199 protein-coding genes, 3 tRNA genes, 1 other RNA gene and 4 pseudogenes (2 of these 207 running past the window's edge) are annotated in these 230,686 nt (G+C 67.6%); 122 read left to right on the top strand and 85 right to left on the bottom strand.

Annotated elements, in window-relative coordinates:
• From SPHME3_RS0117325 to SPHME3_RS0117315, 3 genes are all read right to left on the bottom strand, one after another.
• A protein-coding gene (locus SPHME3_RS0117325) for a beta-mannosidase (protein WP_017978100.1) crosses the window boundary here: on the bottom strand, positions 1-161 show its beginning. The gene continues 2,377 nt to the left of window position 1, outside the view; 161 of the gene's 2,538 nt are visible here — the first part of the coding sequence; it begins with the start codon at positions 159-161; its stop codon lies off the left edge, out of view.
• Positions 158-2,527 (bottom strand): beta-N-acetylhexosaminidase, encoded by a 2,370-nt coding sequence (locus SPHME3_RS0117320; RefSeq protein WP_017978101.1) that lies wholly within the window; start codon positions 2,525-2,527, stop codon positions 158-160. Before SPHME3_RS0117320 ends, SPHME3_RS0117325 begins: the two co-directional genes overlap by 4 nt.
• A gap of 206 nt (positions 2,528-2,733) precedes the next feature.
• On the bottom strand, positions 2,734-5,511 hold the full coding sequence (locus SPHME3_RS0117315) for a TonB-dependent receptor (protein ID WP_017978102.1): 2,778 nt from the start codon (positions 5,509-5,511) through the stop codon (positions 2,734-2,736).
• Between the two features lie 271 nt (positions 5,512-5,782).
• Here SPHME3_RS0117315 and SPHME3_RS0117310 point away from each other — a divergent pair, with 271 nt between their 5' ends.
• The 14 genes and pseudogenes from SPHME3_RS0117310 to SPHME3_RS0117250 all read left to right on the top strand — a co-directional run bounded on the left by SPHME3_RS0117310 (position 5,783) and on the right by SPHME3_RS0117250 (position 24,105).
• The gene (locus tag SPHME3_RS0117310) at positions 5,783-6,553 is read left to right on the top strand and encodes a copper homeostasis protein CutC (protein WP_231372525.1); all 771 of its coding nucleotides are present in this window, start codon (positions 5,783-5,785) and stop codon (positions 6,551-6,553) included.
• Positions 6,554-6,631: 78 nt separating this feature from the next.
• On the top strand, positions 6,632-7,369 hold the full coding sequence (locus SPHME3_RS0117305) for a GntR family transcriptional regulator (protein WP_020486424.1): 738 nt from the start codon (positions 6,632-6,634) through the stop codon (positions 7,367-7,369).
• Positions 7,370-7,407: 38 nt separating this feature from the next.
• Positions 7,408-8,442, top strand: coding sequence for an SIS domain-containing protein (locus SPHME3_RS0117300; protein ID WP_018251112.1), 1,035 nt, complete (start codon positions 7,408-7,410; stop codon positions 8,440-8,442).
• Positions 8,439-9,614, top strand: a complete 1,176-nt coding sequence (gene nagA, locus SPHME3_RS0117295; protein WP_017978106.1) for an N-acetylglucosamine-6-phosphate deacetylase — start codon at positions 8,439-8,441, stop codon at positions 9,612-9,614. Before SPHME3_RS0117300 ends, nagA begins: the two co-directional genes overlap by 4 nt.
• Entirely contained in the window at positions 9,611-12,523 is a 2,913-nt protein-coding gene (galA, locus tag SPHME3_RS0117290; RefSeq protein ID WP_017978107.1) for a beta-galactosidase GalA, read from the top strand. The genes nagA and galA overlap by 4 nt, the downstream gene beginning before the upstream one ends.
• Before the next feature lie 95 nt (positions 12,524-12,618).
• Entirely contained in the window at positions 12,619-15,117 is a 2,499-nt protein-coding gene (gene ptsP / locus SPHME3_RS0117285; protein ID WP_017978108.1) for a phosphoenolpyruvate--protein phosphotransferase, read from the top strand.
• A gap of 20 nt (positions 15,118-15,137) precedes the next feature.
• The gene (nagE, locus tag SPHME3_RS0117280; RefSeq protein WP_017978109.1) at positions 15,138-16,817 is read left to right on the top strand and encodes an N-acetylglucosamine-specific PTS transporter subunit IIBC; all 1,680 of its coding nucleotides are present in this window, start codon (positions 15,138-15,140) and stop codon (positions 16,815-16,817) included.
• Between the two features lie 46 nt (positions 16,818-16,863).
• A tRNA-Gly gene (locus tag SPHME3_RS0117275) sits at positions 16,864-16,937 on the top strand.
• A 92-nt stretch (positions 16,938-17,029) separates the two neighbouring features.
• Positions 17,030-17,236 (top strand): annotated as a pseudogene (locus SPHME3_RS21785) (DUF6538 domain-containing protein); the annotation flags it as partial.
• Between the two features lie 21 nt (positions 17,237-17,257).
• Positions 17,258-19,069 carry a site-specific integrase gene (locus SPHME3_RS0117270; protein WP_018251111.1) on the top strand — a complete coding sequence of 604 codons (1,812 nt, stop codon included), beginning with the start codon at positions 17,258-17,260 and terminating at the stop codon, positions 19,067-19,069.
• Between the two features lie 81 nt (positions 19,070-19,150).
• Positions 19,151-19,462: a hypothetical protein gene (locus SPHME3_RS0117265; RefSeq protein WP_020493506.1), complete on the top strand. Its 312-nt coding sequence runs from the start codon at positions 19,151-19,153 to the stop codon at positions 19,460-19,462.
• A gap of 134 nt (positions 19,463-19,596) precedes the next feature.
• Positions 19,597-20,445, top strand: coding sequence for a nucleotide exchange factor GrpE (locus SPHME3_RS0117260; protein ID WP_018251109.1), 849 nt, complete (start codon positions 19,597-19,599; stop codon positions 20,443-20,445).
• Positions 20,446-20,685: 240 nt separating this feature from the next.
• A complete protein-coding gene (locus tag SPHME3_RS0117255) occupies positions 20,686-22,650 on the top strand; it encodes a hypothetical protein (protein ID WP_156021397.1) in 1,965 nt (654 codons plus the stop codon).
• A 228-nt stretch (positions 22,651-22,878) separates the two neighbouring features.
• Positions 22,879-24,105 (top strand): PIN-like domain-containing protein, encoded by a 1,227-nt coding sequence (locus SPHME3_RS0117250; RefSeq protein WP_018251108.1) that lies wholly within the window; start codon positions 22,879-22,881, stop codon positions 24,103-24,105.
• A gap of 299 nt (positions 24,106-24,404) precedes the next feature.
• On the opposite strand, the gene SPHME3_RS0117245 is transcribed toward SPHME3_RS0117250, so the two are convergent.
• The 3 genes from SPHME3_RS0117245 to SPHME3_RS0117235 all read right to left on the bottom strand — a co-directional run bounded on the left by SPHME3_RS0117245 (position 24,405) and on the right by SPHME3_RS0117235 (position 26,903).
• The gene (locus tag SPHME3_RS0117245) at positions 24,405-25,289 is read right to left on the bottom strand and encodes a 3'-5' exonuclease family protein (RefSeq protein ID WP_018251107.1); all 885 of its coding nucleotides are present in this window, start codon (positions 25,287-25,289) and stop codon (positions 24,405-24,407) included.
• A 63-nt stretch (positions 25,290-25,352) separates the two neighbouring features.
• Entirely contained in the window at positions 25,353-25,898 is a 546-nt protein-coding gene (locus tag SPHME3_RS0117240; protein ID WP_018251106.1) for a hypothetical protein, read from the bottom strand.
• 123 nt (positions 25,899-26,021) lie between these two features.
• Positions 26,022-26,903, bottom strand: a complete 882-nt coding sequence (locus SPHME3_RS0117235; RefSeq protein WP_018251105.1) for a 3'-5' exonuclease — start codon at positions 26,901-26,903, stop codon at positions 26,022-26,024.
• 216 nt (positions 26,904-27,119) lie between these two features.
• Here SPHME3_RS0117235 and SPHME3_RS20500 point away from each other — a divergent pair, with 216 nt between their 5' ends.
• The 10 genes from SPHME3_RS20500 (at position 27,120) to SPHME3_RS0117170 (ending at position 43,371) form a co-directional block, all read left to right on the top strand.
• A complete protein-coding gene (locus SPHME3_RS20500) occupies positions 27,120-27,773 on the top strand; it encodes a hypothetical protein (RefSeq protein WP_018251104.1) in 654 nt (217 codons plus the stop codon).
• A gap of 3 nt (positions 27,774-27,776) precedes the next feature.
• Entirely contained in the window at positions 27,777-28,868 is a 1,092-nt protein-coding gene (locus SPHME3_RS0117225) for a helix-turn-helix domain-containing protein (RefSeq protein ID WP_018251103.1), read from the top strand.
• 35 nt (positions 28,869-28,903) lie between these two features.
• A complete protein-coding gene (locus SPHME3_RS20260; protein ID WP_018251102.1) occupies positions 28,904-30,454 on the top strand; it encodes a site-specific DNA-methyltransferase in 1,551 nt (516 codons plus the stop codon).
• Positions 30,454-33,042, top strand: coding sequence for a DEAD/DEAH box helicase (locus SPHME3_RS0117205; protein ID WP_017978115.1), 2,589 nt, complete (start codon positions 30,454-30,456; stop codon positions 33,040-33,042). Before SPHME3_RS20260 ends, SPHME3_RS0117205 begins: the two co-directional genes overlap by 1 nt.
• Before the next feature lie 17 nt (positions 33,043-33,059).
• On the top strand, positions 33,060-34,013 hold the full coding sequence (locus SPHME3_RS0117200) for a hypothetical protein (protein ID WP_017978116.1): 954 nt from the start codon (positions 33,060-33,062) through the stop codon (positions 34,011-34,013).
• Positions 34,013-35,923 (top strand): DEAD/DEAH box helicase, encoded by a 1,911-nt coding sequence (locus SPHME3_RS21630; RefSeq protein ID WP_231376776.1) that lies wholly within the window; start codon positions 34,013-34,015, stop codon positions 35,921-35,923. Before SPHME3_RS0117200 ends, SPHME3_RS21630 begins: the two co-directional genes overlap by 1 nt.
• A 41-nt stretch (positions 35,924-35,964) precedes the next feature.
• Entirely contained in the window at positions 35,965-37,626 is a 1,662-nt protein-coding gene (locus SPHME3_RS21625; protein ID WP_231376775.1) for a hypothetical protein, read from the top strand.
• Positions 37,627-38,269: 643 nt separating this feature from the next.
• The gene (locus SPHME3_RS21165) at positions 38,270-38,587 is read left to right on the top strand and encodes a hypothetical protein (protein ID WP_145957900.1); all 318 of its coding nucleotides are present in this window, start codon (positions 38,270-38,272) and stop codon (positions 38,585-38,587) included.
• A gap of 95 nt (positions 38,588-38,682) precedes the next feature.
• A complete protein-coding gene (locus SPHME3_RS21160; RefSeq protein ID WP_145957901.1) occupies positions 38,683-39,201 on the top strand; it encodes a hypothetical protein in 519 nt (172 codons plus the stop codon).
• 1,203 nt (positions 39,202-40,404) lie between these two features.
• On the top strand, positions 40,405-43,371 hold the full coding sequence (locus SPHME3_RS0117170; RefSeq protein WP_020486427.1) for a ligand-binding sensor domain-containing diguanylate cyclase: 2,967 nt from the start codon (positions 40,405-40,407) through the stop codon (positions 43,369-43,371).
• Between the two features lie 61 nt (positions 43,372-43,432).
• On the opposite strand, the gene SPHME3_RS0117165 is transcribed toward SPHME3_RS0117170, so the two are convergent.
• Both SPHME3_RS0117165 and SPHME3_RS0117160 read right to left on the bottom strand, forming a co-directional pair.
• The gene (locus SPHME3_RS0117165) at positions 43,433-44,434 is read right to left on the bottom strand and encodes an inorganic phosphate transporter (RefSeq protein WP_017978122.1); all 1,002 of its coding nucleotides are present in this window, start codon (positions 44,432-44,434) and stop codon (positions 43,433-43,435) included.
• A gap of 4 nt (positions 44,435-44,438) precedes the next feature.
• Positions 44,439-45,098: pseudogene (locus tag SPHME3_RS0117160) on the bottom strand (DUF47 domain-containing protein); the annotation flags it as partial.
• A gap of 288 nt (positions 45,099-45,386) precedes the next feature.
• On the opposite strand from SPHME3_RS0117160, the gene SPHME3_RS0117150 reads away from it, so the two are divergent.
• Positions 45,387-45,914, top strand: coding sequence for a biliverdin-producing heme oxygenase (locus tag SPHME3_RS0117150; protein ID WP_017978124.1), 528 nt, complete (start codon positions 45,387-45,389; stop codon positions 45,912-45,914).
• 143 nt (positions 45,915-46,057) lie between these two features.
• Positions 46,058-46,900 carry a hypothetical protein gene (locus SPHME3_RS0117145; RefSeq protein ID WP_231291992.1) on the top strand — a complete coding sequence of 281 codons (843 nt, stop codon included), beginning with the start codon at positions 46,058-46,060 and terminating at the stop codon, positions 46,898-46,900.
• Here SPHME3_RS0117145 and SPHME3_RS0117140 read toward each other — a convergent pair.
• On the bottom strand, positions 46,880-48,055 hold the full coding sequence (locus tag SPHME3_RS0117140; RefSeq protein ID WP_231376774.1) for a GGDEF domain-containing protein: 1,176 nt from the start codon (positions 48,053-48,055) through the stop codon (positions 46,880-46,882). The genes SPHME3_RS0117145 and SPHME3_RS0117140 overlap by 21 nt on opposite strands.
• A gap of 214 nt (positions 48,056-48,269) precedes the next feature.
• Complete coding sequence (locus tag SPHME3_RS0117135; protein WP_017978127.1) at positions 48,270-50,450, bottom strand: histidine kinase dimerization/phosphoacceptor domain -containing protein; 2,181 nt, start codon at positions 50,448-50,450, stop codon at positions 48,270-48,272.
• A gap of 155 nt (positions 50,451-50,605) precedes the next feature.
• On the opposite strand from SPHME3_RS0117135, the gene SPHME3_RS0117130 reads away from it, so the two are divergent.
• Positions 50,606-51,706, top strand: a complete 1,101-nt coding sequence (locus SPHME3_RS0117130; protein ID WP_018251100.1) for a catalase family protein — start codon at positions 50,606-50,608, stop codon at positions 51,704-51,706.
• Positions 51,707-51,725: 19 nt separating this feature from the next.
• Positions 51,726-52,478 carry a metallophosphoesterase family protein gene (locus tag SPHME3_RS0117125; RefSeq protein ID WP_018251099.1) on the top strand — a complete coding sequence of 251 codons (753 nt, stop codon included), beginning with the start codon at positions 51,726-51,728 and terminating at the stop codon, positions 52,476-52,478.
• Here the strand turns inward: SPHME3_RS0117125 and SPHME3_RS0117120 are convergent.
• The 4 genes from SPHME3_RS0117120 to SPHME3_RS0117105 form a co-directional block, all read right to left on the bottom strand.
• Entirely contained in the window at positions 52,475-53,245 is a 771-nt protein-coding gene (locus SPHME3_RS0117120) for a hypothetical protein (protein ID WP_017978130.1), read from the bottom strand. The genes SPHME3_RS0117125 and SPHME3_RS0117120 overlap by 4 nt on opposite strands.
• On the bottom strand, positions 53,242-53,460 hold the full coding sequence (locus tag SPHME3_RS0117115; protein WP_017978131.1) for a helix-turn-helix domain-containing protein: 219 nt from the start codon (positions 53,458-53,460) through the stop codon (positions 53,242-53,244). The genes SPHME3_RS0117120 and SPHME3_RS0117115 overlap by 4 nt, the downstream gene beginning before the upstream one ends.
• Positions 53,460-53,999, bottom strand: a complete 540-nt coding sequence (locus SPHME3_RS0117110; RefSeq protein WP_017978132.1) for a DUF2975 domain-containing protein — start codon at positions 53,997-53,999, stop codon at positions 53,460-53,462. Before SPHME3_RS0117110 ends, SPHME3_RS0117115 begins: the two co-directional genes overlap by 1 nt.
• 139 nt (positions 54,000-54,138) lie before the next feature.
• A complete protein-coding gene (locus SPHME3_RS0117105) occupies positions 54,139-54,747 on the bottom strand; it encodes an NAD(P)-dependent oxidoreductase (RefSeq protein WP_024310483.1) in 609 nt (202 codons plus the stop codon).
• Between the two features lie 73 nt (positions 54,748-54,820).
• Between SPHME3_RS0117105 and SPHME3_RS0117100 the strand changes: the two genes are divergently transcribed.
• Complete coding sequence (locus SPHME3_RS0117100; RefSeq protein ID WP_033374087.1) at positions 54,821-55,213, top strand: winged helix-turn-helix transcriptional regulator; 393 nt, start codon at positions 54,821-54,823, stop codon at positions 55,211-55,213.
• A 123-nt stretch (positions 55,214-55,336) separates the two neighbouring features.
• On the opposite strand, the gene rpoC is transcribed toward SPHME3_RS0117100, so the two are convergent.
• Entirely contained in the window at positions 55,337-59,626 is a 4,290-nt protein-coding gene (rpoC, locus tag SPHME3_RS0117095) for a DNA-directed RNA polymerase subunit beta' (RefSeq protein ID WP_017978135.1), read from the bottom strand.
• A gap of 165 nt (positions 59,627-59,791) precedes the next feature.
• Entirely contained in the window at positions 59,792-63,946 is a 4,155-nt protein-coding gene (gene rpoB / locus SPHME3_RS0117090; protein WP_017978136.1) for a DNA-directed RNA polymerase subunit beta, read from the bottom strand.
• Positions 63,947-64,339: 393 nt separating this feature from the next.
• Here rpoB and SPHME3_RS21620 point away from each other — a divergent pair, with 393 nt between their 5' ends.
• Entirely contained in the window at positions 64,340-65,539 is a 1,200-nt protein-coding gene (locus SPHME3_RS21620) for a hypothetical protein (RefSeq protein ID WP_231372508.1), read from the top strand.
• A gap of 46 nt (positions 65,540-65,585) precedes the next feature.
• Here the strand turns inward: SPHME3_RS21620 and SPHME3_RS0117075 are convergent, their stop codons facing one another.
• From SPHME3_RS0117075 to SPHME3_RS0117065, 3 genes are all read right to left on the bottom strand, one after another.
• On the bottom strand, positions 65,586-66,653 hold the full coding sequence (locus SPHME3_RS0117075) for an NAD(P)-dependent alcohol dehydrogenase (RefSeq protein ID WP_017978139.1): 1,068 nt from the start codon (positions 66,651-66,653) through the stop codon (positions 65,586-65,588).
• Between the two features lie 96 nt (positions 66,654-66,749).
• On the bottom strand, positions 66,750-67,235 hold the full coding sequence (gene ruvX / locus SPHME3_RS0117070; RefSeq protein WP_017978140.1) for a Holliday junction resolvase RuvX: 486 nt from the start codon (positions 67,233-67,235) through the stop codon (positions 66,750-66,752).
• A complete protein-coding gene (locus tag SPHME3_RS0117065; RefSeq protein WP_017978141.1) occupies positions 67,232-68,347 on the bottom strand; it encodes a DUF3089 domain-containing protein in 1,116 nt (371 codons plus the stop codon). Before SPHME3_RS0117065 ends, ruvX begins: the two co-directional genes overlap by 4 nt.
• Positions 68,348-68,493: 146 nt before the next feature.
• Between SPHME3_RS0117065 and SPHME3_RS0117060 the strand changes: the two genes are divergently transcribed.
• The 7 genes from SPHME3_RS0117060 to SPHME3_RS0117030 all read left to right on the top strand — a co-directional run bounded on the left by SPHME3_RS0117060 (position 68,494) and on the right by SPHME3_RS0117030 (position 74,346).
• Positions 68,494-69,321, top strand: a complete 828-nt coding sequence (locus tag SPHME3_RS0117060) for a hypothetical protein (protein ID WP_020486429.1) — start codon at positions 68,494-68,496, stop codon at positions 69,319-69,321.
• A gap of 175 nt (positions 69,322-69,496) precedes the next feature.
• A complete protein-coding gene (gatC, locus tag SPHME3_RS0117055) occupies positions 69,497-69,799 on the top strand; it encodes an Asp-tRNA(Asn)/Glu-tRNA(Gln) amidotransferase subunit GatC (RefSeq protein ID WP_017978143.1) in 303 nt (100 codons plus the stop codon).
• Positions 69,799-71,280: an Asp-tRNA(Asn)/Glu-tRNA(Gln) amidotransferase subunit GatA gene (gene gatA / locus SPHME3_RS0117050; RefSeq protein WP_017978144.1), complete on the top strand. Its 1,482-nt coding sequence runs from the start codon at positions 69,799-69,801 to the stop codon at positions 71,278-71,280. Before gatC ends, gatA begins: the two co-directional genes overlap by 1 nt.
• Complete coding sequence (locus SPHME3_RS0117045) at positions 71,274-71,690, top strand: hypothetical protein (RefSeq protein WP_231376773.1); 417 nt, start codon at positions 71,274-71,276, stop codon at positions 71,688-71,690. Before gatA ends, SPHME3_RS0117045 begins: the two co-directional genes overlap by 7 nt.
• Complete coding sequence (gene gatB, locus SPHME3_RS0117040) at positions 71,687-73,153, top strand: Asp-tRNA(Asn)/Glu-tRNA(Gln) amidotransferase subunit GatB (RefSeq protein ID WP_017978146.1); 1,467 nt, start codon at positions 71,687-71,689, stop codon at positions 73,151-73,153. Before SPHME3_RS0117045 ends, gatB begins: the two co-directional genes overlap by 4 nt.
• Positions 73,153-73,551, top strand: coding sequence for a GFA family protein (locus tag SPHME3_RS0117035; RefSeq protein ID WP_020486430.1), 399 nt, complete (start codon positions 73,153-73,155; stop codon positions 73,549-73,551). Before gatB ends, SPHME3_RS0117035 begins: the two co-directional genes overlap by 1 nt.
• Positions 73,552-73,710: 159 nt before the next feature.
• Positions 73,711-74,346, top strand: coding sequence for a peptidylprolyl isomerase (locus SPHME3_RS0117030; RefSeq protein WP_017978148.1), 636 nt, complete (start codon positions 73,711-73,713; stop codon positions 74,344-74,346).
• Between the two features lie 56 nt (positions 74,347-74,402).
• On the opposite strand, the gene SPHME3_RS0117025 is transcribed toward SPHME3_RS0117030, so the two are convergent.
• Together SPHME3_RS0117025 and SPHME3_RS21430 are read right to left on the bottom strand one after the other, a co-directional pair.
• A complete protein-coding gene (locus SPHME3_RS0117025) occupies positions 74,403-74,654 on the bottom strand; it encodes a hypothetical protein (RefSeq protein WP_017978149.1) in 252 nt (83 codons plus the stop codon).
• Position 74,655: 1 nt separating this feature from the next.
• Positions 74,656-74,817: a hypothetical protein gene (locus tag SPHME3_RS21430; RefSeq protein WP_017978150.1), complete on the bottom strand. Its 162-nt coding sequence runs from the start codon at positions 74,815-74,817 to the stop codon at positions 74,656-74,658.
• A 152-nt stretch (positions 74,818-74,969) separates the two neighbouring features.
• On the opposite strand from SPHME3_RS21430, the gene SPHME3_RS0117015 reads away from it, so the two are divergent.
• From SPHME3_RS0117015 to SPHME3_RS0116975, 9 genes are all read left to right on the top strand, one after another.
• A tRNA-Leu gene (locus SPHME3_RS0117015) sits at positions 74,970-75,054 on the top strand.
• A gap of 71 nt (positions 75,055-75,125) precedes the next feature.
• Entirely contained in the window at positions 75,126-76,817 is a 1,692-nt protein-coding gene (tig, locus tag SPHME3_RS0117010) for a trigger factor (protein WP_017978151.1), read from the top strand.
• Positions 76,818-76,994: 177 nt separating this feature from the next.
• Positions 76,995-77,936: a glycosyltransferase family 2 protein gene (locus SPHME3_RS0117005; RefSeq protein ID WP_017978152.1), complete on the top strand. Its 942-nt coding sequence runs from the start codon at positions 76,995-76,997 to the stop codon at positions 77,934-77,936.
• 55 nt (positions 77,937-77,991) lie between these two features.
• A complete protein-coding gene (locus SPHME3_RS0117000; RefSeq protein WP_017978153.1) occupies positions 77,992-78,681 on the top strand; it encodes an ATP-dependent Clp protease proteolytic subunit in 690 nt (229 codons plus the stop codon).
• A gap of 112 nt (positions 78,682-78,793) precedes the next feature.
• Positions 78,794-80,065, top strand: a complete 1,272-nt coding sequence (gene clpX / locus SPHME3_RS0116995) for an ATP-dependent Clp protease ATP-binding subunit ClpX (RefSeq protein WP_017978154.1) — start codon at positions 78,794-78,796, stop codon at positions 80,063-80,065.
• 311 nt (positions 80,066-80,376) lie between these two features.
• Entirely contained in the window at positions 80,377-80,913 is a 537-nt protein-coding gene (locus tag SPHME3_RS0116990) for a hypothetical protein (RefSeq protein WP_017978155.1), read from the top strand.
• A gap of 74 nt (positions 80,914-80,987) precedes the next feature.
• Positions 80,988-81,635, top strand: coding sequence for a hypothetical protein (locus SPHME3_RS0116985; protein ID WP_018251098.1), 648 nt, complete (start codon positions 80,988-80,990; stop codon positions 81,633-81,635).
• A 279-nt stretch (positions 81,636-81,914) separates the two neighbouring features.
• On the top strand, positions 81,915-83,042 hold the full coding sequence (locus SPHME3_RS0116980; RefSeq protein WP_017978157.1) for a calcium:proton antiporter: 1,128 nt from the start codon (positions 81,915-81,917) through the stop codon (positions 83,040-83,042).
• Between the two features lie 46 nt (positions 83,043-83,088).
• Positions 83,089-83,631 (top strand): GNAT family N-acetyltransferase, encoded by a 543-nt coding sequence (locus SPHME3_RS0116975; RefSeq protein WP_017978158.1) that lies wholly within the window; start codon positions 83,089-83,091, stop codon positions 83,629-83,631.
• Between the two features lie 46 nt (positions 83,632-83,677).
• On the opposite strand, the gene SPHME3_RS0116970 is transcribed toward SPHME3_RS0116975, so the two are convergent.
• Positions 83,678-84,862, bottom strand: coding sequence for a thiolase family protein (locus SPHME3_RS0116970; protein WP_017978159.1), 1,185 nt, complete (start codon positions 84,860-84,862; stop codon positions 83,678-83,680).
• 151 nt (positions 84,863-85,013) lie between these two features.
• Here SPHME3_RS0116970 and SPHME3_RS0116965 point away from each other — a divergent pair, with 151 nt between their 5' ends.
• From SPHME3_RS0116965 to SPHME3_RS0116920, 10 genes are all read left to right on the top strand, one after another.
• Positions 85,014-85,226, top strand: a complete 213-nt coding sequence (locus SPHME3_RS0116965) for a hypothetical protein (RefSeq protein WP_017978160.1) — start codon at positions 85,014-85,016, stop codon at positions 85,224-85,226.
• A gap of 1 nt (position 85,227) precedes the next feature.
• Positions 85,228-85,980 carry a prepilin peptidase gene (locus SPHME3_RS0116960; protein WP_017978161.1) on the top strand — a complete coding sequence of 251 codons (753 nt, stop codon included), beginning with the start codon at positions 85,228-85,230 and terminating at the stop codon, positions 85,978-85,980.
• A complete protein-coding gene (locus tag SPHME3_RS0116955; RefSeq protein WP_017978162.1) occupies positions 85,977-86,420 on the top strand; it encodes a hypothetical protein in 444 nt (147 codons plus the stop codon). Before SPHME3_RS0116960 ends, SPHME3_RS0116955 begins: the two co-directional genes overlap by 4 nt.
• Positions 86,417-87,832 (top strand): coniferyl aldehyde dehydrogenase, encoded by a 1,416-nt coding sequence (locus SPHME3_RS0116950; RefSeq protein WP_024310485.1) that lies wholly within the window; start codon positions 86,417-86,419, stop codon positions 87,830-87,832. The genes SPHME3_RS0116955 and SPHME3_RS0116950 overlap by 4 nt, the downstream gene beginning before the upstream one ends.
• Before the next feature lie 151 nt (positions 87,833-87,983).
• A complete protein-coding gene (locus SPHME3_RS0116945) occupies positions 87,984-90,167 on the top strand; it encodes a BamA/TamA family outer membrane protein (protein ID WP_017978164.1) in 2,184 nt (727 codons plus the stop codon).
• Complete coding sequence (locus SPHME3_RS0116940; RefSeq protein WP_017978165.1) at positions 90,167-94,423, top strand: translocation/assembly module TamB domain-containing protein; 4,257 nt, start codon at positions 90,167-90,169, stop codon at positions 94,421-94,423. The genes SPHME3_RS0116945 and SPHME3_RS0116940 overlap by 1 nt, the downstream gene beginning before the upstream one ends.
• A gap of 55 nt (positions 94,424-94,478) precedes the next feature.
• Positions 94,479-95,963 carry a flavin-containing monooxygenase gene (locus SPHME3_RS0116935; RefSeq protein WP_024310486.1) on the top strand — a complete coding sequence of 495 codons (1,485 nt, stop codon included), beginning with the start codon at positions 94,479-94,481 and terminating at the stop codon, positions 95,961-95,963.
• 509 nt (positions 95,964-96,472) lie between these two features.
• On the top strand, positions 96,473-97,669 hold the full coding sequence (locus SPHME3_RS0116930; RefSeq protein ID WP_017978167.1) for an EAL domain-containing protein: 1,197 nt from the start codon (positions 96,473-96,475) through the stop codon (positions 97,667-97,669).
• Between the two features lie 37 nt (positions 97,670-97,706).
• Positions 97,707-100,106 carry an ATP-binding protein gene (locus SPHME3_RS0116925; RefSeq protein WP_020486433.1) on the top strand — a complete coding sequence of 800 codons (2,400 nt, stop codon included), beginning with the start codon at positions 97,707-97,709 and terminating at the stop codon, positions 100,104-100,106.
• 58 nt (positions 100,107-100,164) lie between these two features.
• The gene (locus SPHME3_RS0116920; protein ID WP_024310487.1) at positions 100,165-100,554 is read left to right on the top strand and encodes a response regulator; all 390 of its coding nucleotides are present in this window, start codon (positions 100,165-100,167) and stop codon (positions 100,552-100,554) included.
• On the opposite strand, the gene SPHME3_RS0116915 is transcribed toward SPHME3_RS0116920, so the two are convergent.
• Positions 100,551-100,763, bottom strand: coding sequence for a hypothetical protein (locus SPHME3_RS0116915; protein WP_017978170.1), 213 nt, complete (start codon positions 100,761-100,763; stop codon positions 100,551-100,553). The two genes, SPHME3_RS0116920 and SPHME3_RS0116915, sit on opposite strands and share 4 nt — an antisense overlap.
• A 184-nt stretch (positions 100,764-100,947) precedes the next feature.
• Between SPHME3_RS0116915 and SPHME3_RS0116910 the strand changes: the two genes are divergently transcribed.
• Positions 100,948-102,336 carry a carboxylesterase/lipase family protein gene (locus SPHME3_RS0116910; RefSeq protein WP_017978171.1) on the top strand — a complete coding sequence of 463 codons (1,389 nt, stop codon included), beginning with the start codon at positions 100,948-100,950 and terminating at the stop codon, positions 102,334-102,336.
• A gap of 142 nt (positions 102,337-102,478) precedes the next feature.
• Here SPHME3_RS0116910 and SPHME3_RS0116905 read toward each other — a convergent pair whose 3' ends face one another.
• Positions 102,479-102,697: a DUF3072 domain-containing protein gene (locus tag SPHME3_RS0116905; protein WP_017978172.1), complete on the bottom strand. Its 219-nt coding sequence runs from the start codon at positions 102,695-102,697 to the stop codon at positions 102,479-102,481.
• Positions 102,698-102,735: 38 nt separating this feature from the next.
• The gene (ald, locus tag SPHME3_RS0116900; RefSeq protein ID WP_017978173.1) at positions 102,736-103,842 is read right to left on the bottom strand and encodes an alanine dehydrogenase; all 1,107 of its coding nucleotides are present in this window, start codon (positions 103,840-103,842) and stop codon (positions 102,736-102,738) included.
• A 123-nt stretch (positions 103,843-103,965) separates the two neighbouring features.
• Between ald and SPHME3_RS0116895 the strand changes: the two genes are divergently transcribed.
• The 5 genes from SPHME3_RS0116895 to SPHME3_RS0116875 all read left to right on the top strand — a co-directional run bounded on the left by SPHME3_RS0116895 (position 103,966) and on the right by SPHME3_RS0116875 (position 107,550).
• Positions 103,966-104,409: an Lrp/AsnC family transcriptional regulator gene (locus tag SPHME3_RS0116895; RefSeq protein WP_017978174.1), complete on the top strand. Its 444-nt coding sequence runs from the start codon at positions 103,966-103,968 to the stop codon at positions 104,407-104,409.
• Positions 104,410-104,609: 200 nt separating this feature from the next.
• The gene (locus tag SPHME3_RS0116890) at positions 104,610-106,532 is read left to right on the top strand and encodes a potassium transporter Kup (RefSeq protein WP_017978175.1); all 1,923 of its coding nucleotides are present in this window, start codon (positions 104,610-104,612) and stop codon (positions 106,530-106,532) included.
• On the top strand, positions 106,529-107,038 hold the full coding sequence (locus SPHME3_RS0116885; RefSeq protein ID WP_017978176.1) for a 2'-5' RNA ligase family protein: 510 nt from the start codon (positions 106,529-106,531) through the stop codon (positions 107,036-107,038). Before SPHME3_RS0116890 ends, SPHME3_RS0116885 begins: the two co-directional genes overlap by 4 nt.
• Before the next feature lie 44 nt (positions 107,039-107,082).
• Positions 107,083-107,159, top strand: a tRNA-Met gene (locus tag SPHME3_RS0116880).
• Positions 107,160-107,256: 97 nt separating this feature from the next.
• Positions 107,257-107,550, top strand: coding sequence for a hypothetical protein (locus tag SPHME3_RS0116875; protein ID WP_017978177.1), 294 nt, complete (start codon positions 107,257-107,259; stop codon positions 107,548-107,550).
• On the opposite strand, the gene fdhD is transcribed toward SPHME3_RS0116875, so the two are convergent.
• Genes fdhD through SPHME3_RS0116860 form a run of 3 tightly spaced genes read right to left on the bottom strand, consistent with a single transcriptional unit; the run spans position 107,547 to position 111,123 of the window.
• Positions 107,547-108,338 (bottom strand): formate dehydrogenase accessory sulfurtransferase FdhD, encoded by a 792-nt coding sequence (fdhD, locus tag SPHME3_RS0116870; RefSeq protein WP_017978178.1) that lies wholly within the window; start codon positions 108,336-108,338, stop codon positions 107,547-107,549. The genes SPHME3_RS0116875 and fdhD overlap by 4 nt on opposite strands.
• A complete protein-coding gene (mobA, locus tag SPHME3_RS0116865; RefSeq protein WP_081609122.1) occupies positions 108,335-108,928 on the bottom strand; it encodes a molybdenum cofactor guanylyltransferase in 594 nt (197 codons plus the stop codon). Before mobA ends, fdhD begins: the two co-directional genes overlap by 4 nt.
• Positions 108,835-111,123 carry an FdhF/YdeP family oxidoreductase gene (locus SPHME3_RS0116860; RefSeq protein WP_017978180.1) on the bottom strand — a complete coding sequence of 763 codons (2,289 nt, stop codon included), beginning with the start codon at positions 111,121-111,123 and terminating at the stop codon, positions 108,835-108,837. The genes mobA and SPHME3_RS0116860 overlap by 94 nt, the downstream gene beginning before the upstream one ends.
• Before the next feature lie 359 nt (positions 111,124-111,482).
• Here SPHME3_RS0116860 and SPHME3_RS0116855 point away from each other — a divergent pair, with 359 nt between their 5' ends.
• Positions 111,483-114,545 carry a TonB-dependent receptor domain-containing protein gene (locus tag SPHME3_RS0116855; protein ID WP_231291994.1) on the top strand — a complete coding sequence of 1,021 codons (3,063 nt, stop codon included), beginning with the start codon at positions 111,483-111,485 and terminating at the stop codon, positions 114,543-114,545.
• An 87-nt stretch (positions 114,546-114,632) separates the two neighbouring features.
• Positions 114,633-115,601: a thioredoxin-disulfide reductase gene (gene trxB, locus SPHME3_RS0116850; RefSeq protein ID WP_024310489.1), complete on the top strand. Its 969-nt coding sequence runs from the start codon at positions 114,633-114,635 to the stop codon at positions 115,599-115,601.
• A 76-nt stretch (positions 115,602-115,677) separates the two neighbouring features.
• Here trxB and SPHME3_RS0116845 read toward each other — a convergent pair whose 3' ends face one another.
• Genes SPHME3_RS0116845 through SPHME3_RS0116835 form a run of 3 tightly spaced genes read right to left on the bottom strand, consistent with a single transcriptional unit; the run spans position 115,678 to position 117,424 of the window.
• Complete coding sequence (locus tag SPHME3_RS0116845; RefSeq protein ID WP_018251096.1) at positions 115,678-116,442, bottom strand: hydrolase 1, exosortase A system-associated; 765 nt, start codon at positions 116,440-116,442, stop codon at positions 115,678-115,680.
• Positions 116,430-117,140 carry a hypothetical protein gene (locus SPHME3_RS0116840; protein ID WP_017978184.1) on the bottom strand — a complete coding sequence of 237 codons (711 nt, stop codon included), beginning with the start codon at positions 117,138-117,140 and terminating at the stop codon, positions 116,430-116,432. Before SPHME3_RS0116840 ends, SPHME3_RS0116845 begins: the two co-directional genes overlap by 13 nt.
• A gap of 11 nt (positions 117,141-117,151) precedes the next feature.
• Positions 117,152-117,424: an acyl carrier protein gene (locus tag SPHME3_RS0116835; protein ID WP_017978185.1), complete on the bottom strand. Its 273-nt coding sequence runs from the start codon at positions 117,422-117,424 to the stop codon at positions 117,152-117,154.
• 85 nt (positions 117,425-117,509) lie between these two features.
• Here SPHME3_RS0116835 and SPHME3_RS0116830 point away from each other — a divergent pair, with 85 nt between their 5' ends.
• Both SPHME3_RS0116830 and SPHME3_RS0116825 read left to right on the top strand, forming a co-directional pair.
• Positions 117,510-119,003, top strand: coding sequence for an acyl-CoA ligase (AMP-forming), exosortase A system-associated (locus SPHME3_RS0116830; protein ID WP_017978186.1), 1,494 nt, complete (start codon positions 117,510-117,512; stop codon positions 119,001-119,003).
• Positions 119,000-120,214 carry a pyridoxal-dependent decarboxylase, exosortase A system-associated gene (locus SPHME3_RS0116825; RefSeq protein ID WP_017978187.1) on the top strand — a complete coding sequence of 405 codons (1,215 nt, stop codon included), beginning with the start codon at positions 119,000-119,002 and terminating at the stop codon, positions 120,212-120,214. Before SPHME3_RS0116830 ends, SPHME3_RS0116825 begins: the two co-directional genes overlap by 4 nt.
• A 186-nt stretch (positions 120,215-120,400) precedes the next feature.
• On the opposite strand, the gene SPHME3_RS0116820 is transcribed toward SPHME3_RS0116825, so the two are convergent.
• On the bottom strand, positions 120,401-120,838 hold the full coding sequence (locus SPHME3_RS0116820; protein WP_017978188.1) for a DUF4879 domain-containing protein: 438 nt from the start codon (positions 120,836-120,838) through the stop codon (positions 120,401-120,403).
• 161 nt (positions 120,839-120,999) lie between these two features.
• Here SPHME3_RS0116820 and SPHME3_RS0116815 point away from each other — a divergent pair, with 161 nt between their 5' ends.
• From SPHME3_RS0116815 to SPHME3_RS0116765, 11 genes are all read left to right on the top strand, one after another.
• Positions 121,000-121,647 carry an XrtA/PEP-CTERM system exopolysaccharide export protein gene (locus SPHME3_RS0116815; protein WP_017978189.1) on the top strand — a complete coding sequence of 216 codons (648 nt, stop codon included), beginning with the start codon at positions 121,000-121,002 and terminating at the stop codon, positions 121,645-121,647.
• 4 nt (positions 121,648-121,651) lie between these two features.
• Complete coding sequence (locus tag SPHME3_RS0116810; RefSeq protein ID WP_017978190.1) at positions 121,652-123,163, top strand: XrtA system polysaccharide chain length determinant; 1,512 nt, start codon at positions 121,652-121,654, stop codon at positions 123,161-123,163.
• Positions 123,164-123,173: 10 nt separating this feature from the next.
• Positions 123,174-124,205 (top strand): AAA family ATPase, encoded by a 1,032-nt coding sequence (locus SPHME3_RS0116805; RefSeq protein ID WP_017978191.1) that lies wholly within the window; start codon positions 123,174-123,176, stop codon positions 124,203-124,205.
• Positions 124,205-125,806 (top strand): hypothetical protein, encoded by a 1,602-nt coding sequence (locus tag SPHME3_RS0116800; RefSeq protein WP_017978192.1) that lies wholly within the window; start codon positions 124,205-124,207, stop codon positions 125,804-125,806. The genes SPHME3_RS0116805 and SPHME3_RS0116800 overlap by 1 nt, the downstream gene beginning before the upstream one ends.
• A gap of 12 nt (positions 125,807-125,818) precedes the next feature.
• Entirely contained in the window at positions 125,819-127,246 is a 1,428-nt protein-coding gene (locus SPHME3_RS0116795) for an ExeA family protein (protein WP_017978193.1), read from the top strand.
• Entirely contained in the window at positions 127,236-128,090 is an 855-nt protein-coding gene (locus SPHME3_RS0116790; protein ID WP_017978194.1) for an XrtA system polysaccharide deacetylase, read from the top strand. Before SPHME3_RS0116795 ends, SPHME3_RS0116790 begins: the two co-directional genes overlap by 11 nt.
• Entirely contained in the window at positions 128,090-129,133 is a 1,044-nt protein-coding gene (locus SPHME3_RS0116785; protein WP_017978195.1) for a FemAB family XrtA/PEP-CTERM system-associated protein, read from the top strand. The genes SPHME3_RS0116790 and SPHME3_RS0116785 overlap by 1 nt, the downstream gene beginning before the upstream one ends.
• On the top strand, positions 129,133-130,287 hold the full coding sequence (locus SPHME3_RS0116780) for a TIGR03087 family PEP-CTERM/XrtA system glycosyltransferase (RefSeq protein WP_017978196.1): 1,155 nt from the start codon (positions 129,133-129,135) through the stop codon (positions 130,285-130,287). Before SPHME3_RS0116785 ends, SPHME3_RS0116780 begins: the two co-directional genes overlap by 1 nt.
• On the top strand, positions 130,284-131,780 hold the full coding sequence (gene xrtA / locus SPHME3_RS0116775) for an exosortase A (protein ID WP_017978197.1): 1,497 nt from the start codon (positions 130,284-130,286) through the stop codon (positions 131,778-131,780). The genes SPHME3_RS0116780 and xrtA overlap by 4 nt, the downstream gene beginning before the upstream one ends.
• A complete protein-coding gene (locus SPHME3_RS0116770) occupies positions 131,780-133,666 on the top strand; it encodes an XrtA/PEP-CTERM system amidotransferase (RefSeq protein ID WP_017978198.1) in 1,887 nt (628 codons plus the stop codon). The genes xrtA and SPHME3_RS0116770 overlap by 1 nt, the downstream gene beginning before the upstream one ends.
• Positions 133,667-133,744: 78 nt before the next feature.
• Positions 133,745-135,055, top strand: a complete 1,311-nt coding sequence (locus tag SPHME3_RS0116765; RefSeq protein WP_017978199.1) for a methyl-accepting chemotaxis protein — start codon at positions 133,745-133,747, stop codon at positions 135,053-135,055.
• A 3-nt stretch (positions 135,056-135,058) separates the two neighbouring features.
• Here SPHME3_RS0116765 and SPHME3_RS0116760 read toward each other — a convergent pair whose 3' ends face one another.
• Together SPHME3_RS0116760 and SPHME3_RS0116755 are read right to left on the bottom strand one after the other, a co-directional pair.
• The gene (locus tag SPHME3_RS0116760) at positions 135,059-135,244 is read right to left on the bottom strand and encodes a hypothetical protein (RefSeq protein ID WP_017978200.1); all 186 of its coding nucleotides are present in this window, start codon (positions 135,242-135,244) and stop codon (positions 135,059-135,061) included.
• A complete protein-coding gene (locus SPHME3_RS0116755; RefSeq protein ID WP_017978201.1) occupies positions 135,244-135,669 on the bottom strand; it encodes an MAPEG family protein in 426 nt (141 codons plus the stop codon). Before SPHME3_RS0116755 ends, SPHME3_RS0116760 begins: the two co-directional genes overlap by 1 nt.
• Before the next feature lie 109 nt (positions 135,670-135,778).
• Here SPHME3_RS0116755 and SPHME3_RS0116750 point away from each other — a divergent pair, with 109 nt between their 5' ends.
• A complete protein-coding gene (locus tag SPHME3_RS0116750) occupies positions 135,779-136,558 on the top strand; it encodes an SDR family oxidoreductase (protein ID WP_017978202.1) in 780 nt (259 codons plus the stop codon).
• Between the two features lie 177 nt (positions 136,559-136,735).
• On the opposite strand, the gene SPHME3_RS0116745 is transcribed toward SPHME3_RS0116750, so the two are convergent.
• Both SPHME3_RS0116745 and SPHME3_RS0116740 read right to left on the bottom strand, forming a co-directional pair.
• On the bottom strand, positions 136,736-137,818 hold the full coding sequence (locus SPHME3_RS0116745) for a 1,9-bis(guanidino)-5-aza-nonane synthase (protein WP_017978203.1): 1,083 nt from the start codon (positions 137,816-137,818) through the stop codon (positions 136,736-136,738).
• 118 nt (positions 137,819-137,936) lie between these two features.
• Positions 137,937-139,178, bottom strand: coding sequence for a type III PLP-dependent enzyme (locus tag SPHME3_RS0116740; protein WP_081614878.1), 1,242 nt, complete (start codon positions 139,176-139,178; stop codon positions 137,937-137,939).
• A 139-nt stretch (positions 139,179-139,317) separates the two neighbouring features.
• On the opposite strand from SPHME3_RS0116740, the gene SPHME3_RS0116735 reads away from it, so the two are divergent.
• Positions 139,318-140,280, top strand: a complete 963-nt coding sequence (locus SPHME3_RS0116735) for a threonine ammonia-lyase (protein ID WP_024310491.1) — start codon at positions 139,318-139,320, stop codon at positions 140,278-140,280.
• A 118-nt stretch (positions 140,281-140,398) separates the two neighbouring features.
• Here the strand turns inward: SPHME3_RS0116735 and mtgA are convergent, their stop codons facing one another.
• From mtgA to SPHME3_RS0116715, 4 genes are all read right to left on the bottom strand, one after another.
• The gene (gene mtgA, locus SPHME3_RS0116730; protein WP_017978206.1) at positions 140,399-141,082 is read right to left on the bottom strand and encodes a monofunctional biosynthetic peptidoglycan transglycosylase; all 684 of its coding nucleotides are present in this window, start codon (positions 141,080-141,082) and stop codon (positions 140,399-140,401) included.
• Positions 141,083-141,091: 9 nt separating this feature from the next.
• Positions 141,092-142,489: a flavin monoamine oxidase family protein gene (locus SPHME3_RS0116725; RefSeq protein WP_017978207.1), complete on the bottom strand. Its 1,398-nt coding sequence runs from the start codon at positions 142,487-142,489 to the stop codon at positions 141,092-141,094.
• A 1-nt stretch (position 142,490) separates the two neighbouring features.
• Positions 142,491-143,393, bottom strand: a complete 903-nt coding sequence (gene rpoH / locus SPHME3_RS0116720) for an RNA polymerase sigma factor RpoH (protein WP_017978208.1) — start codon at positions 143,391-143,393, stop codon at positions 142,491-142,493.
• Positions 143,394-143,456: 63 nt separating this feature from the next.
• Positions 143,457-144,404, bottom strand: a complete 948-nt coding sequence (locus SPHME3_RS0116715; RefSeq protein WP_017978209.1) for an RluA family pseudouridine synthase — start codon at positions 144,402-144,404, stop codon at positions 143,457-143,459.
• Positions 144,405-144,424: 20 nt separating this feature from the next.
• Here SPHME3_RS0116715 and SPHME3_RS0116710 point away from each other — a divergent pair, with 20 nt between their 5' ends.
• The 11 genes from SPHME3_RS0116710 (at position 144,425) to SPHME3_RS0116665 (ending at position 152,985) form a co-directional block, all read left to right on the top strand.
• Complete coding sequence (locus SPHME3_RS0116710; protein ID WP_017978210.1) at positions 144,425-144,829, top strand: Mov34/MPN/PAD-1 family protein; 405 nt, start codon at positions 144,425-144,427, stop codon at positions 144,827-144,829.
• A gap of 190 nt (positions 144,830-145,019) precedes the next feature.
• Entirely contained in the window at positions 145,020-145,664 is a 645-nt protein-coding gene (locus SPHME3_RS0116705; protein WP_017978211.1) for a histidine phosphotransferase family protein, read from the top strand.
• A gap of 78 nt (positions 145,665-145,742) precedes the next feature.
• On the top strand, positions 145,743-148,034 hold the full coding sequence (locus tag SPHME3_RS0116700) for a chemotaxis protein CheA (protein ID WP_017978212.1): 2,292 nt from the start codon (positions 145,743-145,745) through the stop codon (positions 148,032-148,034).
• The gene (locus SPHME3_RS0116695; RefSeq protein ID WP_017978213.1) at positions 148,034-148,459 is read left to right on the top strand and encodes a chemotaxis protein CheW; all 426 of its coding nucleotides are present in this window, start codon (positions 148,034-148,036) and stop codon (positions 148,457-148,459) included. Before SPHME3_RS0116700 ends, SPHME3_RS0116695 begins: the two co-directional genes overlap by 1 nt.
• A 68-nt stretch (positions 148,460-148,527) precedes the next feature.
• Positions 148,528-148,893, top strand: coding sequence for a response regulator (locus SPHME3_RS0116690; RefSeq protein WP_017978214.1), 366 nt, complete (start codon positions 148,528-148,530; stop codon positions 148,891-148,893).
• 47 nt (positions 148,894-148,940) lie between these two features.
• A complete protein-coding gene (locus SPHME3_RS0116685; protein WP_017978215.1) occupies positions 148,941-150,059 on the top strand; it encodes a chemotaxis protein CheB in 1,119 nt (372 codons plus the stop codon).
• Positions 150,056-150,961 (top strand): CheR family methyltransferase, encoded by a 906-nt coding sequence (locus SPHME3_RS0116680; protein ID WP_017978216.1) that lies wholly within the window; start codon positions 150,056-150,058, stop codon positions 150,959-150,961. Before SPHME3_RS0116685 ends, SPHME3_RS0116680 begins: the two co-directional genes overlap by 4 nt.
• A 58-nt stretch (positions 150,962-151,019) precedes the next feature.
• Positions 151,020-151,709 carry an N-acetylmuramoyl-L-alanine amidase gene (locus SPHME3_RS0116675; protein WP_017978217.1) on the top strand — a complete coding sequence of 230 codons (690 nt, stop codon included), beginning with the start codon at positions 151,020-151,022 and terminating at the stop codon, positions 151,707-151,709.
• A 10-nt stretch (positions 151,710-151,719) separates the two neighbouring features.
• Positions 151,720-152,084, top strand: an RNA gene (gene rnpB, locus SPHME3_RS20505) — RNase P RNA component class A.
• A 56-nt stretch (positions 152,085-152,140) separates the two neighbouring features.
• Positions 152,141-152,680, top strand: a complete 540-nt coding sequence (locus SPHME3_RS0116670) for a J domain-containing protein (RefSeq protein WP_017978218.1) — start codon at positions 152,141-152,143, stop codon at positions 152,678-152,680.
• Complete coding sequence (locus SPHME3_RS0116665) at positions 152,665-152,985, top strand: (2Fe-2S) ferredoxin domain-containing protein (protein WP_017978219.1); 321 nt, start codon at positions 152,665-152,667, stop codon at positions 152,983-152,985. Before SPHME3_RS0116670 ends, SPHME3_RS0116665 begins: the two co-directional genes overlap by 16 nt.
• 156 nt (positions 152,986-153,141) lie before the next feature.
• Here SPHME3_RS0116665 and SPHME3_RS0116660 read toward each other — a convergent pair whose 3' ends face one another.
• From SPHME3_RS0116660 to rplJ, 3 genes are all read right to left on the bottom strand, one after another.
• Positions 153,142-153,546 (bottom strand): SufE family protein, encoded by a 405-nt coding sequence (locus SPHME3_RS0116660; protein ID WP_017978220.1) that lies wholly within the window; start codon positions 153,544-153,546, stop codon positions 153,142-153,144.
• A gap of 471 nt (positions 153,547-154,017) precedes the next feature.
• Positions 154,018-154,395, bottom strand: coding sequence for a 50S ribosomal protein L7/L12 (gene rplL / locus SPHME3_RS0116655; RefSeq protein ID WP_017978221.1), 378 nt, complete (start codon positions 154,393-154,395; stop codon positions 154,018-154,020).
• A 76-nt stretch (positions 154,396-154,471) separates the two neighbouring features.
• Positions 154,472-154,987, bottom strand: a complete 516-nt coding sequence (gene rplJ, locus SPHME3_RS0116650; protein ID WP_017978222.1) for a 50S ribosomal protein L10 — start codon at positions 154,985-154,987, stop codon at positions 154,472-154,474.
• Positions 154,988-155,568: 581 nt separating this feature from the next.
• Between rplJ and SPHME3_RS0116640 the strand changes: the two genes are divergently transcribed.
• Both SPHME3_RS0116640 and SPHME3_RS0116635 read left to right on the top strand, forming a co-directional pair.
• A complete protein-coding gene (locus tag SPHME3_RS0116640; RefSeq protein ID WP_017978224.1) occupies positions 155,569-158,043 on the top strand; it encodes a PhoX family protein in 2,475 nt (824 codons plus the stop codon).
• Positions 158,044-158,221: 178 nt separating this feature from the next.
• Positions 158,222-158,719, top strand: coding sequence for a PilZ domain-containing protein (locus SPHME3_RS0116635; RefSeq protein ID WP_017978225.1), 498 nt, complete (start codon positions 158,222-158,224; stop codon positions 158,717-158,719).
• A gap of 649 nt (positions 158,720-159,368) precedes the next feature.
• Here the strand turns inward: SPHME3_RS0116635 and rplA are convergent.
• From rplA to dinB, 4 genes are all read right to left on the bottom strand, one after another.
• Positions 159,369-160,061, bottom strand: a complete 693-nt coding sequence (gene rplA / locus SPHME3_RS0116630) for a 50S ribosomal protein L1 (protein WP_017978226.1) — start codon at positions 160,059-160,061, stop codon at positions 159,369-159,371.
• A gap of 4 nt (positions 160,062-160,065) precedes the next feature.
• Entirely contained in the window at positions 160,066-160,497 is a 432-nt protein-coding gene (rplK, locus tag SPHME3_RS0116625) for a 50S ribosomal protein L11 (protein ID WP_017978227.1), read from the bottom strand.
• 307 nt (positions 160,498-160,804) lie between these two features.
• Positions 160,805-161,935 carry an SET domain-containing protein gene (locus tag SPHME3_RS0116620; protein WP_017978228.1) on the bottom strand — a complete coding sequence of 377 codons (1,131 nt, stop codon included), beginning with the start codon at positions 161,933-161,935 and terminating at the stop codon, positions 160,805-160,807.
• A gap of 439 nt (positions 161,936-162,374) precedes the next feature.
• Positions 162,375-163,472, bottom strand: a complete 1,098-nt coding sequence (gene dinB, locus SPHME3_RS0116615; protein ID WP_017978229.1) for a DNA polymerase IV — start codon at positions 163,470-163,472, stop codon at positions 162,375-162,377.
• A 68-nt stretch (positions 163,473-163,540) separates the two neighbouring features.
• On the opposite strand from dinB, the gene SPHME3_RS0116610 reads away from it, so the two are divergent.
• On the top strand, positions 163,541-164,131 hold the full coding sequence (locus SPHME3_RS0116610; RefSeq protein WP_017978230.1) for an isochorismatase family cysteine hydrolase: 591 nt from the start codon (positions 163,541-163,543) through the stop codon (positions 164,129-164,131).
• Between the two features lie 123 nt (positions 164,132-164,254).
• On the opposite strand, the gene SPHME3_RS0116605 is transcribed toward SPHME3_RS0116610, so the two are convergent.
• Positions 164,255-164,701, bottom strand: a complete 447-nt coding sequence (locus SPHME3_RS0116605) for a hypothetical protein (protein ID WP_017978231.1) — start codon at positions 164,699-164,701, stop codon at positions 164,255-164,257.
• Positions 164,702-164,816: 115 nt separating this feature from the next.
• On the opposite strand from SPHME3_RS0116605, the gene SPHME3_RS0116600 reads away from it, so the two are divergent.
• Complete coding sequence (locus tag SPHME3_RS0116600) at positions 164,817-165,566, top strand: hypothetical protein (protein ID WP_017978232.1); 750 nt, start codon at positions 164,817-164,819, stop codon at positions 165,564-165,566.
• A gap of 238 nt (positions 165,567-165,804) precedes the next feature.
• On the opposite strand, the gene SPHME3_RS0116595 is transcribed toward SPHME3_RS0116600, so the two are convergent.
• The 10 genes from SPHME3_RS0116595 to SPHME3_RS21425 form a co-directional block, all read right to left on the bottom strand.
• Positions 165,805-166,041 carry a hypothetical protein gene (locus SPHME3_RS0116595; protein ID WP_017978233.1) on the bottom strand — a complete coding sequence of 79 codons (237 nt, stop codon included), beginning with the start codon at positions 166,039-166,041 and terminating at the stop codon, positions 165,805-165,807.
• Between the two features lie 11 nt (positions 166,042-166,052).
• On the bottom strand, positions 166,053-166,304 hold the full coding sequence (locus SPHME3_RS0116590; protein WP_017978234.1) for a hypothetical protein: 252 nt from the start codon (positions 166,302-166,304) through the stop codon (positions 166,053-166,055).
• A 34-nt stretch (positions 166,305-166,338) separates the two neighbouring features.
• Positions 166,339-166,620 (bottom strand): hypothetical protein, encoded by a 282-nt coding sequence (locus SPHME3_RS0116585; protein WP_017978235.1) that lies wholly within the window; start codon positions 166,618-166,620, stop codon positions 166,339-166,341.
• 1 nt (position 166,621) lies between these two features.
• Positions 166,622-166,891, bottom strand: a complete 270-nt coding sequence (locus tag SPHME3_RS0116580) for a hypothetical protein (protein WP_017978236.1) — start codon at positions 166,889-166,891, stop codon at positions 166,622-166,624.
• 14 nt (positions 166,892-166,905) lie between these two features.
• The gene (locus tag SPHME3_RS0116575; RefSeq protein WP_018251094.1) at positions 166,906-167,226 is read right to left on the bottom strand and encodes a hypothetical protein; all 321 of its coding nucleotides are present in this window, start codon (positions 167,224-167,226) and stop codon (positions 166,906-166,908) included.
• Between the two features lie 18 nt (positions 167,227-167,244).
• Complete coding sequence (locus SPHME3_RS0116570) at positions 167,245-167,538, bottom strand: hypothetical protein (protein WP_017978238.1); 294 nt, start codon at positions 167,536-167,538, stop codon at positions 167,245-167,247.
• A 45-nt stretch (positions 167,539-167,583) separates the two neighbouring features.
• Positions 167,584-167,958: an envelope stress response membrane protein PspC gene (gene pspC / locus SPHME3_RS0116565; protein WP_017978239.1), complete on the bottom strand. Its 375-nt coding sequence runs from the start codon at positions 167,956-167,958 to the stop codon at positions 167,584-167,586.
• A gap of 1 nt (position 167,959) precedes the next feature.
• Positions 167,960-168,226, bottom strand: coding sequence for an envelope stress response membrane protein PspB (gene pspB, locus SPHME3_RS0116560; RefSeq protein WP_017978240.1), 267 nt, complete (start codon positions 168,224-168,226; stop codon positions 167,960-167,962).
• 1 nt (position 168,227) lies between these two features.
• Positions 168,228-168,893 (bottom strand): phage shock protein PspA, encoded by a 666-nt coding sequence (gene pspA / locus SPHME3_RS0116555; protein ID WP_017978241.1) that lies wholly within the window; start codon positions 168,891-168,893, stop codon positions 168,228-168,230.
• A 70-nt stretch (positions 168,894-168,963) separates the two neighbouring features.
• Positions 168,964-169,101, bottom strand: coding sequence for a hypothetical protein (locus tag SPHME3_RS21425; RefSeq protein ID WP_017978242.1), 138 nt, complete (start codon positions 169,099-169,101; stop codon positions 168,964-168,966).
• 176 nt (positions 169,102-169,277) lie between these two features.
• Between SPHME3_RS21425 and pspF the strand changes: the two genes are divergently transcribed.
• Together pspF and SPHME3_RS0116540 are read left to right on the top strand one after the other, a co-directional pair.
• Positions 169,278-170,336 carry a phage shock protein operon transcriptional activator gene (pspF, locus tag SPHME3_RS0116545; RefSeq protein WP_017978243.1) on the top strand — a complete coding sequence of 353 codons (1,059 nt, stop codon included), beginning with the start codon at positions 169,278-169,280 and terminating at the stop codon, positions 170,334-170,336.
• 349 nt (positions 170,337-170,685) lie between these two features.
• Positions 170,686-171,291 carry a superoxide dismutase gene (locus tag SPHME3_RS0116540; protein ID WP_017978244.1) on the top strand — a complete coding sequence of 202 codons (606 nt, stop codon included), beginning with the start codon at positions 170,686-170,688 and terminating at the stop codon, positions 171,289-171,291.
• A 151-nt stretch (positions 171,292-171,442) separates the two neighbouring features.
• Here the strand turns inward: SPHME3_RS0116540 and SPHME3_RS0116535 are convergent, their stop codons facing one another.
• From SPHME3_RS0116535 to mtaB, 3 genes are all read right to left on the bottom strand, one after another.
• Positions 171,443-172,123, bottom strand: a complete 681-nt coding sequence (locus SPHME3_RS0116535; protein ID WP_026189127.1) for a septation protein A — start codon at positions 172,121-172,123, stop codon at positions 171,443-171,445.
• A 235-nt stretch (positions 172,124-172,358) separates the two neighbouring features.
• Positions 172,359-173,297, bottom strand: coding sequence for a signal recognition particle-docking protein FtsY (ftsY, locus tag SPHME3_RS0116530; protein ID WP_017978246.1), 939 nt, complete (start codon positions 173,295-173,297; stop codon positions 172,359-172,361).
• Entirely contained in the window at positions 173,294-174,697 is a 1,404-nt protein-coding gene (gene mtaB, locus SPHME3_RS0116525) for a tRNA (N(6)-L-threonylcarbamoyladenosine(37)-C(2))-methylthiotransferase MtaB (protein ID WP_017978247.1), read from the bottom strand. The genes ftsY and mtaB overlap by 4 nt, the downstream gene beginning before the upstream one ends.
• Between mtaB and SPHME3_RS0116520 the strand changes: the two genes are divergently transcribed.
• The 5 genes from SPHME3_RS0116520 to rimM all read left to right on the top strand — a co-directional run bounded on the left by SPHME3_RS0116520 (position 174,696) and on the right by rimM (position 178,459).
• Complete coding sequence (locus SPHME3_RS0116520; RefSeq protein ID WP_375292698.1) at positions 174,696-175,271, top strand: DUF924 family protein; 576 nt, start codon at positions 174,696-174,698, stop codon at positions 175,269-175,271. The genes mtaB and SPHME3_RS0116520 overlap by 2 nt on opposite strands.
• 533 nt (positions 175,272-175,804) lie before the next feature.
• Positions 175,805-177,301: a signal recognition particle protein gene (gene ffh / locus SPHME3_RS0116515; RefSeq protein ID WP_017978249.1), complete on the top strand. Its 1,497-nt coding sequence runs from the start codon at positions 175,805-175,807 to the stop codon at positions 177,299-177,301.
• A gap of 40 nt (positions 177,302-177,341) precedes the next feature.
• A complete protein-coding gene (gene rpsP, locus SPHME3_RS0116510) occupies positions 177,342-177,755 on the top strand; it encodes a 30S ribosomal protein S16 (protein ID WP_017978250.1) in 414 nt (137 codons plus the stop codon).
• Positions 177,756-177,840: 85 nt separating this feature from the next.
• Positions 177,841-177,993: a hypothetical protein gene (locus SPHME3_RS21420; RefSeq protein ID WP_167509783.1), complete on the top strand. Its 153-nt coding sequence runs from the start codon at positions 177,841-177,843 to the stop codon at positions 177,991-177,993.
• A complete protein-coding gene (gene rimM / locus SPHME3_RS0116505; RefSeq protein ID WP_017978251.1) occupies positions 177,947-178,459 on the top strand; it encodes a ribosome maturation factor RimM in 513 nt (170 codons plus the stop codon). Before SPHME3_RS21420 ends, rimM begins: the two co-directional genes overlap by 47 nt.
• 146 nt (positions 178,460-178,605) lie before the next feature.
• Here the strand turns inward: rimM and SPHME3_RS0116500 are convergent, their stop codons facing one another.
• Positions 178,606-179,553 carry an NAD(P)/FAD-dependent oxidoreductase gene (locus SPHME3_RS0116500; RefSeq protein WP_017978252.1) on the bottom strand — a complete coding sequence of 316 codons (948 nt, stop codon included), beginning with the start codon at positions 179,551-179,553 and terminating at the stop codon, positions 178,606-178,608.
• A 32-nt stretch (positions 179,554-179,585) separates the two neighbouring features.
• Between SPHME3_RS0116500 and SPHME3_RS0116495 the strand changes: the two genes are divergently transcribed.
• From SPHME3_RS0116495 to rplS, 4 genes are read left to right on the top strand one after another with little or no spacing between them, the layout of a single operon-like run.
• On the top strand, positions 179,586-179,849 hold the full coding sequence (locus tag SPHME3_RS0116495) for an AbrB/MazE/SpoVT family DNA-binding domain-containing protein (RefSeq protein WP_017978253.1): 264 nt from the start codon (positions 179,586-179,588) through the stop codon (positions 179,847-179,849).
• A complete protein-coding gene (locus SPHME3_RS0116490) occupies positions 179,846-180,223 on the top strand; it encodes a type II toxin-antitoxin system VapC family toxin (protein WP_017978254.1) in 378 nt (125 codons plus the stop codon). Before SPHME3_RS0116495 ends, SPHME3_RS0116490 begins: the two co-directional genes overlap by 4 nt.
• Entirely contained in the window at positions 180,220-180,945 is a 726-nt protein-coding gene (gene trmD, locus SPHME3_RS0116485; protein WP_018251093.1) for a tRNA (guanosine(37)-N1)-methyltransferase TrmD, read from the top strand. Before SPHME3_RS0116490 ends, trmD begins: the two co-directional genes overlap by 4 nt.
• Before the next feature lie 4 nt (positions 180,946-180,949).
• The gene (rplS, locus tag SPHME3_RS0116480; protein ID WP_017978256.1) at positions 180,950-181,342 is read left to right on the top strand and encodes a 50S ribosomal protein L19; all 393 of its coding nucleotides are present in this window, start codon (positions 180,950-180,952) and stop codon (positions 181,340-181,342) included.
• Between the two features lie 74 nt (positions 181,343-181,416).
• On the opposite strand, the gene SPHME3_RS20245 is transcribed toward rplS, so the two are convergent.
• Both SPHME3_RS20245 and SPHME3_RS0116470 read right to left on the bottom strand, forming a co-directional pair.
• Complete coding sequence (locus SPHME3_RS20245) at positions 181,417-182,430, bottom strand: bifunctional helix-turn-helix transcriptional regulator/GNAT family N-acetyltransferase (RefSeq protein WP_017978257.1); 1,014 nt, start codon at positions 182,428-182,430, stop codon at positions 181,417-181,419.
• A gap of 100 nt (positions 182,431-182,530) precedes the next feature.
• Positions 182,531-183,406 (bottom strand): LysR family transcriptional regulator, encoded by an 876-nt coding sequence (locus SPHME3_RS0116470; protein WP_017978258.1) that lies wholly within the window; start codon positions 183,404-183,406, stop codon positions 182,531-182,533.
• Between the two features lie 133 nt (positions 183,407-183,539).
• On the opposite strand from SPHME3_RS0116470, the gene SPHME3_RS0116465 reads away from it, so the two are divergent.
• The gene (locus SPHME3_RS0116465) at positions 183,540-184,667 is read left to right on the top strand and encodes an isovaleryl-CoA dehydrogenase (protein WP_051066244.1); all 1,128 of its coding nucleotides are present in this window, start codon (positions 183,540-183,542) and stop codon (positions 184,665-184,667) included.
• A 199-nt stretch (positions 184,668-184,866) separates the two neighbouring features.
• On the top strand, positions 184,867-186,462 hold the full coding sequence (locus SPHME3_RS0116460) for a carboxyl transferase domain-containing protein (protein WP_017978260.1): 1,596 nt from the start codon (positions 184,867-184,869) through the stop codon (positions 186,460-186,462).
• Positions 186,463-186,476: 14 nt separating this feature from the next.
• Here the strand turns inward: SPHME3_RS0116460 and SPHME3_RS0116455 are convergent, their stop codons facing one another.
• Positions 186,477-186,893, bottom strand: coding sequence for an endonuclease domain-containing protein (locus SPHME3_RS0116455; protein WP_017978261.1), 417 nt, complete (start codon positions 186,891-186,893; stop codon positions 186,477-186,479).
• Positions 186,894-187,141: 248 nt separating this feature from the next.
• Between SPHME3_RS0116455 and SPHME3_RS0116450 the strand changes: the two genes are divergently transcribed.
• The 3 genes from SPHME3_RS0116450 to SPHME3_RS0116440 all read left to right on the top strand — a co-directional run bounded on the left by SPHME3_RS0116450 (position 187,142) and on the right by SPHME3_RS0116440 (position 192,274).
• A complete protein-coding gene (locus SPHME3_RS0116450) occupies positions 187,142-189,103 on the top strand; it encodes an acetyl/propionyl/methylcrotonyl-CoA carboxylase subunit alpha (RefSeq protein ID WP_017978262.1) in 1,962 nt (653 codons plus the stop codon).
• Positions 189,103-189,555: a MaoC family dehydratase gene (locus SPHME3_RS0116445; RefSeq protein WP_017978263.1), complete on the top strand. Its 453-nt coding sequence runs from the start codon at positions 189,103-189,105 to the stop codon at positions 189,553-189,555. The genes SPHME3_RS0116450 and SPHME3_RS0116445 overlap by 1 nt, the downstream gene beginning before the upstream one ends.
• A 247-nt stretch (positions 189,556-189,802) precedes the next feature.
• Entirely contained in the window at positions 189,803-192,274 is a 2,472-nt protein-coding gene (locus SPHME3_RS0116440) for a TonB-dependent receptor plug domain-containing protein (RefSeq protein WP_017978264.1), read from the top strand.
• Positions 192,275-192,294: 20 nt separating this feature from the next.
• Here SPHME3_RS0116440 and SPHME3_RS0116435 read toward each other — a convergent pair whose 3' ends face one another.
• The 6 genes and pseudogenes from SPHME3_RS0116435 to SPHME3_RS0116420 all read right to left on the bottom strand — a co-directional run bounded on the left by SPHME3_RS0116435 (position 192,295) and on the right by SPHME3_RS0116420 (position 198,885).
• Positions 192,295-193,686, bottom strand: coding sequence for an FAD/NAD(P)-binding protein (locus SPHME3_RS0116435; protein ID WP_017978265.1), 1,392 nt, complete (start codon positions 193,684-193,686; stop codon positions 192,295-192,297).
• A 42-nt stretch (positions 193,687-193,728) separates the two neighbouring features.
• The gene (locus tag SPHME3_RS0116430) at positions 193,729-196,095 is read right to left on the bottom strand and encodes a DUF3772 domain-containing protein (protein ID WP_018251092.1); all 2,367 of its coding nucleotides are present in this window, start codon (positions 196,093-196,095) and stop codon (positions 193,729-193,731) included.
• A 280-nt stretch (positions 196,096-196,375) separates the two neighbouring features.
• Positions 196,376-196,507: pseudogene (locus SPHME3_RS20840) on the bottom strand (SDR family oxidoreductase); the annotation flags it as partial.
• Between the two features lie 168 nt (positions 196,508-196,675).
• A pseudogene (locus tag SPHME3_RS20835) lies at positions 196,676-196,811 on the bottom strand (SDR family oxidoreductase); the annotation flags it as partial.
• A gap of 152 nt (positions 196,812-196,963) precedes the next feature.
• On the bottom strand, positions 196,964-197,746 hold the full coding sequence (locus SPHME3_RS0116425; RefSeq protein WP_017978267.1) for an SDR family NAD(P)-dependent oxidoreductase: 783 nt from the start codon (positions 197,744-197,746) through the stop codon (positions 196,964-196,966).
• Complete coding sequence (locus SPHME3_RS0116420; RefSeq protein ID WP_020486442.1) at positions 197,743-198,885, bottom strand: fumarylacetoacetate hydrolase family protein; 1,143 nt, start codon at positions 198,883-198,885, stop codon at positions 197,743-197,745. The genes SPHME3_RS0116425 and SPHME3_RS0116420 overlap by 4 nt, the downstream gene beginning before the upstream one ends.
• A 227-nt stretch (positions 198,886-199,112) precedes the next feature.
• On the opposite strand from SPHME3_RS0116420, the gene rpsU reads away from it, so the two are divergent.
• Complete coding sequence (rpsU, locus tag SPHME3_RS0116415; protein WP_017978269.1) at positions 199,113-199,319, top strand: 30S ribosomal protein S21; 207 nt, start codon at positions 199,113-199,115, stop codon at positions 199,317-199,319.
• A 109-nt stretch (positions 199,320-199,428) separates the two neighbouring features.
• Positions 199,429-200,016: an FKBP-type peptidyl-prolyl cis-trans isomerase gene (locus SPHME3_RS0116410; protein WP_017978270.1), complete on the top strand. Its 588-nt coding sequence runs from the start codon at positions 199,429-199,431 to the stop codon at positions 200,014-200,016.
• A 158-nt stretch (positions 200,017-200,174) separates the two neighbouring features.
• On the opposite strand, the gene SPHME3_RS0116405 is transcribed toward SPHME3_RS0116410, so the two are convergent.
• From SPHME3_RS0116405 to SPHME3_RS0116395, 3 genes are read right to left on the bottom strand one after another with little or no spacing between them, the layout of a single operon-like run.
• Complete coding sequence (locus SPHME3_RS0116405; protein ID WP_017978271.1) at positions 200,175-201,596, bottom strand: efflux transporter outer membrane subunit; 1,422 nt, start codon at positions 201,594-201,596, stop codon at positions 200,175-200,177.
• A complete protein-coding gene (locus SPHME3_RS0116400; protein WP_017978272.1) occupies positions 201,593-204,808 on the bottom strand; it encodes an efflux RND transporter permease subunit in 3,216 nt (1,071 codons plus the stop codon). The genes SPHME3_RS0116405 and SPHME3_RS0116400 overlap by 4 nt, the downstream gene beginning before the upstream one ends.
• Positions 204,805-206,067 carry an efflux RND transporter periplasmic adaptor subunit gene (locus SPHME3_RS0116395; RefSeq protein WP_017978273.1) on the bottom strand — a complete coding sequence of 421 codons (1,263 nt, stop codon included), beginning with the start codon at positions 206,065-206,067 and terminating at the stop codon, positions 204,805-204,807. The genes SPHME3_RS0116400 and SPHME3_RS0116395 overlap by 4 nt, the downstream gene beginning before the upstream one ends.
• An 86-nt stretch (positions 206,068-206,153) precedes the next feature.
• Between SPHME3_RS0116395 and SPHME3_RS0116390 the strand changes: the two genes are divergently transcribed.
• The 5 genes from SPHME3_RS0116390 (at position 206,154) to SPHME3_RS0116370 (ending at position 213,358) form a co-directional block, all read left to right on the top strand.
• Positions 206,154-206,828, top strand: a complete 675-nt coding sequence (locus tag SPHME3_RS0116390; RefSeq protein WP_018251091.1) for a response regulator — start codon at positions 206,154-206,156, stop codon at positions 206,826-206,828.
• Positions 206,825-208,192, top strand: coding sequence for a sensor histidine kinase (locus SPHME3_RS0116385; RefSeq protein WP_017978275.1), 1,368 nt, complete (start codon positions 206,825-206,827; stop codon positions 208,190-208,192). The genes SPHME3_RS0116390 and SPHME3_RS0116385 overlap by 4 nt, the downstream gene beginning before the upstream one ends.
• Before the next feature lie 62 nt (positions 208,193-208,254).
• Positions 208,255-210,756, top strand: coding sequence for a PAS domain-containing protein (locus tag SPHME3_RS0116380; protein ID WP_311773836.1), 2,502 nt, complete (start codon positions 208,255-208,257; stop codon positions 210,754-210,756).
• Positions 210,757-210,816: 60 nt separating this feature from the next.
• Positions 210,817-212,121 (top strand): nicotinate phosphoribosyltransferase, encoded by a 1,305-nt coding sequence (gene pncB / locus SPHME3_RS0116375; RefSeq protein ID WP_017978277.1) that lies wholly within the window; start codon positions 210,817-210,819, stop codon positions 212,119-212,121.
• Between the two features lie 184 nt (positions 212,122-212,305).
• Entirely contained in the window at positions 212,306-213,358 is a 1,053-nt protein-coding gene (locus SPHME3_RS0116370) for a GGDEF domain-containing protein (protein ID WP_017978278.1), read from the top strand.
• Positions 213,359-213,367: 9 nt separating this feature from the next.
• Here the strand turns inward: SPHME3_RS0116370 and SPHME3_RS0116365 are convergent, their stop codons facing one another.
• The gene (locus SPHME3_RS0116365; protein WP_017978279.1) at positions 213,368-214,522 is read right to left on the bottom strand and encodes a hypothetical protein; all 1,155 of its coding nucleotides are present in this window, start codon (positions 214,520-214,522) and stop codon (positions 213,368-213,370) included.
• 322 nt (positions 214,523-214,844) lie between these two features.
• Here SPHME3_RS0116365 and SPHME3_RS0116355 point away from each other — a divergent pair, with 322 nt between their 5' ends.
• Both SPHME3_RS0116355 and SPHME3_RS0116350 read left to right on the top strand, forming a co-directional pair.
• The gene (locus SPHME3_RS0116355) at positions 214,845-215,939 is read left to right on the top strand and encodes a fatty acid desaturase family protein (protein ID WP_017978281.1); all 1,095 of its coding nucleotides are present in this window, start codon (positions 214,845-214,847) and stop codon (positions 215,937-215,939) included.
• A gap of 48 nt (positions 215,940-215,987) precedes the next feature.
• The gene (locus tag SPHME3_RS0116350; protein WP_017978282.1) at positions 215,988-216,512 is read left to right on the top strand and encodes a hypothetical protein; all 525 of its coding nucleotides are present in this window, start codon (positions 215,988-215,990) and stop codon (positions 216,510-216,512) included.
• An 8-nt stretch (positions 216,513-216,520) separates the two neighbouring features.
• Here SPHME3_RS0116350 and SPHME3_RS0116345 read toward each other — a convergent pair whose 3' ends face one another.
• The 9 genes from SPHME3_RS0116345 to obgE all read right to left on the bottom strand — a co-directional run bounded on the left by SPHME3_RS0116345 (position 216,521) and on the right by obgE (position 226,587).
• Complete coding sequence (locus SPHME3_RS0116345) at positions 216,521-217,126, bottom strand: hypothetical protein (protein ID WP_017978283.1); 606 nt, start codon at positions 217,124-217,126, stop codon at positions 216,521-216,523.
• Positions 217,127-217,427: 301 nt separating this feature from the next.
• Positions 217,428-218,519, bottom strand: coding sequence for an LPS export ABC transporter permease LptG (gene lptG, locus SPHME3_RS0116340; protein ID WP_017978284.1), 1,092 nt, complete (start codon positions 218,517-218,519; stop codon positions 217,428-217,430).
• Positions 218,516-219,691 carry an LPS export ABC transporter permease LptF gene (lptF, locus tag SPHME3_RS0116335; protein WP_017978285.1) on the bottom strand — a complete coding sequence of 392 codons (1,176 nt, stop codon included), beginning with the start codon at positions 219,689-219,691 and terminating at the stop codon, positions 218,516-218,518. Before lptF ends, lptG begins: the two co-directional genes overlap by 4 nt.
• A gap of 115 nt (positions 219,692-219,806) precedes the next feature.
• Positions 219,807-221,771 carry an ATP-binding protein gene (locus SPHME3_RS0116330; RefSeq protein ID WP_018251089.1) on the bottom strand — a complete coding sequence of 655 codons (1,965 nt, stop codon included), beginning with the start codon at positions 221,769-221,771 and terminating at the stop codon, positions 219,807-219,809.
• A gap of 56 nt (positions 221,772-221,827) precedes the next feature.
• Entirely contained in the window at positions 221,828-223,090 is a 1,263-nt protein-coding gene (spt, locus tag SPHME3_RS0116325; RefSeq protein ID WP_017978287.1) for a serine palmitoyltransferase, read from the bottom strand.
• A complete protein-coding gene (locus tag SPHME3_RS0116320; protein ID WP_020486443.1) occupies positions 223,087-223,335 on the bottom strand; it encodes an acyl carrier protein in 249 nt (82 codons plus the stop codon). The genes spt and SPHME3_RS0116320 overlap by 4 nt, the downstream gene beginning before the upstream one ends.
• Positions 223,336-223,378: 43 nt before the next feature.
• Positions 223,379-224,296 (bottom strand): NAD-dependent epimerase/dehydratase family protein, encoded by a 918-nt coding sequence (locus SPHME3_RS0116315; RefSeq protein WP_017978289.1) that lies wholly within the window; start codon positions 224,294-224,296, stop codon positions 223,379-223,381.
• A gap of 130 nt (positions 224,297-224,426) precedes the next feature.
• Positions 224,427-225,536: a glutamate 5-kinase gene (proB, locus tag SPHME3_RS0116310; RefSeq protein WP_017978290.1), complete on the bottom strand. Its 1,110-nt coding sequence runs from the start codon at positions 225,534-225,536 to the stop codon at positions 224,427-224,429.
• A gap of 4 nt (positions 225,537-225,540) precedes the next feature.
• A complete protein-coding gene (obgE, locus tag SPHME3_RS0116305) occupies positions 225,541-226,587 on the bottom strand; it encodes a GTPase ObgE (protein ID WP_017978291.1) in 1,047 nt (348 codons plus the stop codon).
• Between the two features lie 99 nt (positions 226,588-226,686).
• Here obgE and SPHME3_RS0116300 point away from each other — a divergent pair, with 99 nt between their 5' ends.
• On the top strand, positions 226,687-227,700 hold the full coding sequence (locus tag SPHME3_RS0116300; protein ID WP_231376771.1) for a helix-turn-helix domain-containing protein: 1,014 nt from the start codon (positions 226,687-226,689) through the stop codon (positions 227,698-227,700).
• Positions 227,701-227,772: 72 nt separating this feature from the next.
• The gene (locus tag SPHME3_RS0116295) at positions 227,773-228,828 is read left to right on the top strand and encodes a helix-turn-helix domain-containing protein (RefSeq protein ID WP_017978293.1); all 1,056 of its coding nucleotides are present in this window, start codon (positions 227,773-227,775) and stop codon (positions 228,826-228,828) included.
• A 330-nt stretch (positions 228,829-229,158) separates the two neighbouring features.
• Here the strand turns inward: SPHME3_RS0116295 and SPHME3_RS0116290 are convergent, their stop codons facing one another.
• Entirely contained in the window at positions 229,159-229,743 is a 585-nt protein-coding gene (locus SPHME3_RS0116290) for a TetR/AcrR family transcriptional regulator (RefSeq protein WP_017978294.1), read from the bottom strand.
• Positions 229,744-229,835: 92 nt separating this feature from the next.
• On the opposite strand from SPHME3_RS0116290, the gene SPHME3_RS0116285 reads away from it, so the two are divergent.
• Positions 229,836-230,686: the 5' portion of a metal-dependent hydrolase gene (locus SPHME3_RS0116285; protein ID WP_017978295.1), read on the top strand. The gene runs 7 nt beyond the window's last position; the window shows 851 of its 858 coding nt (coding positions 1-851); the start codon lies at positions 229,836-229,838; its stop codon lies beyond the right edge, outside the window.

Genomic DNA, 230,686 nt, shown 5'->3' with positions numbered 1-230,686 from the left:
GGCACGCGCGCGGCGAACCAGCGCGCTTCCTTCGGATGTGCCTTGGCGGCGGTGGTATCGGCGGGGTCAAGCCGCGCCTGCCATGCGCCATCGAGCGGCACCACCTCACGCGCGGCGAGCGGTGACGTAGCGAGCAGCAGGGTCAGGAGGGCGCGCTTCACTTCGAACCTTCCGTCAGCTGAACCTTGCCCACCGTATAGAAGGGGTCGGTTAGCGGAGAGGTGAACTGGAAGCAGACGTCGCGATCGCCCGTCATCGTCGGCAGCGTGCCCGACAGCGTGAAGCGCTGCGGCGCCGTCTTCGGATCGGGCAGCGGGAAGGCGCCGACCGCGATCGGGTGGGCGGTTTTGTCGCCAGCCTTTTGCGCGGCGGCGGCGGTGATACAGCCGACTTGCACAAGCAGCTCGCCATGCGCCGACACATTGTAATGTTCGCGCACCATGCGCTGTTCGTGCGCGAGGCCGTAATGGCGGGCCAGGCGCACGACCTCGACGCTATAGCTGCGTGCGACGTCGAGCGGCGCGTCGGGGTAGAGCGTGCAGGTGTCGAAAAGATTGATGTTGTAGACGGGCGCGTCGGCGGTCGCTTCCGAGGTGAGCGGCACGCGCAGGCCGAGCGCGCCGGCGGGGCAGGCCGCCATGTCCGAGCTCGAGCGCGCGAGGAGGGCCGCGCGCGACGTGTCGAAGCTGCGGACCGCGGCGGTCGGGGCGCCGTTTGCGTCGAAGGCGACGGCCTTCACCATGATGCCGGGCTTCAGCGTCAACGGCGTGGTGTAGGCGGGCGAGCGCAGCGTCGGCGCGCTGCCGTCGACGGTGTAGCGGATCGTGCCATAGGGGACCTGCGTCGACAGCGCGAGCGCCACGCTGTTCTTGCGCAGCGCATCGCCGCGCGTGCCGGTGAGGTCGAAGCCGACCGCAAAGGCGCTGTCGGCGACGCGCATGCCGGCGCGCGACCAGCGATCGTCCTGGCGTTGCAGGCGGGGGAGGAAGGCGGCGAGGTCCGCTGGCCGGTCGCGCTGGACCTTGGGCGACCAGGTGATTTCGGCGAGCGCGCCGGCGCGCGGGAAGATCAGATGCTGCAGCTGCCCCGGCGTGACGATATATTCGCTCCACAGATTGCCTTGCGCGCCGAGGACGTGGTGCGCCTTGTCCGCGGCGATGCCCTTGGGCAGCGGGTCGTAGGCATAGACCTGTTGCAGCGTCGTGATGTCGAGCCGGCCGGGCGGCTCGTCGCTGCGGCGGCTCTGCAAGCCGTTGAGGTAGAGCGGATTGCCCGGCGACATCACGACGTCATGCCCCATGTTGGCGGCGTCGATCCCGCCCTGTTCGCCGCGCCACGACATGACCGAGGCGGAGGCGGGCAGGCCGCCTTCCAAGATCTCGTCCCAGCCGATCAGGCGGCGGCCCTTGGACTGGAGGTAGGTGCCGAACTGTTCGATCATCCAGCTTTGCAGGGCGTTTTCGGTCTTGATGCCCAGCGCCTTCATCTGCGCCTGCACCTCGGGGCTGCGTTCCCACTGGTCCTTGACCGCTTCGTCGCCGCCGAGGTGGATGTAAGTGCCGGGGAAGATCGTCATCAGCTCGTCGAGCACGTCCTTGACGAAGGCGATGCCCTTCGGCCCCGGATTGAACAGATAGGGCATGATGCCCCAATTGTTGCTGACCAGCGGCCGGTCGCCGAGGATGCCGAGCTCCGGATAGGCGGCGACGAGCGCGTTGGCGTGGCCGGGCAGGTCGATCTCCGGCACGATGGTGATGCCGCGGACGCCGGCATAGGCGACCAATTCCTTCAGCTCTGCCTGGGTGTAGAAGCCGCCGACGCGGTCCTTCTCGGTCGGCTGGGCTCCGCCGGTCCACGGCGGCAGCCGCCAGCCGCCGATGCTGGTGAGCTTGGGGTATTTCTTGATTTCGACACGCCAGCCCTGATCGTCCGTCAGGTGGAGGTGGAGCGTGTTGAGCTTCACGCTCGCCATCTGGTCGACGATCGCCCGCAGCGCCGGCAGCGGCAAGAAGTGGCGCGCGGGGTCGATCATCAGCCCGCGCCAGCCGAAGCGCGGTGCGTCGGTGATGGTGAGGGCGGGGACGGCGACGGGTTTGCTGAACGCCGCATCGGGGCTGAGCAATTGCGCGAGCGTCATCGCGCCATGGACGAGGCCGCGGTTCCCCGATGCCGCGACGGTGATCCCCTGCGGCGTGACCGTGAGGCGATAGGCTTCGTCGCCGGTGACGCTGGCGTCGCGGACGAGGCGGATCGCGCCGGTGGTGCCGGGGGTGAGCGCGAGGCCGCGGGTGGTGCGGACATGGTCGGCGAGCAGGCGGGCGGCGGCGCTGGCGCCGGCGTCGGTCGCGGCGATGGTCGCGCCGTTGGCGACGGTGAAGCTGCCCGTACCGCGGACCACGGATTGCGGCATCGGCAGCAGCGCGAGCGCAGGCTCTGCGCCCGTCTGCGCGATGGCAGGGGTGGCGGAGGCGAGCAGGGCCAGCGCCGCTCTCCCGACGATGGTTGCGATACCGACGTGCTGCGTCATGCCTGCCCCTTGGTCATGTTTTGGTATTGCACGTATCTTGAAGCAGCATCGTCGCGGCGTCCATGCCCGCGCATCAAAAAGTCACAAAAAAGACCCCGGCGTCGCTGGATAGCGCGCCGGGGTCCGAGGGCCGGAGCGCGCAGGGGAGCGCGCTCGTCGGGGAGGAACAGGGTGACGCCGGCCGTCGATCGGCCGGCGCCAATATCTTACATGCGGAACGACAAGGCTGCGGAGAACGTGCGACCGTTCTTGTAGAAGGCGGTCGGACGATCCGGGGTCGCGTTATACTGGCGATAGGTTTCGTCGAGCAGGTTCTGCGCGTTCACGCTGAGCACGACGCCGTCCAGCAGGTTGAGGGAGGCGGACGCGTCGAGCTGATTATACGGCGCCACCATCTCGCGCGAGCCGAGGCGGCCGATCGTGCGGAAATAAGAGGTGCGGTAGTTGTAGCTGACGCGAGCCTGGAACGGACCCTTTTCGAAATAAGGGATCACGTTGACCGTATGCTTCGACAGATACGGCAGATTCAGCGTCGTGCCCGTGACGTCGACCGACGAGGTGCTGCTATCCTGATAGGAATAGTTCGCCTGCAGGCCGAAACCGCCCCAGATTTCAGCCTGCCCCGACACGAGCACGCCGTTCACCGTCGCCTTCGCGCCGTTGATCGGCTGGCTGACGTTGTACGTGGTGATCCGGTTCTGCAGCGCGTTGAAATAGTCGACGTTCTGACGGAACGCGATGACGTAGTTCTTGATGTCGCGGCGGAATAGTTCGACCGCAAGCAGCGTGCCGCTCCGCGGATACCATTCCGCGGTCAGTTCGTAGTTCACCGACTCGTACGGCTTCAGGTTCGGATTGCCGCCGCCGCCGTCGAGCGTGATGTCGTTGAGCGAGGTCGCGGCAGCCAGATCCTGATAGCGCGGACGCGAGATCACCTTGGCCACGGCACCGCGCAAGATGACCTTCGGCGAGATGGTCCAGGCGACGTTCGCGCTCGGCAGGAACTTCAGATAGTCGGTCGCGACACGGGTCGGGATCGGCTGCGGGTTCGCAACGGCGCTGGGCGTGGTGGCGAAGTTCGACACATCGCGCGTGTACACCAGCCGACCACCGACGTTGCCGCGAAGCGGACCCTGTTCGAAATTCGCCTGAACATAGCTGGCGATCACGGTCTCGCGTACCTTGGTGGACGCGCCGACCTTCGTGACGAGCGGGCTGTTGATCGCATTCGCCAGAATGTCGATCACGGCCTGATCCGGCAGGTTCAGATACTTGGTCGCGTTGCCCATGCCGCCGCTGCCGTCGAACGTGCCGTCAGGCGTGGTCAGCGTCGTCACGCCGAGCTGGTTCGCCGTGCGTGAGGACGTGAGGTAAGTGTTGATACCGCGAGCGTCCACGCGGTTGACGTGGTCAGTGACCCGCGATCCGATGAGGATCTGCGTGAGCGGGCCCAACGCGACGGGCACGGTGGCGTCGTACCCGCCAAAAATGTCGCGGTCGGTCGTCACGCTGTAATCGAGCCCCCCGATCTGGGCGCCGACAAGCTGCTTGCCGTTGATGATGAGCGGACGCCCCTCGATCTGGGCAGGGTTGTTATTGGGGTTGGTGAAATAATTCGCGGGGTTGGTCAGGTCGCCGGTGAAGTTGACCGTCGCCGAGTCCGGCGTGAACGCATAGCTGTAAGGCAGCTTGGTCTGGACGTTGAAGAGATATTCCGGATTGCGCCCACCGGTTGCCTTCGACCAGCCGCCCGCGAAGGCGATCTTGGCGCCATTGTCGCCTTCCCAATCGGCGAACAGATTGACGTTGTCGGTCTTCAGCTTCGTCCGGCGGACCAGCGTGTCGAGCTGTGCGCTCTGATTGGGAGCGGCGCCGAACGTCGCGCCAGTAACCACGCCGTTGCTCACCGTCGCCGATTGCAGCACGCTGCCGGTCCATGCGCCGGGGATCGTGTACATCGACTGGCTATAATTGTTGTAGTTGCCGTCGATGTGCAGGCCGTTCAGCGTGAACGTCAGGTCAGGACGCGGCCGATACTGGACGGTGCCGGTGACGCTGGCGCGCTGGCGCTGCTGCTGGAAATAGGCATAGTTGATGCCGAACGGCGAGGTTGCCTTATACAGGTCGGCGATCGTGCCGCCGTTGATCGTAGCGCCCTGGCTCTTCAGGCTCAGCGTGCCGTTGGTGCAGTTGACGAACGGGCTGTTGTAAGGGCACGCGCCCGTACCGTTCGGAGCGACATTGTCGTAGCCGAAGAATTCGACGCCCGCGCGGGTCAGGTTCTGCTTGTCGTAGGTGGCTGCGACCAGAATGCCGAACGTCTCGTCGGCATTCTTCCAGCTGTAAAGACCGGACGCGCGAACATTCCCCTTGTCGGAACGGTCGTTGTACGAATAGCCGCCCGAGGCGAAGATCGCATTGGCTGCCAAGTCGAGCGGACGGCGGGTGCGAACGATCACGGTGCCGCCGAGGCTGCCTTCCTCGATACGCGCTTCCGGCGACTTGTAGACTTCCAGCCGGTCGACCAGTTCCGGTGCCAGCAGCGAATAGTTGAAGGTGCGGCTCGACGGATCGTTGTCGTTGCCACCCCAGTCTGCCGAGGCAAGCGCGTGGCCGTCCAGCAGCATGCGGTTGAGCGCCGGATCGGTGCCGAGAATCGCGACCTTCTCGCCTTCGCCAAAGCGACGGTCGATGCTGACGCCCGGGATGTGCGAGAGCGATTCCGCGACGTTACGATCGGGGAACTTGCCGACGTCTTCCGCGGTGATGACGTCGACAACGGCGTTGGCGTTCCGCTTGACGTTGATGGCTTCGCGCAGCGACCCGCGATAACCGGTGACGACGATGTCGTCGCCCGCGGCGTCGGTCTGGCCCGAGGTCTGGGTGCTTCCCGTCGGCGTAGCGGTCGGCGCTTCCTGTGCGTGGGCGCTGCCGGCGAATCCGGCAAGAATGGTGGAGACGAGGATCACGTGGCGCAGGCGCATAGGCTGTTCCCTGAATATGGAACACGCCCGGCCGCATGCCCCCCCTTATGTTCCCAACTGCCGCAAAGCCGGCGACAGTGCAGCGACGGCGAAACAATTACGCGTTTCCTGCTCGTTGCTGCTGCATTGCTACATATCCAATAAAGCCCAAATGGTATATATAAAAACTGTCACATTTATTTTGGTAGGGTAGCTGACCTATTGTGTCGTTTCGCTCTCGTGCGATCAGCCGTTTAGGGTGAAATGCCGTTCCAAAGGAGATTTCGGGGTGATGGTATCGCAAACAGTGGGGCGCTCCCGAGTCGCGCTGGAAATCTGTGTCGAATCGGCGGTGGGCGCGGCGGCGGCGATCGCGGGGGGATGTGACCGGATCGAGCTGTGCAGTGCGCTGGCGCTCGGTGGGCTGACGCCGTCGGCGGGGTTGGTCGCGGACGTCCTCGCGCTGGCGGTGCCAGCGGGTGTGCCCGTGCGGGCGATGGTGCGGCCGCGGGCGGGCGGGTTCGACTATGATGCCGACGATATGGCGCTGGCGTTGGCTGAGGCGCGTGCCCTGGTCGCGACCGGGGTGCAGGGGCTGGTGATTGGCGTGACGGCTGGGGGAAAGCTTGCGGAGCAGGCGATGCGGGCCTGGATCGCGGGGCTTGGCGAGGATCGCCCGCCGCTCACCTTGCACCGTGCGATCGATGTCGTGGCCGACCCGGTGGCGGCGGTCGATGTGGCGGTCGCACTGGGGTTCGACCATGTGCTGACCTCCGGCGGCGCGCGCACCGCGATGGAGGGGGCGGCGACGATCGCGGCGATGGTTGCGCGCGCAGCGGGGCGTTGCACGATCATGGCGGGGGCGGGGGTGGCGGCCGACACGGCAGCCGCGCTGCTGGATGCGACCAATGCGGGCGCGCTGCATGGTTCGGCCAGCGATCCTGCGCCGGCAGTGGAGCGGGACCGCTTTGGCTTCGGTCCGCTGCCGCGCCAGACCAATGCCAATAGAGTCGCAGCGCTGCGACAGGTGATTGACGACAAGTCCAATCTAAGACAATTGTAGCGCAAGGTGCCACTGGCGCCGGTCCGCGTAGCGTGGCACGCCTGATGCCGAAGACGCTTGCGGAAAAGGGGATCGACGATGAGTTTCATGAGCAAGGTGGGGCGGTTTCGCGCTGAAAATCCCTCGCCGCTCTATCTCCAGCTGCAACAGCTGATCCGTGACGCGATCGCCACGGACGTCATCACGCGCGGCGATGCGATCCCCGCGGAGCGTGATCTGGCGGTCGAATATGGCGTGTCGCGCATCACGGTGCGCAAGGCGATCGAGGGGCTGGTCGAGGAAGGCCTGCTGACCCGCCGCCGCGGCGCGGGGACGTTCGTCGCCGGGCGCGTCGAGAAGAACTTCAGCAAATTGTCGTCCTTCTCGGAAGATATGGTCGCGCGCGGGCGCGTGCCGTCGAGCGCGTGGATTTCGCGCGCGGCGGGCATCGTTTCGCCCGAGGAATCGATGGCGCTGGCGCTGTCGCCCAGCGCCCCGGTCTATCGCTTCCAGCGGCTGCGCTTCGCCGACGAGGTGCCGATGGCGTTGGAGCTGTCGACGATCGCCGGTTTCTGCCTGCCGTCGGTCGATGCGGTCGATGCCTCGTTGTACACGGCGCTGACCGAGGCGGGGCATCGCCCGGTGCGCGCGTTGCAGCGGCTGCGCGCGGTGCCGTTCGGCGGCGACCATGCGCGCATGCTGGGCGTCGATCCCGGCTCGCCCGGGTTGCTGATCGAGCGGCGCGCCTTCCTGCGCGACGGCCGCGCGGTCGAATTCACCCGATCCTATTACCGCGGCGACAGCTACGATTTCGTGGCCGAGCTCGCCGACACCTGATCCTTAGCGAAGGGCGCCTTGCTGTGACGACGGATACGATGACGGACACGACGATCGGCACGACGCTGATGCGCGCCGAGACGCTGGAGGCGGGGGCGACCGTCGCCCGGCTGGTCGCGCGCAATGCCGAGGCGCTGACCGCGCTGGGCGAACGCCTGCGTGCGAACGCGCCCGACGTCGTTGTTACCTGCGCCCGCGGGTCGTCGGATCATGCTGCGACCTATGGCAAGTATCTGATCGAGACGATGGTCGGCGTGCCGGTCGCGTCGGCGGCGCCGTCGGTCGTGTCGCTGTTTGATGCGCCGGTGTCGACGCGTCGCGCTTTGTGCATCGCGATCTCGCAATCGGGCCGCAGCCCGGACCTGCTCGCGACCGTCGAGGCGCATGCCAAGGCGGGGGCGGAGGTCGTCGCGCTGGTGAACGACGAAACGTCGCCGCTCGCCGAGATGGCGGATACGCTGCTCGCGCTGTCGGCGGGGCCGGAGAAGTCGGTCGCGGCGACCAAGTCGTGTATCGCGGCGATGGCGGGTCTTGCCGCGCTGGTCGCGGCCTGGTCGGGCGACGAGGCGCTGAAGGCGGCGGTCGCGGCGCTGCCCGAACAGCTCGATGCGGCGGTAAAGCTCGACTGGAGCGCGGGCGTGGACGTGCTCGCCGAGGCGAAGCAGATGTTCGTGATCGGTCGCGGCTATGGCTTCGGCGTGGCGCAGGAATGCGCGCTGAAGCTGAAGGAGACGTGCCAATTGCAGGCCGAGCCGTTCAGCGCCGCCGAGGTTCGTCATGGCCCGATGGCGATCGTCGGCGAAGGCTATCCGGTGCTGGCGCTCGCCACGTCCGATGCGGCGGGCGAGGACGTGATGGCGGTGGTCGAGACGTTCCGCGAACGCGGCGCGGCGGTGCTGGCGGCGCATGCCGGCGACGACCGCGCGAACCTGCCGGCGCTGGAGGCGCATCCGGCGGTGCAGCCGATCCTGATGCTGGCGAGCTTCTATGGCCTCGCCGAAGCGCTGTCGCGGCATCGCGGGCTCGATCCCGATTCGCCGCCGCATCTCGCCAAGGTGACGCGCACGCTATGAGCACCGCCCATCGCTTCACCAACGGCCACGTCGTGGTCGGCGATGCCGTGTGGCGCGGCGCCGAGATCGTCGTCACCGGCGACCGGATCGCGAGCATCCGCCCGCTGGATGGCGCGGCGACGGATGCGGTCGACCTGGAGGGGGGCTGGGTGATGCCCGGCTTCATCGACACGCAGGTCAACGGCGGCGGCGGCGTGCTGCTGAACGACGAGCCGACCGTCGAAGGCGTGCGCGCCATCGCCGCGGCGCACGCGCGCTATGGCACGACGGCGTTGATGCCGACGCTGATCAGCGACACGCCCGATCGGATCGCGCTGGCGCTCGATGCCGTCGATCAGGCGATCGGTGCGGGCGTGCCGGGCGTCGTCGGCGTGCATATCGAGGGGCCGTTCCTGAACGTCGCGCGCAAGGGCATCCACGATGCCGGGCGCTTCCGCCTGCTCGACGAAGAGATGGTTGCGCTGCTCGCCAAGCCGCGGCGCGGCGTGACGATGGTGACGATCGCGCCCGAACTGGCGAACATCGACCATATCCGCCGGTTGGCGGCGGCTGGCGTGCGCGTCAGCGCGGGGCATACCGAAGTGCCCTATGACACGGCGCTTGCGGCGTTCGATGCGGGGCTGACCGGAATTACCCATCTGTTCAACGCGATGCCGGCGATGGTGCAGCGGACGCCGGGCCTGGTCGGCGCGGCGCTCGACGATCCGCGGCCGTGGTGCGGGCTGATCGTCGATGGCGTGCATGTCGCGCCCGCCGTGCTGCGCATCGCGATCCGCGCGCGCGGTCCGGAGCGGATGATGCTCGTCACCGACGCCATGTCCTCGGTCGGCGCGGAGCATAAGGACTTCGTGCTGCAAGGGCGCCAGATCCGCGTCGCGGATGGCATCTGCTCGTATGAGGACGGTACGCTCGCCGGATCGGACCTCGACATGGCGACCGCGGTGGCCAATGCGATGGGCATGCTGGGGCTGGAGCCGGCGGTGGCGGCGCGGATGGCGGCGGGCAATCCCGCGGCCTTCTTGGGCCTGGAGGCGGAGCGGGGCACGCTCGCGGCCGGATTGCGCGCGGACTGGGCACGACTGACCGCGGCGATGGCGCCGGTCGAGACGGTGATCGGCGGCGTCGCGGTGCCGGGCGCCGCGGCGAAAGAGCATGAGGCGGTAAACGCATGACGATCGACCGGCGGCAGCTTCTCGGGACAGCCGCCGGAGCCGGCCTGACATTGGGTTTGTCGGCGGGGTTGCCCGCCATCGCCTCCGCCAGGAGCGCGACGGGCTATGGCGCGCTGCCGATGCCGCTGCCCACCGCCCGGCTGCCCGATCCGCTGCCGGTGATCGATCCGTCGCGGATCGGCTTCGACACGGGCTGGCTGTTCCATGAGGGCGACGTGATCGTACCGCCCGCGACGACGCACGAAGAGACGTATCTGCGCGCCAAGGCGGGCAACGCGCGCGGCGCGGCGGCGATGGACTATGACGACAGCGAGTGGCGCCCCGTCACGCTGCCGCACGACTGGGCAAGCTTCCAGCCGTTCGTCGAGACCGCCAATCCGTCGCAAGGCTACCGCCCGCGCGGGATCGGCTGGTATCGCCGTGCCTTCCGCCTCGATCCCGCCGACGAGGGACGTTACCTGGAATTGCAGTTCGACGGCATCGCGACCAATGCAACCGTCTGGGTGAACGGCAGTCCGGTCGCGCACAATTGGTCGGGCTATAACAGCCTCTACCTCGACATCACGCCGTTCGCGCGGTTCGGGGATGCGCTGAACGTCGTGGCCATCCGCGTCGATGCCGATGCGATGGAGGGCTGGTGGTACGAAGGTGCCGGCCTGTACCGCCACGCCTGGCTGGCGCGGCGCGCGCCGGTGTCGATCGAAACCGACGGCGTGCAGTGCGATCCGCGCCATGATGGCGGCGACGCCTGGCGCGTGCCGGTGACCGTCACCGCACGTTCGACCGAGGCGGCGCCGGTCCGCGCGCGCGCGGTGGCGAGCCTGGTCGATCCCGACGGGCGGACCGTGGCGACTGCGGCAAGCGAGCTGGTGGCGGTGCCATCGCTCGACGCTGCGGAGCTGACGACGACGCTGACCATCGCGCGCCCGCAGCGCTGGTCGGTCGAGACGCCGATGCTCTACACGGTGGCGGTTGCTCTGGAACGCGACGGCAAAAGCGTCGACGCGCGGCGGGTGCAGGTCGGCTTTCGCACGATCCGCTTCGATGCGGACAAGGGCCTCTTTCTCAACGATACGCACGTCAAGCTGAAGGGCGTGTGCCTGCATCTCGACCATGCCGGCGTCGGCACGGCGGTGCCCGACACGCTGCTGATGTGGCGGCTGGAGCGGATGAAGGAGCTGGGCTGCAACGCGATCCGCTGTTCGCACAACGCGCCCGCCACCGCCTTCCTGCAACTGTGCGATCGGATGGGGTTCCTCGTCATGGACGAGAACCGCAACTTCAATCCCTCGCCCGATTATATGGCGCAGCTGGAATGGCTGGTGCGGCGCGACCGCAATCACCCCAGCGTCATCCTGTGGTCGGTGTTCAACGAAGAACCGATGCAGGGCACCGCGGCGGGTGTCGAGATGGTGCGGCGGATGGGAGCCGCGGTGCGCCGCCTCGACGACAGCCGGCCGGTGACCGCGGCGATGAACGGGTCGTTCTTCAACCCGCACAATGTGTCGAGCGTCGTCGACGTCGTCGGGTTCAACTATTATCCGGGCGATTACGACAAATTCCATCGCCTGAATCCGACCAAGCCGATGACGAGTTCGGAGGATACCAGCGCGTTCATGACGCGCGGCGCCTTTGCCGACGATGCCGCGGCGCATGTCCTGTCGTCGATGGACGATCATGCCGCCGCCTGGGGCGAGACGCATCGCGCCGGCTGGGCGAAGATCGCGAGCCGGCCGTTCGTCGCGGGCGGCTTCGTGTGGACGGGCTTCGACTATCATGGCGAGCCGACGCCCTACGCCTGGCCGACGATCGCGAGCTTCTTCGGGATCCTCGACCTGTGCGGTTTTCGCAAGACCGCCTATGACATCCACCGCGCCGGCTGGATCGACGACGCACCCGTCATCGGCATTGCGCCGCATTGGACGTGGCCGGGCAAGGAAGGCCAGCCGATCAAGCTGCTCGTCATGTCCAATGCCGAACGGATCGTCGTGACGCTGAACGGCCGGGTCGTCGGCGAGGGGGCGGTCGACCGGTTGATGGGGAACAGCTTTACCGTGCCCTATGCGCCGGGAACGCTGGAGGCGATCGCGTATCGCGGCGGGCGTGAGGTCGCGCGGGCGGGGCATGAGACGGTCGGTGCGCCGGTCGCGCTGCGGCTGACGCCGGCGCGGCGTGTGATGGCGGGCGATGGCGAGGACGTGCAGCCCGTCACCGTCGACGCGGTGGATGCGAAGGGCCGGCATGTGCCGACCGCGAACCTCCCGGTCGGCTTCGCCATCGAGGGCGCGGTGATCATCGGGCTGGGCAATGGCGATCCCAACAGCCACGAGCCCGAAAAGGGCAATGCCCGATCGCTGTTCAACGGATTGGCGCAGGTGATCGTGCAAGCGGACGCGGCGCCGCGCGGGCGCATTACGCTGCGCGCGACGGCGCCCGGCCTGAAGCCGGCGACGCTGCGGATCGACCGGCTGGCGGCGACGCCGCGGGCGCAGGTGCCGGCGGCGGCGATGGTACGCACGATCGATTCGTGGCGTCGCTCGCCGCGGCTGAGCGCCAAGCCCGACGCCAGCCTGGCGCCGGCGGATGGCGACAACAACAGCTGGAGCTTCGTCCGCAGCGGGACCGCGACCGCGCCCGAACCCCAGGGGGGCTGGCAGGTCTATCGCGCGCGCGTCACGCCGATCCGCGCGATTGCCGCCAAGGGTGGCCGTATCGCCTTTGCCGCGGTCGCCGGGCGGGCCGAGCTGTGGGTGGACGGCGTCCGGATCGCCGACAAGTCCGATGCCGCGACCGGACCAATTGCAGCCGCCCTGCCAGCTGGTGGCGGCGAGTGGACTATCGTGTTGATCGTGCAGGCGGATGCGCAGGCGCCGTCGGGAATTGTCGGGCCCGTTGCACTCTCCCGTTGATGTTACAGATTTACTTTGCGATTGGTATTCAATCGGTATGATCGCCCCGTCAGGGAGCGGTAGCGGACGGCGGCAACGGCCGGAGGGATGACGGGATGATCGACGTGCAGCTGAAGGCGCCGCTGGCAGGATGGGTGCTGCCGCTCGGTGGCATTCCCGATCCGGTGTTTGCCGAGGGCATGATGGGGCCGGGGCTGGGCATCGACCCCGTCGGCGACACGCTGCATGCCCCCTGCGACGCGACCGTACTGACCGTCCATGCCGCCGGCCATGCCGTGACGCTGGGGCTGGGCGAGGGCGTCGCGCTGCTGATGCATATCGGCATCGATACCGTCGCGATGGCCGGCAAGGGCTTCACGCCGCTGGTCGCGCCGGGCGATGCGGTGCGCAGCGGCGATCCGCTGATCCGCTTCGATCTCGACGCCGTGGTGCTCGGCGCCGCGTCCGCGGTCACGCCGGTGATCGTCGTCGAGGGTGCCGCGGTGTCGCTGGCCGATGCGGCGGACGAGGGGCTGGTCGCGGTCGGCGATCCGCTGGTCCGCATCGTCAGCGGTGCAGCCGACGCCGCCACTTCCGCCGCGTCGGGCGAGACGGTGCGCCACGAGACGATCGTGCGCCTGCCGCACGGGCTGCACGCGCGCCCGGCCGCGCGGATCGTCGCGGCGGTGCGCGAGAGTGGTGCTGACGTCCAGCTCATCGCCGCGGGCCAGACGGCTGCGGCGTCGAGCCCGATCGCCTTGCTATCGCTGGGCCTTGCGACGGGCAGCCCGGTGACGATCGTTGCGCGCGGTAGCGGTGCCGAGGCGGTGATCGCCGCGATCGAGGCGTTGTTGACGCATGAGGTGGAAGATGGCGCGGCGGCGGCCCCCGCCGCCCGGCCGGTGGTGCGCGCCACCCCGGCGACGCTGCCGCCGGGCGTGCTGGGCGGTGTGTCGGCGGCGCCGGGTCTCGCGATCGGCCCCGCCTTCTGGTTGCGCGCCGAACTGCCCGACGTGCCCAGCGCCGGCGAGGGCGTCGTCGTCGAGCGCGAGCGGCTCGCTGCCGCCATCGCGAGCGTCGATGGGGCGCTGGATGCAGAGGCGGCCCGTCCCGGTCATCTCGGCGGCGTGCTGCAGGCGCATCGCGCGATCCTAGCGGATCCGGATCTGCGCGCGCGGGCCGATGCGGCGGTGGCCAATGGCCTGTCGGCCGCCGCGGCGATGCTGAGCGCGGCGGAGACGCAGGGCGCGGCGCTGCGCGCCTCCGGCAACGCGCGCATCGCCGAGCGGGCGGACGACATTCGCGATGTGGCGCTGCGGGTGGTGCATGCGATCCTGGGCACGCAGCCGGCCTTGGCCAGCGTGCCCGCGGGGGCGATCGTGCTTGCCGACGAATTGCTGCCGTCGCAGCTCGGCGCCCTGTCGGCGGCGCAGGTGGCGGGCTTCGCTTTGGCAGGCGGCGGTCCGACGTCGCACGTCGCGATCCTTGCGGCGGGCATGGGCGTGCCGATGGTCGTGGCGCTCAGCACGGCGATCGACGCGATCGACGATGGCGCGGTGCTGATGCTCGACGCCGATGCCGCGATCCTGATCCCCAATCCGACCGAGGAATGCCTTGCCGCCGCGCGCGAGACGATCGCGCAGCGCGCCGCGGACGAAGCGGCGGCGCTCGCCGCGGGCGACCGCCCGGCGACGACTGCGGACGGACAGGCGATCCACGTCTATGCCAATCTCGGCAACCTTGCCGATGCAGAGGCCGCCGCGGCGCAGGGGGCGGAGGGCTGCGGCCTGTTGCGCACCGAATTCCTGTTCCTCGATCGGGCGACGCCGCCCGACGTCGCGGAACAGGCGGCGGATTATCGCGGCATCGTCGCGGCATTGCCCGACCGGCCCGTCGTGATCCGCCTGCTCGACGTCGGCGGCGACAAGCCGGCGCCCTATCTGGATCTCCCAACGGAAGAGAATCCCGCGCTCGGCCTGCGCGGCATCCGCGTCGCGCTCGCCCGGCCCGAGGTGCTCGATGCGCAGCTGCGCGCGATCCTGTCCGTCCCCGATGTCGCGCGGTGCCGCATCATGGTGCCGATGGTCGCGAGCGCCGACGAGATGATCGCGGTGCGCGCCGCGCTCGATGCCCTGCGCGACGAACTCGGTGTCGGTCCAGTGCAACTCGGCGCGATGGTCGAAACCCCCGCCGCCGCCGCGACCGCGGACCTGATTGCGGCGCACAGCGACTTCCTGTCGATCGGCAGCAACGATCTCACCCAATATGTTCTGGCGATGGACCGCGGCAATCCGGCGCTCGCCGCCGGGATCGACGGGCTGCACCCCGCCGTGCTGCGCCTGATCGAGATGACCTGCCGCGGCGCGGCGACGCGCGGCGTGCCGGTCAGCGTCTGCGGTGGCCTTGCCGCCGATCCGCTCGCCGCGCCCATCCTGATCGGCCTCGGCGTGCGCACTTTGTCGGTGCCGCCCGCGCGCGTGCCCGCGATCAAGGCGCTCGTCGCGCGGCTGACGCTGCCCGCGGTGCAGGACCTTGCCGCCGCCGCTCTCTCTGCCGCCAGTGCCGCCGAGGTCCGCGGCCTTGCCCGACGTTTCGCCGAGGAGGCCGCCCGATGAGCCAGTCCCGCTTTTCCGTGATGAGCTTCCTCCAGCCGCTCGGCCGTGCGCTGATGCTGCCGATCGCGGTGCTGCCCGTCGCGGGCCTGCTGCTGCGGTTGGGGCAGCCGGACCTACTGAACATCGCCTTCGTCAGCGCGGCCGGGGATGCGATCTTCGCGCACCTCGGCTTGCTCTTCGCGGTCGGCGTCGCCACCGGCTTCGCGCGCGATGGCAACGGCGCCGCGGTGATGGCGGGCATCGTCTGCTATCTGACCATCGGCAACACCGCGCAGGTATTTCTCGTGCCGCCCCCGGGCACAGTGCCGCCGGGCACCGCGGATGCCATCGCCGCGACGTTGGCGACGGCGTGGAAGGGCGCGGCGATCGACAAGCTGCAGGTGCCGATCGGCATCATCGCAGGCCTGGTCGGCGGCCTGTTCTACAACCGCTTCGCCACCGTGAAATTGCCAGAATATCTCGCCTTCTTCGGCGGGCGTCGCCTCGTCCCGATCCTTGCCGGGTTCGCCGGCCTGGCGATCGGCGCGCTGCTGGGGCCGAGCTATGCGGGGATCAACGCGGGTGTCGACGCGCTGAGCCGCGGCGTCGTCGCCGCGGGCGGGTTCGGCCTGTTCGCCTTCGGCCTGCTCAACCGGCTGTTGCTGGTGACGGGTCTGCACCACATCCTCAACAACGTCGCCTATTTCGTCGTCGGCGACTATCACGGCAAGACCGGCGACCTGACGCGCTTCTTCGCCGGCGATCCGACCGCGGGCGGTTTCATGAGCGGGTTCTTCCCGGTCATGATGTTCGGCCTGCCCGCCGCCTGCCTCGCCATGTACCACGCCGCCGCGCCCGATCGGCGCAAGGCGGTGGGCGGCATGCTGTTCAGCCTTGCGCTCACCTCGTTCCTGACCGGCGTGACCGAGCCGATCGAGTTCAGCTTCATGTTCCTCGCGCCCGTGCTGTACGCGATCCACGCGGTGCTGACCGGCCTGTCGGAAGCGATCATGAACGCGCTCGGCGTGCGCATGGGCTATGGCTTTTCGGCGGGCCTGTTCGACTATGTGCTGAACTACGGCAAGGCGACCAAGCCGCTGATGTTACTGCCCGTTGGCGCGGTTTATGCGCTGGTCTATTACACGCTGTTCCGCTGGGCGATCGTGCGGTTCGACCTCAAGACGCCGGGCCGGGAGCCGGTGGAGGCGGGGGCCGCACCCGCCGCCGCCGTCCCCGCGGATGCCAAGGCCGCGGCCTTCGTCGCGGCGCTCGGCGGGCGCGTAAACCTGCGCAGCATTGACGCCTGCGCCACCCGCCTGCGCCTGGGCGTGGCGGACGCCACCGCGATCGACGAAGCACGCCTGCGCAGCCTCGGCGCGCGCGGCGTGCTGCGTCCGTCCGGGACGTCGGTGCAGGTGATCGTCGGCGGCATCGCGGATGCGCTCGCGATGGACATGCGCGCGGCGCTGGATGCGGGGGACGCGGGCGAGGGCGCACCGACTGTCATTGCGGAGCCGACACCGGCCGCGGCGTCGGTGGACCTGTCGCCGATGCTGCAAGCGGCGCTGGGCGGCGGCGGCAATGTCGCCTCGGCCACCCGCCACGGCACCCGCCTGCGCATCGTCGTCACCGATCGGAACCGCGTCGATGCCGCGGCGCTGGCCGCCCAGGGCCGCGCGCTGACCTGGGCCGCGCCCGATACGCTGCACCTGCTGACCTGACACACCGCTTGCATCCCCGCGGCGGCCCGGCTAACCGGGCGCCTGCGCGGGTGTAGCTCAATGGTAGAGCAGCAGCTTCCCAAGCTGAATACGAGGGTTCGATTCCCTTCACCCGCTCCACATTCGCGCCGAACCCACAGAAATCCGCCATCGCGTGCGTCCGGCCGCGCCTGCGAGGCACCGGGCTGTAGCACCAAGCGGTGCACCAGCCGATGGACGTCCCCTCGCATCACAGGTTCGCGTCGGCACGCCGCCGGGAATCGAGTGTGGCAACGACCAGCTATTTGTGCCGACGCGGGGCGCGGTATCACTACCGCCGCAGGGTTTACCTCCGGAATCTGGTTAGCCGTCCTATAACCATCGCATTGGGGACCGCTGACCCTGCCGAGGCACGTCGCCTCGCCGCATGTTTGTCGGTCCGGTGGGAGACGACGAGCGTGATGATCCAGCAGATGGAGCGCGGCTACATGACCGCGAGCGAGGCGGTGGCGGTATTCCGACACGGCCTCAACGATGAGCTCGGCGTAGCGGCCGCGGCGCGATACGACGCGCAAGCCGGCGTGGATCACCGCACCAGCCGCATCTTTGCGGCCACGTATCGTATCGCCGCGCGTCTGGCCGCAGGTGCCGACGACCTTCCCGTCGCGCTGCTCGAAGAGCATACACCGGACTTCTCCGAGCAGGATCGGCGCGCCGTCATTCTGATGTTGAAGTCCTGCGCTCCCCACCGGGTGAGCGGCAAGATCGCGCACGACGTACTGAGGAACCTTGGCGCGCCGCTTAGCGACAGGGTCGTCGGTGACGCAGGCGTGCAGTTGCTGTTGGGCCGGGCCGAAGCACAGGCGCGCATGGCGCTGAGCGACCACCCGGAGGTGGTAGCCGGCGGTGATCCTGTGTCGGCGCTGCTGGACGACACGCTGGTCACCCGCATCCGCACGGCGGCGAGCCCGCCGGCGCGCGACGTGTCGGAAATCACGACACCGTTTCTCATGACCGACACCCGCCGTCTGACCGACGTCGTCGACGATACGATCGCCGATATCCAGGCGTCCGGCGACTGGAACGAGGATGTCGCGCAGCGCGGTCGTGTGATTCGCGGCTTCGCGTGGATCACCGGAAACAAGCGCCTGTGCGACTACGGTCCCGGGGATGCGCGGCTGTTCGCGGCGACGCTGCGGAAGCTGCCGACCGAATTCCGCTGGGGCACCTTCGAGAAGGGCAACATGAGCCGCCCCTTCGACGAGGTTATGGCGGAGGTGGAGAAGAAGGGCGGCACCAGGCGCGACGACCGCACGGTCAACCGCGATCTGACGACGCTCAGCCGCTTCGGTCGCGAGCTGATGAAGACGGCGTGGAAGCCGCGCTACGGCAAGGACCCGGTGGTCGACTTCGCTGGGTTCGCCAGTGCCACGCCGGTCGACAATCCCGACGATCCGGACCGCATGCCCTGGACCGACGCGCATTTGCGTGCTTTGTTCTCATCGACGATCTACACCGGCGGTGGCGGATGCGGGCGCCGGCTCAAGCCCGATCCCGATCCCGTGGTCTGGCACGATGCGGCCTATTGGGTGCCGTTGCTGCTATCCTACGGCATCCTTTCGCGCGAAGAAGCATGCGGGGTCGAGTGCGAGGACTTCGTGTTCGACGTGGAAACCCCGTTCGTGGCAATCGTGGAGAACATGACCAAGAGCAAGGACGGCACCCGCCCGTCCGGCCTGAAGCGTCCGTCGCGACGGCGCATGGTGCCGCTGCATCCCGAGCTTCTTCGCCTCAACCTGCGCGGCTACATCGAGGCGGTGGAGGCGGCGGGACACGTCGGAGCATTTCCCGAACTCTATCAGGAAGGCCTGACCAACGTCGGCGGCAAGCGCTTCTACGCGTCCGCAGGACGATATCAACTCGACCACGTGGACGGGGTTCTTCCTCTGCCCCGCACGTCGGATGGCAAGCGTGCCGACCTCCACTCGCTCCGGACAACGGGCGGCAGCGCACTGGAAGCGTCGGAGACGAAGCAGCTCGTCGTCGACGACATCATGGGGCACGCACGGGAGGGGACCGGCCCGCGCAAATACTCCAAGGCCTGGTTCATGAAGGGGGGCGCTGCCATCCTCGCCCGGCGACTCGAAGTCATGGTCGCGGCACTGACGGTCGTCACCGACCACCTGCAGCCCGCACCTGTCCGCCTGCTCGCGGTATCGGAGCGGTCGCGCACCGGCTCTGCCGTGGGTTGTGCGTCAAGGAAGAAGGCCTGATGCCAGTGCGCCTGGTCACTACGGTCGAAAAAGTTGAAAGGTTGTTTGGCGACAGACGGCCTCGCTCCTATACTACGCCCCGTGACCGATAATCCCGCCTTGTCCGACGAGGAGGCTGCCGCGATGGCGGCCATTGAAGGTATCTCGGTCTGGGAGATGATCGGCGAACTGCTCGCGGTGGCGGCACGCTCTGTCGAGTGGCAGATCCGGCGCCGTCTTGGCGGCCCGGGTGCGATCCGGCGCTTGGCGTCGGTGGTCGCCGCGTTCATCGCGGTTATCGTCGCGCTGGTGGTGCGGCAATGCGCCGTCTCCACGCGAAGCTTGGCGACCGTCACGGGATCGCGAACCCTGCGGCACCTTCGCCGCCCGCCGCAGGGCTGGGCCGCACCATAACCGCCTTCGTCGGCTAACCGCGCCCGGCCGCCGCATGGCGACCGCGCGCTGACGACGATGCGCGACCGGATACCATCCGCAACACCATGAACCTTCGACACCTGCGATATCGCAGGTGTCGAAGGTCTCGCAGGATGGCCCGGCTCGCGAGCAGCGAGTTCGGCAACATGAAGAAGAGCAGTGACTGGGTCCGGCAGCCGGGCCTCGACAAGAAGCTCGACCATCTGGTCGAGGAGCGCGGGTGCACGCCCGCGGAACTGATCCCCTACGATGCCGCGAAGGCGCTCGACATCGAGCCCAGCGGCGAGTTCTACAGGAAGGTGCGCGACTGGAAGCAGCGGCGTGCCGCTGAGAGCGACGCGCCGGTCATGGAGGTGCCGCCGCACGTCCAGGCGGAGTTCCGGGAGACGGTGGATCGTTTCGCGGCCGAAGCCATGAGCAGCTTCCTGCGCGCGGTGCGCGGCGTCGGCGGCGATCTCGATCGCGTAGCGACGCTCCGCATCACCGACGCCGAGCGCCGCGCCGATGAGGCGCAGGCCGAGGTCAACGGCCTGCTCGACCACTGGACGGCCGCGGAAGCGCAGCGCGACGCGGCGCTGGCCAGGATCGCGGAACTCGAGCAGGCGCTGGCCGACGCGCGGCGCCGCGAGGAAGTCGCCACCGTGCGGCTGGAGGAGCGGGATGCGCTGCTCAGGGCGCTGAGGCCGGGGACGTCGGACAACGGTTCGGCGGCGATCATGCCGTCTGTGCCACATGCGGACCGTGCGTCCGTTGGCGACGACGACAACCGTCAGGTCGGCGATGTCGCTATCGACGCCAGCAGCGCGTCGGCAGGCCAGTCGGTCGCCGATGTCGACGCCGATGGTCCGGAGCAGCCGCCGGTCATCTACACCGATCACCCTGAAGGAGGTCAGGTGGAGATGCCGCTCGTCACGAACGACGACGCCGGTCAGGCGGACGTCGGCGGTGACAGCCGCGGCTGATCCGCAGAACCCGCCCCGTCGTCGCTATGGCGGCGGGGCGGTTTTCCGCTGCCCTTCTTCCCCTTCGGCTTTCCCGCGGACGGGAAAGCCACGGCCCGCAGCGTTTCAGCGCAGGGCCGTTTCGGGGGTTCAGGGGTGCTCCCCTGACATGCCTTTTTTCGAGCATCGAAAAAAGAAGAGCATGTTCTTCTTTTTCTGCCGCGCGTGGGTGCGGCCCTCCGAGGAACCATGAAAAACGAAGTGGCCGGCGTCGCCGGTGCCGCCCGGATCAAAAACGTTGACCGCGCCGGATTGGCCCGGGCCGAGAAACACGGCAAGCGTCTCGACCAGACGGGGCAGTCCCGCGCCGTGAACGACGAGCCCCCCATTACCACGACCGGGCTGAATCTGCGGGCGCTGTTCGACCGACACATCGAGGGGGCGTTCGTCCCCAAGGCGAAGTCGTCGGCGATGCACCTGCTGATCCAGTTTCCGGTCGATCTGGTGGATGGTGGCGATGCCGATTACATGCTGCATCATGCGCGCGCCTTCGCGGAGCGCGTCTTCGGCGACGAGGCCATCTTCGCGGATCGTGTCGATCGGGACGAGACCAGCCAGCGCGTCGTGGATCTGTTCCTGGCGCCCCGCTACATGAAGACGACGAAGCGCGAGTCGAAGCCGGCCGTATCGACGACCCATCACCTCAAGCTGCTGGCGGCGAAGCATGGCGAGAAGCCCCTGCCGTTCGGATACGGCCGCGCCCTCCAGACCGCCTTGTTCGAGTACATGCGCGACGAGATGAAGCTGGACGGCGTCGAGCGAGGTAAGGCCAAGGTGGTGGCCGGACAAGACTGGAAGTCGGCGGAGCAGCAGCGCGCCGAGGAATTGGCCAGCCTGACCACACGCGCGAAGGCGGGCATCGACCAGGCCGAACGGGACAAGGCCGCGGTCTACGCCGACCGCGTTGAGATGGAACGCCAGCAGCGGGATCGCGAAGCGGCCTTCCTAGCCGAGCAGTTGAAAGCTGCCCGCCAGCATGACGACCGTGACCGGGCGCTGGCCGAGCGCGAACGGCAGGCCGACAGGCGGGATGAGGACAATAAGGCGCGTGATACTGTAGCGGAGGAACGCGAACGGGCGATCGCCGCGCGTGAGGCCAACGTGGCGATGGCGGTCGCGCGGGCCGAGATCGCCTGGCGCGAGGCCGAACACGCGCGTATCGCCCTGGATGCCGCACGGCAGACCGCACAGCGCAACGTCGAGGACAGCGCCAGGAACCGCGCGGCGGCGAGGAAGGAACTCGCGGCCGCCGAAGTCGACCGCGTCCGCGCCGCTGCCGAACGCGACGCGAACACGACCGAGCGGAATCGCATCGAGGCCCAGCGCAAGTTGAACGAAGTCCAGCTGGCGCTGCTGGCGCGCGGTGCGGATGACGCCGCCGGCCTCGAACTTCGTCCTTTAGGAGACCGCTTTTCGATGCGGAAGGCGAAGATGCGACCGCACGAGCAGATCGCCTATGAGGCGGGCTGGTCCGCGCCGTTGATGAAGCTCGCCCGCCGGCTGGCGGATGCAATGGAGCAGCTGCGTCACCACGCCAGACGATTGCTGAAGCGCGAGCAGGAGCTGAACGACCGCGATGCCGCGTTGACAGCACGGGAGCAGGATGACGATCGCGACCGTCGCGCACGCGCATCCGAACATGCTGCCGCGCTCGCTGACCTCGACCGGCGCGCGCGCGCGCTCGCCATTCGCGAAGAAGCCGCCGCCGTCCGTGCAGCGGAAGCCGACAGCCGGATCGCGTACGCGGAAGCCAAGGAAGCCGAAGCCAGCAGGGAGATCGTCCGGCACAACCGGTGGTCGCTCGCGGTGGACGCAGTCATCGATCATCCCGACTGGATCGACGTGACCGGCAACACGATCCGCCTCGACCGCAACGCCGCCGCCACTATCGATCCGAAGCTGGTCGCCAACCTGCAGGAGACGCCGCCGAACTGGGCGATAAACGTGATCCTCGCGCGGCTGGATGTTGCCGATCGGCACAGCCTCGCCGAAGAGCACGAATCCGACGCCGCCCGCTCAAGGCAGCAGCTGGCGGAACTAATCTCGCGTGCCGGCCACGTCCTGACGTCCGATCAGCAGAAGGTGGTAGCCGAAGTTCAGGCGGCGGTGAACCGGTCGACTGCTGCGGCGCAGGCGTGGAATGCTGCGAGGGATGCCGGACGATGAGGATCGCCCGCTTTCCCGATTGGGGTCAGGAACGGCTGAGTCTGGTGAAACCTAGGACGACCGATTGAAGCCGCTCGGGAGAAGGTAGCCCCCGTCCGGGCACAATGAGGCGCGTGCGGCAGCCCAAACAAGTCAAGAAGGTATGCAATCGGTGGCGCCGAACCCACAAGATCAGCCTCGGGCCTGGAGCGGCTTGCGCGCCAATGGTTTCCCCGTCAGGCTGGATGGATGAGGAACCGCTTCGCATGGTATCTCGACGCGGACGCCGTCGATCCCAGCTCATTCTGGGACGCCGCCGTCGTGTCGGTGGACGCCAACGTCCTGCTCGACCTGTATCGCTACCACGCCGACACCCGTGATCGCATCTTAGAGGCAATCTCATCCTTCGGCGAGCGCGTCTGGCTTTCCGACCAGGCCGCGACCGAGTTCTTCCGGAACAGGAAGGGCGTGATCGTCTCTTCGAATACGACGTTCGGCGATGCTAGTGCCGCTGTCGACAAGCTGTCCAAGGCGTTAATCGAGGCGAGAGACAAGCTGCGGGGCCAGCGTCTAGTCCCGCGCTCGCTGGCTGACGGGCTGGACGCAGCGGTCTCGACGGCCGTCAATGAAGCGCGAAGAGAGATCGACGCGGCGCGAGCCGCCCACCCCGATTATCTCCGCGAGGACCCGCTATTAGAGAGGCTGCTGGCCATTTTCGACGAACGGGTCGGCGCCGCTTACGACGCCACTCGCCTGGCTGCGACGATCAAGACCGCCGAAAGTCGGTTCAAGGCCAAAGTGCCGCCCGGGTACATGGACGAGGACACTAAAGAGGGCGACCGACGATACGGCGATTACGTCCTTTGGTCGCAACTTATGGATCAGGCCAAGGCGGCTTCCACACCAGTTATCTTCGTGACTTCGGAGAAAAAGGAGGATTGGTGGGAGCAGAAGGGCCACCTCACGCTTGGGCCCAGACTCGAACTGCTCGAGGAATTCTCCCGCGAAACCGGGCAGCGGATCCACGTGTATAGGACCGAACGCTTCCTCGAACTCCACGCCGCCCGGGCGGGCAGTAAGTTGAACGAGCACGTTGTCGAGGAAATCAGAGAGGTCGACGCCAGACGCGGGCGCCTCCAGGCGCCCGCCGTTTCGCTTATTGAGCAGGTCGCGCTTGTAGCGCGCTCCGACGAGAACCGGGGAACTCTGGAGATCGAACTGCTTCGCGAGGTCAGAATGGCGACGGCGAGCGGGCGTCTCGAGCCGCGCATGGCGGGGGTGCCAGATGTGGCCGCAACCGTGACATCGGCGCCGTCTGGCTGCCCTCGCCTTGACGTCCGAGGGGCGACCGGCACGCTGTTCGACTTCAACGTGCACTTGAAGCCACTCGAGCGCGAGGCCCTCCTGCCGGTCGGCCGATACCTTATAGAATACGGATGCACACATTGGATGGCTGACGAGGCGGAGACGGGTTAAGAAATGTCGTTCCCGCACTGCGAACGACTAGCGTCGCGGTATGCACCTCAGAAGCGGCTATAAATGATGGAGGATAAGAAATCTCTGGCACCCATTCCGGCCATTCCCAGAAGGGAACCTGTGGCGGGAATTCGACCGTGATGACGGTAGCCTGTGGGCCTCGCTTCCCCTAAATCTGTTCCCGATCCGCGTTTTACGAAGCGGCCAATTTGAACAGTAAATTGGGAAAGCCACAGCGGCACCTAAGCTGTCGGCGAATACACCGGCGCAGATGCTACAGGTGCATTCGCCAAGGTCCGTCAGGCAGCATCCTGCTCCAGCCAAGGCGCTAAGACGATGGCGTCATTGACGGCTTTCCCGACCTGTGCGGCGAACCGCTCGTTGCGCCGCGCCTGCAGCGCGGCGACATAGGCGCGGTCCGGCATCAGCTCGATGACTCGGCGGAGGATACGGTCCTCGACCACGCCGCCGTCGGCCCGACCATCGAGAAGCTGCCGCCAGCGGGCAAGCAGCATTACCTCCGAGACGCAGTCGCCCTCGCACGCCTCCCTGACCATCTGCCACTCGCCGGCCTCGATCAGGCTGGCGATCGCCGCCGGCTTCGCTGTCCATTTGCCAGGCAGGTCCATCGCCGCCAGCATCTCCGTCTGATGGATCGGCTTCATCGCGAACCCGCCGGTGAAGACCCGCAGCAGATCCAGGTGACGCGCTGCGCTCTTGCCGCCGAACGCCAACCACCCCCATCCGGCCGGCAGCGTGAGGCCATAGCGGGCGCAGCCGGCGATCAGGAGCGGCACATCGTGCATGGCGCCGCCCCAGCTGCACAGTTCGGCGTCCGCCGGCGTGTTGGCCAATTCCTTGAGGACGCCGGCGAGCACGCCCCGCTCGTCTTGATCCGGCGCCGAGTAGGTGACGAACCGGCTGACGTCGATACCGCCATCGACATGCTCGCGCGCGATCAGCATGGACGCGGTCGTGATCGTCTGGAAGCACCACCGGGGCGTCTTCAGCGGGTCCTCGCCGCGGGTGTAGCCGGGCCGGCTGGCGCGGTCGCTGTCGTCCGGCACCCACCGCTCCATCTGCTGATACCGGCGATGGGCGGTGCGGTCGAGAACGGCCGATTCGAGGTCGAGGACGACGTAGGTGCGCGGGCCGCGCGGGACGGAGGGAAGTTCGAGCTTCATAACGATTTCCAGCGTTGAGGAAGGTGGTGGCGCCGGGCGCGGGATGCGCCCAGCGCGGGAGGGTCAGCCGAAGCGGACGATCGTCTCGACCGGGGTTTTCGGCTCGATCCAGTCGCTGCCGAACGGCACGAAGCGGTTGTCGGCGAGCAGTTCATCGCCCATCGTCGCGGCGGTGGCGCGGATTCGCTTCATCGCCAGCTTGCGGCCGGTGCCGATGTTCTTCGGCTTGCCGGGGACGCGGACCAGCGTGCCGCGATGATCGATAGCGAAGTGCTCGTCGGCCCGGGTGCTGACGAAGACGATGGGCGCGTCGTCGTTAGCGGCGAAGGGCACGACGTGGTCGATGATGTCCACGGCCAGCATCTCGCGGTAGACGATGGTGAAGCCCAGCGGGGTGCTCGCCGTCAGGCTCGCCCAGCCGGTGTAGACGGCGTCCTTGCGCAGCGTCTGGGCGAGGCGCGCCATCTCCGAACCCACTTCGATGTCCATCTTGCGACCGGAGCAGAAGGCGATCGCGTCGTTGCACGGCTTGAAGCCCGGCCAGCCGAGTTCGCGGCGGACCGCGAGCATGAAGTTCTGGTGGCGGATACCGATGGTGTTCTGCTGCATGCTGTCGTTCCCTTATGTGACGGCCATCATGGCCGGAGCATTTTTCCCCAACCTTGGGTGCTCATGACTGTCGTTCTGGAAGGAGGCGGCGCGCCGCAGTGCGCCGCCTGTCCGGCCCGCGCGTCAGCGGTGCCGCTCGTGCCACGTGACTGGCCGGGTGCGGGGCGCGGGGCCGTGCGGCGTCACCTCGCGCTGGAGCCACAGCGCCTCGGACTCGTACTCGTCCGCTGAGATCTCGCACCACCAGACGCGACCTCGCGGATCCCACCGGTAACCGCGGGCCTTCAGCAAACCGCGCCGGTCGAACGGCGCGTTCGTTGCCTCGATCCGCAGCGATGGCATCGCGGCGTTCTCCAGCAGCTGACCCAGCACTGTGCGGCCATCGTCGAGCCGGTGCGCGAGCAAGTGCAGCAAGCTGATCACGTCGGACATCGCGCGGTGCGCGTCGTTGAAGCGACCGATCTGCATCAGCAGGTGCCCCAACTTGCGACCATCGAAGCCGGTCGACAGCCAGTCGAAGTCGTTCATCGAACAGGCCCAGCTAGCGCCGGCGAGACCGGGCATCAGGTTCTCGATGAAGGCGATGTCGAATACCGCCGAATGCGCGATCCGCACATCGGCGCCGGCGAGCAGCCGTTCCAGCCGGTCAAGGTCGATGGTCCGACCCCGCACGTCGTCGTCGGTGATCCCGGTCAACCGGCTGATAACGGCCGGGATCGGCATCCCCGGATCGCGCAGCGCCTGTCTGACGCGGTCGATGCGGACAATTTGCCCTAGTTCGTCGGCCTCGACGATTACGACGGCGATGTCGATGATTTCGTCGAGCTGCGGATCCGTTCCGGTGCATTCGGTATCCACGATCGCGATGCGGCGGGTCGCGCCCACCGGATCGGCGGCAAGGGGGAAGGACTCCGGCGTGCTGACGCGGCGCAGGATGCGGATGTCCGGATCGTCGTTAGGGCCGGACAACATGGCGCTGGCGGCCAGATGGCGGATCTCGTGCATGGCTTTGGTCTCCTAGAAGACCGAGCGGCAGCGAGGATTTTCCCCTCTGCTTCTTCGGTCACGGAGACGGGCAGCGGCCCGGACTTTTCCCAGCACGCCTGAAAGGCTGCTTGTTAAGGCGACGAGAAGCGACGACACGGAACCAGATATCGCCACTTGACAGGCGTTACAAAACAGCCTCTCATCTGAGTGAGAAAAATGTAACAGGGGCCGATCATGGAATGCGCGATCTGGTTTGATCCGAACGACGTCGAACGTCGCCTGAAGACGCTCGGCCTCACGTTTGAGGAATGCGTGCGCGTCGTGAACGCCATGGTGGCGGCGTTCAACGGCTGCACCGACAATGATCCACCCACGGCCGCCGGTTGGGATGCCTGGCGTTTCGGCACCCGCACCTTCCGCGATGTGAAGCGTTCGCATGGCTGGGAGAAGGACGACCAGGACAACCTTTCGACGATCGTTCACCCAGATCGCGCCTTCCGTATCGCGGTGGTAAATACCAACGAGGCGACCGGCGTGCGCGAGGCTCAGCCGAAGAACAAGTCGGCAAAGGGCAGCGGCTCCGAACGCGCCGTGCGACTGAACCGGGAGCCGCCGCTGCCCATCCCCGAGTTTCTGAAGGAATATGAGGAAGCGCTTGCCGCCGCCGCCCGGTCGGATGCGCCGATTTGGTATCTGTGCGCCTATATTAGCAACGACGCAGTCCGCGCCGAGCTGTCCTTCCCGATGACCGTTGAGGGCGGCTACCTGTGCAACTGGCGCGAACGGATCATCCTAATCGATCAGAACGGCCCGGTCTGCGACGTTCGCGGGCGTGATGACGACGATTACGGCCCCGACTTCGACATCCCGGTCCGTCGTAAGAGGTAAGCCATGTTCAATCCCGCGAGGCTGAGCCTCGCGCGGCATCGCGCCGGGCTGAGCAAGAGCCAGCTGGCGGAGGCCGCGCGCGTGAGTCGGCCTGCCCTTCATCGCTATGAAACCGGTGAGACCGAGCCGGCGACCGACATAACCGATCGGATCGCCGATGTGCTCGGCTATCCATCCACCTTTTTCTATGGCGAGACGGTTGATCAACCGCCGCGTGAGGCCGCGAGCTTCAGGTCGATGTCCCATATGCTGGCCGGCGACCGTGATGCCGCGCTCGCGGCGGGATCTCTCGCCTTCATGCTGAGCGACTGGGTGGAAACGCTGTTCGATCTTCCCGCGATCGACCTGCATGACCTCAGCGATGAACGCTCGCCCGATCATGCCGCCCGTGCGCTTCGCGAGCTCTGGGGGCTCGGCGAGAAGCCGATCCGCAACATGGTTCACCTGCTCGAAGCGAAAGGTGTACGGGTGTTCTCGCTTGTCGAGGAAACGCGGTCGGTTGACGCCTTCTCGGTTTGGCGGTCGAACAAGCCCTACATCTTTCTCAATACCGTCAAGACTGCCGAGCACAGCCGCTTCGATGCCGCGCACGAACTCGGCCATTTGGTTCTGCACAAGCACGGCGGACCCGGTGGACGCGCGGCTGAGGATGAGGCGAACCGATTCGCATCGTCGTTCCTGATGCCGTCGGCTGACGTGCGCGCGCGCATCCCCATTGCGCGGGGGCTGAACCACATCATCGCCGAGAAGGCGCGGTGGAAGGTGTCTGTTGCCGCACTGAACTACCGCCTGCGCCAGCTCGGCATCACATCCGAATGGGAAAACCGGCAGCTGTGCATTCAGATCGCCCGCAACGGCTATCGAACGACCGAGCCGCAAGGCATCGAGCGCGAGATGTCCGTGGTATGGGAGAAGGTCTTCGGCGGCCTCCGTAACGATCGGATCACGAAGCACGATATCTCCGCGGCGCTGCACATCCCGGTCACCGAGATTGATAAGCTCGTCTTCGGCTTGACGCGGATGATGAGCATCGAGGGTGGACGTCAGGGGGCTGCCGGCAGCGCCCGCGGCAAGTTGTCGCTGGTGTCCGACTGATGAGATTTGGGGGTTAGGTGCCGATACTGGATTGGATGACGCGCGGAGACGACGTCCGCGCGGCGGCGGGGGTGCCGTATCGGCTGCTGGAGGTGGTGCCCGCGCTGGACGGCGGCGATGGCGACGCCGCTAATATGCTCATCCGGGGCGACAATCTCGACGCGCTCAAGGCGCTGCTGCCCTATTACAAGGGTGCCGTGAAGTGCATCTACATCGACCCGCCCTACAACACGCGGTCGGCGTTCGAGCATTACGACGACAATCTCGAGCACAGCCAGTGGCTGGCGATGATCTATCCGCGCCTCGTCCTGCTGCGCGAGTTGCTGGCGGAGGACGGCAGCATCTGGGTGTCCATCGACGATAATGAGGGACATTACCTCAAGATCGTGATGGATGAGGTGTTTGGGCGCGGTAATTTCATCGTGGATGTTGCTTGGCAGAAGCGAGATGGGCCGCCGAATGATCGAACTATAGCCTCGATCCACGAGCATATTCTGGTGTGGGGCAAGAGCCGGAGACCCGGAGAGAACCGGTCCCGCGCCGAAGAACTGTTCAATCTTATGCCTCGATCGGACAAGGCCAACTCCCAATATCGTGAATACCCAGACCCCGAAGGCATCGATCCGCGTGGTCCGTTCCGCAAGATCGACACAACAGCCAACGGAAAGGGCGGGCGTTCGGTTCAGAGCCTCATTTACCCGATCACCAACCCGTTTACGGGCGAAGAGGTATACCCGCGGGAGGGCACGTGTTGGCGCCACAACTGCGAGGAAATGGCTCGCCTACAGGCTGAAAAGCGGTTGTTCTGGGGTGCCAAAGGCGATGCCCGGACACCGATGCGGAAGCTGTTCTTGTCAGAAGCGAAGAACGGCATGACGACCTCATCTGTCTGGGCGGACTTAGCCTTCAACCAACATGCAAGCCGGCAGATCGAGTTGATCTTCGGTAACAAGGCGTCGTTCGAGACGCCGAAGCCCGAAGAGCTGCTGAACCGCATCCTCCACATCGCCAGCAACCCGGGCGACCTCGTGCTCGACAGCTTTCTCGGCTCCGGCACGACGGCGGCGGTGGCGCACAAGATGGGGCGACGGTGGATCGGCATTGAGATGGGCGACCATGCCGAGACGCATTGCAAGCCGCGGCTCGACAAGGTGATCGCGGGCGAACAGGGCGGCGTCAGCGAAGCGGTCGGCTGGACCGGCGGCGGTGGCTATCGCTTCTATCGCCTCGGCGCGCCGGTATTCGAGGCCGATGGGCACATCGCGGACGGCATCCGCTTCGCGACCCTCGCCGCGCATATCTGGTTCAGCGAGACCGGCGCACCCTTCACCGGCGCTGCCGATACGCCGGTGCTGGGTGTGCATAACGATGTCGCCTATGCGTTGCTCTACAACGGCATCCTCGGCGACCGCTCCGTCAGCGGTGGAAACGTGCTGACCGCGGCGCTGCTCGCACGGCTACGGCAGACAAGCGGCTGGGACGGGCCGATGACCGTGTATGGCGAATTGTCGAAGCTGGGCGCGGCGCGGCTGGCGGAGGCGGGCGTCACCTTCAAGCAGACCCCCTATGACGTGAAGGCGCGCTGATGGAGCTCAAGGACTATCAGCGCCGCGCGCTCGATGCGCTCCGCACCTTCCTCGACCAGGCGGCGATCCGCGACCATGCCGCTGCCTATGCCGCCGCAGGCGCGGTCGGCGAGCCGGGGGCGTATGGAGCGACCTACCGCCCGCTCGCGGGGTTGCCGGGTGTGCCCTATTGCTGCCTGCGCCTGCCGACCGGCGGCGGCAAGACACTGCTCGCCGCCTACCCCATCGGCATCGCGCGCGACACCTATCTCGCGCGCCGCTATCCGGTTGTGCTGTGGCTGGTCACGTCGAGCGCGATCGCCGACCAGACGCTCGGCGCGCTCAAGAAGATCGGCCACCCCTATCGTCAGGCGCTGGAGGCGCAGTTCGGCGGCGCCGTGCGCGTGCTCGGCATCGACGAGCGGCGGCAACTTCGACCGCAGGACATGGCCGATGCCGCCACGGTGATCGTCGCCACCGTCCAGTCCTTCCGCGTCAACAACGTCGCCGACCGCAACGTCTATCGCGACGACGAGGAGCTGGAGCCGCACTTCGCGGCGCTGGCCCCCGGCATCGACCTCGCCCGGCACGAGGACGGCCCCCGCCGCGGCAAGCCGATCGCTAGCTTCGCGAATCTGCTGAAGCTGCACCGACCACTGGTGATCGTGGACGAGGCGCACAATTTCACGTCGACGCTGTCCGGGGAGACATTCGGCCGGCTCGCGCCCGCGGCCGTGGTGGAGTTTACCGCGACGCCAGTGCGCTCCAACGTAATCGTCTCGGCCACCGCCGCCGAGCTGAAGGCGGCGGACATGATCAAGCTGCCGATCCACCTGTCGCAGCATGGCAGCTGGCAAGCGGCGATCGCCCATGCGGTCGACAACCGCGCCTGGCTGGAGGGAATCGCCGCGAAGGATGGAGGCGGCATCCGCCCGATCGCGCTGTATCAGGCACAGCCGGCGCGCGAAGGCGCCGAGGCGACGGTCGATGTGGTGAAGCGCCACCTGATCGAAGATTGCCGCATTCCCGAAGACCGGATCGCGGTGGCGACGGGCAACCAGCGCGAACTCGACGGCATCGACCTGTTCGATCCCGCCTGCATCATCGAGCACGTCATCACCGTCGACGCGCTGAAGGAAGGCTGGGACTGCTCCTTCGCCTATGTCTTCTGCTCGCTCGCCAGCATCAGGAGCGGCGGCGCGGTGGAGCAGCTGCTGGGGCGCGTGCTGCGGATGCCATCCGCGACCCGGCGCTCGTCTGAAGAGCTGAACCGCGCCTATGCCCACGTGTCCGAACGCAACTTTTTCGAAGCCGCCGAAGGGCTGAAGGACCGTCTGACCCAGATGGGCTTCGACGAGCGCACAGCGCTGGAGGCGATCGTCGAGCAGCCCGAGACGTTCGAATGGAGCGAGGACCAGCCGCTGTTCACCCGGCCCGAGCTGCCGTTGCTGCGGGTGCAGGAGCGTCCGGATCAGAGCAGCTGGACGCCGGAGATTGTGGCCGCAACGCGTATCGCTGATGATGGTGCCGGCGGCGTCGCGATCACGTTCGACACGGCTGCCCCAGACACGGTGCTGCGGGAGGTGGCGGCGGCGGTCACAACAGAAACGACGTCGCCGGTGGCGGCGATGGAGGCGTTCCTCGTCCAGCGCGCGTCGTCGCTTTCGCCGGCGGAACAAGGCGAGGTGCTGACGCTTCCGCGCCTCGCGATCGAGCGCGATGGCCAGCTCGAGATCGTCTTCCCCGAGACGCTGGTGGATGTCGGCGGCTGGGATCTGCGCCAGGTCGACACGAGCCTGCCCGGCTTTGCGCTGACGGATCGGCCGGACACGTTCGAGATGGACGTGGACGGCGACCAGGTCGTTTACTCCCGGATCGACGCGGCCGCCGAGCTGGCGCTGGACGACGCGACCGACTGGGACGTGGCGGCGCTGTCCCGCTGGCTCGACCGCACGACACGCCAGCGCGACGTCGCCCAGCCCATCTTCCTCGAGTATTGCCGCCGCGTGGTGGAAGGCGTTGCCGATCGCATCCCGCTGGCTCAGCTCGTCCGCGGAAAGTATGCGTTGCGCCGTGCGATCATCGCGCGAGTGGCGCAGCTCCGCCATGAGGCCGGCGCACGCGGCGTCCAGCTCCTGCTCGGCGACATCGCCCCGGTGCTAGCTCTGGGCGACAACGCCTTCAGCTTCAGCAAGGCCGGTTACGACCCGCGCACGCCCTACGCCGGGCCATGGCGGCCGCGGAAGCACCTGTTCTCGCAGGTTGGCGACCTGAAGCACGGCGGCGAGGAATGGATGGCGGCGGTGGCCATCGACGATCACCCGGCGGTTCACCGCTGGGTCCGCAACGTGGATCGCACTGCCTGGTCCTATGCCCTGCCGACCGCGACCGACCAGTTCTATCCCGACTTCGTCGCCGAGCTGGCCGACGGCCGCAAGCTCATCGTCGAATACAAGGGCGCAGACCGAACCGACAACGCCGACAGTCGCGAGAAGAAGAACATCGGCGCGCGGCTGCAGGAGGTGAGTGGCGGCGGCGTCGTCTTCCTTTGGGCCGAGAAAGATCGTGGCGGTGGTGTCACCCAGCAACTGGACGCGGCGATCGGTTAAGCGGACGGAGGCGCCTGATGCACACCTGCCCACCACCCAGCGACGCCCTTGCGGATTGGCTAAACGCGAACGGCACAGTCGTCGGTGGAAACTACGGCCATCTCCTGCTGGAACAGCGCGACGACGTCGAGCGCCAGGCCCTGCTGGACGCGCTGCGGCCCTACTTCGAATCCGCGCATCTCGACGCCCGGGAACATTTCCACGCGCAGGTGGGCATCGACCTGCATCCTGACGGCGGCGCCGCGGCCGGTCCCCGCTATCCGAACAGCCTGCCCACCACGGCGGTGCGCGGCCTGTTCGGCGAGGTGATGGCGGGGCTCGTGACCGAGGCCTACCGGGCAGACTTCGTGGGCGGTCACCATTGGCGCGTGCCCATCTTCCTCTTCCGGTTCCACGACGACGTCGAGAAGTATCTCTGGACGCTGCGCGACGATCCCGCCCGCACCCGCGAGATCTACGGGCGTCACGGCACGGACTTCATCGGCATCGCCCTCAGCGACGATGGCGAGGTCGCCCGCGTCATCGCCGGCGAGGCGAAGTGGCGCCAGACGCTGAACAACTCCACCATCGCGTCCCTGCTCCACGGCCCGCGGGTAGAGGACGAGGAGACCGGCGAGATGGTCCGCAGCGGTCGTGGCATCTGGTTCGAGGTCAACCGCGACACCGGCATCCCCCACGGCCTGCGCCAGCTGCAGAGACTGCTCGAGCACCGCGACCCGGATGGCCACGCCAACGCCATCTTCTCGATCGATCGCGCGGTGCTGGCGAACGCAGCGATAGACCGGACTAACCTGGTCGTGATCGTCGGCAACGGCGCCCGCCGCCGCGATGCGGGCGAGTGCGCGATCGATTGGGAGGAACGCCCGCAGGAATACAGGTCCCGCCACGATCTGCAGGTCGTGGAGGTGATTCTTGAGAACGGTGCCGACCTCGTGGACGCGCTCTACGCCTCGCTCTGGGATCAAGGTTGATGCCCGACCGCGACGAGGACCGGCTCGCAGCCGCCGAGGCCGTAAGACAGGCGCTGGCGATCGAAAACGAGTTGTCGAGGTCGCAGGCCAAGGCTTACGTCCGCTCCCTTCAAATGACGTGGCAGGTGCCCGCCATCCAGTGGGGAGCGCAGGAGACCACGCGGCAGCTCGCCGACGCGCGCCGGCTGCTCCATGCCGCGCACATCTTCCGCACAATCGAGGGACCGGACTCGGCGCGCGCCGTCGACTGCTGCCGGCGCGTCGGTGAGATCCTCGAGTGGCTGTCCAGAGCCGACGACCCAATCCGCTCCGAGGTGCCGATTGAGCTGCTGTCGGCCGCCGCCTACCAGCTCGGCAACCTGCCCGCGATGGCCGCGGGCCTACTCGCGCAGGTCGACATGGATCACGACGGCGTGAAGCTCTACGCCGCCTTCCTCCGCGCGGACTTCGACGACGTGCTGCACCGGGCCGGTCGCTTCTGGAAGGGGAACTCGGAACACACGCTCCCCAGGCGGGCGGCCCCGGACGCCGCGGAAGAGCCCAATGGAGTGGTCAAGACCTTCTCCGTCGAGCTGGTGCGCACGCTCGGACTGATCGCCGACAGCGTTCGTCGAGGAGAGGACGCTCGGCTGGGTGTCGGGATGGCCAAACTGCACTCGCTCGACGCCCTGGCCGCCCGCACCTTGAGCGACGACGCGACGCTGATGATCAGCCTCATCAGGCAGGTCGCGGATGGCTATGCCGCCGCGTCGATCTTCAAGCCGCTGCGCGCGCTCGCGGAACTGAGGCCCGAGCGCACGTCCATGCTGGAAACCTTCGCGCGGGACCAGTTCGCCCGCGGGCGCGGCATCCTCTGGACGTCCCAGCGGCACGGGATCGACCGCCTGTTGCGGGAGACCTCGTTCGCGCTCTGCACGCCGACCGGTTCCGGCAAGACGCTCGTCGCGAACCTAGCGATCATCAAGGAGCTGCTGCTCCGCGAGCCGGCGAACCTGCTGGGCCCACTCGCCCTCTATATCGTGCCGTCCCGCGCGCTCGCCGGCGAGGTCGAGGCGAAGCTCTCCGCCGAGCTACGCGGACATGCGATCGTCACGGGGCTCTATGGCGGCTCTGACTGGGGGATCACCGACTACTGGCTCACCAGCGAGCAGCCTGTGGTCCTGATCGTGACCGTCGAGAAGGCGGACGCGCTTTTGCGATACCTGGGGCCGCTCGTCACAGGGCGCATGGCGCTGCTCATCGTGGACGAGGCGCACCAGGTCGTTCCCGAAGCTGGCGAGTCGACCAACGTGAGCTTCTCCGAGCACAGCAACCGGGCGTTACGGCTGGAAGCGCTGGTATCCCGGATCCTGTCGGAGCGTCCCGAGGTAGTGCGTATCGCCCTGACAGCGGTCGCCGGTGGGGCGGCGGGCCCCGTAGCTAAGTGGATCGAGGGACGCCGCGGGGCGGAGGCGGTCGGCGTCCGCTACCGCAGCACCCGACAGGTGATCGGGGTCCTGGAGGCGTCGCCCGGCAGTTCGGGGCGCATCCTGCTTGACCTCATGAACGGACGGCCGCTCTATCTCCGCGGCGAGGAGGATCCTGTCTTCCTGCCACTGCGCTACGCGCCCATGCCCGACCTCAGAGCGACGTGGCGCGACAGCCTGAACCGTTTCAACTGCCTCAACGTCCTATGGACCGCATTGCACCTCGCCGAGGAGGACCAGCGGATCCTCATCTCGGTCGCGCAGGAACCCGAGCGGACCATGCGCTGGTATAAGGAGGCACTCGAGCTGCCCGCCTGGAGCGCGGTCGTCGGTTTTGAAGCACAGATGGCCATCTGGGCGAGCGCTTCGAGGAGGCGCGCGCCGCCTGCCGCGACTATTGCGGCGACGACTCCTTCGAACTCTTCCTGTTGGAGCGAGGCATAGCGACCAACCATGGCCAGATGCCGCAGAGGCTTCGGCGGCTCATGGTCGAGATGATCGAAAGGCGGATCTGTCCGATCACGGTCGCCACCGCGACGCTGACGGAGGGAGTCAACCTCCCGTTTGACCTCATCTTCCTGACGTCGTTGAAGCGTCGGTCGTGGGACCCCGTAGCCGAGGCGCCGATCGTCGCGCCATTCTCGTCGGCCGAGTTCCGCAACCTCGCCGGCCGTGCGGGCCGCCCCGGCGCGTCTCGCGGCATCGAGGGCATGACGCTCATCGCCCTTCCAACCGCGGTCGCGACTAGGGCAGCCGGAAAGCTGCGCGAGCAGAACCGCCAGATGCGCGACCGCGCGCGCGACTACGACGACATGCGGCAGACGCTGATCAGGGAGGAGCGCGACGCGGACGCCGTCGACGGGCCGCTGGCGCTGCTGCTTGGACGGATCTGGGATCAGGCCAGCCGGCTCCTGGGCATCCAGCCGGACGCATTCATCGATTGGCTCGAGCGAACCGCGCCCGCCGAGGTCAGCGACAGGGCGGGGACCGGAGCGAGCGATGGGCGGGCGAGGCTCGGCGACGCCATGGACGAACTCGACGGTGTGCTGCTGACGGCCATCGAGGAGGCGGCGCGGATCGCGGAGGCCGCTATGACCCGGGCCCAGGCTGAGGAGCTGCTCGCCGGCCTCTGGTCCCGCAGCTTCACCAGCGTCGCGGCCGAGCGGGAGGCGTGGCTGGAGGCCGCCTTCGTCCGTCGGGGCGCGGGCGTGGTCGACCACCTCTATCCCGATCCAAACGAGCGACGGCGACTCTACCACTACGGCTTCACTCCGCTGATCGGCAGGCGCTTCGAGGCCATCGCCGGACGGATACGCGAGCTGATCGAGGCGGCGGAAGGCTACGGGGACGCGGATGCGCAGGCGCGCATCGATGTTTTTGAAGAGATCGGCTCACTGCTCCAAGGGGACCGCGGTTTCGGCTTCCGGGTCCGGCAGACGGCGGGTGATCAGGCGCTGCTCGACGATTGGGCCGATGTGCTCGCATGGTGGATGAACGAACCAGACGTCCGGGCGCCGGCACCCGAGGACCTGCGCTCCTGGCAACGCTTCGTGGGTGACAACCTTGAATTCCGCCTCGGCGTGGCGATTGGCGCTGTGGTCGCGCAGGCCTGGTCGGACGGCGCGGCTGACGCTTACGCCATCCCGAGCCTGGCCGAATGGAAGGCAACCACCGGGTTGCCGTGGTTCGGCTTCTGGGCGCGCGAGCTGCTCCGGATCGGCACACACGACCCATTCGTCGCTTTCTGCATCGCGCAAGGCCTCGCGCCGACGCGCGAATCGGCCACTGCCCGACGCACCGAGTTCGACGCGTGGCTGGCGGATGAGCTGGACGCGCCTGACGCCGAGAGCAGGATCGATCCACAGCTATTCCTAGCCTGGCAGCAGAGCCTGCCGCGCGCAGCGCGCGCAGAACCGGCACCGCGTGTTGTCGCAGCGAGACTCACCGGCACCGATGGCCGGCGGGGGCGCTACTCGGTCATACCCGTAACCAGCCAGGGCGAGACCCGTTGGCTCGATCCGGCAGGCTTCGAGCTCGCCGTCACGCCGGAACGCGAGCGAGGGCGCTCGAACCGTGCACGGAGCCACTTCGAGTTGCAGGTTGCCGACGGCGCCTCGACTGTCCAGCGCGTATTCACACCAACATGATAGTAGGCGACAGGGTCTCGATGGACGGCGACCGAGCCTCGCAGACTATTCAAAGGTGATCCATCTAGGCCTCAAAAAGCGGTGGTGCCGCATCCTGCCAGACCTCGCCGTTACCATCGATGCGCGCACTTGATTGTGTCACCCAGGTGTAGCACACCTTGAATTGGACGAACCAAGAACCGCGGTTTTCTGCGTGAATCAGCGCGCCCGAAATGTGGAGCAGATTCCCTTCACCCGCTCCATCCCCCTCCTGTGAACCGGCTCGAACCCTAGTAGGGGAGGGGAAATGTCCGCTTTTGGGAGGGAAGCGAACGTTGCGCCCGACAGCCTACTACTGCATCATCTGGGGCATGCTCGATTTTGCATGCTGGTTTTGCGGTGAGGGGATCGATCGCGATGACAACTCCGCGCTCCTCGTGAGCGTCGAGAACCTCTGGCGTTGGGCGGAGGGTAAACGTGGTAAGGGCGACCCTTTCCAAAACCTCTACGCCCATTCGCGCTGCGCCGAGTTACGGATGACTGGCGCAACCATGAGCCTAGAGCCTAACGCGCTGAGAGAGGATGGCTGAACGTCCGCTTCTGGGAGGGAGAGCGGACATTCCGGCTGGCCTAGCGAGCAAGGCTCCTGCTAGGTCCATCTGCGATGAAGAAGGTTGCCTTCGCAGCTTGGCCAACATTTCCCGCGCTCGTCGTGCTCGCGTCGTGCGCCACAACTGGCTTCCAACAGTCCTCCTTCGAACTGATCGTTGAAGGTAATGAGGCAAGCTATCCAGTTTTCGAGACGGCAGCGAAGGATTGCGGGTATGATGGCCTTCGCAAGTTTCCCGGTGCGACGGTCCAGAACAACATCACCGTAGGTCCCCATTATAACCTATCGCGTGTCCGCAGCCGTGCTGCCCGTTGCACGACAGACTGGGTGGACGCTCATCCCGAAGCCGGTCTCAAAATTAGCGGAGAGTAGGTCCGCTCTTGGGCGTAAGCGGTACGTCAGCTTATGCTGGAAGCCGGCGTACAACTGGCCTTGCGCACCGCGGTGACCGGGAGCAGCATCGTCCGATGATGCTCAATCCCAAAATACTGGCGACAGCTGCAGTTGGCCTAATTGCCCTGTCAGCTTCATCGACAGGTGGCGCCTGCAGCTTCACGCACCGGAAGCTCACGTCCGCACAGGTGAGGCAACATGCGAGATACGATTTCAAGCGTGCGAGCGCTGTGATCGACGCCGTAGTCGTCGAACCGATGAAGTTTGGACCAGAGTGGAAGCCGGGCCTTACACCAACCGCTTACCTTAAGGTTTTGAAGGTGTGGAAGGGGCACGTCGGACAGGAGTTGGTCCCGATAGTTTACATCACTTCCTGCGACATTGGGCTCGAACGCAAGGGTGAAAGGCTGCGTATTCTTTTAACGGGCAACGGCGTTTTCAGAGCCGACCAAGGCATGAACGGCGGTGGCATTGTCGATCTATCGACTTACCAAGCCGAGATAGACCGTCTGGCCGGTGGGCAACGTCCATCAACGCTAACGCATTTCCCCGGTGCAATACCGCCCCCGACCCGCAAGCGGAACGCCCGCTGATGGGCGATAGCGGACGGCCCGCTGTCAGACGCGGGCCTTAAGGAACGTACGCTTATGTCGCGTTCGCTTCACCCGCTCCCGTCTTCCTCCTGTGAACCGGCTCGAACCCTACTCGGGGAGGGGGAATGTCCGCTTTTGGGAGGAAAGTGGTCATTAGCTTGACGCCGCAGTGAAGATTGCAATCACGTACGCAAGCCATGAGGTAATCGCGACTAAGTGAAGCCTCTTCAGATTTCGCACGTGCCGGTTCAAGTTCTCGTCACGAAGCTCTTTATATTGATTGTTTTGTGTGAACCGCCAAATTCCTCGGTGCGGAAAGATGGACGACTTCTCTACCGCAAGAAAAGTGTCCGGGTGACGCTCGATCAAGGCGTCCCGCACCTTCTTCACGAACCAAAACTGCGACAAACAGCAGACGAAGAAAACTGCAAAGGGTATGAGGATGTAGGAGGGCATGGCTCGATCCAGTACGTTGTCTCCTTCTACCCGCGCTGGGCGATGTCCGCTATTGGGCGAAAGCGGAACATCCACTTTCGGGAAAAAGCGAATAGCCTACGCTAAATCTTTAAATCGCCGGTGGTTAGGGCAGGCCCCTGAATTCCGTCGGTAGGGGCTGGCCAAGGACATTGGACCTGATGAATGACCGCTTCCGCACCTTCAAAAAGCAAAGTGCTTGCTGATCTGCGCGGTCGTATGGCTCTTCGAACAGTACGATCTGTGTGTTCGGCAGGAAGGTGTTTTGTTTTGTGAGCAAGTCCGCATCCCGTAAGCGGCGTACGACGACTTTAAAACCGCACGCACGAGCATCGCGCGCGTACTCCGCCACTGTTTCAGGGCGGCCAGCCATACCAACACGCGGGTCACGAAACTGCGGAGGCGCATCGGCGCTGGAAGCTATCATAGCGGCGAGGACAAGCGCGAGCATGACACGAGGTTATCACTGACCAATCGGGCCGCAATATCTTACCCTTAAAGGCGTAACGTCCACTACCGGACGTTCGCCGCCTTCGACTGATGCATGGATGAGCGGGTTGCGAATATTCAGCGTGAAGCACTGCCCGCCGCCAGCGTCGGCGTCGCGATAATCCGCCAAAATGGGCACATGCGTGAAGCGTCCGGTTCGAGCCTGTTAATATCCTTGCGTTACGTCGCGTTCGTCATCGACCGGAGTGGGTAGTGCGGCGCGGAGTGAGGTTTGGACGGGTGTTGGCGCTCGCGCTGATAGGCATGCTGGCGGTGGCGTCGGCAGCCGTGCCGGCTGCGCCGCCCGCCGCGCATCGCGAATCGATCGAAGGATTCGCCAAGGATGCGTGGTCGACGTCCGCGGGTCTGCCGCACAACGCCGTCCATGCGATCACGCAGACCGGGGACGGATATCTGTGGTTCGCGACATGGGAGGGCGTGGCGCGCTACAATGGCGTCGGCTTCACGACCTTTTCGCGCATGTCGACGCCCGCCTTGCCCGACAGCGCGATCGCGACGATCGCCGCCGACCGGTTCGGCAACCTGTGGACGGGTGATACCCGCGGCAATCTGGGGCGGCGTGATCCTGCCGGGCGCTGGCGTTTCTGGGGGCGGGCGCAGGGCATGCCGCGGGCCGCGATCAACCGGATGGCGGTGGACCACGCGGGGCGCGTCTGGGTGGGCTTCGACCGGCTGGGGATCGGACGACTCGATCCCGATGGTCGCTTCACGGTGCTGCGCGGGCCGGCGGGGAAGCCGATCACCGTCTTGCGGATTGCCATCGACGCCAAAGGGCGACCGTGGCTGGGCACGCTGGACGGCGCCTATCGGGCCGATCGCGATGGTCGCCTGCGTGCCATGTCGGCCGAATTGGGCCTGCCGCCGGGACAGGCGATGCCCTTCCGCGACAAGGCGGGATACATCTGGCTGACGGCGGGATCGTCGCTGTACCGCGTCGAAGGGGGGCAGGCGGTCGTCGTGTTCCGCCAACCCGACGGCAAGCGCTTCAGCGACTTTCTACACGCTACGAACGGCGACCTGTGGCTGGGCACCGAAAATGATGGCCTGCTGCGGGTGAAGGGCACGCGCGTCGATCACTTTTCGACGCGCAACGGCCTGCCCGAGGGGCGGATCACCGCGCTGTTCGAGGATCGCGAACACAGCATCTGGGTGGGCGCCAATGGCGGGCTGTTCCGGCTGCGCAAGGCGCTGTTCGCCAATCTGCGGGCCGAAGACGGCCTGTCCGGCAATTACGTCCGGGCGCTCGCCGAGACGCGGGACGGCAGCCTGTGGGTCGGATCGAGCAAGGGGCTGGACGTCGTGCCCCCGTCGGGCGTGCCGCGACCGGTGCCGCTAGGCCCGGCCGCCAATCGCGTATCGGTCATGAGCCTGTCCGCCGGGCCGGACGACTTGCTGACGATCGGTACGTTCGGCGATGGTGTGCTGCAGGCGCGCGGCGGGCGGGTCGTCCGACGCATCACCCAGGCGCAGGGTCTGCCGGCCAATCACGTCCGCGCCTTCGCGCAGGCGCGGGGCGGGGGCGTCTGGGCGGGGACGCAGCGCGGCGTCGCGCTGATCGATCCTGCCGGCCACGTCCGCCTGCCGCGCACGCACGATCTGCCGGCCGAAATCGTCTATTCGCTGTCGGAAACGCCCGAGGGGCTGTGGGTCGGCACGGTGAGCGGCGCGTGGCTGTGGAACCATAGCGGCGTGCATCGGATCGACATCATGGGCGCGGGCCAGGCCAACAGCGTCTTCGGCTTCTTCCATGATCCGGAAACGGGCGACACCTGGATCAGCACCGATCGCGGCCTGTTCCGCCATCGTCGCGACGGCCAGCTGGACCATATCGGCATCGAACGCGGCATGCCCGTCGATGGGCTGTTCCAGATGACGGTCGGGCGCGGCGGATCCGCCTGGATCGGCAGCAACAAGGGCATCGTTCACGTCTGCTTCAAGGCGCTGCGTCTGGCTGCGGACGGCCGGCCGCCCCGTATCGCGCCCGATTTGTTCACCGCGCTCGACGGTCTGGCCAGTGCGCAGAGCAACGGCGCGTCGGGGCCGACGACGTTGCTGCGGCGCGACGGAACGATCTGGATCGCGACGGCAGAGGGCGTGGCGTTCGTCGATCCGCGCCGGCTGGCCCACTTCCGTTTCATGTCGCCCCCCGCAGTCGCGATCGAAAGCGTCGAGGCCGATGGCCAGCCGATGACGGCGGGGCCGGACGGGGCGTACGTGCTGCCGGCCGGAACGCATCGCCTGACGATCGCTTACGCGGGCCTCAGCTATTTGCTGCCGCAGGGCATTCGCTATCGCACGCAGATGGACGGCTTCGATACCGGCTGGGTGGATCGCGAGTCGCAGCGGACGGCGGAATTCACCACCCTGCCGCCCGGCACCTATACCTTCCGCGTCCAGGCGGCGCAGGCGCGTGGCGACTGGGGGCCGGACAAGACGATCACGGTGCGGCTGGAACCGTTCCTCTGGCAACGCTCTTCGTTTCAGCTGGCCTGCGCCGCGCTGGTCATCCTGGCGCTGTGGTGCCTGCACCGCTGGCGGACGCTGGCGTTGGCGCGGCGCGAACGGCAGCTCGCACGGCTGGTCGATGCACGCACCGCCGAGCTGCGACAGCAGAGCCATGTGCTGGAAGAGGTGGCGCAGGAGCGTGAGCAATTGCTCGACCGCCTGCGGGGGCAGGCCGACGCGCTGGAGCAATTGGCGAACGAGGACCCGCTGACCGGGGTCGCCAATCGCCGTCGCTTCAACGATATGCTGTCGCACGTCGCGACGGTTAGCGCGCAGGACGGGCGCCACTGGTCGCTGGCGATCGTCGATATCGACCATTTCAAGCAGGTCAACGATCGCCATTCGCATGTCGTCGGCGACCTGGCGCTGTGCGCGGTCGCGGAGGTGCTGCGCCATGCGGCGCCCGCGGATCATCTGGTCGCGCGACTGGGCGGCGAGGAATTCGCGCTGCTAATGCCCGACACCGATGCCGTGCAGGCGGCGCGCATCGGGGAGCGGATCCGGACGGCGGTGCAGCAGCGCGATTACCGGGGCATCGCGCCGGATCTTGCGATCACGATCAGCATCGGCGTGGCGACCTGCGCAATGCGCGGCGTGGACGCCGCGACCATCTTCCAGGCGGCGGATGCCGCGCTGTATCGCGCCAAAGCATGGGGGCGGAACCGCGTGGTGGCGGACTAAGGACGCCGTTGCTCACGATAACGCGGCGGGCGAGACCGGCTCGCCCGCGTTGAACGGTGCCTTACCGGCTCAGCAGAACGGCCGCTTCGTAGAAGGCCGCGCCGATCAGGCCGGCGGCGGGGAGGGTGACGACCCAGGCGACGACGATGCGGCTGGCGACGTTCCAGCGCACCGCCGACAGGCGCCGCGCCGAGCCGACACCGACGATTGCGCCGGTGATTGTGTGCGTCGAGGAGACGGGGATGCCGCCCATTGTCGCCATGAACAGCGTGATCGCGCCGCCGGTCTCGGCGCAGAAACCCTGCGCCGGCGTCAGCCGCGTGATCTTGGACCCCATCGTGTGGACGATCTTCCACCCGCCCGACATGGTGCCGAGCGCCATCGCGGCCTGACAGGACAGGACGACCCAGAAGGGCACGTGGAATTCACCGCCCAGCATGCCCTGCGAATAGAGCAGGACGGCGATGATCCCCATCGTCTTCTGCGCGTCGTTGCCACCGTGGCCGAGGCTGTAGAGCGCGGCGGACACCAGCTGCAATTTGCGGAAGCGCCGGTCGACGCCCATCGGGGTCAGCTTCAGCGACGACCATGCGACCGCCAGCACCAGCATGAGCGCGAGGATCAGGCCGACCGCAGGCGATAGGAAGATCGCGGCCACCGTCTTGCCGACACCGGCCCAGACGACGCTGGAAAAGCCCGCCTTCGAGATGCCGGCGCCGAGCAATCCGCCGATCAGGGCGTGGCTGGACGACGACGGGATGCCGTAGCGCCACGTGATCACGTTCCACGCGATCGCACCCATCAGCGCGCCGAAGATCACCTGCGGGTCGATGATCTGCGCATCGACGATGCCCTTGCCCACCGTCTGCGCGACGTGGAGGCCGAACACGGCGAAGGCGATGAAGTTGAAGAAGGCGGCCCACAGCACCGCGTGATGCGGTTTCAGGACGCGGGTCGAAACCACCGTCGCGATCGAATTGGCGGCGTCGTGCAGCCCGTTCAGAAAGTCGAACAGCAGCGCGACGCCGATCAGCGCGACCAGCAGCGTGAAGGAGATCGTCATCGGATCACGCGTGATCGATCACGAGACCCTGGATCTCGTTTGCGATATCCTCGAACCGGTCGGCGATCTTTTCCAGATGGCTGTAGATTTCACGATCGACGATGAACCGCATCGTCTGGTTGTCGCCGCATTCCTTGAACAGCGCGCGCAGGCCCTGGGCGTGGTGCTTGTCTACCTCGCCCTCCAGCGCAACCAGCCGTTCGGTCAGCTGGTGCAGGCGGGGGGCGTTGCTGTCGAGCTTGCGCAGCAACGGGATCGCTTCGGCGGTGACGCGCGCGGCTTCGGCGGCCAGATCGGCCATCGCGCGCATGTCGGGTGCGAAGGCTGTGACGCCGTACAGGTCGATCGTCATCGCCGTCTGGTGCATCTGGTCGATCGAATCGTCCATCACGCCGATCAGGTCGGTGATCGCGGAGCGGTCGAACGGCGTCACGAAGACGCGACGCACGTCCTGCAGCACCGCACGGGTGATGTCGTCGGCCTCATGTTCGCGATGCTCGATCTCCGCGATGTGCTGCGCGATCGCGCCATCGCCGCTGAATAGCTGTTGCAGGGCGTCGGCACCGGCGACCAGCGTGGCGGCGTGCGCCTCGAACTGTTCGAAGAAGCGACCCTGCTTCGGCATCAGCGCCTGGAACCAGGCAACCATAAAAGACCTTTCAGTAATGGCGCGGCGCGCATGGAGCCGGGAGAGGCGGCACGCAAGCCGTTTCTGCCCGTTGCGCCGGACCGGGACGGATGGGTGACGCGCGGGAGGCGGCCACTTGTCCGGCGGAAGACACATCGGCCATGCCGAGTTTCCATGACGATAGCATGACTCATCGCGAATTGCGCCAGCCCGCGTGAGGGGTGGGGGCAAGGCCTGAAAAATCGGGGTCGGCAGGATCGGGCGGGATGGCCCCGGCCTTCACGCGCGCTCGACAAGGGCGAGCGCGCGGGGCAGGGCCGTGGCATGTCCTTCGTCGCCACGCTCCGCGCCGCCACCGCCATCGATCACGAGCGAGTGGACGCCGCCTTCGGTGCAATGCGCCTCGACGAGCGCGACGATTATCGCCGCATGCTCACCGCCCACGCCCGCGCCGTGCCGGGGGTGGAGGCGGTGCTGGCCCGCGCCGACCCCGCCTGGGGCTTGCCCGCCTGGACGCCGCGCACGCCCTTGCTGGTATCGGACCTGGCCGCGCTCAATGTCGGCATGCCGGATCCATTGCCCTTCGACCTGCCGAGCCAAGAGGCCGCGACCTGGGGCGCGCTCTATGTCGCGGAGGGATCGCGGCTGGGCGGGCAGGTGCTGGCGCGCGGCATCGCCGCGGGCCTGCCGCATGCCTATCTGTCGGCGCGTCACGCGCCCGGTGCCTGGCGGGCGCTGCTGGCAAGCCTCGACGCGCGCGCCGCGACGGCTGTGCCGGGATGGCGTGAGGATGTCGTGGACGGCGCCAAGGCGACCTTCGCGCTGTTCATGGCCGCACATGCCAAGAGGTAGCGGCAGATTGACGTAGTTTTAACCGTCATTACTCATTTTGGCGCAAGATAAGTCCAAAATGCTACGCTTTTGCCAGCGTACCTGTCATTCGCGAGCCGGGGTGAACGGGGGGTCGTGGACCAATGGCGCCGAACGTCGGCAAAGTGACATTCTTGCTGGCAGAGATGCAGACGCGGATCAACGCGGCCGGCCTGCGCAGCTTCGAAGGCGACGTCGACCGCTTCGCCATCTTCTCGCTGATCGTGCGCGAAAGTCTGCGCCGCAATCCGCGCGGCAAGGCGATATCCACGCATTCGCTCGCCATCTCGCTGTCGCGCTCGTTCGAAACGGTACGCCGCCACGTCATCGCGCTGACCGAGGCGGGTCTGTGCGTGCGCGGGCAATATGGCGTGCTGGTGCGCGCCGAGGTGCTGGAGCGGCCCGACATCGCCGCGATGATGCGACTGGCGCACGACAGTTTCGTCTGCTTCGTCGAGGGGCTGGAACAGCTCGGCGAGTGGAGCGGCGCCCGGCCCGCCGCCAAGCCCTATGATCCGCAGGTCGGGATTGCGGCGTCGGTCGACGTGATGCTGGCGGCGGTCGACAGCAATCGGACCATCCATCGCAACTGGCTGGATTTGATGCTGTTTTCGACCGTCCTCTATGCGAACCTGCAACGTAGCCGCGCCGCGGGGCAGTCATTCGGTTTCGGCCCAGACCATGCGGTGCGGCCCGCCGCGCTTGCCGAGGCGATGAGCCTGCCGGAAACCACGGTGCGCCGGCGCCTGAAGCTGCTGGTCGAAGAGGCGGGGTCGCTGGAGCGGGTGGCCAAGGGCTATATCGTGTCGGATGCGTGGATGGCCCAGCCGGGTGCCGCCGAGACCAGCGCGCGCACCTACAGCAACATCCGCCTGATCGTGACGCATGCCGTTGCCAACGGCTTTCCGATCGACCGGCCGGCCAGCGTCTACATCGACGGCCGTCCGTCAGCCGTCCAGTTCGTCTGAGCGATTGCCCGGCTGCGACTGAAGCACACGGTTCTTGCCCCGCCGCTTGGCGAGGTAGAGGGCTTCGTCCGCGGTGCGCATCGCGCTGGCCGGATTGCCGTAAAAGGCCGCCACGCCAGCCGAGAAGGTCAACTGCCCGATTCCCTCGCCCGTCGTCTGGTTGACGAGCGTGCGGGCGGCGAGCGCCTCGCGCGCGATGTCGAGCCGGTCGATCGCGTCGGCCGGATCCATATCCTCGAACAGACAGGCGAATTCCTCGCCACCGTGCCGCGCGACAAAGGCGGCGACGCCCAGTTCGCGGCAGAGATGCTTGCCGATCATCTTCAGCACGCGGTCGCCGGCATCATGGCCGTGGCGATCGTTGATGCTTTTGAAATTGTCGATGTCGCAGATCGCGACGCTGTGGCGGGACTCGGCCCAGTCGATGTCGGTGTCGCCGCTCAGCGCGCGCAGGCGTGCGTCGAAGCTGCGCCGATTGGGTAGGCCGGTCAGGTGATCCTCGTCCGCGGCCCGCTGCGCTTCCTTCAAGGTGGTGCGCAGCGTCTCGGTTTCGCGGCGGGTCTCGTCGAGCCGCTCGGCGAGCTGCTGGGTGCGGGCGACGGCGGCGGCGGTCAGGTCGATCAGTCGCGCCACGGTGCCGCGCGGATCACGATCCAGACCGTCCGCCTCCGCGCTCAACGCCGTCTCATAGTCGCGCGTCGAGGCCTGTCCCTGACGGATCACGCGCTCCGAATCGCGCAGGCGCCGCGACAGCGTGTCGGCCATGGACGCCATGCGTTCGGCCTGACGATGAGTCTCCGCCTCGGCCTGCCCCGCCAGCCCATCGACGAACTCCGGATTCAGGCGCCCGGCCCGTGCCAGCTCGTCGTCGATCGCGCGCGTCAGCCGGTTGTCCTCGCCCAGCACATAGCGGCGGGCGATCCGAAAGTGCGCTTCGGTCGGCGACAGATCGTGGGCCGACAGGAAATCGCCGATCTGAGCGAAAAGCCGCCGCCCCGCCTCACGACGGGCGTCTTCGCCGGACCCCGCCGTGCGCGCCGCGCCGCCGGTCAGCCAGGACGACAGACGGGCCATGCGCGACGGTGCGGTATCGTGGGGCATGGCGGGCGGCAGGGCGTCGATGCCGCGCGCTCCCGCGATGCGTGGCCCGGACATCGCCGTCCCACGCGCGTCGCCATGGCTCAATGGCACCGTCATCCGTCCCGTTCCCGATTACCTTTACGAGAACCAATCCTAGACCAGCACAGGTGAAGTAAAGCTTAGCCGCGCCTCATTTCGGTGCGGAAACGATCCAGAAATCCGGCAGGTTGGCCGTGATGTCCGGGGATATCATTGTATCTCAATAGTATAAAAATTTGGGGCGTGTAGCTCACTCTTCCGCAATCGGGGCGGTCATGATGGCGCGTAGGCCAGGCATGTTGTCGTGATAATCGAGCGTGCCTGACAGGCGCTGCACCATCGCGACCATCATCCGGCTGCCAAATCCCTGGCCGTCACCGTTCACCTCGCCGCGACCGCGGCCGTCGTCGGCGACGATCAGCCGCAGCCGACCGCCATGCTGCTCCAGTGTGATCGCCAGTGGACCGGCCGCGCCGTCATAGGCATATTTGGTGGCGTTGATCACCAGTTCGGTGAGGATCAGCCCGATGTTCACCGCACGATCGGTGGGCACCAGCACCGGCGCCAGATCCAGCGTCAGGTAGCGTCCCCAGTCGGCCCCCAGCGAGGTGCGCATGTCGCCGACCAGTTCCTCGACATAGCGCGACAGATCCACGCTCTCGACCTGATCGTCGCGATACAGGCGGCGATGGACCAGGGCGACCGCCGCGAGTCGCGCCTGCGCCTCCGCCAGATGGTCCGCGATGGCGCCGGGGCCGGCGGTCTTCGCCTGCAAACGCAGGAAGGACGCGACCAGCTGCAGGCTGTTCTGCACGCGGTGATTGACCTCCTTCATCAGGACGTCCTTCTGCGCGAGCAGCGTTTCCTTTTCGCGCAGCGTCCGCGTCAGCTCCCGGTTCAAGCTGCGCAAGCGGACCTGCTGGCGCCCTTCGAACAGGCGGCGACGGATACGGTGCGCGGCCTCCACCTGCTCCTGCGACCAGCGGCGCGCGCGCCCGCGCACCGTCTCGACATAGCTGGCGAAAGACGCGCGGGGGGTGAGGGCGGCGGCGTCGTTCGCCTGCGGGCCGGCGCTGTGGCCGGGGGCCTTGTGTGGGTTGCCCGCCCATTCGATCGTCTCGACCCGCTCGGCACGCAGCCAGAGCAGTGTCGCATCCTCCTGGCGCAGCGGCATGGCGATCATGCCGCTGGCATAGGTCAGCACATCGTCCTCCACGCCCATCAGCGCGGGCAACTCGTGCGTCGCCACGGGTTCGTTGCCCCGCTCATGCACCCAGCGTGCGATCGCGCGCAGCACGGCGTCGGGCGGGCAGCGGCCGCTGGCCTCGACATGATCGCGGGTCACCAGCGCCAGACCGTCGGCATCCAGCATCTCGCGCAATTCGTCGCGGGTTGCGCGGATGATCTGCGGCAGCGTGCCCTCATTGCCCAGCCGGGGCGCGAGGCCGTCCTCCACGGTGCGCAGCTGCAACCGCTCGCGATACGCCGCCGCCTCTTCCTTCGTGCGGATCTGGCGGGCGAGGGCGCTCGCCAGCGTGGCGGCAGCGCTGCGGGTCGGCGCGGGCAGCTGGCGCGGCCCGTCGTTGTGACACGCGATCAGGCCCCAGAGCAGCCCGTCCTTGACGATCGAGATCGACGCGGACGCCCCCACGCCCATGTTACGCAGATACTGAAGGTGGATCGGCGAGACGTGGCGAAGTGCGACGTCGGACAGATCGACGCCGGTGAAGCCCGCCGGCCGCAGCGGGGCGGGGGTATAGTCCACCGTGGGGATCGCCCGCGTTCGGTTGCGGACGTACAGCGCACGCGCCTGCTTCGGAATGTCGCTCGCGGGGAAATGGTGGTTGAGGAACGTCGGCAGATGCGGCGCGCGATCCTCGGCCACGACGACGCCGGCGCCATCGTCGAGGAACTGGTAGATCATGACCCGATCGAACCCGGTCAGCGTGCGATAGGCGGCAGCGGCCCGCGCGCACAGCGTCGTCTTGTCCGTCGCGCGCTCGAAGCTGCTCGCCACCGCGTCCAGCCACGCCAGCGTCGCGGCGGCGGTGGTCGCATCCGCTTCGATCGGCTCGAGTTCGACCAGCAGATGCGTGCTCGACCGGTGCAACGCCACCGTGAAGCGCTCGTCGCGCCCGGCGATCGGCTGCGGCATCTGCGCATTCAGCCCGCCCGACAGGCCTTCGATCAGCGGCCCCACCTCTTGCCCGATCAGCGTGGCGAGCGGTTGCCCCAGCCAGTCGCTGCGTAGCCGCGTTTCCAGATCGCCGGCGCCTGCGACCACCGCATGGTCGCCCTCGATGCTCGCTACGAGCAACAGTCCGTGCGGCTGGATCGCGCCCGGAATGTGGATCGGCTCGCGATCGCAAATGGTGAGGTCGAGAGGCGAATCCGCCGCATCGCTGGCCCGGGTCGGGTGGGAAATCGCCATTATCACTCTGATACTATCCGCGAGACAGCATGGTCCCGCTCACAAGGCATTACAATCCGCCCCGTATTAATCTGCATCAATATTGTCTGCGCGCCGACGAATTTGGGGGAACGCGCCGCTGCCATGGCGGGTTGGCGGTGCGGACTTTGAAGGACATGCCGATGCTCGCCCATACCCCGATCCGCTACAGCCCCGATGTCGAGCGGATCGATCCGAATGAGGCAGAGACGATCGCGGGGCTGACCGACGCCTTCCGCGACATCCTGGACACGACGTCTCGCGACTATGGCCGGGCGGTCCGGTCGGTGCATGCCAAGGCGCATGGCATCGCGCGGGGCACGCTGACGATCCATGAGGGGCTGCCGACCGAACTCGCGCAGGGTATCTTCGCGAGCCCGGGCACGCATGAGGCGGTGCTGCGGCTGTCGACCAACGCGGGCGATCTGCTGCCCGACGCGATCGGGCTGCCGCGCGGGCTGGCCCTCAAGGTGCTGGATGTCGACGGTGAGCGTCTGCCGGGATCCGAGGACGACCGGACGCAGGATTTCGTCATGGCGGACGGTCCCGTATTCGCCGCGCCTGATGCGCAGGCGTTCCTCAAGAGTCTGAAGCTGCTCGCCAAGACGACCGATCGGATGGAGACGGGCAAGGTCGTCCTGTCGAAGGTCCTGCGCGGGATCGAGGCGGGGCTGGAGGCGGTCGGCCATCCGTCGGCGACGGTGAAGACGTTGGGGGGCGCGCCGCACCTCCATCCGCTGGGCGAGACGTTCTACAGCCAGACGCCGTTCCGCTACGGCGATCATGTCGCCAAATTCGCGCTGTTCCCGGTGTCGCCCGCACTCGTCGCGCTGACGGGGGCTGCCGTCGACACCTCGGACGATCGCGATGCGCTGCGGGCGGCGGTGCGCGACACGTTGATCGCACACGGCGGTCAGTGGGAACTGCGCGTCCAGCTCAACACCGACCTCGACTCGATGCCGGTAGAGGATGCCACGGTCGAATGGGACCAGGCGCAAAGCCCGTTCGTCACCGTCGCCACGCTCGACGTGCCGCCGCAGATCGGCTGGGACGACGAGCAGACGCGCGCCACCGACGAGGCGCTGTCCTACAGCATCTGGCATGGTATCGCCGCGCACCAGCCCCTCGGCAACATCAACCGCGCACGCCGCGACACCTATCGCTTCTCCGCCGATTATCGTCGCGGTTTCAATGGCTGCCCGATGCACGAGCCGGCGCGGCTTGCCGACCTCGCGTGATCCGGCCTAGCAGCGCAGCATGATACGGTTGTTTCACGTCAGCGACGTCCATTTCGGGGCGGAGGATCCTGCGGCCATCGCCTGGTTCGGCAAGTGCGTCGCCGACGAAGCGCCCGATGCCGTCGTGATGACCGGCGACCTGACGATGCGCGCCACCCGCCGCGAATTCCAGCGCGGCGGCGAATGGCTGGCGAGCCTGGGCGTGCCCGTCACGCTGGAAGTCGGCAATCACGATATCCCTTATTATTGGGACCCGTTCCGACGGTTGTTCGCGCCGTATCAGCGCTATGCCGCGGTCGAGCGGATGATCGAGCGTGAACTCGACCTGCCGGGCGTCACGATCGTGCCGTTGAAGACGACGGCGCGCGCCCAATGGCGGTGGAACTGGTCGAAGGGGCGGGTGAGTTCGGGATCGCTGCGGCGCGCGCTGGCGATGATGGCGGAGGCGCCCAAGGGCAACGTCATCCTGGTCGCCGCGCACCATCCGCTGATCGACGGCGGCGCCAAGGGGACCGCCAAGACGCATGGCGGTGACGCGGCGCTCGGCGCACTGGCGGAGGCCGGCGCCCATGCCGTGCTGTCGGGCCACGTCCACGATCCCTTCGACCTGCCGATCGAGCGCCACGGCCGGATCGTGCGGATGATCGGTGCGGGCACGCTGTCAAAACGGACGCGCCATACGCCGCCGGCGTTTAACGAAATCCGCGTCGCGGACGGGGCGTTTGAAACGATCGTGCGGCGGATGGGCGAGGCGCCGGTAGCGGCCGCTTAGCCGGGATAGGGCGCCAGGGCGGTCGGCCCTGCGACGTCCGCCACTCCCGCCGGTCGCAGCGCACCGCCCGCAAGGCCGATGGCACGCATCGCGGCGAGATAGTTGCTCGCCGCCATGACCGCGCACAGCCAGCCGACTAGCAACGCATCGACGGTGAGGATCGGCCAAAGCCATACGCGTGGCGCCATGATCGCCGCAGCGCCAAGCAGATAGTGCGGGATCATCAGCGGCAGCATCGCCGCGACCGTAAAGGCGATCGTCCACGGCAGCCGCCGCGCCATGATCCGAACCGAGGCGGCGGGGCCGATCGACGCATCGCCCAGCGTCGCCGCGACCGTCCAGGCGACCAGCAGGCACTGGACGATCAGGCCACCCGCCAACCCGGCGAGCAGCGCCCCCGGCGTCTGTGGCAGACCAAACAACTGCGCCGCCGACAGCGCGATGTGGATCGCCACCACGCCCGCGAACAGCCGCATCGCCAGCGGATCGCGCTGCGCCGCGAACCGGGGGTCGCGTGTGTGGACGAAGCGCGTGATCCAATAGGTAGGGATGAGCAGCGCCAGCACCTTCACCATCCCCAGCGCCATGCGCAGCGGATGATGCTCCAGCGCCTTGGCGGCGGCGATGCTGTCGTACATCCCGATATGCACCTCGGCGACGTGCTGGAGCAGCTCGAAGACGACCGGCACCAGTGCGAGCAGCGGGCAGGCGGCGAGGAAGGCGAGGCTGCCGCCATAGCTCGTCCGAAGGCCCTTCCAGAAGGTCATGGTTCATCTCCCTGGTGCGTGAACGTGAGGATGTCGCCGGGCTGGCAATCGAGCACGGTGCAGATCGCCTCCAGCGTCGAAAAGCGGATCGCCTTGGCCTTGCCCGTCTTGAGGATGGAGAGGTTGGCGAGGGTGATGTCGACGCGTTCGCTGAGCTCGGTCAGCGTCATGCGCCGGGCATGCAGCATGTCGTCCAGGTGGACACGCACCGGCATCAGACGGTGCCGTCCAGATCGTCGCGCATCGCCGCGCCCCGTTCGAACACCTGCGCCAGGACGAACGCGATCAGCACCGCGAGCCAGCCGGTGAAGCTCGGTTGCCAGTCGGGATAGTCGATGTGCAGCACATTGGCCGCCACGCGCGCGAGGCCATAGCCAAGGTCGGCGAGCTGGATCACCAGCAGCATCCACCCGATCGTCCGCACCCGCGCGGCATTGGTGCGCGCGAAGGGATCGTCCTGCTCGACCGTGCGCAGGATCGCCCGCAACGCCTTGAGCAGCCGCTCGACCGCCACGCCGACGGGGATGCCGACCAGCATCGTCAATTGTAGGAACGCGATCACCGCCGCGGTGTCGACACGGCCATGATATTTGCGGACCAGAAGCCGCTCGATCAGCTCGGCGCCGGGCAGCGTCGCGATCAGCACCGCGACGAAAAAGGCGATCGCAATGGCATTGGCGATCCGAAACGCTTGCACGACACGGACCGACCAGACCAGCAGGCGAGGGGGCTTGGGCTTCGCATCTTCCATCATCAGATGATGCGCATGATATCGAAAAACGGCAAGTGATTCATTGAAAAACGATATGACAGGCGCTGTGGTCGGATCGGTGCGGCTCGCCAGCCGCTACCGACCTTTTCGACGTGCAGAAGCGCCCGCCGGCTTCATCGCCTCAATAGGCCGCGGTGAAGCGGGCGTGGGGATGGCGGTGGTGTTCCAGTTCGTCGACCATCGCGATCGCATAATCGGCGAAGCTGATCCGGCTGTTCCCGGCGTCGTCGGTCACCAGCGCGTCACCACCCAGCCGGAAGTGGCCGGTGCGGGGACCTTCGAAAATGTCGGCCGCGGGCGAGAAGAAGGTCCAGTCGATGTCGCGTACGCTGCGCAAGGCATCGAGGAAGGCCACGCCGCCCTCGGCAAAGGCCTTCCACTCCTCTGGGAATTCCGGCGTGTCGATCAGGGCGACACCCGGCGCCACCTCGAGACTGCCCGCGCCGCCGGTGAAGAGCAGCCGCCGTACCCCGGCCTGGCGCAAGGCGGATAGCAGCATGTCCGCGGTCACGTCGAAATGGAGCGCGCTCACGACAGCGTCATGGCCGTGCAGCAACGTAGCGAGGGCGGCACTGTCCTGCGCATCGCCGGCGACCGGCGTGACGCCGTCCGCCACGGGAATGCGATCCGGGTGCCGGGCGATCGCCGTGACCCGATGATCGCGCGCCGCCAGTTCCTTCGTAATCTCCGATCCCGCGCGCCCGCTTGCGCCCAACACCGCCACCTTCATGATCATCGTCCTCGATGGTTTCCGATAGTGACCATCTCGGCTACGACCCGATGCCATGCAAGACGGCACCTTTATGTTACCCGGTCACCTGGAAGTGATCGACCGCGGCAATGTCTACGCGCGCGACTGCCCGGCGCGGAAGCTGCTCGACCGGATCGGCGACAAATGGAGCGTCCTGATCCTGCTCCTGCTGGGAGATGGCGAGCTGCGCTTCAGCGTTCTGAAGCGGCGCATCGATGGCATCTCGCAGAAGATGCTCAGCCAGACGCTGCGATCGCTGGAGCGCGATGGCCTCGTGTTGCGCCGCGTCGAACAGAGCGTTCCGATATCCGTGTCCTATGCCATCACCCCACTGGCGCGGGGATTGCTGACGGCCATGCAGGGGATGATCGACTGGGCCGAAACGGCGATGCCAATGGTCGAGGCGGCGCAGCGGCAGTTCGACGATCGCCCGCAGCGGATGTGAGTCCCCGGACGCCCGAAAGGAGCGATCGTCCGATCCATCCCATTCGCAAGCCACGAAAAAGCCGCCGCCCGGCATCCCGGACGGCGGCTTTTCTGTCAGGTCAGGCCGGGGCCTGAGCCGGGATTACTCCCGGTTCAGATATTCGCCCGCGGCTTCGTCGCTGCCGTCGCCCGAGGGGACGACTTCGGCGAGCGGATCGGGACCCGTGCCGGCATCGTCACGCACCGAACGCTGCTGTTCGGCAGCGCGCAGTTCCGCGGCCGACGCCGGGGCGACGATCGCCGCCTGCAACGCACGCTGCTGGACGCGGAGCGCCGCATCGCGCGAGGAGGCCGCGACGCGCAGGCGGTTCATGCCCGCGCCGGTGCCGGCCGGGATCAGACGGCCGACGATGACATTCTCCTTCAGGCCCATCAGCGTGTCCTGCTTGCCCTGGACCGCCGCCTCGGTGAGGACGCGGGTGGTTTCCTGGAACGACGCCGCCGAGATGAAGCTGCGGGTCTGCAGCGACGCCTTGGTGATGCCGAGCAGGACGGGCTTGCCCTGCGCACGGACCTGGTTCGCGTCGAGCTTGTCGTTGATCGCGTCCATTTCCTCGCGATCGACCTGCTCGCCCTTCAGCAGCGTGGTGTCGCCGCCGTCGGTGATCTCGACCTTCTGCAGCATCTGACGAACGATCGTCTCGATGTGCTTGTCGTTGATCTTCACGCCCTGCAGTCGATAGACTTCCTGGATTTCGCTGACGAGATATTCGGCCAGCGGCTCGATGCCCATCGTTTCCAGAATGTCGTGCGGGTTCGGCGAACCGCCGATCAGGTTGTCGCCACGCTTGACGTAGTCGCCTTCCTGAACGTCGATCACCTTCGACTTCGGCACCAGATATTCGACGATATCGCCGCCGTCCTCCGGCTGGATGCCGATCTTCCGCTTCGCCTTATAGTCCTTGCCGAACACCACGCGGCCCGAAACCTTGGCGATGATCGCCGCTTCCTTCGGGATACGCGCTTCGAACAGCTCGGCGACGCGCGGCAGACCGCCGGTGATGTCGCGGGTCTTGGCGGACTCGCGGCTGACACGGGCCAGAACGTCACCGGCCTGCACTTCGGCATTGTCGTCGACCGACAGCACCGCACCCGGCGCCAGCATGTAGCGGGCGGCCTCGCCGTCTTCCGACGTCGTCAGGGTCAGGCGCGGACGCAGATCCTCCTTCGACTTGGACGAGGTGCGATATTCGATCACGACGCGCTGGGCGATGCCGGTCGCTTCGTCGGTCTGCTCGGTGAGCGTCTTGCCCTCGGTCAGGTCCTGATACTTCACGATACCGGAGTTTTCCGTGATCACCGGCATGGTGAACGGATCCCACTCCGCCATGCGATCGCCCTTCGACAGCATATGGCCGTCGTCGAACATCACATAGGCGCCGTACGGGATGCGGTGCGTCGAGAGCTCGCGACCGTCCATGTCGACGATCATGATCTCGCCCGAACGCGACAGCACCACGCGACGACCGCGCTGGTCGACGATCAGGCGCAGGTCCTTGAACACCGCGGTGCCGTCGACCGGCGCCTCGAGGTTCGACTGCTCGTTGAGCTGCGCCGCGCCGCCGATGTGGAAGGTACGCATCGTCAGCTGCGTGCCCGGCTCACCGATCGACTGTGCCGCGATGACGCCGACCGCTTCGCCGATGTTCACCGGCGTACCGCGGGCGAGGTCACGCCCGTAGCACTTGCCGCAAACGCCGATCTTCGATTCGCAGACCAGCGGCGAGCGGATCTTCATGCCCTGGATGCCCATGGCCTCGATCTGCGCGACCATGGCTTCGTCGAGCAGCGTGCCGATCGGGATCACCACCGCATTGGTCTTCGGATCGACGACGTCTTCGGCCGTGGTGCGGCCCAGGATACGCTCGGCGAGCGACGCGATGGTCGAACCGCCCTGCACGATCGCCTTCATCTCCAGCGCGCGCTCGGTGCCGCAATCCTCTTCGATGATGACGCAGTCCTGCGACACGTCGACGAGGCGGCGGGTGAGGTAACCCGAGTTGGCGGTCTTCAACGCGGTGTCCGCGAGGCCCTTACGGGCGCCGTGGGTCGAGTTGAAGTATTCAAGAACGGTCAGACCTTCCTTGAAGTTCGAGATGATCGGCGTTTCGATGATCTCGCCCGATGGCTTGGCCATCAGGCCGCGCATGCCGGCGAGCTGCTTGATCTGCGCGGGGCTACCACGCGCACCCGAGTGGGCCATCATGTAGATCGAGTTGATGTCCTTCTCGCGGCCGACCATCGGGCCGTCCTCATAGTGACGGACCGCCTTGATCTCGTTCATCATCGAGTTCGCGACCTGGTCGCCGCAACGGCTCCAGGCGTCGATCACCTTGTTGTACTTCTCCTGCTGCGTGATCAGGCCGTCCTGATACTGCTGCTCGAAGTCCTTCACCTGCTCGCGCGTCTCGTCGACCAGACGATCCTTGTCCGGCGCGATGATCATGTCATCCTTGCCGAACGAGATGCCGGCGCGGAACGCGTGACGGAAGCCCAGCGCCATGATCGCGTCGGCGAACAGCACCGTCTCCTTCTGGCCGGTGTGACGGTACACTTCGTCGATCACCTCGCCGACGTCCTTCTTGGTCAGGACGCGGTTGACGGTGTCGAAGGGCACCTTGTGGCTCTTCGGCAGGCACTCACCGAGCAGCATGCGGCCCGGGGTCGTCTCGTAACGCTTGAGGTACTGATTGCCCTGCTCGTCGGTCTGCGGAACGCGGCTGATGATCTTGGTGTGCAGCGTCACCGCGCCGGCGAAGAGTGCCTGATGCACCTCCTCCATGTCGGCGAGCAGCATGCCTTCACCCGGCTCCTTCTCCTTCTGGAGCGAGAGGTAATAGAGGCCCAGCACCATGTCCTGCGACGGCACGATGATCGGCTTGCCGTTCGCGGGCGACAGGATGTTGTTGGTCGACATCATCAGGACGCGCGCTTCCAGCTGCGCTTCCAGCGACAGCGGAACGTGGACGGCCATCTGGTCGCCGTCGAAGTCGGCGTTGAACGCCGAGCAGACCAGCGGGTGAAGCTGGATCGCCTTGCCCTCGATCAGCACCGGCTCGAACGCCTGGATGCCCAGACGGTGAAGCGTCGGCGCACGGTTCAGCATGACCGGGTGCTCGCGGATCACCTCGTCCAGGATGTCCCAGACTTCCTTGCGCTCCTTCTCGACCCACTTCTTGGCCTGCTTCAGGGTCATCGACAGACCCTTGGCGTCGAGGCGTGCGTAGATGAACGGCTTGAACAGCTCGAGCGCCATCTTCTTCGGCAGGCCGCACTGGTGCAGCTTCAGCTCCGGGCCGGTCACGATGACCGAACGGCCCGAATAGTCGACGCGCTTGCCGAGCAGGTTCTGACGGAAGCGGCCCTGCTTGCCCTTCAGCATGTCGGACAGCGACTTGAGCGGACGCTTGTTCGCGCCCGTGATCGTGCGGCCGCGACGGCCATTGTCGAACAGCGCGTCGACGGCTTCCTGCAGCATGCGCTTTTCGTTGCGGACGATGATGTCCGGCGCACGCAGCTCCATCAGGCGCTTCAGGCGGTTGTTGCGGTTGATGACGCGGCGATACAGATCGTTGAGGTCCGACGTCGCGAAACGACCGCCGTCCAGCGGCACCAGCGGGCGCAGCTCGGGCGGGATGACCGGCACGACCTCGAGGATCATCCATTCGGGACGGTTGCCCGATTCCAGGAAGCTCTCGACGACCTTCAGGCGCTTGATGATCTTCTTGGGCTTCAGCTCCGACTTGGTCGTCGCCAGCTCTTCCAGAAGCTGCACCTTCTCGCCCTCGAGGTCGAGGTTCTCGAGCATGATGCGGACCGCTTCCGCGCCGATGCCGGCCGAGAAGGCGTCTTCACCGTACTCGTCCTGCGCTTCGAGCAGTTCGTCTTCGGTCAGCAGCTGATACTTTTCGAGCGGGGTCAGGCCCGGCTCGATCACGATATACGCCTCGAAGTACAGCACGCGCTCGAGCTGCTTGAGCTGCATGTCGAGCAGCAGGCCGATGCGGCTCGGCAGCGACTTCAGGAACCAGATGTGCGCGACGGGGGCGGCCAGTTCGATATGGCCCATGCGCTCGCGGCGCACCTTCGACACCGTGACTTCGACACCGCACTTTTCGCAGACGATGCCCTTGTACTTCATGCGCTTGTACTTGCCGCACAAGCATTCGTAATCCTTGATCGGACCGAAGATGCGCGCGCAGAACAGGCCGTCACGCTCGGGCTTGAACGTGCGATAGTTGATCGTCTCGGGCTTCTTGATCTCGCCGAACGACCACGAACGGATCTTGTCGGGCGAGGCGATACCGATCTGGATCTGGTCGAAGGTTTCCGGCTTCGCGATCGGATTGGCGAAATTGGTCAGTTCGTTCATGGGTATGAACCTCTTTTGAAACTCAACTCCTCTCCCATCGGGAGAGGAAGGGGCCCGCCAGCGAAGCTGGTGGGAAGGTGAGGGCAGGGCAGACCGCTGCCCTCACCCTTCCGGCGCGTTGCGCGCCTCCCTCCCTCTCCCGCCGGGAGAGGGAAGGCCGTGGCTTTACTCCGCCGCCTCGGCGAGGCCGCCTTCGTCTTCCAGGTCCTGCATGGACTTGAGGTCGACGTTGAGGCCCAGCGAGCGCATTTCCTTGACGAGCACGTTGAAGCTCTCGGGGATGCCGGCCTCGAACGTGTCGTCGCCCTTGACGATCGCCTCGTAGACCTTGGTGCGTCCGACGACGTCGTCCGACTTCACCGTCAGCATCTCCTGCAGCGTATAGGCAGCGCCATACGCCTGCAGTGCCCAGACCTCCATTTCGCCGAAGCGCTGGCCGCCGAACTGCGCCTTACCGCCCAGCGGCTGCTGGGTGACGAGGCTGTACGGGCCGATAGACCGCGCGTGGATCTTGTCGTCGACCAGGTGGTGCAGCTTCAGCATGTAGATGATGCCCACGGTCACGCGCCGGTCGAACTTGTCGCCGGTGCGGCCGTCGAACAGCTCCGACTGGCCCGACGTGTCGAGACCCGCCAGCTCCAGCATCGCCGACACGTCGCTTTCGCGCGCACCGTCGAACACGGGGGTGCCCATCGGCACGCCGGTGCGGATGTTCTTCACCAGCTCGGCGATCTCTTCCGGCTCGCGGCTCTGGATGTCTTCGGCATAGTGATCGCCATAGACTTCGACGAGGCGCGTCTTGACCGCGTCGGGCATGTCGCCCGCCTTGGCGTCCGGATTGGCCTCACGCCACTCTTCGAGCTGCGCCGCGACCTGCATACCGAGGTTGCGTGCCGCCCAGCCGAGGTGCGTTTCGAAGATCTGACCGACGTTCATGCGCGACGGCACGCCCAACGGGTTCAGCACGAGATCGACCGGCGTACCGTCCGCGAGGAAGGGCATGTCCTCCTGCGGCAGGATGCGGCTGATGACGCCCTTGTTACCGTGACGGCCGGCCATCTTGTCGCCCGGCTGCAGCTTGCGCTTCACCGCAACGAAGACCTTGACCATCTTGAGCACGCCCGGCGGCAGCTCGTCGCCCCGCTCCAGCTTCTCGCGACGATCGTGGAACTTGTCCGTGATCCGCTTGGCCGCTTCGTCATACTGCTGCTTGACGGCTTCCAGGTTCGACTGGACCGCATCGTCCTGCACGGCGAACTTCCACCATTCATGGCGGTCGACGCTGTCGAGCAGGTCCATGTCGATGGTCGAGCCCTTCTTGACGCCCTTCGGCGCCGCGGTCGCGACCTGATCCAGCAGCATCTCGCGCAGGCGACTCCACGTCGCCCGGTTGAGGATCGTGCGCTCGTCGTCCGAGTCCTTCTTCAGGCGCTCGATCTCTTCGCGCTCGATCGCCATCGCGCGCTCGTCCTTGTCGATGCCGTGGCGGTTGAAGACGCGGACGTCGACGATCGTACCGGCAACGCCCGGCGGCAGACGCAGCGACGTGTCGCGCACGTCCGACGCCTTTTCGCCGAAGATGGCGCGAAGCAGCTTCTCTTCCGGCGTCATAGGGCTTTCGCCCTTCGGCGTGATCTTGCCGACCAGGATGTCGCCCGGCTCCACTTCGGCACCGACGTAGACGATGCCCGCCTCGTCGAGGTTACGCAGCGCTTCCTCGCCGACGTTCGGGATGTCGCGGGTGATGTCTTCCGGCCCCAGCTTCGTGTCGCGCGCCATCACCTCGAACTCGTCGATGTGGATCGACGTAAACACGTCGTCCTTCACGATCCGCTCCGAGATCAGGATGGAGTCTTCGTAGTTATAGCCGTTCCAGGGCATGAACGCGACGAGCGCGTTGCGGCCCAGAGCCAGCTCGCCGAACTCGGTTGACGGGCCGTCGGCGATCACGTCGCCAGCGTTGACCACGTCGCCCACCTTCACCAGCGGACGCTGGTTGATGCAGGTCGACTGGTTCGAACGCTGGAACTTCATCAGCGTGTAGATGTCGACGCCCGACTTGCCCGCGTCCACGTCACCGGTGGCGCGCACGACGATACGGCTGGCGTCGACCTGGTCGACGATACCTGCACGCTTGGCGGCGATCGCCGCGCCCGAATCGCGCGCGACGGTCTCTTCCATGCCGGTGCCGACGAAGGGCGCTTCCGCCTTCACCAGCGGCACGGCCTGACGCTGCATGTTCGAGCCCATGAGCGCGCGGTTGGCGTCGTCGTTTTCCAGGAACGGAATGAGCGAGGCGGCGACCGAAACGAGCTGCTTCGGGCTGACGTCCATCAGCGTGATCGTTTCCGGCAGCGCCATCAGGAACTCGCCCGCCTGACGCGCCGAGACGAGGTCTTCGGCGAAGCTGCCGTCGTCCTTCAGCTCGGCCGAGGCCTGCGCGATCGTGTGCTTCGCCTCTTCCATCGCCGACAGATAGACGACGTCGTCGGTGACCTTGCCGTCGATGATCTTGCGGTACGGCGTTTCGATGAAGCCGTACTTGTTGACGCGGCTGAACGACGCGAGGCTGTTGATCAGACCGATGTTCGGGCCTTCCGGCGTTTCGATCGGGCAGATGCGGCCATAATGCGTCGGGTGAACGTCGCGGACTTCGAAGCCCGCACGCTCACGCGTCAGACCGCCCGGCCCGAGCGCCGAAACGCGACGCTTGTGCGTCACTTCGGACAGCGGGTTGGTCTGGTCCATGAACTGCGACAGCTGCGACGAACCGAAGAACTCGCGCACCGCGGCAACCGCGGGCTTGGCGTTGATCAGGTCGTTCGGCATGACGGTCGACACGTCCACTGACGACATGCGCTCCTTGACCGCACGCTCCATGCGCAGCAGGCCGACGCGATACTGGTTCTCCAGCAGCTCGCCCACAGACCGCACGCGGCGGTTGCCGAGGTTGTCGATGTCGTCGATCTCGCCCTTGCCGTCCTTCAGGTCGACCAGCGTCTTCACCACGGCGAGGATATCCTCGGTGCGCAGCGTCGTCACCGTGTCCGGGCAGTCGAGGTCGAGGCGCATGTTCAGCTTGACGCGACCCACGGCCGACAGGTCGTAGCGATCGGGATCGAAGAACAGGCCGGCGAACAGCGCTTCGGCGGTTTCGAGCGTCGGCGGCTCGCCGGGGCGCATGACGCGATAGATGTCGCTGAGGGCCTGCTCGCGCTCTTCGGCCTTGTCGGCCTTCAGCGTGTTGCGGATCCAAGCGCCGGTCGACACGTGGTCGATATCGAGCAGTTCGATGCGATCGATGCCCGCCTTGTCGAGCTTTTCGAGGTTCTCGGCGCCGATTTCGTCGCCCGCCTCGACGTAGATTTCGCCGGTCGCTTCGTTGATCAGGTCATAGGCCGAATAGCGGCCGTAGATTTCCTCGGTCGGGATCAGCAGCTCGGTCAGGCCGTCCTTCGCCGCCTTGTTGGCTGCGCGGGGGCTGATCTTCTGCTGTGCCGCGAATACGACTTCGCCCGACGAGGCGTCGACGATGTCGAACAGCGGCTTCACGCCGCGCCAGTTCTCGGCCGCGAACGGAATACGCCAGCCGCCTTCGCCGCGGACGTAGGTCACGCGGTTGTAGAAGTGGTTGAGGATGTCCTCGCTGGTCATGCCCAGCGCATAGAGCAGCGCCGTCACCGGCAGCTTGCGCTTGCGGTCGATACGGACGTTGACGATGTCCTTGGCGTCGAACTCGAAGTCCAGCCACGAGCCGCGATACGGGATCACGCGCGCGGCGAAGAGATACTTGCCGCTCGCATGCGTCTTGCCGCGGTCATGGTCGAACAGCACGCCCGGCGACCGGTGCATCTGGCTGACGATGACGCGCTCGGTGCCGTTGATGAAGAAGGTGCCGTTCTCCGTCATCAGGGGCATGTCGCCCATGTAGACGTCCTGCTCCTTGATATCGATGACCGACTTGGCTTCGGTATCGGGATCGACCTCGAACGCGGTCAGGCGCAGCGTGACGCGCATCGGCGCGGCATAGGTGATGCCGCGCTGGCGGCATTCCTCGACGTCGAACTTCGGCGGTTCGAGGACGTAATCGTCGAAGTCGAGATAGGCGGTGCCGGCGAAATCCTGGATCGGGAAGACGCTGCGCAGCGTCTTTTCCAGACCCGAGACGTGGCCCGTCGACTTGTCGGAGCGCAGGAACTGCTCATAGCTTTCGCGCTGAACCTCGATCAGGTTCGGCATCTGGATGACTTCGTGGATATCCCCGAAGATCTTGCGGATGCGCCGCTTGGCGGTGCTGCCCTGGATCGCCTTGGTGGCCATGAGCGTTATCTGTCCTCAAGTCGCTGGCGAGGCCCGGATGGGTCCCGCCGGAATGTCGTGCCCGGAAATCCCCGGACCGGACGCACGAAGCGACGCAAAAAAGCCGATCGCATGATACTGCGTCGGCCTTTGGCGTCTGAAACCGCAACCCTCTATCCGTACGAAGCGCTGCGCGACGGCGCTTCATGTCCCGAAAAGCTGTGGTGAGCCGCCCATATAGGCGCGGTATTGGATGCTGTCAAAGGGCGGACGTCCAACAGCGATCCAACACGGACTTCAGCCTGGGCACCGGTTCGGCCGGTCGCCTTGGCGGGGCGGTTCGTCGCAGCGCGACTGGCGGTCGTCGCTGCATGCCGCAGAGCGGGGGCTTATCTTTGGAAGAGTTCCGCACCGATGACGAGTTTCCGGGGTGTGCGTCGGCGCACGATCCCCTTCCTGATGGCGACCGCCGTCGCGCCCATGGCGATCGTGACGATCGCTCCGGCCGCCGCGCAGACCGGCAATGGCACGGCCGCGCAGACGTTGCCGGGGCTGGACAATTTCAGCCTGCCGCCCTCGCAGCCGACACCCACGCCGAGCCCGACGCCGGCTCCGGTCATCGCGCCGTTGCCGACCCCTACGGCGTCCCCGCGGCCGACGCCGACACCGCGCGTGAGCCCACGTGCCACGCCGACGCCGACGCCGCGCGTCACAGCGACCCCGACGCCGCGGGCGACCGCATCGCCTACGCCGGCCGCCACGCCGGCAGCGACAGCGATGCCAACCCCGACGCCGACGGCGACTCCCACAGCATCGCCCACGCCGGTCGAGGCCGCTACGCCGTCGCCCGCGGCCACGACCGTACCGGCGACCGCACCGGATAGCGGCTCCGATTACGGTTGGCTGATCGGGCTGGCAGTGGTGCTGGGCCTCGGTGGGGCAGGGGCTTGGTGGTGGCGTCGCCGCCGCGCCGACGCCGCGGATGAGCCGGTCACCCCTGCTGCGCCTGTGCCCGTTCCGAAGCCGCAACCGGTCCGGCCGCGCACGCCGGCCGCGTCACCCGCCACGCCGCCAGCGCCCGTACCCGCGCCGATATCCGCACCCGTCGGGGATCGCGGGCGGCTGTCGCTGAGCCTTCACCCGCGCCGCGCCGGCCTGAACCTGCTCAGCGCGACGGTGGAGGCCGAGCTGGTCGTCCACAACGACGGCAGCGCACCCGCCCAGTCGATCCGCATCGGCGCGGCGCTGATTGGTGCGACACCGGGGCAGGGCGACGAGATCGCGCCCGTGTTCGACCAGCCCGTCGTCCGCCCTGCGACCCCGCCCTTCGCGCTCGGCCCCGGCGAGGAGCGGCGGATCCGTCTGGTCGTCGCGCAGGCGCGGGCGGATATCGTCCCGCTCACCGCAGGCGGCCGGACGTTGTTCGTCCCCGTCGTCGCGGTCAACGCGCTGTATGATGCTGGCGCCGGCATCGCCGGGCAAAGCGCGCGCGGCTTTGCGGTCGGCGTCGAGCGCGTCGACAGCGCCAAGCTCGCGCCCTTCTGGCTCGACCAGCCTGCGCGCATGCACGAACAGCTGGCGGTCCGCCCTTATGGCGCCGGGGTAGAGCGCTAGCCGACACCGCCCGTCCGGCACGAACCGGACGGGCGGGCGACGCGGTTCAGGCTGCAGCCTTCAGCGTCGCCATGTCGATGACGAAGCGATACTTGACGTCGCCCTTCACCATGCGGTCGTAGGCCTCGTCGATCTGCTCCATGCGGATCATCTCGATATCGCTGGTCAGGCCATGCTCCTTGCAGAAGTCGAGCATCTCCTGCGTCTCCTTGATCCCGCCGATCAGCGAGCCCGCCAGCGCGCGGCGGCGGAAGACGAGGTTGCCGACCGAGGGCGCCGGGTGCGGCTCCGCGGGCACGCCGACGAGGCACATCGTGCCGTCGCGCTTCAGCTGGACGAGCAGTGCGTCGAGGTCGTGCGGGGCGGCTACCGTGTTCAAAATAAAGTCGAACGAGCCCTCGTGCGCGGCCATCTGGTCGGCGTCTTTCGAGACGATCAGATCCTTGGCGCCGAGGCGCTTGGCGTCGTCACGCTTGTTCGGCGAGGTCGAGAAGACATAGACCTCCGCGCCCATCGCCGCGGCGATCTTGACGCCCATGTGGCCGAGGCCGCCGAGACCGACGATGCCGACCTTCTGGCCGGGGCCCACCTTCCAGTGATGCAGCGGCGAATAGGTGGTGATGCCGGCGCAGAGCAGCGGCGCCACGGCGGCAAGGTCCTGTTCGTCATGGCCGACGTGGAGAACGAAATCCTCGGTCACGACGATATGGTCGGAATAGCCGCCGAAGGTGTGGCCGCCCATCACCTCGTCCGGGCCGTTATAGGTGCCGACGAAGCCCGTCGTCTCGCAATATTGCTCCTCGCCGTCGTTGCACGAGGGGCAATGGCCGCAGCTGTCGACCATGCAGCCGACGCCGGCGATGTCGCCGACCTTGAACTTCGTCACGTCGCTGCCGACCGCGGAGACGCGACCGACGATCTCGTGGCCGGGGACGCAGGGGTAGAGCGTCCCGTCCCACTCGCCGCGCGCGGTATGGAGATCGGAATGGCAGACGCCGCAATAGAGGATGTCGATCGCGACGTCCTTGGCACCGGGATCGCGGCGTTCGAAGTGGAAGGGCGCGAGCGGCGCGTCGGCAGCCTGGGCGGCATAGCCCTGGGTGGCGGTGGGCATCGGAAATTCCTTAAAGAAACGAATGGGGTTCGGAGCGCGCTGCAACGCAACACGATCGCTTCGGCTCCCGATCATTTCTTCGATTAATCCGATCGCTTACGTCGATGGCGCGTCCGGCGCCGGCACCATCACCAAGGCATCGATCGCCGCCTGCAGAATGTGGGCGGCGGCAAGATTATCGATCCGTTCGGCGCGCTTGGCGCGGCTCATATCCTGTTCGATCATCGTGCGTTCGACCGCCACCGTGCTCCAGCGTTCGTCCCACAGCAGGATGGGGAGGGCGAGATCGGCGCAGTTGCGTGCGAAGGCGCGGGTCGACTGGCTGCGCGGGCTTTCCGTCCCGTCGAGGTTGAGCGGCAGGCCGAGCACGATGCCGCGGACGTGCTGCGCGGCGATCAGCTTGGCGATCGCGGCCTTGTCCGCGGTGAACTTGGTGCGGCGGATGAGGTCTGCGGGACTCGCGAAGCTCCAGCCGGCGTCGCACAGCGCCGTGCCGATCGTCTTGGTGCCGAGATCGAGCCCGATCAGGCGACCACCCTGCGGCAAGGCCGCGCGGAAATCGGTGCGGTCGAGGGTGATCATGCGCTGGCTCCGAACGCGGCGAGGCGGCGGGCGGCGTCGGCGCGGACATTGGCCCAGAACAGGCTGTAGTCGTAGACGTGGTAGTTGTTGCCGGGCAGGACGTAACCCCCCACCTCCGGCGGCGTGCCGATCAGCAGGACACCGCGCGGGTCGCAGCGCGCGGGCACCTTGCCCGGCTGGATCGTCGCCGTGCTGAGGTCGGCGCTCGGGTACAGCGTGCCGCGGTTGGCGCTGGCCGGCGCGGCGGTGCCTGCGGTGCCGGTCAACGGGTTGGTACAGACCATCGGGGTGCCCTTGCGCGGGCGGCCGTCGAAGCCGGTCGTCGTGTCGTAAAGGTCGGTGATGAGCGACGGGTCGGCGGGCTCGGCAAAGCTCTGCCACGACAGCAGGCAGCGGGCCTGATCGGGCCGGGTGCATTCGGGCAGGCCGAGCGCGGCGAGGTCGGTCGTCTTCGACACCGGCCAGCCGACGACATAGGCCGCGACGATACGACGCGCGATCGGCGTGCCGGCGATTTTTTCGCGCAGCAGCCGGGTGAGGTGGAGCGCACCCTGGCTATGGCCGGCGAGGATGATCGGGCGCTTGGGGTCGACTTGGCGCACGAAGGCGTCGAAGGCGGCGGCGACGTCGCGATAGGCGAGGTCGAGCGCCTGGGTGGCGCTGGCCTCGCTGGTCAGGAAGGCGCCGAACGTCGCCTGGCGGTAGCGCGGTGCCCAGATGTCGGCGCTGTCGTTGAACGCGCTCGCTTGGCCGCGCAGGAAGATCGCGGCGCGGGCGTTGGTCTCGGCATCGTCGAGCGCGGCGTTCCAGTGCGCGCGGCCGATGTACGAGGTGGGGTGGATGAAGAAGACCGCGGCCTTCGCCTGTCCCGCGGCGGCGGGGGTGTAGCCGGTGGGCGTCCACCGCGCGGGATTGCCGGGAAGGTCGGGGCGGGCGATCCACATCTTGGCGTTGGCATAGACGCGCGGATCGACGCTCGCCTGCGCCTGGAACGTCTCGGTCGGCACCAGCGCCATGCGCAGGATGCGGTTGCCCGCAAGGCGATAGGCGATCGCCCCGGCGATCACGAGCGCGATCAGGACGGCGAAGACATAGAGGAATTTACGCGCCAAGCGAGGCTCCCGGTTCAATGGGCGTGCTCTGCCCGATGCGGGGCGGCGGGGCAATGCGGGGTGAGGCAATCAGGATTTCGGTCCGAAACGGTCATTCGGTATTTACCAATTGTGGGTACTGCTGCCGCACAGAAGGGGAGCAGGCCATGATGATCGCCGCGGTGACCAGGGCAGATCGTGCGATTGCCATGCCGTCCATGGGCGGACGTCAGGCCGGGTTCGAAGCGGCGCTCGCGGTGCAGGCCACGCCGTCCGCCGGAGATGATGCGCGTACCAGTGCAACCGCGGCGGTGGCGGCCTTCGACCTCGACTATGGGGCCGGTGGACACAGCCGGGCCGACGTCGAAGCGCGTTATGCCGAGGGCGCGCGGACCGTCAGCGCGGCACAGGGCTTGCCCGAGGGGCGCTACGACTTTTCCGCAATGAGTCCGCGGAAACTGCGGATCGTGACCGGCCATCTCGTGCTGAGCGGAGCGGCGCGCTCCGACGCCATGGCGCAGCTGACCGCCCCGATCGATACGGGCGACGGCGGCACGACGGCCGGCGCGCCGACCGACTGGCTGGCGACGCTGAACGATCGGATCACGGATGCAAAGGCGCGGGTGGACGGTGACGCGATCTATCTGGAGTCGGCACGGTTCACGCTGCAGCGGTTCCACACGAAGAGCGATCGGGCGCCGGGCGCCGGGCCGCTCGCATCGTCGGCGCCCATGACGGCCGGCGCCAAGCTCGACGCGGCGCTGGAGGCCTTCCGCAAGGAAGGGAAGATGACGCCGGCCGAGCGCATGCGGCGGCAGGTGATGAAGGAGATGAAGATCACCGAGGACGATCTGAAGGCGATGCCGCCCGAACAGCGCGACGCAACCGAGAAGAAGATCGGTGAAGAGGTGGCGTTGCGGCTGAAGAAGCTGGGGATCGACGGCGGGGGCGCCGGTACGCGGTCGGTAGAGGAGTATGTCGCCGCACAGGGATAGAATACCCGTTACCCGTTCGCCCTGAGCCTGTCGAAGGGCGGGCGGCCGGATGCACTGGAGCCGCCTATGGAACTCCGTGTTTCGACAGGCTCAGCACGAACGAGGGGCGGCGGGGCGACCCGTCCGCAACCGAAGCTGTTGCGCCGCAGCGCGGGCTTGGTGTAGCCGCATCGGCATGTCCGTAGACACCGCCACCGTAAAGAAGGTCGCCGCGCTCGCGCGCATCGCGATCACCGACGAGGACGCCGGCCGCCTCGCCCCCGAACTCAGCAACCTGCTCGGCTGGATCGAGCAATTGGGCGAGGTCGACACCGCCGGGGTCGAGCCGATGACCGCGGTCATCCCCAACACGCTGCGCCTGCGCGACGACGTGGTGAACGCCGATCCGCTGACCGGCGGCGGCATCCGTGACGACCTGATGGCCAATGCGCCGCAGGCGGAGCACGGCTTCTTTACCGTTCCCAAGGTGATCGAATAATGACCGACCTGACCGATCTGGGCATCGCCGCGATCCGCGACGGCGTGCGCGCCGGCAGCTTTTCCGCGGTCGAGGTCGCCGACGCCTTCGTGGTGAAGGTCGCCAAGGCCAAGCCGCTCAACGCCTTCCTGGTCGAGACGCCCGACCATGCGCTCGCTGCCGCCAAGGCCGCCGATGCCGCGCGTGCCGCCGGCGAGACGCTGAAGCCGCTGGCTGGCGTGCCGATCGGCATGAAGGACCTGTTCTGCACCAAGGGCGTGGCCACCACCGCGGCGAGCCACATCTTGGAAGGCTTCACGCCGACCTATGAATCGACCGTGTCGCAGAACCTGTGGAACGCGGGCGCGGGCATGCTCGGCAAGCTGAACATGGACCAGTTCGCGATGGGCTCGTCGAACGAGACCAGCGCGTTCGGCAATGTCGTGTCGCCGTGGCGCAAGCCGGGCAGCGACGCGCCGCTCGCCCCCGGCGGATCGTCGGGCGGCAGCTCGGCGGCGGTCGCGGCGGGGCTGTGCCCGGGTGCGACGGGCACCGATACCGGCGGATCGATCCGCCAGCCCGCCGCCTTCACCGGCATCAGCGGGATCAAGCCGACCTATGGCCGCTGTTCGCGCTGGGGCACGATCGCCTTCGCCAGTTCGCTCGACCAGGCCGGGCCGATGGCGCGCGACGTGCGCGACTGCGCGATCATGCTGGAAGCGATGGCGGGCTTCGACGCCAAGGACGCGACCTCGCTGCAGCTCGACGTGCCCAAGTGGGAGCAGGAGCTGACCGGCAACCTCGCCGGCAAGCGCGTTGGCATCCCCAAGGAATATCGCGTCGACGGCATGCCTGCCGAGATCGAGGCGCTGTGGCAGGCCGGGATCGACTGGCTGAAGGATGCGGGTGCCGAGATCGTCGAGGTGTCGCTGCCGCACACCAAATATGCACTGCCCGCCTATTACATCATCGCGCCGGCCGAAGCGTCGTCGAACCTCGCGCGCTATGACGGCGTGCGCTACGGCCTGCGCGACCTGCCTGAGGGCGCGGGGCTGCAGGACATGTATGCCGCGACGCGCGCCGCGGGCTTCGGCGCTGAGGTGAAGCGCCGGATCATGATCGGCACCTATGTGCTGTCGGCCGGTTTCTACGATGCCTATTACACGCAGGCGCAGAAGGTGCGGACGCTGATCGCGCGCGATTTCGAGCGGGCTTGGCAGCAGTGCGACGTGCTGCTGGCGCCGACCGCGCCGTCGGCGGCGTTCGCGCTGGGCGATAAGTCGGCCGATCCGCTGGCGATGTACCTCAACGACGTGTTCACCGTGCCGTCGAGCCTCGCGGGCCTGCCGGCGATGAGCGTGCCGGGCGGGCTCGACAAGGACGGCCTGCCGCTGGGCTTGCAGATCATCGGCAAGGCGCTGGACGAGCAGGGCGTGCTGAACGCTGGGCTCGCGATCGAGGAGCGTGCGGGCTTCGTCGCGCGGCCGGGATCGTGGTGGTAACCGACCGGACCTTCACGACACGCAACGTCGCGATGCTGCGCGAAGCGCAGGCCGCGCTCAACGTCGCGTTCGGGGCGATCCTCAGCGCCTATGTCGGGATCTCGCTCGCCGAGATCGACAACCATCCGTTCGACCACCACGTGCTCGCGCGGTTCTTCATCGCGCTGGCGGTGTTCATCCTGGGGCTGTCGGTCGGCAACAGCCTGATCCTGCGGGGCGAATTCCGGCTGAGCGCGATCTTCCTGATCCTGGCGCTGATCGCCGCGGTCTTCGCGCATCACGAGGGCACGGTGCTGCGCTTCGAGGGCGCGATCCTGCGCATCCTGGCCGGCTGCTGGGTCGTCGCGCTGCTCGGCAGCAACATTGCGCTGACCGCGATCAACTATCTTCATCATCGGAATCGAACATGAGCGACTATCGCATCCAGGGCGCCACCGGCGAATGGGAGGTCGTGATCGGCCTGGAAGTCCACGCCCAGGTCACGTCCAACGCCAAATTGTTCTCGGGCGCCGCGACCGCCTTCGGCGCGGAGCCGAACACGCAGGTCAGCCTGGTCGACGCGGCGATGCCGGGCATGCTGCCGGTGCCGAACATGGAGTGCATCCGCCAGGCGGTGCGCACCGGCATGGCGATCGACGCGCAGATCAATACGTGGTCGCGGTTCGACCGGAAAAACTATTTCTATGCCGATCTGCCGCAGGGCTATCAGATCAGCCAGCTCTACCATCCTCTGGTCGGCGAGGGCGCGGTCGAGATCGCGCCCGACGACAAGAATCCGGACGCGACCAAGACGATCGGCGTCGAGCGCATCCACGTCGAACAGGACGCGGGCAAGCTGATGCACGACCAGCATCCGACGCGGTCGTATGTCGACCTCAACCGTTCGGGCGTGGCGCTGATGGAGATCGTCAGCCGGCCGGACATGCGATCGCCGGCCGAAGCGGGGGCGTATCTCACCAAGCTGCGCTCGATCCTGCGCTATGTCGGCAGCTGCGACGGCAACATGGATCAGGGGTCGATGCGCGCCGACGTCAACGTCTCGGTCCGCAAGCCGGGCGACGCATTCGGCACGCGCACCGAAACGAAGAACGTCAATTCGGTGCGCTTCGTGATGCAGGCGATCGAGCATGAGGCGCTGCGTCAGGTCGAGGTGCTGGAGAGCGGCGGCACGATCGTGCAGGAAACGCGCCTGTTCAATCCGGACACCGGCACGACGCGGTCGATGCGCTCGAAGGAAGACGCGCACGATTACCGCTATTTCCCCGATCCCGACCTGCTGCCGCTCGAGCTGGACGAGGCGTTCCTGGCGGACTGCCGCGCCAGCCTGCCCGAGCTGCCCGACGCCAAGCGTGCGCGCTACGAAGCCGCCGGCATCTCGCCCTATCAGGCGGGCGTGCTGACCGCTGAGGTGGAGGCGGCGCGCTGGTTCGACGCGCTGCTCGACGCGGGCGCGAAGCCGGTCGCGGCGGCGAACTGGACGACGTCGGAACTGTTCGGCGCGCTCAACCGCGTCGGCAAGAGCATCGCCGAATCGCCGGTGTCGCCGACGCAGGCGGCCGAACTGCTGGCGCTGGTCGCCGACGGCACCTTGTCGGGCAGCCTGGCGAAGCAGGTGTTCGAGGTGATGCTGGAGACGGGCGAGGCGCCAGCCAAGATCGTCGAGGATCGTGGCCTCAAGCAGACCAGCGACACCGGCGCGATTGAGGCGGTGATCGCCGAGGTGCTGGCGAAGAACCCCGGCCAGCTGGAACAGTATCGCGGCGGCAAGGAGGCGCTGTTCGGCTTCTTTGTCGGCCAGACGATGAAGGCGATGGGCGGCAAGGCCAATCCGGGCGTGGTCAACGAGCTGCTCAAGAAAGCGCTCGCCGGCTGATGGTCACGCGGATCGCCCGGTGCCGGTGCGGACAATTGTCCGCGACCTGCACGGGCGATCCGGTGCGGGTGTCGGTGTGCCACTGTCGCGGGTGCCGGCGGCTGACCGGCGGCGCCTTCTCCGCGCAGGCGCGCTTTCCCGCCGAGGCGGTGACGCTGGCAGGTGCGTTCCAGACATGGGAACGCGTTGGCGACAGCGGTCGTCGCGCCTGGTTTCGCTGGTGTCCGAACTGCGGTGCCACCGTGATGTTCGTCAACGAAGGCTATGAGGACATGCCGGCAATCCCGATCGGCGCCTTTGCCGATGACGATGCGCCGACCCCGACGCTGTCGATCTTCGAAGCAAGCAAGCTGCCGTGGGTGGCGGTGGCCGGCGAGGGGATCGAGCATTTCGCCTGATCTGCACCCGCCAGTGAGATCGTATCCGCCAGTTCTTCGTCATTGCGAGCGGAGCGACGCAATCCAGGGCGTCCTGCTCCGGCTCTGGATTGCTTCGCTGTGCTCGCAATGACGCAGGATTCTGCGTAACGTCGCGATGTGTTCGACGAGGACAGGGGCATGGAAATGAAGAGGCTCGCCTGCGTGGCGTTTGCATTGATGGCGATGCCGGGCGCGGCCCAGCAGATGCCGCCACCCCCCACGCCGCTGCCCCGCGTCGCGCTCGACACGACCGCGGGCCGCATCGTGATCGAAGCCGATACGCGGGCCGCGCCGATCACGGCCGGCAATTTCCTGAAATATGTCGACGGCAAGCGGCTGGATGGCGTCGTCTTCTACCGTGCGGTCAAGGTCGCGGACAAATTCGGCTTCGTGCAGTTCGGCGCCAACGGCGATCCCAAGCGCGTGCTGCCGCCGATCAAGCATGAGCCCACGACGCAGACCGGGCTGCATCACACCGATGGTGCCTTGTCGGTCGCTCGCTTCGCGCCCGGCACCGCACGCGGCGACTTTACGATCAGCGTCGGCGATCAGCGCGCCTCGCTCGACGCCGATCCGTCGAAACCGGGCGACAATTTGGGCTATGCCGCCTTCGGCCACGTGGTCGAGGGGATGGATGTGGTGACGAAGATCATGGACGCACCCGTTTCGCCGACCGCGACGATCCAGGGATCGTTCAAGGGCGAGGTGCCTGTCGAGGCGGTGAAGGTGCTGACGGCACGGCGGGTGCCGGTGGGGACTGCGGTCAAGCCTTGAGGCGGGGGCGGTGACCTGACGAGGGGGCGGCCGAAAGGTCGGCCGCCCCAGTTGCCTTATTGTTGCGTCAGGTCCTGGTTCTTGACCTCGCCACCGGTGCCGCTGTTGCCGTCGAACTCGCCGGTGTCCGTGAAGCGCACCGGCTCCGGGCCGCCTTCGCCGCGCGCGACCGCGTCGGCGCGTGCTTCGACCGCCTGTTCGATATCGCTGCGCTCATCCTTGCGCGTGTCTGCCCGCAGCGCATCGGGATTGCCCTCGGGCGCATCGTCCGGCAGCGCCTCGACCGTGTCGTTGTGCCGATCGGTCATATCAGATCTCCGCCGGCTGCGACGTGCCGGGATCGCCAGCGGGCGTGGTGGGCGAGGGGATGTCGACGTCGGGCGTCGGCGGCGTGATTTCGGGCGGCGGTGCGCTCGGCTGGACCGGCTGGCTGGGCTGGGCGGGCGTTTCGGGTGGGGGCTGGGTCGCCATGGTGACACTCTCCTTCACCCCGCCAAACGTCCCGCAGCCCAGCGGGTTGCGGCGCCCCTTGCTTGCGCGCGCCGTGCTGGTATAGACGCGCGCCCAAGGGAATGCCCTTCGAAGTACCGCTTCGATGGGATTCCTATCGGCGGGTCCTTCGTGCGGGCGTGGCGGAATTGGTAGACGCAGCAGGTTTAGGTCCTGCCATCGCAAGATGTGGGGGTTCGAGTCCCTTCGCCCGCACCAGTCCCGCCGCTCCGAGCGCGGGACGGCAGCTAAAGATTTTTCGTCAGATTTCTCAAGATTGAAGGCCGGATATGCAGACTGTCGAGACGTTGAACGAGGGCCTGAAGCGCACCTACACGCTGACCATCACGCCGAAGGACATCGATGCCAAGGTCGATGCCGAAGTGAAGCGCGTCGCGCCGCAGGTGAAGATGCCCGGCTTCCGTCCCGGCAAGGTGCCCGTGAACCTGGTGCGCAAGATGCACGGCGAGGCGCTGGCCGCCGACGCGCTCAACAGCGCGATCCAGGAAGGCGTGCAGTCGCTGATCGCCGACAAGCAGCTGCGCCCCGCGATGCAGCCCTCGGTCGCGCTGAACGACGATTATGCGCCGGGCAAGGACGCGGTCGTCACCGTCGAGATGGAAGTGCTGCCCGCCGTGCCGACGCCGGCCATCGACGCGCTGAAGCTGGAGCGTCTGACCGTGCCCGTCGCCGATGAAGCGGTGGACGAGCAGCTGCAGAAGTTCGCCGACCAGTCGAAGAAGTGGGACGATGCGGCCGAGGACAAGGCCGCTGAGATGGGTGACCTCGTCACCGTCGACTTCGTAGGCAAGACCAGCGACGGCGTTGCGTTCGACGGCGGCACCGGCACCGACATGGGCGTCGAGCTCGGCTCGGGTCGCCTGATCCCGGGCTTCGAGGACCAGCTCGTCGGCGTGAAGCTGGGCGAGGAAAAGACGCTCAACGTCACCTTCCCGGAAGACTATGGCGCCAAGGAACTCGCCGGCCAGGCCGCGACGTTCGACATCACCGTCAAGAAGATCCAGGTCGCCGGCGAGAGCAAGATCGACGAGGATCTGGCCAAGAACCTCGGCCTCGAGAGCCTCGAGCAGCTGCGTGGCCTGATCAAGGGTCAGATCGAGCAGGAGCATAACGGCCTCACCCGCACGCACATGAAGCGCAAGCTGCTCGACCAGCTCGCCGAGGGTCACGATTTTGAAGTGCCGCCGTCGATGGTCGAAGCCGAGTTCGCGCAGATCTGGCAGCAGCTGGAGCATGAAGCGACGCACGAGGAAGATCCCGCCGCGGCGATGGCCGAGATGGAAGCCGAGCGCGACGATTACCGCAAGATCGCCGAGCGCCGCGTGCGCCTGGGCCTGCTGCTGTCGGAAATCGGCCAGGCGAATGGCGTCGAAGTGACCCAGCAGGAAATGAACCGCCTGATCGGTCAGGCCGCGCAGCAGTATCGCGGCGAGGACCAGCGTCGCTTCATCCAGTATATCCAGCAGGAGCCGATGGCGGCCGCCCAGCTGCGTGCGCCGCTGTATGAGGACAAGGTCGTCGACTTCCTGTTCGGCAAGGCCGAAGTGACCGACCGCGACGCGACCCGCGAAGAGCTGGAAGCCGCGATCGAGAGCGAAGACGGCTTCGCGACCGGCACGCACAGCCACGACCACGACAACCACAAGCCGCGCAAGTCGGCGAAGAAGACCGACGCGGGTGCCAAGGACGAAGGCGGCGAGGCCAAGCCCGCCAAGAAGGCCGCGGCGAAGAAGCCGGCCGCCAAGGGCGAAGACGCCGGCGCGGTCGAAGCGCCTGCCGGTGACGAGGCGGCTCCCGCCAAGAAGCCGCGCGCCAAGAAGGCCGCCGCGCCTGTCGAGGCCGAAACCGCGGTGACCGAATCGTCGCCGGAAGCGGCCGAAGCCGCCGAGGGCACCGAAGCCGCCGACGCGCCGGCAAAGAAGCCGCGCGCGAAGAAGGCCGCGGCGAAGACCGAAGGCTGATCATGATCGGGGGAGGGGGCTGCGGCCCTCTTCCCTTCTTCGTCATCCCGGCGAACGCCGGGATCCATGGACGCGCGCGGCTGGCGGTGGACCCGCTCCCGATGTTCCGTATCCATGGATCCCGGCGTCCGCCGGGATGACGAGTATCTGGGTATACGGCTCCGTGAGGGTGGAGGCATGAGCATCGTGACGCAGCCGACGATCGCAGTCCTGCTGCCCTGTTACAACGAAGCCGCCGCGATCGGACAGACGGTGGCCGGCTTTCGCGCCGCGCTGCCGGATGCGACCATCTACGTCTACGACAACAATTCCACCGACGCGACGATCGCCGTCGCGCACGAGGCTGGCGCGGTCGTCCGCACCGAGCGCATCCAGGGCAAGGGCAACGTCGTCCGCCGGATGTTCGCGGACATCGATGCCGACGTCTATGTGATGGCCGATGGCGACGCGACCTATGACGCGGCCTCGGCACCGGCGCTGGTCGCGCGGCTGCTGTCCGAGCAATGCGACATGATCGTCGGCAGCCGGGTCAGCCAGGTGCAGGAAAGCTATCGCCGCGGCCATCGCTTCGGCAATGCGCTGCTCACCGGCATGCTCGCGCGCCTGTTCGGGCGCAGCTTCACCGACATCCTGTCCGGCTATCGCGTCTTTTCGCGCCGTTTCGTCAAGAGCTTCCCGTCACTGTCGTCGGGCTTCGAGATCGAGACCGAGATCAGCGTCCACGCGCTCGAACTCAAGATGCCCTGTGCCGAGATCGAAACGCCCTATTATGCGCGCCCGGAAGGGTCGGCGTCGAAGCTCAGCACCTATGGCGACGGCTTCCGCATCCTCAACACCATCCTGACGCTCTATCGGATCGAACGGCCGTTGCTGTTCTTCGGCGCGATCGGGGCGCTGTTCGCGGCGGTGGCGGTCGTGCTCGGCGTACCGCTGGCGATCACGTACATGCACACGCATCTGGTGCCGCGTTTCCCCACCGCCGTCCTCATCACCGGGCTGATGATCATCGCCGCGCTGTGCGGCTTTGCGGGGCTGATCCTCGACACGGTGGTGCGCGGCCGGCGCGAGGTGCGCCGGCTTGCCTATCTGGGACACAAGGCGCCCCAAAGCGGGGCTTGAACTCCCCCGCGCGAGCGCCGATGTTGGCGGCCTCAAGGGCATAAGAGAGACTTTCATGCACAATCCGTTCGAGACCGGCGATTTCGCGAACCATCTGGGGCGCGCAGGCCTTGGCTTGCAGCAGACCCAGGCTGGCCTCGTGCCGATCGTGATCGAACAGTCGAACCGCGGCGAACGCTCGTTCGACATCTTCAGCCGCCTGCTGCGCGAGCGGATCATCTTCGTCACCGGCGGTGTCGAGGACGGGATGGCCAGCCTGATCACCGCGCAGCTGCTCTTCCTCGAGTCCGAGAACCCGAAGAAGGACATCTTCATGTACATCAACTCGCCGGGCGGTGTCGTCACGGCGGGCATGGCGATCCATGACACGATGCAGTATATCCGTCCGCGCGTCGGCACGGTCTGCATCGGCCAGGCGGCGTCGATGGGCAGCTTCCTGCTCGCGAGCGGTGAGCCGGGCATGCGCGTCGCGCTCACCAACGCACGCATCATGATTCACCAGCCGTCGGGCGGCGCGCAGGGCATGGCCAGCGACATCGAAATCCAAGCCAAGGAAATCCTGCGCATCCGCAAGCGGATGAACGACCTGTACGCGCAGTACACCGGTCAGCCGCTCGAGGAGATCGAGCGTCGCATGGACCGCGACACGTTCCTGGAGGCCAATGAAGCCAAGGAGTTCGGCCTGGTCGACGAGGTGTTCGACAAGCGTCCGACCCCGGCCGAAGACGTCGCCCAAGCGGCCTGAGAACACGCCTGGGCGTGACTTTAGTGACTTTTCGACGTTGTGATATGCGTACCGGCCGGTCTACCATGACCGGCCTCACCAGCGGGGAAAGCCCCGCGACAAGGAAGTGTGAATGACGAAATTGAGCGGTGGCGACTCGAAGAGCACCCTCTATTGCTCGTTCTGCGGCAAGTCGCAGCACGAGGTGCGCAAGCTCATTGCGGGACCGACCGTGTTCATCTGCGACGAGTGCGTCGAGCTGTGCAACGACATCATCCGTGAAGAGACGAAGTCGGCACTCGTCAGCAAGAAGGACGGCGGCGTCCCCACGCCCCAGGAAATCTGCAACGTCCTCGACGATTACGTCATCGGCCAGAAGCAGGCGAAGCGCGTCCTGTCGGTCGCGGTCCACAACCATTACAAGCGCTTGAACCACGGCGCGAAGGGCGCTGACGTCGAGCTCGCCAAGTCGAACATCCTGCTCGTCGGCCCGACCGGCTGCGGCAAGACGCTGCTCGCGCAGACGCTGGCGCGCATCCTCGACGTGCCGTTCACGATGGCCGACGCGACGACGCTGACCGAAGCCGGCTACGTCGGCGAGGACGTCGAGAATATCATCCTGAAGCTGCTTCAGGCGTCCGATTACAACGTCGAGCGGGCGCAGCGCGGCATCGTCTATATCGACGAGATCGATAAGATCAGCCGCAAGGCCGAGAATCCCTCGATCACGCGCGACGTGTCGGGCGAGGGCGTGCAGCAGGCGCTGCTCAAGCTGATGGAAGGCACGACCGCCAGCGTTCCGCCGCAGGGTGGCCGCAAGCATCCGCAGCAGGAATTCCTGCAGGTCGATACGACGAACATCCTGTTCATCTGCGGCGGCGCGTTCAGTGGCCTCGAGAAGATCATCGGCGACCGTTTGCAGGGCAAGTCGATCGGCTTCGGTGCCTATGTCGCCGCGCCGGAAGAAAAGCGGACTGGCGAGTATCTGCGCCAGACCGAGCCGGAAGATCTGCTCAAGTTCGGCCTGATCCCCGAATTCGTCGGCCGTCTGCCGGTGATCGCGACGCTGGAAGACCTCGACGTCGAGGCTCTGGTCAAGATCCTGAAGGAGCCGAAAAACGCGCTGGTCAAGCAGTACCAAAAGCTGTTCGAGATGGAGCAGGTAGAACTGGGCTTCACCGACGATGCACTCGTTGCGGTCGCCAAGAAGGGTATCGAGCGCAAGACCGGCGCCCGCGGCCTGCGGTCGATCTTGGAGGGCATATTGCTCGACACGATGTTCGACCTGCCCGGCATGGATGGCGTCGACGAGGTGATGATCGACAAGGACGTGATCGAGGGCCGCAAGGAACCGATCCGCGTCTATGCCGAAAAGAAGAAGGACGGCGCCGGCGCGGCGGCGTAAAATTGTAAGACGGCAAGGGAAGGGGCGTCGCGAAAGCGGCGCCCTTTTTTGTTTGGGATTGTGAGCAGTTGCGTGTGTCGGGCGAGGGCTGCCTCCCCACGGCGTCACCCCGGACTTGGTCCGGGGTCCACCCCGCGTCCAGGGGAAGGCCAGCGGCTCTATCCGCACCCTTGCGGCTCGGTGGACCCCGGACCAAGTCCGGGGTGACGGGGTGGGGATGGATATGTCGCGCACTCCCACGGACCCGCCACTCAAACCCGTCGTTAACGCCCCGTCCGCCATAACCGGCGCCGACGACACAGGAGCAATACGTGGTAGGAACCCGGATCGAGACGGCACCGGCCCAGAGCCCCGGCTGGCGCGGCGGTGCGGGGCCGCTCGCGATCCTGCCGCGCGTCCTCTTCCGCGACGAACGGCCGTGGCTGGCGATCCTGGTTGGCTGGCTGCTGACGATCGCGGGCAGCACGCTGATCGGCTGGATCGTCGCCCGTATCGCGCCCGACAATAGCGGCCCCGACTTCGGCGACGTCTCGGGCGCCACCAAGCTGTTCCTGATCGCGCTGTTCAGCCCCGTGGTCGAGACGCTGATCATGGCCGGCGTCCTCAGCCTGCTGCTCCGCTTCCTGCGGCCATGGCACGCGGTGATCGCCAGTGCCTTGCTATGGGGCATCGCGCACAGCCTGTCCTCGCCCTGGTGGGGCGTGGTGATCTGGTGGCCGTTCCTGATCTTCTCGACGCTCTACGTCACCTGGCGCCCCCACGGCGCCTGGCGCGCCATGGCCATCATCGCCTCGGTCCACATCCTACAGAACCTGTTCCCGGCGCTTCTGATCGTTATGGGCAAGTGACCGTGATGTCCCGTCGCCGCTGGTGAAGGGCCGCAAACTCGCATAGGACGATTTAAACCTTTGCGAGCAATACCATGTCCTCCCTCTCGGCCGCCTACCAGCGCGATGGCTATGTCGCTTTACCTGCGCTTTTTCCGCCAGAGGTGCTGCTCGCCTTTTATCGTATGATGCAGGGCGATCTTCAGGCGGCCGGACGTCCCTTACAGAGCTTTGCCGCGCGCGGGCCCCTACTCCGCCAGCCGGCGATTGAGGTCTATGCATTTCAATATACGCCGATGCTGACCTTCCTATGGGGGCTGACCCCGCGCGTTGCGAAGGTGGTTGGTCGGCCACTGCTGCCGACGTACGCCTACTTCAGAGCCTATCAGCAAGGCGACGTGTGCCGCATCCATTCCGATCGTCAGGCGTGCGAGCACAGCCTGTCGCTCACCATCGCTTATGGCGACGACCGTCCCTGGGCGTTGTCGGTCGCGACTGAACGAACAGAGGTGCCACAACCCGTGGTCGCCGACGACTTCGGCGATCAGCCTCATGGGTCGGTGGCTATGCAGCCGGGCGACGGGGTTCTCTACCAGGGCACGCATCATCGCCACGGGCGGCTGGATCCCAACCCGAACAGTTGGTCGGCACATCTGTTTCTACACTGGGTGGAAAAGGACGGACGCTACAGGGATCAGGCCTTCGACCGGCCGGCGCAAGAGCGAGCCGCGCGGGCACGGTGAGGCTTTCCCCGGCGGCTTGTCGAAGTTGAGGGCGGTGGCCAGCATCGCGATCTGGCCGATCTCCTTCATTGCCGCGTTGAGCAGCCTGTCGCCATAGCGCGGGTCGGGCGCGCGGTCGCCCGGGCCCGGCGTGATACCGCTTGGAAACGCGCGTATCTCCCTCCACGCCGTCGATCGCGTGGTGCAACCTAGGTCGGCGGGCCGTTCCGCGCGAGGCGCTCGTCGTGGGGAGCTTTCGTGGCGCTGGAGCATTGGCTTTGCGTAACGATCCGGGAGGCGATGATAGACGTGGCAGGGGCAGCGAACGACGGCACGGTGGCGCAGGGTGCCAAGGGGTGGCTGGGCTTGCCCCTGTGGTCGCTGGCGTTTCCGATCGTGGGGGTGCCGGCGGTGCTCGTGTCGCTGTATGCCATGGGGACGATCGGGCTGATCGCCGCTGCGGTGATCCTGATCGGGGCTGTCGTGTCCGCGGTGCATCAGGCCGAAGTCGTCGCGCACCGCGTCGGTGAGCCCTTCGGCACGTTGGTGCTGGCGGTCGCAGTGACGGTGATCGAGGTATCGCTAATCGTGTCGCTGATGGTGTCGGGATCGGGCGACGTGTCCGCGCTGGCGCGCGACACGGTGTTCGCCGCGATCATGATCATCCTGACCTTCATCATCGGGCTGTGCCTGCTGACCGGCGGGGTGATGCACGGCGAGCAACGCTTCACGCTGCGCGGGATCAGCGCGGCGCTGGCGACGCTGGCGGCGCTGACCGTCCTGTCGCTGATCCTGCCCAATTACACGACCAGTGCGGCGGGGCCGACCTATGCCCCCTCTCAACTGATCTTCGTCGCGGTGGTCAGCCTCGTCCTCTACGGCACGTTCGTGCTGGTGCAGACGGTGCGGCACCGCGACTATTTCCTGCCGGCAGGCGATGTCGAGCCGGAGGCGCATGTCGCGCCGCCCAGCGACGAGACCGCGTGGGCGGCATTTGGCGTCCTGCTTGTCGCGCTGGTCGTCGTCGTGTTGCTCGCCAAGGGGCTGTCGGCAAAGATCGAACAGGCGGTGATCTCGGCGGGCCTGCCGCTCGCGGTGGTCGGCGTGATGATCGCCGGACTGGTGCTGGCGCCTGAAAGTCTGGCGGCATTCAATGCGGCACGGCGCGACCGGTTGCAGACCAGCCTGAACCTCGCGCTGGGATCGGCGCTGGCGACGATCGGCCTGACGATCCCCGCAGTCGCGATCGTTAGCCTGGTGCTGGGGTTGCCGCTGGCGCTCGGCATCGGCGCCAAGGCGATGACGCTGCTGGCTCTGTCGCTGTTCGTGACGACGATCTCGCTGGGGACCGGGCGGACGACGATCTTGCAGGGAGTCGTCCACCTTGTCATCTTCGCCGCCTATCTGTTCACGACAGTGGTGCCCTGACGTCATGCGGCTTGCGACGGGACGCGATCGGAGTGCGGTTGCCGGCATGCTGGCGCGCGCCTTTCAGGACGATCCGGCGTTCGGATATATCTTTCCCGATCCGGCGACGCGGGCGCGGCAGCTGCCGCGGCTGTTCAGGCTGCTGTATGACAGCGACGGTGCTGCGGGGATGCGGCTGGTAAGCGAGGGCGGCGAGGCGACGACGCTGTGGCGCGGGCCGGGACGGGCCGCCATGGGGTGGGGCGAGATCGTCCGCCATCTGATACCTTTCGCGGGCGCCCTTGGGACGGCCATACCACGCGCCTTGCAGGTCAGCGGCGCGGTAGAGGCGCATATGCCGCAGGGCGACTTCTGGTATCTGCACATCGCCGGATGCGATCCCGTGGCGCAGGGCAGGGGCTTCGGTCGCCGTGCGCTGGTGGCCGGGTTGGAGCGGGCGGCAGGGCGAACGCCCTGCTATCTGGAGACGGCGACCGAACGGAATCTGGGATTCTATGCGAGCGTGGGGTTTGCGGTGACCGACGAATGGCGTGTCGGACGCGACGGTCCGCGCTTTTGGTCGATGCTGCGACCTGCCGATCGGCGGTGAAGGGGCGGGGCAAGCGCCTAGCGTGCCCCGCCCGAAACCGTCGCCCTTACAGCAGCTCCACCGCCATCGCCGTCGCTTCGCCACCGCCGATGCACAGCGATGCGAGGCCGCGCTTCTGGCCCGTCGTTTCCAGCGCCGACAGCAACGTCGCGAGGATGCGCGCGCCGCTCGCGCCGATCGGGTGGCCCAGCGCGCAGGCGCCGCCGTGGATGTTGAGCCGCTCGGGATCGATGCCGAGATCGTGGATCGCGATCATCGAGACGGCGGCGAACGCCTCGTTCACCTCGAACAGGTCGATGTCGTCGCGGCCCCAGCCGGCGCGCTCCATCGCCTTGCGCATCGCGAAGACGGGGGCGGTGGTGAACAGGGCCGGCGCATGCGCGTGCGCGGCATGCGATACGATGCGCGCGATCGGGTTCAGCCCCAGCTGCTCGGCGACGCTGGCGCGGGTCATCACCAGCGCGGCGGCACCGTCGGAGATCGACGAGGCGTTGGCCGCGGTGATCGTGCCGTCGCGCGAAAAGGCGGGCTTCAGCGTCGGGATCTTGGCGATGTCGCCCTTGGCGGGCTGTTCGTCGAGCGCGACGGTAGTCGAACCCTTGCGCCCCTTCACCTCGACGGGGACGATCTCGCGGTCGAATGCGCCCGAGGCTTGCGCGGCCTGCGCACGGGTGAGCGAGCGGATTGCATAGTCGTCCATCGCGGCCCGCGTGAACTGATAGTCGGCCGCGGTATCCTCGGCGAAATTGCCCATCAGCTTGCCGGGTTCGTACGCGTCCTCGAGGCCGTCGAGATACATGTGATCGAGCAGGCGATCATGGCCGATGCGCGCGCCGCTGCGATGGGCCTTGGACAGATAGGGGGCGTTGGTCATGCTCTCCATGCCACCCGCGACCAGCATATCGACCGATCCGGCGGCGAGCGCTTCGGCCCCCATGATCGCGGCCTGCATGCCCGAACCGCACATCTTGTTGACCGTCGTCGCTTCGACATGCGTTCCGAGGCCCGCGCCGATCGCCGCCTGCCGGGCGGGGGCCTGGCCGAGGCCGGCGGGCAGGACGCAGCCCATGTAGATGCGCTCGACCGCCTCGGCCGATACGCCTGCGCGATCGACGGCGGCCTTCACCGCTGCCGCGCCGAGCTCCGTGGCGGTCGCACCCGACAGTGCGCCTTGGAACGAACCCATCGGCGTACGGGCGTAGCCGAGGATGACGACGGGATCGGTGGACATAGGCTCTCCTGCGTTTCTACTGGGCCGGTGATCTAAAGGGTGGGAGGATCGGGGGCAATGATCGCCGCACGGATACAAACACCGCCCGGCGCTTTGTGGCGGGGTGGGAGAACTTATCGAGCCTTTACGGTGGTTTGCGTCGATCAGCGGGATGATCGCCGCGGCCGTCGTGGCCCTCGATTGGGGGCGGCGCGATACAGGCTGGGCGATGGCACTGTTCTGCCTGTCGGCAATCGCGTGGATCACCGGCGCGGTGCTGATGCGCGACTGGGCGCTGGGATCGCAGAATGTCGTGCTGCTCGGCATCGATCTGCTCGGGGTCTACCGCTACTTGATCCGTGGTCCGGAGCCTGCGGAGAATTGACGTGACCGCGGCCTTATGGCCGCTGGGGCTGGGCGTTCTGGGCGCGGTCCTGGGCAGTTTCATCGCTGCGCTTGCGATCCGCTGGCCGGAGGGGCGCTCGGTGATACGGGGACGCTCCGCCTGCGACGCCTGCGGGACGACGCTGACCCCGCGCGAGCTGGTGCCGGTGGTGAGCTATGGCGTGCAGCGGGGCCGCTGTCGGCGGTGCGGGGCGCCGATCGATCCGTGGCATCCGGGCGTGGAACTGGCGGCGGTGGCGATCGGCGTGCTGGCGGGGTTCGCCGCGCCGGGGTGGAATGGCGTGGCCGGTGCCGTGTTCGGCTGGTTGCTGCTGGCGCTCGCGGCGCTCGACGTGCGCGCCTTCTGGCTGCCCGATCGACTGACCGGTCTGCTTGCCGTAGCGGGGCTTGCCGCAGGCTTGGCGGGCATTTCGCCGACGCTGGACAAGCGGCTCATCGGCGGCATTGCCGGCTATGGGTCGCTCGCCGCAATCGCCTGGGGCTATCGGCGGTGGCGTGGGCGCGACGGGATGGGTGGCGGCGATCCGAAGTTGATGGGCGCGATCGGCCTGTGGCTGGGCTGGCGTATGCTGCCGGCGGTGCTCGTGATCGCAAGCCTGATCGGCCTCGGTGTAGCCGTGTTTGCCCGGGTGAGGGGCGCGAAGGTCACGGCGGATATGCCGCTGCCATTCGGTGCGCTGCTCGCTATCGCAGCTTACGCAGCGTGGCTCGCCATGATAGCATTTGCGACATGATGATCGCACCGTTGCTCGCCCTAGCACTCCAGGCGGCCGCGCCGGCCGTTCCGCCCATCGTGTCCGCGGCGTCGCCCCTGCTGGGGCCGATCGGCCAGCAGGCGCTGCCCGCCAAGGGATGCGCGGCCTATCTGTGGAGCACCGCCGATCGCCAATTGGTCGCCATGGCGAGCGTGGACCGTGCGACGCTGCGGGTGTCGGTCGGGGGGAAGACCGTGGACCTGGCACGCAGCGCGGTCAGCGGCACGGCGCCGCTGGGGTTTGCGGCGAGCACAGAATATCGGGGTGAGGGGATGAGCGCGCGGCTGACGATGGACGTGGTGCAGCAGGAGGGACTGACCGCGGGCGCGCGCGTGCCGAGCGGCGCGTTGCAGATCGATCGGCCCGGTGCGGATGGTGTCGTGGTCCCGGTCGCGGGCCTGATCGGATGCGCGGCATGACGCTGGCGGATATCCTCGCGGCGCAGCGCAGCGCCTTCACCGCGGAGCTGCCGGTCGATGCCGCGACCCGCAAGGACCGGCTGCGCCGCGCGGCCGCGATGATCCGCGACAATGGCGAGCGATTCTGCTCGGCGATGAGCGAGGATTTCGGCCATCGCAGCCCCTATCAATCGATGGTCACCGACATCGCCGGCTCGATCGCGCCGATCGCCTATGCGTTGAAACACGTCGATCGCTGGATGCGCCGCGAAAAGCGCAAGCTGGAATTTCCGCTGGGCCTGTTGGGCGCACGAGGCTGGATCGAATATCAGCCCAAGGGCGTGGTCGGTGTCATCGCGCCGTGGAATTTTCCGGTCAATCTGGTGATGGGGCCGATCGCGGGCGCCTTTGCCGCGGGTAACCGGGTGATGGTGAAGACCAGCGAATTCACGCCCGCCACAGCAGCGTTGTTCGAAGAGGTGGCGCCGCGCTATTTCGCGACCGACGAGCTGGCGTTCGTCAGCGGCGGTGCCGATGTCGGCCAAGCCTTTGCTGCGCTGCCGTTCGACCATCTGCTATTCACCGGTGCGACCGGGATCGGCCGACACATCCTGCACGCCGCTGCCGATAATCTGACGCCGGTGACGCTGGAACTGGGGGGCAAGAGCCCCGCGATCATCGGCAAGGGCGCCGACCTGCCCCGCGCCACCGAGCGGATCGCGATGGGCAAGATGCTGAACGCCGGGCAAATCTGCCTCGCGCCCGATTATGTGCTGGTGCCCGAAGCGCAGGAGCAGGCGGTTGTCGACGGCCTGACGCGCGCGGCGGGTGCGATGTATCCCACCCTGCTCGACAATCCCGATTACACCGCGATCATCAACGACCGGCATCACCAGCGCCTGACCGACTGGATCGAGGATGCCCGCGCCAAGGGCGCGCGCGTCGAGGTCGTCAATCCGGCGAACGAGGCCATCGCGACAGCCAACGGGCGCAAGATGCCGCTGCATATCGTTCGGGACGTTACCGACGACATGATCCTGATGCAGGAGGAGATTTTCGGCCCGGTGCTGCCGATCGTCCGGTACGACGGGATCGACGCCGCGATCGATCGGATCAACCGCGGGGGACGGCCGTTGGGCCTGTATCATTTCGGCGGGGACGCCGCCGAACAGCGGCAGGTGCTCGACCGGACGATCTCGGGTGGCGTGACGCTGAACGACGTGGTCTTTCACGTGTCGATGGAGGATCTGCCGTTCGGCGGCGTCGGGCCGTCGGGCATGGGCAGCTATCACGGCATCCACGGCTTCCGTACCTTCAGCCACGCCAAGGCGGTGTTGCGGCAGCCGCGGATCGACGTCGCCAAGCTCGCCGGGATCAAGCCGCCGTATGGCAAGGCGATCCCCGCGGCCATCAAGCGGCAAATCCGGTCCTGACGTAATCGCTGGCGGCGGGATAAGTCTGGGTCGCTGACAGAAAGAACCTCAGGCCGGGCAACCAAAACCGGGCTTCGGCGTTGTCCAATCGCTTGGGGGTGTATTCGAACGCGAACGCTCTCGAAAAGGGGAACGTTAGCGCGTGCGAGTATTGACCGGACGACATTATTGGCTTGCCGTCGCGCTGCTCGCCGCGACGCCGGCATCGGCACAGTTCAACCAGCAGCAGGGCACGGCGCCGGCGCAAGGGCCCGATGCGCCGAAGGTCAAGGATCAGGCGATCCCGACGACCGCGAACGATCCCGCGGTCGACACCGGGCCGATCATCCCCGATTCCGCATTCGACGCCGCATTGCCGACGCTGAGCGGCGACATCAACGCGCCGCTCGAACCCATGCCGAAGGATGCCGCGAAGGCGGCTGTGCCTCAGGTTCAGTCCATCGGACAGGCGGGCGCCGTTCAGGGCGATGCGACGCTGCCCCCTGTCGCAGCGGAAAACCCCGAACTGGCGCAGCCGCTGATCCCGCTGACGCAATTCGATACCACGCCGCTGCAAACCGCCGCCGACGTCAAGAGCGCCAACGCACCGGAAATCCGGTACGACACGGTGCTGACCGGCTTGCAGAAACTGGGGCTGGAGGACGAGTTCAAGTCGTTGTCCGCCTTGCAGGAGGGCAAGGGCAAGGCCGCGAATGCGACACAGGTTGCGGCGCGGGCGCGCGAGGACGAGGGGCTGGCGGTGCGGCTGATGAAGTCGCTCGGCTATTATGACGGCACCGCGATTTCGCTGATCGAGGCGGAGCCCGGCACGGATGGCAAACCTTCCGGCCGCTTGCGCGCCACCGTCACGGCGACCCCGGGGCGGCTGTATCGCCTGTCGTCGATCAAGGTCGAAGCGCAGCCGGTCATCCCGGCCGACCTTATCACGCGCAACCTGCCGCTGAAGGTCGGCGATCCGATCGAGGCCGCGCGCATCCAGGCGGCGGAGGCGAACGTCAGCCTGGTCCTGCCGCAGCAAGGCTATCCCTTCGTCAAGGTCGGCGACCGCGACATCCTGCTCGACGACCAGTCGGACAAGGCGACCGGTGCCTATACGCTGCCGGTCGATACCGGCCCGCGCGCGCGCTTCGGGCAGCTGGTGACCAGCGGGGATCCGGTATTCGGCCTCGACCACCTCAACGTCTTCCCACGCTTCAAGAGCGGCGACCTGTACGACAGCCGCAAGACCGACGATCTGCGCGACGCGTTGGTCGCGACGGGATTGTTCTCCAGCCTGTCCGTGCAGCCGGAGAAGACCGGGCGGGTCAACGCCGACGGCACCGAGGCGGTCGACCTGCTGGTCCGGCAGGCCGAAGGGCCGGCCCGCAGCCTGGCGGGCAGCGCGGGCTATTCGACCGGGCAGGGCTTCAAGGCCGAGGGCAGCTGGACCCACCGCAACCTGTTCCCGCCCGAGGGCGCGGTGATCGGCACGATCGTCGCCGGCACGCAGGAACAGGGTCTGTCGGCGACCTTCCGCCGCTCGAACGCGGGCAAGCGCGACAAGACCTTCCTCGCCTTCGCCAGTGCCAACCACAACAATTACGACGCGTTCGAAGCCTATACCGCGACCATCTCCGGTCGCTGGAGCTATGTGTCGACGCCGATCTGGCAGAAGCGCTTTACCTATTATTACGGCGGCGAGCTCGTCGCGACGAACGAAAGCGTGTTCGACTTCGCGCGCGGTGACCGGGTGCGGCGCAACTATGGCATCGTCGCGCTGCCGGCGCAGGTCGAATGGGACACGTCGAACAGCCTGCTCAACCCGACACGCGGCTATCGCCTGCGCCTGAACCTCAGCCCCGAGGGCGCGGTCAGCGACGGCGTGCGCCCGTACGTGCGCACGATGATCGAAGGGACCTTCTATTATCCCGTGTCGAACAGCCTGGTGATCGCCGGCCGCGCCAAGGCGGGATCGATCCAGGGCATCGATCGCGACGCGCTGGCGCCATCGCGCCGCTATTATGGCGGCGGCGGTGGGTCGGTGCGCGGCTATGGATATCAGCGGCTCGGGCCACTCGATCCGCAGGGTAATCCGGTCGGCGGACGTTCGCTCAACGAATTTTCGATCGAGGCGCGCTATCGCTTCGGCAATTTCGGGATCGTGCCGTTCCTCGACGCCGGCAACAGCTATGAATCGAGCCTGCCCAAGGGCACCGACCTGAAGTTCGGCGCAGGTATCGGCGGTCGTTTCTACACCAATTTCGGGCCGATGCGCATCGACGTCGCAACGCCGCTCAACCGGCGGCCGGGCGACGGCCGCGTCGCGCTCTACATTTCGATCGGGCAGGCATACTGATGAGCGACGACACGCCCGTGCCTGCCACCGAATCCGCCGTCGCCGAACCCGCCGTGATCGTGGCTGCGAAGCGCCCGCTGTGGCAGCGCATCCTGAAATGGCTGCTGGTCGCGATCCTCGCGCTCGTCGTGCTGGTCGGCGTCGTGGTGCTGGGGATCAATACCGATCCCGGCCGCCGCTTCGTTGCCAACCGTATCGGCGGCTATACGACGGCGTCGGGCCTCAACATCAAGGTCGGGCGCATCGACGGGTCTCTCTACGGCAAGATGGTGCTGAGCGACGTACGTGTCGCTGACCCCAAGGGCGTATTCCTCACCAGCCCGCGGCTCGACGTCGACTGGCGGCCGTTCGCCTTTGCGAGCAACCATGTCGACGTGCGGGGGCTGTCGACCGATCTCGTCACGCTCGCGCGCCGGCCGGAGTTGAAGGCGACGCCGAGCGACCCCAACGCGCCGCTGCTGCCCGACCTCGATATCGACGTGAACCGGCTGCACATCGGCCGGCTGGTGCTGGCGAAGCCGGTGACGGGCGAGACGCACGTGCTGCGTATCGATGGCGCGGTGCATATCGCCGATCGCCGCGCGCAGCTGGTGGCGGACGCCGCGGCGTTGCGCGGGCCGGGCATCGCGGGTGGCGACCGGCTGCGATTGACGCTGAATGCGGTTCCCGATCGCAACATGCTCGACGTGAATGCCAAGCTGTCGGCACCCATCGGTGGCGTGGTGGCCACGATGGCGTCGCTGAAGGCGCCGCTGACCGCGAGCGTCGACGGGCGCGGGAGCTGGCAGGCGTGGCAAGGTCGCGCGCTGGCGACGCTGGGGCAGGGGCAGCTTGCCGACATTGGCATCACCGCCAAGAATGGCCATATCGAGTTGCGTGGCTTTGCCGCCCCGGGCCTGTACCTGACCGGTCCGGTCGAGCGGCTGACCGCGCCGCGGCTGGACCTTGCGATCGATACGACGCTGAACGACCGCAAGGCGGATACGCGGATGACGCTGAAGTCCGACGCGCTGGCGGTGGATGCAGGCGGCCTGCTCGATCTGGCCAACAGCCGCTTCGGCAATTTCGCGGTCAACGCACGGCTGCTGACGCCGGGCGCGATCGCACCCAACCTGCGCGGTCGTGACGTTATGGCGCGGCTGGTGCTAGATGGCGCCTTCGCGACGCCGACGGTGGATTACAAGGTCAGCGCGGCGGCATTGGGCTTCGGCACGACGACGGTCGAGACCGTCTATGCCGAGGGGCTGGCGCGGGTGAATGCCGATCGCATCCTGGTGCCCGTCAACGCGCGCGCGCGCCGCGTCACCGGTCTGAATGCGGCCGTGGGTGGGCTGACGAACAATGTGCGGATCAATGGCGATTTCGCCATTTCGATGCCCAATATCCTGTCGGATAATCTGCGCATCCGATCCGATAACATCGATGCGACCGCGGTGGTCGTCGCGAACGTGCAGACGGGTCGCTACACCGGCGCGCTGAAGGGGCGGGTCAACAATTACCGCGTCGAGAGCATCGGCATCATCGACCTGACCACCGACGCCGAGCTGGTGCCCGGCGCACGTGGCGGGTTCGGCATCACCGGCCGCGTCGTCGCGCAGACCAAGCAGCTGTTCAATAGCGGCGTGCGCGACTTCCTGGGCGGCAATGCGATCGTCCGCAGCGACATCGGCTACAGCCCCGAAGGCATCGTCACCTTCCGCAACTTGCGGATGAACGCGCCGCAGTTCCGCATCACCCGCGGCGAGGGACGATTCGATCCGGGCACCGGCGCGGTGGCGGTGAATGCCGACGCCTATTCGGCGCAATATGGCCCCGTCACGGCGCGTGTCACCGGCACCGCCGATGCCCCCGTCGTCGTATTGCACGCGGCACGGCCGGGGCTGGGCGTTGGCTTGGTCGATGTCGATGCGCGGATCGTCGGGCGCGGCGGGGCCTATGCCGTGACCGCGAAGGGCGGCACCGATTATGGGCCCTTCACCGCCGATGTGCTCGTGCGGCCCAGCCCGCGGCTGACGGTGGACGTCAACCGCCTCGTCTTTGCCGGCATCGTCGGACAGGGGCGGATCGCCGCCACACCGGCAGGGCCGTTTGCGGGCGCGCTACAGTTCGCCGGCCGTGGCATCACCGGCAATGTGCGTCTGGCGGATCAGGGCGGTTATCAGCGCGCGGACGTCGCCGCACGCGCGTTCAACGCCACCATTCCCGGCCAGTCGGACTTCACCATCGGTCGCGCCATCGTCAACGCTAGCGTCGTGATGCTTCCCAAGGCGCCGCAGGTGGTTGCCGACGTGCAGGTGGGCGATACGCGGTACAATGCCTTCGTCATCCAGGCGATGCGCGCCAAGGTGAATTATGTCGGCGGTCGCGGCACCGCGCAGGCGGTGCTCAACGGATCGAGCGGCGTACCGCTGCGTCTGGCGATCAACGCACGGCTGTCGCCCGACGCCTATCTGGTCGCGGCGCAGGGGCAGGCGAACGGCATCCCGTTCCGCACCGGCACGCCGGCGCGGATCACCGCGGCTCGTGGTGTCTATACGCTGGCGCCGACGCGGATCGATTTCGGCCAGGGCACCAACGCCGGTTCGGCGCGCCTTGCGGGATCGTTCGGCGGCGGCGTCACCGCGGCGCAGGCGCGGCTCGACTCGCTCAACCTGTCGATCCTGTCGGCGTTCGTGCCGAATCTGGGCGTATCGGGCGCCGTCACCGGCAGCCTCGACTATCGTCAGCAGGGGCAGGCGATCCCGGCGGCCGATGCGCGGCTGACGGTCGCCAATTTCCAGCGCACCGGCCTGTCGGCCGTGTCCGAACCGGTCGACGTGCAGGTGATCGGCAAGCTGCTGCCCGATGGTGGCGAGATGCGAGCACTCGTGAAGCGTGGGCCGATGGCGATCGGTCGCCTGCTCGCGACGCTGCGGCCGCTGCCGCCGGGCGCGGGGTCGTGGACGACGCGGCTGATGCAGGCGCCGCTCGGGGGCGGCATCCGCTACAACGGCCCGTCGGCGGTGCTGTTCAGCCTGGCCGCGCTGCCCAACCAGCAGCTGTCCGGACCGATCGCGGTCGCCGCGGACTTCTCCGGTCGCGTCTCGGCACCGCAGCTCAACGGCCTGATCCGTGCCGACAATCTGACCTACGATAATGAAACGTACGGCACGCGCCTGTCGCAGATGAAGATCGCCGCGCGCTTCAACAACGACCGGCTCGAACTGACCGGGATGACCGCACGGGCGGGCAGCGGCACGGTGCAGGCGCAGGGTACGATTGGCCTGGCGGCGGATGCCGGCTTCCCGGTCGATGTCCGCGCGCGGCTGGACAATGCGCAGCTCGCGAAGAGCGATGCGGTGGCGGCGACCTCGTCGGGTACGATCCGCTTCACGCATGGCCGTGATGGCGGGCTGTTGCAGGGCAACCTCACCATCCCCGAGGCGCGTTATCAGATCATCCGTCAGGGCGCGGCCGAGGTGCCCGAACTGACGGGCGTGCGCCGCAAGAGCCAGATCGTCACCCCGCGGCCCACCGACCGCCCGACGCCGGCACCTGTCAGCACGATCCGCCTCGACCTCAACGTCAGTGCGCCCAACCAGCTGTTCGTGTCGGGCATGGGCCTCGAATCGGAATGGCAGATGAAGCTGCACGTCGGCGGCACATCGGCAGCGCCGGTGGTGACCGGTGGGCTCGATCTCGTCCGCGGCACCTATTCGTTCGCGGGCAAGCGGTTCGAGGTCAATCGCGGCACGATCCGCTTCAACGGCGGCGCGCTGAGCGATCCCGACATCAACATCCAGGCGACCACCACGGTCAATGGCATCACCGCGGTGATCCAGATCACCGGGACCGGTCAGCGCCCGCAGATCGCCTTCACCTCCACGCCCGCCTTGCCGCAGGACGAGGTGCTGAGCCGCCTGCTGTTCGGCACCAATCCCGAAAATCTGTCGGCGACCGAGGCGATCCAGTTGGCGAGCGCGCTCAATTCGCTACGTGGCTCGGGCGGCGGGCTGAACCCGCTCGGCAAGCTGCGCTCGGCGACGGGTTTCGACCGGCTGCGCGTGCTCGGCGCCGATCAGGCGACCGGGCGCGGCACCAGCCTGGCGGCGGGCAAATACATCACCGACAATATCTATGTGGAGATCGTCACCGACGCGCGCGGTTATACCGCGACGCAGCTGGAGATCGCGCTGACCCGCACGCTCAGCCTGCTGACCGCGACGGGCTCGCAGGGCGGGTCGGACGTCCGCCTGAAATATTCGCGAGACTATTGACGCGACCTGCGATAGCCTCTCCGCAAATCCGAATAACGGGTATGCGGAGAGAGCGGTGGCCGAGCATTTTGACGTCGTCGTCGTGGGTGCGGGAATTTCCGGCGTAGGGCAGGCCTATCACCTGCGAAAACGCTGCCCCGACCGCAGTTATGTGATCCTGGAAGGGCGGGCCGCACTAGGGGGTACGTGGGACCTGTTTCGGTATCCCGGTATCCGATCCGACAGCGACATGCACACCTTGGGTTTCGCCTTCCACCCATGGCGGGCGGCCAAGTCGATCGCCGACGGCCCCTCGATCCGGGCCTATGTCGAGGAAACGGCGCAGACCTATGGCATCGATCGCCACATCCGCTTTCGGCACCACGTCACCGCGGCGTCTTGGTCGACCGCTGATGCACGCTGGACGGTGGAGGCGACCGGCCCGGACGGGGCGCCGCTGACCTTCACCTGCAATTTCCTGTGCATGTGTTCGGGCTATTATAAATACGCCAACGGCTACACGCCGCATTTCGAAGGCGTGGAGAGCTTCGGCGGGCGGATCGTCCACCCACAGCTCTGGCCCGAAGACTTGGAGTATGACGGCAAGCGCGTCGTCGTGATCGGCAGCGGCGCGACGGCGGTGACGCTCGTGCCCGAAATGGCGAAACGCGCCGGCCACGTCACGATGCTGCAGCGCTCGCCGACGTATGTCGTGTCGCGTCCGGCGGAGGATCGCTTCGCCAACTGGCTGCGCGACCGGCTACCGGCAAAACTCGCCTACGGCACCACGCGCTGGAAGAACGTGCTGACCGGCATGGTCTTCTACCGGATCGCGAAGAAGCGGCCGCAGAAGTTCAAGGAGCGGTTGATCGGCATGGTGCGGGAGCATCTGGGGCCGGACTATGACGTCGATACCCATTTCACGCCGCGCTACAATCCGTGGGACCAACGGCTGTGCCTGGTGCCCGACGCCGACCTGTTCGATGCGATCAAGCGCGGCGATGCGTCGGTCGAGACGGGGACGATCGATCGGTTCACGCCGACGGGTATCCGGCTGTCATCGGGCAAGGAATTGCCCGCCGACATCATCGTCACGGCGACGGGGCTGGAGCTGCAATTGCTCAGCGGGGTGCGCTTCAGCCAGGACGGCATGCCGATCGATCTCAGCAAGGCGCTGCAATATAAGGGTATGATGTTCTCGGACGTGCCGAACCTGGCCTATACGTTCGGCTATACCAATGCCTCATGGACGCTGAAGGCGGATCTGGTCGCGACCTATGTCTGCCGCCTGCTCAACACGATGACAAAGCGCGGCGTGCGCCAGGCGACGCCGCATACCGACGATACGACGATGACGACCGAACCGTTCGTCGATTTCACCTCTGGGTATATCCAGCGTGCCGAACGCGATCTGCCCAAGCAGGGCTCGCGCAAGCCATGGAAGCTCAACCAGAATTACGCGCTGGACGTCCTGGCGCTGCGCTTCGGGTCGGTGGACGACGATATGGTGTTCAGCAATCCGGCGCGTGAGCGCAGGGGGACGGACAGCATCGCGGCTTGAGCACCACGTGCTGGCCTGTGTCGGGCCGCGCCGATGGGATGAAGGAGGGCGGCTGTTGGCGGACGATGCGCCGGCGCCGTGATGTCACCCGACAGGGGCGAGGTTCGGTACAATCGATAGAGAAATGCCGGCGCGATGGGCGCCGCAACGGATCCGGTTCGGGATGGCTGGAGGCGTAGCCTGCCGCCATCCCGAACCGGTCGTGATTACCAGGGCTTGATGTCGACGGTGATGGCAGCGGCGACGATCGCGAAGAACAGTTCCAACATGCTTATCTCCCTTATGGTCGCACCGCGAGGATGCCCGTTAACCTTAACAGTACATTAAGGATTACTCAATCTGGCATTCAGGCGCTTAGGGGCATCACGAGGATTAACGCTATCTTCAGCGATCTGGCGTAGCCCGGATCCGTCATGACGCGCGCGCCCCGCACGAAAACCGAGCAAATTCCGAAGGATGGGGCGGTTAGCGCATCCACGCCAGCGGCTGTTTCACAGCGCTTTCACCTGTTGGTCGCCATCGCCAACTTCGCCGATTTGCGCCGCCGGGTCGGCTGCGCGCGCGCGGAGGGGATCGCGTCGATCGCAGCGGCCCGAATCAGTCGGTTACTGCCCGATGCCTCGGTGGCGATCATCGGCCGCGATCAACTGGCCTGTACGTTCCTCGACGACGATCCTGCAGCGATCGATATGCGGACCGCCGCCATCGCCGCGGGGTTTCGCGAACCGTTCCTGATCGGCGATGCCAGCGTCTTGTTCTCGCTCGATTTCGGTGCCGCCTCCGCGCCCGCGTCACACATCGACGAGGTGGCGCTGGTCGAAGCAGCCGAGGCGGCGCTGGCCCGCACCCGTCTGTCGCGCGATCCCGCCCCATCCGCGCTGCCCGCGGAGCTGATCGCGCTGGGTGACGAATTCGAGCGGGCGATCGCCTGCGACGAGCTGATCCTCCACTATCAGCCCAAGGTCCACGTCCGGCGCCAGGAGATCACCAGCGCCGAGGCGTTGGTTCGCTGGCGCCATCCGACGCGCGGGCTAGTGATGCCCAATGATTTCATTGCGGCGGCGGAGCAGTGCAATCTCATCGGCGCGATGACGCTGTGGACGATCCGTCGTGCCATCGCCGATCAGCGTGACCTGGTATCGCGCGGCCATGACCTGCGGTTGTTCATCAACATCTCGGGTCAGTTGCTGGCCGACGACGCCTTCGTGCGCGAAGCCTGCGTGCTGGTGGGCGACAGCGATGCCCGGTTGGGGTTCGAGATCACCGAAACGTCGGTGATACGCGATCCTGCCAGCGCGATCGCCAACCTTCAAATTTTCGCCGATTTCGGCATCGTCATTTCGATCGACGATTACGGTGCCGGCCTGTCGTCGCTGGCCTATCTGAAGCAGCTGCCCGCGCGCGAGCTGAAGATCGACAAATTGTTCGTGACGCAGCTCACCAGCTCCAACCGCGATCCGTTGATCGTGCGGTCCACCATCGATCTAGCCCATGCGCTGGAGATGGAGGTGGTGGCGGAAGGCGTCGAGACGCATGCCGCGCTCGCGCTGCTGACGGTGATGGGCTGCGACATGGTGCAGGGATTCCTGCTCAGCCGGCCGGTGCCGCTCGACGCCCTGGTCCAATATATGGACGACGGGCTTCATCGCCTCGTCCGACCGCAGCCGCTCGCCGCCTTCGGTGGCTTGCAGGTCCAGCGGCGCTGACATGGCCACGTACCGGCCCGCGTCGCGGCCGGGCCGCATGATGCTCGCTGCCCTTGCCTTGATCCTGGCGACGCCCGCGGCGGCGGTTCAGACCGACGACCGGTTCGATGCGTTGATCGCAGACGCCCGTGCAGCCATGCTCATCGATCCGCATCAAACGGTGACCCGTGCGCGCGAAGCCGAACGGATGGCGGCCGGTGCCGCGACCGCATCGCAACGCGCGATGATGCAGGCGACGGCGCAGTGGTTGCGGGGCGAGGCGCTGCTGCGATTGAACGACGTCGATGGCGCCCGTCCGCTGATCGAACATGCGGTGCGCGTGTCGGCGCGGCTGGCGCCGAATGCGATGCTGCATGGCGACGCCTTGCTGGCACGGGGCTGGATCAACACGGCGCAGGTGGACGTCGCGGAGGCGCTGAGCGACTATCAGAAGGCCTATGCTATCTTCCGCCGGCAGGGCGAGGTACGCAGCCAGTCCAAGGCGTTGCAGTCGATCGGCGCGCTGTACAGCGGCGCGAACGACCATGCGAATGCGCTACGCTATTTCGATCAGGCGCTTGCGACCTACCGCGGCGATCCGATGCTGGCGCTGTCGCTGTACAACAATCGCGGCGGCGCGCTGAAGTCGCTCAAAAGGCTGCGCGAGGCGGAGGCGCAGTTCGACAAGGCACTGGCGCTGACCGCGCAGATGCGCAGCCCGCTGCTGCGGTCGTTGGTTCTCGGCAATATCGCGGAGACGCGGCTGGCGATGGGCAATGTCGCGGGCGCGCAGCGCGCGATCGACGAAGGCTTGCGTCTGTCGAGGCAGGACGGCGCCGGTCAGCCCTATCGCACGGTCCTGATCGGGCTGGCGGCGCAGGCGGCGTATCAGCGCCACGATCTGGCAACGGCGGCGCGACTGATCGGCGAGCGGTTCGCCGGCCAGGATTTTGCCAAATCGACGCTGATCGATCGAGAGGCGCACCGGACCGCATATACGATCTACCGCGCGAGCGGCGCGCCCGACCTTGCGCTACAGCATCTGATGGCGCTGAAGCGGCTGGACGACGAGGCGACCACGCTTGCCCGGTCAACCAATGCCGCGCTGATGGCGGCGCGCTTCGATTTCGCAAATCAGGAACTGCGGATCGCCAACCTGCAGCGCGACGAAGCGCGGCGGAGCGTCGCGTTCGAAAAGGCGCGTGTCCGCACGCAGCAGACCGTGTTCATCGGCTTCGCCGTCGGCGTGCTGGCGGTGCTGCTGATGCTCGGCATCGGCATCGTGACGCTGCGGCGCAGTCGCGACCGTGTGCGTGCCGTCAACGCCGACCTGAAAAAGGCGCTGGCCGCCAAGTCCGAATTTCTGGCGACGACAAGCCACGAAATCCGCACGCCGCTGAACGGCATTCTGGGCATGACGCAGGTGATGCTGGCGGACGGCAGCGTCGCGGGCGATCTGCGCGATCGGCTGACCGTTGTCCATGGGGCCGGCGTGACGATGCGCGCACTGGTCGACGACATCCTCGATGCCGCCAAGATCGAAAGCGGTCGCCTGACGATCGAAGACGCGCCGTTCGATCTCGCTGCGATGCTGCGGGACTGCCTGCGCCTGTGGCAGGATCAGGCGGCGGCGAAGGGCCTCGTCTTCCACGCCGATTTGTCGCGCTGCCCCGATTGGATCGTCGGCGATGCGTTGCGCGTGCGGCAGATCGTGTTCAACCTGATGTCCAACGCGTTGAAGTTCACCGCGAGCGGCAGCGTGACGCTGACCGTCGAAGCGATCGCGGCGGCGGGGGAAAGCGAGCGCATCCGGATCGCCGTCGCCGACACGGGCACGGGCATCGCGGTCGAACAGCAGCAGGCGATCTTCGAATCGTTCACCCAGGCGGATACCAGCACCACGCGGCGCTTCGGCGGCACGGGGCTGGGCCTGTCGATCTGCCGCAACCTCGCGCGGGCGATGGGCGGCGAGGTGACGGTGGCGAGCGTGCCAGGGCAGGGCGCCTGTTTCACGGTCGACCTGCCGCTCCGTCATGCCGACCGGCCCGAGCAGCCGAAGGATCAGGCGCAGGCAGGCGTCCTGGTCGTCGACCCACATCCGATCACGCGGGCACTGCTGAAGACGGTGATCGCGACGCGGGCGGCGGACGTCGTACCGCTCGCGACGCTGGACGAGGCATTCGACCGGCTGGCCGCCGACCCCGTCGACCGGATCGTCGTCGACGTTGCGGCGCTGCGGGCGTGCGACGCCCCACATGCCGAGGTGCGGCGTCTGGTCGCAGTGGCGGGCCGCGAAGCGACAGTGCTGCTGTTGTGGCCGGCGGATGCCGCCGCGGCGCATGCGGCCTTCGATCCCGCAATCGAAGTCCTGCACCTTCTCAAACCGATAGCGGCGAGCGATCTGCTCGCCGTCCTGTTCGCCAGCCGCGACGCAACGCTTGTGTCACAGGCGGCATGAGGCGTAGACGCGCAGCCATGTTGACCCATTGCCCTCGCGGATGCCGGACCATGGTGCGATGAACGTCCTGTTCATCGAGGACGACCGGATGAATCGCCGCGTCGTCCGCGACATGTTGGACGTTGCCGGCGTCGGCATGGTCGAGGCGGAGAACGCCGAGGCGGGGCTGGCGGCGATCGACGCCGAAACCTTCGATATGCTGCTCATCGATCTGCGCATGCCGGGGATGGATGGCATCACCGCGATCGGGCACATTCGCGCGCGCCCCGACGACAAGGCCAACGTGCCGATCATCGTCATCACCGCGGATACGGCGTTGGACCTGCGCGAACGCTGTCTGGCCGCGGGCGCGAACGAGGTCCTGTTCAAGCCGGTGGCGATGGATGCGCTGTTCGAGGCCATGGGGCGAATCCTGGCACAGGATCCCGGCGGCGCGACGATCGGCTAAGCCGCACCGCTGTCGTTGGCGGCCGACGACCGCGTGGGCAGGATCGGGCTGTCTTCTGCCACGGTCGGGTCGGGTGTTCCGACGAGGGCGATCGTGTCGTCCTGCTCCTTCACCGCGAAGCCCACGTCTTCGAGACTGAGCTTAAGGTGGATGCGGGTCAGATGATCCGCCTCGACAAGGGCGAACAACGTTTCGGGTGTCTCGCTCATCCGCGTCCAACTGGTCAGGAATGGAGCCGTTCCGACATTAACCACCAATGTGGATGATTTGCGACGGACCGTTGGCTGCGGCCCGCTGCCGCGAACGCCCGCTGCGGCGATCTGCACCCGTGCTGTTGCCCCCCCGGTCATGTCGTGCGAGGCTCGCCCGCCGCGATGCGACCCGGAGCGCCCTATGAACTTGAAACCCCTTCATTTTGTCTTGGCCTTGGCGATCGCCGGCACGAGCGGCACCGCGCTGGCGCAAGCCGTGCCGCAGGCGCGCACCGCCAGCGGACCGGTGCGCGGCGCGACGGACGCGGGCGTGGACGCGTTCAAGGGTATTCCGTTCGCGGCCCCGCCGGTGGGCGCGTTGCGCTGGCAGCCACCGCAGCCGGTGCAGGCCTGGACGGCGCCGCGCGACGCCACGCAGTATGCGGCGGATTGCATGCAGCTGCCCTTCCCCAGCGATGCCGCGCCGCTCGGCACGGCGCCGGCCGAAGACTGCCTCTACGCAAATGTGTGGCGGCCGGCGGGCGTCAAGGCGGGGGCCAAGCTGCCAGTGCTGGTGTGGATCTACGGCGGCGGCTTCGTCAACGGCGGGTCCTCGCCGCCGACCTACAGCGGTGCGGCGCTGGCGCGGCAGGGCATCGTGATGGTGAGCTTCAACTACCGCCTGGGACGCTTCGGCACCTTCGCGCATCCCGCCCTCGCCACCACGTCGCGCGAGGTGGACTTCGGTCTGCTCGACCAGCTTGCTGCGCTCCGCTGGGTGAAGCGTAACGTCGCGGCTTTCGGTGGCGATCCCGATGCGGTGACGATCATCGGCGAAAGCGCGGGCGGCATGTCCGTCCACGCCATGCTGACCTCGCCCGCGGCGCGGGGCCTGTTCCGCGCCGCGGTCATCCAGTCGGGTGGCGACGGATCGTACAAGGGCGCAAGCGTGGCGACCGCAGAGGCGGCGGCGACCGCCTTTGCGCGCGCCAAGGGCATCGATGGCACCGGCCCCGCGGCCTCGGCGGCGCTCCATGCGTTGTCCGGCGAGCAGGTGGTCGACGGCCTGAACCTCGCCACCCTGGGGCAGCAGCAGGGTGAGGGGCGCACGTACAGCGGGCCGGTGCCCGATGGCCGTACCTTCGTCGACGGCCGCGACGCCTATCGCGCCGGTCGCTTCGCGCACGTACCGGTGATGGTGGGGGCGACCAGCAACGATATTGGCGGACCCGATGGCGTCATGATCGGGGGCGCACGCGACGTCGCGGGGCTGCTCGCGAAGCAAGGCGTGCCGGTCTATTACTATCGCTTCGATTATGTCGCGACGTCGGCGGCGACGCCGGACGGTGCGGGGGCGGGACATGCGACCGACATCCCGTTCTTCTTCGACACGGCCGACGTCAAATATGGAGCGGCGACCACATCGACCGATCGCGCCGCGGCAACCGTGGCGAGCCGCTATCTCGTCAATTTCGTCAAGACGGGCGACCCCAACGGCAAGGGCGCGGTGCGATGGCAGCGCTATGACGCTGCGGACCCGGCGATGCTGACGATGACGCGGGGCGGCGGGGCAACGCTGGCCCGCGAATAATAAGAAGCGCTCGCCTCCGTTATGTGAGAGGCGAGCGCGAACTTCGCCGTGTCTGGTCGCTACGGTCGCGATGACAGGCGACGGGCCGATATCCTGTGTCTCGCGGTAGCCGACTGCCGCGCTACCCGAAGCAAGCGGCGCGTTACTTTCCGCGCCCGGTCGCTTCCTGCAGCGCATCGATCCGCTTCGACGCTTCCGCCTTGGTCAGCGTGTCGTCGAACGTCTCGCCGGCTTCCTCGCTCAGCGTCTTGAGGTAGCTCGCCTGCGCGCCGGTCATCGCCTCGTCGCCGGTCGTCCAGTCGTCGGGGTTCTTTTCGGCGTTGCCGGTCGGGTGGTCCTTGGGATTCTCGGTCGTGGACATGGGGTCTTCCTTTCAGAAGACCCCAACATTCCTGTTCCTTATCCGTTCCAGCCGGTGAACGGCATGTTCAGCGCCTCGGCCACCGCATGATGCGTGATCTTGCCGTGATAGACGTTGAGGCCGTTGGCGAGGTGCGCGTCCGCCTTCATCGCCGCTTCCGCGCCCATGTTGGCGAGCTTGATCGCGAACGGCAGTGTCGCGTTGTTGAGCGCGAAGGTACTGGTGCGCGCGACCGCGCCGGGCATGTTGGCGACGCAATAATGGATCACGCCGTCGACTTCGAACACCGGGTCTTCGTGGGTGGTGGCATGGCTGGTTTCGAAGCATCCGCCCTGATCGATGGCGATATCGACCATCACCGCGCCGCGCTTCATCGTCTTGATCATGTCGCGCGTCACGAGCTTCGGCGCCGCCGCACCAGGCACCAGCACCGCGCCGATGACGAGGTGCGCGTTCTTCACCGCCGATGCGATCGCCGCCTTCGATGCATAGGCGGTCTTGATCTGGCTGGAGAAGAACATGTCGAGTTCGGCGAGGCGATCGTTCGAAATGTCGTAGATCGTCACATCGGCGCGCATCCCGACCGCCATCTGCGCGGCGTTGACGCCCGAAACGCCGCCGCCGAGGATCGCGACCTTCGCCGGCGCCACGCCTGGGACGCCGCCCAGCAATACGCCGCGACCGCCCTGTTCCTTTTCAAGGTAATGCGCGCCGACCTGCACCGACATGCGGCCCGCGACCTCGCTCATCGGCTTCAAGAGCGGCAGGCCGCCGCGTGCCGCCGTGACCGTTTCATAGGCGATGCAGGTCGCGCCCGACTTCAGCAGCCCCTCGGCCTGCGCCTTGTCGGCGGCCAGGTGGAGGTAGGTGAACAGCAGGTGGCGCGGTTCGAGCAGCGCGATCTCGCTCGCCTGCGGTTCCTTGACCTTCACGATCATGTCGGCGGCGGCGAAGACCGCGGCGGGATCGGCCAGGATCGTCGCGCCCGCGTCGATATAGTCCTGGTCCTCGAAATCGATGCCGGAGCCGGCCTTCGTCTCGACGACGACCTCATGACCGGCGGCGACCAGTTCGGCGACCGACGGCGGGGTCAGGCCGACGCGATATTCGTGGTTTTTGATTTCCTTGGGAACACCGATGCGCATGGGAATCTCCTCTTCCGACGGCGCTCTTACTACGCGCGGGGCGGGAGAGGCTTGCAATGTTATTGCCTATCGGCGGCCACTACGGGATTTCCTTGCGTGAATGGGTGTCGTAGAGCGAGAATCATGCTCGACGCCCTCGACCAGAAGATCCTTGGCCAGTTGCTCGTCAGTTCGGACCTCACCAGCGCCGAACTGGGGGAGAAGGTAGGCCTGTCGCCCAGCGCCGCGCATCGGCGCGTCGGATCGCTCAAGGACCGCGGGCTGATCGCCGGCTTCCGCGCCGTGCTCAGCAAGGCCGCGCGCGGCAATCCCAGTGTCGTGATGGTCAACGTGACGCTGCGTGACCAGCGCGAGGAGACGATGGCTGCGTTCGAGCGCCAGATCGTCGACGTCCCCGAAATCCGCGACTGTTTTCTGATGAGCGGCGAGGCGGACTATATGCTTCACGTCGAGGTGCGGCGCGACGATACGTTCGAACGCATCCACCGCGAAACGCTGTCGCGGCTGCCCGGCGTCACCCGGCTGGCATCGCATTTCGTGATTCGTGAGGTCTTTCGCAGGCCCTAACTCGCGTTTGCTTCCAATGCGGTACGCGCTCGCGCGGCCGGGCAACGCGCGATGTAGGGTGACGCTGCGTACCCTGTCTCGGGGCGGCTCATCGCCTTCCGCTGCCGTTGCTCCCGCCGTTCAGGCCATGCTAAGGCAGCGCCGATGCAACAGCTTGCGAACAACGCCGGTCGCGTACCGACGGACCGATCGAGCCGCTCGTGAGCAGCCCCGTACCGGCAGCCCCTCCCGACGCCCGCGCGGAGGATGAAACCCCCGTTCACCACAGCGATGGCCTGCTGAAGCTGGCGGTCGGTGCGATCGGCATCGTCTTCGGCGATATCGGCACCAGCCCACTCTACGCCTTCCGCGAAACCTTCGCGGGGCATCATAAGCTCGCGCTCGATCCGCTGCACATCATGGGCGTGCTGAGCCTGATGTTCTGGTCGATGATGATCGTGGTGACGATCAAATACGTCGCCATCATCATGCGCGCCGACAACAATGGGGAAGGGGGCAGCCTGGCGCTGCTCGCGCTCGTGTCGGGGCGGACGAAGAGCAAGCGGTGGTCGACCGGCATCGTGCTGCTCGGCGTCTTCGCGACCTCGCTGTTCTACGGCGACTCGATGATCACCCCTGCCGTCACCGTGCTCGGCGCGGTCGAGGGGTTGGCGATCGCGGCGCCGGCCTTTTCGGGGCTCGTGCTGCCGATCGTGCTCGCCATCCTGATCGCGCTGTTCTGGGTCCAGCGCAGCGGCACCGCGCGAATCGGCCTGATCTTCGGGCCGATCATGCTTGTCTATTTCGGCGTCATCGCGGTGCTGGGGCTGCTCAGCGTCGTCCAGACGCCGCATGTCCTGTGGGCCTTTTCGCCGCACCACGCGATCCACTTCTTCCTCGCCGACCCGATCCGCGCGTTCCTGGCGCTCGGCTCCGTCGTGCTTGCGGTGACGGGGGCGGAGGCGCTGTATGCCGACATGGGGCATTTCGGGCGCAAGCCGATCGGCCTGTCGTGGCTGGTGTTCGTGCTGCCCGCGTTGATGTGCAACTATCTGGGGCAGGGCGCGCTGCTGTTCCGCGAAGGCGAGGCGGCGCTGCGCAGCCCGTTCTACATGCTCGCGCCCGACAGCCTGCAGCTGCCGCTGGTGCTGCTGGCGACCATGGCGGCGATCATCGCCAGCCAGGCGGTGATCTCGGGTGCCTTCTCCGTCACGCAACAGGCGATCCAGCTGGGCTTCATGCCGCGGCTGCGCATTGAACATACCAGCGCGGCGACAGTGGGGCAGATCTATATCCCGCTCATCAACTGGCTGCTGATGACGATGGTGATCCTGCTGGTGCTGTTCTTCCGCACCTCGTCCAACCTCACCTCGGCCTATGGCATCGCGGTGACGGGGGCGATGTTCATTGATACGTGCCTGCTCGGCGTGGCGCTCACCCGGTTGTGGAACTGGCCGCTCTATGCCGCCGCGCCGCTGCTCGGCCTGTTCTTCTTGGTCGACGGCGCCTATTTCGCCGCCAATCTGACCAAGGTGCCCGATGGCGGCTGGTTCCCGCTTATGATCGGCCTGATCGTCTTCACCTTCCTGACGACCTGGTCGAAGGGGCGGACGCTGATGATGGAGCGGCTGCGCGAGGCGGCGATGCCGACCAAGGTGTTCATCACCTCGGCGATCAATTCGGCGAGCCGCGTGTCGGGGACGGCGGTGTTCATGACCTCCAGCGCCGATGGCGTGCCGCACGCGCTGCTCCACAACCTGAAGCATAACAAGGTGCTGCACGAGCGAATCATCCTGCTGACCGTGAAGATCGTCCAGCAGCCCTATTGGCCGGAAACCGATCGCGCCACGCGCGAGGAGATGGGCGACGGCTTCTACCGGCTCGTCCTGCGATACGGCTTCATGGAGGAGGTGGACGTGCCGGCGGCGCTGAAGCGCGTCCATGGCTGCGGCACCGATTTCAAGATGATGGACACCAGCTTCTTCCTGTCGCGTCAGACGCTGCTCGCGTCCGAACGGCCAGGCATGATGCTGTGGCGCGAAAAGCTGTTCGCCTGGATGCTGCGCAACGCCGAAAGCGCGATGGAGTTCTTCCGCCTGCCGACGAATCGCGTTGTCGAGCTGGGCAGCCAGGTGGAGATTTGAGCGAGCCGGCGCCCATCATCGTGACGGCCCTGTTCGGGCGGCGCGACCAGGGCTGGTTCGATGCGCAGCGGGCGGCACACTTCCCGCCCGAACGCAACGTGCTCGCCGCGCATCTGACGCTCTTCCATCACCTGCCGCCCTCCGCCGAGGGTGAGATCAAGCATCGCCTGAGCGGCCTGACCCGCGGCGTACGTGCGCCGCAGGCGCGCGTCGGCGGGCTGATGTCGCTGGGCCGCGGCGTCGCCTATCGGATCGAATCACCCGATCTGGTCGCGATCCGGCGCGATCTGGCCGACGCCTTTGCGGGCCTGCTGACGCCGCAGGACGCCGGCGGCTGGCGCCCGCACGTCACCATCCAGAACAAGGTACAACCCAATATCGCGAAGCTGCTGCTGACCGCTTTGTCGCGCGATTTCGCCCCCCGTGACGTCGAAATCGCGGGGCTGGCGGCATGGTGGTATCGTGGCGGTCCATGGGAAGCACTTTCCCGTCACATGTTCGCTTGACGGGGGCCGCATCCCGCTCCTATAGGCGCCCCTCCACACGGCGGGGCGGAGTAGCTCAGCTGGTTAGAGCACGGGAATCATAATCCTGGGGTCGGGGGTTCAAGTCCCTCCTCCGCTACCACATCGGTAGCGCCGCGCGTGTGACACCATCGACAGACGGAACGCTTTGTTCACCATTGCCGTGCGATGGCATAGGCTGGTCGGTTCGGGTCGCGTCGATGCCCTATCACTTTTCCAATGAACGTCGGACCGCGGATCGGCGGGTCGCCAAGCAGCCGCATGCGGGGCCCGAGCGTCGTCTGGCGGAGCGCCGGGCGACCGAGGTGAAGCTCGTCCGCAAGCCGCAGCCGATGCATCGCGGCGTGTTGTGGGCGGCGGTTCTGATGGTGCTGGTCCTGTCCGACAGCGTATGGCTCGACGGGGCGTATCGCCACATGGTGACGGGCGGCATCGCCGACTGGGTCGCGAGCGTGCGCTATTGGTCCGATCACGTATGGGACTGGCGCGCCTAACCGAACGCCCCGAACGGATCGTTCATCACCAGCATTGCGTCGGACCGCGCGAGCGCGATCAGCGTCAGGCCGTGCGCGCGGGCGTGATCCAGCGCGAAGCTGGTGGGGGCGGAGATGCCGACCAGCAGCGGCGTCGCGGCGACCAGCGCCTTGTCCGCCATTTCAAAGCTGATGCGCGAGGTGACGAGCGTGAAGGCCGAGCCTGCGCTCGCCCGCGCCTGCGCACCGAACAGCTTGTCGAGCGCATTGTGGCGGCCGACATCCTCGAAGATCGCCGCGATCGCACCATCGGCGGTGCAGGCGGCGGCGGCATGGACGGCGCCTGTCGCGGCGTTGAGGCGCTGGTGCGCGCGTATCGCCGCCAGCGCGGCAAAGATCGCGGCCGGCTCGACGGCAGGGCGGGGCGGCCGCTGGCGCACGGGCCGGACGAGCTGTTCCAGGCTGGCGATCCCGCACAGGCCGCATCCCGTATCGCTGCTGCGATGGCGGACGCGATCACGGATGCGGGGGCGGCAGTGCGCGGCAAGCGCGATCCGGACGATCCAGCCCGCCTCTGCCGCGAAGACGTCGATATCCTCGACGTCGGCGGCGGTGTCGGCGAGGCGTTCGGTCAACATGAAGCCGAGCGCGAAGACGTCGAGATCGCGCGGCGTCATCATCATAACGGCATAGCCCAGGCCGTCGACCTCGATCGCGACGGGGGCCTCGACCGCGACGTCGCGCAGTCCGCTCGTGGCGCGGCCATCGGCGTGGAGCACCCGGATCGGCTCGGGCCGCGACACGCTCACAGCGCGGCAAGATCCTCGGGTGTGTTGACGTTGGCGATCCGCCCCGGCGCGGCGATCGGCAGCGCACCGATCTGTTGCGCCCAGCCGCGCACCGAGCGTCGGGCACCGCGCGCGATATGGTCGACGAGTGCGTCGGCGAGGTCGGCGGGCCAGTGGCCGATGACCGGCGCGTCGCTGCAATAGCTGGGCGCGCGGCGCAGCAGCGAAGCGATGAGCGCCTCGGGCAGGTACGGGGTGTCGCAAGGCACCGTCAGGACGCTGTCGAAGCCCTGCGTCGCTGCGTGGTGCAACGCGCCCGCAATGCCGCCGAGCGGGCCAAGGCCGGGGGCAGGGCGATCCGCGATCCCACCCTCTCGCCCCACGACAACCACCGCGTCGGCCCAGCGCGCGCAGGCGTCGCGGACGTGCGAGAGCAGTGGCCGCCCGTCCCACAGTGCGGCGGCCTTGTCGCTGCCGAAGCGGCTCGACTGGCCGCCGGCAAGGATCGCGGCGAGGATCAGGCCGCCTTCTCCACCCGCACCGGCACGGATTTCCCCGCCGGAACATGGCTTTGTTCCGCCTTGTGCGTAACCGGCATCAGGATGTTGCATTCGGGGTAATAGCCACCCAGGCAGCCGCGCGGAATGTCATAGGGCACGACCAGCAGGCCATCGACGCGCTTGTCGCCGTTGGTGCCCTCGTCGCCGACCAGATCGACCTTGTCGTGCTCGGCCAGGCCCAGCTCCGCCATGTCGGCGCGGTTCATCAGCACGACGTCGCGCGTGCCTTTGATGCCGCGGAACCGGTCGTGATAGCCATAGACGGTCGTGTTGAACTGATCGTTCGAGCGCAACGTCATCAGGCGGAAGCGGCCGGGGGCGTCCTTGAAACCGGTGGCGTTCAGGGCGCTCGGCACGTTGAATTCGGCGCGGCCGCTGTCGGTGAGCCATTGGCGGTGGGCGGCGGGCACACCCTTCCAGAAGCCGCCGGGGATCCACATCCGCTCGTTGAAGCGGGCGAACTTGTCCGGATAGGTCGCCTCGATCGCATCGCGGACGAGGCCGTAATCGCCGACCCACGCATCCCAATCGACCTTCGGGTTGGGATCAAGTGTCGCCTTGGCGATGCCGGCGAGGATCGCAGGTTCGCTGAGCAGCGTGTCCGCCGCCGGCGTCGCGCGGCCGCGGCTGCCGTAGATGCGGCTGAAACTGTCCTCCATCGTCACCGCCTGCGGGCCGGTTGCCTGTTCGTCGGTCTCGATCCGGCCCAGGCAGGGGAGAAGGTAGCAGGTCTTGCCGGGCAACAGATGCGTGCGGTTAAGCTTGGTCGCGATGCTGACGGTGAGGTCGAGCGTCTGCCATGCCGGCTCGATCCGTGCGGTATCGGGCACCGCGCGGGCGAGGTTGCCGCCCAGGCCCAGGAACGCCTGCGCGCTGCCGTCGATGATATGTTCGCATGCCTCGACCGTGTCCCAGCCCTTGTCGCGCGGGGGATCGAAGTCGTAGAGCTGCTGCAGCCGGTCGAGCGGGGCGAGCTCGGGCTTTTCGGTGATGCCGACGGTGCGTTGTCCCTGCACGTTGCTGTGGCCGCGAACCGGGCCGAAGCCGGCGCCGGGCCTGCCGACGTTGCCGCGCAGTAGCATCAGGTTCACCAGCGTGTGGAGATTGTCGATGCCGTGAACGTGCTGGGTCAGGCCCATGCCGTAGACGCAGATGACCCGCTTCGACTTGGCGTAGACGGCCCCGGCGGCCTCCATGTCCTGACGGGTGATGCCGCTTTCATGCTCCAGCGTTGCCCAATCGGTCGCGCGGACCATGTTGGCGAACGCCTCGAACCCCGTCGTGTGTTCGGCGATGAAGGCATGGTCGAGAATCGCGGGGGCGTTGATCCGCTGGCACTGGTCGTCCGCCTCGATGACGTATTTGCAGATGCCGACCAAAGCGGCGATGTCGCCGCCGGCCTTCACCTGGTGATATTGCGTGGCGATCGGCGTCGACTTGCGCGTCGCCATCTCGATCGGGTTCTGCGGGTCGGTGAAGCGTTCGAGGCCGCGTTCCTTCAGCGGGTTGAACACCACGATCTCGACGCCCCGCTTGGCGCAACTGCGCAAGGGGTGGAGAAAGCGGGGTGAGTTCACCCCCGGATTCTGGCCGAAATAGAAAATAGCGTCACACTGGTCGTAATCCGACAGATGGATCGTGCCGACGGGCGAACCAATTGCAGACTTGAGGCCGACCGACGTCGTCTCGTGACACATGTTGGAGGAATCGGGCAGGTTCTGGCTGCCGTACAGGCGCGCCATCAACGCCCACATGTAGCTCGTTTCCAGACTCGCGCGGCCGGATGCGTAGAAGATCACCTTCTTGGGATCGTAGCGCTTCAGATGCGTGCCGATATCGGCAAACGCCTCCGCCCAGCTGACCGCGACATAGCGATCCGTGGCGGCATCATATTTCATCGGATGCGTCAGGCGCCCGGCCTGTTCGAGGTCGTAATCCTTCCAGCCGCGCAAGTCGCTGACGGTATGCTTCGTGAAGAATTCCGGGGTGGTGCGATAGGTAGTCAGCTCCCACGCGGTGGCCTTCGCGCCGTTTTCGCAAAATTCGGCGATATGCGGATGCGCCGGCTTCCCCCAAGCGCACGAGACACACATGACGCCCCCGGGCTTGTTTAGCCGGGTCAACTCGCGCGCGGTTTCCGGCCGCACCTTCTCGCGAAGGTTGATTTCCGCAACCGACTTCATCGATCCCCAGCCACCGGCGGGACCGGTGTAAGGTTCGGTGCTGATCGTCTGGTCGTCGCTCACGTCGCAGTCCCTCCGCTCGTCCGGACGCCAACGTCCCGCCCGGCGGTTGGATGCATGCCGTATGCCACGGCTTATGTACACGCCATCCGATATCTTATCACACGCAGGTCGGCCTGCGGATGGCTGAGCTCCGCATTTTGAAGCAGCTGCGCGCAAATTGGTATTGTATTGATCTGAAAGGAATGAGACCACGATGGCTCTGAGGGGTGGTTTCAAACAAACCGCAAGCAAATAAGGGACGCTATACTGTCCTTTATTGTTGGCCGTAACCGGGTGATCCGTGGCGATGACACACGGACATTCGCGCTGATCGGTCGCGGCGAAATGCAATCATCCCCGGATCACGAAGGGGAAAGAATATGATGATGTACAAGGGGATACTCGCTTCAACCTGTTGTCTGGCGGCGTTGCTCGCCATGCCGGCGCAAGCCCAGGTCACGACCGAACAGGACGCTGCGACCCAGATCGGCGATCCTGTCGCTTCGGCGAAGCTCGCCGCCGATCGGGCGCGCGACGATTCGGTCAACGCAGACAAATCGCAGGACATCATCGTGACGGGCACGCGCATTGCGCGGCCGAACAACCGCTCCGCCGCGCCGATCACCACCGTCACGGTCGCCGAAATCGCTGCCCAGGGCGCGACGACGATCGAAGAGGTGATGAACCGCCTGCCGCAGGTGCAGGCCAACGCCGAACAGAATTACGCCGATTCCGACGGCCGCCAGCGTATCAAGCTGCGCAGCCTGGGTTTCGAACGTACGCTGACGCTGGTCGACGGGCTGCGGCTCGGCATCCAGAACGGCATGGACGTCAGCCTGATCCCCAACGAGCTGGTCGAGCGGATCGACGTTCTGTCGGGCGGTGCGTCGTCGGTCTATGGATCGGACGCGGTCGCAGGCGTCGTCAACTTCGTGTTGAAGAAGGACTTCAACGGCATCGCGCTGACCGGCAACTACAGCTTCTTCAACCACGATAATCGCGCCAATCCGGTGACCGAAGCGGCCGGCCGGGCCTTCTTCCCGGCCAAGCAGGGTTGGACCAACGACGGCGGTCGGGCGAACGTGACGCTCACCGCGGGCAAGACCTTCCTGGACGGGGCGGTCAGCCTGTCGGGCTACCTCAACTATCGTCAGTCGGAGCAGGTGTACCTGGGCGACCGGTCGCTGTCGGCGTGCGAAGTGACCCAGACGATCGCGACGGGTGTGCTCAACTGCACGCGCAGCACCTATACCCAGGCAGGCACGATCGTCCCAGGCGGGATCGGCGTGGGCAGCACGTTGGTCAACGATCCCAGCGGGTCGGGCCGGTTCGTGCCGTATAATTCCGGACCGGGCACCTCGACCAATCCGTACGATGAACTGGCATTCCAGCGGCCGTTCAACCGCCTGAACACCGGCGCTTTCCTGAACGCCAGGATTTCGAGCGACATCGAATTGTACTCGACCGCGATGTTCTATCGCGACCGGTCGTTCAACACGCTGCCCAACCGCGTCTATTCGTACAGCGCCTATGGTGCGCCGGCGTATCAGACCAACTGCGACAATCCGTTCCTGTCGGCGTCGCAGCGCACGACGCTGTGCGGTACGCAGACGACCGGGCTCGTGCCGCTCGACGTCCGCTATCGCTTCGACGCGCTGCCGCTGGTCGAGACGGGGTTCGAGAACCGGGGCGTGCGCATTGCGGGCGGCCTGCGCGGCAAGGTGCTCGACGATGCCTGGCGGTACGACATCGCGGGCGTCTATTCGATGATGCGCGCCAAGACGATCTACCCGTCGCAGCCGGATTACGACCGCGTCAATCGGTCGCTGAACGTGGTGAACGTCAACGGCACGCCGACCTGCGCGTCGGTGGTCAGCGGTGCTGACCGCGCCTGCGTGCCGTTCAACGCCTTCATCCCAGGTAACAGCAACCTGGCGCTGAACGACTATCTGTTCACCAGCACCGACGGGTCGCAGAACAGCACGTCGTTGATGTGGCAGGCGCTCGCGGTCCTGAACGGTGACCTTGGCAAGTACGGCATCACCTCGCCGCTCGCCGAGCAGGGCGTCGCGGTCGCCTTCGCCAGCGAATTCCGCGCCGAGCTGTACAAGAGCAGCGCCGATGCCCAGTTCCGCGCCACCAACGGCGGCACCGATGCCCGCTTCACGCAGAACGTCGTCGAATCGAACGTCGAGGTGCAGGCGCCGCTGATCGAGCACAAGCCGTACACCGACCTGTTGCAGGTCAACGGCGGCTATCGCGTGTCGAAGTACAACCGGCTGAACGGCACTTTCAACACGTGGAAGGTGGAAGGCATCTGGGCGCCGATCGCCGACATCGGCTTCCGCACGTCGTTCAACAAGGCGCAGCGCGCGCCGACGGTGATCGAGGCGGATCAGGCGAGCAACGTCAACTATACGACGTCGGGTCCGAACGATCCGTGCGCATCGACCCGCGATCCCAATTCGTCGAACCCCAACGTGCGGGTCGCACCGACGGCGTCGATCGAGCAATGCCGTCGCACAGGCCTGCCCGACAATCTGTACGGCAGCGCGACGCTGGACTGTTCGGCGCTGAACACCGGCTGCACCGTGCGCAACGGTGGGTTCAATCTGAAGCCCGAAACCGCCTATACCAAGACGTTCGGCGTGATCCTGCGCCCGCGCTTCGTCCGCGGGCTGACGGTGTCGGCGGATCGCTTCATCATCAATCTGAATGACTCGATCAACTTCTTCCAGGTCAACGACTTCCTCAACGGGTGTCTGACCACGGGGCTGCAATATTACTGCCGCGGTATCGTGCGGAACCCCGGTACTTACACGCTGAACAGCGCGCCGGGCGGCAATCCGACGACCGGCTATTATGCGCGCGGGACGAGCAACAGCTACAAGTCCCAGTCGCATGGCTGGGACTTCCAGGGGCAGTATACGCTGGGCCTGGCCGGGGCGGGGTCGCTCGATACGTCGTTCAACGGGACGTTGACGACCCGCGTCGGCAGCCAGGATACGCCCGATGCCACGCCGCGTAATTGCGTCGGCTATTACGGGCCGGGCTGTGGCGAGAGCATGCCGCGCTGGTCGCACGGCCTGCGCACCACCTGGACCAGCGCCGACAAGGTGGCGAGCGTGTCGCTCAACTGGCGGCACATCTCGGGCATGACGATCAGCTACAACGCGCCGGCCGACACTGGCATTCCGGCGAACACGGCGCAGTTCCGCCGGTTCTACACGGGCGTGCCGACGTACGATTACATCGATCTGTCCACCAGCTTCGATATCGCCAAGCGCTTTGCGCTGCGCGTGTCGGTGAACAACCTGTTCGACCGCGACCCGCCGCTGCTTCCCGACTCGCGCAACGTGCTGGGCCTGCTGCGTAGCAATACGCTGTTCCGCTACGACCTGCTCGGTCGGCAGATCGTCGTGGGGGCGACCGCGCGCTTCTAATAGCGCGCCTTTGCCTATCGGATGGTTCAAAATCGTGGGCCGATCGCCTAGATCGGTCCACGACTCTTTCATCCGACAGGCTTTCCCATGACCACTCATACCACCCGCATGCTGATCCTCGGTTCGGGGCCTGCGGGACTGTCCGCCGCGATTTATGGCGCGCGGGCGGGGATGCAGCCGATCGTCGTGCAGGGCATCCAGCCCGGCGGTCAGCTGACCACGACGACCGATGTCGAGAATTATCCGGGCTTTGCCGATGTCATCCAGGGCCCCTGGCTGATGGAGCAGATGCAGAAGCAGGCGGAACACGTCGGCACGCGGCTGATGTGGGACACGATCGTCGAGGTCGACCTGTCGAAGCGCCCGTTCCGCCTGATCGGCGACGGCGGCGACGTCTATGAGGGCGAGGTGCTGGTGATCGCCACCGGCGCACAGGCCAAGTGGCTGGGCATCGAGAGCGAGGAGCCGATGAAGGGCAAGGGCGTCAGCGCCTGCGCGACCTGCGACGGCTTCTTCTATCGCGGCAAGAAGGTCGCGGTGATCGGCGGCGGCAACACTGCGGTCGAGGAGGCGCTCTACCTCACCAACCACAGCGACGACGTGACGCTGATCCACCGCCGCGACACGTTGCGCGCCGAGCGCATCCTGCAGGAGCGGTTGCACGCGCATCCCAACATCACGGTGCTGTGGAACAAGGAAGTCCGCGAATTCGTGGACGGTGGCGGCACCGCGGGCCTCGTCGCGCTGGAGCTGGAGGATACGCAGACCGGCGAGCATTCGCGGCTCGACGTGCAGGGCGGCTTCGTCGCGATCGGCCATCATCCGGCGACCGAGCTGTTCCGCGGCCATCTGGCGCTCGACGACGATGGCTATATCGCGGTGGAGACGGGCTCGACGCGCACCAGCGTTCGGGGCGTGTTCGCGTGCGGCGACGTGGCTGACAAGGTGTACCGGCAGGCCGTGACGGCGGCGGGCACCGGTTGCATGGCGGCGCTGGATGCCGAGCGGTTCCTGGCGGCGGCGGAGTTCGCTGAGATGGCAGAGGCGGCGGAGTAAGCGCTGCGCTGCCGCTTCCGCCCCAAAATGTCGCCCCGGTTCAGGCTGGGATGACGTTGAGTTGGGCGCGTTGTGGTCAGAGTCTGGTTAGGGCGGCGAGGACGGCGTTGCGTAGCGCGCGCTGGTCTTCCACCCGGGCGAAGCTGTGCGAGGCGGTGTCGATCCGCGTCGCGGGCAGGTGGCGCGCGGCGGCGGCATAGGCTTGCGCGGTGGCGTCGCCGCTGGCGAGCAAGATGGTCGCCGCGTCGCCCCAAGTTTCGATCGCAGAGACGACGCGGGTGGCGAGCGCTTGCGGCGATGGGGCGGCGGCCTTGCGCAGGCCCTTCACTGCTTTGGCAAGGTCGATGTGGCCGGTAAGCAGGCGACGCCATGCCGCGGGGTCGGTGAGGCGCTGGCGGTAGGTCGCGCGGATCGCGGCGGCAGGGGGCAGGGCGTCGTTGTCCTCGACCGTCCAGGGGTTGGCGAGCAGCAGGTTATCGATGCCGGCGTCGCGGCCGAAGAGCGCGAGCGTGCTCGCCGCGTCGCAATTGCCGAAGCCGACGATGCGGTCGAGCTGTGGGGCGTGGGCGCGAAAGGCGGCGGCTGCGGTGATCAGATCGTCTCGGGCGGACAGGAAACCGCCGTTTACGCCGGTCGAGTCGCCGATGCCGCGGCGGTCGTAGCGGAACACCGGATGGCCCGCCGCTGCCACCGACTGTGCGAGGAGCGCCATGCCGCGATGCGCGCCGCAGCGGATTTCGTTGCCGCCAGAGACGATCAGCAGACCGGTCTTGCTGGGTGCGGCGTCGAGCGTACCGATCAGCGTGTCGCCCGCGCAGGGGAAGGCGATCAGGCTTCGCATGCGGCGATCCAGGCGGCGATGTCGTCGGCGAGCAACTCGGCGAGGGCAGGGTCGTCGCCCGGCTCGGCGCGCCGCCAGAGTGGGGCGGCGTCGACGTGACGGTCGGCGGGGGCGGGGTCGGACGACAGGCGGATGACGCGGCGGGGCGTGCCGGGTTGATCGAAGGGGGCGGCGGCGCTGAACGAGGTGAGTAGGTTGGGCGACAGGACGTTGCCCGCAATCTCCGCAGTGTCGGCGCCGTACATCATCGCCTGTCGGTCGCCGTCGTTGCCCGCCGCCCGCCACGTCCGGTGCAGATCGCGGAGCAGGGATTCGCCGTCCTGGGGGGCAAGATGCCACCGGCCGCTATGCAGCGCGCAATAGTCGAGCAGTGCGCCGCTGCGAATGCCGACCGCGTAGGTCCGTCGCCCTTCGTCAAGGCAGCGGTCGGTCAACGTCTCCAGCACCTCGGCCATGCAAAAACGAGTGCAGTCTTCAAGCAGCACCACGCTCTCGCCCTGTCCCGGCACGTCCGGGAGCAAGCCGGCGATCCCGCGTTCGGCCAGTCGGCGCAGCAGGCCGACGGCGAAGGTGCGCGTGCGGTTGGCTTCTTCGAAGAGGGGCAGGGCGAGGATGACCACCGGCCCGGTATCGGGGCCGAAGCGCAGCAGCGCCTCGCGGCCGCCGCTCCAGTCGTAATGGTCGATGCGCGGCGCCATGCCGCCCGACGCTAGACCAGCGCCTTGCCCGCGGCAAATTCGACGAGCGCGCCGAAGGTTTCGAGCATGTCGCCATCGACCTCGTCATCCTCGATCAGGATGCCAAGCCGATCCTCGATCTCGGTCAGCACGCCCGCGACCGCCATCGAATCGAGTTCCGGCAGCGCGCCGAACAGCGGCGTCGTCGCCCGGAAGTCCGCGACCCGCTCGGGCGAGAGGCCCAGCACATCGGCAAGGACGGCGCGAACGGTGGTTTCGACCTGGGTGTAGCCTTCGGGAAGCAAAGCGTTCGGCCTTCGATCGGGGACGTGCGCGGCTGCGTTAGAGGCTGGGGCTGCATTCGGCAATAACGTGACGCTATGAGGGGATATGGCGCCAGACCCGACACCGTTTCCGATCGACCATCTCCTGCGGGGAGACCCCGACGCCCCGGCGCTGATCGAGCGCGCGCGGACGTGGCGCTTCGCCGAGGTGGAGGCGGCGGTGGCGAGCGTGGCAGGATGGCTTGCGGCGTCTGGATTTGCGCCGGGGGCGCGGGTCGCGACATGGCTGCCCAAGACGGCGCTGGCGTGCGTCATGCCGCTCGCCGTGGCGCGGGCGGGGCTGGTGCATGTGCCGGTCAACCCGGCGCTGCGCCGGGCGCAGGTGGCGCACATCCTGGCGGACAGTAGCGCGGCGTTGCTCGTGACGCAGGCGTCGCGCGCGGCGACGCTGGAGGCTGGTGACCGACCCGCCGACTGCCGGTTGGTCGAGGCGGACGCGGTGCCGATGGCGGACGCCGGGCCGGGGCGGTCGGACCGCGATCCGGCATCACTGGCGGCGATCCTCTACACCTCCGGGTCGACGGGGCGGCCGAAGGGCGTGATGCTGAGCCATGCGAACCTGTGGCTGGGGGCGGTGTCGGTCGCGCATTATCTGCGCCTGTCGCCCGCGGATCGCGTGTTGGGGGTGTTGCCGCTCTCGTTCGACTATGGGCAGAACCAGCTGCTTTCGAGCTGGTATGCCGGGGCCGCGGTGGCACCGCTCGACTATCTGATTGCGCGCGACGTGGTGAAGGCGGTCGAGCGCACGCAGGCGACGACGCTGGCCGGGGTGCCGCCCTTGTGGGTGCAGTTGCTCGAAGCGGACTGGCCGGCGGAGACGGCGGCGCGGCTGCGGCGGCTGACCAATTCGGGCGGCGCCCTGACGGAACGGCTGGTGCGCGGCCTGCGGTCGCGCTTCCCGCAGGCGGATCTGGTGGCGATGTATGGCCTGACCGAGGCGTTTCGGTCGACATGGCTCGACCCGGCGCTGATCGACACGCATCCCGATGCGATGGGCCGGGCGATCCCCTTTGCCGAGGTGGCGGTGGTGAAGGCGGACGGGACGCGCGCGGTCGGCGAGCCGGGCGAACTCGTCCACGCCGGGCCACTGGTCGCGCAGGGCTATTGGCGCGATGCGGAGCGGACCGCGCAGCGCTTTCGTCCGACGCCCGCGTGGATGGCGAGCGGTGGCATGGCGGTCTGGTCGGGCGATACGGTGCTGGAGGGCGCGGACGGGCTGCTGCGCTTTGTCGGGCGCGATGACGAGATGATCAAGAGCGCCGGCAACCGGATCAGCCCGCTAGAGGTGGAGGAAGCGGTACTCGCCGGTGGCGAGGCGCGCGAGGCGGTGGCGGTCGGCGTGCCCGATCCGCGCTCCGGTCAGGCGATCGTGGTGGTGCTGGCGGGCGATCCGGCGGGCGAAGACGCCTTGCGCGCGCGGTTGCGCGGGCTGCTGCCGAGCTTCATGCAGCCGGCGCGCTACGACTGGCGCGAGGAATTGCCGCGCAACGCGAACGGCAAGCTGGACCGGGCGGCGATCCGGGCGGAGACGAGAGCATGAAGCCGATGGGGGCGCTGCCGCCCGAATTCGCCGGGCAGCGCGGCAGGTTGACGATCGCAGGGCGGCCTGCGGACGACTGGGCGGAGGCGACGCCCGTCTTCGTCTATGACGTCGGCATCGTCGCAGCGCGGGTGGCGCGGTTCCGGGCGGCCTTCCCCGACGTGGATCTGCATTATGCGATCAAAGCCAACCCCTTGCCCGCGCTGCTCGACCGGGTCGCGCCCCTGGTCGACGGGCTGGACGTCGCGTCGGGGGGCGAGCTGGACAAGGCCTTGGCGGTCAAGCCCGCGTCGGCGATCAGCTTCGCGGGGCCGGGTAAGCGCGATGTCGAGCTGCGCGCGGCGATCCGGGCAGGCGCGACGCTCAACGTCGAATCGGAAGGCGAGGCGACGCGGGCGCTGGGGCTGGGCGAAGACCTCGGCATCGCGCCGCGGCTGGCGGTGCGGGTGAATCCCGACATCGAATTGCGCGGTTCGGGCATGCGGATGGGCGGGCGACCGTCGCCTTTCGGCGTCGATGCGGCGCGCGCGGCGGCACTGGTCCGCGCGATCGTCGCGAACGGGGCGGACTGGCGGGGCTTTCACATCTATGCCGGCAGTCAGGCGCTGGATGCCGGCGCGATCGCCGAGACGCAGGCCGCGACGCTGGCGCTCGCTGCGCGACTCGCCGACGAGGCGGGGATGGCGCCGCCGCTGGTCAATCTGGGCGGCGGGTTCGGCGTGCCCTATTTCGCCGGCGACGTGCCGCTGGATGTCGAGGCGGTGGGCGCGGCGCTAGGCGAGGCACTGGCGGCGCGGCCCGCCGTTCTCGGCCAGACCCGCTTTGCGATCGAGCTGGGGCGCTGGCTGGTGGCGGAGGCGGGCGTCTATCTGACGCGGATCGTCGATCGCAAGGAGAGCCAGGGCGAGACGTTCCTCGTCACCGATGGCGGCCTCAATCACCAGCTCGCCGCGTCGGGCAATTTCGGCACGGTGGTACGGCGCAACTATCCGCTGGCGCTGGCGCGCGACGTGGGCCGCGCGGGTGACGAGACGGTGTCGGTGGTGGGGCCACTGTGTACGCCGCTCGACCGGCTGGGCGACCGGATCACGTTGCCGTATGCCGACGCGGGCGACCTGATCGCGATCTTCATGGCGGGGGCCTATGGTGCCAGCGCCAGTCCGTCCGGCTTTCTGGGGCATCCGCCCGCGGTGGAGATCGTCGCGGGTTAGGGGAAATCGGCATTCGGGTATGCCGCCACCAATTCCTGCCCCCGCCAGGCGGACGGAGAAGCTGTGAAGGAGGGGGGAGCGACACATCGGTTCGCGCTTCCTCCCCCTCCGTCATGCCTTCGGCATGCCACCTCCCCCTGGCGGGGGAGGAATGGATGCTCCGCGTCGATATTGGTCTGCGCGGGATCAGTCGATCGTGATCGTCGTGTCGAGCGTTACCGCCGGCAGGTTGGCGGACGTATCCTGCAACGCGACCGTCGCGCCCTTGCGCAACGGGCCGAGATGGTAGGTGATCTCCACGCCCGTCATCGGCTCTCCTGGGCGGCAGGCGCCCGCGGTCACCGCGCTGCCGCACAAGGGGCGCTGGGTGGAGGGCGGGGCCGCGACCGCGCCGTCGATGCGGACGACCCGCGCCCGGCCGATGCCGGTTTCCTGCACGACGACGCTGATCGGCCCGGTATGTGGCCGGTTGGTGTGCGTCTGGTCGGGTGCGATCCGTTCGGATTGCGTCGCGGAACTGACGGCGACGATCTGAAGGCCGGTCAACGGCGGGGCGGATTGCGCGCATGCCGCCACCGGCGTAAGCGCCAGCATGAGGCCGGCGGTCAGGAAAAGCCGTGTCATCCGGCCATCATACCCGCGCCGTCGTTCTGTTGCGAGAGGGACGACGGTGGCCTTCCCTGCAGCGTCACTAACGCTATCTTCACCTCTCTCGCGCCATAGCCATCGCTCAAGCCCTTGATCTCACGTGTGCGTGGCGGTCCATGGGCGTCAGGAGACATTGCATGCGTTCCGGTAAGTCCGTCCGTGTCCTGCTCGCCATCGGCGCCGCGTCCAGCGCGCTTGGCGGATGCGTCGGTGGCGGCGCCAGCCATCCCGAACTGCCGCCCGCCAGCTATGTCGCATCGAAGGAACAGCCGGGCGAGGAATATGTCATCGGCCCGCTCGACCAGCTCAACGTCTTCGTCTGGCGCCAGCCGGAACTGACCGCGAAGGTGCAGGTGCGCCCCGATGGCCGCATCACCACGCCGCTGATCAACGACATGCCCGCGGTCGGCAAGACGCCCGCGCAGCTCGCTGCCGACATCAAGAAGGCGCTGAGCCAGTATGTCACCGACCCGCGCGTGTCGGTGATCGTCGAGAATTTCTCCGGCACATACAGCCAGCAGGTGCGCGTGATCGGCGCGACCGAAAAGCCCGCGTCGATTCCCTATCGCGCCAACATGACGCTGCTCGATGCGATGATCGCGGTCGGCGGCCTCAGCCAATATGCGGCGGGCAACAAGGCGAAGCTGATCCGGCACGACCGCGATACGGGCGAACAGCACGAATATCAGCTGCACATCGCCGATCTGCTGAAGCGCGGCGATTCGAGTGCCAACGTCAGCCTGCAGCCGGGCGACGTCATCATCATCCCCGAATCGATGTTCTGACCGGATGAACGGCCTGTACGACGAAGCGCGCCTCGCGCTCCATGCGATCTGGACCCGGCGCTGGCTGGCGCTGGCGGTCGCCTGGGGCGTGTGCGTGCTCGGCTGGTTCGTGGTGAGCCAGATCCCGAGCCGCTACGAATCGCGGGCGCGCGTGTTCGTGCAGATGCAGTCGATCCTGCCTGCGTCGATGGATGCCGCCCCCCAGACGCAGCAGAAGGACGTCGACACGATCCGCCAGACACTGGTCAGCGCGGTGAACCTGGAAAAGGTGGTGCGCGGCACCGACCTTGCGCAGACCGTGTCGAGCGACCGCGACGTCGCCGATCGCGTCGCGGGCCTCGCGCAGGCGATCAAGGTGGAAAGCCAGCAGGACAATCTGTTCCAGATCACCACCACCGCGGCCAGCCCCAAGCTGGCGCAGCAGATCACCCAGAAGCTGATCGACATCTTCGTCGAAACCAACCTGGGCCGCGATCGCAGCCAGACGACGCAAAGCCTCGACTTCCTCGATGCGCAGCTGGCGCAGTTGCAGAAGCGGCTGTCGGATGCGGACACCAAGCGGTCCGATTTCCAGACGCGCTACCTCGGCTCGCTGCCCGGGACCGGTACGGTCGCTGACCGGATCGGCGCGTCTCGCGCGCAGATGGCGCAGGTCGACGGCGATCTCGCCACCGCGCAGTCCAGCCTCGCAACGTTGCAGGCGCAGATGGCGGGCACGCCGCAGACGGTTGCGGGCACCGGCGGCATCGCCGCTGGGCCGGCGCGTGCGGCGCTTGCTGCCATCCAGGGCCAGCTCGCCGATGCGCGGGCGCGGGGCTATACCGACCAGCATCCCGACGTGATCGCGCTGAAGCGCCAGCTCGCCGTCGCGCAGGCGGCGGCGCAGCGGGAGCCGGCGGGTGCCGGGCCGGCGGGCACGCCAAACCCCGTCTACCAGTCGCTGCAATCGATGCTGGCCGACAAGCAATCGGCGGTCGCCGGGCTGCGGATGCGCAAGGCGCAGTTGCAGGGCGATCTCGACCAGCTGACCGCGAAACTGTCGCAGGACCCGGCGGTCGCCGCCGAACAGGGGCAGATCGACCGCGACTATCAGGTGCTGAAGGATCAATACGACCAGCTGCTGACCCAGCGCCAGCAGGTCGCGCTGCGCGGGCAGGCAGCGACGCGGACGGACAATGTGAAATTCTCGGTCATCGACCCGCCGACGGTGCCGCGCGCGCCGACAGCGCCCAACCGCATGCTGCTGCTCACCGGCGTCCTCATCGCGGGGCTGGGCGCGGGCATCGGCGCGGCGTTCGCGATGGGTCAGCTGCGCGCGACCTTTGCCACCGCACCGCGGCTGGAGAAGGCGACCGGCATGCCGGTGATCGGCGCGATCGGCGAAGTCGTGACGCGCGTGCAAGCGGAGCAGCGGGCGAAGCGCCTGAAAATCTTTGCGGGCGGTGCCGCGGGGCTGGTGGCGGCCTATGTGCTGCTGCTCGGCGTCGAAGTGCTGCAACGCGGTCTGGCGGCGTGACGGGGACGATATGATGCACAAGCCCATCCGCCGCGACTCGCTGCTCGAACGGGCCGCGCGCGCCTATGATTTCGGCGCGGGGTTCCGGGCGCCGGTGAAGGATGCCGGTGATCCGGTGCAGGACGACGCCGTCTCGGCACCCATGCCCGCGCCCGACGTCGAGCCGGCACCGGTCGCCGAAGAGCCGGCATGGCAGGCGGCGGCGCCGATCGACGATCCGACCTTCCTTGCCATCCCGCCCGAATTGCGCGCGCCGGTGGGGCAGGAGCTGCCGCCGGCCTTTTACGAAACGCCCGAGCTGAGCGACATCGCCGGCATCGATCGCGGCATGCTGGCCGAAGCCGGGATGATCGTGCCCGGCGCGCCGGTGGGGCCGCTCGCCGAGGAATTCCGCCTGATCAAGCGCCAACTGCTGATCACGCGCGAACGCATCGCGCAGGGCCATCAGGGCGACAAGGCGCGGACCGTGCTCGTCTGTTCGGCGCGACCGGGCGACGGCAAGACCTTCTGCGCGGTCAATCTCGCGCTCTCGATGGCGATGGAGCGCGATACCGAGGTACTGCTGGTCGATGCCGATTTCGCCAAGCCCGACGTGCTGGCGCGCCTGGGTCTCGCGGAACAGCCGGGCTTGCTCGATGCGCTGGCCGACAGCCGGATCGATGTCGAGAATCTCGTCATCCGCACCGATATTGGCGGCCTGTCGATCCTGCCCGCGGGTACGAAGACGGCGACGGATACAGAGCTGCTCGCCTCCGCGCGCACGCGGACGGTGCTATCGCGCCTGCTCGACGCCAATCCGCGCCGCATCGTGATCTTCGATTCGCCGCCCGCGCTTGCCGCCTCGCCCGCGGCGGTGCTGGCGATGCTGGTCGGACAGGTGATGCTGGTGGTGCGCGCCGACGATACGCCCGAAAACGAACTGCGCGAGGCGGTCCAGCGGCTCGACGGCTGCGACGAGATCGCACTGGTGCTCAACGCCGTGTCGTTCGTACCCGGCGGACGACGCTACGGCACCTATTACGGTCAGGAGGGGGGCAAGTGATGCGGTCTATCTCTCTCGGGCTGGCGCTGGGCGCCTGTGCGGTCGCCGGATCGGCCGAGGCGCAAGGACGGCGCGTCACCGCGACACCCTATATCGAACTGGGGCAAGTGCTCGACGCCGATCTCAACAGCGGCGATGTGCTGACCTATTCGACAATCGCGGCGGGGATCGATTTGGCCGCCAATACGTCGCGGGTGAACGGGCAGCTGTCCTATCGCTACGAACGGCGGATCGCCTGGGACGACCGGATCGGCGATTCGGACGTCCATACCGGTCTGGCGCGCGTTTCGGCGAAGGTCGCGCGCGGCCTGACGCTGGAGGCGGGCGGTATCGCGACGCGCGCGCGTGCCGACATCCGCGGAGCGGCGCCGGGCGTGCTGGTCGGCAATGTCGATAACATCAGCCAGATCTATTCAGTCTATGCCGGCCCCAGCTATGCGACCAACGTCGGGCCGGTGGCGGTCGCCGCCAGCTATCTGGCGGGTTATACGAAGGTCGAAAGCCCCAGCTTCGTCGGCGTCGGCCCCGGCCAGCCGCGCTTCGATTATTACGATACCGCCTTCAACCAGTCCGCCGGGATCAGCGCGGGCGTGCGGCCGGGCCAGGTCCTGCCCGTCGGCCTGACCGCCAGCGCCGGCTGGGACCGCGAGGATGCGGGGCAACTGGATGGCCGCTACGAGGGCTGGCGCGTGCGCGGTGACGCGTTGTTGCCGGTATCGCCCTATGTCGCGCTGACCGCAGGTGTCGGCTACGAACGGATCGAGACGAGCAACCGCCCGGCGCTGACCAATGCGGCGGGCCAGCCCGTCGTCGATGGCGATGGTCGTTTCGTGACCAACAGCGCCGCGCCGCGTCAGATCGCCTATCGCACTGACGGCGTCTATTATGACGCCGGTGTCGTCTGGCGCCCCAATCGCCGCGTGTCGGCGGAGGCGCGTGTCGGCAAGCGCTTCGGGTCGATCAGCTACAGCGGCCTTGCCACCTATCAAGCGTCCGAACATGTCGGAATGGCGGTGAGCGTCTATGACAGCGTCACGACCTTCGGCCAGCAGCTGCGCAACGGGCTACAACAGCTCCCGACCAGCTTCATCTCCGCGCGCGATGCGTTCACGCAGCAGTTCAACGGCTGCGTCTTTTCGACCAGCGGCGCGACGCCGGGCGGCTGCCTGAACGACGTGTTCCAGTCGATCCAGACCGCCAGCTATCGCGCGCGCGGCGTCGATGCGGTGCTGTCGGTCACGCGCGGTCGCACCACCTATGGCGGCGGCATCGGCTATGCGAACCGCAAGCTGTTCAACCGCGACGACGTGCCCGGCGTGACGCTGTACGGGATCGAGGATCAGAGCGCCTATGGCCAGCTGTTCCTCAACCGCCAGCTGTCGCCTGTCTCGACCATCGACGGCAACCTGTTCGTCAATTATTACGAATCGGGCGTTGCACAGGCGGCCGGCGTCTGGGCCTATGGCGGCACTGCCAGCTATGGGCACAGCTTCGGCCGGATCACCACCTCGGCCAGTGCGGGCGTTTATGCGTTCGACACGGGCGATCTGGACACCACTTGGTCCGCGCAGGCGCTGATCGCCGCGCGCTATTCCTTCTAGGGGCCGCACAGGATGTACGAAGACCATTTCGGGCTGACCGGACGCCCCTTCCAACTCACCCCGGACGCCCGCTTCTGGTATGAGACGGCGACGCATCGCAAGGCGATGGCCTATCTGGGCTATGGCATCGCGCAGGGCGAGGGGTTCATCGTCGTGACCGGCGATATCGGCGCGGGCAAGACGACGCTGGTGGGGCATCTGACCGGCCTGCTCGATCCCGCCGCTCTGAACGTCATCACGATCGTGTCGACCGCAATCGCCGCCGACGACCTGCTGCGCGTCGTCGCGACCGGGCTGGGTGTCGATCCGGCCAACCTGACCAAGGCGCAGCTGCTGACCGCGATCGAACGCGGACTGCATGCGGTGAAGCGCTCCGGCCGGCGGACGCTGCTGATCGTCGACGAAGTGCAGGCGCTGCCGGTCGATTCGCTCGAAGAGCTGCGCATGCTGTCCAACTTCCAGGCGGGCGGGCATGCGCTGCTGCAGATTCTGCTGCTCGGCCAGCCCGAGTTCCGCGAGCGGTTGCAGGGATCGGAGCGGCTGGAGCAATTGCGCCAGCGCGTCATCGCCATCCACCACCTCGATCCGATGGAGCCGCATGAGGTCGCCGATTATGTCGCGCACCGCCTGTCGGTGGTCGGCTGGCAGGGGCGGCCGGACTTTGCGGACGATGCGTTCGAGGCGCTGTATCGCGGGTCGGGCGGCGTGCCGCGGCGGCTCAATCAGCTGGCCGCGCGGGTGATGCTGGCGGCGGCGCTGGAGGGGCATGAGCTGATCGACGGCCGTCTGGTGCGCCAGGTAGTGCGCGATCTGGAGGCGGACCTGCCGGCGAGCTTTACGCCGACGGTGGTGCAGCGGGCCCCTGAGCCCGACCCCGAACCCGTGACCGAGGCGGCTGTCACGCCGGAGCCGGTTGCTATCGAGCCCGCGGTCGGGACGGTCGAGGCGGAACCTGAAACCACCATTGAAGAACCGGCCATCGAAGACGTGACGCCGATCCGCCGCTTCGTGCCGCGCACGCCGCAATGGCTCGAACCCGTCGCCGATGCGCCGCGCGATCCGCTGCCGATCGTGGTGGAGCCTGTGGCCGAAGCGCCTGCGTTTGCGCCGATCGTCGCGGATGCGTCCGACGACGTTACGTCAGAGCCACTGGTGGAAGAAACGACGACCGAAGACGCGCCGGCCGCGACCGAAGCGGAGCCGCAAGCGGCACCGGCCGCCCCCGCGTCGAGCGATGCCGAGCGCATCGCGGCGCTGGAGGCGCGGATCGCGCAACAGGAAGAGGCGCTGCGCCGTGTGCTGACGCTGTTGGTCGACTGGGTCGAGGCCGACCGTAGCGAGGCGGCGGCGACCGCAATGGTTGCCGGCGTTGCCGACCTGCACCACGGCCATGATGCCGTCCCCATCCGCTCGCCCGCCGCGTGGGACCATGCCGCCTGAGCCGCTCCGCAACGGCCTGTCGGTCGATGTCGAGGAATGGTTTCAGGTCGGCGCGTTCGAACGCACGATCGACCGCGCCGACTGGGACACGATCGCGAGCCGGGTGGAGGCGAACACCGGCGCGGTGCTCGACCTGTTCGCCGAAAGCGGGGTGAAGGCGACCTTCTTCACGCTTGGCTGGGTCGCCGATCGCCATCCGCGACTGATCCGCCGCATTGCGGATGCGGGGCATGAAATCGCGAGCCACGGCTGGGACCATCAGCGCGTCTTCACCATGGACGCTGCGAGCTTCCGTGCCGATCTGGCACGCGCGCGGGCGGCGCTGGAGGATGCGAGCGGGCAAGCGGTGACCGGCTATCGTGCGCCCAGTTTCTCGATCGACCCGCGCAATCTGTGGGCCTTTCCGGTGCTGGCGGAGGCGGGCTATGCCTATTCGTCCAGCGTCGCGCCGGTCGCCCACGATCATTACGGCTGGCGTGATGCGCCGCGCTACGCCTTTCGTCCGCTGAAGGATTCGCCCTTGGTCGAGCTGCCGGTGACGGTCGCGCGCGTGGCCGGGCGGCATATTGCGACGGGCGGCGGCTTCTTCCGCATGCTGCCCGGCGCACTGACCGATTTCGCGGTGCGGCAGGTCAATGCGGAGGGGCATGCGGGCATCTTCTACTTCCATCCTTGGGAGGTCGACCCGGACCAGCCGCGCGTTGCGGAGGCGCCACTGCGATCGAAGGTGCGGCACTACAGCCGGCTCGGCGCGATGGCGGGCAAGCTGCGCGGCCTGATCGCGCGACACGACTGGGGCCGCGTCGACGCCGTCGTCGCGCGCGAGGCGGCGCTGCTCGCGTGATGCACGCGCCGATCGAGCCGCGGCTGGACGTGCGCGAGGCGAACCTGGGCGATGTCCGGGAGAGCGGTGCGATCGACGCCTTCGTCCGTGCGGCGGCAGAGGCGACGCCGTTCCACCTGACCGGCTGGAGCCGCGCGGTCGCGCGGGGCAGCGGCCAGCGTGCCCGCTATCTGGTCGCGAGCCATCCCGATGGTGATATCGCCGGTGTGCTGCCACTGACCGAGATGCGATCGCCGCTGTTCGGCCGGGCGCTGGTGTCGACCGGCTTCGGCGTCGACGGCGGCATATTGGGCGATGGCGTGGAGGCGTTGGCGGGGGCGGCCTGGGCACTGGCGCAGCGATTGGGCTGCCCCGGCGTCGAATTGCGAGGCGGGCCAGCGCCGCGGGGCTGGGCGACCAACGATACCGCCTATCTCGGCTTTGTTCGCAATCTGGCGGCGGATGACGATGCGGAATTGCTCGCGGTGCCGCGCAAGCAGCGTGCCGAAGTGCGTCGCGCGTTGGGGCTGGACCTGGAGGTCGTCACCGGTGGCGAGGCGCTGCTGCGCGAGCATTATGGCGTCTACGCCGAATCGGTGCGCAACCTGGGCACGCCGGTGTTTCCGGCCAATCTGTTCCGCCACGTTGCGGGGGCGCTCGACAGCGATGTGCTGACCGTGCGGCATCAGGGGCGGGCCGTGGCGAGCGTGCTGAGCCTGTATTTCCGCGGCACCGTCTTTCCCTATTGGGGTGGCGGGACGGCGGCGGCGCGGGGGCTGCGCGCCAACGATCGCCTGTATTTCGCGCTGATGAGCCATGCGCGGGATCGCGGCTGCACGCGGTTCGACTTCGGCCGGTCGAAGACGGGTACGGGGGCGGCGGCGTTCAAGAAGAACTGGGGCTTTACCGGCGTGCCGCGCTGCTATGCGACGCGCAACGACGGGCCGGCGCGCGAGGTCAATCCGCTCAATCCCAAATATGCGATGATGGTGGCGACATGGAAGCGGCTGCCGCTGCCGCTCGCCAATCTGATGGGACCGTGGATCGCCCGCGGCCTGGGCTGATGGAGCTGCTGTTCCTCGCGCACCGCGCGCCCTTTCCGCCCGATCGCGGCGACAAGATCCGGAGCTATCACGTCCTGCGTCATCTGATGGCGCGCACGCGCGTCCATCTGGTCGCGTTCGCGGAGGGCGACGCGGATTTCGACGTGCCAGCACCGCTTGCGGAGGGCCTGGAGAGCATCACGCTGATCCGTCGCACCAAGCCGCAGGCGCTGGCGGCGGTCGAGGCGCTGGCTACGGGGCGGCCCGTGTCGCTCACCGCCTTCAATGCCGCGGCGATGCGGCGGGCGGTCGCGGTGCGGCGGGTCGATGCCATCTACTGTTTTTCCGGGCAGATGGCGCAATACCTGCCTGCGGGCGTGCCGGCGGTGATGGACTTCGTCGACGTCGATTCCGCCAAGTTCGCGCAATTTGCCGATGCCGGCAGCGCGGCGATGCGCTGGATGATGCGGCGGGAGGCACGGCTGCTCGGCGCATTCGAGCGGCAGGTGTCGGCAAGCGTCCGCGCCAGCCTGTTCGTCAGCGAAGCGGAGGCGGCGCTCTTCCGCAGCGGCGGTGGGGCAGGGCGGATCGTCGCGGTGGAGAATGGCATCGACGCGGCGGCGTTCGATCCGGCGGGTGTCGATGCAGCGACACAAGGCCCGTTGCTCGTCTTCACCGGCCAGATGGATTACCGCCCGAACGTGGAGGCGGTGGCGTGGTTCGCCGCCGAGGTGCTGCCGCGGCTGCGGCAGACACACCCCGCCGTCCGTTTCGCGATCGTCGGGCGTGCGCCGACCGCGGCGGTGCAGGCGCTCGCCGCGCCCGACGTGATCGTCACTGGTGCGGTCGACGACGTCCGCCCCTGGCTGGCGGCGGCGAGCGTGTGCGTCGCGCCGCTGCATCTGGCGCGCGGCATCCAGAATAAGGTGCTGGAAGCGATGGCGATGGCGCGACCCGTCGTCGCCTCGCCCGCCGCCGCCGAGGGCATCGACCATGCCGGCACGTTGCGGGTGGCGGGCAGCGCGGCCGAGCAGGCACGGGCGATCGGCGCGCTGTTGGACGACCCGGATGCGGCATCCGCGTTGGGCGATGCGGCGCGGGCGCGTGTGTTGGCGCGGTACGATTGGGCGGCGCGGCTGGCGCCGCTCGACGCCCTGCTGGGGCTCGGCGCATGAGCGGCTGGCGGCGGCATGGGATCGCGCTGGCGCTGGCTGTTGCACTCATCCTGCTGATGTTCCGCGCCGATGTCGTGCGGCTCGCCACGATCTGGTGGACCAGCACGACCTTCGGGCATTGTCTGTTCATCGGGCCGGTGATCGGCTGGCTGGTCTGGCAGCGGCGGCGCGAGCTGGCCGCCTTGACGCCGACCGCCTGGTGGCCCGGGCTCTTGCTTGTCGCGGCGGGGGGCGCCGGCTGGCTGATGGGCGATGCGGGTTCGGTCAGCTTCGCGCGGCAATTGGGCTTGGTGCTGATGCTGCAAGGCGCGGTGGTGACGCTGCTTGGCGCGCAGGTGGTGCGCGGGCTGCTGTTCCCGCTGGCCTATGCGCTGTTCCTCGTCCCCTCCGGCGAGGCGCTCGAGCCGCCGTTGCAGGCGGTGACGGTGCGGATCGTCATGCCGCTCCTCCACCTGTTCGGCGTGCCCGCCACGTCGAACGGCGTGCTGATCCACGCCGGCCGCTATTATTTCGAGGTGGCGGAGGCGTGTTCGGGCGCGAAGTTCGTCATCGCGATGCTCGCGTTCGGCGTGCTCGTCGCCAACGTCTGTTTCGTGTCGTGGCGGCGGCGGATCGGATTCATGGTCGCCGCGCTTGTGGTGCCGGTGATCGCCAACGGTCTGCGCGCCTTTGGAACGATCTACGCCGCGAACCTGACCAGCGTGGAGGCGGCGACGGGGTTCGACCATATCGTCTACGGCTGGCTGTTCTTCGGGTTGGTGATGGCGGCGGTGCTGGCGATCGGGTGGCGCTGGTTCGATCGCGCGCCCGATGCGCCCGCCTTCGATCCTGCACGCCTGCCGCCCGTGCGGAGGGGGCGGATCGCGTTGCCGCTCGGTGTGCTGCTGACCGTCGCCACCGCCGGTATCTGGCCGATGTGGAGCGCCGCCATCGCGCATCGCGCCACGCCGCTGCCAGCGCAGATCGACCTGCCGGTGGTGGCCGGCTGGACCCGGGTGCCGCTCAGCCAGCGCGCGCCGTGGCAGCCTTACTATCCCGGTGCGGATCACGTCCTGTTCGGTCGCTACGCGCGCGATGGCGCCGCGGTCGACCTAGCCGTCGCGGTGTTCGCATCGCAGGGCGAGGGGCATAAGATCGGTGCGTTTGGCACCGGCCCGATCCGCGAGGAGGACCGCTGGGTCCGCATCGCCGACGCCGCGCCGATCGCTGGCGGTGCAACGCTGCGTATGACCGCGCCGGGCAGCGACGGCCATGCGGTGGAGCGCATCGTCGCGACGTGGTATGTCGTCGGCAACAGGGTTACGGCGGACGAGCGCGTGGTGAAGATCGAGACGATGACGGCAAAATTGCTCGGCGGTCCGCAGCGTGCGGTGGCGATCCACCTGTCGGCCGAAGTGACGCCCGGCCGCGACGCGCGCGCGGACATCGCCGCCTTCGCCGCGGCCTTGGGCCCGATCGATGGCGTGGCGGATCGCCTGACGGGCGCGCGCTGATGTGCGGCATTGCGGGGCTGTTCCACCCCGGCACTCCCAAGCCCGTCGATCCCGCCCGCATTGCCGCGATGATCGCGGCACAGGCTCACCGTGGTCCAGATGGCGAAGGCATATGGACCGCGCCGGGCGTCGGGCTGGGCCATCGCCGGCTGTCGATCATCGATCTGGAGGGCTCGCCGCAACCGATGCACGCGGGTGCGCTGAGCGTCACCTACAATGGCGAGATCTACAATTTCGCCGAGCTGCGCGCGCAGCTGGAGCGGGGTGGCGCGCGTTTCGTCACCGATGGCGATACCGAGGTGCTGCTGCACGGCTGGCGCGCCTGGGGGCCGGGGCTGCTCGACCGGCTGAACGGCATGTTCGCCTTCGCGATCCACGATGCGGAGGCGGGAAAGCTGTTTCTCGCCCGCGATCGGCTGGGCGTGAAGCCGCTTCATTATGTCGAACTGTCCGACGGCAGCCTCGCCTTCGCGTCCGAACTGAAGGGCCTGCTCGCGCATCCGTTGCTGCGCCGCGTGCCCGATGCGACCGCGATCGAGGATTATCTGGCATTCGGCTACGTCCCCGACGACGCCTGTCTGATCGCCGGCGTGCGCAAGCTGCCCGCCGGCCATTGCCTGCTGGTGCGGCGCGGGCAAAGCGTACCGGCGCCGCACCGCTGGTGGGACGTCAGCTTCGCCGATCGCGCGACCAGATCGGCCCGCGCGCTCGGCGAGGAGCTGCTGGCGCATATGCGCGAGGGCGTGCGCAGCCGCATGGTCGCCGACGTGCCGCTCGGCGCCTTCCTCTCGGGCGGCGTCGACAGCTCCGCGGTCGTGGCGCTGATGGCGGAGGCGAGCAAGGCGGCGGTGCGCACCTGTACGATCGGCTTCGACGAGGCGGGCCATGACGAGCGCGCGCATGCCGCGGCGGTCGCGCAGCGCTTCGCCACCGATCACCATGCGCAGGTCGTGCGCCCCGATGATTTCGCGCTGATCGACACGCTGGTGCATCATTTCGACGAGCCTTTTGCCGATGGCAGCGCGCTAGCCACCTATCAGGTCGCGGCATTGGCGAGAGCGCGGGTGACCGTGGCGCTGTCGGGCGATGGCGCGGACGAAGTGTTCGCCGGCTATCGCCGCTACCGTTTCCAGGCGGCCGAAGAGCGCGTGCGGGGCCTGCTGCCGCCCGCATGGCGCACCGCGGCCTTCGGGACGCTGGGGCGCTATTATCCCAAAGCCGATTGGGCACCGCGGCCCCTGCGCGCGAAGACGACGTTGCTCGCCCTCGCCAGCGATGGCGACGAGGCCTATGCACGCGCCGTCGGTGTCACCTCGCCAGAGCTGCGAGGCATGTTGCTTGGCGCCGACGTCCGCGCCGCACTGCAGGGCCATCGCGCGGAGGATCGCTATGTCGCCGCGATGCGCGCGGCGCCGGCGCGCGATGCGATCGATCGCGCGCAATATGCCGATCTGAAGATCTGGCTGCCCGGCGATATCTTGACCAAGGTGGACCGGACGAGCATGGCGGTCGGGCTGGAGGCGCGCGAGCCATTGCTCGATCATCGGCTGGTCGAGTTCGGCGCGCGACTGCCCGCGTCGATGCGGCTGCACCGGGGGACGGGCAAATGGCTGATGAAGCGCAGCCTGGAACGCTATCTGCCGCGCGACATCCTCTATCGTCCCAAGATGGGCTTCGTCACGCCGATCAGCGACTGGTTCCGCGGGGCGCTGGCCGATGAAGCGGAGGCGCTGACGCGGTCGCGCTTCCTCGCCGATAGCGGCTGGCTGGCGATGCCGACCGTCGCGCGGCTGGTCGAGGCGCATCGCAGCGGGCGCGCCGACCACGGTCGCACCCTGTGGCAATTGATGATGCTGGAACGCGCCGGACGCCGCCTGTTCGGCTGATCGTTTCGCGGCCGGTGTCACCGCACTGTCATCAAATCCTAACCCGCCATTTACCGCTCGCCCCCTAGGGTCGAGGCCATGTTGTTCGACATCGATCTGCTGCGCAACGGCGCTTTCGGTGGCGTGCAGGCGTCGGTGAAGGGCGAGGGTGTTTGCCTGATCCACACCGCCTCGCTGGCGCAGGCGGTGGATATGTTCCGGCAATCGCCCGACCTTCGGCTGCTCGCGATCGTCGATGCGCAGCGCCGTCCGGTGGGCGTCATCCGGGAACGCGATGTCCGGACCATCCTGTTCAACCCCTTCGGCCACGCGCTGATGCAGAATCCCAGCATCGGCGGATCGCTGACGACGCTGATTCGGCCCTGTGGGACCGCGGATGCGGGGCTGGATGCCGACGCGCTCGTGCTCGCCTATCTCGACGCGGGCGGGGACGGACTGGTGCTGACCCGCGATGGCGTCTTCGATTCCGTGGTCGATGCGACCGCATTCGAGCGGCTGTCCATCCAGCGTCGTACGCAGGTGATGACCGATCGCGAAGCGCGGGCGGCGCGGATCGATGCGGCGGGCAAGGCCTTCACCGCCGATGTCGCGCATCTGGCAGCGGAACTCGCCGAGGCGGCGGAGCGGATCGCCGCGATGGCCGGATTGGTCGTCACGCGCGCGGGGGCCTCTCGCCGGGATGCGGCGTCGGTGGCGGGTGCGACCGGGCAGATGGTCACCGCGCTGACCGACATCGCGGAACTCGGCCGGACCCTGGCGACGACGCTGGACGGCATCGGCGGGCAGACGGCCCGCGCCGCAGCTTTGCGCAGCGACGCGCGCGTGGCGGTGATCGCCGCGGGCGATCGCGTGACGCGACTGGTGGAGAAGGCGACCGCGGTCGACGACATGCTGCGGCTGATCCAGACGATCGCCAGCCAGACCAACCTGCTCGCCCTCAATGCCGCGATCGAGGCGGCGCGCGTGGGAGAGGCGGGGCGTGGCTTCGCGGTGGTGGCGAGCGAGGTGAAGATGCTGGCGCAACAGACCGGCACGGCGGCCAAGGACATTGCGGCGCGGGTGGCGGACATGCACGGCCTGCTCGGCGACGTCGTTGGCGGCCACCGCACGCTGGAGGCGACCATGGCCGCCATCGCCGACACGGGTGTCGCGATCGAACAGGCGGTCGCCGCGCAGCAGGGCGCGACGCGGCGTATCGCCAGCCATGTCGAGCAATCGGCAGAGGCCGGCCATGCGATCGACGATCGTGCGCGTGCGATCAGCGATCAGTCGGCGGCGATCGGCGACGACGTGTCGGGGCTGGAGGCGGTGTCGCGGACATTGGCCGAATCCACCGGCCGTCTTCAGTCGCGCGCGCGCAGCTTCGTGCAGCTCACCGCATCGTTGTAGGCCTCAGCGCAGCTTGGCGATCGACAGGCCATCGGCCTTGGCGCGATCCTTGGTCGATTCCTCGCTACGCTTGAGTGCCTTGGCGATCGCCTTCAGCGCCATGCCCTTCTTGGCGAGCGTGTGCAGCTTCTGAATTTCGTCTGCGGTCCAGGGCTGGCGATGGCGTTCGAACGTCTCTCCCTTCGCCATCAGAACACCGCCAGGGCGGCGTGGAGGGTGAGCGCGACGAGCGCGAGCGTGGAAGCGAGGAACAGCATGAAGCGGGGCAATACGCGATTGACCGTCGCCTGCACCAGCGAATGCGCGATCCGCAAGCCGACATAGGCCCAGGCGATCGCCGCATTCGGGCCGCTGCCCGTGCCGCTCAGCGCGATGACGGTGCAGACGGCGTAGAACAGCGTCGGCTGCTCCATCAGGTGATTGTAATTGTGCGCCTTCCACTGGATGTGCCGGGGCAGCGCCCGATCCGCATCGGCGGCGGTCGATCCGACCAGCTTGCCCATGTCGACGCCCGCCGCCTTCATCGCGGGCATGCGCGTCGCCAGCATCCAGACGAACATCACGAGTGTCCAGGCGATGAGAGCCACCATCGGGCGCAGGATGTCGCTGTGCATGTCGTCCCCTCCGTTGGGAGCGGAACCTGACGCACGGCGTTTCGTCCCGCAACCTTTCATATCGGCGGCTCCGGATCACTCGGGGCTTCCAAGCCAAGGACGAGGCACGATGAAGCAGACCGGCAATACGATCCTGATCACCGGCGGCGGTTCCGGCATCGGTGCGGCGCTAGCACAGCGCTGGCACGATGCGGGCAATACCGTCATCATCGCAGGCCGCCGGCAGGAGGCGCTGGACGAGGTCGCGAACGGGCGCGACACTATCCACACGATGACCATCGACGTCGACAGCGCGGAGGGTGTGTCCGACTTCGCCAAGCGTGTGATCGAGGCGCATCCCGACCTCAACGTGCTGATCAACAATGCCGGCATCATGCGCTTCGAGACGCTGGAAACGCAGCGCGACCTGTCGGATGCCGAAGAGACGGTAACGACCAACCTGCTGGGGCCGATCCGCCTGACCAACGCGCTGATCGACCACCTGAAGGGCAAGGACGATGCGGTGATCGTCACCGTCACCTCCGGGCTTGCCTTCGTGCCGCTGGTCGATGCGCCGACCTATTGCGCGACCAAAGCGGCGATCCACAGCTACACGCTGTCGCTGCGCAACGCGCTGGACGGCAAGGTGGAGGTCATCGAACTGGCACCGCCGGGCGTGCAGACGACGCTGACGCCGGGGCAGGAAAAGCGCTCGATGTACCAGCCGCTTGACGATTTCGCCGACGAGGTGATGCGGCTGTTCGGCGAGCAGCCGACGCCGAAGGAGATTCTGGTCGAGCGCGTTCGTGGCTTTCGCAACGCAGAACGCGACGGCAATTTCGATGCCACGATGAAGCAGCTCAACGATTTCGCCCGCAAGGCGCGGGAGGAGGGGAACGCCTCTGCATAATCCTACACCCGTTCGTGCTGAGCGGGTCGAAGCACGGCCTTCCACACGAGAGACGGCGCGTGCGGGGGCCCACCCTTCGACAAGCTGAGGGTGAACGGGGGTTGGGGTTGGCGCCGAAAAAAAAGGGCGCCCCGGACCGAACCGGGGCGCCCTCATCATGCAGCCCGCAGGCCCGACTTACTTGTCGAACAGCTTGCCCCAGCGGTGGACCGGACGATCCTTCCACAGGCCGCGGTGATAGGCGTCGGACGCCAGCAGCGGCATCACGCTGCCCGCTTCCGCGAACACCATCTGTTCGATGCCGGTGTTAACCTTGCCCCAGCTGGCCGCTTCCTGCAGCGTCGAGGACGAGCAGGCACCGTCGCGCACGTCGGCGACGGTGATCTGCACGGCGTACTTGTGCACCTGGACGTCGTCATGCCCAAGGATCTCGGCGCAGACGACCGTGTCCTGGATGAAGTTCTTCGGCACGCCGCCACCGATCATGAGGAGGCCGGTGGTGCCGGCTTCGATCTTGATCTCGGTCAGCTCACGGAAGTCGGCGACCGCGTCGATCATGACATAGGGCTTGCCCGCCTTGGCGGCATCGACCTGATGCTTGACGAGGCCGAAGCCGGCCGAGCTGTCGACGAACGCCGGGCAGAAGATCGGCACGTCATGCTCGTAGGCGAGCTTGACGAGGCTGTTCTCCTTCTTGCCGTGCTGGACCAGGTACTTGCCCATCTCGCGGATGAACGCGCGCGACGAATACGGACCGGCCGGCAGCGATTCCGCGATCTCGAAGATCGTGTGGTCGACGTGCTGCAGCGCTTCCTCGTCGATGTACGTGTCGTAGATGCGGTCGATGTAGAGCGAGCGCAGCGTGTCGTCGTCGGGGATTTCGAGCGCCTGATAGTGCTTGTGGCCCAGGCCCTCGAAGAAATCCATGTCGACGATGGTCGCGCCGGTGGCGACGATGCCGTCGACCATGTTGTTCTTCACCAGCTCGGCGTACAGGTCCATGCAGCCGCCGGCCGAGGTCGAACCCGCGATGACGAGGAAGATCGAGCAGTCCTTGTCGGCCAGCATCTGGTTGTAGATGTTGGTCGCACGGCCGAGGTCGCGGCTGGTGAAGCTCATGTCCGCCATCGCCTCGACGATCGGGCGCGCGTCGAAGCTCTTGATGTCGATATGCTTGACCTGCTTCGACAGCAGCTCGGCCTTGCGGGTGTCGTTGATCGGCGCGTTGGCGCCTGCGGTCTTGGTGAGGGTGTCGGTCATGGTTCGCCTTTGGCTATCCAATACCCGTCGTCATTCACTGTTGGGGACGCGGAAACCCAATGATCTCCCCCCGCGCGGGCGCGCGAGGGGAGGGAAAAGATCGATTACGGTAGGGGCGTTACAGCTTGACGACGTTGCCCGCACGCTGCTCCGCGACGAGGCGGTCCTCGACGTAGACCGACAGCATCGGCTCGTCGGTCACGACGACGGTGTCGCCGGTGCCGAAGCCGTTGAAGCCGGTGCGCATCGCCTGGCCATAGGCGCCGAGCATGCCGATCTCGAAATAATCGCCGGTGTTCGTGTCCGCGGGCAGCGGGAACGGGCCGGCCATATAGTCGAGATCGTCGCAGGTCGGACCCCAGAAAGCGAAGTCCATGTCGCGCGCGTCCGATTCCGGCTCGCGCAGCAGCCGCACCGGATACTTCCAGCCGATATGCGCCGCATCGAACAGCGTGCCATAGGCGCCGTCGTTGATGTACAGCTCATGCCCGCGGCGGCGCTCGACGCGCACCACGACCGAGGCATATTCGGCGCACAGCGCGCGGCCCGGCTCCGCCCACAATTCGGCCGAATAGCTGACCGGCAGGCTTTCAAACGCGCGATGGATCGTCTCGAAGAAACGCTCCAGCGGCGGTGGGGTCATGCCCGGATAGGCCGAGGGGAAACCGCCGCCGACGTCGATGACGTCGACCGTCACCGCCGCGTCGACGATCGCCGCGCGCACCCGCTCCATCGCATTCGAATAGGCGTCCGGCGACATCGTCTGGCTGCCGACGTGGAAGCAGATGCCGAGCGCGTCCGCCACCTGACGGGTTGCGATCAGCAGCTCCTTCGCCTCCGACTGGCCGACGCCGAACTTCGAACCGAGGCTCAGCTTGGCATATTCGGAAGAGACGCGCAGGCGCACGCACAGCGTCAGGTCGGTCGCGCCCTGCGTCGCACGCACGATCTTCGCCAGTTCCTCCAGGCAATCGAGCGAGAAGGTCTTCACGCCGTGGACGAAATACGCCTCGGCGATCGCCTCTTCCGACTTCACCGGGTGCATGAAGCAGCAGGTGGCGTCCGGCAGCGTCGCCTTCACCAGGCGCACTTCCGCGATCGACGCGGTGTCGTAATGCGTGATGCCGTTGTCCCACAGGATCTGGAGCAACGCGGGCGTCGGGTTCGCCTTCACCGCATACATCGGACGCCCCGGAAACTTCTCGACAAAGAATCGGGCGGCCCGCGCAGCGGCGTGCGGACGGACGAGCGTCACCGGATCGACCGGGCGACTCTGGGCGATGTCGATGCCCCCACCGAGAACGGAGGAACGGGCGGTCGAGAGGGGCGCTAACCCCAGCGCGCTATGGTGCTTGGCCAATTCAAGGGACCTCCAATTGCCTTACGGCATACGGTGACAAAAGCTGCCTTGCGGTTGGAAGTCCCATGGGGCAGCGGAGGCGCGATCTATGGTTGCTTGGCCTGCATGTAAAGTGGCTGATCGCACGAAAGGACGAAAAGTGACGATTTTGCGACAGCCGACGCGGGCAGGGGTGCGGGACGCGGCCGAAAAGATCGCGCGCATCCTGCCGCCGACGCCGCTTTATGTGCATGAAATCAAGGGGATGAAGGTCGCCTTCAAGGCGGAATCCCTACAGCCGATCGGCGCGTTCAAAATCCGCGGCGCCTGGCACCGGTTGACCGCCTTGGACGCGGAATCGCGCGCCCGCGGCGTCGTCGCCTTCTCCAGCGGCAACCATGCGCAGGGAATCGCCTGGGCCGCGAAGAGGCTGGGGATGCCGGCGACGATCGTGATGCCGGCCGACGCGCCGCGTGCGAAGCTGGAGGGCACGCTGGCGCTCGGGGCGGAGGTGGTCCGATACGATCGGGCAACCGAAAGCCGTGAAATCATCGCCGCGCGACTGGCGGAGGCGCGCGGCGCGACCCTGGTGCCGAGCTTCGACGATCCCTGGGTGATCGAGGGGCAGGGGAGTGCGGGAATCGAGGCGGAGGCGCAGATGGCCGCGCTCGGCCTCGGCGCGCCGCGCCGCGTCGTGGTGCCGTGCGGCGGCGGCGGCTTGTCCGCAGGGCTGGCGCTCGCCTTGAAGGATGCGGCGATCACCGTCGTGGAGCCCGAGGGCTGGGACGACATGCGCCGCAGCCTGGAGGCGTCATGGATCGAGCCGGTCGGCCCCAACCCGCCGCCGACCGCCTGCGATGCGCTCCAGACGCCGCGCGTGTCGCCGCTGACCTTCGACGTGCTGGCCCGCCGCGATGCGACCGGCGTCGCGGTCAGCGAGGCGGAGACCGCGGCCGCGCAACGTTGGGCGGCGGAGCATTTGCGGCTGGTGGTCGAGCCGGGCGGCGCCGTCGGGCTGGCCGCGGTACTGGCGGGCAAGGTTGCGATGGAGCCGGGGCTGCTGGTGATCCTGTCGGGCGGCAACGTCGACATCGACGCCTATGCGCGGGCGATTGCGGGCTGACCCCTTCCTCCGTCATCCCGGCGAACGCCGGGATCCATGGAGGCGGTGAACCAGCGTTGAAATGCCGTCAGCAGCGGCGGGTGTCCATGGATCCCGGCGTTCGCCGGGATGACGAATATTAAAACCCCTTGCCGAGACAGCTATCCAGCCCGTTGCGCTTCACCACGCCGACATAGCGCGCCAGCGCATTGCCATGCCGCCGCACGAAGCCGCGCGGGTCGATCGCGGCGCGTTTCTTGGGGAGCGGCAGCACCGCGGCGATCCGGCCCGCCTCGGTCGGCGACAGGCGAGTTGCGTCATGGTTGAAATAGCGGAGCGCGGCGGCATCCGCGCCATAGGTGCCGATCCCCGTCTCGGCGACGTTGAGGTACACCTCCATGATCCGGCGTTTGCCCCACAAGGTCTCGATCAGGACGGTGAAATAGGCCTCCAGCGCCTTGCGCGCATAACCGCCGCCTTGGAACAGGAACACGTTCTTCGCCGTCTGCTGGCTGATCGTCGACCCGCCGCGCAGGCGCTTGCCCTGCGCGTTGCTGTAGGCGGCGCTGGCGATCCCCTTCCAGTCGAAGCCGTGGTGCGAACAGAAGCGCGCGTCTTCGCCCGCGATGGCGGCGCGCGCCATGTCGGGGTCCATCTCGGACAGCGGCATCCATTGCTTGGTAACGCTGCGCCCGCCGAGCAGGTCGCCCATCATCGTCCAGGTGAAGGGCACGGGCACGAAGCGGAAGATGCCGACCATCAGCACCGACACGATGACGAACGCCAGCACGGCTTTCAGCAGGATACGGAGGACGCGGCTCATCGCCGCGCTTTACGGGGCGGGGTGCTCCGGCATCAAGCCCAGGATCGCAGCCGCGGCGTCGATGCCGGTCTGGTACGCGCCATGCGCGGTCGAAAAGTCGTGGGCCGAACAGGCCTCGCCGACGAAGAACAGCCGGTCGTCGACGGGCGCCGCCAGCGCTGCCCGCGCCCCCGCATGGCCGACCGCCGCATGGCTGTAGCTGCCGTGGATATGCGCCGCGTCCCGCCAGCGCGTCGCACCGAGCGGATGCAGCCGCCGCCGCCAGTCGCTGCCAAGCAAGGCGACCAGTTCGCGAATCGCAAAGTCGGTCGCCGCCCGCTCGTCCGCCATTCCTTCCGCGCAGGCGCCGCCGAAGAAGCTTTCGATGATCGGCAGCCCGAACGGCGACAGCCGGTGGCTGGCGGTGCAGGCGCTGTGCGGGTTGCCGGTCAGGTGGGCATGCGCCGGCCATTCGGGCGTGTCGACGGCGAGGAAGACCTTGTCGGCGAGGCCGAGCGGCAGGTTCGCCGCGGCCTGCTGCTTGTCGGGCAGCGGCGGGTCGAAGACCAGTCCGCCATACGCCGTCGTGGGTAGCGCGAGAATGACCCGCGCCGCATCGATCGTCCCCGCAGGCGTATCGAGCCGGATCCTTGTCCCGCGATGATCGATCCGCGTGACGGGTGTGTCGAGCCGTACCGGCACGCCCCGCGCGTGCGACACGATCAGCGTGCCATAGCCGGCCGGCAGCGCCCAATTGTCGTCGCTCGCCGCATCTTCATAGGCCGCCCAGTCGTGGAGCGACACGCGGTCCAGCGGCGCGCCATTGGCATAGCCAGAGATGGCATCGATCATCGGTCGCCATGGATCGTTCGCGGCGACGAAATCCGACAGCGGGCGGTCCGGGCCGTCGAGTGCGGCATGCGCGGCGGTTTCGAACCGGTCGTAGGCTTCGCCGAACGCACGTTGTTCGTCAGGGGGAAAGCCCAGGTCGCGCCATTGGACGCCCCAGTTGGGGGACGACCGGTCGATGGTGACGCCGGCGGCCTCGGAGATCCGGGTCCAGGGATTGCGCTTGGCGGAGTGGAGCCAGCCGCAGCCGGCGTCGACGATGACGGAAACCTTCGACCCAATTCGTTCGTCACCCCGGACTTGTTCCGGGGTCCACTTGGCGGCGTGGGGGGCGTCTCGTGGCTCGAACGATCCCCCAGTGGCCGGGTGGACCCCGGAACGAGTCCGGGGTGACGGGGTAAGTGGGACGAAGGCCGCGCTCCCATCGAGCGGCAACCGCAGACTACGCGCCCGCCCACCAAGGCGGTCGCCCGCCTCGACCAGCAATACCTCGGCACCCGCATCGTGCAGCGCCCGCGCCGCGGCGATGCCGGCCGCGCCGCCGCCGACGACGACGGTCAGGCCGGCCGGCGCGCTCACCTCAGGCCGCGATCAGGCGCTTTTCGCCGGCGATGCGCATCATCGCCTTTTGCAGCTTCTCGAACGCCCGCACCTCGATCTGACGCACGCGCTCGCGCGACACGCCGTACACCTGGCTCAGCTCTTCCAACGTCTTGGGATCGTCGGTCAGACGCCGCTCGGTCAGGATGTGCTTCTCGCGGTCGTTCAGGTCGTCCATCGCGCTGACCAGCATGTCGTGGCGGACGTCCGCCTCCTGCGCGTCGGCGACGACCGCGTCCTGCAACGGCGCATCGTCCTGCAACCAGTCCTGCCACTGGCCCTCGCCATCTTCGCGCATCGAGACGTTAAGCGACGTGTCGCCGCCCATTGCCATGCGACGGTTCATGCTGACGACATCGCTTTCGGCGACGCCCAGATCGGTCGCGATCTTGGTGATGTGTTCGGGACGCAGGTCGCCGTCCTCGAACGCGTCGAGCTTCGACTTCATGCGCCGCAGGTTGAAGAACAGCTTCTTCTGTGCCGCCGTGGTGCCCATTTTCACGAGGGACCACGACCGCAGGATATATTCCTGGATCGACGCGCGGATCCACCACATCGCATAGGTGGCGAGGCGGAAGCCCCGATCGGGCTCGAACTTCTTCACGCCCTGCATCAGGCCGATATTGCCTTCGCTGATCAGCTCCGACGTCGGCAGGCCATAGCCGCGATAGCCCATCGCAATCTTGGCGACGAGGCGCAGGTGGCTGGTGACGAGCTGCGCCGCCGCCTCGGTATCGCCATGCTCCTGGAAGCGCTTGGCGAGCATATATTCCTGCTCGGGTTGCAGGATGGGGAATTTCTTGATCTCGGCGAGGTAGCGGTTGAGGCTCTGCTCGCCGCCGAGGGCAGGTATCGTCGCGGGGACGTTGCTGCGGGCTGCCATGATCTGATCTCCCTTATCTTGCGGAGGCGTGTCGTCCCTGTCGCGGCAACGAACGGTCCGGACCTATACGTGAAGCTCGGTGAACAGTTCCTGCATGTCTGCAGGCATATCGCTATCAAACGCCAAAGCGGTGCTTTTCACCGGATGGATGAACCCCAGATGCGCCGCATGCAAGGCCTGGCGACGGAAACCAAGAGTTTCGAGAAGCGCTTTTTGAGCACCCTTTGTTCTACCATAGACCGGGTCGCCCAGCAAGGCGTGCCCGATCGAGGCCATGTGGACGCGCACCTGATGCGTGCGCCCCGTCTCCAGCCGGCATTCGACCAGAGCCGCGTCGCGCAGCAGCTCCATCGTGCGATAATGGGTCACGGCGCGCTTGCCGCCCTGAACGATCGCGATCTTCTTGCGGTTGGTCGCCGAGCGGGCGAGGGGGGCGTCCACCTTGCCCTCCGCCGGTCGCGGCCGCCCGCCGACGATCGCGCGATAGCGCCGATCGATACTGTGGTCGTGGAACTGGCGCGCCAGACCCTCATGCGCGCGATCGGTCTTGGCGGCGACCATCAGCCCGCTGGTATCCTTGTCGATCCGGTGGACGATCCCCGGCCGCGCGACGCCGCCGATGCCCGACAAGCTGCCCTGGCAATGGTGGAGCAACGCGTTGACCAATGTGCCGTCGAGATTGCCCGCCGCGGGGTGAACGACGAGGCCGGCAGGCTTGTCGATCACGATCAGATGTTCGTCTTCGTAAGCGATGACGAGCGGGATATCCTGCGCCTCGTTGTGCGGCAGCGTCGGATTGGGCACGGCGACGTTCAGCCGATCCCCCGCGCTGGCACGCTTGGCGGGATCGCGCACCATCACCCCGTCGCGCGTCACCGCGCCGCTGGCGATCAGCACCTTCAGCCGCTCGCGTGACAGCGTCGGCACCGCATCGGCGAGCGCACGGTCAAGCCGCCAGCCATCGGCGGCAGGCGCGATCGTCGCTTCAAGGATGGAAACCCCCCGGTCCATACCGTAACGATGTGGGAACGATGGTGACGATTGCAAGCGACCTTGCCCGCCAAATCCTGCGCGCTGCGGCCGCGTCGCCGGACGAAGAGGTGTGCGGTCTGCTGTTCGGCACGGCCGATGCGATCGCGGCGGTGCAGCCGTGCCGCAACGTCGCCGCCGATCCCTCTCGCTGGTTCGAGATCGACCCCGCCGCTCTGCTGGCGGCGCACCGAGCGGCACGGAACGGCGCGCCCGCGATCGTCGGCTGGTATCATTCGCACCCTTCTGGTGAGGCCAGGCCCTCGCCGCGCGACGCCGCGAGCGCCGCGCCCGACGGCATGCTGTGGCTGATCGCAGCGGGCGGCGCGCTGCGCGCGTGGCGCGCGGTGGAGGATGGGCCGGTCGAGGGGCGGTTCGAGGCGGTGGCGCTGAACGTTCTCCGCTGACCCCTTGTTTCGTCATTCCGGCGAACGCCGGAATCCATGGACGCACGCGGCCGATGCTGCGCCCCACCGCTTCCCCACCGTATCCATGGATTCCGGCGTTCGCCGGAATGACGAAGGGAGGGGGCGAAGCATGCCGCTTGCACCTGTGACTCATCCCCGCCACATCAGAGCGATACTTCAGGGGATACCCATGTCCGTCAGCCCGATCGATTTTGCGAGCCTGCTCTGCTCGCGCCTGTGCCATGACCTGCTGTCGCCGGTCGGCGCGCTCAACAACGGGCTGGAGCTGCTCGGCGACGAGAATGATCCCGAGATGCGCATCCGCGTCTTTCAGCTGCTCAGCGAGAGCGCACGCGTATCCGCCAACAAGCTCAAATTCTTCCGCCTCGCCTTTGGTGCCGCCGGCGGCTTCGGCGAACAGGTCGACGCGCGCGAGGCGAAGACGGCGATCGAGGGCCTGCTTGCCGACAATAAGCGCACGCAGTTCAACTGGTGGGTGGAAACGGAGACGCTGCCCAAGTCCGCGCTGAAGGTGATGCTCAACCTCGCCCTGATCGCCAGCGAGGCGCTGGTGCGCGGCGGCACGCTGGATGTCGGCGGCGAAGACAATGGGGGGCAGCTGGAGATCGTGGTCAAGATCGAAGGGCCGCGGATCATCCTCGACCCCGAATTGCGCCGCACGCTGACCGACGGCGAGGGAGCCGAAGGCGTCACCCCGCGCGCGGCCGCCGCCTATCTGGTCCACACGCTTGCCGCCCAAGCCGGCGGCACGGTGCTGGTCAGCGAACCGGCCGAGAATGTCATGATCTTCGGCGTCGCCTTTCCGAACGGCTGATCGGAGTCGGGCGCCGCAGTAAACGCGCTCTTAACCCCTCATCCGCCATGACCCCACGCGACTACCGCCCGGGGACCCATGGACGACCTGCTGCAGGAATTCATCGCTGAAACCCGCGAGACGCTCGACGCTTTGTCGGGCGAGATCGTCGCGTGGGAGGCGGATCCGGGTGATCGCGCGCGGCTAGATGCGATCTTCCGCTTCGTCCACACGGTGAAGGGCAGCTGCGGCTTCCTCGATCTGCCGCGCCTCGCCCGGCTGAGCCATGCCGCCGAAGATGCGCTGGCGACGGTGCGCGACGGCCGCCGCACGCCGGATACCGCGCTGGTCGATGCCGTCCTCGCGATCGTCGACCGGATCGGAGACATCGTCGAGGCGATCGACGGCGGCGAAGCGCTGGACGATACGGGCGAGGACCTGCTGATCGCGGCGCTGGCGGAGGATGCGCAGCCGGTCGCGTCAGTGCAGGCGGCGCACCTGCCGCGCGTCGGCTCCCGCTCCGTCCGGCTGAACGTCGACCTGCTCGACCGGATGATGAGCGGCATGTCGGACATGGTGCTCGCCCGCAACGAGCTGGCGCGGCGGCTGCGCGATGTCGATAACGACCCGCTGGTCGAGGCGGCGCTGGAGCGCCTGTCGCTGACCGTCGCCGACATGCGCGATACCGTCACCCGCACCCGCATGCAGCGGATCGACGCATTGTTCTCCGCCTTGCCGCGCATGGTCCGCGATACCGCCGGGGAGCTCGGCAAGCTGGTGGCGCTGACCATCGAGGGCGCCGACGTCGAGCTGGACCGCGAGATGATCGAGCTGATGCGCGATCCCCTGCTCCACATCATCCGCAACGCGGTCGACCATGGTATCGAGGCGCCGGCGGATCGTCGCATGGCGGGCAAGCGCGACACCGGCCGCCTGGTCGTCTCGGCGCGCCAGTCGGGCAACCAGATCCTCGTCGAAATCACCGACGACGGCCGCGGTATCGACGTCGATCGGCTGGTCGAAAAGGCCAGGGCGCAGAAGATCCTGACCGCCAGCCAGGCCGCCGCGATGGATCACGCCGCCAAGCTCGACCTCATCTTCCATCCCGGCCTGTCGAGCCGCGATACGGTGACGGCGATCTCGGGCCGCGGCGTCGGCATGGACGTGGTGCGCGCCAACATCGAACAGCTTGGCGGGCGCATTCATCTGGCCAGCCAGCCGGGACGCGGACTCAGCATCGTAATCTTCGTGCCGCTGACGCTATCGATCATGTCGACGATCGTCGTCGGCGTCGGCGATCATCGCTTCGCGATCGCGCGCCAGTCGGTCGACGAAATCCTGCGCATCCGCGGCGAATCGGTGCGGATCGACACGATCGGCGACACGGCGGTCGCGACTGTGCGTGGGCGGAGGCTGCCGATGGTGTCGCTCGCCGAATTGATGGGCCTTGCCGGCGAGAAGGATCAGGCCGCGACGCTCGCGATCGTGTCGACGCGTGGCGGCGATTATGCGCTGGTGATCGATCAGGTGATCGATACCGAGGACCTGGTGGTCAAGCCGGCGGCGCCCGCCGTGATGGCGACCGGCCTGTACGCCGGCCAGACGCTGCCCGATTCGGGCCAGCCGATGCTGCTTCTCGACGGATCGGGTATGGCCACCATGGCGGGCCTGCGGTTCGACAAGACGCTGATCGCCGACGAGGCACCGGTCGAACAGACGCGCGCGAACGCCATTCCGGCCCTGCTGTTCGAGGATCTGGACGGCCAGCGCCGCGTGATGCCGCTCGCGGCGATCGACCGCGTCGAGCCGGTGTCGGTCGATGCGATCCGCCGGACCGCGGGCAAGCTGCGGCTGGCGATCGGCGGGGCGCTCGTCCCCTTGCAGGCGGTCGCCCCGTTCGGCGACCGACGCGAAGTACCCGTGCTGCGCCTGACCGATGGTTCGACCGAGATCGCCTATGCGATCCATGAGCCGGTCGAGATCGTCCATCTGCCCGATCAGATCGCGCCCGTCTTCGGCTGCGGGCCGGTTGCCGGCGTCGCGATCATCGGCGGCGAACAGGTGGAATTGCTCGACGCGCATGCGCTGTTCGCTGGCGAAGCGCTGCGACCGGCCGAGCCGCGTCTGTGCCTGTTGCAGGGGGATGGCAGCGGCTGGATGGAAACCTTCCTGCGGCCGATGCTGGATGCGGCGGGCTATCGCTGCGTCACCCAGCCGCCGGCGGACGTGCCGGTCGACGTCGCGCTGGTGATGGATGATCGACCCGTCGCACCCGCCGTCGCGCGCAATGTCGTGCGGCTCCGGCGCGATCCGGGGGTGGGCGAGGGCATCTATCGCTACGACCGGTCGGCCTTGTTCGATGCGCTGGCGCGCGCGGTGGGGGAACGATGATGGAGCTGTTCCTGATCGCCCAGATCGCCGGCCGCGGCGTCGCGATCGCCACGTCGCAGATCGATTCGGTGGTCGACATCGCCGAAACGGTCGCCGTGCCGCGCACCGCGCGCGCGATCCGTGGGCTGGTCGCCTTGCGCAGCCGCGTCGTGACGGTGATCGACACGGGCACCGCGCTCGGCCTCGCGCCGATGCCAACCCATGCGCGGCGCGCGGTGATCACGCGGGTCGATGGCCATGATTATGCGGTGCTGGTCGACTCGCTCGACGATGTCGCGCTGTTCGATCGTCAGTCGCTCTCTCCCGGCCTCGCCCTCGATCGCGGCTGGGCGCGGGTGGGCGTCGGATTGATCGAACGGGACGACGAGGCGCTGCTGATCGTCGATCTTGCGGCGATTGTTCCGCAACAGGCGGTGGCGGCTTAACGGCCCGCTTACCCTTGCCTGTCACACAGGCGTCAGAACGAACACTTCCTTCGTGAAAAGGCGTATCCATGAAGACCTGCCTCGTCGTCGACGATTCGAAGGTGATCCGCAAGGTGGCCCGGCACATTCTGGAAACGCTGGACTTTACCGTGACGGAGGCCTGCGACGGCCGTGAGGCGCTCGACGCCTGCCTGGCGTCTGCCCCTGACGTGATCCTGCTCGACTGGAACATGCCCGTGATGAGCGGGATGGATTTCCTGCGCGCGTTGCGCGAATCGGCGATCCCCTCGCGACCCAAGGTCGTGTTCTGCACCACCGAGAACGGCATGGCCTATATCCGCGCGGCGATCGACGCCGGCGCGGACGAATATGTGATGAAGCCGTTCGACCGCGATACGCTCGAATCCAAGCTCCAGATCGTCGGCCTCGCCTGAGTCGGTTCGGGTGCATGGCGCCGCTTCCCCAACCTTTACGTGACGATGTGCAGGCGGAGGACGACAGTCCCGCAACGCCGCCCCGGCCCCTGCCGCGCATCCTGATCGTCGACGATTCGGCGGTCACACGCGCGGTGATGGAGCGGATCGTCACCGCCAGCGGCCGTTATGTCGTCGTCGCCAGCGTCAGCACGATCGCGGCGGGCCTGGCGGCGCTGGCGCGGGAACAGATCGACCTGATCCTGCTCGACATCAATTTGCCCGACACCGATGGCCTCACCGCCCTGCCGGCGCTGCTCGCCGCCAGTAATGCGGCGCACGTGCTGGTCGTCTCGGGCGCGCTGAACACGGGCGGCGACGTCGCGCAGCAGGCACTCGACGCCGGCGCGATCGACACGCTGTTCAAGCCCGAGGCCGGCCAGCGCATCACCCAGTTCAGCGAATCGCTGCTCGGCAAGATCGATCGGCTGCTGGCCGTCGATCCCGCACCCGCCGCGGTCGACGAGCAGCCCCCGGCGTTGGCGATCCGCACGCCGGCAGCCGTGCGCGATGCGAAGGGTGTGACCGTCCCGCTCGCCACGGCCGCGGCGGATTACGACGTGGTGGCGATCGGCGCCTCGACCGGCGGTATCCATGCGCTCAGCGAATTGCTGCGGGCGATACCGGCGGAATTCCGTCTGCCGATCCTCGTCACGCAGCATCTGCCCGCGGCCTTCATGCCCTATTTCGCCGCGCAACTCGCGGTGATCGGCGGCCGGCCGTGCGATGTCGCCTGCGACCGAATGCGCGTGCGCCCCGGGCGGATCATCGTGGCGCCGGGTGATGCGCATATGCGCTGCGTCCGCCTGCCCGACGGGTCGGCCGCGGTGCGCCTGACCGACCAGCCGAGCGACAGCGGCTGCATGCCGTCGGTCGATCCGATGCTGGCGTCGCTCGCCGACATCTTCGGGCCCCGCGTGCTCGCCATCGTGCTGAGCGGCATGGGGCGCGACGGCGCCGATGGCGCGCGATCGGTGCATGAGGCGGGAGGCAGCGTGATCGTGCAGGATCGGATCAGCTCGGTCGTGTGGGGCATGCCGGGCACCATTGTGCAGGCGGGCCACGCGGACGTCGTCCTGTCGCCGCGCGACATCGGCCTGTTCGCCGCCGCCGGACAGCGGCCATGATCGCCCCGTCGCGCGCGACCGCCGTGCGCCCGCCCGCGGCTGGCAGCACCGTATCGCCCGCGACGCTGCAGATGTTCAGCGCGTTGCTCGAGGCGCGGACGGGCCAGCGGATCGCCAGCTATCGATCCTGGCGGATCGATACGGCGCTGAAATCGCTGATGCGCGATCGCGGCCTCGGGACGCTCGACCAGCTCGTCGCGCTGCTGCGCGAGGGGCGCGATCGCCCGCTGGCCGACGAGGTGGTCGACGCGCTGCTCAACCAGGAAACCTCGTTCTTCCGCGATGCGCCGATCTTCGATCTCGTCGTCGAGGCGGTGGCGGCCGCGGAACGGCGCGGCCACCGTGCGCGCATCTGGTGTGCCGGCTGCGCCACCGGGCAGGAGCCGCAATCGCTGGCGATGTTGTTCGCCGAACGGGCGGAGGCGGGCGCCCCTATGCCCGAAATCCTCGCGACCGACGTATCCGACCTCGCGCTCGCCCGCGCCCGTGCCGGCCGGTACACGCAGTTCGAAATCCAGCGCGGCCTGCCGATCCGCCAGCTGATGCGCTGGTTCGATGGCGAGGGCGGGGAATGGACGATCAAGCCCGACCTCGCCCGGCGCGTCATGTTCCGGCAGCACAATCTGGTCGCCGACCGCCCACCGGCGGGCGCGTTCGACGTCATATTGTGTCGCAACGTGCTGCTTTATCTGTCGCCCGAAACCAAGCAGGCGGTCTTCCGCACCTTCGCCGACGCTTTGCGGCCCGACGGTCTGCTGGTGCTGGGGGCGGGGGAGACGGTCATCGGCCAGACGCAGCTGTTCCAGCCGAGCCGGACGCTGCGGGGCTTCTACGAACGGTCGGCCGTGCCAACGTCCGACGGCGGCATCGCCGGCGCAGCCCAGGGCCGCGGCGGCGCCTGACCGCGGATCGTCCAGCCCCTCTTACCTCGCGCGTGCGGCTCGGCTAACGTGCATCGCCATGGACCGTCTCGACACGCCCTCGCCGAACTTCGACGAGCGGACGCTGCCGATCAGCATGATCGTGCTGCACTACACCGGCATGCAGGATGCCGCCTCCGCGCGGGCCCGCCTGTGCGATCCCGAGGCCAAGGTCTCGTCGCATTATCTGCTCGACGAGGACGGTACGCTCCACCGCCTCGTCGCCGAGGAGCATCGCGCCTGGCATGCCGGCGCATCGCACTGGCGCGGCATCACCGACGTCAATTCGGCGAGCATCGGGATCGAGATCGTCAATCCGGGGCATGAATGGGGCTATCGCCCGTTCCCAGAGGCGCAGATCGAGGCGCTGCTGCCGCTGGTCGCGGACATCAAGGATCGCCACGGCATCACCCGCGGCAATATCGTCGGCCATTCCGACGTGGCGCCGGTGCGCAAGCGCGATCCGGGCGAGCTCTTCCCCTGGCACCGGCTCGCCCGGCTGCGCCTCGCGTTACCGCGGCCGACGCGCAATCTGCTCGACCCGATGTGGACGCAGGCGGGCTTCCTGCTTGCGCTGGAACGCTTCGGCTATGACGTCACCGATCCGATGGCGGCGATCATGGCGTTCCAGCGCCGCTTCCGCCCCGAACTGATCGATGGCGAGATCGATGCGGAATGCCGCATGATCCTGCTCGCGCTATTGCTTCCCAAACCGCAGGGGGATGAGTAGAGAGGCCCGGTCAGAGGGTCGGGCGGCCGCGGGCATCGCAAGATGCGCGAGGAAAGTCCGGGCTCCGCGAAACGACGGTGCCGGGTAACGCCCGGCGGGGGCGACCCCAGGGACAGTGCCACAGAGAGCAGACGGCCACTCCTTCGGGACGGTCATGGTGAAAGGGTGCGGTAAGAGCGCACCGCGCGACCGGTAACGGAAGCGGCACGGCAAACCCCACCGGGAGCAAAACCGAATAGGGACGGCACAGGGGCTTCGTTTCAGCTCGTCGTCCGGGTTGGTTGCTGGAGGCGGCGCGCAAGCGTCGTCCTAGAGGAATGGTCGCCCAGTCCCTTCGGGGATGGACAGAACCCGGCTTACAGACCCTCTGGCGTTTATTGCCGTGGCGGTAGGACGTTGCGCGCCGCCGCCCAGCGCTTATGTGGGCGGGGATGGCGCGTAATCCCACCCGTTCGAACGACTGGGGCTTTCCCCGCTGGCGCGGCTACGGCTCGTCGCGCGAGGCGACCACGGTCCGCCTGTGCGACCGGCACGGCTGCGACGCGCCGGGCAATTGCCCCGCGCCCAAGTCGCCGAACAGCCCCGATCGCTGGTATTTCTGCGAGGCGCATGCCGCCGAATACAATCGCGGCTGGAATTATTTCGAAGGTCTGTCGGCCGAGGAAGCCGCCCAGCGTGAGGCATCGGAAAGCCGCACCGCATCGGGCTATGCCAATGCCAGCCATTATGCCTGGGGCGGCCCCGGCGACGGCAGTCGCTCGCGCGACGAGATGCGCGCGCTCGAAGCGCTCGAGCTGGACAGCGACGCCGATTTCGATGCGGTGAAGGCGGCCTGGCGCCGCCTGGCCAAGGCGAACCACCCCGACGTCCGGCCCGGCGATGCTGATGCCGCGGTGCGGTTCCAGGCGGTGCAGGCGGCTTATGAGGTCTTGCGAACGGCAGAGGAGCGGCGCGAGTGGCGCCCCAGCTGAAGCACGTCCCCAGCGCCTGGTCCGGCGCGGTCCTGGTCTGCGGCAAATGTTCGAAGAAGATCGACGGCGGCTTCGGCAAGAAGGGCCGCACGCCGCTGGCAAAGGTGCTGCGCAAGATTCTGGGACTGAAGAAGGGGCGCAAGGCACCGCTCGGCGTGGTCGAGACGCGCTGCCTGGGCGTGTGCCCGCGCGGTGCGGTGGCGCTGATCGATGGCCGCGATCCCCACCGCTGGCTGGTGGTGCCGCAGGGCGCCGACGTGGCGGAACTGGCGGCGCGGCTGGCGCCGCAGCCCGACGCGCGCTGACCTTCGCCCCACCCACGCCGTCACCCCGGACTTGGTCCGGGGTCCACTCCGCGGCGAGGGGGATGGCTGGAGGCTTGAACGATCCCCTTGCGGCCCCGGTGGACCCCGGATCAAGTCCGGGGTGACGGCGTGGGTTGTGGGCGCGCCCCGAACCCCTCAAACGTACCGCGCCGCCGTTTCCCGGATCAGCGCGATCATGTTGGGAATCCCCTGCGTCCGGTTCGAACTCAACTGGTTCTTGAGGTCGAACGACGCCAGTTCGCCCTCGATATCGGTCGCCAGAATATCGCCCGGCGCGCGATCCTGCACCGTCAGCAGCACCAGCGCGATGATCCCCTTGGTGATCGCCGCATTGCTGTCCGCCAGGAAGTGCAACGTGCCGTCGTCGCGGCGCGTCGGATAGACCCACACCGACGCCGAACAGCCGCGCACCAGCGTCGCCTCCGTCTTCAGCGCATCCGGCATCGGTTCAAGCGCGCGGCCGAGGTCGATCAGCAGCCGATAGCGATCGTCGGCGTCCAGAAAGTCATATTCGTCGCGAAGGTCGGCGAGGCTGGTCATGCCAAGCGCGGTACAGGTGGGGGCGGGGCGGGGCAACCGGTGGCGTCTCAGCGGGCTTGTGCGGTCCACGCCAACCGTCATCGCAGCGGATGCGAAACCTCTTTGGGGGCGCCTCGCTTGCGTCCATCAAGCCGTCACCCCGGACGTGTTCCGGGGGTCCACCGGGCGACAAGGGAGCGCTTCGTTGCTTGCGACACCGCCGATCTTGGATCACGTCCGGCATGACGTAAAGGTCTTCCGAAGAGATCCTGCCAAGGTGAGCGTTGGGCGCCGCGAGGGGGCACTGTGCCTGTGCGGATGATCTAGCATGAACACGAAAAAGGGCGGCCTCCTTGCGGGGGCCGCCCTCTTCGTATCGCTTTGGTCGGCCGTCATGGGGGCAAGCCCCATGACGTCGAAGCTCGGCGGAGCCGAGCCCGGCCGGCCGTGCGGGAGTGCGGCGGGCTGGCCCGCCGTCTCTCCCGCTACAGCTTACTTCAGCTCGACGGTCGCGCCGGCTTCTTCGAGCTGCTTCTTGATCTTCTCGGCTTCGTCCTTGTTCACGCCTTCCTTGACCGGCTTCGGCGCGCCCTCGACGAGAGCCTTCGCTTCGGTCAGGCCCAGGCCGGTGATCGCGCGGACTTCCTTGATGACGTTGATCTTCTTGCCACCGTCGCCGGTCAGGATCACGTCGAACTCGGTCTTCTCTTCAGCGGCCGGAGCGGCAGCGCCACCGCCAGCAGCCGGAGCAGCGGCAACAGCCGCAGCGGCCGAAACGCCCCACTTCTCTTCGAGCATCTTCGACAGCTCAGCGGCTTCGAGGACGGTCAGTTCGCTCAGGCTCTCAACGAGCGCGTTCAGGTCTGCCATGGTACTTCCTTCATAGTTCGGGGCATCGCCCCGGAGTGTCGTTCACAAAATCGCTTGAGGCCAAGCGCCTGAAAGATCAGGCGGCTTCCTTCTCGGCATAGGCCGACAGCACGCGCGCGATCTGCGCCGCGGGAGCCTGGGTGATCGTCGCGAGCTTCGTTGCCGGAGCAACGATGAGGCCCACGATCTTCGCACGCAGTTCGTCCAGCGACGGCATGGTGGCGAGCGCCTGCACACCGGCTACGTCGAGAGCCGTCGCGCCCATCGATCCGCCCACGATTTCGAACTTGTCGTTCGTCTTCGCGAATTCGACCGCAACCTTGGCTGCGGCGACCGGATCGACCGAGGAGGCAAGGCCGACCGGACCGGTGAGCATATCGCCCAGCGCGCCATAGTCGGTGCCATCGAGTGCGATCTTGGCAAGCTTGTTCTTCGAGACCTTGTAGGTCGCGCCGGCATCACGCATCAGATTGCGCAGTCGCGTGGACTGCGCCACCGTCATTCCGTTGTTGCGGGTGACAACCACCACGCCGACCTCGGAAAAGGTGCGATTCAACTCGGCAACGGCCGCGGCCTTTTGAGCACGATCCATGCCATTCTCCACGTTTGAGAAGGCCACGCGAAGCGGCCCTCCCGGTTACAAACCGGCAGGGGAGAACCCCGGCCGGGGTTGTCCATCGATGGGGAAGGGCACCCGTGAAGGTGTAGCAGACCGACGCAAGGCTATCGCCCGACCGGTCCGTCAAATTCCTGTCCCCGTCTCGGCAGGACATTAAGCCGCGGCATATTCCGCGGCACCTGCTGTCTTGGACGGATGCACGACAGGCGAACCCGCCGGCAAGGCCGCGCACATAGCGGAAATACGGGCCGAGTCAATCATGCGCATAGGTCCTCCCCTGCCAGGGGGAGGGGGACCGCTCGGCGCCAGCCGAGTGGTGGAGGGGGAGGAAAACGATGTCCCCCCGTCGAAAGCCCATCGCCGACCGCCCTCTTCCGTCAGCGCGGCGCGCTGCCACCTCCCCCTGGGGGGAAGAATTTATATGTCTTCAATCCGTCATACTCGTTTCATCCGTCCGTCATCCGATCGCAATCCCCCTGCCGCTTTCCCCCGCCAAAATGGGGATCGCACCGCCGGCCAACGGGCCGCGATCAAGGGGGAATTCCATCATGACCATGCTCGACCAGCCGGCCATCGGCTATGACGATGGCGACATCGATACCAATGTCAGCACGAACGGCCATATCAACGATCTGATCGCGCTCCGCTATTCGCGCCGCCAGACGCTGCGCGGCGGCCTGTCGGCGATGAGCATGGCGGTGTTCGGCGGCGCGATGCTGGCGGGCTGCGACCAGGACGACACCCGCCGCGCAACGACGGTAACCGCAGGCGACGCCACCAGCACCACCAGCGGGAAGACGGTGACGTTGGTCGGCACCGTCACCAGCGGCACGGCGAGCAGCACGGGCTGGACGCAGACGAGCGGCCCGACGGTCGCGCTAAGCACCAATTCGACCGGCACCGCCACCTTCACCGCACCCGCAGTGACGCAGAGCACCGTCCTCGGCTTCCAGTTTGCCAGTACGTCGTCGGACGGCATCCGCTCGATCGCCGATACCAGCGTCACCGTCGCGCCCGCGATCCTCGATTTCACCGCGGTGTCAAAGAGCCTGGCCGACGTCGTCGCCGTGCCCTCGGGCTATCAGGTGGCCGTCCTCTACCGCCTCGGCGATCCGATCAACGGTAGCGTCGGCGCCTATGCCAATGACGGCAGCGACACGACCTTCTCGGCGCGCGCGGGCGACCATCACGACGGCATGAGCTATTTCGGCCTCGCCGCCAGCGGCACCACGCCGGACGCGAGCAACAGCAGCCGCGGCCTGCTGGTGATGAACCACGAGAATATCACCGAAAGCTACCTGCACCCCAACGGCCCGACCAACCTGTCGTCGGGTGTCCGCCCCACCGCCGAGGTGCTGAAGGAGATGGAATGCCACGGCGTCAGCGTGATCGAGATCACGCGCGGCACCAGCGCCTGGAGCTATAGCGGCACCAGCAGCTTCAACCGCCGCATCACGCCATTCACGCCGACCAGCTTCTCGGGGCCGGTCGCCGGCAGCGCGTTGCTCTATACCGCCTATGCGACCAACGGCCGCACCGGTCGCGGTACGATCAACAATTGCGCCAACGGCCGCATGCCTTGGAACACCTATCTGACCGCGGAAGAGAATTGGGCGGGCTATTTCCGCCGCGATTCGGGCGACAACACGCGCCGCACCGCCGCGGTGGGGGCGAAGTCGGTCACCGCTTTCTCGCGCTACGGCCTCAGCGAACGCGCCGGCAATTATCGCTGGACCTTCTCCGACGCGCCAACCTCGGGCGACACGACCCGGATCGCCAAGTTCAACGCGACGATCGACCCGACCAAGGCGGCCGACGGCACGCAGGATTTCCGCAACGAACCCAACCAGTACGGCTGGATCGTCGAAATCGACCCGTTCGATCCGTCGTCGACCCCGCGCAAGCGCACCGCGCTCGGCCGCATGAACCACGAAGGCTGCGTCGTCGGCCGCACCATCGCTGGTGTTCGCCCGGCCTTCTACATGGGCGACGATGCGCAGAACGAATATCTCTACAAATTCGTCTCCGCGACGCCCTGGTCGGATGCCGATGCCACCGCGAGCAACCGGCTGGCGATCGGTGACAAATATCTCGATAGCGGCACGCTGTACGTCGCCAAGCTCAACGCGGACGGCAGCGGCCAGTGGCTGCCGCTGGTGTTCGGGCAGGGGCCGCTGACCGCGGGGAATGCGGCCTATGCCTTCGCCGATCAGGCCGATGTGCTGACCCATGCCCGCCTGGCCGGCGACGCGCTGGGCGCGACCAAGATGGATCGTCCCGAATGGACGGCGGTCAACCCGGTCAATGGCCAGATGTATCTGACGCTGACCAACAATTCGTCGCGCACCGCCGCCAACACCGATGCCGCCAACCCGCGCGCCTATAGCGATCCCAAGACGACCGGCGGCCAGACCAACGGCAACCCCAACGGCCATGTCATCCGCCTGCGCGAAACCGGCGACACCAGCGAGGCGACGAGCTTCACCTGGGATATCTACGCCTTCGGCGCGGGCGCGGACCTCAACCCCGCCAACATAAACCTGTCGAACCTCGACGCGACGAACGACTTCTCGTCGCCGGACGGCCTGTGGTTCGCCCGGCCCAGCAACGTCGCGGGGCAGGGGACGCCGCTGATGTGGATTCAGACCGACGACGGCGCCTATACCGACGTCACCAATTGCATGATGCTCGCCGCGATCCCCGGCACCGTCGGCGATGGCGGCACGCGGACGATCACCAACAGCCTGAACGGCGTCACCGCCAGCCAGTCGACGCGCATCGGCAAAGCGCCCGGCACGTCGCTGAAACGCTTTCTGGTCGGCCCGAAGCAGTGCGAGATCACCGGCATCGATTCGACGCCGGACGGCCGGACGCTGTTCGTCAACATCCAGCATCCGGGCGAAAACGGCGGTCCGAGCAACATCACCAGCAACTGGCCGCAGAGCCAGGCGACCGGCACCGGCACCGGCCGTCCGCGCTCGGCGACGATCGTCATTACCAAGACGGATGGCGGCATTATCGGTCTGTAATCGGACCGGCGCGACCGCGGGGACAACCACCCGCGGTCGCTGCCTTCAAAAAAAAGTCCGCTTTCGACCCGTGTCGGGAACCTCCCGTTAAAGAGTGGCGCGGCATAGCAGGCTCCATGATCCCGAGTGCCACCCTTCTGTCGCCGATCGTGGGCCCCGTTCGCCCAGGGGAGCGGCCGTGAAGCAGCGGGAACCGCGCCGGAAGGTCATGGTGCGTGCGCGTATGCGCCGGGGCACCGGTTGGGGCGACGTCACGATCCACAATATGTCGTCGCGCGGGCTGCTCGCCACTGCGGACGAGGAATTCCGCCCGGGTACGGTGATCGAGATCCGGCGCATCCATCATATCATCGTCGGTCGCGTCGTGTGGGCGAAGGGCCAGTATTTCGGCGTCCGCACGCAGGATAAGATCGACATCGACGGCATCGTGTCGGCCAAGCCGCCGGCGCAGAAGCCGGGGACCGAGGCGGGCGCATCCGGACCCGACCGGCGCGGCGCCAACCGGGCCGTCTCGGTCGCCGAGCGCGAAGCCAAGAGCCGCCGCTTCGCCGCGCGCTTCCAGTTCGTCGTCATGCTGATCGGCATCGGCGCTGCGGGGCTGATCGCGGTGCAATATGTGTCGGGCGTGCTGTCTACCCCGCTCGCCGCCGTCAGCGCCGCGCTCGACGGCAAGTAAGGCCGCCGGGGAGTTCCAGACGCCCCGTCACCCCGGACGTGTTTCGGGGTCCACCGGGCCGCTGGGGGGGCGTTCTCGCCTTTGACCATCCCCCCGCCGCGGAGTGGACCCCGGACCAAGTCCGGGGTGACGGGCGGGTGGGGCCGCCGTTCCAAACCACGCCTAACGCGAGAAGGGCCGGGATCACCCGCCATGCGGGAGGCCAATAGGGCCCGCCGGGCGGTTCCAAACGCTCCGTCACCCCGGACTTGGTCCGGGGTCCACCGGGCCGCGCGGGGGCGTTCTCGCCTCCGGCCATGCCCCTCGCCGCGGAGTGGACCCCGGACCAAGTCCGGGGTGACGGTGTGGGTGGTGCAGACGTTCCGAGCAACGCCCAACGCGAGACGGGTCGGGATCGCCCGCCATGCGGGAGGCCAATAGGGCCCGCCGGGCAGGTCCAAACGCCCCGTCACCCCGGACTAGTTCCGGGGTCCACCGGGCCGCGGGGGGACGTTCTCGCTTCAGGCGGTCCCCCTCGCCGCGGAGTGGACCCCGGAACACGTCCGGGGTGATGGTGTGGGTGGGGCGGGCCGTTGCGCATTAAGCCCACACGCAAAAAGGGCCGGGATCGCTCCCGGCCCTCTTCGTATTTCCGAACGATCGGAAAGGCTTACGCGCCCGCGACCTCGGCGGTGTCGACGCGGATGCCTGGGCCCATCGTCGAGCTGACGGCGACCTTGCGGACATACTTGCCCTTGGCGCCCGACGGCTTGGCCTTGACGACCGCATCGACCAGCGCGTCGAAGTTGCGACGCAGGTCTTCCTGGCTGAACGACGCCTTGCCGATGCCCGAATGGATGATGCCGGCCTTTTCGACGCGGTATTCCACCTGACCGCCCTTGGCGGCCTTCACCGCTTCGGCGACGTTCATCGTCACGGTGCCCAGCTTCGGGTTCGGCATCAGGCCCTTGGGGCCCAGCACCTTACCGAGGCGGCCGACGACGCCCATCATGTCCGGGGTCGCGATGCAGCGATCGAAGTCGATCGTGCCGCCCTGGATCGTTTCCATCAGGTCTTCGGCCCCGACGACGTCGGCGCCGGCGGCGCGCGCTTCGTCAGCCTTCGGACCGCGGGCGAAGACGCCGACGCGGACGGTCTTGCCGGTGCCGGCGGGCAGCGTCACGACGCCGCGGACCATCTGGTCGGCGTGGCGCGGATCGACGCCCAGGTTCAGCGCGACTTCGATCGTCTCGTCGAACTTGGCGGTGGCGTTCTGCTTCGCGAGCGCGATCGCCTGATCGACGCCGTGCAGCGTTTCCGGGTTGATGGCGTTCGCCTTCTGCTTCTTGGTCAGCTTGGCCATTCTATCAGCCCTCCGTCACTTCGAGGCCCATCGCGCGGGCGGAGCCTTCGATGATCTTGGTCGCAGCCTCGATGTCGTTGGCGTTCAGATCCTTCATCTTGGTCTGGGCGATCTCGGCGAGCTTGCTGCGCGCGATCTTGCCCGCGACGACCTTGCCCGGCTCCTTCGAACCCGACTTCAGGCCGGCGGCCTTCTTGATCAGGAACGACGCCGGCGGCGTCTTGATCTCGAAGCTGAACGAACGGTCGGCATAGACGGTGATCTTGGTGGGCAGCGGGGTGCCCTTGTCCATGTCGGTCGTCTGCGCGTTGAACGCCTTGCAGAATTCCATGATGTTCACGCCGCGCTGACCCAGCGCCGGGCCGATCGGCGGGGCGGGCTTGGCGTCGCCTGCAGGAACCTGCAGGTTGATGTAACCTGTGATCTTCTTTGCCATGTCACTCTCGTTTCAAGTTTAGCGGTCCAGACGGGGCAAGCCCCTCCCGCAAGCATTCCAGCCATGAGGGTGGAAGCGCGGGCCCTTACGCGCAAAGGCGCGCGGGGGCAAGGGGGGGGCGATATGGACCGCCCGGCGGCCACGACAGGGGAGAGCTGTACGAAGCGATCGGCGTTTCCGTAGTCCGTCATCCCGGCCTTGAGCCGGGATCCCGCTTCTTTCTTCTATCGTGGATACAGCGGAACTCCGGATCACGTCCGAGGTGACGGGGTTGGGAGCGCGCGGCGGGCATCACGCCCTACGGAATTTATGCGACGCGGCGTCCCATGTCGCGCTCGTCCAGATACGGCGCCACGATCCCCATCGCGCGATAGCGATCCTGCACCTCGGCGGGGAGCAGCGCAAAGGCGCGGATGACGCCCCGGCATTCGGGGCTGCCGCACGCGCATTGCATCGACCAGTCGGGGTCGGCGAGCGTGGTGGAATAGTCCCAGGCGATCTCCTCGCCCGGTGCGATCGGGCGCAGCGCAACGAGGAAGACGCCATCGTCGGTGAAGCGCAGGCCCGCATTGGGCGAACAGCTATGGTTGATCAGATCGTCGATCCGCCCCGACGGCCCCATGTAGCGGTCGCGCCCGATCTGCAGATACCGGTCCGACGCGCCGCTCAACCCTTGCGGCAGGCGGGCGGCGGGGACGATCGGGCCGGAGAAGCGCACGATCGTCTCGGCTTGCGCAAAGCCCTGTGCCGCGAACACCGCCTTGCCGATATGCGTCTCGCCGACCGCGAACGGGTTGGCGGGCAGATAGGCGTCGAGCACGCGCAGCTTGCCCTCGCGCCGCCCGAACGAACGGATCGGGTTGAGCGTCGCCAGGCCGACCATGAACCAGACGCTGGCGTGGCACAGCAGCTCGACGACGACATAGCCATATTCGCCCACGCCCGAACCGGGGCTGCGCATCGTTACCAGCAATGTCGCCATATCACCGAGCGTCCACAGCCCCCAGGCCGGCGAGCGTTCGCGCGCGCGATCCTCCCACACGCTTGCCCAGGTCGGCCAGAAGCCCAGCGGCACCGCCGCGACGACGAGCATATGCGCCCAGAACGTTTCCTGCAGCGGCAGCCACAGGATGATCGCGGCGAGGCTGGCGGCCATGCAGATCGTCTCCGTCGAGGACGGCCGCGTCCAGCGCGAGCGGCGCCACATCGCGAGCGTCACGACGATACAGGCGAGCGCGGAGACGATGAAGACGATGCCCTGCGGCTCACCCGGATTGACCGCGACATAGGTGGCGGCCTCGACCCCCGTCGCCACCGTCCAGATCAGCCAGGACGCGCGGCTCGGCTCGAGCAGATGCCGCCGAAGCCCTGCCAGATAAATGGCATAGCCCGACAGGCTCAGCACCATCGCCACGATGAACCAAGGTTCGACCGTCATTCCCCCACCTTCTTGGTGAACAGAGCGTAAACGATGATGGTAAATCCGTCGAGGGGGCGAGGGCGTCTCGCGAAGTCGGCGGCAGAACGGATGGCCGTTTTCATCCGAGGCCTTCGCCCACCCACCCCGTCACCCCGGACTTGTTCCGGGGGCCACCTAGCCGCGAGGGGACGGCTGGAGCCTCTTGCCGTCTCCCAAGCCGCGGAGTGGACCCCGGAACCAGTCCGGGGTGACGGGGTGGGTGGGGCAGGGGTTTCGTGACCTACAGCGGCAAGCTTGGCCCTCAAGGGTCCGGCCTCGGTTATGGCTTCCCACATACGCGCACCACCGCATACCGCCCGGCTCGCGCACCCCCCATCGTCACCCCGGACTTGATCCGGGGTCCCGCTTCTTGCCCGACCACCAAAAGTGAGCCCCCGGCTCAGGGCAGCAGCAAACCCTACAACGGCAAGCTCGGCTGCACCGCGTCGTCCGCCGGCTCGGCGCCCGGCCGCAGGATGCCGGACAGCGTCAGGCCGAGCAGGCGGACGCCGCCCGGCACGGGCAGCTGCGCGGTCAGCAGGTCGATGCCGATGCCGAGGAACGCGGCCTTGCTCGCCACCGGCACGGCGAGCGAGCGGGCGCGGGTGATCGTCTGGAAATCGGCGTGGCGCAGCTTCATCGTCACCGTCTTGCCCTGCGCCCCGGAGCGTTCGACGCGTTCCCATGCCGCATCGGCAACGCGGGCAAGCGCGGCGTGGAGGTCGGCGGGATCGGTCAGGTTAGTTTCGAACGTCCGCTCCGCACCGATCGACTTGGCGGCGCGATGCGCGCGTACCGGGCGGAAATCCTGCCCGCGCGCAGCACCGTACAGATAATCGGCATAGGAGCCGAAATGCTGTTGCAGAAAGGCGAGCGGCCGGTCGCGCAGGTCGGCGCCGGTGACGATGCCCAATTGCTCCATCCGCCGCGCCGTCACCGGCCCCACGCCATGGAAGCGCTTGACCGGCAGCGAGGCGACGAAGGCGGCGCCCTTGTGCGGCGGGATGACGCAGAGGCCGTCGGGTTTGTTCTGGTCCGACGCCAGTTTGGCGATGAACTTGTTGTAGCTGACCCCTGCCGACGCGGTGAGCCCGGTGACCTGCTTGATCCGTGAGCGAATCTGTTCGGCGATCGCCTTGGCCGAGCCCAGGCCATGGCGGTCTTCGCTGACGTCCAGATAGGCTTCGTCGAGCGCCAGCGGTTCGACCGCATCGGTATAATCGGCGAAGATCGCGCGAATCTGATTCGACACGGCCTTGTACACCTCGAACCGCGGGCGGACGAAGACGAGGTCGGGACAGCGCCGGATCGCGGTGACCGAGGGCATCGCCGATCGCACGCCGAACGCCCGCGCCTCGTAGCTTGCCGCCGCCACCACGCCGCGCGCCCGGCTGCCGCCGACCGCCACCGGCTTGCCCCGCAGCGCCGGATCGTCGCGCTGTTCGACCGAGGCGTAGAAGGCGTCCATGTCGACGTGAATGATCTTGCGCATGGGGGGCGTCGCGCCGTCGGCCATCGTGCAGCCATCCCGCCAATCCCATCGCAGATCAAGGCGTTGCTGTCGCGTTTGCGGTAGAACGAAGCATGATCAATCCATCACCCGACCCGGCCCCGGGCAAGACCGCGCTGCTGCTCATCGACATGGTCAACGCGCTCGATTTCGAGGGCGGCAACGATCTGCGCGCCGCGACCGAGGATATCGTCGCGCCGATCCTGTCACTGCGCGCGGCGGCGGATGCGGCGGGCGTGCCGGTGATCTACGTCAACGACAACAACGGCCAATGGCATTCGGAACGCACGCGGCTGGTCGAGGAGACGCTGGCCAAGGACACGCCGGGGCGCGCGGTGACACAGGCGCTGCGCCCGCGCGACGACGATTATTTCATCATCAAGCCGCAGTTTTCGGGCTTCTACGCGACCAACCTGCCGGTGCTGCTGCCGCAATTGGGGGTGAGCCGGCTGATCCTGACCGGCGTCGCCGCCGACATCTGCGTGCTGTTCACCGCGGCGGATGCGCATATGCGGCAGTACGATCTGTGGGTGCCGGGCGATGCGGTCGCGGGCAACCATCCCGAACGGACGCGCTGGGCGTTGGAGATCATGCGCAACAGCATGGACGCGCTGGCCGAGCCGACGAAGGAGATGACGTTGGCCGAGTGGGTGGCGCGCGGGTAGGGCTCTCTTTTCGTCACCCCGGACTTGATCCGGGGTCCCGCTTCTCCACCGGTCGGCCAATAGCGGGACCCCGGATCAAGTCCGGGGTGACGGGATTGTTGGGGTGACTGGCTGGTTAAGGGCTCAGTCCCCCGCCGCCAGCACCGCCGCCACCTCCTCCTCCGAAATCCCGAACGCACCGGCGAGGCCGGTCACCGACGCGCCGCGCTTCGCCAGCACGCGGATGCGGTCGGCGTCGACCAGCGTCGTATAGCCGCGCGTGTCGCGCTGTTCGCGGACGACGTCCTTGCGACCGGAGCCGCGCGGGCGGCGTGCCTCGCGGGCATGGGGGTCGCGGGCGGCGGCCTGTTCCTCGGCCTCGCGGCGGGCGGTGCGCGCCTGTTCGCGCTGCGCGGCCTCCGCCTCGCGCTCGGCGGCGCGGGTTTCGAGGCGGCGCTCGGTGTCCGCGACGCGCGCCGCGGCGCGGGCCTCGCGGGCTTGGGCGCGTTCGGCGGCGCGCGCGTCGGGGCTGGCGTTGGTGCGCACGCGCAATCCGGTGGAGGGGCCGACGCCCCAGCTCTTGTCGACCACGTGTGTTCGAATCCTGGTGAACGGGGCTGCGCGCCTAGCAGGTCGTCGCACAGCGCGACACCTTCGGCGGTGTCGGACGTTGTCGCCGCCGTACCGAATCGTGAAGGAGCCTGCCATGACCGCCATCCGCTGCCTGATCGCGCTGCCGTTGCTGGCACTCGGCGCCTGCGGGTCGGGCGGGGGGGGCGCCTCCACGACCGGCGAGGCGGAGGCGACGCCCATGGTCGCAGCGAGCGCCACGCCGCGCGCGCCATCGACCCCCAAGCCGGCGCGCACCAGCGTCGCCGCATCGCAGCCCCTGTCCTGCGCCGCGGAGATCGGAACGGCGGCCGCAGCGAAGCGGGTGGCGATCTGCCGCGACGTCTCGCCCGCGACGCACCCGCCGTGCAACGCCGCCAACAGCTGCGCGATGATCGAGGACGAGATCGCCCGGTCCTGCGCGCTGTTCGACGGGAAGGGATCGCGCATGGCCGGCTGTACCGTCGATCCGACCAGCGGACAGGCTGCGGCCGACGTGGTGCGGCGCTATTATTCCGCGATCAACGCGCACGATTATGCCACCGCCTGGACGCAATGGGGCGACGATGGCCGACCGGGCCAGACCTTCAAGGGCTTCGAACAGGGGTTCGCCAAGACCCGCGCCACCCGCGTGACGGTCGGCACGCTGCCCCCGGCGGAGGGCGCCGCCGGCTCCGTCTACCAGACCGTGCCCGTCACGGTGGAGGCAACGACGGACGCTGGCGCGCGCCAGCGGTTTGCGGGAAGCTATGTCGTCCGCCGCGTCAACGGCGTGGACGGCGCGAGCGCGGCACAATTGCGCTGGCATCTCGATTCGGCGACATTGAAGCCGGCCGCCGCCGGCTGATCCCGATCCCACAGGCCAACTCACTCCTCCCCCGCCAGGGGGAGGTGGCATGCCGCAGGCATGACGGAGGGGGAGGTCAGGTCGGCGCTTGGCCGCAGCGCATGTTGCCGACCGGCCCCTCCGTCACCGCATCGGGTCGATCATGCCCCCGGCACGGTATCGAACGGCCGGGGGCCGTTCATCCCGATGCCCCCTGGCGTGGAAGGACCCTTCTCATTTGGCCGGATGGGGATCCGCCTTACAGGTCGACGCCCGCCGCGATCGCTTCCAGCTTGCGGATCCGCTCCTTCAGGTCCGCGATCTCGATCCGCGATCCCGCGGAATGGACGGGGGGCAGCGCGTCGGCCTGCGCATCGAGCTGCGAATGCTTCAGCGTCAGCCAGCTGCGCCAGCCGGACAGGCCCGCGGTGGTCACCATGGCCAGGCCGGCGAGGCCCGACAGCGACAGCGTCAGATACAGTTCGGGATCGGTCATCGTCCGTCTCCTCAGCGGTGGCGCAGCCGCTCGATCTCGCGGTCGAGATCGCTCGTGCTGCGATTGTCGGTGATCACGCGCTCCAGCACCTGGATGCGCTCCTTCAGGTCGCGCACCTCCTGGGTGAGGCGGCGGGTGTCGTCGGTCATGTCGGGCTGAAACCGGTCCGCCTGGCGCGGGCCGAAGGCGTTGAAGCGGGCGCGGAGCACGCCGCCGATCACCACCAGCGCGACGATCGCGACGATCATTTCTGCGGGGTTCATGGGTGTCGTCTTTCCGTGGGGAAGGGAAGGAGGGTCAGTTGACGGGCAGGCGCTTCACCGCCGGTTCGTCGCGCAGCCGTTCGATCTCCTGCGCCAGGTCGGCGCCGCGATCGGTGACGATGCGTTCGAGCACGCGGACGCGCTCCTCCAGCCGTTCGGTCTGCGCGGCATATTGCGCCGCTTTCTCGGCGACCTTGTCTGCCTCGATCTCCATCCGGCGCTGTTGGAGCGCGAACCAGGGCTTGACGAAGACGCCGCCGAAGATCGCGAGCAGGCCGCAGCAGATGCCGAGGATCGGGATGAGCATGGCGGACATGTCAGTTGGCCTCCAGCCGAAGCGCTTCGATCTCGCGGTCGAGGCGGTGCGAACGGTCGGTGACGATGCTCTCGACGGTGGCGAGCCGTTCCTGCAACCGGTCGATTTGGCCGATGCGCCGGGCGTTCTCGGCGTCGAGCAGCTCGATATCGTGGCGCGCCGCCAGATCGGGGGCGGAGATCGCCTTTTTCACCTTGCGCTGGCCGTACCACTGGATCGCCAGCGTGATCGCGGCACCCAGTGCCATGCAGAAGACATGATCGGGACCCATGATGCGTGTCCTTCTTAATGACTGCGCAGCGCGTCGATCTCGCGAGCGGTGCGCTCGGCAGGATCGGTGGCGATGCGTTCGACGACGGCGAGGCGGTCCTTGATCGACCCCAGTTCGGCGCGCAGCTGCGCGTTTTCCTGGCTGAGCAGTTTGACGCGCTCGGCCGTCTCCTCGTTCTTCTGCGGATAGACCGCCTGGCCCCAGGCGCCGTCGAGCGGATAGCCGTTCTTGACCCGCAGCCAGGTGGTGATGATCCAGCCGGCCATCGCCATCACCATGATGAGCGCGGTCAGCGGAAACATACCCTGGACGATGGAATAGACTTCGGGGGACATGACGTTTTCCCTTTCGCGTCAGCGGTCGCGGAGCGCTTCGATCTCGCGGGCGGTGCGCTCGGCGGGATCGGTGGCGATGCGTTCGAGGACGGCGATCCGTTCCTCCAGGCGGCTGACCTGGCCGGTCAGCTTGTCATTCTCTTGAGTCAGCAGGCCGATGGTGCGTTCGGCGTCGGGCGAACCCCCGTGGCGGCGCTCGTGGCGGCTGCGCCAGCGATCGGGTTCATAGCCGTGGCGAACGCGGATCCAGTTGTTGATGACCCAGCTTGCCGGCCCGATCGTGAAGATCGCGATCGGTACGAGTATCCCCAAGTTACTCATGGTCGTATCCCCTCTTTCAGCTCGCGAGGCAAAGGCTCAGCGGAGGCTGTCGATTTCCTCGGCCAGCCGGCTGTTGCGGCTGGTGTAGTGCAGTTCCATGTCGGCGAGCCGGCGGTCGATATCGCGCAGCTTGCTGCGCACCTCGGTGGTCGACCGCTTCGGGTTGGTGCGCACGCCCTGCCAGAATTTGGCGTCTTCGTGGCTCTCGTACAGGTCGACCGGCTTCTTGGGCGCCAGCCACGCGGCGGCGATATAGCCCAGCAGGACCCAGCCGGAGGTGGCGACGGTCAGGATGACCATGGCGACGCGGACCAGGGTGATGTCGAAGCCGGTGTAGTCGGCGATCCCCGAACAGACGCCGGACACCTTGCCGTTCGGCTTGTCGAGGTAGAATTGGGTGCGGGCGGACATCTCAGTTCCTCCGGTCGAGCTGATAATGGGCTTGCTGAGCGGTCAGGCTCGGCTTGAAGTCGGGGTTGTCGGCGGCGACGATCCGCTCGACGGTGTTGAGGCGATCCTCCAGCCGGCGGGCGAGATTATACATCTCGTCCAGCAGCTTCTCGTCCTCGTCGGTGATCTTGGGTGCCTGCTTCCACTTGGTGACATAGTGCAGGATCACCCAGGGCGCGCCGATGAAGAGCGATCCGAACAGGATGGCCGGGACGGCGATATCCTCCATCTCAATCCTCCTTCTTGAGGCGCGCCTTCAGCGCGGCGAGTTCGGCATCCACCTTGTCGCTCTGGCGCAGCTCGGCGATTTCCTCTTCCAGCGTCTTCGGCACGCCCAGGCCCAGCGCTTCCGCGCGGCCCTCGGCATCGTCGACGCGGCGTTCCAGGATGTCGAAGCGGCTGAACGCCTCGTGAGTCTTGGGGCCGGCGTACATCTCGCGGAGGCGGTAGCGGTTGTTGGCGCTTTCCAGCCGCGTCTGGACGTTGGACTGCTTGGCGCGCGCCTCGGTCAGCTTCTTCTGCAGCTTGGCGATATCCTCTTCCGACGCGCGCAGCGCATCGTCCAGGACCTTTACCTCGATCATCAGCTGCTCGGCCATGTCGCCGGCCTTCTGCTTCTCGACGAGCGCCGCCTTGGCCAGGTCTTCGCGGTCCTTCGACAGCGCCAGTTCCGCCTTTTCCTGCCAGCTCGCCTGCAGCTGGTCGAGCTTGTTAATGTGGCGGCGCATTTCCTTTTGGTCGGCGATCGTGCGGGCGGCACTGGCGCGCACCTCGACCAGCGTCTCCTCCATTTCGAGGATGATCATGCGGATCATCTTCGCCGGATCTTCCGCCTTTTCCAGCAGGTCGGCGAAATTGGCGGCGACGATGTCGCGGGTGCGGGAAAAGATGCCCATCGTGTCGGTGCTCCTCAAAATCATGGCCGGGGCGGGCCGGGACCGTGGCCCGCCCCGGTTTGGGACCGCTTTACGCAACCTGGCGGGCGGTCGTCACGCTGGTCTGGTGTGCCGTCGCCGGTCCCACCGCGCCAGCGACGCAGGTCGCGCTGAACAGGACGGTGCAGACGATGGCGGCAAACTTGCGACCGATCTCGGTGTTGAACATGGAAACCTCCTGAAAACCTTGGTGTCTGTGTGCCGCTCGATGCGGTATGCCAGCAGCATTGCAGGAGGCGTGCCAATTCCGAAAACGGCGGATTTCCGCCGTTTCGGAGTGTATTATTTTCCTGGACCACCGATGAACACTTGCGCATTCTTGGTGTTTTCCGCCAGAAGTTGGCGATGCAGCGGACGACACAGGTCATCGGTCAATCGGGCGCCTTTCTGGACGCGCTGGAACGGGCCAGTCGCGCCGCCGCGCTCGACCGCCCGGTGCTGGTGATCGGCGAACGCGGCACCGGCAAGGAGCTGGTCGCCGAGCGCCTCCACCGCCTGTCGCCGCGCTGGGACCAGCCGCTGGTCATCATGAATTGCGCCGCGCTGCCGGAATCGCTGATCGAGGCCGAATTGTTCGGGCATGAGGCGGGCGCCTTCACCGGCGCCACCAAGGCGCGCGCGGGGCGGTTCGAAGAGGCGCATGGCGGCACCCTGTTCCTCGACGAGCTCGGCACGCTGTCGATGGCGGCGCAGGACCGGCTGCTGCGCGCGGTGGAATATGGCGAGGTGACGCGGATCGGATCGTCGCGGCCGATGCGTGTCGACGTGCGTATCGTCGCGGCGACCAACGAACATCTGCCCGACAAGGTCGACGCGCATGAGTTCCGCGCCGATCTGCTCGACCGGTTGAGCTTCGAGGTGGTGACGCTGCCCCCCTTGCGCGCGCGCTCCGGCGACATTGCGGTGCTGGCGGATCATTTCGGGCGGCGCATGGCGTCAGAGATCGGCTGGGAGCGCTGGCCCGGCTTCGGCCCGCGTGCGCTCGACCAGCTGCTGACGCACCGCTGGCCCGGCAACGTGCGCGAGCTGCGCAACGTGGTGGAGCGCGCGGTCTATCGCTGGGAAGGCGAGGGGCCGGTCGACGGCATCGAGATCGACCCCTTCGCCTCGCCCTATCGCCCGCAGGACGGTGCGCGGCGCGGGGCGAGCGGCGGCAGCACGCCGACGCCGGCTCCCGCGCCATCCTCCCCGTCGGCGGAGGTGGAGGACAGCCCCGTCGCCGCCTGCGATGCCGGCCCGTCCGACTTCAAGTCGCGCGTCGCCCGCTTCGAACGCGAACTGCTGGCCCGCGCACTCGCCGAGCACCGCTTCAACCAGCGCGCGACGGCGGAGGCGCTGGGCCTGAGCTACGACCAATTGCGCCACGCGCTGCGCCGCCACGACTTGATCAACGCGAACGGGTGAGGGACGCCGCCCGCCCCACACACCGTCACCCCGGACTTGGTCCGGGGTCTACTCCGCGGCGAGGGGGACAGCCGGAGCCTCTTGCCGTTCCCTCGCGGCCCGGTGGACCCCGGACCAAGTCCGGGGTGACGAAGTAGGGGGGGCACTCCGTCATCACCGTCACCCCGGCCGCAGAGCCGGGGTCCCGCTTCTTCTTCTCCCCGCCCGTCATACAAAGCGGGACCCCGGATCAAGTCCGGGGTGACGGGTTCGCCGTCATCACGCTTGCGTAACGGCGTGGGAGCGTTAGGCCCGCTTCCGCGTTAACGCGGGGACGCAACGTCCCCACCTTTTGGAAGGAGCCTTTCCCATGGCATTCGAACTGCCGCCGCTGCCCTACGCTTATGACGCGCTGGAGCCGGTCATCTCGAAGGAGACGATGACCTTCCACCACGACAAGCATCACGCCGCCTACACCAACAAGCTGAACGAAGGCGTCGCCGCCGACCCGAAGCTGGAAGGCAAGACGATCGAGGAGATCCTCGGCATGATCTCGTCGCTGCCCCCGCTGATCCGCAACAACGGCGGCGGCTTCTGGAACCACGATTTCTTCTGGAAGATCATGGGGCCGAAGGGTTCGACCCAGCCGTCGGGCGCGCTGAAGGATGCGATCGACGCCTACGGCGGCCTCGACAAGCTGAAGGAAGACTTCAACACCAAGGGCGCGGGCCAGTTCGGCTCGGGCTGGGCCTGGGTGATCAAGGATTCGTCGGGCGCGCTGAAGGTGACGTCGACGCCGAACCAGGACAATCCGCTGATGGACGATGCCAAGGAACCCGGCACGCCGATCCTGGGTAACGACGTGTGGGAACACGCCTATTACCTCACCTACATGAACGACCGCCCCGGCTATCTGAAGGCGTGGTGGGACGTCGTGAACTGGGACGAGGCCGGCAAGCGCTTCGACGCGGCGTAACGCCCCAAACTCCTCCCTCGCTTTAGCGGGGGAGGGGGACCGCCGGCGCAGCCGGTGGTGCAGGGGGCGTATCCGCGAACGCAAGGTTCGCCCTGTCCGCCCCCTCCGTCACCACCTGCGGCGGCGCCACCTCCCCCTGGCGGGGGAGGACTTATTGAGGCGGAATATCCGCCTCCGGATTTGCGTCGGTATTCAGCCCGTGCCGCAGCAGCATCGGGATATTCGCAAACGCGAACAACAGGGTCAGCGGGATCGCGCCCCACAGCTTGAACCCGACCCAGAAATCCCAGTTCGTGTTGCGCCACACCGCTTCGTTCAGCGCCGCCATCACGACGAAGAACAGCGCCCAGTTGCGCGTCAGCTTACGCCAGCCCTCGGCCGTCAGCCCCGGATAGGCGGTGCCGAGCAACCCTTCCAGCAGCGGCCGTCCGGTCAGCAGGCCGAAGCCCAGCAGAACCGCGAACATCGCATAGACGAGGGTCGGCTTCATCTGGATGAACTTCGGGTCGTGGAAATAGACGGTCAGCCCGCCGAACACGACGACGAACCCGCCCGAAATCCACAGCATCGGCGAGATATGGCCGAGCTTGCGCTTCGACACGATCATCGCCGCGATGGTGGCGAGGACGAAGGCGGTGGTCGCGACGATCACCTTGGCGATCACCAGCGCGCCCGCGCGGTCGAGGTCGGACAGGAAGCCGGTGCTCGCCCCGACCAGCCGGATGGCGAGGGCTGCGGGGAACAGGAAATTGACCGCGAAGAACACGAGCAGCGGCCCGTATTCGACACCCAACCGCACGCCGGGGGAGGATTCCTGGGGAACGTGGGTCATGCCGCCATCTCCCCACCCGTCACCCCGGCTTCGAGCCGGGGTCCCGCTTCTTCTTCGAACCGCGCGGACAAGCGGGACCCCGGCTCAAGGCCGGGGTGACGGAGTGCAGGCGACGTTACCGACCCCCACGCGGCGGGAATCCAGACTGGCTGACCTTGCGGCTCCATCGCTGACGTTCGCCAATCTGGATTCCCGCCTTCGCGGGAATGACGAACGTGGATGGCGATAGGCGACATCACTTCCGCCCCCCCGCATCGACACCGGCGATAATCCGCGCCACCTCGTTCGCATCGAACGGGCGCAAGTCCGTCATCCCTTCGCCCACCCCGATCGCATGGATCGGCAACCCATATTTCTCCGCCGCCGCGACCAGCACGCCGCCGCGCGCGGTGCCGTCGAGCTTCGTCATCACGAGGCCGGTGACACCCGCCACTTCCTTGAACACCTCGATCTGCGACAGCGCATTCTGCCCCGTCGTCGCGTCCAGCACCAACACGACGTCATGCGGCGAAGCCGGATTGATCCGCCCCAGCACGCGGCGGATTTTCGCCAGCTCGTCCATCAACTCGCGCTTGTTCTGCAGGCGGCCGGCGGTGTCGACGATCAGCACGTCGATGCCCGTCTCGGTCGCCTTCTTGACGGCATCCCACACCACGCCCGCGGCATCGCCGCCCTCCGGCCCGGTGACGATCGGCACGCCGACCCGCTCCGCCCAGGTGGCGAGCTGGCCGATCGCGGCGGCGCGGAACGTGTCGCCCGCGGCCAGCATCACGCCATAGTCCTGCTCCATCAGCAGGTGCGCGAGCTTGGCGATCGTCGTCGTCTTGCCCGATCCGTTGACGCCGATCACCAGGATCACCTGCGGCCGCGGAAAGGCTTCGATCTCGATCGGCTTGGCGACCTTGGCGAGCGCCTTTTCCACCTCTTCGGCGACGACCAGGCGGATGCCCAGCTCTTCCATGTTTCGCTCGAACGTGCCTTCGGACAGGCGCGCGCGGATCTTTCCCGCGGTATCGGGGCCGAGGTCGGACGCGATCAGCGCCTCCTCCACCTCGTCCAGCGTCGCATCGTCCAGCCGCGCGCCGCCGAGTCCGGCGAGGTTGCCGACCAGCCGGTCGGACGTCTTCTTGAAGCCGCCGAGCAGGCGCTCGTGCCAGGAGGGGGTGGTGCTCATGAAATCGTACCTAGCAGATGGGTGTCGGTTGCAGCGGTGATGCGGACTTGCACCACCTGTCCCGTTCGCGCTTCCATTACCGTTCGCCCTGAGCCTGTCGAAGGGCTGCTTTCCACACGCGCCACGCTTGCGGATAGTTGGGCTTCGACAGTGGACAGGTCGTCGAGGCCCCCGGCCTCGACTGGAACGTCCGGGGGACGTTCCACCTGTCCACCAGCCCGAACGGGGAGGGGGGCGCAGTCGGTCAGCAGTACCTCGGCGAAATTGCCGGCGTGGCCGCGGGTTCCCGGCCGCTCGACCAGCACGTCCTGCACGCTGCCGGTAAGGCTCGCAAGCCAGGCCGCCCGGCGTCGTCCGGCGCTCGCGCGCAGCCGCTCGGCGCGGTCCTTGATCGCAGCGGGCGCGACCTGCGGCATGCGCGCGGCGGGGGTGCCGGCGCGCGGGGAATAAGGGAAGATATGGCCATGGACGATATCGGCATCGTCGATCAGCGCCAGCGTATCGGCGAACATGCCCTCATCCTCGGTCGGAAAGCCCGCGATCAGGTCCGCACCGATCGCGATCTCGGGGCGCGCCGCCTTCAGTCGCGCGACCATATCCACGGATTGTGCACGCGAATGCCGCCGCTTCATCCGCTTCAGGATCATGTCGCTGCCCGCCTGGAACGACAGATGCAGGTGCGGCATCACCCGCGGCTCGCCCGTCACCAGCTCGAACAGCCGATCGTCGATTTCGATCGAATCGAGCGACGACAGCCGCAGCCGCGCGAGCGCCGGCACGTGCCGCAGGATACGTTCGACCAGCAGGCCCAGCGTCGGCGCGCCGGGCAGATCGTGGCCATAACTCGTCAGATCGACCCCGGTCAGCACCACCTCGTGATGGCCCGCTTCGACCAGGCCCGCGATCCGATCGACCACCGCGCCCGCCGGCACCGATCGGCTGGGACCCCGGCCGAAGGGGATGGCGCAGAAGGTGCAGCGATGATCGCAGCCATTCTGCACCTCGACGAACGCGCGCGCATGGCCGGTGAAGCTCGCGGCGAGGTGAGGGGCCGTCTCGCGCAACGCCATGATATCGCCGACGACGACGGGTTCCAGGCTCGCCCAGGCGGCGGGGTTCAGCTTCTCGCCATTCCCGATCACCCGGTCCACCTCCGCCATGGCGGCAAAGCCGGCGGGGTCGATCTGCGCCGCGCAGCCGGTGACGACGATCTGCGCATCAGGACGGTCGCGCCGCGCCCGCCGCACCGCCTGGCGGCTCGCCTTCACCGCCGCATTGGTCACCGCGCAGGAATTGACGACCACGGTATCGCGCCCCGCCAGCAGGGCACGGATCGTTTCGCTCTCGGCGATGTTGAGACGGCAGCCGAGGGAGATGACCTCTGGCGCGGGAGCAGACATGACGCGCGATCTAGTGAGGGACGGCGCCCAAGTCCATGACATGGCGGCCGCGGTATTGGACTTCTGGTTCGGCCTGACCCAGGAACAGCATTTCGCCAAGGACGATGGCCTCGACCGGCAGATCGCCGACCGCTTCGGCGCGATGCGCGACGGCGTGCTGCGCGGCGATGCGGAGGGGTGGCGCGACGATCCCGACGCCTTGCTCGCCGCGATCATCCTGCTCGACCAATTTTCCCGCAACATCCATCGCGACACGGCGCAGGCGTTCGCGGCGGATGACCTCGCCGTCGAGCTGACGCTGGATGCGATCGCCAAGGGCTGGGAAGGGCGCTTTCCCCCGGAGCGGCGCGTGTTCCTGTACATGCCGCTGATGCACGCGGAGAACCTCGGCCTGCAAAACCTGTCGGTCGAGAAATTCGAGGACCTGGGGCTGGCGGAGAACATCGCCTTCGCCAAGGACCACCGCGACGTCATCGCGCAATACGGCCGCTTCCCCAGCCGCAACGCCGCGCTGGGGCGGGAGTCGACCAAGGCGGAACAGACGTATCTCGCGCAGCCGGATGCGGGTTGGTAGGAGCACCTCCTTCTTCGTCATCCCGGCGCACGCCGGGATCCATGGACACGGCAAGGCCAGCGTTGCGCACCCGCTCGAGATGCGTCGCAACCATGGATCCCGGCGCGCGCCGGGATGACGAGGGGTAGGGCACGCCCTCGCCAAAAAAGCCCGTCATTCCCGCGAAGGCGGGAATCCAGACTGGCAGGCCTCGCGCTTCTATCGCCGACGGCATAGGTTATGGATTCCCGCCTCCGCGGGAATGACGTGGGCTGAGGGGTATCGGCACCCCCCACACCCACCCCTCGTCACCCCGGCCCTGAGCCGGGGTCCCGCTTCTTCCCCACGGCCGGCAAGTAGAGGGACCCCGGATCAAGCCCGTGAGGCCACCCCCAAACCCCGCCCCCTTGCCACCACGCCCCATTTCCCCTACACGCCCACCCACGTTCCACCACGGAATGCGATCGAGGACGCGCCCACGGGTGCACGCTGGCCGGCGAGGTTTCGCCCGCCGGCGTCTTTTGCGTTGTGTGGTATGATGAGGATTTGAGGCGATGTTCGACAGTCTGAGCGACCGGCTTGGCGGCGTATTCGACCGCCTCCGCGGCCGTGGCGCGCTGACCGAGGCCGATGTGCGGACCGCGATGCGCGAAGTGCGCGTCGCACTGCTCGAGGCTGACGTCGCGCTGCCGGTCGCCCGCCAGTTCGTCGACAAGGTGACCGAAGAGGCGGTCGGCCAGAACGTCTTGCGCTCGGTCACGCCGGGGCAGCAGGTCGTCAAGATCGTCAATGACGCGCTGGTCGAGATGCTCGGCGCGGACGAGAGCGAGCTGAACCTGTCGGTCACGCCGCCCGCGGTCGTGATGATGGTCGGCCTGCAAGGCTCGGGCAAGACGACCAGCACCGCCAAGATCGCCAAGCGCCTGTCGGGCCGCGATCGCAAGAAGGTGCTGATGGCGTCGCTCGACGTCAATCGCCCGGCGGCGCAGGAGCAGCTCGCAACCCTCGGCAAGCAGATCGACGTCGCGACGCTGCCGATCGTCGCCGGTCAGCAGCCGGTCGATATCGCCCGCCGCGCGCTCCAGTCGGCGAAGCTGCAGGGCTTCGACGTGCTGATGCTCGACACCGCCGGCCGCCTGCACGTCGACCAGGCGCTGATGGACGAGATGAAGGCGGTCGCCGACATCGCGACCCCGCAGGAAATCCTGCTCGTCGTCGACTCGTTGACCGGTCAGGACGCGGTCAACGTCGCGACCAACTTCTCCGAACAGGTGCCGCTGACCGGCGTCGTGCTGACCCGAATGGACGGTGATGCGCGCGGCGGTGCGGCGCTGTCGATGCGCGCCGTCACCGGCAAGCCGATCAAGTTCGCCGGCACCGGCGAAAAGATGGACGCGCTGGAGGCGTTCCACCCGTCGCGCGTCGCCGGCCGCATCCTCGGCATGGGCGACGTCGTCAGCCTGGTCGAGCGCGCCGCGGAGTCGATCCAGCAGGAAGACGCCGAGCGGATGACCGCGCGGCTCGCAAAGGGTCAGTTCGACATGAACGACCTGCGCGGCCAGCTCGCGCAGATGCGCCGCATGGGCGGCCTCGGCGCGCTTGCCGGCATGATGCCGGGGATGAAGAAGGCGCAGGGCGCGCTCGCGCAGGCGGGCGGCGACAAGGTGCTGATCCACATGGACGCGATGATCGGCTCGATGACCGTGAAGGAGCGCTCCAAGCCCGAGCTGATCAATGCCAAGCGCAAGATCCGCATTGCCAAGGGATCGGGCACGACGGTGCAGGAGGTGAACAAGCTCCTGAAGATGCACCAGGAAATGTCCACCGCCATGAAGAAGATCAAGAAGATGGGCGGGCTGAAGGGCATGATGGCCATGCTCGGCAAGGGCGGCATGGGCGGCCTCGGCAACGCGCTCGGCGGCGCCGGCCTCGGCGAGATGATGGACAAGGCGGGCGGCGGCCTCCCCAAGGGCCTGCCCGGCCTCGGTGGCGGTCAGGACGGCATGCCCAAGCTGCCCCCCGGCTTCGAGAACCTTCTCAAGAAGAAATAACAGAACACTGTAACTGCATTAAAACGAAGGACTAACTACCATGGCACTCAGCATTCGTCTGTCGCGCGGCGGCTCCAAGAAGCGCCCGTATTACCGCATCGTCGTCGCCGATGCCCGTTCGCCCCGCGACGGCAAGTTCATCGAGAAGATCGGCAACTACAACCCGCTGCTCGCCAAGGACGCCGAGAACCGCATCGTGCTCGATGCCGAGCGCGCCAAGTACTGGCTGTCGAACGGCGCGCAGCCGACCGACCGCGTCGCGCGCTTCCTCGATCAGGCCGGCGTGCGTGAGCGCGCGGCGCGCAACAACCCGAACAAGGGCAAGCCGGGCGAAAAGGCCACCGAGCGCGCCGAAGAGCGTGCCGAGAAGCTGAAGGCGCAGGAAGAAGCGGCCGCCGCCGCTGCCGCCGCCCCGGCGGAAGAGGCTCCCGCCGAAGAGACCACCGAGGCGTAAGCTTCGAGGCCGACCCTCCGATGCGCAGGCATCGAAGGTGAAACTGGTGCGTTGAGCCGTCCTTACCCGAGGAGGTTCACGCACCATGGCCATCGATCCCGATCCCCGCACCGCGCCCGATGAGACGTTCGAGGACGCTGCGGTGAACGCGCCCAACGAGGGCGTTTCCGCTACCGATCCCGCAGAAGGGGATGACGATGCCCCAGCAGGCACCGACGGATCACCCGACCAAGGCTGACGCGCCCGTCGTTCTCGCGGTCGTCATCGGCGCGCATGGCGTCAACGGCCAGGTGCGGCTCAAGGTCTTCGCCGAGGATTTCGGCACCTATAAGAGCTTCAACGGCGGCGCGCTGACGCTGAAGTCGACGCAATCGGGCAACAACGGCCTGATCGCCCGCTTCGCCGAAGTCGCCGATCGCAACGCAGCCGAGGCATTGCGCGGCACCGAACTCATCGTCCCCCGCTCGGCGCTGCCGCCGCTGGGGGAGGGCGAATATTATCACGCCGATCTCATCGGCCTGCCCGCCGTGTCGACCACGGGCGAAGACCTGGGCCGCGTCGTGCTCGTCGAAAATTTCGGTGCCGGCGACGTGCTCGAAATCGAACGCGCCAACGGCAAGCGCTTCATGATCCCCATGAACGCCGACGCCGTGCCGGAGTGGAGCGCAAACGCGCTGACGGTAAACGCCGACTTCGTGGAGTAACGCTTCCCCAAACCCCCCGTCACCCCGGACTCGTTCCGGGGGCCACTGGGCCACGGGGGGTCGTTAAAGCCTCTAGCCGTCCCCCTCGCCGCGGAGTGGACCCCGGACCAAGTCCGGGGTGACGGGGGGTAAACCGCCCCATCACCTCACCGCCAAAGCCGCCCACGCTCCGCCAGCAAATTCCGGATCGTCGTCGCGGCAACGCCCGCTTCGCCCATCGCATGGCTGATCTGGTCCAGCCCCTTCACCACGTCACCCGCCGCGAACAGCCCGGCCACGCTGGTGCGCTGATGGTCGTCCACCTCCAGGCATCCTTCGTCGCTCGCCCGCGCGCCCGCCGCGATCGCCAGGTGCGACCGAATCCGCGACCCCAGCGCCGGATAGACGCTGTCGAACGCCATCCGCCCGCCCGCGGTATCCAGCGCGATCCGGTCGCCCTCGATCGCCCAGCCGCCACACGGGCCGTCGACGCGCACGATCCCCGCCTCGTCCAGCGTCGCCGCGCAGGCTGCATCCAGCGCGTGTTCCGCCTCCGGTGCGATCAGCGTCACGTCGCGCGTGTAGCCGCGCAGGAACAGCGCCTCGCGCATCCCATGGTCGCCGGTGCCGATCACGCCGACGCGCTTGTCGGTCACCTCATAGCCGTCGCAGATCGGGCAATAGCGCATCAGCCCGCGCTCCAGCGCCGGGTCGTGCACCTCGGGCAGGATATTGGGTCGGTGGTTCACCACGCCCGTCGCCAGCAACACGGTGCGCGCGCGAAAGTCGCCATCATCGGTGACGATACGGAAATCGTCGCCCTCGGGCACAATCGCCGTGACCTTCTTGTCCTCGCGATACGCACCGTATTTTTCGGCCTGCTCGCGCATCAGCCGCAGCAGCTCCTTGCCCGCAATCCCCTCGGGATAGCCGGCATGGTTGCGCGTACAGGGGATCATCGCCGCGCGGCTCGACCCGCTGTCGAACAGCCGAATGGAAAGATGAAAGCGCGCCAGATAGATCGCCGCGGTCAGCCCGGCCGGCCCCGCGCCGATGATGATGCAATCGTCCACGCCGTCGTCCCCTGAACCGTCGCCTTGCCCCACGTCCGTCATGTATATACATCCTGTCTATACGGAGGCATGGCATGGGTAACGAATATCGCGCCAAGGTGTTCAAATCGGGCAATTCGGTCGCGCTGCGCCTGCCGAAGGCGCTCGGCCTGAAGGAAGGCGACGAGATGCTGCTGCGCGAGGAGCGGGGCAGTTTCATCGTCGAACCCGCGCCGGTCGTCCCGAAGAAGATCGACCTCACCGGCATCTACGGCTCGTGTCCGGGGATCAAGCCGGTCGAACGGCTCGACATGGCGCCGCGCGAGCTGGACTGGGACGGGAAGCTGCTTCGCCGATGACCGCACCGCGCTTTCTGCTCGATACCAATATCCTCGTCTATCTCATTGCCGGCGAACGCGATCTTCTCCGGGATCGCGTCCAGCAGCACGAGCCGGGCACGATCGTGACGTCGACATTGTGCGTCGCCGAAGCGCTGTACGGCATCACCGATTATGACCAGAAGGTCGCGCTCGATCGGCTGCTGACCGTGATCGAGCCGCTGCCCTTCGGAATGCCGGAAGCCCGGCGTTTCCCGGATGTGCCGTTCCGACGCGGCAAGCTCGATCGCTTCATCGCGGCCCATGCGTTGGCGACCGGCCTGACGATCGTCACCAACAACGAAGCCGACTTCGCCGACATTCCCGGCCTCCAAATCGAAAACTGGACCCAATGACCTTCGCCGCCACTGTCCTCACTTTGTACCCGGAGATGTTCCCCGGCCCGTTGGGCGTATCCCTCGCCGGTCGCGCCCTCAGGGAAGGGGGCTGGACCTGCGATCCCGTCCAGATCCGCGACTTCGCCACCGACAAGCATCGCTCCGTCGACGACACGCCCGCGGGCGGCGGCGCCGGCATGGTGCTGCGCGCCGACGTGCTGGCGGCGGCGGTGGACAGCGTCGCCGACGACCGCCCGATCCTCGCCATGACGCCGCGCGGCGCGCCGCTCACCCAGAGCCGCGTTCGCGCGCTCGCGAACGGCCCCGGCGTTATCATCCTGTGCGGCCGGTTCGAAGGCTTCGACGAACGCCTGTTCGAGGGCCGCGAGATCGAACAAGTCTCGATCGGCGACTACATATTGTCGGGCGGCGAGATGGGGGCGCTGGTGTTGCTCGACGCTTGCATTCGGCTGCGTCCCGGCGTAATGGGCGCGCCTTCCAGCGGGGATGACGAGAGCTTCGAAACGGGGCTGCTCGAATATCCGCAATATACCCGTCCCTATGAATGGGAAGGGCGCACGATCCCCGAAGTGCTGCGATCGGGGGATCATGCGAAGATCGCGGCCTGGCGGCAACACCAGGCAGAGGTCGATACACGGCTACGGAGGCCGGACCTTTGGGAGCGCCATGAGGGCGCTCGGGTCCAACCTCCCTCTGGCGCGCGGCGACGTAAGGACTGAAGTCATGAACCTCATTCAGCAGCTCGAAGCCGAGCAGATCGAAAAGCTGACCGCCAAGCGCGCGATCCCCGAATTCCGTCCCGGCGACACGCTGAAGGTCGGCGTGAAGGTCGTCGAAGGCGAGCGTACCCGCGTCCAGAACTACGAAGGCGTGTGCATCGCGCGGTCGAACAAGGGCATGGGCTCGTCGTTCACCGTCCGCAAGATCAGCTTCGGCGAGGGCGTCGAGCGCGTCTTCCCGCTCTATTCGCCGAACATCGATTCGATCGACGTCGTCCGCAAGGGCGCCGTGCGTCGTGCGAAGCTCTATTATCTGCGTGGCCGCACCGGCAAGTCGGCGCGTATCGCCGAACGTCGCGACACGCGCCCCGCGAAGGGCACCGCCGCCGCGGAGTAATCCGCAGCGTTGCGAGACATGGAAAGGGCGCGGGGGGCAACTCCCGCGCCCTTTTTCGTGCGCGGGCGACGCGGCTACCCGCGCTCCTCTGCCAGCGATTTGGTCAGCACGATGAAATGCAGGTCGGGGCGCTTGGGTCGGCCGAAGCGTTCGTCGGCATAGGGGAACGGTTCGGTGTCACCGGTCGGGCGATAGCCGCGCCGCGCATACCAGGCGATCAGCGTGTCTCGGACGTGGACGACGGTCATGCGGATGCGGGTGCCCCCGCGCGCCCGGGCCCATGCCTCCGCGGCCGCCAGCAGCCGCCGGCCCGCGCCGCCATTCTGAAGCCGCGGATCGACGGCCAGCGACCCAAGATACCAATCGCCATCGCCCTCAGGCTTCAGCCATACGCACCCCTGTATGGCCTCGCCGAACCGCCAGACGAGCAATGTGGCGTCGGGATAGTCCGACCGCTCCTGGTGCAGCAGCGCTACCGTGGTGCGGTCGCCATCGATCAGCGCGGCCTCGCTGTTCCAGCCGGCGCCGCTGTCCGCACCGCGATAGGCCCGGTTCAGCAGTGCGGCGATCGCGGGCAATGCGTCGTCGGTGGCCGGCTGCAAGTCCACCGCGATCCTGCTGGATGCTCGCTCGCTGATCGATCGGGCGTCCAGACGGCGCTCGATCTCGGCGATCTGCGCGATGAAACTGCCCGGCAGATCGTGCGTGACCTCCTGCACGGCGGCGTCCACCATCGGCCAGATCGATCTGCGCCCCACCGCCACCGCATGTATCCCCGTCTCGGTCAGCGTAACGATGGCCTGCCGCCGGTCCGCGGCCGGCCGAGACACCGCCACCAAGCCGGCATCGGCCAGCTTCGTCACGGCCTTGGTCATCGAAGGCTGGGTAACACCCAGCGCGCTGGCGAGCGCGCCGACGCTGAGCTCGGTCTGCGCATCCAGCGTCGCCAGCACCGAAAACAGCCCCGGCGGCACCGACAGGCCCGCCTGCCCGGTAAAGGCCGCCGCATCCGCCTGCATCCGGTCGCCCAGCCGCTTCAACCGGCTACCCAGAAACAGATGCGGATTGCCCTCCACCACGCCGTCCATAACACCTCCATTCTATAGCCGGCTATAGAATGCCTGGATCGAGGCAATTGGCAAGGGGAGGGGTGACCTGACACCAAGACCAGACGACCCGCCGTTTGCGTCAGGCGGGCACCGTGTCGTGCCTCATCCCCGCCACGAACGCCTGCCATGCCCCGCTGGGCGCCAGCCGCGCCCGCGCCGCGGCCGGCACGCGTACGCCCACCACCCGCGTCAGCTCGAACCCTGCCAGCGCGGGCATCGCCACACCCGGCGCGCGCAGGCTGTACGGCATCACCGTAATCCCCAGCCCCGCCGCCACATAGGCCGCAGCGCGATCGTCGCTCACCGTCCGGGCCGCCATGAACGGGCGGACGCCGCGCGCGGTGAAGAAGCGGCTGACCAGCGGCAACGCCTCGCACTGGCGCCGCACGATCATCGTCTCGCCGGCGATATCCTCCGCAGTCACACTGGCGCGGTGGGCGAGGGGGTGCGCCGTCGCCATCGCCACGCCATAGCCTTCTTCGAACAACCGCACGTCCTCCCCATCGCGCGCGACGCCGGGGCCGAGCAGCGCATCGATGCGACCATGGTCCAGCTTGCCCTGCAATTCGCTCGTCCGCCCTTCGACGATCTCGATCCGTTCGTCCGGCGCCGCGGCCCGCGCGGCCGCCAGCGCCGCGCCCAGCGCGATGGTGGAGACGGTCGGCGCGACGCCGATGCGGATCAGCCGATGCGGCGGCGTCGCCTGGACCGCGCGTTCGGCGGCGGCGAACTCCGCCTCGATCCGCCGGGCATGATCGACGAAGCGCGTCCCCGCCTCGGTCAGCCGCACCCGCCGCCCGCTGCGGTCGAACAATTGCTGGCCGAGCAGCGCCTCCAGCTTGGCGATCCCGGCCGACAGCGTCGGCTGCGTCACCCGCGCGCTGGCAGCGGCCGCAGAAAAGCTCCCCTGATCGACGACGCCAAGACAATAGCGGATCAGATAGCGGTCGATCATAGATGTCATCTATACGTCGCCGCGTCCGCTGTCGATTTTCCCTGCCGCCCGTGCCTGTGGTAGCAGGGGTGCAAAGATATAAGGAGCGGATGTGACACCCGATTTCGATTTCGCCCTCGGCGAGGCCGCGGACATGATCCGCGACTCGACGCAGCGCTTTGCCACCGACCGGATCGCGCCGCTCGCCGTCAAGATCGACGCCGACGACTGGTTTCCAAAGGCCGAGCTGTGGACCGCGATGGGCGAGCTCGGCCTGCACGGCATCACCGTCGAGGAAGCCGACGGCGGGCTCGGCCTCGGCTATCTCGAACATGTCGTCGCGGTGGAGGAAGTCAGCCGCGCCTCGGCCTCGATCGGCCTCAGCTATGGCGCGCATTCGAATCTCTGCATCAACCAGATCCGCCGCTGGGCGAACGCGGAGCAAAAGGCGAAATACCTGCCCAAGCTGATCAGCGGCGAACACGTCGGCAGCCTCGCCATGTCCGAAGCGGGCGCGGGCAGCGACGTCGTCTCGATGAAGCTGCGCGCCGAGGCGCGAGGAGACGGCTACGTCCTCAACGGCACCAAATTCTGGATCACCAACGCGGCGTACGCCGACACGCTGGTCGTCTATGCGAAGACGGGTGAGGGGTCGCGCGGCATCACCGCCTTCCTGATCGAAAAGGGGATGCCCGGCTTCAGCATCGGGCAAAAGATCGACAAGATGGGCATGCGCGGCTCGCCGACCGCGGAACTCGTGTTCGACGATTGCTACGTGTCCGCCGAACAGATCATGGGGCCGCTCAACGGCGGCGTCGGCGTGCTGATGAGCGGCCTCGATTACGAGCGCGCGGTGCTCGCCGGCATTCAGCTCGGCATCATGCAGGCGTGCCTCGACGTGGTCGTACCCTTCGTGCGCGATCGTAAACAGTTCGGCCAGCCGATCGGCCAATTCCAGCTGATGCAGGGCAAGATCGCCGACATGTATGTCGCGCTCAACTCGGCGCGCGCCTATGTCTATGCCGTCGCCAAGAGCTGCGACGCCGGCAAGACCACCCGCTTCGATGCCGCCGGCGCGATCCTGCTGGCGAGCGAAAATGCGGTCAAGGTCGCGCTGGAGGCGATCCAGGCCCTGGGCGGTGCCGGCTACACCAAGGACTGGCCGGTCGAGCGCTTCATGCGCGACGCCAAGCTGCTCGACATCGGCGCCGGCACCAACGAAATCCGCCGCATGCTGATCGGCCGCGAACTCATCGGCGCCGCGCCGAAGGTGGCGCAGTGATCGGGGTCATGCACTCCTCCCCCGCAAGGGGGAGGGGGACCGTTCGGCGCAAGCCGAATGGTGGAGGGGGAGGGCGGCGACGTCCTCTCCAACGCGGCGAGACCCTGTCCTCCCCCTCCGTCACCGCTTCGCGGCGCCACCTCCCCCTGGCGGGGGAGGATCGTCAAATCCGCCGCGCCCCTTCCGCCGGAGCCCCCGCATGACCGGCCCCACGCTCCCCACCACCGTCGCTCGCGACGGCGAGGCCTTCGCCCGTAACGCCGCGCACAACCGCGCGCTCGCCGACCGCCTGCGCGCCGACGTCGCGACGGCGGGCCTCGGCGGCAACGCCAAATCCCGCGAGCGCCACACCGCCCGCGGCAAGCTGCTTCCCCGCAATCGCGTCGAACGCCTGCTCGATCCCGGCAGCGCCTTCCTCGAAATCGGCCAGCTCGCCGCCCACGGCCTCTACGACGATGACGTCCCCGGCGCGGGCATGATCGCCGGCATCGGCCGCGTCTCGGGCCGCCAGGTCATGATCGTCTGCAACGACGCGACGGTGAAGGGCGGCACCTACTTCCCGCTGACCGTGAAGAAGCACCTGCGCGCCCAGGAAATCGCGCAGGAAAACCGCCTGCCGTGCATCTACCTCGTCGACAGCGGCGGCGCCAACCTGCCGCATCAGGCGGAAGTCTTCCCCGACCGCGATCACTTCGGCCGCATCTTCTTCAACCAGGCGAACATGTCGGCGCTCGGCATCCCGCAGATCGCCTGCGTCATGGGCAGCTGCACCGCGGGCGGCGCCTATGTCCCCGCCATGTCCGATGAGACGATCATCGTCCGCGGGCAGGGGACGATCTTCCTCGCCGGCCCGCCGCTGGTGAAGGCCGCGACCGGAGAGGTCATCAGCGCCGAAGACTTAGGGGGCGCCGACACGCACGGCCGCCGTTCGGGCGTGGTCGACCATGTTGCCGAAAACGACGACCACGCGCTGTCGATCGTCCGCGACATCGTCGCGACGCTGCCCGAACAGACCGGCCCGCAAATCGCCCCGGCGCGCTCCCCGCTCTACCCGGCGGACGACCTCTACGGCCTGATCCCCGACGACGTCCGTGCGCCGTACGACGTCCACGAGGTGATCGCGCGCCTGGTCGACGGCTCCGAATTCCACGAATTCAAGGCGCTGTACGGCACGTCGCTGGTCTGCGGCTTCGCCACCATCCACGGCCTGCCCGTCGCCATCCTCGCCAACAATGGCGTGCTGTTCAGTGAAAGCGCGCAAAAGGGCGCGCATTTCATCGAACTTGCCTGCCAGCGCAAAATCCCGCTGCTGTTCCTCCAGAACATTTCGGGCTTCATGGTGGGTGGGAAGTATGAGGCGGAAGGCATTGCGAAGCATGGCGCCAAGCTCGTCACCGCCGTCGCCACGGCGAGCGTGCCGAAGATCACCATCCTGATCGGCGGCAGCTTCGGCGCGGGCAATTACGGCATGTGCGGCCGCGCCTATTCGCCCCGCTTCCTGTTCACCTGGCCCAACAGCCGGATCAGCGTGATGGGCGGCGAACAGGCGGCCAGCGTCCTCGCCACCGTCCACCGGGACGCGGACAGCTGGACCCCCGAACAGGCCGAAGCCTTCAAGGCCCCCGTCCGCGCCAAATACGAAGACGAGGGCAACCCCTGGTACGCCACCGCGCGCCTGTGGGACGACGGCATCATCGATCCCGCGCAGACCCGCGACGTCCTCGGCCTCAGTCTCGCCGCCTGCCTCAACGCCCCCATCTCGGAGCGGCCCAGCTTCGGCGTGTTCCGGATGTGATCGCCGGGACCCGCCTATTCCTCCCCAAGCGCCGCTTGGGGAGGGGGACCGCCGGCCGCAGGCCGGTGGTGGAGGGGCATGCGCACCTGTGCGGCCGCCACCACCAGCCGGACGACGGCCTCCAGATCGCGCAGCACCTCGCGTGCAGACACCCGCAACGTCTCGATCCCATGGACCGCCAGAATCGCATCCCGCCGCTCGTCACGCTCCGGCCGATCGCCGCGATCATGCGCCTCGCCATCGACCTCGACCGCCAGCCGCGCCGCCGCGCAGTAGAAATCCAGGACGAACGGCCCCGCCGGATGTTGTCGCCTGAACTTCAAACTCGAAGGCCGCGCACGCAAGACCGACCACAACGCGACCTCGGGCACCGTCATCGCGCGGCGCAACTGGCGCGCGTGGCGCACTGTCCGTCCCGGTTTGTCGAGCATCGGGCAGGCCCCTCCACCATGCTTCGCATGGTCCCCCTCCCCGAGACAAGCTCGGGGAGGATAGGGGGAGGCCGGATGACGCTGTCCTACACGCTCCCGCCTGTGGTATGGCGATAGCGCATGGCCGCGCTCCTCGCCCCTGCCTCGCACACCCCGGTACGTTTCTCGCCCCCGCAGCCCCCGGTGTCCGGGACACGACGTACCCTCCACTTCGTCCACTTCCAGCAACATTTCCCCCGGAGCGCCCCGTGATCGAATCGCTGCTCATCGCCAACCGCGGCGAGATCGCCTGCCGCATCATCCGCACCGCGCGCGGCCTCGGCATCCGCACGATCGCGGTCCATTCCGACGCCGACGCGACCGCGCTGCACGTCCGCGAGGCCGACGAAGCCGTCGCGATCGGCGGCCCGCGCCCGGCGGAAAGCTATCTGATCGGCGAGCGCATCATCGCCGCCGCGCAAGCCACCGGCGCACAGGCGATCCACCCCGGCTACGGTTTCCTCAGCGAAAACGCCGACTTCGCGCAGGCGGTGCAGGACGCGGGCCTGATCTGGGTGGGCCCCAATCCCGACAGCATCCGCGCGATGGGGCTGAAAGACGCCGCCAAGGCGCGGATGATCGCCGCCGGCGTACCCGTCACCCCCGGCTATCTCGGCGAAGACCAGTCGCCCGATCGCCTCCGGTCCGAGGCCGATGCGATCGGCTATCCCGTCCTCATCAAGGCGGTGGCGGGCGGCGGCGGCAAGGGCATGCGCCGTGTCGATGATGCCGCCGATTTCGCCGAAGCGCTCGCTAGCTGCCAGCGCGAGGCGGCGGCCTCGTTCGGCGACGACCGCGTCTTGCTCGAAAAATACGTGCTGAGCCCTCGCCATATCGAGGTGCAGGTGTTCGGCGACAGCCACGGCAACGTCGTCCATCTGTTCGAACGCGACTGCTCGCTCCAGCGCCGCCACCAGAAGGTGATCGAGGAAGCCCCCGCGCCCGGCATGGACTCCGCGACCCGCGAGGCGGTCTGCGCCGCCGCCGTCCGCGCCGCGCAGGCGGTCGACTATGTCGGCGCCGGCACGATCGAATTCATCGCCGACGCCAGCGAAGGCCTGAACGCCGACCGCATCTGGTTCATGGAGATGAACACCCGGCTCCAGGTCGAGCATCCCGTGACAGAGATGATCACCGGCCAGGACCTCGTCGAATGGCAGTTGCGGGTCGCGAGCGGCGAACCGCTGCCCTGCCGTCAGGATCAATTGGCGATCCACGGCCACGCGATGGAAGCGCGCCTGTATGCCGAAGACCCGGCCAAGGGCTTCCTCCCCAGCATCGGCCGCCTCGACGCCTTCGATCTCGGCGACACCGTGCGCGTCGATACCGGGGTGGAACAGGGCGCGACGATCACCCCCTATTACGATCCGATGATCGCCAAGGTGATCGCCCATGGCGACACCCGCGAAGAGGCGCGCGAAACGCTCGCCGACGCGCTCGACGCCGCGATCGTCTGGCCGCTGCGCAGCAATGCGGGCTTCCTCGTCGAGGCGCTCGACCACCCCGCCTTCGTCGCCGCGACCCTCGACACCGGCCTCATCGCCCGCGAAGGCGATGCGCTGATGCCGCCCGCGCTGCCCAGCGAAGAGGTGCTGGTCGAAGCCGCCCAGGCGCTCGCCGGCCCGCAACCGCTGCCGGGCTTCCGCCTCAACGCCGCGCCGCGCCAGGTGGCGATGCTGTCGGTGGCGGGGGAGCCGGTGGAGGTCGATTTTAGCCACCCCGCCTCACCCCCGTTCGCCCGGCACCCCAAACTCCCGTTCGCCCTGAGCCTGTCGAAGGGCGGCTCCCCCCAAGCGACCGGTTCGCGTTTGGGAACCAGCCCTTCGACAGGCTCAGGGCGAACGGATGTGGTGGCCCCCGACCGCCTCCTCGTCACCGAAGGCGGCCAGACGTGGGAAATCACCCCCTATCGTGCCGCCGCCGCCGCGGCCGGCGGGGCAGGGGATGGCGCGATCCTGTCGCCGATGCCCGGCCGCATCATCGCGGTCGATGTCACCGCCGGCCAATCCGTCACCAAGGGCCAGCGCCTCGTCACTTTGGAGGCGATGAAGATGGAACACAGCCTCACCGCCCCCTTCGACGGCGTGGTCGCAGACCTCACCGCCACGCCCGAGGCGCAGGTGCCCGAAGGCACGCTTCTCGTCCGCATCGAACCGCAGGGAGAGCAATAATGGCCGGTCGCTTCTACGACGAATGGCAGGTCGGCGACCGCCTGACGCACGACATCCGGCGCACCGTGACCGAGACGGACAACCTCCTGTTCTCGACCATGACGCACAACCCGCAGCCGCTCCACCTCGACGCCGAAGCGGCGAAGGCAAGCGAGTTCGGCCAGATCCTCGTCAACGGCACCTTCACCTTCGCATTGATGGTCGGCCTGTCGGTCGGCGACACGACGCTCGGTACTTTGGTCGCGAACCTTGGCTACGACAAATTGGTGATGCCCAAGCCGGTCTTCATCGGCGACACGCTCCGCGCCGAAACCGAAGTCGTGGAACTGCGCGACAGCAAGTCCCGCCCCGACGCCGGCCTCGTCACCTTCCGCCACATCCTCCTCAACCAGCGCGACGAACCGGTGTGCCAGTGCCTGCGGACGGCGTTGTTGAAGCGAAAGGGGGCGTAACGCCCGCCCCAACCACCCGTCACCCCGGACTAGTTCCGGGGTCCACTCTGCGGCGAGGGGGATGGCCGGAGCCTCTTGCCGTCCCCTCGCGGCCCGGTGGACCCCGGAACAAGTCCGGGGTGACGTAGAAAGAGCAGAACCCCCTATCGCACCGCAGCAAAGTTTTTCTTGCGGTTCATCCACCGGATCGATGGGCTATCCCGCCCCATCCGCTACCCAGCGCAACGATTCCAAAAGGGGCTGAACCGTGACCATCATCAGCGAACTCCTCGCCGCCGCCAGCGCCGCAGCGCTTGCCCAGGCAGCGCCGCAAGCCGCACCGCAGACTGAAGCCGCCCAATCGGCCCCCGTCGCCGACGCCGCCTCGACCGCTGATGCCAATAATCCAGATGGGGGCCAGGACATCATCGTCACCGGCACCCGCGCCGCCGGCCGCAGCCGCCTCGACAGCGTCGCCCCCGTCGACGTTCTAAGCGGCGCCAGCCTGCAACGGCAGGGCACCACCGAACTTGCGACGGCGCTCGCCACCGTCGCCCCCTCGATCAACTTCCCGCGGCCTTCCGCTAACGACGCGACCGATGCGATCCGCCCGGCGACGCTGCGCGGCCTGTCGCCCGACCAGACGCTGGTGCTCATCAACGGTATCCGCGGCCACACCTCCGCCAACCTCAACACCAACGGCACCGTGGGCCGCGGTTCGGCGGCGGTCGACCTCAACACCATCCCGACGGTGGCGCTCGACCGGATCGAGGTGCTGCGCGACGGCGCCTCGGCGCAGTACGGCTCGGACGCGATTGCCGGCGTCGTCAACCTCCGCCTTCGCGAAGCCCGCTCGGGCGGCGGCGCGCAGGTCAATTACGGCTTCTACGACACGCAGGTCGATACGGCACGCGGCAGCCGCCACGTCACCGGCGAACACACCGTCACTGCCTCGGCCTGGCAGGGCATCGGCTTCGGCAGCGATGGCTTCGTCACCGTCTCGGGCGAGTACCTCAAGCGCCAGCCGACCAACCGCGCCGACTTCGATCCGCGCGTGACGCCGACCCGCGTCACCGGCCGCTATGGCGACCCGGAGGTCGAACAGTTCACCGGCTTCGTCAACGCCGGCACCTCGCTGACTGACAATCTGAAGCTGTACGCCTTCGGCGGCTATCAGGACCGCGACACCCGCGGCGCCGCCTTCCCGCGCATCCGCGCCGACAATGCCAGCGCCGCGACGATCACCCAGCTGACGCTTGCCGGCTATCCCAACGGCTTCCTGCCGATCATCAATACCAAGTCGAAGGATATCAATTCGGCGATCGGCCTGCGGGGCACCGTGTCGGACTTCGACGTCGATCTGTCGCTGAGCTATGGCCGCAACACCGTCGACTTCCGCACGCTGAATTCGGCGAACTACGCCTATGGGTCGAGCACCCCGCGCAACTTCTACGACGGCGCGGTCGCCTACGACCAGTACGTCGCCGGCCTCGACGTCACCCGCAAGTTCGACGTCTTCCAGTCGCTGAACGTCGCCTTCGGCATCGAGGGGCGCCGCGAAGGTTATAAGATCACGCCGGGCGAGCGCGCCTCCTACGATTACCCGGCCGGTGCGACCGATGCGGTCGCCGGGTCGGCACCGGGCGCGCAGGGCTTCGGCGGCTTCGCCCCCCGCAACGCCACCAAGCGCAACCGCCGCAGCGGCAGCGTCTACCTCGACCTCGAAGCGCAGCTCACCGATGCGCTGCTGATCGGTCTCGCCGGCCGGGCCGAGGATTATTCGGACTTCGGCAGCACCGCCAACGGCAAATTCTCGGCGCGCTACGACGTCGCGCCCTGGTTCGCGCTGCGCGGCACCATTTCGACCGGCTTCCGCGCCCCGTCGCTGCAACAGCAATATTTCACCCAGGTCGCCTCGGTCGTCACCAACGGCGTGCCGATCCTGACCGGCACCGTGCCGTCGACCGATCCGGTCGGCGTCGCGCTCGGCGGGCGGCCGTTGCAGGCGGAAAAGTCGACCAACATCTCGCTCGGTACGGTGATCCGCGCTGGCGGCTTTGACCTGACGGTCGACGCCTATTCGATCCGCATCCGCAACCAGATCGGCCTGTCGGAGAATATTCCTGGCACGTTTAGCACGCAGGTTGCAGATCTGCTTAACAGTACAGACCAGCGATTTTCGGCGGCACGCTTCTTCATCAACGGCCTCGCCTCGACGACGAAGGGCATCGACGCCGTCGCCCACTATCGCTGGCGCACGGAAAGCGCCGGCGCGTTCGACTTCACGCTGGCGGGCAACATCAACAAGATCGACGTGACCCGCGTCCCCACCTCGACCGCGACGCTCAACCCCGCACCCACGCTGTTCGCGCGCAGCCGTATCCTGACGCTGGAACAGGGCACGCCGGGCGAGAAGATCACCGGCACGATCGACTGGTCGCTCGACAAGCTCGGCGCGCTCGCCCGCGTGACCTATTATGGCGACGTCAACCAGCCGGGTACGCTGGCGAGCGGCACTGCCGACGTCCACACCGGCCAGCATGCGATCACCGATTTCGAGCTGCGCTATTCGGCCCCCAAGGGCGCGCAGATCGGCCTCGGCGTCAGCAATCTGTTCGACGTCTACCCGGATCGCCAGATCGCCGCGAACAACTCCACCGGCGTGCTGGGTTTCCCCTATTACTCGCCGTTCGGGTTCAACGGCCGCTACCTGTACGCCCGCGTCGGCATCAACTGGTAAGCAGGGAGAGGCGGGGGACGTTACAGTCCCTCGCCCCCCACCCATTGCGCATGCGCGAACCGCCGCGCCAGCGTCCAGTTCTGCTGGCGGATATCGGGCACCGCGACCACCTCCCACAGGTCGCCGCGGGTCATCGGCCCGATGCAGAACAGCCGGTCATCGACCGTCCCGTCGGCATGGATCACCTGCGACTGGTGGTCGACGTCCAGCCCGATGCGCAAACTGTCGGGACGTGCCAGCCCCGCAGCGATCAGCTGCCGCAGCAGCGGCTCCTCGGATCGCAGCAGATCCCCCTGCGGCCCGGTGCAATTGACGATCCGCCGCGCTGACGTGGTTTCGGTTCCCGCGCTGCCCCGCGGTCGCCAGGTCAGCAAGGCGCCACCGCCCTCCGCCTCGGCCCCGACGATCCGCCCCGCGACGAAGCGCAACCGCCCCTCCGCGACCAGCGCATCGATCTTCGCCGCGATCGAGGGCGCCAGCCGATGCCGATGCACGTCCCAATACGGCCGCACATGCCGCAGGAACCGCGCCCGCGTCACCGCATCCGCCGCGCCCCACATCAGCTGCGTGACCGGGCGCAGCTCGTCCACCGCGGCGCGCCAGCCGATCGCTGCGGCGCGGGTCCGCACATGGCGGACGAGCGCCGACAGCGTCCCCGCCGGCTTCTCGCGCAACCCCGGCTGCCCCGGCAGGTCGGCATGCGCCCGCGGCGACAGCCCGCGCCGCGACAGCGCGAGGATCTCGCCGCGGAACCCCGCCGCCTCCAGCGTCAGCGCCGCATCGATCGCGGTCAGCCCACTGCCGATCAACACCACGCGATCGGCGTCGGTCAGCTCCGCCGCAATGTCGCCCGCCCAGGGATCGGACAGATAGCAGCCCGCCGGGAGCGCCGACGGATCGAGCCCGCCCGGCGTGTGCGGCGGCAGGTTGCCCAGCGCCAGCACCGCCGCATCCGCTGCAATCGCCTCGCCGCTCTGCAGCGACAGCGTCACGCCCCCGCCGCTGCGATCGATCGCGCACACCTCGCCCTCGACCAGCGCGATCCGCCCCGGATGCGCCGCCATCGCCGCGTCGAGCAACCCGCGCAGATAGCGCCCATAGATGCGCCGCGAGACGAAGGTCTTGGCATCGCCCAGTCCCTCCGCCTCCAACCAGCGCACGAAATGGCCGGGGTCGTCGGGCAGCGCGCTCATGTTGCCGGCACGCACGTTCAGCAGATGCTCGGCATGTGCCGCGCTATAGGCGACGCCGCGCGCCATCTGATGGGGGCGCCGCTCGATCAGCGTCGCGCGTGGCCCTTCGTGGCGCAGCAGGTTGATCGCGAACAGCGTCCCCGAAAAGCCGCCGCCGACGATGACGACGTGCTCGTGGCTCGACGGCGGGGCGGGCGGGCAGTCCGGCAGGCTGGTCATGGGGCGGAGCGCTATCCCCTTCGCCAGTGCCGGGCAAGCCGGTCAGGGCGCGCTGGGCTCGGCCGCGGCCGGTTCGGGGGCGGGGAGTGCGGACACCAGTTCCAGTTTCTGCGGCACCGTGCCAAGCTCGATCCCCGCCTCGCGCATCCGCCGCAGCAGGACGATCAGCACGTTGCTGCGGGCGCTATATGCCGCGCGCGGGCTTTCGACATGCGCGAAGCAGTTGAAGCGCACGCGCCCGTCGGCGATCCCGTCGATGAACGCCTTGGCCTCGGGCGTATCCAGGATCGCCGGTTCCGCCGCGAACGTTTCCAGTACCAGTTCGCGCACGCGATCGGCATCCGCCTCGATCGGCACGGTGAATTGCACCTGGATCCGCCCCAGCGGCGCGCTCAGCGTCTTGTTGAGCACCGATTTCGTGATCAGCTCCGAATTGGGGACGATCAGCGTCGAATGATCGGCGAGCTCGATCTCGGTCGAACGGACGTTGATCCGCTTCACGTCGCCCTCGTCGGTGCCGACGCGGATCAGGTCGCCGATCTTGATCGGCCGCTCGGCGAGCAGGATCAGGCCGGACACGAAGTTGGACGTGATCGCCTGCAAGCCGAAACCGATGCCGACCGACAGCGCCGACAACAGCAGCGCGATCCGCTCCATGCCGATGCCGAGCGAGGCGAGCGACCAGATCACCGCCAGCGCGATGCCCACGTAGCGCGCGACCAGCCGGATCGAATTGCGCACGCTGCCGTCGAGGTCGGTGGTCGGCAGGTAGCGCTGGTCGAGCCAGCCCATGAACTGCCGCACCAGGAACAGGCCGATCGCCAGCACGGCGATGAAGCGCAGGATGCTGCCCGGCGAAATCGCGATGCCGCCGATCTGCACGCCGCGCGCCAGCCCGCTCAGCCGGTCGAGGACCGATCCGAAGCCCGCTCCGAACGGATACAGCAAGAGCCCCAACGCGATGGCGAGGATCGCCAGCCGCAGCGCGGCGGACAGCAGCACGCCGAACTGGTCCACCGCGCTGCCGCCCACGCCAACGCCGTGGCGCAATGTCGTGCCGACGCGACTGTCCCGCTGAAACAGGCTGGTCGCGACATCGTCGATGACGATCATCAGCAGATAGGTGCAGATGCCGAGCAGCGTCGCCCACAGCACGAACTGCAACACCGTCGCCGCCAGCCCGATATAGCCCGCCAGCAGCGCCAGCCCCGCGCCCGTGACGACCAGCCACAGCGCCACCGTCGCCGCGCCGACGCCGACGCTGGTCGCCGCCTCCTGCGCATCCGCCCCATTCGCCGCAGCGCGCGCACGCAGCCGCCCGATCACCAGCAGCGTGCCGCCGATCAGCAGCAGATTGGCGATCGCCTCCGCCACCTGCGACGCCAGCAATACGGGCGGGCTGGCGCCGATCGCCGTATTGAACGCATCCAGCAGGATGACGACGAAGGTCAGCGTGGCGAACACCCAGACCGTCGGACGCAGCGCGGTCGCGACCGCATCGGTCAGAGGCACCACCCGCCACGATGGCTGACGCGCCATCAGGAAGGCAGCGCCCGCCGCGGCGGTGAAGCCCGAAAAGCCCGCAGCGCCGATCAGCGCGTCGGCCAGCTGGCTCCAGGCGGGGGCGATCAGCGCCGCCCAGCGCAACCCCTGTACCAGCACGAACGCGGCGGCGGTGGGCATCGCGGTGCCGATCAGCACCCGCCACATCGCATTGGCCGATCGTCGCACGCGGTGGCCCGGCGCGTCGCTGACCAGATAGCGCTGGCCGATCCCGCGCAGCCGCTGCCGCACGGGGAACAGCAGCAGCAGCGCCAGCATCGCGCCGAGCAAAGCGGTCCACGGCTTGCCCGCGCGCAGCGCGACATCGCCCTGCGACCATTCGCGCCGCATCAGCGTCGCGACCCGGCGTGCATCGCGCGGCATTGCGGAGAGCAGTTCCTCCCAGAACGCGGGCGAGACGGGGGAGGGCGAGCGGACCGAAATGCGCTGGCCGATTTCCGCCGCCTGCGCCTCGTCAATCTCGGCGACCAGCTGCCCGGCCTCCACCGCGATCAGCTGCCCGCGCTTCACTTTCGAATCGAGCGCATCGCGCGCCTGCGCCAGCGCCTTGCGTTCGGCGCGAATGTCGGGCGCCTCGGTGACGCCAGCGGCGGGCGGCCCCAGCCCGGCGATCCGGGCATCGACCAGCGCCAGCTGCCCGCGCAGCTGATCCGCCGCATCGCGCGCGTCACTTTGTGCAGCGAGCGCCCGCGTGCGCAGATCGGCCCGGCCGGCCCGATCGACCTTGCCATCGAGTGCCGAATCGACCGCGGCAAGATCCGTCTCCGCCCCGGCAAGTTCGCGGCTCGCGGTGTCGACGGGGGAGGGTTGCGCCAGCGCCGGCATCGCCAGGGCAAGCAGCAGCATCGCCCAAACCTGCGCCACCGCCCTCATCACCCTGCCCAAGCCGCCAGCTCCCACGCGTTGCGAAGCCCGCTGCCTAGTCGAAGAGGGGACGGAAAGTCACGCGGGGAGGGGCAATGGTAGCTCCGCCGACACCGTCACCCCACCCCGTACCGTCATTCCCGCGAAGGCGGGAATCCAGACTGGCTGACCTGTCGGCCCTGTCGCAGCCGTCAGAGAATATGGATCCCCGCCTGCGAGGGGATGACGGCGTGGGGCGAGGCAGGCCATCACCCCAAACCCCTCACCGCCAGCCGGCATCCACCCAATAATTATGCCCCGTACACATCTTCGCATCATCCGACGCCAGGAACAGCACCAGCGCCGCGACGTCCTCGGGCAGAATGCGCCCGTGCAGGCACCGGCCCGCACCGATCGGGGTAAGAGGACGGCCACGCCACCCACACCGTCACCCCGGACTTGTTCCGGGGTCCACCGGGCAGCAGGGGGCCGGCTGGCCTCTTGCCGTCCCCCTGGCCGCGGAGTGGACCCCGGACCAAGTCCGGGGTGACGAACAGAAACGAACAGGCTTCCCCCAACCCCCTCACCGCCAGCCGGCATCCACCCAGTAATTATGCCCCGTACACATCCTCGCATCATCCCGACGCCAGGAACAGCACCAGCGCCGCGACGTCCTCGGGCAGGATGCGCCCGTTAAGGCACTGGCCCGCGACGATCTGGGTAAGAGGACGGCCACGCCACCCACACCGTCACCCCGGACTTGTTCCGGGGTCTACCGGGCCGCAGGGGGTCGGCTGGCCTCTTGCCTTGCCCCTAGCCGCGGAGAGGACCCCGGACCAAGTCCGGGTGACGAACGGAACCGAACAGGCCTTCACCGCCAGCCGGCATCCACCCAGTAATTATGCCCCGTACACATCTTCGCATCATCCGATGCCAGGAACAGCACCAGCGCCGCCACGTCCTCGGGCAGGATGCGCCCGTCCAGGCACTGGCCCGCGACGATCTCCGCCTCGCCCTCCGGCGTGTACCATTTCTCCTGCCGCGGCGTCTTCACATTGCCCGGCACCACCGCATTCACGCGGATGTTGCTGCGGCCCAGATCGCGCGCCAGGCTGCGCGTCAGACCCTCGATCGCGGCCTTGGCGGTCTGGTAGACGATCAGGTCTTCGAGGCCCAAATGCCAGCTGATCGACCCGAAGTTGACGATCACCCCGCCGCCCGCCGCCTGCATCGCCGGCACCACCGCCTTGGCGGCGAAGAACTGGTGGCGCAGATTGACGTTCATCCGCTCGTCCCAATAGGCGGGCGTAACGTCGGCGACCGTGTGGCGATCGTCGTTGCCGGCATTGTTGACCAGCACGTCGACGCCGCCCAGCGCCTCCTGCATGTCGGCGAACACGCGGGCGACCGCGTCGAGGTCGGTCAGGTCCAGCCGGCGGAACAGCGGCACATGCGCCGCGCCTTCGCTCAACCGCTCGACCAGCGCCTGCGATTCGGCCTCGGCAACATCGACGAAGGCGACCTTCGCACCCTGCCGCACGAACGCCTCGACCAGTCCCGCGCCGATCCCCGATCCACCGCCGGTCACGATCACGCGCCGATCGCGCAGCGAGGGGTAGATGGCCCGAGTGTCGGTCATCGTCGTGTCGGTCATTGCAACAGCCCCCGTGCCGCCAGATTGCGGATCAGTGCACCGATCCCGAACTCCCAGGCCGGCGCATCCTTCGAATGGACCACCCGGTTGACCAGCCGCCCCAGCCGCGGCGTCGCGATCGCCACCGTATCGCCGACCTTGTGGGTGAAGCCCTGACCGGCGACGTCGCGATCCTGCGTCGGCGCGAACAGCGTGCCTAGGAACAGCACGAAACCATCGGGGTAGTGATGCTCGCTCAGCGCCTGTCGCTTCAGGTCTTCGGGATCGCGGCTGATCTGGCTCATCGCGCTGCTGCCATCCAGCGTATAGCCGTCGGTGCCTTCGATCCGCAGCGTGATCTCGGCGTTGCGGACGTCGTCCATCGTGAACTGGTCGTCGAACAGGCGCACGAACGCGCCGAGCGAGCAGGACGCGTTATTGTCCTTCGCCTTGCCCAGCAGCAGCGCCGATCGCCCTTCGAAATCGCGCAGGTTGACGTCGTTGCCCAATGTCGCGCCCACCGCCTTGCCCTGGGCATCGACCAGCAGCACGACTTCGGGCTCCGGGTTGTTCCACGTCGAATCGGACCGCACGCCGACGTCCGCGCCCCAGCCGACCGTCGACAGCACGGGCGATTTGGTGAAGATTTCCGCATCCGGGCCGATCGCGACCTCCAGATATTGCGACCACAGGCCCTCGTCTATCAGCGCCTGCTTCAGTGCCGCGGCTTCGGGCGATCCCGGCACCACCGCGCGCATGCTGCCGCCGATCCGCCCCTCGAGTCGGCCGCGCACCTCGGCCGCCGCGCTCGAATCGCCACGGGCGCGCTCTTCGATCACGCGCTCCATCGCCGATACCGCAAAGGTCACGCCCGCCGCCTTCACGCATTGCAGGTCGATGGGGGAGAGCAGGCGGACCGGGCCGTCGACCGACAGGCCGATAGCATCGAGCGCACCGATCGCCTCGCCCGCCGCGGGATCGAAGGCGGCGGCGGCGACTAAAGCGGCGACCGTCGGCGCGACGCGGCTCATGTCATGGGCGATGCCGTCCACCACCAGTACGGGGCAGGGGCCTTCGCCACGGTCGATGCGGCCGATCCAGCGGCCTTCGCGCCATTCCGCGCCCAGCGCGTCGGCAGGGTCGAACACACAGGCAGTCATGGACCGGCACTCTCCTGTTATTTGTCTGTCAATTTAGCGGTTAGCGTTACCACTCGTTGTTCTCGGCCAACCTGTCAACGCTTGCCGCCACGCCGGCTGCGCAGGATCGGGCATCGCGTGCCGTCACGGGTTGCCAATGGGGCAGGTCGCTGCTAGGGGCACCGTTCGCACGGCGCGGACCTCTTGTCTGCGGCCGCATTAGCTATTGACCGGAGTGATTGGGTTTTATGCAGATCGTCGTCCGCGACAACAATGTCGACCAGGCTCTTCGCGCGCTCAAGAAGAAGCTGCAGCGTGAGGGTGTGTATCGCGAGATGAAGCTGCGCCGTCACTACGAGAAGCCGTCGGAAAAGCGCGCGCGCGAGCGTGCCGCTGCGGTCCGTCGCGCCCGCAAGCTCGAGCGTAAGCGCGCTGAGCGCGACGGCGCACGGTAAGTCATTGTAAAAACACTGGCGTGCGTGTGCAGAACACGCGCGTCGGCGTGACTTTTGCGACTTTTGAACCGGTGACGGCCGGCCCGGCACCACAGCTCCAGGTGCTCTGATGTCCACCGTCACCGCCGTTCCGCTGCAGCCCGTCAAGCGCAGCTACCTCGTCTACCTCTGGGTCGGCATCGCGCTCGCCTGCATCGCGGCGTTCGCGCTCGCGCGCCAGGGCGACGACTTCCTGACTCGCAACGCCCGCGCCCGCGGTGTCGTCACCACCCCGTCCGGCCTTCAGTACAAGGTTCTGCAGCCCGGCGCACCGGGTGCGCCCAAGCCGACCGACGCGGACGTCGCGCTGATCAACTATGAAGGCAAGCTGCTGAACGGCACGGTCTTCGACAAGTCGCAGCAGCCGACCCCCATGCCCGTCGCCGGCGTCGTCCCGGGCTTCTCCGAAGCGCTGAAGCTGATGCCCAAGGGCTCGAAGTACCGCGTTTGGATCAAGCCGTCGCTTGGCTATGGCGCCGAGACCAAGGGCCCGATCCCCGGCAATTCGACGCTCGTCTTCGACATCGACCTGATCGACTTCCTGCCGGAAGCGGTGGTCCGCCAGATGCAGATGCAGGCCCAGCAGGGCGGCATGCCCGGTATGCCCGGCGCGATGCCCCCGGGTGCGGTTCCCCCGGGCGCGCAGCCCCGCCGCTGATCCGGGCTTTCGCCACATGAAAAGGCCGGCGCTGGTATCCCCAGCGCCGGCCTTTTTCGTTGGCTTCGATACCGCTCGACGGATCCCTGATCGTCATTGCGAGCGTAGCGACGCAATCCAGAGCGTCCTGATGCGACGCTCCCGCTCGCGGTGACCGATCACCGGCTGGCGACAGGCCCGCCGCTCGCCAGGAACAGCGCCACCGTGTCGCTCAGCCGCGCACCCTTCGCCTGCACCAGCTGCGCCCGCGCTTGCGCATCGGCGGCGGTTGCGTTGAGCAGCACCAGCGAATCGACTCCGCCCAGCGCCAGCTGCCGGCGGGCGAAGGTGAGGGCGCGGTTCGACGCATCGCTCGCCCGCGTCGCGGCATCCAGCGCCACACCATCGGTCGCCAGGCCGGTCAGCGCATCGGACACGTCGCCGAACGCGGTCAGCACCGCGGTGCGGTACTGCGCCTTGGCGCCATCCAGTGCCGCCTCGGCCGCGCGCTGCTGATGGCGGAGCGCGCCGGCGTGGAAGATCGGCTGGGTCAGGCCGCCGATCAGCGTCCAGAACGGATTGCCGTCCTTGAACATGTCACCGAAGCGTTGCGCCGATCCGCCCGCGGTGCCGCTGAGCGTGATCGATGGCAGCCGAGCCGCAATCGCGGTGCGCACGTCGGCGCCTGCGCCCTCCAGCTGCGCCGCCGCGGCGCGCACGTCCGGGCGCCGCGCGACGAGGTCGGAGGGGAGGACGGCGGGCAGGCTGGTCGGCAATTGCAGCGACGCCAGCGTCGGCAGCGCGGGCAGGGGATCACCCGCCGGCCGGCCGAGCAGTGCCGCGATGACGACGCGCTGGTGTGCCTCCTGCCGGACGAGCGGCGGTAACGCACCCTCCGCGGTCGCGAGCGCGGTCTGCTGCGTCGCCACGTCGGCGGCGCCGATCGCGCCCAGGCGCTGGCGCTGCACCTGGCTCTTCAGGATGTCGCGATTGACCGCAATCGCGATCTGCGCCGCCTCGACCTGATCGGCGAGCACGGCGCGCTGGACGATCGCCTGCACCAGATTGGCGACGACGCTGGCACGCGCCGCGTCGAGCCGGTGGCGCTGCACCTCCGCCTGCGCCCGCGCCGAACGGATCTTGGATCGCACCCCGCCGAACAGGTCGACCGGATAGCTGACTGCGACCTGCGCGGTGTGCAGTGTGTACAACTGCTGGTTCTGGTCGGCGACCGCGGGCGACAGGGCATTGGAGACGCGCGTGCGCTCCGCCTGATAGCTGCCGTCGATCTGCGGCAGGGCCTGTCCTCCCGCCGCGCCCGCCAGCTCGCGCGCCTGCCGCAGCGAAGCTTCGGCGACGGCAATGTCATTGTTGCGCGCCAGCGCCTCGGCCACCAGCGCGTTGAGCTGCGGGCTGCCGAACGCCGTCCACCAGTCGGCGGCAACCGGCGCGGTGGTGAAGCCCTGCGCCGGCCCGGTCGCGGGGGCGATCGTGGCGGGCGTCGCGGCGGCGGGCAGCGGCGCATGCGCGTCGAGGTCGTGGACGGTGCTCGCGCACGCCGCGGTCGAGCAGGCGAGCAGGATGACAAGGGAACGGGTCATGCGAGGGCCTCCTCACCGGGGGCATCGGGATTGGGCGCATCGGGGTCGGGGTGCGGATGGTGGCCGACGTCACGCCCATGCGCGCCGCGATCCTCGGGCGGCACGCGCTTCGAGAAGCGGTCGATCAGCACCGGCAGGATCAGCAGGATCAGCACCGGCGCCAGCGTCATGCCACCCACGACGACGAGCGCCAGCGGCTTTTGCACCTGGCTGCCGATGCCGTGCGACAGCGCCGCGGGCAGCAGGCCGATCGCCGCGACCAGACAGGTCATCACGACCGGGCGCAGGCTGTGGCGCACGGTGGTGGCGAGCGCCGTCTTGCGGTCATGCCCTTCGTCGACGGCATTGTTGTACGTCGTCACGACGAGGATGCCGTCCATCACCGCGATGCCGAACAGCGCAACGAAGCCGATTGCGGACGAGATGCTGAACGCCGTGCCGGTCAGCGCCAGCGCCAGCACGCCCCCGACGACGGCGAGCGGGATCGCCGCAAAGGCGAGCAGGCTGTCGCGGATCGACCCGAAATTGGCGTAGAGCAACAGCAGCATCAGCAGCAGGCTGATCGGCACGACGATCTCCAACCGCGCGATGGCGTTGTTGAGGTTGTCCAGCTCGCCCGCCCATTCCAGATGATAGCCCGACGGCAGATGCACGGTCCGCTGGATGCGTGCGCGCGCTTCGTCCACTGCGCCGCCCAGGTCGCGGCCGCGCACCGAGAATTTGATCGGGATGTAGCGTTCCTGATGCTCGCGATAGATGAACGACGCGCCGCTGGTCAGATGGACGTTGGCGACTTCGGACAGCGGAACCTGGATCGTGGTGTTGCTGCCGTCGGTCGCGGGCGCGCCGATCGTGATGCGGCGGATCGCCTCGATCGAATCGCGTTGTTCCGATTTCAGCCGGACGATGATCGGGAAGTGGCGGTCGGTGCCGGCCTCGTACAGGTCGGCGGTCGAGCTGCCGCCGATCGCCGCGGCGACCGTCTGGTTTACGTCGTCGGGCGTCAGGCCATAGCGCGCGGCCTTGGCGCGATCGACGTCGACGCGCACGGTGGGCTGGCCCAGCGACTGGAATACGCCCAGATCCTCGATGCCGCGGACCTTGCTCATCTGGTCCTTGATCTGGTCGGCGTACTTTTCCAGCGTCGGCAGGTCGGGGCCGAACAGCTTGATCGAATTGGCGCCCTTCACGCCCGATGCCGCTTCTTCGACGTTATCCTCGATATATTGCGAGAAGGAGAAGTCGACGCCGGGGAAGCGCTGTTGCAGCTTCTTCGACAATTCCTCGGTCAGCGTTTCCTTGGTCACCCCGCTGGGCCAGCTGTCGAAGGGCTTCAACGGCACGAAGAATTCGGCGTTGAAGAACCCGGTCGAATCGGTGCCGTCGTCGGGACGGCCTTGTGCCGACAGGACCGACTGGACCTCCGGATATTTCATGATGATCCGCCGCACCTCGTTGACGACCGGCTGGCCGCCTTCAAGGCTGATCGACGCAGGGAGCGTCGCGCGGATGTACATATTGCCCTCTTCGAGGTGCGGCAGGAACTCGATGCCGAGCGAGCGCACACCGACGACGGCGACCAGCAGCATCAGCACCGCACCGCCCAGCGCGATCACCCGGTTGCCCAGCGCGAAGGCGGCGGCAGGTTCGTAGACGCGGCGCAGGCGGCCGACGATCCACGTCTCTACCTCTGACAATTTGTCCGGCAGCAGCAGCGTCGCCAGCACCGGCGCGACGGTGAAGGTCGCGATCAGGCCGCCGGTGATGGCATAGGCATAGGTCTTGGCCATCGGGCCGAAGATATGGCCCTCGACGCCGGTCAGCGTGAACAGCGGCAGGAAGCTCGCGATGATGATCGCGGCGGCGAAGAAGATGCCGCGGCTGACCTCGCTCGACGCACCCAGCACCGCCGAGAAGCGGTTGGCGAGCGTGAAATGCCCCTTGCCGCTTTCCACATGCGCCGATCGCTCCACCATGTGGCGGAAGATGTTCTCGACCATGATGACGCTGGCATCGACCACCAGGCCGAAGTCGAGCGCACCGACCGACAACAGGTTGGCGCTCTCGCCCTGCAATACCAGGATCAGGATCGCGAAGGCGAGCGCGAAGGGGATGGTAGCGGCGACGATGATGGCGCTGCGCAGATTGCCCAGGAACAGCCATTGCAGCGCGAAGATCAGCAGGATGCCGACCACCATGTTTTCGAGCACGGTGTGGATGGTCAGGTTGATCAGGTCCGACCGGTCGTAGATGCGCTGCAACTGCACGCCCGGCGGCAGGATGCCGGAGGCGTTGATATCCGCGACCTCCTTCTGCACCGCCTTGATCGTCGGCATCGATTGGGCGCCGCGCTGCATCAGCACGATGCCCTGCACGATATCGTCCTGGTCGTTGTAGCCGGCGATGCCCAGCCGCGGGCTGTTGCCGATCGTGACATGCGCCACGTCCTTCAGCAGGATCGGCTGGCCGTTGGCGCTGCCGACCAGCACGTTCTCGATGCCGCTGACCGACTGAATCAGGCCGACGCCGCGGACGATCGCGGCCTGGCTGCCGAAGTTGATCGTCTGGCCGCCGACGTTGCCGTCGCTCTTCGCGATCGCCTGCAAGACCTGGCTGACGGTGACGTTGTGTGCAGCGAGCCGGTCGTTGTCGATCACCACGTCATAGGCGCGCAGCTTGCCGCCCCAGCCGGTGACGTCGATCACGCCCGGAATGCGCTTGAAGCGGCGTTGCAACACCCAGTCCTGCAACGTCTTCAGGTCCATCACCGAATAGCCCTTGGGCGCGGTGAGCTTGTAGCGGAAGATCTCGCCCACGGGACTCGTCGGCGACAGCGTCGGCTGCGCCCCGCCGGTCAGCGGCGGCAGCTGCGACAGGCGGTTGATGACCTGCTGCTTGGCCTGTTCGTTGGTGTAATCGTAGCTGAACTGGATCTTGATGTCGGACAGGCCAAACAGGCTGATCGCGCGGATCGCGGTCAGGTGCGGGATGCCCGCCATCTGCACTTCGATCGGGATGGTGACGTTGCGCTCCATCTCCTCCGCGGACAGGCCTTGCGTCTGCGTGATGACCTCGACCATTGGCGGGACGGGGTCCGGATAGGCCTCGATATTCAGGTTGATGAAGCCGATGACGCCGGCGAGCAGCATCGTGACGAAGACGCCGACGATGAGCAGCCGCTGGCGCAGCGCGAAGGCGACGATCCGGTTCATTCGCCCAGGCCCGCTTCGTTGACGAACAGCGCGCCCGCCGTGACGATGCGCTCGCCCGGTTGCAGGCCGGACGTGATGGTGACCTTGCCGTCCTGCGCATCGCCGGTGGTGACATTGCGCGAGACAAGCAGGCCGTCGGGCCGCACGACCCAGACGCGGGCATTGTCGCCTTCGTGGATCACCGCGACCGCGGGCACGACGATGGCCTTGGTCGAGATGGCGCGGTGGATCGCGAAGCTCGCGAACATCTGCGGCTTCAGCGCGCCGTCGGGATTGGCGATCGCGGCGCGCACCGGCAGGCGGTGCGTCACGGGATCGAGCGCGGCGCCGACCAGATCGATGCGCGCGGTGAACTGGCGGCCGGGCAGGGCGGGGGTGGTGACGGTCGCGGCATCGCCGACATGGATCGACGCGGCCTGCGTTTCGGGCACCTGCGCGACCAGCCAGACGCGCGAGGGGTCGGTGATCGTCATCACCGGCTTGTCGCCGCCCTGCGTGACATATTGACCGGGCGCTACGTCGCGCGAGGCGACGAGGCCGCTGATCGGCGCGTGCAGCGTGGTGACGTCATGGATGCCGGTGACCTCGCCGACGCCCTCCAGCCGATTGATCTCGCCCGGCGATTTGCCCAGCACCGCGAGCTTGTCGCGCGCCGCGCCCAAGGCTGCGGCAGTGGTGCGCGCAGTCGCCTGTGCGGCGGCGAGGTCGGCCTGCGCCTGCTGGTAATCCTTCAGCGCGCCGCCAGCGGTCTCGTAGATCTGCTTTTGCCGTTCCGCGGTCCGCTGCGCCGTCGCGAGCTGCGCCTGGGCATTCTGATACGCCGCCCGTGCCGCGAACAGGCCGCTGCGCGCGTCGACGAAGTCCGTGGTCCGCACCAGCATCAGCGCCTGGCCCCGGCTGACGCGCTGGCCCGCATCGACCAGCACACGCACGACCTGGCCCGAATAGGGCATGACGACCGGCGTGCTGCGATCGCCGTCCACGGTGATCGCACCGCTCGCCAGCGTCGCCGCGTCCGACAGCGAATCGCCGACGCGCATCGTCGTCAGCGCGGCCATCTGTTCGGCGCTGGGGCGGAAGGTGCCCGGCGGCGACGCTGGCGGCGGCGCCTCCTCATGGTGCGTCAATTTGCCGATCAGCGAGACGAGCAGGCCGATGCCGATCAGCACCGCCGCGGCGATCCCCAGCCACCGCCATTGTGCCGACCGACCCAAGGTCGTGGCGGGGGGTAGCGTCTCCGGGGTGTCGGTGGCGTGCATGATGCGTCTCGCAGGCAATGAGGGTGGAGCCGGTAGGCCGGCTCGCTTACAGAATGCTGACAAATGCTGCGGCGCGAAAGGGTCCGATGCGGATTTTGTTGGTAGAGGACGATCGCGGGCTGGCCGACGCCCTGACGGCGGCGATGGTGCAGCGCGGGCTGACGGTCGATCTCGCCACCGATGCCGAGGAGGCGGAGGCCTATCTGGCGACCGCCGGCCATGCCGCGGTGCTGCTCGATCTTGGCCTGCCCGACGATGACGGCCTCGCGGTGCTGCGCCGCATGCGCGCGCGCGGCAACACCTGTCCCGTGCTGGTGCTCACCGCGCGCGGCGGCGTCGACGTACGCATCCGCGGCCTCAACGACGGCGCCGACGATATCCTGGTCAAGCCGTTCGACCCGGATGAGCTGCACGCGCGCATCCTCGCGGTGTTGCGCCGGCAGGGCGGCTATCTCGGCAATGCGCTGGCGTGCGGGGCGTTGCGCTTCGACGTCGACACGCGCGTCGCCTGGGTGGGAGAGCAGCGGTTGACGCTGTCGGCGCGCGAGACCGAATTGCTCGACCTGCTGCTGCGCCGCCTCGGCAAGGTGGTGCCCAAGCGGCTGGTCGAGGACCATCTGTTCGGCGTCGGCGGCGATCTCGGCTCGAACGCGGTCGAGGTCTATGTTCACCGCCTGCGCAAGCGACTGGACGATGCGGGCAGCGGCGTGCGGATCGAGACGGTGCGCGGCGTCGGCTACCTGCTCCGCCCGGCGACATGAGCGAGGGCTGGCGCCTGCGCCTGCCGCGCTCGCTGTTCGGGCAGGTGGCGCTGCTCTACGGCGCGACGGCGCTCGCCGCGGCGATCCTGCTGCCCTTCGGCACGGCGATGCTGCTCCATCAGATCGCGGGCCAATATCAGCGGGTGATGCTGGAACGGCAGGCGGATGCGGTGGCGATGCTGCTGCCCGGCGACCGGCCGCATCGCGCCGTGCGCGCGGTAGACCTGCTGGCGGGCGGATTGACGCTCGCGGTCGTCGATCGCTCGCGCCACGTGCTCGCCGAACGCGGGCCCGCGCGGCCCGAACTGGTGACGGGAATCGCGCTCGATTCGCGCACCCGGCATGTCCGCCGTGGCGCGCTCGCTGCGGTCAGCCGGCCGGTTGGGGGTCGCTGGGTCGTGGTGTCGCAGGATGCCGCCGCGCCGGAGGTGGTGACCGACGATATCGTCCGCACCTTCCTGTCGCGCTTTGTCTGGCTGTTGCTGCCGGTGACGCTCATCGTGCCGCTGGTCGGCGCGTGGATGGCCCGGCGGCTGACCCGGCGGATGAGCGCGGTCTCGACGATCGCCGCCGACATCGGCCCGCGTACGCTCGATCGCCGCCTGCCGCAGGGCACGTTGCCCGCCGAGGTCGAGCCGCTGGCGATCGCCACCAACGCCGCGCTCGATCGCCTCGAACAGTCGTTCGTCACCCAGGCCGCCTTTGCCGCCGACGTCGCGCATGAACTGCGCACGCCGCTGTCGGTCATCCGCCTGCGCGCCGACGGCGTCACCGATCCCGCGGTGCGCACCGCGCTGCTCGCAGAAGTGGATCGCGCGGCGCACGTCATCGCCCAGTTGCTCGCGCTCGCCGACCTCGAACGTCCGCCGGAGGACGCTGGCACGCCGGTCGATCTGCTCGCCCTCGCCGAACAGGTCGTCGCCGACCGCGCACCGATCGTCATCGATGCGGGCTATCGTATCGCGTTGGAGGATCGCGGGCCGACGCCGGTCCGCGGCTACGCCCACGCCATTCAGCTTGCGGTCGAAAACCTTATCGAGAACGTCCTGCGCCACACCCCGCCGGGCACTGGCATCACCGTCGCGGTCGGGCCGGGCGCGCAGGTGCGCGTCACCGACGACGGACCGCCGATCGACCCCGCCACGCTGGCGCAGATGACGCGGCGCTTCTGGCGCGGCAGCGCGACGCGCAGCGGCGGCAGCGGCTTGGGCCTCTCGATCGTCGCGCGGGTCGCGGCGGCGCACGACGGCGCGCTCCATCTGTCGACCGGGACGAACGGCCATGGCCTATGCGCGACATTGACGCTGGAAAGGGCCGACATCGGCCGCGCCGGCGAACGGCCCCGCTGGCCGCATGACGGATAGCGCTTGCCCTTCAAGGCGTTAAAGCAGACCCTCAGAACTTCCGCGGCGCAACGGCGTTGTGCGTGCGGTTCGGAAGGCAGGCGCCTTCGAGGATTGAGGGTCGAGTGAGGCATTCGGGGTCTAAGGCGCATCCGGCCGAACAGCTTGCGGCGATGTATGCGGCATCGTCGGTCGGGCTCGCCATCCTCGATCCCGATCTGCGCTACGTCTGGGTGGACGATCGCTTCGCAAGGCTCAGCGGCGTGTCGGTCGCCGATCATATCGCGCGCACCGTGGGCGAGATCACGCCCGACCGCGCCGACTCTGCCATAGCGCTCGCCGCCCGGGTGCTGGCGGGCGAAACGGTCAAGGGGCTGGAGATGACCGGCCCCGACGGCACCAGTATGTGGCGGCAGAACTGGCTGCCGATCCGCGACGGCGCGGGCCAGCTCACCGGCATCGGCGTGTCGGTGCAGGACGTGACGGAGGAACGTCGCGCCGAACGCGCCATCGCCACCCTCAACCGTATCAACACCGCGCTCGCGGCCGAACACGATCTCGAACGGCTCGTACAGATGGTCACCGATGCCGGGGTCGAGCTGACCGGCGCGTCGGTCGGCGCGTTCTTCCATAACGTCATGGACGACAGCGGCGAACGGCTGCACCTGTTCACGCTGTCGGGCGGCGAACGCGGCGACTTCATCCGGCTGGGCCGCCCGCGTGGCACCAATGTGCTGGGCCCGATCTTCCGCAACGAGGTGATCCGGTCGGGCAACATTACCCGCGATCCCCGCTACGGCGCCAACGCACCCTTTGCCGGCATGCCGCCGGGCCATCCCGAGGTGACGAGCTACCTCGCCGTACCGGTGGTGTCGCGGCACGGGCAGGTCTTGGGCGGCCTGCTGTTCGGCCACCCCCATGCCGATCGCTTTTCGCAGCGTCACGAGGACCTGATCCTAGGCCTCGCCGCGCAGGCGGCGGTGGCGATCGAGAATGCGCGCCTGCTCGCCGCGGTCCAGTCCGCCAACGAACGGCTCGAACGGCGGGTCGAGGAACGCACCGCCGAGCGCGACCGCGTCTGGAACCTCTCGCGCGACCTTCTCGTCGTGGTCGAACCCGATGGCCGGTTCCGCTCGGTCAACCCCGCCTGGACCGCATTGTTCGGCCACTCGCAGCACGACGTCGCGGGGCGTCCCGTAACGGATTTCGTCCACCCCGACGATATCGCCATGACCCAGGCGGCCCTCGCGGCGGCGGCGTCCGGCGCGGACGTACCGGTCGTCGAAAACCGCTATCTCGCCCATGACGGATCGCTGCGCTGGATCTCCTGGCTGACCTCGACCGAGGGCGGCCTGATCTATGGTTCGGGCCGCGACGTGACCGAGGCGCGGCGGAAGGACGAGGCGCTGCAGCGCACCGAAGAGGCGCTGCGGCAGAGCCAGAAGATGGAGGCGATCGGCCAGCTGACCGGCGGCGTCGCGCACGATTTCAACAATCTGCTGACCCCGATCCTGGGCGGTCTCGATTTCCTGCGCCGCAAGCTCCCCGACGGCGACCGCAGCCTCCGCCTGCTGGACGGCGCGATCCAGTCTGCCGAGCGCGCCAGCACCCTGGTGCAGCGCCTGCTCGCCTTCGCGCGGCGCCAGCCGTTGCAGCCCGATGCGGTCGATCTGGTCGCCCTGACGCGCGACATGGCGGCGCTGCTCACGACGACGGTCGGCCCGCAGATCCAGCTGGTCATCGACGCGCCCGAACGGCTGCTGCCGGCGATCGCCGATCGCAACCAGATCGAAATGGCGCTCCTCAACCTCGCGGTGAATGCCCGCGACGCCATGCCCACCGGCGGCGTGATGCGTGTCGCTTTGGGTCACACGCACCTGACAGAGGCGGAAGACCCGCTCGCGCCCGGCGACTATGTCTGTCTCAGCGTCAGCGACACCGGCCACGGCATGGACGCCGCCACGCTCGCCCGCGCGATCGAGCCGTTCTTCTCCACCAAGGGCGTCGGCCGCGGCACCGGGCTGGGCCTGTCGATGGTCCATGGTCTCGCCAGCCAGCTCGGCGGCACGTTCCGGCTCGCCAGCACGCCGGGGGCGGGGACGGTCGCCGAATTGTGGCTTCCGGCCAGCCTCGTATCCGTCTCGCCCGTCCCCGACGCGGTTGGCGCGGCGCCGGTGCATGGCGCGGGCTGCGTCTTGCTGGTCGACGACGAGGGCGCGGTACGGGCCGCGGCGGCGCAGATGCTGCACGATATCGGCTATCGCGTGGTCGAGGCGGACAGCGCGGACGCGGCGCTGCGCCTGATGCGCGACGGCCTGTCGCCCGACCTGCTCGTGTCGGATCATCTGATGCCGGGTATGACCGGCACCGAACTGGCACGCCGCCTGCGCGCCGACCAGCCCGATCTGGGGGTGCTCATCGTCTCGGGCTATGCCGATGTCGAGACGCTCTCGCCCGATCTCGCCCACCTCCCCAAGCCGTTCCGCGAGGCCGATCTCGCCGCGGCACTGGCGGGCCCCAAGGTGTTCGCCGCCCCGATGCGCGAGCCCGAGCTTGGCGTCGAGGCCGCGTCGCCGCGTGTGTGACCTCGCCCGGCGATCGGCTACACCCGATCGCTAAACATTCTTCGCGCCTCAGGATTTCTCATGCCCGTCACCGATATCGCCACGCGCGTCTACAATCACGGCTGGCGGCTGGACCCGGTGGTGCGCAGCCTGCTCGACACCGATTTCTACAAATTGCTGATGTTGCAGCTCATCTGGCAGCGGCATGCCGACGTGCAGGCGACCTTCGCGCTGATCAACCGCACCACGTCGGTGCGCCTCGGCGCGGTGATCGACGAACGCGAACTGCGCGAACAGCTCGATCATGCCCGGTCGCTGCGCTTCTCGAAGCGTGAGCTGATCTGGCTCGCCGGCAACAGCTTCTACGGCAAGCAGCGCATGTTCGCGCCCGATTTCCTCGCCTGGCTCGCCGACTTCCGCCTGCCCGATTACGAGTTGCGCACTATCGACGGCCAGTTCGAACTCCATTTCGACGGGCCCTGGACGCACACGACGATGTGGGAAATCCCGGCGCTCGCCATCGTCAACGAACTGCGCTCGCGCGCCGCGCTGAAGGGCAGGGGGCGGTTCGAGCTCGACATCCTCTATGCCCGTGCCAAGGCGAAACTGTGGGACAAGGTGGAGCGGTTGCGCGCCATCCCCGATCTCGTCCTGTCGGACTTCGGGACGCGCCGGCGCCACGGCTTCCTGTGGCAGCGCTGGTGCGTCGAGGCGGTGAAGGAAGGGCTGGGCAGCCGCTTCATCGGCACCTCCAACGTCCTGCTCGCGATGGACAACGACCTGGAAGCGATCGGCACCAACGCGCACGAACTGCCGATGGTGCTGGCAGCGCTGGCGGGCGACGATGCCGGGGTCGCCGCCGCGCCCTATCGCGTGCTGGAGGAATGGCGTGCGCATTACGACGGCAATCTACTGATCGCGCTGCCCGACGCCTTCGGCACCGCGGCCTTCCTGCGGCACGCCCCCGACTGGCTGGCCGACTGGACCGGCTTCCGCCCCGATTCGATGCCGCCGATCGAGGGTGGCGAACAGATCATGGCCTGGTGGCAGGCGCATGGCGTCGACCCGCGCCAGCGGCTGCTGATCTTTTCGGACGGGATGGACGTCGACAGCATCGAGGCGACCGCGCGCCACTTTCGCGGCCGGGTGCGGACCAGCTTCGGTTGGGGTACGAACCTGACCAACGACTTCCGGGGCTGCGACCCTGAGGGCGGCCATGCGCTCGAACCCATTTCGCTGGTCGCGAAGGTCATCGCCGCCAACGGCCGTCCGGCGGTGAAACTCTCGGACAATCCCGCCAAGGCGACCGGCAATCCTGCTGAAATCGCCCGCTATCGCCGCATCTTCGGCGACGAGGGCCGGCCGGCGCGCAGCGTCACGGTGTGACGCCGCCGGTGCGTCGCCGCGATCGCGACCACGCGGGATTGGTCCGTTTTGCACAAAATGTTAAGACGCGCCGGGTATGAGTCTCGCCGGAACGGAGTTGGTTGTGTCGGTCATCGGGACATTCCTGCGCAGGGCGGAGCGGGCGTTCGATCGCGCGCTGGGTGTCCCACGTGATGATATAGCGTTGCGCGCCGATCTGATCGACACGATGATGCTGCGCCCCGTCGGCGTCTTGACCGCAAGCCTCGGCTTTCTGTTGATGAGCGCGTCGGCCTGCTGGTTCGCACGGACCGGCTGGGCCGTCGCCTGGCTCGTCACGGATCTTGTCCTGCTCGCGGCGCGCATCGTGCCGGCGTGGATCGCGTGGCGGACGAACAGCCGCGTGCCCTATCGCATCGCCCGCATCATCCTCCTGCTCGCCAGCCTGATGTTCGCGACCTTCGGCGTCGGCTGTGCGTTCAGCTTCGCGACCGGGATCCAGGAATTGCAGCTGGCCGCGACGATGGCGGTCATGGCGTTGTTCACCGGCCTCGCGATCCGCTGGGCGGCGCTGCCGCGGCTCAGCATCGCGATGCACGTGGTCGTGGGCGCGCCGATGGCCTGCGCACTCGCCGGGATCGGCGCGTTCGTGCTCCTGCTGTTCGCGGTGCTCGCGATCGGGTCGATCGTGCTGACCGTCCAGAACAATCGCACGCTGCTGGCGGTCCTCGCCGCCAAGCGCCAGGCGCAGCAGCTCGCGCGCACCGACGTGCTGACGCAGCTGGTCAACCGCGCCGGCCTCGATATCGAGCTCGAACGCCTGGCCGGCACCAGCACCCGATCGGTGTCGCTGCTGTTCCTCGACCTCGATGGGTTCAAGGGCATCAACGATCGCTACGGCCATGCCGCGGGCGATCGGCTGCTGGTGGAGATCGGCGCACGCCTGCGCGCGGTGGCCGGGGAACAGGTGGTGGCGCGGCTCGGCGGCGATGAGTTCGTGATCGTCCTGCCCGATGCCGGCGCCCAGATGGCGGAGGTCATGGCAGCCGCCGTACGCGAAGCCATCACCCGCCCGATCCATCTGCGCGAACACGGCGCCTTGGTCAGCGTCGGCGTCAGCCTCGGCTGCGCGAGCGGCTCGCTCGCGGTCGATGGCGCCGCGCGGCTGCTCGCCGATGCGGATGCCGCCCTCTATGCCGCCAAGCGCCGCCGCCACCGACAGGCCGCCCGTCAGGCCACGTCCCGCAACGCGGCCTGACGCTACCGCCTACAGCGTCTTTTCGTAGACGGTGTAGGTCTTGTTGACCCGGCTCTGGATCGTCTCGGCGATCGACCGCATCCCCTGATTGTCCTCCAGGATCCAGCCGATCTCGCCGCGGCTCGCGCCATAGCGTTCCACCGACGCGCGGCGGATATATTCGATCATCATGAAGGCGAGCTGGCTCGCCATCCGCGAGGATTGCAGCTCCTTCACCACGCCCATCAGCGGCACGCGCATCGTGCGCACCTTGGGATGGCGCAGCCACAGCAACAGCTTCGCCCAGCCGAACGGCAGCAGCGATCCGTTCAGCGGCTTGATCGCCTCGTTGAGGTCGGGAAGCGTGATCATGAACGCCACCGGCTTGCCATCCAGTTCGGCGATGCGGATCAGGTCGTTGAACACGATCGGCTTCAGCTTGACGCCGACGTCCTTGATTTCGGGCGGGGTGAGGGGGACGAACCCCCAATTGTCGCTCCACGCATCGTTCAGGATGGCGAGGATGATCGCCGCCTCTTCCTCGAACTTACGCTTGTCGACCTCGCGCACGACGATGCGCGGATTGTTCTCGCCCGACTTGATGATGCGTTTGACGATCGGCGGGAATTCCTGGGTGATATCCAGCTCATAGGTGAAGAGCTGCTTGGCCGCCGTATAGCCCGCACGCTCGATCCAACCCTGATACTCGGGCTTGGCATGGCCCATCATGATCGTCGGCGCATGGTCGAAACCCTGCACCAGCAGGCCCGGCTCTTCCCAGATCGACTGCGAGATCGGCCCCAGCGCGCGCGTGATGCCCTGCGCGCGCAGCCAGTCCTCGGCCTTGGCGAGCAGCGCGACGAAGATATCCTCGCGCTCGGCGTCCATGAGACCCCATTGGCCGACGCCGGGGCCGAAGCCCTGCACCGCCGGCATGGTCAGCGCCAGCGTATCGATATGCGCAGAGATGCGCCCGACCACGCGGCCGCCCTCGCGCGCCAGGAACAGCTGCGCCTTGGCGTGGCTGTACCAGCCGTTCTTTTCGGGCGTGATCAGACCCAGCGCCTCGCCCTTCAGCGGCGGCACCCAGTTGGGATCGTCCTTGTACAGCCGGAACGGCAGGTCGACGAACGCCTTGCGGTCGCTCTTGCTGGTGACGGGCGTAATCGTCAGGTCGCTCAACATATCCCTCCCATGTCGGACCATGCACTCCATTCAGTCCTCCCCCGCCAGGGGGAGGTGGCATGCCGTGAGGCATGACGGAGGGGGAGGTTAGGGAAGCGCCTCGTAACCGAGGATATTCCTGTCCGCCCCCTCCGTCACCGCCTTCGGCGCCACCTCCCCCTGGCGGGGGAGGACTAAGCTGCGGCGCCGAACATCGGTCAGCTCTAGCACGTCGGGCAACGGGGTCGAGTGACGATTCCGTCATCTGTGATCGAGAGGATGCACCGTCGCACGCCTGTAAATGCCACGCTGTCGCCACTATCTACGGGCAATGGACCACGCCATGGAAAGCTCGCTGACCCTCTCGCGCAGCCCCGCTCCGGCGGCAGCCGCCGCGCGGACCCCGCGCCCGCGGATCGCCGACGACAAGGCGATGCTGCGCGCCGCTGCCGAACTGACGCGTGACCTCATCGCGCCGCGCCCCGGCATCTACTGGGCCGATCTGATCGCCTCGGCGGTGATCGGCTATGGCGCGCTGGCGGTCGCGGTGACGGTGCAGGGCACCGGCTGGGTCGTGCTGGCGGCAGTGGTGTCGGCGCTGGCGCTGTACCGCGCGCTCAGCTTCATCCACGAAGTCAGCCACATGAAGCACAGCGCCTTGCCGCGCTTCCGTGGCGGCTGGAACGCGCTGGTCGGCGTGCCGATGCTCACCCCCAGCTTCATGTACGAAGGCGTGCATAACCTGCACCATGCCAAGACGCGCTACGGCACGTCGGAGGACCCCGAATATCTGCCGCTCGCGCTGATGAAGCCGTGGACGCTGCCCGCCTTCGTCGTCATCTCTGCGTTGGCGCCGATCGGTCTGCTGATCCGCTATGCGATCCTGTCGCCGATCTCGCTGCTGTCGCCCAAGCTGCGCACGACGATCGTCGAACGCTATTCGGCGCTGGCGATCAACCCGTCCTTCCGCCGCCGCGCGCCGGAGGGCGAGGCGAAGGTGCTGTGGAACCGCGTCGAAACCGCCGCCAGCCTTTGGGCGATCGCGATCGTCGTGCTGACCGCGACCGGCGTCTTCTCACTGCGTGGCGTGCTGATCGCGCTGGGAATCGGATCGGGCGTTGCGGTGGTCAATCAGGTGCGCACCCTCGTCGCGCATCTGTGGGAAAATGACGGCGAGCCGATGAGCGTCACCGCGCAATATCTCGACTCGGTCAACGTGCCCCCGCCTGCGCTGTTGCCGGCTTTGTGGGCGCCCGTAGGCCTGCGCTATCACGCGCTGCACCACCTGTTGCCCAGCCTGCCGTACCATTCGCTGGGCGAGGCGCACCGCCGCATCACCGCCGCGCTGGAGCAGGATTCGCCCTATCACAAGGCGAGCTATGCCGGCCTGCCGGGCCTGGTGAACAAGATCGTGCGGAGCACTTTCGTCGCCCGCTAAACCGGCGTAGGGTCGCCCGATTGGGGCATATCGAGGGGGAATGGCCGCATGAGCATCGTGTTGGCCATGGCCCTGCTCGCCGAGGCGGTCACCGCAACGCCGAATCCGCTGCCGAAAGGCACCGTCACGGTCGCGATACGCGCTGACGACGATCAGGCGGCGGCCTTTGCCGAAACGGTCGGATCGTCGCTCTCCGCCGCCGACTTCCTCGTCCGCCCCCCGGCCGGGCCGAGCCGCTATCAGGCCCGCGTCACGATCGATCGCGACGTCCGCGGCCTCGTCACGGCACCCGCGCCGGTGGCGGGCCCCGATGTCAGCGTCGGCAATTGGGGCAGGGGCGTCCGGATCAGCCTGCCGACCCGCAAGCAGGATTTGCGGCCCCTGGTCGTGACGCGCATGACGCTGACCCTCGTCGACGTGCGCAGCGATCGCACCCTATGGACCGGCACCGCGGTGACGACGCAGGTTGGTGGCACGCCTGCCGACGATCCGCACGTGCTCGGCACGAAGCTCGCCGATGCGCTGGTGATGCGCATGCCCGCCATTCTCGATGGTGCGCTGTCGATCCCCTGACCGGCGGATCACCCCATCTGATCGAACAGGCTGGGCATCGCTCCATTCGTCTGCGCGGCCAGCGTCGCGGCCGCATCGCGCGTGCGCTCGCTCCACCCCCGCGCCTGGCGTTCCTCGCTGCTCATCGCATCGTATTGCGTCACCAGCGTCTGGCTGTAGGCCGCAAAGCTGCCGCCCTTGATCGCGCCCGTCGCACTCTCCCGCTCGCGCGATTGCAGGGCTGCCTTGGCGGCGCTCACCTCGGTCCGCGAAAAGCCGCCGGTCTGGTTGAGCGCGATCGCCGCCAGCGCCCGGCCCGACAGCTCGTCCAGCTTGGGCGTCGCCGTCTTGCCCGCGCTTTTATACTGCGCGTCCAGCGTCGCGCGGACCTCCTTGGACAGCGCGGTGAAATCCTTCTTCGCGTCGGCGATCTGGGCGGACGCGCGCCTGGCAGCGGGGGAGATCGTCGCCACGTCCCCCTTGCTCGCGCTCGTCCCGGTCTTGGCCGGCTGCGCCGCCGGCGCGGTGCCGGTCGCGGTGACGGCAGTGGTCGACGTGCGGGCCGCCACGCCATAGCGTGATGCCAGTTGCGCCTGCATCAGTGCCGCAGCACCCGTTCCGGTCAGATTGGCCATCGCCCGACATCCCCTGCCGCCGTGCGACACAGCGCACGACGCCGGAGGAGGATAGGTCTCCATGGTTAACGAAGCGTCAGGACCGGGCGCTGTTGGACCGCGGGTCGCGAACAGACCCGAATATCATGCTCTAAGTCCTTGGGCCGCCAGCTCATCATAGGATCGGCGGATATGCCGCTGTCCTACACGCAACGGGATGTGCCACCCGTGTATCGGTCATGCGCCACCGCTCTTTCACTCCCCCACGCGGGATTCGAAAAACACCTGCGCGGGTGAGACTTTTGTGACTTTCCGCGTGCCCCTATTCCTCGGTGCGGATCAGCACCGCCTCGCCGATCAGCAGGAACAGCAGGAACGGCGCCCAGGCGGCGAGGAAGGGCGGGTAGGCGCCCAGATTGCCCATCGCCAGCGCGAAATTGTCCGCGACGAAATAGGCGAAGCCCAGCGCCATGCCGATCACCGCGCGCACGAACAGCTGACCCGATCGTGCGATACCGAACGCCGCCACCGCGCCCAGCAACGGCATCAGCACCGCCGACAGCGGCCCGGAGAATTTGTGCCACAGCGTACCCTCCAGCGACTTGGTCGGCCGCCCCGCATCGCGCAGGTCGCCGATCGCGGCATTGAGCTGCGTGAAGTCCAGCCCGTCGGGATTGACGTTGCCCAGCGTGAACTGGTCGGGGCGCACGTCGCCGGCGATCGTCACCCGGCCCAGCGACTGGAGCTTGCCGCTCGCCACGTCGAAGCGCGTCGCCGGCTCGATGTCCCAGCCGTTGGCCACCCGGTGGCCGTGCGGCGCGGTGATGATCGCCTCCAGCCGCCCGGCGGTCCGGTCGTAGACGGTGATGTTGCCCAGGCGCGTGGCATTGCCCCGCCCACGCACCTGTTGCACCGCGATCAGATCATCGCCATCGCGCACCCAGACGTTGGTGCGCTCACCCCGGTCGATCGGCAGCGCGCCGTAATCGACGTCCTTCCACTGGTCGAGCGTCGCGGTCGCGCGCGTCACGATCCGCTCGTTGAACACGAAGCTCACCGCCGCGACCCCCAGGCTCGCGACGAGCAGCGGCGCTAGCACCTGATGCGCCGACAGACCGGCGGCCTTCAGCGCGATGACCTCGCTGTTCTGGTTCATCGTGATCAGCGTCAGGATCGTACCGAGCAGGACGGAGAAGGGCAGCAGGAACGCGATGATCTGCGGCGCGCGCAGCGTCACATACGTCCACACCTGCGCCTGCGTGTTGCCCGGATGCGCCAGGATCGATCCCGATTCGCTCAGCAGATCGAGCGTCTGCAGGATCAGCAGCAGCGCGGCGAGCAACCCGAAGGTGCGCACCAGGAACATCCGTCCCATGTAGATGGCGACGGTGCGCGACGGGAAGAAGCTGCTCATGCCGCCACTCCCTTCTTGCGACCCCGGCCGGGCAGGTAACGGGTGATCGCCTTCCCGATCTTGCCGAAGGCGCGCTCGATCGCGCCGATCGGCTGGCCGCCGGGCACATAGGCGATCTGATAATACATCCAGATGATCAGGCCGGCGAAGATCACGAACGGCACCCAAAGCGCGATCAGCGGGTCGATCCGCCCCAGTTCGCCGATCGACGCGGCATATTCGTTCACCTTGTGGTAGGCGACGATCATCACGATCGCCAGGAACACGCCGACGCCCGAGCTCGATCGCTTCGGCGGCACGCCCAGCGCCACCGCGAGCAGCGGCAGCAGGAACATCGTCGCCACCTCGACCAAGCGGAAATGGAACTCCGACCGGCTGCTGTCGCGCTGCTGCTCGCTGGCCGAGGCATGGCCCAATTTGGCCAGTTCGGGCAGCGTGAACTCCAGGTTGCGGCCGCCGCGCTGCCGGAAATTCTCGTAGCGGGGCAGGGGGATGGGCAGGTCGTGGCTGGTGAAGGTCAGCACGCGCGGCACGGCGAAATTGGGCGCCTTGTGGACCAACGTGCCGTTGGTCAGGCGGAAGATGATCGTGTTGGGATCGTCGGTCGCCAGGAACTGGCCCGACTGCGCCGTCACCGAATAGGTCGTGCCCTTGTCGCTGTAGCGCACGAAGATGCCGTCCAGCTTGCGCCCGCTGTCATGGCTCTGCTCGATGCGCAGCGTCATGCGGTCGCCGAAATGGGTGAACTCGCCCACCTTGATCGACGCGCCCAGCGCGCCCGTGCGCAGCTCGAAGCGCAGCTGCTCGTAATAGTATCGCGCCTTGGGCTGGACGAAGCCGACGATCGCGATGTTGAGCGCCGCGAGGATCAGCGCATACATGAACGGCACGCGCAGCAGCCGCGAATAGCTGACGCCCACCGCACGCAGCACGTCCAGCTCCGAATTGGCGGCGAGCCGGCGGAAGGCGAGCAGGATGCCGAGCAACAGGCCGATCGGAATGCCCAGGCCCAGATATTCGGGCAGCAGGTTCGCGAGCATCCGCCACACGACGCTGATCGGTCCGCCCTCGGTTGCGACGAAGTCGAACAGCCGGCGGATGCGGTCAAGCACCAGCAGCATGGCGGCGATCGTCAGCGTCGAAAACAACGGCAACGCGATCAGCCGGGCCATGTAACGATCGAGGGAAGTCATGCTGAACGAAGGCTCGCGCCGGGGAAAGGAGCCAAGGCTATAAGCGGGATGGCGGGGCACGTCAGCCCCCGGCGACAGCCTGTGTCGCCGCCCGTCACTCCGCGGCGATCTGGTGCGGCGGGGCGGGGCGGTCGCCCTGCGCCATGGCGGTCGCGATCGCGCGCTCCAGACCGCCCAGCGTGAACGGCTTGCGCAGGACCTGATGGTGGCCGAACTCGCTCGCATTCGCCTCGCCGGCAAAGCCGGTGACGAACAGCACGGCGATATGCGGATAGGCAGGCCCGATCTCCGCGATCAGCTCGGGCCCCGTCTGCCCGGGCATCAGCACGTCGGAAATGATGAGGTCGATCCCCGCATGGCTCGCCAGCAGCCCTGCCGCCTTTGTCGGCGCGTCGCAGGCGATGGCATGGTGGCCCAGCTCGTCGAGCGCGCCCATCGTCGCCATCAGCACGCGCGGATCGTCCTCGACGACCAGCACGTGGAGGCCCTCCGGCGCGACGGCCGGTGCCGGCGGGGTCGCGGCCACGACGGACGTCTCGGCCTGCGGCTGCTGCCGGTCGCGCGGCAGGTACAGCGTCACGGTGGTGCCGTCGCCCGGAGCGGTGTCGATCGCGATCGCGCCGCCCAGCTGCTGCACCAGCGCGAAGATCTGGCTGAGGCCCAGCCCCGTGCCCTTGCCCGCGGCCTTGGTGGTGAAGAAGGGTTCGTAGACGCGCTCGACCACCTCGGGCGTCATGCCCTCACCGGTGTCGGCCACCGCGATCGTCACGTAATCGCCCGCCGCGCAATGATCGACCTGATGCTCGTCCAGCGTCACCGCGCCGGTCGCAATGGCCAGATCGCCCCGGCCGTGCATCGCATCGCGCGCATTGACCGCGAGGTTCAGGATCGCATTTTCCAGCTGCACGCGGTCGGCGCGCACCTGCCATCCCCCGGCGCTGTCGCGCGTCGTCACGGTGATGCCGTCGCCCAGCGTCCGGTCGATCAGCTCCGACATGCCCGACACCAATTGCGCCGCCGCGATGGGTTCGGGCTTCAGCGATTCCTCGCGGCTGAAGGCGAGCAGTCGCCGGGTCAGCGCCGCCGCACGGTTTGCGCCATCGGCCGCATTGTCCAGGTGTCGCGCCGCGGCGTCGGGATCCCCCACCAGCGACCGTCGCGCCAGCTCGAGTCCGCCCAGAACCACCGCGAGCATATTGTTGAAGTCATGCGCGATACCGCCGGTCAGCTGCCCGACCGCGTCCATCTTCTGCGCCTGCCGCAGCTTGGCCTCCTGCACGCGCAATTCGTCGGTCGCCTGTCGCACCGCATTCGCCAGCGCCTCGGCCCGCTCACGCGCCGCATCGGCGTCGGCCCGCGCCAGCGCCCGCTCGCCGATCGCCCGCACCGTCAGCCAGCCGAGCACGACCGCGCCGATCACGATCAGCCCGCCGAACACCGCCAGCACGCCCGCGATCCGGCTCGACCGGTCGACGGTGCGCATCGCATCGGCGGTGCGCGCGTCCAGCAGCGCGCGCTCGCCCTCGATGATCTCGTCCAGCGTCCGGTCGATCGCCGCCAGCGTCGGCGACTGGCGCGCCTTGTAGTAGCGGGCGAGCGCCTGGGCGTTCTTGCCATAGGTGGTGCTGAGCGCAGTCAGCGACAGCTCCTCGCCGCGCTGCTGGTACGCCTCGCGCAGCCGCGCCACGCGTGCGCTCTGCTCGCCGGTCTCGCGCGTCAGCCCTTCCAGCTTGTTGAGCTGCGTACCCGCCAGCCGCCACTGATCGTAATAGAGCTGGCCGAGCTCCTGCTCCGCCTTGCCGCTGATGACGTAGCGGCCCAGCGACGCCTCCGATCGGGCGATCGTGCCCGACAGGGTGCGGGCCAGGATCATCACGTCATAGCTGTGCGCCTGCGCCGCAAGCGCGCGGTCGCGCTGGCGGTTCGCCTCGCCCAGCGTCACGATCAGTGCGACGAGCACCGCTGCGCCGAGCAGACCCATCACGACTAGCGTGACGGTCCGCCACGCCGCATTGCGTTCGGAATCCCCCCCCGGGGCCATCTCGGCGCCGTCCCGCATCACGGCAGCGACGCTAACGCGTTTGTCCGGTCAAGGAAAGGTGAGGGCGACCGGCTTCAGCCGATCGCGCCCACGGCCTGCCCCGCCGCCCGGAACCGCTCGATCACCGTATCCAGCTGCGCCGCCGTATGCTCGGCGCAGAGCGAACAGCGTAGCAGGAACGTGCCGGCCGGCGTGGCGGGCGGGCGCGCCATGTTCACGTACACGCCCGCTTCCAGCAGCCCCTGCCACATCGCGACCGCCTGCGTCTGGTCGTCCAGGATCACCGCGACGATCGCGCTGTCCGGCTGTTCGGTGCCGAGGCGGAAGCCCAGCGCCTTCAGCCCGCCGTGCAACTGGCGCGCGTTCGACCACAATTGCTCGCGCTTGGCGGTCGCGGTCATCAGCTTGCGGATCGATGCGGTCGCGGTCGCGACGACGCTCGGCGGCAGGCTGGCGGTGAAGATGTACGCGCGGCAGGCGAGGCGGATCGCTTCGAACTTGGGATGGTTCGAAATGCAGAAGCCGCCGACCGTGCCGACCGATTTGGAGAAGGTGCCGACGACGAAGTCGACCTCGCCCTCCAGCCCCTGTGCCTCGTACACGCCGCGGCCGTTGGGGCCGTAGAAGCCCATCGAATGCGCCTCGTCGCTGAGCACCATCGCGCCATGCTTCTTGGCGACGGCGACCATTTCCTTCAGCGGCGCAACGTCGCCGAGCATCGAATAGACGCCCTCCAGCACGACCAGCTTGCCCGCGTCCTTGGGCAGGCGACCCAGCCGCTTGTCGAGATCCTCGACGCTGTTGTGGCGGAAGCGGACGATCTCGGCGACGCCCTGCTTGCAGCCGTCGTAGATCGAAGCGTGGCTGTCGGCGTCGAGGATGACATATTCACCCTTGCCGACCAGCGTCGAGATCATGCCCAGATTGGCCATATAGCCGGTCGAAAAGACGATCGCGCCGCTGACGCCGTAGAAGTCGCGCAGCGCCGCCTCGGCTTCCATATGGTCGCGGAAGGTGCCGTTGAGCATGCGGCTGCCGTTGGTGCCCGATCCGAACTGGTCGAGCGCGGCATGGCCTGCGGCGATGACGTCGGGGTCGAACGTCATGCCCATGTAATTGTACGTGCCGAGCAGGATCGTGTCGCGGCCGGCGATCACCGCCTCGGTCGGGCTCTTCACCTGCTCCATCACGATCGCGAACGGATCGGTGACGCCGGTATCGATCAGCGCCTGCCGCTCGGCGATCAGGCCGTCGAACTTCGACATCAGGTCGCGTTCCGGAGCGACCGGGGCGGGGTCGAGGTCCAGCGCCTCGGGCTGCAAGCCGGTCTCGGTCATGCCTCGGCCTTCAGCTTGGCGACCGCATCGGTCAGCTGGCCGATATTCTCGATTTCCGCCTGCATGTTCATCGTGATGATGATGTCGAACTCGTCCTCGATCGCCGCGACGAAGTCCATCACGGTCAGGCTGTCCCATTCGAGGTCGCCCTGAAAGGTCGTCGCTTCGGTCAGCGCTACGCCCTTCTTGTTGAACGGTTCGATCTGGGTCTTGATCGTATCGAGGATCTGGGTGCGGTCGGTCATGATGGTCATCCGAATGGCGGCCAAATGCGGCGGTGTTGCGGCGCTATAGCAGCCCGCGGGCGCGATACCATCGTGCCGTTGCGGCGAGGCCATGCTCGGGTGCGATCTCCGGCGTCCACAGCTCGGCGGGCGGGCGCATCGCGGGGCGGGCGGTCCAGTCCGGGTGCGCGAGATAGCCGACACGATCGGCGGTGAGCTTCGCACCGTCGCGGCGGACCGCGCGATCCAGCTTGGCACCCAGCATCAGCGCCGCCTTGGGCAAATGCAGCGTCAACACGCGCTTCCGCCCCACCGCGCGCGCGATCGCCTGAGCCATCGCGGCATGGGTCAGCACATGGCCGTCATCGACCTCGTACACCGCCGGCGCCACGGTTTTCGTAGCGAGCGCCAGCAGCAACAGCGCCAGATCGTCCACTGCGATCAGCGACACGCGCCCCCGCGGCGGCAGCAGGGCAAGGCCCATCCGCGCGGCGCGGAACAGGTCGCGCATCTCCATGTCGCCGGGGCCGTAGACGCCGCTCGGCCGCACGATGCTCCAGTCGAGCCCGCTCGCTTCGACCAGCGTCTCGGCCTCGGCTTTCGACCAGCCATAGATTGACAGATCCGGTTCGCGCGCGGACAGCGACGAGACATGGACGAACCGCCGGACGCCTGCGGCCTGCGCAGCGGCGATCATCGCCCGCGTGCCATCGATATTACCGGCGACGAAGCCGGCCTTTGTCGGCGTGCTGACGACACCCGCAACATGCACGACCGCGTCGGCCCCCTCGACCAATGCCGCCAGGCTGTCGGGCCGATCGAGCGCCCCCTCGATCCACGTCACGCCGTCCCGCGCGCGCTGCGACCGGCGGGTGAGCGCGCGCACGCTATGGCCGGCGGACAGCGCCCGCTCAACGAGCGCCCCGCCGACGAAGCCCGTCGCCCCGGTGATGGCGAGGGTGGTCACGCCTGCCTCACCCATTTCGTCACCCCGGACGTGTTCCGGGGTCCACTCGTCCGCGCGGGAAGCGCCTGGGCCTCCAGCCATCCCCCTCGCCGCACAGTGGACCCCGGAACACGTCCGGGGTGACGGAGCGCGTCGAACGATACCATCACACCAACGCCAGATGATTGCGATGCACCAGAGCCGCGCGCGGCGCATAGCCCAGGATCGCCGCCTGCTCCTCCGACCGCGTGCCCACCAGCCGCACCGCCTCGGCCGCGTCATATTCCGACAGCCCGCGCGCGATCGTGCCGTCGGGTCCCTCGATCGACACCAGGTCACCGCGCCCGAACGCACCTTCGATCTGCGTCACGCCCGCCGCCAGCAGGCTGCCCCCCGCGGCCAAGGCACGCGCTGCCCCGGCATCGACATGCACGCGCCCGCGCGCCGTCAGCCCGCCTGCCAGCCACGCCTTGCGCGCCGACGCCGCCCGCTCCGCCACGAACAGCGTATGGCGGGGGTCGCCGGCCAACGGATGCTCCATCCGCCCGCTCGCGATGGCGAGATGCGCGCCCGCCCCGGTCGCGATCCGCGCGGCGGCGATCTTCGACACCATGCCGCCCGATCCCATGCCCGACGCCGATCCACCGTCTGCCATGCCTGCGACCGCATCGATCCGCTCGACCCGTGCGACGTGGCGCGCGTCGGGATTGGTGTGCGGGTTGGCGTCGTACAAGCCATCGACGTCCGACAGCAGCACCACGCCCTGCGCGCCCGCTGCCTGCGCGACGCGTGCCGCCAGCCGGTCGTTGTCGCCGAAGCGGATTTCCTCGGTCGCGACGCTGTCATTCTCGTTGATGATCGGCACGACGCCCAGGCCCAGCAGCCGCCCGAGCGTCGCCGCGGCATTCAGATAGCGCCGCCGGTCTTCCAGGTCGTCGAGCGTCACCAGCATCTGCGCCGCCGTCAGCCCGTGCGTGCCGAGCAGTTCCGCCCATGTCTGGCTGAGCGCGATCTGCCCGGTCGCCGCCGCCGCCTGCGCATCCTCCAAGCTTGCGCGGCCGCCCTTGGCAAGGCCCAGCCGCCGCGCACCCAGTGCGATCGCTCCGGACGATACCACCGCCACCTGCTGCCCTGCCGCGACCCGCCCTGCGATATCCGCGACCAGCGTCGCCAGCCACGCGCGCCGCACCGCCCCATCCGGCGCCACGAGCAATGCCGACCCGACCTTGACGATCAGACGAGAGCAGGCGGTCGGCGGGAAGAGTGCGTCCTGCATGGGATCAGAGCGGCGACCAGCTGATCTCGTCTTCGCCCTCGTCGCTGTCGGGCACCGCTTCGGGGCCGGGCCCAATGCTGTCGAGCAGGCGGTCGAGCACCCAGTCGACGCCCGTGCCGGCCGCGCCGGACAGCGGGATGACGTCCGCGCCGCTCGCTTCGGCGAGTTCGGCGGACAGCGCCTCGATCAGTTCGTCGTCGAGCATGTCGATCTTGTTGAGCGCGATGACGTGCGGCTTGTCGATCAGCCCGCCGCCATAGGCCTCCAGCTCGTCACGGACGATGCGATAGCTTTCGGCGACATCGGCGTCATTGGCATCGACCAGATGCAGCAGCACGCGGCAGCGTTCGATATGCCCCAGGAAGCGGTCGCCGATGCCGGCGCCGTCCGCCGCGCCCTCGATCAGGCCGGGGATGTCCGCGACGACGAACTCGCGGTTACGGTGGCGCACCACGCCCAGCTGCGGGCGGGTGGTCGTGAAGGCATAGGCACCGACCTTCGCCTGCGCGTTGGTGACGGCGTTGATGAAGGTCGATTTGCCGGCGTTGGGCAGCCCCACCAGCCCGGCATCGGCGAGCAGCTTCAGCCGCAGCCACACCCACGCCTCCTCGCACGGCCAGCCGGTGCCGTGCTGGCGCGGCGTGCGGTTGGTCGAGGTCTTGTAGCTCGCATTGCCGCGCCCGCCGTCGCCGCCGCGCAGGAACACCTCGCGCTGGCCGACCTTGGTGAAGTCGAGCAGCACCTCTTCCTTGTCTTCGGACAGCACCTGCGTTCCGACCGGCACCTTGATGACCAGATCGTCGCCACCGCCGCCAGTGCGGTTGCTGCCCGATCCGCCATGGCCGCGTTGCGCGCGGAAGTGCTGCGTGTAACGGAAGTCGATCAGCGTATTGAGGCCGGCCACCGCTTCGAACACGATGTCGCCGCCCTTGCCGCCGTTGCCGCCATCGGGGCCGCCATATTCGATGAACTTTTCGCGCCGGAAGCTGACGGCACCGGGGCCGCCGGTGCCCGAACGGACGAAGATCTTGGCTTGGTCGAGGAAATGCATGCCGCCTCTTTAGCGAAAGGCGCGCGAACGGCCACCCCTGCCGGCGCATCCCCACGCCCCGCATGGCGACGAGGTTGTACCGCCATAATGAGTAGCGCTATGAGGGGCGCAGTGAAGTCGGCGTCCGATCCCCAAGCCCCGTTGCCACCCTCCGCTCGGCTGGGGTGGGTGCGCGCATTCGATACCGCCGCCTTGCCGGCAAACGAGCGCTATGAGGTCTGGCGCGATGGCGACGTCGCCAATCTGTCGACCCGCTACGAAACGACGCCGGAAGAACCGTTTGCGGCGGCGATGGACTGGCTCGATCTCGGCACGCTTGGGATCGGCCACGCGGTCTTCACGTCGCAGCAGTGGGAGCGCACGCGGCAGAAAGCGGCGCGCGACGACAATGACGATTTTGTGATCAGCGTGCGCCATGCCGGCGCCGCGATCTTCGAGATGGACGGGCGGGAGGCCATCGCGCCGACCGGATCGATCGTCATCGCCGACATGGCGCGTCCGAAGCACCATTACTCGGAAGCCTCGATCAGCACCGGCATGGCGTTGAAACGGGCGGACGTGGAGCGTCTGTTCCCCTCGACCCGCGCGCTGCACGGCCATGTCGTCGCGCCCGAACATGCCGCATTGCTCGTGTCGCATTTGGCGCTGCTGCGCGGACAGGCGGAGCATATGCCGGCGGCCAGCGGGCCGATGCTGGCGCAGACGATCCTCGATCTCCTCTCGGTATCGGTCGCGGCGAGCTTCGCCGAGAGGCCGGTGGATCGCGACCGGCATGAGCGCGCGTTGCGCGTGCAGCTACGCGACGAGATCGAACGCAACCTCGGCTCCCCCTCGCTTACCGTGGCGCGCCTCAGCCGTTCGCTCGGCGTCTCGCGCTCCACTTTGTACCGATTGTTGCAGGACGAAGGCGGCGTGCAGGCCTATGTCCGCACGCGGCGTCTGGAAAAGGTCGCGGAGGCGTTGCGCCGCGAAGGCGGGCGGGGGACGATCGCGGCGCTGGCCGAGCGCTGGGGCTTTTGCGATGCCGCTTATCTGGGGCGCGCGTTTCGCGAAACCTATGGCATGACGCCCGGCGACTATCACGCGATGCACGTCGCCCATCCGCGGCTCTGACGCGCTCCGGCGGCATGATGTAGGCCGTCATGGCTATGGACCGGTTCGGGACCAGACTCTATCGTCAGTACCATGTCGCAGGTCCCTGAGAACGAACGCTTCCCTTCGGCACCATCATCCTCCCGCCTGGGCTGGACTCCCTTTTTCGACACGGCGGCGCTGCCGCAGCGGGATCGGTTCAGCGCGTGGCGCGATTCCGACATCCGCAATCTCTCACAGCATTTCGAAACCCGGCCGACCCAGCCGTTCCAGGCGCGGATCGAAGGGCTCGATCTCGGCACGATGTTGCTCAATCACGTCCATATCTCAGCCCAGGACTGGCATCGCGGCGCGGCGCACTTGCGCGACCAGGCCGACGGGCTCGTCGTCAACGTGCGACACGCCGGCGGCGCCTGGGGCCGGATGGGCGATCGCGACGTCCACGCGCGAGATGGCGCGGTGGTGCTGACCGACATGGCGCTGGGCAACACGCATGTGTCCGAAGCCTCGGTCTCGACCAGCTTCGTGCTGCCCCGCGTGCTCGCCGAACGTATCCTGCCCTCGGTCCGCAGCCTGCACGGCCATGTCGTGCCCGCCGAGCAGGCGGCGTTGCTGACCAGCCACCTCACGGCGCTGCGGCACCACGCCCGTCACCTGCCTGCAAGTAGCGGCCCCGCGGTCGCGCAGACCGTCGTCGATCTGCTCGCACTGGTGGTCCATGCCAGCCTCGGCGAGCGCCCAGGCGACCCCGAACAGCATGACCGCGCGCTGCGCGTCCAGTTGCGTGACGAAATCGAGCGCAACCTCGGCTCGCCCTCGCTCAGCGTCGCGCGTCTCAGCCGCACGCTTGGGGTGTCGCGTTCGACACTATATCGCTTGTTGCAGGATGAGGGCGGCGTACAGGCCTATATCCGGGCGCGCCGGCTGGCCAAGGTGGCAGAGGCCTTGCAGCGGCGCGGCGACCGCCAGACGATCGCGGCGCTCGCCGACCGATGGGGCTTTTGCGACGCCGCCTATCTGGGGCGCGCGTTCCGCGAAACCTATGGCATGACGCCGGGCGACTATCACGCGATGCACGCAAGCGGCCTGCCACCGACCGGCATCGCGACCCCCATCGCAATGCCGGCCGGCCGCATCGTCACTCCCTAGGCCGCAACAAGCGGTTCGGTAGCAACGCGCATCCGTCCCGCGATCGGCGCCATCAGGCGGGATCGCGTTCGGACCGATCGAGTACGCCCCACGTTCCACCGCTCTGGGATTTGACCAATTCGGTGCCGCAGCGGCTGCACGTACACCGCCACCGTGATCCGTCCGACCAGACCCGACGACGCGAACGCTTGTGGCCGATGACCAGACAGATGGGAGCTAAAACGCGTTTCATGCCAGGTCATCCACTCGATGCGGCCTCTTTAGGGAAAGAGAGCGTGCCGCATCAGGGGCTTGGCCATTGTCGGTGTTGCAGGCGCTATTGATCGCGTCTCACACTGGCGTCTCGCCCGGCGCTTCGTTGCGCAGCAGCATGCCCACCGCCAGATCGCGCGCCTTGCTGCGCGGCAGGTTGAGCGCGCGCGCCATCGCCGCGCCGAGCAGCGCGTCGCCCAACGCCATCAGCATCAGGTGCAGCGTCTCTTCCTGGATCGGCCGCTCGGGCGGTTGCACGCCATCGGCAAGTTCGTCGACCAGATCGTGGACGGCGGACAGGATCGGATCGAGCGCATCGCGATTGCCCGACAGGATCATCCAGCTCGCCAGCGCACCCGCGCCGCCGCTGTCGAAGGCATCGAAGACGAGGTCGACGATACGCCGCGGATCGGGCTCCCCGCCGCGGTTGCCCAGCACGGCATCGCGAATCACCCCCGTGATCTGCGCCGCCATCCGCGCGATCAGCGCCTGTTGCAGCCCCTCCGCGGACCCGAAGTGATGCAGCAGGTTGGCATGCGTGCGGCCGATCCGCGCGCCGACCGCCTTCAGCGTCACCGCCTGCGGGCCGCTTTCGACCAGCAATTGCTGGGCGGCGATCAGCGCGGCTTCCCGGCTTTCGGTGGGGGACAGGCGGCGGCGCAAAGGGGCCGGGACGGGGGTTGAAGCGCTCAGGACGATGGCCTATTTACATTGGTGTAAGCAAATGCGGATATCGTCCTAGTACGGAGGAAATCATGGCGAAAGCAACCACGCCGCACGATCTGGTCATCACCGCGCGCGATCGCCGCTTCGGTCGTGGCGCCCGGATGGGTCGCTGGTGGCTGAACGACGATCCGATCGCGACCGCCTTCTACAACGCCTTGTCCGTCACCTTTCCCAAGGGGGAGGGGTTCTTCGTCGACAGCGTGCGCCGCTTCCGCGAGGGCACGTCGCCGCGCCTGACGCGCGAAATCAACGCCTTCATCAAGCAGGAGGTACTGCACACGCGCGAACATGTCGCGTTCAACCGCCATGTCACCGACCAGGGCTATGACGTGACGCGGCTCGACCGCGACGTCGACGCGGCACTGGCGCTGACCAAGGGCCGCCCGCCGATCGCCAGCCTTGCGGCGACGACCGCGCTCGAACATTTCACCGTGATGCTGGCGCATGAGCTGATCGCCAATCCCCGCCATCTTGCGGGCGGCGAGGAACAGGCGCGCGCTCTGTGGCTGTGGCACGCGGCCGAGGAGATCGAACACAAGGGCGTCGCCTACGACACCTGGCTGCATGCCACGCGCGACTGGCCGCGCTTCCGCCGCTGGTGGGTCAAGTCGTTCGTCATGCTGATGACGACGAAGCACTTCTTCGTCGGCCGGACGCGCGGCATGCTCGAGCTGTTGCGGCAGGATGGCCTCACCGGTCCGCGCGTCTGGGCGCGGCTCGCCTGGTATGCGTTCGGCAATCCCGGCATGGCGCGCAAGGTGGCGGGCGTCTGGGCGGCCTATTTCCTGCCCGGCTTCCACCCATGGAAGCACGACGACCGCGAACTCATCCGGCTGGCCGAGAGCGACTACGAGGCGGCGGTGATGCCGAAGGCGGTCAC

It is taken from the genome of Sphingomonas melonis DAPP-PG 224 (assembly GCF_000379045.1).
In the GTDB taxonomy this organism is placed as follows: domain Bacteria; phylum Pseudomonadota; class Alphaproteobacteria; order Sphingomonadales; family Sphingomonadaceae; genus Sphingomonas; species Sphingomonas aquatilis.
This window is presented reverse-complemented; position numbering and strand designations above follow the sequence as displayed.

Coding starts and splice junctions, on each gene's coding strand:
- SPHME3_RS0117320 (WP_017978101.1), bottom strand. CDS start 2,527: ATGACGCAGCACGTCGGTATCGCAACCATCGTCGGGAGAGCGGCGCTG.
- SPHME3_RS0117315 (WP_017978102.1), bottom strand. CDS start 5,511: ATGCGCCTGCGCCACGTGATCCTCGTCTCCACCATTCTTGCCGGATTC.
- SPHME3_RS0117310 (WP_231372525.1), top strand. CDS start 5,783: ATGGTATCGCAAACAGTGGGGCGCTCCCGAGTCGCGCTGGAAATCTGT.
- SPHME3_RS0117305 (WP_020486424.1), top strand. CDS start 6,632: ATGAGTTTCATGAGCAAGGTGGGGCGGTTTCGCGCTGAAAATCCCTCG.
- SPHME3_RS0117300 (WP_018251112.1), top strand. CDS start 7,408: ATGACGGACACGACGATCGGCACGACGCTGATGCGCGCCGAGACGCTG.
- nagA (WP_017978106.1), top strand. CDS start 8,439: ATGAGCACCGCCCATCGCTTCACCAACGGCCACGTCGTGGTCGGCGAT.
- galA (WP_017978107.1), top strand. CDS start 9,611: ATGACGATCGACCGGCGGCAGCTTCTCGGGACAGCCGCCGGAGCCGGC.
- ptsP (WP_017978108.1), top strand. CDS start 12,619: ATGATCGACGTGCAGCTGAAGGCGCCGCTGGCAGGATGGGTGCTGCCG.
- nagE (WP_017978109.1), top strand. CDS start 15,138: ATGAGCTTCCTCCAGCCGCTCGGCCGTGCGCTGATGCTGCCGATCGCG.
- SPHME3_RS0117270 (WP_018251111.1), top strand. CDS start 17,258: ATGATCCAGCAGATGGAGCGCGGCTACATGACCGCGAGCGAGGCGGTG.
- SPHME3_RS0117260 (WP_018251109.1), top strand. CDS start 19,597: ATGGCCCGGCTCGCGAGCAGCGAGTTCGGCAACATGAAGAAGAGCAGT.
- SPHME3_RS0117250 (WP_018251108.1), top strand. CDS start 22,879: ATGAGGAACCGCTTCGCATGGTATCTCGACGCGGACGCCGTCGATCCC.
- SPHME3_RS0117245 (WP_018251107.1), bottom strand. CDS start 25,289: ATGAAGCTCGAACTTCCCTCCGTCCCGCGCGGCCCGCGCACCTACGTC.
- SPHME3_RS0117240 (WP_018251106.1), bottom strand. CDS start 25,898: ATGCAGCAGAACACCATCGGTATCCGCCACCAGAACTTCATGCTCGCG.
- SPHME3_RS0117235 (WP_018251105.1), bottom strand. CDS start 26,903: ATGCACGAGATCCGCCATCTGGCCGCCAGCGCCATGTTGTCCGGCCCT.
- SPHME3_RS20500 (WP_018251104.1), top strand. CDS start 27,120: ATGGAATGCGCGATCTGGTTTGATCCGAACGACGTCGAACGTCGCCTG.
- SPHME3_RS0117225 (WP_018251103.1), top strand. CDS start 27,777: ATGTTCAATCCCGCGAGGCTGAGCCTCGCGCGGCATCGCGCCGGGCTG.
- SPHME3_RS20260 (WP_018251102.1), top strand. CDS start 28,904: ATGACGCGCGGAGACGACGTCCGCGCGGCGGCGGGGGTGCCGTATCGG.
- SPHME3_RS0117205 (WP_017978115.1), top strand. CDS start 30,454: ATGGAGCTCAAGGACTATCAGCGCCGCGCGCTCGATGCGCTCCGCACC.
- SPHME3_RS0117200 (WP_017978116.1), top strand. CDS start 33,060: ATGCACACCTGCCCACCACCCAGCGACGCCCTTGCGGATTGGCTAAAC.
- SPHME3_RS21630 (WP_231376776.1), top strand. CDS start 34,013: ATGCCCGACCGCGACGAGGACCGGCTCGCAGCCGCCGAGGCCGTAAGA.
- SPHME3_RS21625 (WP_231376775.1), top strand. CDS start 35,965: ATGGTCGAGATGATCGAAAGGCGGATCTGTCCGATCACGGTCGCCACC.
- SPHME3_RS21165 (WP_145957900.1), top strand. CDS start 38,270: ATGAAGAAGGTTGCCTTCGCAGCTTGGCCAACATTTCCCGCGCTCGTC.
- SPHME3_RS21160 (WP_145957901.1), top strand. CDS start 38,683: ATGATGCTCAATCCCAAAATACTGGCGACAGCTGCAGTTGGCCTAATT.
- SPHME3_RS0117165 (WP_017978122.1), bottom strand. CDS start 44,434: ATGACGATCTCCTTCACGCTGCTGGTCGCGCTGATCGGCGTCGCGCTG.
- SPHME3_RS0117150 (WP_017978124.1), top strand. CDS start 45,387: ATGTCCTTCGTCGCCACGCTCCGCGCCGCCACCGCCATCGATCACGAG.
- SPHME3_RS0117140 (WP_231376774.1), bottom strand. CDS start 48,055: ATGTCCGGGCCACGCATCGCGGGAGCGCGCGGCATCGACGCCCTGCCG.
- SPHME3_RS0117135 (WP_017978127.1), bottom strand. CDS start 50,450: ATGGCGATTTCCCACCCGACCCGGGCCAGCGATGCGGCGGATTCGCCT.
- SPHME3_RS0117130 (WP_018251100.1), top strand. CDS start 50,606: ATGCCGATGCTCGCCCATACCCCGATCCGCTACAGCCCCGATGTCGAG.
- SPHME3_RS0117125 (WP_018251099.1), top strand. CDS start 51,726: ATGATACGGTTGTTTCACGTCAGCGACGTCCATTTCGGGGCGGAGGAT.
- SPHME3_RS0117120 (WP_017978130.1), bottom strand. CDS start 53,245: ATGACCTTCTGGAAGGGCCTTCGGACGAGCTATGGCGGCAGCCTCGCC.
- SPHME3_RS0117115 (WP_017978131.1), bottom strand. CDS start 53,460: ATGCCGGTGCGTGTCCACCTGGACGACATGCTGCATGCCCGGCGCATG.
- SPHME3_RS0117110 (WP_017978132.1), bottom strand. CDS start 53,999: ATGATGGAAGATGCGAAGCCCAAGCCCCCTCGCCTGCTGGTCTGGTCG.
- SPHME3_RS0117105 (WP_024310483.1), bottom strand. CDS start 54,747: ATGAAGGTGGCGGTGTTGGGCGCAAGCGGGCGCGCGGGATCGGAGATT.
- SPHME3_RS0117100 (WP_033374087.1), top strand. CDS start 54,821: ATGTTACCCGGTCACCTGGAAGTGATCGACCGCGGCAATGTCTACGCG.
- rpoC (WP_017978135.1), bottom strand. CDS start 59,626: ATGAACGAACTGACCAATTTCGCCAATCCGATCGCGAAGCCGGAAACC.
- rpoB (WP_017978136.1), bottom strand. CDS start 63,946: ATGGCCACCAAGGCGATCCAGGGCAGCACCGCCAAGCGGCGCATCCGC.
- SPHME3_RS21620 (WP_231372508.1), top strand. CDS start 64,340: ATGACGAGTTTCCGGGGTGTGCGTCGGCGCACGATCCCCTTCCTGATG.
- SPHME3_RS0117075 (WP_017978139.1), bottom strand. CDS start 66,653: ATGCCCACCGCCACCCAGGGCTATGCCGCCCAGGCTGCCGACGCGCCG.
- ruvX (WP_017978140.1), bottom strand. CDS start 67,235: ATGATCACCCTCGACCGCACCGATTTCCGCGCGGCCTTGCCGCAGGGT.
- SPHME3_RS0117060 (WP_020486429.1), top strand. CDS start 68,494: ATGATGATCGCCGCGGTGACCAGGGCAGATCGTGCGATTGCCATGCCG.
- gatC (WP_017978143.1), top strand. CDS start 69,497: ATGTCCGTAGACACCGCCACCGTAAAGAAGGTCGCCGCGCTCGCGCGC.
- gatA (WP_017978144.1), top strand. CDS start 69,799: ATGACCGACCTGACCGATCTGGGCATCGCCGCGATCCGCGACGGCGTG.
- gatB (WP_017978146.1), top strand. CDS start 71,687: ATGAGCGACTATCGCATCCAGGGCGCCACCGGCGAATGGGAGGTCGTG.
- SPHME3_RS0117035 (WP_020486430.1), top strand. CDS start 73,153: ATGGTCACGCGGATCGCCCGGTGCCGGTGCGGACAATTGTCCGCGACC.
- SPHME3_RS0117030 (WP_017978148.1), top strand. CDS start 73,711: ATGGAAATGAAGAGGCTCGCCTGCGTGGCGTTTGCATTGATGGCGATG.
- SPHME3_RS0117025 (WP_017978149.1), bottom strand. CDS start 74,654: ATGACCGATCGGCACAACGACACGGTCGAGGCGCTGCCGGACGATGCG.
- SPHME3_RS21430 (WP_017978150.1), bottom strand. CDS start 74,817: ATGGCGACCCAGCCCCCACCCGAAACGCCCGCCCAGCCCAGCCAGCCG.
- tig (WP_017978151.1), top strand. CDS start 75,126: ATGCAGACTGTCGAGACGTTGAACGAGGGCCTGAAGCGCACCTACACG.
- SPHME3_RS0117005 (WP_017978152.1), top strand. CDS start 76,995: ATGAGCATCGTGACGCAGCCGACGATCGCAGTCCTGCTGCCCTGTTAC.
- SPHME3_RS0117000 (WP_017978153.1), top strand. CDS start 77,992: ATGCACAATCCGTTCGAGACCGGCGATTTCGCGAACCATCTGGGGCGC.
- clpX (WP_017978154.1), top strand. CDS start 78,794: ATGACGAAATTGAGCGGTGGCGACTCGAAGAGCACCCTCTATTGCTCG.
- SPHME3_RS0116985 (WP_018251098.1), top strand. CDS start 80,988: ATGTCCTCCCTCTCGGCCGCCTACCAGCGCGATGGCTATGTCGCTTTA.
- SPHME3_RS0116980 (WP_017978157.1), top strand. CDS start 81,915: ATGATAGACGTGGCAGGGGCAGCGAACGACGGCACGGTGGCGCAGGGT.
- SPHME3_RS0116975 (WP_017978158.1), top strand. CDS start 83,089: ATGCTGGCGCGCGCCTTTCAGGACGATCCGGCGTTCGGATATATCTTT.
- SPHME3_RS0116970 (WP_017978159.1), bottom strand. CDS start 84,862: ATGTCCACCGATCCCGTCGTCATCCTCGGCTACGCCCGTACGCCGATG.
- SPHME3_RS0116965 (WP_017978160.1), top strand. CDS start 85,014: ATGATCGCCGCGGCCGTCGTGGCCCTCGATTGGGGGCGGCGCGATACA.
- SPHME3_RS0116955 (WP_017978162.1), top strand. CDS start 85,977: ATGATGATCGCACCGTTGCTCGCCCTAGCACTCCAGGCGGCCGCGCCG.
- SPHME3_RS0116950 (WP_024310485.1), top strand. CDS start 86,417: ATGACGCTGGCGGATATCCTCGCGGCGCAGCGCAGCGCCTTCACCGCG.
- SPHME3_RS0116940 (WP_017978165.1), top strand. CDS start 90,167: ATGAGCGACGACACGCCCGTGCCTGCCACCGAATCCGCCGTCGCCGAA.
- SPHME3_RS0116925 (WP_020486433.1), top strand. CDS start 97,707: ATGATGCTCGCTGCCCTTGCCTTGATCCTGGCGACGCCCGCGGCGGCG.
- SPHME3_RS0116920 (WP_024310487.1), top strand. CDS start 100,165: ATGAACGTCCTGTTCATCGAGGACGACCGGATGAATCGCCGCGTCGTC.
- SPHME3_RS0116915 (WP_017978170.1), bottom strand. CDS start 100,763: ATGAGCGAGACACCCGAAACGTTGTTCGCCCTTGTCGAGGCGGATCAT.
- SPHME3_RS0116910 (WP_017978171.1), top strand. CDS start 100,948: ATGAACTTGAAACCCCTTCATTTTGTCTTGGCCTTGGCGATCGCCGGC.
- SPHME3_RS0116905 (WP_017978172.1), bottom strand. CDS start 102,697: ATGTCCACGACCGAGAATCCCAAGGACCACCCGACCGGCAACGCCGAA.
- ald (WP_017978173.1), bottom strand. CDS start 103,842: ATGCGCATCGGTGTTCCCAAGGAAATCAAAAACCACGAATATCGCGTC.
- SPHME3_RS0116895 (WP_017978174.1), top strand. CDS start 103,966: ATGCTCGACGCCCTCGACCAGAAGATCCTTGGCCAGTTGCTCGTCAGT.
- SPHME3_RS0116875 (WP_017978177.1), top strand. CDS start 107,257: ATGCCCTATCACTTTTCCAATGAACGTCGGACCGCGGATCGGCGGGTC.
- mobA (WP_081609122.1), bottom strand. CDS start 108,928: ATGCAACATCCTGATGCCGGTTACGCACAAGGCGGAACAAAGCCATGT.
- SPHME3_RS0116855 (WP_231291994.1), top strand. CDS start 111,483: ATGATGATGTACAAGGGGATACTCGCTTCAACCTGTTGTCTGGCGGCG.
- trxB (WP_024310489.1), top strand. CDS start 114,633: ATGACCACTCATACCACCCGCATGCTGATCCTCGGTTCGGGGCCTGCG.
- SPHME3_RS0116845 (WP_018251096.1), bottom strand. CDS start 116,442: ATGCGAAGCCTGATCGCCTTCCCCTGCGCGGGCGACACGCTGATCGGT.
- SPHME3_RS0116840 (WP_017978184.1), bottom strand. CDS start 117,140: ATGGCGCCGCGCATCGACCATTACGACTGGAGCGGCGGCCGCGAGGCG.
- SPHME3_RS0116830 (WP_017978186.1), top strand. CDS start 117,510: ATGGCGCCAGACCCGACACCGTTTCCGATCGACCATCTCCTGCGGGGA.
- SPHME3_RS0116825 (WP_017978187.1), top strand. CDS start 119,000: ATGAAGCCGATGGGGGCGCTGCCGCCCGAATTCGCCGGGCAGCGCGGC.
- SPHME3_RS0116820 (WP_017978188.1), bottom strand. CDS start 120,838: ATGACACGGCTTTTCCTGACCGCCGGCCTCATGCTGGCGCTTACGCCG.
- SPHME3_RS0116815 (WP_017978189.1), top strand. CDS start 121,000: ATGCGTTCCGGTAAGTCCGTCCGTGTCCTGCTCGCCATCGGCGCCGCG.
- SPHME3_RS0116810 (WP_017978190.1), top strand. CDS start 121,652: ATGAACGGCCTGTACGACGAAGCGCGCCTCGCGCTCCATGCGATCTGG.
- SPHME3_RS0116805 (WP_017978191.1), top strand. CDS start 123,174: ATGATGCACAAGCCCATCCGCCGCGACTCGCTGCTCGAACGGGCCGCG.
- SPHME3_RS0116800 (WP_017978192.1), top strand. CDS start 124,205: ATGCGGTCTATCTCTCTCGGGCTGGCGCTGGGCGCCTGTGCGGTCGCC.
- SPHME3_RS0116795 (WP_017978193.1), top strand. CDS start 125,819: ATGTACGAAGACCATTTCGGGCTGACCGGACGCCCCTTCCAACTCACC.
- SPHME3_RS0116790 (WP_017978194.1), top strand. CDS start 127,236: ATGCCGCCTGAGCCGCTCCGCAACGGCCTGTCGGTCGATGTCGAGGAA.
- SPHME3_RS0116785 (WP_017978195.1), top strand. CDS start 128,090: ATGCACGCGCCGATCGAGCCGCGGCTGGACGTGCGCGAGGCGAACCTG.
- SPHME3_RS0116780 (WP_017978196.1), top strand. CDS start 129,133: ATGGAGCTGCTGTTCCTCGCGCACCGCGCGCCCTTTCCGCCCGATCGC.
- xrtA (WP_017978197.1), top strand. CDS start 130,284: ATGAGCGGCTGGCGGCGGCATGGGATCGCGCTGGCGCTGGCTGTTGCA.
- SPHME3_RS0116770 (WP_017978198.1), top strand. CDS start 131,780: ATGTGCGGCATTGCGGGGCTGTTCCACCCCGGCACTCCCAAGCCCGTC.
- SPHME3_RS0116765 (WP_017978199.1), top strand. CDS start 133,745: ATGTTGTTCGACATCGATCTGCTGCGCAACGGCGCTTTCGGTGGCGTG.
- SPHME3_RS0116760 (WP_017978200.1), bottom strand. CDS start 135,244: ATGGCGAAGGGAGAGACGTTCGAACGCCATCGCCAGCCCTGGACCGCA.
- SPHME3_RS0116755 (WP_017978201.1), bottom strand. CDS start 135,669: ATGCACAGCGACATCCTGCGCCCGATGGTGGCTCTCATCGCCTGGACA.
- SPHME3_RS0116750 (WP_017978202.1), top strand. CDS start 135,779: ATGAAGCAGACCGGCAATACGATCCTGATCACCGGCGGCGGTTCCGGC.
- SPHME3_RS0116745 (WP_017978203.1), bottom strand. CDS start 137,818: ATGACCGACACCCTCACCAAGACCGCAGGCGCCAACGCGCCGATCAAC.
- mtgA (WP_017978206.1), bottom strand. CDS start 141,082: ATGAGCCGCGTCCTCCGTATCCTGCTGAAAGCCGTGCTGGCGTTCGTC.
- rpoH (WP_017978208.1), bottom strand. CDS start 143,393: ATGGCAGCCCGCAGCAACGTCCCCGCGACGATACCTGCCCTCGGCGGC.
- SPHME3_RS0116715 (WP_017978209.1), bottom strand. CDS start 144,404: ATGGACCGGGGGGTTTCCATCCTTGAAGCGACGATCGCGCCTGCCGCC.
- SPHME3_RS0116710 (WP_017978210.1), top strand. CDS start 144,425: ATGGTGACGATTGCAAGCGACCTTGCCCGCCAAATCCTGCGCGCTGCG.
- SPHME3_RS0116705 (WP_017978211.1), top strand. CDS start 145,020: ATGTCCGTCAGCCCGATCGATTTTGCGAGCCTGCTCTGCTCGCGCCTG.
- SPHME3_RS0116700 (WP_017978212.1), top strand. CDS start 145,743: ATGGACGACCTGCTGCAGGAATTCATCGCTGAAACCCGCGAGACGCTC.
- SPHME3_RS0116695 (WP_017978213.1), top strand. CDS start 148,034: ATGGAGCTGTTCCTGATCGCCCAGATCGCCGGCCGCGGCGTCGCGATC.
- SPHME3_RS0116690 (WP_017978214.1), top strand. CDS start 148,528: ATGAAGACCTGCCTCGTCGTCGACGATTCGAAGGTGATCCGCAAGGTG.
- SPHME3_RS0116680 (WP_017978216.1), top strand. CDS start 150,056: ATGATCGCCCCGTCGCGCGCGACCGCCGTGCGCCCGCCCGCGGCTGGC.
- SPHME3_RS0116675 (WP_017978217.1), top strand. CDS start 151,020: ATGGACCGTCTCGACACGCCCTCGCCGAACTTCGACGAGCGGACGCTG.
- SPHME3_RS0116670 (WP_017978218.1), top strand. CDS start 152,141: ATGGCGCGTAATCCCACCCGTTCGAACGACTGGGGCTTTCCCCGCTGG.
- SPHME3_RS0116660 (WP_017978220.1), bottom strand. CDS start 153,546: ATGACCAGCCTCGCCGACCTTCGCGACGAATATGACTTTCTGGACGCC.
- rplL (WP_017978221.1), bottom strand. CDS start 154,395: ATGGCAGACCTGAACGCGCTCGTTGAGAGCCTGAGCGAACTGACCGTC.
- rplJ (WP_017978222.1), bottom strand. CDS start 154,987: ATGGATCGTGCTCAAAAGGCCGCGGCCGTTGCCGAGTTGAATCGCACC.
- SPHME3_RS0116640 (WP_017978224.1), top strand. CDS start 155,569: ATGCTCGACCAGCCGGCCATCGGCTATGACGATGGCGACATCGATACC.
- rplA (WP_017978226.1), bottom strand. CDS start 160,061: ATGGCCAAGCTGACCAAGAAGCAGAAGGCGAACGCCATCAACCCGGAA.
- rplK (WP_017978227.1), bottom strand. CDS start 160,497: ATGGCAAAGAAGATCACAGGTTACATCAACCTGCAGGTTCCTGCAGGC.
- SPHME3_RS0116620 (WP_017978228.1), bottom strand. CDS start 161,935: ATGACGGTCGAACCTTGGTTCATCGTGGCGATGGTGCTGAGCCTGTCG.
- dinB (WP_017978229.1), bottom strand. CDS start 163,472: ATGGCCGACGGCGCGACGCCCCCCATGCGCAAGATCATTCACGTCGAC.
- SPHME3_RS0116610 (WP_017978230.1), top strand. CDS start 163,541: ATGATCAATCCATCACCCGACCCGGCCCCGGGCAAGACCGCGCTGCTG.
- SPHME3_RS0116600 (WP_017978232.1), top strand. CDS start 164,817: ATGACCGCCATCCGCTGCCTGATCGCGCTGCCGTTGCTGGCACTCGGC.
- SPHME3_RS0116595 (WP_017978233.1), bottom strand. CDS start 166,041: ATGACCGATCCCGAACTGTATCTGACGCTGTCGCTGTCGGGCCTCGCC.
- SPHME3_RS0116590 (WP_017978234.1), bottom strand. CDS start 166,304: ATGAACCCCGCAGAAATGATCGTCGCGATCGTCGCGCTGGTGGTGATC.
- SPHME3_RS0116585 (WP_017978235.1), bottom strand. CDS start 166,620: ATGTCCGCCATGCTCATCCCGATCCTCGGCATCTGCTGCGGCCTGCTC.
- SPHME3_RS0116580 (WP_017978236.1), bottom strand. CDS start 166,891: ATGGGTCCCGATCATGTCTTCTGCATGGCACTGGGTGCCGCGATCACG.
- SPHME3_RS0116575 (WP_018251094.1), bottom strand. CDS start 167,226: ATGTCCCCCGAAGTCTATTCCATCGTCCAGGGTATGTTTCCGCTGACC.
- pspC (WP_017978239.1), bottom strand. CDS start 167,958: ATGTCCGCCCGCACCCAATTCTACCTCGACAAGCCGAACGGCAAGGTG.
- pspB (WP_017978240.1), bottom strand. CDS start 168,226: ATGGAGGATATCGCCGTCCCGGCCATCCTGTTCGGATCGCTCTTCATC.
- pspA (WP_017978241.1), bottom strand. CDS start 168,893: ATGGGCATCTTTTCCCGCACCCGCGACATCGTCGCCGCCAATTTCGCC.
- SPHME3_RS21425 (WP_017978242.1), bottom strand. CDS start 169,101: ATGTTCAACACCGAGATCGGTCGCAAGTTTGCCGCCATCGTCTGCACC.
- pspF (WP_017978243.1), top strand. CDS start 169,278: ATGCAGCGGACGACACAGGTCATCGGTCAATCGGGCGCCTTTCTGGAC.
- SPHME3_RS0116540 (WP_017978244.1), top strand. CDS start 170,686: ATGGCATTCGAACTGCCGCCGCTGCCCTACGCTTATGACGCGCTGGAG.
- SPHME3_RS0116535 (WP_026189127.1), bottom strand. CDS start 172,123: ATGACCCACGTTCCCCAGGAATCCTCCCCCGGCGTGCGGTTGGGTGTC.
- ftsY (WP_017978246.1), bottom strand. CDS start 173,297: ATGAGCACCACCCCCTCCTGGCACGAGCGCCTGCTCGGCGGCTTCAAG.
- SPHME3_RS0116520 (WP_375292698.1), top strand. CDS start 174,696: ATGACGCGCGATCTAGTGAGGGACGGCGCCCAAGTCCATGACATGGCG.
- mtaB (WP_017978247.1), bottom strand. CDS start 174,697: ATGTCTGCTCCCGCGCCAGAGGTCATCTCCCTCGGCTGCCGTCTCAAC.
- ffh (WP_017978249.1), top strand. CDS start 175,805: ATGTTCGACAGTCTGAGCGACCGGCTTGGCGGCGTATTCGACCGCCTC.
- rpsP (WP_017978250.1), top strand. CDS start 177,342: ATGGCACTCAGCATTCGTCTGTCGCGCGGCGGCTCCAAGAAGCGCCCG.
- SPHME3_RS21420 (WP_167509783.1), top strand. CDS start 177,841: ATGGCCATCGATCCCGATCCCCGCACCGCGCCCGATGAGACGTTCGAG.
- rimM (WP_017978251.1), top strand. CDS start 177,947: ATGACGATGCCCCAGCAGGCACCGACGGATCACCCGACCAAGGCTGAC.
- SPHME3_RS0116500 (WP_017978252.1), bottom strand. CDS start 179,553: ATGACGGACGTGGGGCAAGGCGACGGTTCAGGGGACGACGGCGTGGAC.
- SPHME3_RS0116495 (WP_017978253.1), top strand. CDS start 179,586: ATGGGTAACGAATATCGCGCCAAGGTGTTCAAATCGGGCAATTCGGTC.
- SPHME3_RS0116490 (WP_017978254.1), top strand. CDS start 179,846: ATGACCGCACCGCGCTTTCTGCTCGATACCAATATCCTCGTCTATCTC.
- trmD (WP_018251093.1), top strand. CDS start 180,220: ATGACCTTCGCCGCCACTGTCCTCACTTTGTACCCGGAGATGTTCCCC.
- rplS (WP_017978256.1), top strand. CDS start 180,950: ATGAACCTCATTCAGCAGCTCGAAGCCGAGCAGATCGAAAAGCTGACC.
- SPHME3_RS20245 (WP_017978257.1), bottom strand. CDS start 182,430: ATGGACGGCGTGGTGGAGGGCAATCCGCATCTGTTTCTGGGTAGCCGG.
- SPHME3_RS0116470 (WP_017978258.1), bottom strand. CDS start 183,406: ATGATCGACCGCTATCTGATCCGCTATTGTCTTGGCGTCGTCGATCAG.
- SPHME3_RS0116465 (WP_051066244.1), top strand. CDS start 183,540: ATGATCCGCGACTCGACGCAGCGCTTTGCCACCGACCGGATCGCGCCG.
- SPHME3_RS0116460 (WP_017978260.1), top strand. CDS start 184,867: ATGACCGGCCCCACGCTCCCCACCACCGTCGCTCGCGACGGCGAGGCC.
- SPHME3_RS0116455 (WP_017978261.1), bottom strand. CDS start 186,893: ATGCTCGACAAACCGGGACGGACAGTGCGCCACGCGCGCCAGTTGCGC.
- SPHME3_RS0116445 (WP_017978263.1), top strand. CDS start 189,103: ATGGCCGGTCGCTTCTACGACGAATGGCAGGTCGGCGACCGCCTGACG.
- SPHME3_RS0116435 (WP_017978265.1), bottom strand. CDS start 193,686: ATGACCAGCCTGCCGGACTGCCCGCCCGCCCCGCCGTCGAGCCACGAG.
- SPHME3_RS0116430 (WP_018251092.1), bottom strand. CDS start 196,095: ATGCTGCTGCTTGCCCTGGCGATGCCGGCGCTGGCGCAACCCTCCCCC.
- SPHME3_RS0116425 (WP_017978267.1), bottom strand. CDS start 197,746: ATGACCGACACGACGATGACCGACACTCGGGCCATCTACCCCTCGCTG.
- SPHME3_RS0116420 (WP_020486442.1), bottom strand. CDS start 198,885: ATGACTGCCTGTGTGTTCGACCCTGCCGACGCGCTGGGCGCGGAATGG.
- rpsU (WP_017978269.1), top strand. CDS start 199,113: ATGCAGATCGTCGTCCGCGACAACAATGTCGACCAGGCTCTTCGCGCG.
- SPHME3_RS0116410 (WP_017978270.1), top strand. CDS start 199,429: ATGTCCACCGTCACCGCCGTTCCGCTGCAGCCCGTCAAGCGCAGCTAC.
- SPHME3_RS0116405 (WP_017978271.1), bottom strand. CDS start 201,596: ATGACCCGTTCCCTTGTCATCCTGCTCGCCTGCTCGACCGCGGCGTGC.
- SPHME3_RS0116400 (WP_017978272.1), bottom strand. CDS start 204,808: ATGAACCGGATCGTCGCCTTCGCGCTGCGCCAGCGGCTGCTCATCGTC.
- SPHME3_RS0116395 (WP_017978273.1), bottom strand. CDS start 206,067: ATGCACGCCACCGACACCCCGGAGACGCTACCCCCCGCCACGACCTTG.
- SPHME3_RS0116390 (WP_018251091.1), top strand. CDS start 206,154: ATGCGGATTTTGTTGGTAGAGGACGATCGCGGGCTGGCCGACGCCCTG.
- SPHME3_RS0116385 (WP_017978275.1), top strand. CDS start 206,825: ATGAGCGAGGGCTGGCGCCTGCGCCTGCCGCGCTCGCTGTTCGGGCAG.
- pncB (WP_017978277.1), top strand. CDS start 210,817: ATGCCCGTCACCGATATCGCCACGCGCGTCTACAATCACGGCTGGCGG.
- SPHME3_RS0116365 (WP_017978279.1), bottom strand. CDS start 214,522: ATGTTGAGCGACCTGACGATTACGCCCGTCACCAGCAAGAGCGACCGC.
- SPHME3_RS0116355 (WP_017978281.1), top strand. CDS start 214,845: ATGGAAAGCTCGCTGACCCTCTCGCGCAGCCCCGCTCCGGCGGCAGCC.
- SPHME3_RS0116350 (WP_017978282.1), top strand. CDS start 215,988: ATGAGCATCGTGTTGGCCATGGCCCTGCTCGCCGAGGCGGTCACCGCA.
- SPHME3_RS0116345 (WP_017978283.1), bottom strand. CDS start 217,126: ATGGCCAATCTGACCGGAACGGGTGCTGCGGCACTGATGCAGGCGCAA.
- lptG (WP_017978284.1), bottom strand. CDS start 218,519: ATGAGCAGCTTCTTCCCGTCGCGCACCGTCGCCATCTACATGGGACGG.
- lptF (WP_017978285.1), bottom strand. CDS start 219,691: ATGGCCCGGCTGATCGCGTTGCCGTTGTTTTCGACGCTGACGATCGCC.
- SPHME3_RS0116330 (WP_018251089.1), bottom strand. CDS start 221,771: ATGCGGGACGGCGCCGAGATGGCCCCGGGGGGGGATTCCGAACGCAAT.
- spt (WP_017978287.1), bottom strand. CDS start 223,090: ATGACCGAGACCGGCTTGCAGCCCGAGGCGCTGGACCTCGACCCCGCC.
- SPHME3_RS0116320 (WP_020486443.1), bottom strand. CDS start 223,335: ATGACCGACCGCACCCAGATCCTCGATACGATCAAGACCCAGATCGAA.
- SPHME3_RS0116315 (WP_017978289.1), bottom strand. CDS start 224,296: ATGGGTGAGGCAGGCGTGACCACCCTCGCCATCACCGGGGCGACGGGC.
- proB (WP_017978290.1), bottom strand. CDS start 225,536: ATGCAGGACGCACTCTTCCCGCCGACCGCCTGCTCTCGTCTGATCGTC.
- obgE (WP_017978291.1), bottom strand. CDS start 226,587: ATGCATTTCCTCGACCAAGCCAAGATCTTCGTCCGTTCGGGCACCGGC.
- SPHME3_RS0116300 (WP_231376771.1), top strand. CDS start 226,687: ATGAGGGGCGCAGTGAAGTCGGCGTCCGATCCCCAAGCCCCGTTGCCA.
- SPHME3_RS0116295 (WP_017978293.1), top strand. CDS start 227,773: ATGTCGCAGGTCCCTGAGAACGAACGCTTCCCTTCGGCACCATCATCC.